Source organism: Sphingobacteriales bacterium (assembly GCA_016706405.1).
Lineage (GTDB): Bacteria > Bacteroidota > Bacteroidia > Chitinophagales > UBA2359 > BJ6.
In genome coordinates this window covers 1-230686 of the sequence record JADJJT010000002.1, presented here as the reverse complement: position 1 = coordinate 230686, position 230686 = coordinate 1, and the positions used below count along the sequence as shown (strand labels likewise).

Genomic DNA, 230686 nt, shown 5'->3' with positions numbered 1-230686 from the left:
AAATTAGTATTCCAAGTGGTGGTATAAGGCATATCGGCGGTAAATTGCAAATTTACGGTAGTATTATTATTGCTGCATATTGCCTCCGAATTTGCAAGGGTTAGTACCGGCGGGTTAGTATTGGCGTGTACTTCAAGATTAAAATTGAGCTGATTAGTGCAGCCATTATTGTCGGTTACAGTAGCGGTATAGGTGTAAGTTCCGGGCAGGGTGGTGTTTAAGCTATATTTTCCGGATACAGCGTCAAAAATAATACCCGGCCCTTCAAAAAAGTAGGATTCTATTGGCACATCGGCATTAATACCTAATTCGTACACACTGTTTTCGCATAAAGGGTCAATATTTGGGTAGGTTTTTGTAGCAATTAGTACTTCAAAATTTGGTTTAGGGTTTACAATAATAAGATTTGCAAAATACACCGAGTCGCTACCGTAGGCATTTTTTACAACCAAGCCTACATCATAGGTTCCGGCATTGGGGTAGGTAACGGTTGGCGACGGGTCATTTATAACAACGGGAGTTGTACTGCCGGGCAAATACCAAATTGTTTCGGTGGCCGGGTCTCCAAGCGAGGTGTTTAAAAATTTTACTGAATTATTGTCATTTAAGCAAATAGTGGTTGAAGTTGGCGTAAACTTGGCCACAGGTTTTTTTGATTGTCCCAGCACTTCAAACACATCGAAACCGCCGTTGGTTATGTGGTTATTGCCCGTTTCCAAATCTTCAACTAATACAATTAAAAATAAGCCATCGGTGGGTGGCAAATAATCGGCAACGGTAAAAGTATGGGTTACCCACTCGCTTAGTGGGGTAAAATTAAGGTCTAAGGCTTCCACCTCAACGGTGTCGGTTCCATTCGATAGCAAAACGCGGTAATGGTCGTCGCTGCCAGGATTTTGGGTATAAAACCAGCGTTGATAGCTTATTTTTGGGTTCTCAATGGCAGCCAAATTTAATGCGGGCGAGGTAAGCATAACATAACCCTTGCTTACATTTGGGGCATCTTCAGATATGCTATTAGCGGTTACAAAAGCAAGGTCGGCAATATCGTTGGTGGCATCGGCAAACGGCACAATAGTATCGCCAATAAAATATTTGCCTATGGGTTTGGTGCGTGTCCATTGTCCTTTTTCGGCAGTTTTTGTTGCTATCCATCCAAAATCAAAGGTAAAATCGTCGTAGTAGCCCGGCAACAATTCAATGGTAATGCTTTTGGTATCGGCGTTTAATGTTTGATTGGCAAAACCTTGTGTCCGCCAGCCCCACGCGCCCGAAAAAATATCGCTCGGAAGGTCGTCGTAATAAAAAATTGCGTTTGCTTGCCCGTTGTTGTCGGTTATTAAGCTTTGATTTTTGTAAAAGTTCTTTATGTCAATTTTTGCATCCGGAATTATTTTTTTGCTAATTGCATCGACCACAGTAAAATCAACTACAAAAGGTTGTTTTTGGTTAAGTGTTACATTTACCTCCATCGTTTCTCCATTGACAAAGTTTACTTTAATGGTGTCGGGTTCAAAACCATATTTATAGAAAACGACTGCTTTTTCGCCCGAGGTGCCAATTCCGGTTTTATATTTTCCGGAAAAATTTGTTTTTACTGCCGTGTTTAAGTCTTCTAAAATTGTAACAGAAACATCCGGAATATCAAATCCAAAATTACTTATTACCTTGCCCTCTATGAAGGCTGCCTGAATAAAACTTGGCTTAAGGATAAAAAGCCCTTCTTCCATATCAGAGGCCAAAAATAATCCGGATGGCAAATAAGGATATACCCCCCAGCAACCATTAAAATTATTATTAAGCAAGGCCGAGGTATCGTAATTACCTACTTCAACGATGGTGTGCGGGTCAGAGATGTCGTTAATAATAACGCCGTTGGCATAGTACGATGTAACTAAATAGTTGCCCTTTACATAGGTATTGTGTGGTATAACGCCAACCGGCGGATAAGTTCTAAAGCGGTCTGTTTCTTTAATATCGTTGATATCGCTAAGGTCATATCCGGTAATATACGCACCTTGTACTTCGTCGGTTGTAAATAAGTAGCGTCCATTATCGGTAAGCCAGCAATTATGGGTAAAAAAATCGGGGGTTTTTTGTACGGCCAAAACGTTGGGAGTTGCGGGCTTGCTTACATCAATAACCGAAAATTGCCCGGCATAAATTTCGGCGGTGTAAAGGGTGTCTTTGCGTTCGTAACAATCGTGTACGTATTGGTTATTGTAAACGCCTGCCACCTGTGGGTTTTGAGGCGAGTTTGAGGGGTCGAGCATAATTACACCTTTATTTTTATAATCGCAGCCCGTCAGGTAAATGCGACCTGTTTGCTCGTTTACAAAAAGTGCGTGGCAGTTTGTAATATTAACGGTATCGCTGCCTAAAACACCTTGCTTCCAATAGTAAGTATAAACGGTGTCGGGCAGGGGGCTAAGGTCAACAATGGTAAGGCCAATACTGCCGGTTTGGCTGGTAATAAAAGCCCAGTTTTGCCAAGTTTTTATTTCGCGCCAAATACCGTCGGGGCCTGCAACGTGTTGCACTTCGGCGGGGTTGGCAGGGTCGGTAACATCAACAATAGAGGTGCCATTACACAAGCCTACCAAGGCATACTCTTTGCCATTTTGTGTATAGCCCCACACATTACTAAGGCAGGTAGTGCCGTAGTCTAAATAGCCAAGTTTTTCGATATTAAGCTGCGCCCAGGCAACATTATTATAAACACATAAAATGGCAACGGTTGTTAATATGATTTTATTCATACACAATAAAAAAAATAAAAACAGAATGATACAATTTTGTAAAATGCAATTAATTTCAAGCGCGAAATCTTGCCAAAGTTACGGTTTTGCAATCAATGTTTTTTAGACCTTAACAATTAAATGTCGTTAGTTTGTTTTTGTAGTGCGGGCAACTACTTATCTTTGTACTTCGTATTTAGTTCTTTAGTTAATTGTTAAAATAAAATAAATCTATGAAGAACAAGTTTTTTGCCTGCATATTGCTATTATTGGGTTTGGGTTTACTGCCACTACAAGCGCAAAACGACGACCCCAAGGTGGTAATTCCTAAATTTATAGACCAGTGGGTTTGCGATAGCATCCTTAATTTTTGGACGGGCGTTTCCTTTCCCTCAAAGCCAACAGGTATTTACGTTACCCAAGCACCCAAACACGTTGAATCAGATACCGTTACCCTGACAATGTATGGCGATTTTGTGTTGAGTGCAGATAGTATTGAAAACGTTAAAATTTTTCCGGATAATGGCAGTTGCGATTTTACTTCCACTTTGTTGGGTATGCAAGAGGGGTGGTGTTACAGGGCTGTTGTTGCGCCTCCTCAATTTTATATAGACATGTGTTCTGCAGCAGATGGGCCGGTATATTTTTTCTCTAAAAAAACGAATGTAGGTATTAATCAGCATCAGGCACAACAACCTACAAATGTTTTACAGCCTAAGGTACAGCTATTACAGGGGCAGCAGCTTTTAATTGATGCGGGTAATAAAACCACCATTAAAGCCGTAAATTTTCAAAACGCATTAGGGCAATTTGTGGCTCATAAAACCTTTAGTCAAATTAACAAAACCATAATTGACCTCAATAGTTTACAGGTTAGCAACGGGGTATATTTTGTACAGATTGTTACCGAAAACGGTAGGTTTAAACACATTAAGCCCATTTTAATATATTAATTAATTTTTATGCGGTATTGTTCAAATATAGGAATTAGAAGTTTCTAAACCATAAAAGATTGAAGATTAGGCATGGGCAACAATTGTTGATCATGAATGAAAGGTTTCAAGAGATAAGAACCCGAAGGGTTCAAATATTTATATACCGGTTGTATTCGGTTTTTATGCGACCCCGTTGGGGTTGAACCCTTTGTTTATTGGTTTTTTTCTATAAACATAAAATCCCTTCGGGATTGATTAGACTTATTCAAATATATTATCTAAAACGGCTTAATGGACAAAAATGATGCTAAAATCGTCTGGAAAGCTTAATATTATTAGCTTTGAGGACAATCAAAGGTTATGAATAAAAAAAGTGCTTTTACTGCGGTAGTTCTGTTACCAAGAAAAATGGGTTAGTAAAAGGTAAACAGCGATATAAATGTGCCTGCTGTAATAAACAATTTTAGGTGGGCAACGCATCAATAACGAGCAAATATGGGAAGAATACAAAAGTGGTAAACAGACCTATTTGCAGTTAGCTCACAAGTATAATTGTTCTGTTAAAACGATTCAAAGGCGGTTAGACAAGATTAAAATAGTGGCTACGAAAAACAGGTAGAGTAGTCGTTGTATTAATGGACACCACCTATTGGGGCGGGGTTTTGGCGTAATGCTTTTTTAAAGATGCCTACACCAAAGAAAACCTTTTGAAATATTATGTGAAGACAGAGACAAATGGGCTGTATATAGAAGGAATTAAGGAGTTAAAAAGGCGAGGTTTTACTATTTCGGCTATTGTTTGTGAGACGGAAGAAAAGGCTTAATTGCGTCGTTTAAGGGTATTCCTGTTCAAATGTGCCAGTTTCATCAAGCAGCAATAATTCGAAGATATTTGACCCGTAAGCCAAAGCTAAAAGCTGCACAAGAGCTGATGGATGTTGTAGATTTGATGAAGCAAACAGACAAAGAAAGCTTTGTCGGAGCATTAGGGCTATGGCTTGAAAAATGGAAAGTGTTTCTAAACGAGAGAACTGTAAATCCGACTACAAACAAATCGTTTTATACGCATAAAAAGGCTTAGAAGTGCTTATCGTAGTTTGAAGAATAATTTACCTTGGTTGTTTACTTGGCACGATAACAGGGAACTTCAAATACCTAACACAACCAATGCTATTGATGGACATTTCGCAGATTTAAAAACAAATTAAGAAACCATAATGGCCTATCAATGAAACGGAAAATGAAATTTATAGATGGGTTTTTAAAGGTATAAGGCTTTCTGAAAATATCAAAGGCTTACAATATACAGTAAGCCTTTGATAAGACATTTTCGTCAAGCATCTGTTTTATCCCCTGACAAGTTGCTCCCCAGCAGAGCTTGTTTCCCGTTTTTACAGACATGCAAAGAAATAAAATATTCAAGAATAATGTAAAAAAGTGAATAAAAAAACAGCATTAAAAATGTCCACTTGAACCAAGCGTCTAAAAAATAGCATTAAAAATGTCCATTACTCCTCTAAAACTGTATTTGCAGAAAAAGTATATTATAAAACTGAAACAACAAAAAAAACAACTCCGGATAGTTTACCCTAATAAAATAAAGGTAACTATCCGGAGTTATTTTATGTTCTATCCGGATTATTATTACAATTTAATCAAATCCGGAAAATATTACAACTTATAAAAATTAGCTTTCTCGCCAATTAATTTTTAGTTGACCATAATTTTTTGAACCATGTTTTCGCCGCTATCGCTTACCATGCGAACAAAGTAAATACCGGCAGGTAAGTCAATTGTTAAAGGCATATTTACGGTTTCGCCGGCGGCTAAACTGCCATTAAATACCGACATTACTTGTTGACCATTGATATTATAAATACCGGTTTCAATTGTACCACCCGTAGCAGTAGTAAAGCTAACGGTTGTATGCTCGTCAACAGGATTAGGATAGCAAGATAAGCTAGCGTTAGCTATACTACCGTCATCTTTGCAAGATGTGCCGCCGTTAAAGTTTTTGGGACATCCACAACCGGTAATACGCACCGAGTAGTTATTGCAATTATGGTTAGCCATTAACACTTTATTAACTTTTGTAAAGGTAACCGGGCCACCACCTGTTAGCTGATAGGTGTAACTGGTGTTTTTACAGTTAAAAGAAAGCGTGTAATAATCTACTTTACCATCGTTGCCTGCCCCCAAAACTTGAGCAACATCAATACCGCAGCATTTAACATATACAATATAGTTTACATAAAACGTACAAGTTCCATTATAAGCCGCTAAGGTAACGGTAGCTTGGCCAAAGCCAGTAGCAGGGTCAATAGATATAGCGCCTGGGTTAAAATAGTAATTGCCATTACTGGTAGTAATTACACCATTAGTTGTGCTGCTCCAAGTAGCGGTATAGCCCGATGGAGAGGTGATGGTTAGCAATTTTTTGCCTGAGTTATCGCAAAGGCGATTGGCAGTACTAGTACTGGGCAAGGTAGTAACAAAGGTGGGGGGTGTACCACAGCCGGCTATAGTAACATTGTAGTCGTAAATATAGCCATAATAGGTGGCTGTACCGCAAGTAGCCAATGTCCATCCTGAGCCCCAAAAATCAGAAACAACCCGCATACGGCGTACACCCGATGTTGCAGTATTTGGAATGGTAAAAGAGACAGAAGAGGAGCCGTATGTTGGAATGTTGGCTGCAATTGCCGAGGCTTCTCCGGCATCTAAAAAGTCGTAATCGTTGTTAAAGTCTATCCATAACTGGGCTTTTTGGTTGTTAGTGGTGTTAGCCCAAAATGTAGGGCTGTAAGTAGCACCAGTATTTAAAGTGGTAGTATATCCGTAAAAATTATAAGCAGTTGGAGGGCAACCTGTCGGATAATACCCTAATGTGTGCGTTAAAGTATTAATGCTAAATTGATTAAGATAAAGCGAATAAGGGCAACCAGCTAAAATTGATGTTGGGTTTACATATCCACACCATTGGGCGCTCGCATTAAAACTACCAAGCGTTAATATTAACGCCACGCAAAAAATTTTGTAGAAATTCATCATGTTTAAATTAGTTAAAATGTATAATAAATAAAGTAATTTAAATCTAAGTTGTATTAAAGTTTTTAATTTTTAATACTACAAAATAAAGCACCAAAGTACAACAAATTTTTAATCAAAATTACATCTCAAAGTATAAATACTATTTTTTTTTTAAAAAAGTCGTATAAATTACAAAAAAAACTTTGGGTGTGGTGTTTTTAGGGCAAAAAATGCTAATTAAAAACTTATTTTTATGCCACCTAAGACATGTCTCTCCGCTTGAGGGTAGTAAAAATTAAAATTTTGAGTGATAGTATTTAACTGAGGAGAACTACCTTGAAAAAGGGCAAAATAGGTATAGCCATTGCTTCGGTACTTAGTATTTAACAAGTTAATGAGTTGAATAGTAAATGCTATTTTCCGGATATTTGGTATTTTTTCAAACTGCCAGCTTGCTAAAATATCTTGGGTATAGTAGGCTTGCAATTTTCGGTCGTTGTTCATGGTATTATCTAAATATTGTGCGCCAATATATTTATGTTGCCACTCGAGGTTTAAACCGTTTACGGGTTGCCATTTTAGCGTTAGCCCCGAAACCTGCGTTGGCGAAAAAGATATATCGGTATTTTTATACGTTAATAAAGTGTCGCGCAGATAGCCCCAGGTATCCGCATCGGTATAAATTGGTGCGGTTACATTAAATTGTCGTATTTTATGCAAACTAAAGGCAATATTTGCTTGTAAACTAAGCCGGTTGTTTATTTCGCAGTCGGCTTGCAGTTCAAGACCGGTGCGGTAACTGTTGGGTACATTTTGTTGAATTGGCGCACCTACACTATTTAAGTTCCCGGTTAAAACTAATTGATTGTGGTACAGCATTAAAAAATAGTTTGCAGTAAACTGTACGGTTTTGCCTTTGTATCGGTAGCCCATTTCGAGGTTTTGCAACTGCTCGTGGGTTGGCAAAGTGTCGTTGTCAACTAAATTGCTTCGGGTTGGCTCGCGATGCGCTACACCAAACGAGGCATATAGTTGTTTATTGGTGGTCAAAATATAGGTTAGGCCAAGTTTCGGATTAACAAAATTCCATTTTTTGCTCAGGGCTAAACTCCCTTTCTCGTCGTCAGTGCCTTTAATTTGGTAATCAATCATCCGGTATTGAAGGTCGGCAAATAACCACCATTTATTAAAAAAGGCGTATTCAAACTTAGCAAAAATATTGGCATCTAATTTTTTACCTGTTCCGTCATAATAGCGTTGTCTTAAAATACCATTGGGCATATACTCTGCCCACTCTAAAGTGCCGTAATGTTGGCCGTTATACCAATGTGCTGTACTACTAAGTGTAAAGGTTTTACCTTGTTTTTCGTAGCGAGCCGATGCAACCGCGCCATAAGAGCTATTATCTAACCATTTGCGCCTAACCAAATCAGTATTTGTAATAGGAAGCGTGTCTATTGCCAAACCATCCGGATTTTTTAGCACCTGCCATAAAGTATCCGGATACAGCCCATAATCGCCAAACACCTGGTCAGTTTTATATTGCTCGTAGTAGCCTTTGCCTTGGGTGCGGTTAAGTCCAATTTGCAACGACCAGTTTTGGGGCAACTGACGGGTATAAAACAATTGTAAATGATTTTGCCCATAATCATCTACCTGATTATCGTAGGTATAGCTGTTAAAAGTTGGTTGTGTTTTTAGCAGTGCTTCGGGCACGCCCTCCCATGCTTGGTAGGTAACCTCGTGGCCCCGAATAAAATTGGCACGCCAGCTATTGCGTTTATTTTGCCAGTTTGCCATTAAAGTCATGCTGTTTAAGCGGGCAAAAGCGCGGTCAATATAACCATCGCTATATTGGTAGGTAGCGCGCCCATCGAGGGTAAAATGGTTGCCCAGTAAACCGGTACCAAAGCGCAGAGCCGCCCGTTGTGAATTAAAACTGCCATAGCCCGCCTCAAGGTCGGTATAAGCTAAAGGCTGGTAGGTATTGGTTTGCAGGTTAATGCTTGCACCAAATGCTCCCGCGCCATTGCTCGAGCTGCCAACACCGCGCTGAATTTGCACATTTTCTACGCTATTAGTTATGTCGGGCAAATCGACCCAATAAACCTGGTGCGACTCGGCATCGTTAAGCGGAAACCCGTTTACTGTTACGTTAATTCGGGTGGCATCGGTACCGCGAAGCCTTAATCCGGTATAACCTATGCCGGTGCCGGCATCGCTGGTAGCCACCGCCGATGGGGTTTGTTGCAACAAATAAGGTAGGTCGCGACCTGCATTTTCCTGGCGCAAGGTTTCGCCGCTTATATTTTGATAGGTCGAGGCAGCATTTGTTCCTACGCGCGTTGCCGTTACAACTACCTCAGTTTTTATAAGGTTATTAGCCGGCTGCAGTTTAATGTTTAAGGTTAACGGCTCGTTGTTGTTAGTATTGGTTTGCCCGCATAAAACACGGTTGCGGTATGGGGTGTAGCCAACATAAGTAATTTCGATGAATATTTCGCCCCACATCAAGCCGTCAAGTTTAAAAAAGCCCTTTTCGTTGGTAGTTGTATGGCGTTTAGTGGTATGAACGGTGGCATTTGCTAACGGCGCGCCATCAGCTGCCGATAATACATAGCCCGAAATACTGCATTGCGCCCAAGCCGATGTTGTACTGCCAAAACAACTTAACAATACGGTAAAAGATAATAAAAATAAAAAATAAAAAATGCTACAAAAGCATTTGCACATTGTAGCAAGAAATGTTGCCTTTAAAATTTGCATGGCAAAAATAAATTTAAACTATACTAAACTAAAATTTTGCCTGCAACGCAATTTATGTGATTTAAGTTGGAATAAAATTAACAACTTACTGCTAATAAAAAAAAGTACTTAAATGACAAAACGCATTATTATAGAACTTCAATTTTCCGGAAACTGAGCTTAAACTAAAGGTTGTGCTCTCTTCAAAACAAACTATAACAAATTAGTTAATTACAGCAGCATTTTTCCATTTAGCCGCTACTTGTTTGCTTGTTTATGTGCTTGTCTTGTTTGCAATCTTCCCTACGCTGGTATTATCCGGGTCAGGTTCTATGGGTGGCATCTCAGCATGTGGCAATTTAATACATTGCATCTGCGCCCCGTTGCATGGCTAAAATAAAAGAATAATTTTGATGATATAATTAAATGAACAATGGGATTGTGCAAAGATAAGTGTTTTGTTTTAAAATAAACGCAAGTTAAAGTTGGTTTTGTCCGGAGGAAAAAATGTTTTTTTCTTATTGAAGCTGGTTTCGTTTTCTTTCCTCCGAAAAAGATAAATTAAGACGGGGTAATATCTATAAAAATTTTCCGGAAGTAATAGGCCGTAGCGTTTCTTATTCAAATCTGCTTTAAAATAGTTAATTTTGCTTGCTTTTTCCAATCATACAAACAAATATGGATATATTGCTTTCGGGATATACTGGCTTGGGCAATTTTGTTTTAAAAACGCCCATGTTACAAGCGTTCAAGCATATTTTTCCCGAAGCTAATATTGATTTTATTTGCGGAAACGACCCTGCTGTGGCCGAATTGGCTGCACTTCAACCGTCTTTAATCCGGAAGATACACTGGCTGCCAAATAATGCTACGTGGCAAACGAAAATGCAATTTTTTAAGAGTCAAATATTGCCGCTTCAATACAAGGCTATTATTTTACCTTTCGATGCGCAACCTAATTTTTTGTTAGTTGGCTCGTACATGGCCAAAATACCCCTGCGAATTGCCCATAAACCTGTTTATACCAACAAACGTACTTTATTTGCAAGGGCTATACAGCAATTTTTTACTATTTTTTGGCCAACTGCGCTCGTTCCTTTGTCAAAAAATCGGCACGAAACCCTGCTTAATATGGATCTTTTAACTGTCTTATTGCCAAAATTAGGGCAGTCGGCGGCGGCAATACCACCCATATTGCCAACAAGCATTAAGTTTGCCAATGCTATTGAATTGTTAGAAGGCTATGGGCTAACACTCAAGCAGTATATAGTGTTGCAACCTTGTGCGGCCAATGGCGAGGCAATAGTAAAAACGTGGCATCCGCATAATTTTGCTCAACTTATTAATAAATTACAAACACAGTTTGGGCAGTATAAAATAGTATTGGTTGGCTCGGCTGGCGACCGCAATGCCGCCCTACAAACCCTATTGCCCTTACTAAGTAACCCGCAAGATATTGTAAACACAATGGGCGAAACCAATATTAATCAATTGCTAAATTTATTGCAATATGCCCGGTTAGTTGTATGCCACGACTCTGGCGTTATGCACTTTGCCGATGCTCTGGCTACCCCCTTGCTGGCGCTTTACGGCCCCACCGACCACACGCGCACACGACCCCTGCGCCCAAGCTCGCACACCTTGGTTGCACAAGGCGAATGGTGTAATGCTATGGGCTATTTTGCCCTTACCGAGGCCGACCTTGCGGCAAAAGGTGTTAGCTACCAGCCTTTGCAAAGCCTAAGCGTTGAAATGGTTTTTGAGAAAATAATTCCATTTCTGAGGACAAAATAATTCCAAACTCTTAGTTCAGCCTTATTTCCCGTGGCAGTTTTTGTATTTTTTACCACTGCCACAAGGGCAAGGTTGGTTGGCACCTACTTTGGGCTGGGCGGAACGCAAGCGTTCTTGGTAATCTTCTTTGCTTAGCAAACGTGGGCCGGTAGTACGCTTGTTGGGATTGGCAGCCTCATTATTATCTACATCAGCGCCTTCATTTTCGCCGTTGTCGTCATTAGTACGGTTAGTTTGTGTTTGTTGACGTTCAGCCAATTCGCGTTGGCGCTGTTGACGTTCCATCTCGGCGCGGCGGCGTTGTTGCGCTTCGGCTTCTTCGGTAGATTGTTGTAAGATATGTGCCCTAAATAAAAAAGTGGTAATGCTTGAGTTTACACCCGTCATCATGTCTCTGAACAAATTAAAAGCCTCTTTTTTAAAGATTATCAAGGGGTCTTTTTGTTCGTAAACTGCATTTTGCACTTCGTTGCGCAGGTCGTCCATCTCGCGCAGGTGTTCTTTCCAAGCATCGTCAATAAAAGAGAGGACAACATTTTTTTCTAACTCGGTAACAAGATTAGCGCAATTTGTATCAAGGGCTTCCTGAATATCTATTACAATATTCATACCACGCCGGCCATCGGTCATGGGTACTGATATACGAAGATATTGGTCGCCGTGTTGGGCGCGGATTCGTTGTATTACGGGTAGTGCCTGTTGTTTAATATGGTTTACTTTTTCGGTATAGTGTTGTGCGGCAGCCTTGTAAAGGGTGTCTGCCACTTGAGCTTCGTTCCATGTAGCAAATTCGGTTTTATTCATAGGCGGCTCAATAGAAAAACAACGCATTACCTCTAATTGGAAAGATTCAAAATCGTTGCCGGGTTTAAAATTGAGCACTAATTCATCACTCAAATCGCGGAAAGTATTGGCCAAATCTACCGATAAACGTTCGCCAAATAAGGCGTGGTGGCGTTTGTTGTAAATAGCTTTGCGCTGAATATTCATTACCTCGTCGTAATCGAGCAGGCGCTTGCGAATACCAAAATTGTTTTCTTCTACCTTTTTTTGAGCGCGTTCAATGGAGCTCGTTATTATTGAGTGTTGAATTACCTCTCCTTCCTTGTAGCCAAATTTGTCCATAATTCCGGCAATGCGTTCCGAGCCAAATTTGCGCATCAAATCGTCTTCTAAAGAAACATAAAACTGGCTGCTTCCGGTATCGCCTTGTCGCCCTGCCCTACCGCGCAACTGGCGGTCAATACGGCGGGCATCGTGGCGTTCGGTGCCAATAATTGCTAATCCGCCTGCCTCGCGCACGCCTGGTCCTAATTTTATATCGGTACCCCGTCCGGCCATATTGGTAGCAATGGTTACTTTTCCGGGCAAACCTGCTTCGGCAACTATATCGGCTTCGCGGGCGTGTTGTTTGGCGTTAAGTACATTATGTTCTATATTGCGTTGTTTTAAATAGCGGCTTAATACTTCCGAGTTTTCAACGCTGGTTGTGCCTACTAATACGGGGCGGCCTTTTTCAACTAATTTGCTTATTTCAGTAACTACAGCGTTATATTTTTCGCGGCGGGTGCGGTAAATTAAATCTTGTTCATCTTTCCGGATAATAGGTTTGTTCGAGGGTATTACTATTACATCCAATTTATAAATTTCCCAAAACTCACCAGCTTCAGTTTCGGCAGTACCTGTCATTCCGGCCAATTTATGGAACATTCTAAAATAGTTTTGCAAGGTAATGGTGGCAAAGGTTTGGGTGGTAGCTTCAACGGTAACGTTTTCTTTTGCTTCGAGGGCTTGATGCAGGCCGTCGCTATACCGGCGGCCCTCCATAATACGGCCTGTTTGTTCGTCAACAATTTTAATTTTGCCGTCTATAATTACATACTCAACCTCTTTTTCAAAGAGGGTGTAGGCTTTTAGCAGTTGTGTTACGGCATGTAAGCGCTCGGCTTTTACGCTGTAATCTTGAATTAAAGTTTCTTTTTGTTGGGCTTTTTCTTCGGCTGTGATGCTTAGTTTATCAATACTGGCTAATGAAGCGCCTATATCCGGAAGTACAAAAAAGTTGTTGTCCTCGCCATCGCCGGTTATAAGTGCAATACCTTTATCAGTTAAATGTACCGAGTTGTTTTTTTCTTCAATTACAAAATATAGTTCGGCATCAGCTTCGGGCATACGGCGACTTTGTTGTTCAAGGTGGGCCGATTCGGTACGCAATAAAATTTGTTTTATGCCGGGTTCACTCAAAAATTTAATAAGTGGTGTATATTTAGGCAATCCTCTTTGTGCCCTAAGCAAGGCTAAACCGCCGGTGCGGTCATCTGCTTGGCCTGCTTCAATTTGTTTGCGTGCTTGGTTTAACAAGTCACGTACTAAGTCTTGTTGTTTTTTTACTATATGTTCAATCCGTGGTTTTAGGGATAGGTATTCCTCTTCGCCTGTTTTTCCGGTTGGGCCTGATATGATGAGTGGTGTTCGGGCATCGTCAACCAATACGCTATCAACCTCGTCGACCATGGCAAAATGGTGTTTGCGCTGCACTAATTCTTCCGGATGCCGGGTCATATTATCGCGCAAATAATCAAAGCCAAATTCGTTGTTGGTGCCATAGGTTATATCGGCCAAATAAGCTTGGCGGCGTTGGGGGGTATGGGGTTGGTAGCGGTCAATACAATCTACGGTAATATCTAAAAAGTTAAATAAGCCACTATTCCATTCGCAGTCGCGTTTTGCTAAATAATCGTTTACGGTAACCAAGTGTACGCCTTGTCCGGCCAAGGCGTTAAGGTAAGCAGGCAGGGTCGAAACGAGTGTTTTGCCTTCGCCGGTGGCCATTTCAGCAATTTTTCCTTGGTGTAGTACAATACCGCCAATTAATTGCACATCGTAGTGTACCATATCCCATTTTATAGTGTTACCAGCTGCCAACCACGAGTTGCTGTAAATTACTTCGTCTCCTTCAATAACAATATGGGGTAGTTTGGCAGCCAATTCGCGGTCTAATGGGGTGGCAGTAGCGCGCAGGGTTTCGTTCTCTTTAAAGCGCCGGGCAGTTTCGCGTACGGTGGCAAATGCCTCGGGCAGCAGGTCAAGTAAAATTACCTCTAATTGTTGGTCGCGGTCTTTGCGGCGTTTATCAATCTGGGCGTATAGGGTTTCTTTGGCGGCAATATCCGTATTAGGTAAGCTATTGGCGCGTTCTTGCAATACTTCAATATCGTTGTCCACATCGGCAAGGTAGGCGGCAATACGTTCCCTAAACTCTTGCGTCCGGGCTCTTAGTGCATCATTGCTTATTGAAGCTAAATTCGGATAGATTTCATTAATTTTATTTACCAAAGGCATAATTGCCTTAATATCTTTGTCTGATTTTTTGCCAAATAGCCCCTCAAGGACACGCAAAACAAAATTGGCCATTATATGATTAGGTTAGATTGAATTTTTTTGAAAAGAAAAAATAAAAACACAAGTAATGCGCATATTATAAAAAAATGCAAAAGCAGCAACCAAATTAAAATCCGGATAAACTGCCGTTTGAATGCTCAATTTATTTTACTTTGTGTTTGTAGGATTAAAATACTTGCAAATATCGTTCCGATATGTTTTTGGTGGTCAAATTTATCGTTCCTTAACTAAAAAACTGACAAGTTGGCAGTTATTCTTGTTTTTTGGAGTTTACTAGTACGGCCAACTCATATTTAGCGGCTTCGCGGGCCAGATAAGTATTTTGTTGGTTAAGCAGTACGCCGGCTAAAATTTCAATTGCCTCGGTATTTTGCCCTAATGCTGCTTTGGTTTTAGCATTTTCAATAAGTATTGCAGCCACCGATTCGCGGTCGCGCACAACGTTTAATGCTTGTGTTATTATGGTTTGCCGCTGTTGGTGGTCGGGGGTGCGCCTAATGAGGTCGTGCCATGCAGGGCCAAACTGAGGTACAGTTTTGGTTAGGTCTTCTAATTCTTTTGTGGCATTTTTAAGCGTATCGCGTTTAAAGGTTTTATATTGATTATATACAATGTACGCACTTCTCAAAAGGCTGTCGGGGTTAGCTAAATAAAATACTGCCCGCTTCGAGTCGAAATAGCCTTCCGGATAATAGTTGTTAATTATTTGATAATAATGCAAAGCGCTGTCTAAACGTGCGCCTAAAACGTAGTAAAAGGCAAGGTCGTAGTTAGGTTGAGGCCAGTCGGGCATTTGTTGTGCTGTTTGCCGCATCACTTGTAAATAGCCTTGTCGGTTTCCTTGCTGCAATAAATCTTTAGCTCGTTGATAATTATTTTTTGCTTCCTCCGGAATATACTTAGGCATTATACTTGAGTAATCGGTAACTCGTTTGGCATTTGCCAGGTCGGCCATAGTAACAATGCCTGCCGCCCCTTGGTACACTACTGTTTTGGCATCCTTTACATTAGCAGCGTTTGAAGTATTGGTATCGGCATTATTGGTTTGTGTGCCGTTTTGCTGCTGCTGCTGGCATGATAACAAAGATGATAATGCTATTAATAGTAAAGCAAGACAGTAATGCCTTGTAAATACATTATTACTGTTGTTTTTAGGGACTAACTGGGGCTTCCGGAAAAAAACATTCCGGATAGTTTTATCCATAAGATTCATATATTATATTTTGTTTTTCGTAGCCCATCTCTTGTAATCGTTTTTGAGCTTCGTCAAGCATATTATTCCAGCCGCAAAGGTAAAAATTAGCGGGCTGTTTTTGTGCATAAATTGCCTCGTAAATACTGTGTACATAGCCTTTTTTAATAGCCGGGTTGTTGGGTACGTCTTGCCTCGATAAGGCGGCATGATACTGAAAATTAGGTATTAATTGGGTTAACTGCTGCATTTCGTCGTAGTAAAGCAGGTTGTCGGCCATGCGTGTACCATAAATTAGGTGGATAGGGTAAGCTAAGGTTTGGCCTGTATTATGTATATTCCACAACATACTGCGAAAGGGAGCAATGCCGGTGCCGGTGCATATAAAACAAACCTCGCCCTGTTGTATATGGTTGGGCTTTAACGAAAAATGTCCTAAGGGGCCACGCATAGCAAGGGGTGTGCCTACGGCAGCCTGATTAAATAAATAGGTTGTACCAAGACCACCTTCGAGCAATGAGATTACAAACTCAATTTCGTTTGTACCATTTGGCGCCGAAGCGATAGAATAACTGCGCAATCGGGCGTGTTTTTTTTCTGCAATTGGCAGGTCGAAGGTCATAAATTGGCCGGGTATAAAATTAAACGGCTCGTTTTGTTCAAAGCGCACCCAAAAACGGCGCACTTTTTCGTTAACGGATTCAATACGGGTAATTTGCGTGTTGTGCCAGCTGCCAAGCATAATTGATGATGTATAAATTTAGTAAGATTAAGGAAAGGTGCGCAAATATAGCAGTTAAAGAAGCATGTTGATATATAATAAAAAACAGAAATTAAATTATTGCTGTTTAAGGTCTAAAATAATAGGTAAATGGTCGCTAAAGCCGCCTACATATTTCATGCCAATATAGGTCCGGAATAAGCGGTCGCCTAAGCGAATATCTTCTTGTTCGAGTAGCCATGGGGCGGTAAAAATTTGGGCGTTTGCGTGGGTAGTTGCAAGCCCTTTGGTGCGCAGCAGCAAATTACCCGAAACGACAAATTGGTCTAAAATTGTCCAGTGTTCTTCGTATTTATGGGTGCCCTCGTGCCAATTTTTAAGTCGCGGGTGCATAAGGTTGTATAAGGCGGTTGTGGCAAATTGGGTTGTATCAGGTCGGGCATCCAAATCGCGCAGCACACTTTCTTCGTTTGGGGGGTCGTTTAGGTCGCCCATAATAATAATATTGGCCTGTGGATTTTGTTTTAAAATAGTTTGCACATAATTTTTTAAAGTTATAGCGGTATAGGTTCGTTTGGGGTCGGTTTCTAAATGCCCGCCAAATCTTGATGGCCAATGGTTAACAAATAAATGAAGGGTATCGTGCCGATTATTATTAATACGGCCCTGAACATATAAAATATCGCGGGTGGTAGCGGCTGTATCAAATGGAAATTTTATTTGGATGGCTTCGTGTTTTAGGGGAGTAAATTTATCGGGGCGGTACAGCAGGGCAACATCAATTCCGCGCCCATCCGGACTTTCGTAATGGATAAAATCGTATTTGAATTTCCGGAGAGGTGTTTTGCGGGTTAAGTCAAGTAAAACCGAATCGTTTTCAATTTCGCACAAACCCAGCACTTCAATTGGCTCCCATCCGCCTAAGGCGTTAATTACCTTGGCTAACATGCGTTGTTTTTGCCAGTAACGCCCCCAGCCCCAGCCCTTAAGTCCGGTGGGGGCAAACTCGTCATCTTTTTTATTAGGGTCGTCAGTTGGAAGCATTAGGTTTTCTACGTTCCAAAAGCCCAGCCTAAATGCAGAATTACCGCGTATTTCGTCGTTAAAATCGGGGTTTGGTCGTGCCAACATATCGCCCAACGAATCGGCGGGGCTTATATTTTGGTCGGTAGTGGTTTGTGCCACAACCAACTGTGTGGGCAATGCTAAAAAACAAGCAACAGTATATACCAGCAAAAAAGCACAACGAAAATTCACGACAAACAATTAATTAAATAAATATTTTTTTAGTTATAACTGGTGACTTACTTAAAAATTTTCCGGATTTATAAAAATCTGGGCTTTACCTGCCTGCAATGATTGCTTGTTTCAATTTATTTACTTGTATTAGAGCCATCATGCCCTTTATATCTTATAATTCAATTAATCAAACTGGTTGTTATAGTCGTAATTGGCATCTCCGGGTTTTGGTACGGGTGGTTTTGGTGTTCCGGTCGAGTCGAGGGCGGTCGAATCTATAACACCGCCTTCTAAAATATCATTTTTGGCGGTAGGCAGATCGTAGCGGGTACACGCTAAATCAAAATCGATATTTTTGGGTATCGGGAAGCGTGCTTTTTCCGAGACATGTAAGGTTGAGTCGGCATACACTCGTTTCATAAAATAGGCCCATATTGGCAAGGCCATGCTTGCACCTTCGCCTAAGGCGGTGCTTCTAAACCGTATTGCCTTTTCATCGCCACCCACCCAAGCGCCGGCAACAATTTGCGGTGTACAGCCTATAAACCAGCCATCGGAGTTGTCGTCTGTGGTTCCGGTTTTGGCAGCTACTTCCGAGTTAATGCCATATTTGTAACGCAACCTTCCTGCCGTGCCACCGTCAACAACGCCTTTCATTAAACTAAGCATGGCGTATGCGGTGCGTTCGTTCATAACTTCGGTTTTTGATACCGGAAATATTTGAAGCAAATTGCCGTTTTTATCTTCAATGCGAGTTATAACCATTGGCTTGGTGTAAAAGCCTTTGCTGGCGTAAGTGTCGTAAGCGCCTACCATTTCAATCACTGAAATATCGGCCGAGCCAAGACATATCGAGGGTACGGGCTCGAGCTTGCTTTCGATACCCATTTTTTTGGCTAAATCTATTACGGGTTGCGGGGTAATTTGTTTCATTAAATAGGCCGATACCCAGTTTATAGAGTAGGCTAAGCCCTTGGTTAGCGGTACTAATTGCCCCTCGTAGTAATGCGATGAGTTTTTGGGCGACCAGTTGTCGTACTCGGGGAAAGTAACCGGTATATTTGGCACTTTGCTGCAAGGTGCCCACCCGTTTTGTACGGCAACCGTATAAACTAATGGTTTAAAGGTACTGCCCACTTGTCTTTTGGCGTGTAAGCCAACATTGTCGTATTTAAAATGTTTAAAATCAATGCCACCTACCCAAGCCAATACATGCCCCGAATCGGGTTCGAGGGCTAAAAATCCCGTATGAAGCAAATATTTAACATATTTAATCGAGTCAAGAGGCGAAAGTGTCGTATCAATTTCGCCCTTCCACGAGAAAAGGTTCATCCGGATGGGTTTTTCAAAGATGGTTTTTATTTCTTCTTCTGTTTTTTGTTGAATTTTATGCCATTCGTATCGCTCCGAATTAACTACGGCGCGGTATAATAGCTCGTTGGTGCCGTACCAAGGGTTATCTTTTTCAATGGCAGCGTTGGGCAGGTCGTACCAAGGCGTTTTGCCTTTCCAATGTTCGTAAAACTTTTTTTGCAAAGTGGGCATGTGCTCGGCAACGGCTTCTTCGGCGTATTGCTGCATGGGCGCACTAAGGGTTGTATAAATTTTTAGGCCATCTTTATAAATATCGTAAATACTGCCGTCTAATTTTGGGTTGTCTTTAGCCCATTTTTTAACTTCTTGTTTAATATGTTCTCTGAAATAGGTCGCCAAACCTTCGTCGTGGGCGGTAGGTTTAAAACGCAGTTCAATGGGTAATTGGCTGAGTTGCTCTTGTTCGGCTGCGGATAAATATCCAGATTGCTGCATGAGGCTAAACACTAAATTCCGGCGTTTTTTAGCGTTTTCCGGATTTGATTTTGGGTTGTACTTTGTACTCGCTTTTAGCAATCCAACCAAAATAGCTGATTCTTGGGGCTGCAGTTCTTTGGGTTCAACGCCAAAATAGGTATTGGCAGCCGTTTTGATACCGTAGGTATTTTGCCCAAAAAATACCGTATTAAAATACATGGTAACAATTTCATCTTTGGTGTAGCTACGCTCTAATTTTATGGCAATAACCCATTCTTTAAACTTTTGAAAAACGCGCCCTATTTTATTTTTTGGTTTGTTATGAAATAGGTTTTTAGCTAATTGTTGGGTAATAGTACTGCCGCCGCCTGCCGCATCGTTGCTCAAAACCAAAGTTTTTACAAATACCCGTCCTAAGCCATAAACATCAATACCTGAGTGGTCGTAAAAGCGTTTGTCTTCGGTGGCTACCAAAGCATTTATCAGGTGTTTGGGTAGGTCTTTAAACTCTACATTAATGCGGTCTTCGTCGTAATATTTGCCCAGTAAAACCCCTTCGCGTGCGTAAACCTCTGAGGCCAAAGATGTTTTGGGGCTTTCGAGTTCGGTAAATGAAGGCAACGAACCTAAGAGGCCCATTGATACCGCCCAAAAAAACAAAAATAAAAAGGCAATACTGCCAAAAAATATTTTCCATAAAAGGGCAATTTGCCTGCCCCAAGGATGGTTATTTAAATAGGTTTTTACGACAATATACGGCTTGCTGTTTGTAAAGACAGAAGGCAAGGGAAGTTTCATAATAAAAGTAAGATAGAATTGGCCAATAATACCAAGTTTTAAAAGGCAAATTTCGGTATTTTTTTCCGGATATGCGCTATACTATTACTTCACCACTGTTACAACAGCAGTCTATATAATTAACCACATAGACACTTAGAAGTTGTATAAGCATTAAAAGGTGTGACGGTTTTAAACTCTTGATACTAAAGAAACTCTTAAGGTAAAAACAGACTACGAAAATCTAAAACAGATTTATTGACGACTTAGTTTCGCAATTACTTCATAGTTCCAAAATGGTTCCGTCAACTAATTTTTAAACAACTTCATTAAACAATAGTTCGGTCAAAAGGGCATAAAAAAAAAGTAAAATTCTTATTTTTGGACTTGAAAAACAAAAGACAATTTTTACCTTATCAATTACTATTTACATGGAAACCCATTAATCAAACAAATAACTTCAATAATTAGCAAACTTCACATATTAAAATGTCTTGTTGTCTAAATTTTACTGAACTATTGAAATAAAGCTATCTTTGTAGTGCCATGTGCTTTAATTTGTTCGTAAACCATTTAAATATCCGGAAAAAAAGAAGTATCAAAAGTGGACAACAATAATCAAATTTAGAGCCTGTCTAAATTTTATTTTCTAATTCTATTAAGCATTAATTTTATCATGGCAAGTTGGATCATTGTCTGGCTCGTTTCGGTTTGGAACTCAAAGTCTTTACTCAATCTTCGATAGCTTTCGAGCCATGCAAAAGTTCTTTCAACAATCCATCTTTTGGCAATACTTCGAATTTCGAGGCTGTATTCGATCTACTTACAACCTCAACCACCCACCCAAACGTTTTGCGGGTATTTTCAATTAACTCGCCTCTATACCCGCCATCAGCTACTATCTTTACCAATCTGCAAAACCTGCCTCTGAGGTCAGCTATAACCATTGGGGCTGATTTACTGTCATGCTCATTTGCCGCATGAACCACAACCGCTAAAAGTAGTCCCATTGTATCTACAATAATATGCCGCTTTCTGCCTTTAACTTTTTACCCCCGTCAATCCCTCTGCACAAGCCTCCGACGCTTGTTGTCTTTACGCTCTGGCTATCAATTATACCAACACTTGGCGATGAAGCCCTGCCTGCTTGCTTTCGAGTCTTATCCCTGAGTATTTCATGGATGAGTTCTATCGTCCCATCCTTCTTCCACTTGGTAAAATAGTAGTAAACAAGCTTCCATGACGGAAAATGGAACGGCAGCATGCGCCATTGACAGCCAGTTTTAAGCAAATAGAACAGCGCATTAAAAATTTCTCTTAAACTGTGTTTTCGTTTCCGTTTGTCGTCTAAAATGCCTAATATTGCACTCCATTGACTATCGGTGAGACTGCTTGGGTAGGTTTTCATTTTACTTTATGTGTTTGATTTTCATAAAGCTATGAATTATTATTTAAACGTCAAACTGATAGTCTTTTATTCACATCTCTTTTAATAACTTTTTTCCTATCAATTTTTAGGACTGGCATGCCAATTTTTAATTTTTAGACAGTCTCTTAATATATGAGCGAACAAATCAAAAAATTTAGCGTTAAATTCTATACTATACTGCTTAACTTATTGCGTGAATTATGAAAAAGAACTACGGCCTTTTACTTTTTTTCCTTTGCCTTTATAGCCTTGGGGCTTTAACTGCCTGGGCGCACGGCGGCGATGATGGCCACACACACGCACATGATGAAGCCGACGAAGCCGCCTCAAAACCGGATGAGCAAGCTTATTTTACTTACGAAGCAACCACCGAAAAATATGAGCTTTTACTGCGCTATTTGCCCATAATGCCCAACAAGCCGGCTGAGTTAACACTTTTTATAAGCAATTTTGCCACCAACCAACCCATTAGTGGGGCAAGTTTACAAGCATCGGCCAGCCCCAAAACTGCCCGCCCCATTGATTTTGACCAACACGAGCCAGGTATTTACCACCTCGATGCAGTTTTTAACGAAGCCGTACCGCACAATTTAACGGTTATCATAACAAAAGGCAGCCTTGGTCCCGACACCTTAAAATTTAACCAAATAGCAATAGGCGAGCAGCCTGCGCTAAGTACAACAAGCGCAACTACTGCCAACCACGACGAACACGACCATGAGCATGAGCACGCTTGGTACACCTCGTTATGGCTTTGGATACCCCTAAGCTCAATTTTGGGTATGCTGCTAATGTGGCTGCTAAATGCAAAAATAAATAAACGCAGCAAATATGTAGGACTATGGCTATTATTGCTCAATTTTTGCCTTAACCCGCAATTGACCAATCCGGTGCTTGCACACGGCAACGATGAGGATGCTCAAAACGCCCCTACATCAACATCCGGAAAATTTAGCGACGAGTTTAGCATCCCAAAAGAAACACAATTTATATTTGATATAACCACCGACCTAACTGCTACAGGAAAATTTGACCAGGTTTTGAATTTATTTGGTACAGTTGTACCCTCAAGCAATGGCCGTGCAATAGTTAGCTCGCCGCAAACAGCGCGCATAACAAGCCTTAAAGTAAAAGTTGGACAAAGCGTTAAAGCAGGGCAAACTTTGGCTGTAATTGAACAGTTTGTTGACCTAAACACGCAAGCCGCCATTTTGGGCAATCAGTCGAACCAATTAGCCATAGAAAGTGAGCTAAATACACTAAATGCCGAGGTTGTTGCCGCAAAAACCGCCCTTAGCCGCTTGCAAGCTATTGAGGATATTGCCGCAAAAAAAGACCTTGACGAGGCAAAACTTAGGTTGACAAAAGCCGAGAAAAATTTAGAACTTTACCTTAAAACTCGTAAATCTGGAATTACCACTTTCGATAAAACACTCTCGCTTAAAGCACCTATTGACGGGGTTGTTGAGCCATTTTTAGTTAGCAATGGCTCGTCTATAACCGCCGGCCAAGAGGTGTTTACCATTACCAATATTAAAACGGTATATGTTGAAGCACAATTTTTTGACAAAGACGCCGATAAATTAGCCAAAGCTACCTCGTACTCGGTTGAGTGCGCCAACAACGACCATAAAACAAAAGCTGTTAAATTACTTTCAGATGCGCAAATGATTAATCCCAGCAATCAGTCGCAAAAAGTATTGTTCGAGGTGGCAAATCCGGATAAAGATTTTAAAATTGGCGAATTTGTAAACATCCGGATTACTACCGGCGCAGCTGAAAATCAGCTAAACCTGCCCAACAGCGCTATCAATGAAATTAACGGCAAACCTATTGTTTTTGTAAAAAAATCAGCCGAAAATTATGCCATGCAATTAGTGCAATTAGGCCAAAACAACGGGCAATATACTTCAATTCTTAAAGGATTGAACGAAAACGAGCGCATTGTAAACAACGGCACTTACCAACTAAAAATGATTTACCTTAACCGGTAAAAATACCATCCGGATAAGGTTTGGCTTTTACAAATTTGCTATGCTATTATTTGCTGTAGCTGTAGCAAATCGTCAAGGGTTTCGCGGCGGCGAATAAGGTGGGCTTGCCCGTTTAGCAATAACACTTCGGCGGGGCGGGGGCGTGCGTTGTAATTCATAGCCATTTCGTAGCCATACGCGCCTGCATTATAAAATGCCAGGACATCGCCCTCTCTGATTTCGGCCATTTGCCTATCCCAGCCAAAAGTATCGGTTTCGCAAATATAACCCACAATAGTGTATATTCGGCTTGCCCCTTGCGGGTTCGAAAGGTTTTCGATTCGATGATAAGCATCGTAAAACATAGGGCGAATTAAATGGTTAAAGCCGCTGTTTACACCTGCAAAAACGGTAGCGGTAGTTTGTTTAATAACATTTACCGGTGCCAAAAACACCCCCGATTCGCTAACTAAAAACTTTCCTGGCTCGAACCAAAGCGCTAAATCGCGGCCATAGTCGGCACAAAAAGCGTTAAATCTTTCGGTTAATTGTTGGCCAAGCTGGGCAATATCGGTAGAAAAGTCTCCGGGTTGATACGCTACTTTAAAGCCACTGCCAAAATCAACAAATTGTAAATCTTTAAAATAACGTGCAGTATCAAACAATATTTCGGCGCCGTTTAAAAATACGGCTATATCTTTTATTTCGCTGCCGGTGTGCATGTGTAAGCCCTCAACGCGAATACCCAGCGATTGCACAATACGCTCGACGTGCCGCATTTGGTAAATAGAGATGCCAAATTTACTGTCAATATGTCCGGTAGCAATTTGATGATGCCCTCCGGCGTAAATATGTGGGTTTATCCGGATGCAAACCGGCACCGAATTGCCGTATTTTGCTCCAAATTGTTCTAAAATTGAAATATTGTCTATATTAATATGTACGCCAAAATCAACTGCCTTGCTAATTTCGGCAATTGAAACGCAGTTAGGTGTAAATATTATTTGATTAGGTGCAAAGCCGGCCAATAAACCAAGCTGTACCTCTTCAATAGATACAGTATCTAAGCCTGCGCCCCAGCTCCGGAAAAGTTTTAAAACATTAATATTACCCAATGCTTTGCAGGCATAATTTATGCGCACCCGCGTACCCGCAAACGCCGCTACAAGTTTATTGTATTGCCGCAGCATAATATCGGCATCGTACACATATAAAGGCAACCCAAATTCGTTGGCAAGTTGTAAGTAATATTCGGCATTAATTTGGCGAGGTGTTTGTTGCGTTTGTGTGTCCATTTAAATAAATAAATTTAATCCTATCGGTTTTTTGAAGGGCAAAATTAAAACATTTTTTTCGCGAAATATAAATTAGTTTATTTAACAATATTTTAATTCTTGTTGAAATCTAATTCTCGTACGAAACAAATCAAAGGCAAAAAACGATTATTCCGGAAAAAAATGGCTTTTTTAATCTATAATTTATGTACCGGGTTTAAGGTTGGCAAATATTTCTTCCTCAACCAAACCACAAATAATATGTCCTAACAATAAATGAGCTTCTTGTATTTGAGGGGTATTATTGCTGGGTACGTTTAACAAATATTGGCATAATTGGGCCATTTTGCCGCCGCCATGCCCAGTAAAACCAATGGTAACTACACCCATTTCGTTGGCTTTTTGCACGGCTTGTATAATATTTGGCGAATTGCCCGATGTAGAAAATGCCATTAGCACATCCTTCGGCTGCCCAAACCCTTCCACTAACCGCGAAAAAATATGGTCGTAGCCATAATCGTTGGCTACAGCAGTTATGTAGCTGGTATTAACAGTAAAGCTTTCGGCAAATAAGGGTGGGCGGTTAAAATTAAAACGCCCCGACAACTCGGCAGCTAAATGTTGGGCTTGGGCTGCGCTTCCGCCATTACCACAAAACCAAACCCGTGCGTGGTGTTGTTTATAGGCCGTTACTATGGTTTGCACAACTTGAGAGGCAGTAGTTAACAGTAAATCGTCATTGTAAACAAGCTCAAACACTTTTAGCGATTGGCCAACCGTTTGCTTAATAGCAGGTAGATAAAAATTAGCGTTAGGCATGAAATATAATAAAATAAAAAGTGTAATAATTAAGTATTGTTGGTTCGTTGACCACTTTTTCGATACCCATTTTGCAATAAATATCCGGTTAAAAGCAATAAGCACAGCCCAAGTGGGTACTGAAAACGGCTGTCGTATTCGGTAACTGCTACCTCCTCAAAGTTCGATTTTTCCAATTTGTTTAAACTTCGTAATAAGTCTGTTATTTCGTCTCCGCTGCCGTCATTTAAGGCAAAATACTGGCCATCGTCTGCTTGGGCAACAAGGTTTCGCAATGCATGGTCGTTTAGTGCGGTGTTTACCGTTTGGCCATTTTCATCTTGTTTAAGGCTATAGCGCTGGCCATTTACATACACCGGAATTGGTGCGCCTTGAGTTGTGCCTACGCCTATTGCATATAATTTTATTTGTTGTTGTTTGGCTTGATTCAGGGCTTCATTTAATCCGGATTCGTGGTCTTCGCCGTCGGTTAGTAGCAGCAGGGCTTTGGTTTTTGCTGCGTTATTATTTTGGGTGGCTGCGCTGGTATCGGCAAATAGTTGGGTGGCCACTTCAATGGCTTGGCCTATTGCAGTGCCTTGTGCGGGTACAATATCTGGCGATACCGTTTTAAGCAGCAGGCGTGCCGCGCTATAGTCGGTTGTTGGTGGCAATTGAACATAGGCGTTTCCGGCAAAAACAATCAAGGCAATGCGGTCGCCCGCTAAGCGGTCAATCAGGCGATTAATTAGTTGTTTGGCGCGTTCAAGGCGGTTAGGGCTAATATCTTCGGCCAGCATACTTTGCGACACATCTAAAGCCACTACCAAATCAATACCTTGCCGTTTAATTAGCTCGGTTTTAACCCCAAACTGCGGATTTACCAAGGCCATAACACCAAAAAACACGATACTTGTTAGCCGCCACAATTGTTTCCGGATAGTTGCCGGATGGTTGCCGGATAAATTTTTGACGACTAAATCCGAATCGCCAAATTTTTGCAACGTTTTTTTCCGCCAATAGTCATAAGCCCAAGCCAATATCCAAATACACGGAATTATAAAAACAAGCCAATAAATGTACTCGGGGTGTTGCAAACGAAACATAAACAAACAAGTGCTAATCGCTTATGTTAGCTTGTCAAAGATTAGCAGGGGGCAAAATTAGCAATGAAAACTCAAAACTTTTGAAAAAAATGGGTTTATGCCCAAGTAATCTGGCTTAGATAAGGTTGTAAAATACTTGGTATCTTTTCAAAATCGTACAAAGCTATGCCTAACAAAAAACCTCCGCCACCTGCGCCACAAAGTTTGAGGTAAAATTGTTTACTGTCAAGCCCTTGTTGCCACAGGGCGTGCCATTTTTCGGGCACTAATTCGGGAAAATTAGCTAATTGTAAGGCCGAAATCTTTTCAAAGTTCTGTTCTAAGGTAGTTTTGTCTTTCGCAATAAAGGCAGCAGCGGCTTGTTGTGCATGGAGCGAAATTTGGTTTAGCAAAATGGCTTTCACCTCCGGATTATTTTCTATTTTATAGCGTGTTGCTTCAACTAATTGTCCGGTAAATCGCCTTACTCCTGTATCGAATAAAAAAAAGCGCAAAGCACTTAAATTGTTGGTTATTGATTCTGGCAATAATTCTAAATTCTCTTGATTTTTAAGCAAAACAGGTTGCTGCATATGCGAGATAAAGGGGTCGAGTCCCGAACTGTTGTAATGATATATTCCCTCAATAATAGCTAAACTCTTCCGGATATTTGCGTAACTGTTTGCATCGGTATTATTGGCATTTTTTTCTGACGGGGTAATATTTCGGCAAAACCTTTCGTAAAAGGCAGCCACTACCGCTCCCGAGCTACCCATACCGTAGCCGTTTGGTATGTTCGAGTCGAAAATGAGGCCAGCCCGCAAGGCATTTTTAAACGCGTTTAGGCGCAACTCGCAGCCCAGTTTACTAAGTTCGGTTTGTAAACCGGGTAGTTTTGCACAAAAATCGTGGAGTTGGTTATTCGAGTAATGGGGCAAAATTGCTTCGTCGTGCCATTTACCCCAAAACTGCTTGTATGGAACGGCAAGGCCAAAGCCATTGTAAATAATTGAATACTCGCCAAATAATAAAAGTTTGGCGGGGTAGCTACGTTGTTGGTGTTGAAAGGGTGGGCTCAAGAAGTGCTTGTGTTTTTAAATATGCTTGGTACGAAAGGTATCTTTCGGCATCTAAAGCGGCCATACATCCGGTGCCTGCGGCAGTTACTGCTTGCCGGTAAATTTTATCTTGGGCATCGCCGCAAGCAAAAATGCCGGGTATATTGGTTTTGGTGCTTCCTTGTTTGGTTATTAGGTAGCCTTCGTGGTCCATATCGAGCCATCCTCTAAAAAGGGTAGTATTTGGTTCGTGTCCTATGGCTACAAAAAATCCGGTTATGGCAATTTCGCTTAGTTCGTTGGTTTTATTATTGCTAATTTTTATGCCTACTACCTGATCTTTATCGTTTCCTAAAACTTCTTCTGTTTCGGTGTTCCAGTATAATTTAATATTTGGCGTACTTAACACGCGGGCTTGCATTACTTTTGAGGCGCGCATTTCGTTGCGGCGTACTAACATGTGTACTGTTTTGCACATTTTAGCCAAATAAAGGGCTTCTTCGGCGGCGGTATCACCAGCGCCAACAATGGCTACCTCTTGATTGCGAAAGAAACTACCATCGCATACGGCACACGCCGACACGCCTCCTCCTGCATCGCGCAGGCGTAGTTCGCTGGGCAAACCTAACCATTTGGCCGAGGCACCGGTAGCAATAATAACAGCATCGGCGGTAAACAATTGGCCATCATCTAACCATATTTTATGAGCAGTCCCCGAAAAATCAACCCGTTCAACAATACCAAATCGTATATCGGTACCCATGTGTTCGGCTTGCTGTCTAAAATCTTCCATTAATTGAGGCCCCATAATGCCCTTAGGGTATCCGGGAAAATTTTCAACATCAGTCGTATCCATTAATTGACCGCCCATTTTAAGTCCGGTATATAAAACAGGTTTTAAGTTTGCGCGTGCTGCATAAATGGCGGCAGTATAGCCCGCAGGTCCTGAGCCAATAATTAAACAGGGGATGTGTTCGGTGTTATTATTCTGTTGCATAATGGTTAAACATTTTAATACTTTATTTGGTTCGCAAAGTTATGCGTTTTAGCCTAAATTTTAGTTGTTTAAAAAAACATAGGCGACCAACAAGTAGAACGGCAAACAAATTTTTATTTATTTAATTTTATCGTTGTGGGTGTTGCCCCCGATAAAGTGATAGTGGTATTACGGCGAGGCGTATTGTTTACAATGACCATAACATTAACTTGGTCGCCTTCATTTTTAGGTAGCCGAGCCACAAAACTACCCACGTCGTTGGTTTGGGTGGTGGCAAACCCGTTATCAATTACAACTTGGGCGTTAGCTACGGGTTTGCCCGAATCGCTAAGTACAGTGCCACGCCAAACAAGGGTATCAACAAGGGGCGCCATAGCCACTGTAATAGTGTGGCTTTGTTGGGCGGTGCTAGCGCTTTGCTGCTGCACTTTCCATGGCATATTTTCTTCGGCAACAATTGCCAAGTTTTGAGTTTGGTAGCTGGCGGGAATATGCGTAAAAACGGCTTTCCCCTCGTTATTTAAAGTTTGTGCGGGCAAACGATTGTTGCCAAAAACAGCAGCAATTTTTCCGGATGTAATAGGCTGCCCCAAACCTTTGGGTCCATGGGCAAATACAATCAACTCAAAGGTGTCAGATGGCGGTGTAGTCGTATTTTTATTTCCGGGAATAACCCATTTCCAAACTGCCCATCCCAAGGCCAATATACCAATAGCCAAAAGCAAGAACATAAAAGGAAAGTTTTTACTATTACTTGCTTGTGGGGCTGCCCGTTCATCTTTAGTAGTATTACCTGGCTGCTCGTTAACTAAATTAAGTAATTGGTTATCGGCAGATGGTGCAAGATTATCGCTACATACCAATAATATTTGGCTGATGCGGGCAATTTCAAGGTCGGCATCGGATTTGGCAATTACGCCTTGCATTATTTGTTGTTGGCAGGTATTGTAGCGGCGTTGTAATTGAATAGCAATTTGTTGTAACTCGGTATAATTAGTTTCATCGGCAAATTTTTGTAAAGCTAAACACGCGGCTGACAAATTGCCTTCGGCTACCCATTTTTTAAGTTCGGTACTGGTAGTAAGGGCATCCATAATTAGTTGCAGGTTGTTAATTTATTTATTGCGGCGAGAGGGTAACAGTATAGTCGCTGGTATCGGCTGCGGTGGTTATATGTCGGGTATATAGGGTTAAGATGCCCGTATTTACGTTGCGTTTTCCATTGCTAAGGCTGTAAATAGCGTTGCCGTTTGCATCTGTTTGCAAGGGAATTGCCCATTCCTGACTTCCGGTAACAACAGCATAAACAGTACTTGACAGGTTAAATAAATTGGCTACATTCATCCGATAAACCTTGTCGGCATTTTCAGAAATGGTGCATACAAATTCTATATTGGGAGAACCCGGTTTTTTTGCTATGCCGTTGTAGGTGCCTAAAAATTTTATCCGGATGAGTGTTTGACAATCGTTGCCCTCGTAGCCCAAGGCACATTTTTCGCAAAACTGGCCGCCGTAACCTGGTGGGCATTGGCAAATTGCTTTGCCGTTTTCATCAATCTGGCAAGTGCCGCCGTTTTGGCAAGGCTGGTTATAGCAAGGGTTATCTTGGCTGCAATCAATACCTGCGTATTGAGGCGGGCAATCGCAAAAGGCGTTTCCCTGATCGTCAATTTTGCAGTTTCCGCCGTTTTGACAGTTCAGCAAAAGGCAGGGATTATAGGTTTGGCAATTTGTGCCTTCGTAGCCAGGGTCGCATAAGCAGGTGGCAATGCCCAACTCGTCAATAGCGCATTCGCCATGCTCGCCACAGTCTAATTTTGAGCAAGGATTATTCGGTTCGCAAGCGACAATACCTAAGAGTAGGCTACACAATAATATGGTAAAAAAGGAATATTTCAAAACTTAAACAAATATATGAATATATTTAAAATGCGTGAGTTTTTTTGAGTTCTATGTTTATTTAGCAATATATTTCTTAGCCTCCAAATTTTTCGCGCCAGGCTATTACCCCGCCAATTAAGTTGCGAACATTGGTAAAACCTTGTTGCATTAAATATTGTTGGGCGTTAAAACTGCGCATACCTGAGCGGCAATGTACAATTATTTCGTCGTTTTTATGGTTGGCCAATTCTTCAATCAGGTAGGCAATACTGCCCAAGGGGTGTAATTCGCCGCCAATATTAAATTCGGTGTATTCAAAGGGTTCGCGCACATCAATTAAAATGGGTTTTTCGCCATTATCTAAGCGCGTTTTTAATTCTTCTACGGTTATATCGGTCATAATTTATTTTGTTCCGGATGTATGGATTGCTATTTTGTTATAAATTAATTTTATATGTTGCCGGATGGTTTTTTTATCCGGAAATTATTGCTTTATAAATTTTGCATTTGCCAAGGGGAAGCCATGCACATCATAAGTTTGCACGATGTATAATCCGGGGGCAAAATGCTCAATATTAACGATATTAGTTGTTTGCCCTATATTGGTATTATTATTGGTTTGCCAAACTTTGCGGCCTAAAAAATCGTATATTGTGATAGTTGCAGCCAGATTTGTATTAGGAAGGGCAGTTACTTGTATGGTTTTATTTGCCGGATTAGGAAACACTTGCAAATTTCCGGATAAATTTGTTTTAATATCCGGTTTTTGTTCAATATCTGACGGCGGTGTTGTTATGCCAACGTTTACATCGTTGGGCAAGGGTTCATCGTCTAAAATGGGGCGTATCATTAAGGATCCGGCCTGTATTGAAGGCTCCCAAAAACCGTTGTAATTGGTAAACAAATGTTGTTGAGAGTTTGTATTTCGGTCGAAGCCTATATTCAACAAGTCTTTTTCAATTTGGTAAAAGCCTACATAAATGGTGTCGCTTACCAAAATAGGTTGGTTAAGGGTATAGGTCCAAAAGCCGTTGGTAGCATTAAAATATTTTGGATAAACAACATATTGGGGGTCGTGGGGCTGTTCAATTTTGGGCGGATAGAGCAGTTGGTCGTTATTTGAATTTTGTTCGATTGATTTATAGACTACCGGAATAAACCCATTGCTGTTATTATTGGCATTATGGTTTACAAATCCAAACTGTATGGCCCGCAATGTGTCGGGGTTGTTTAGCACAAAGCGGTAAGCCAGCCTTGCCCCTTTTCCATACAAACCATAGGCTTGTTCGGCACTGCCGTCGTCGTAGGCAAAATAGTTAAAAAATGGCTGGTAATGGAACAGGGTGTCGTTTTGTTGCAATATGCCCGGGCCTTGGTTGTTGGCAATAAAACTTAGGGTTGTTTGCAGTACTACGCTGTCGCGGTTGGCAAATGCGGGGTTGTTGGCCAGGTTGGCCAGGTCGGTTTTAGCTTTCGAAATATTAACCTTGTCGGTTTGGGTTGTTTGGGTTGGAATATTGGTTAAACTTATGCCGCTTGTATAAGTTATTGTAGGCGGATCAAAGCAAAGGTCTTCTAATAAAAAGTCGGCAATTACGCCTACTTCTTCGTTGATATTATTGCGCAAAACAGGTTTTAGTGTGTCGGCAAATTGGGTATTTACGTGCTGTATAAATTGATTCCATGGCATTGCGGTGTAGTTATTCAGCAGGGTTTGTAGTGGTTGGGTTGGGGCTACGTCGCGCAACACATCCAATAGGGGGGCAATGTCTAATTGTATATAATCGAGATTCCAATGGTCGTTGCTTCCGGTAAGCGAAGCTTTGTTCCGGAAGCGGTACGAGAATCCGTTATAAAAATATTCAGCATCGGCAATAGTTAAATCGGCCTGAAAAAATGGGAATTGCTCGTTTAGCGGAGTTTCCGGAAGTTCAGAGATGTCGGTTGCCCACACTTTTTTCCAAACGGTATCGGCTACTTGGATAGTTTTGGGCGCGGTGGTAGTAATCAGGGTATCGGTAAAGCTTAGGTTGGGGTCGGTAACATCAACCCACGACACTATATTTTTGGGATGTTCAAACCAAATTAAGGTCAGGTCAATATAATGCAGCGAGTCGGTGGGCACTAATAAAGTAGCTGTATTGGGTGGTGTGGTTAGGGTATCTTTCCAAACAAATTTAGTTGTAGGGGTTATAATGGTATCAATAATGGTGGTATCTTTAACAATGGGGTAAGTTAGTTCAAGCATTAGGCTGTCGCCTGGTTCGGGGCGGTCGCCCAAGCCTTGTGGCTGGTAAAAAAAGCGCATATAAACAGTGTCGGCTGCGGTTGTATTTTTTACATCGGTAAGGCAAAACGGGCGCGCTGTTAGTTTATCGGCATAGCCTTCGGCAAGTGGTTGACCTATAGTTCCCTGGCTGTACGGTTGGCCAAAATTGTTTAGCCCGTCGAGGGTAGCTGTACCAATGCCCATGGGTTGCCAGGCATAATTTTGGTTGATATAGGCAAAATCGTCCATCCATTTTGTAGGATCCGGATAAACCAAACTGCCCGAAAAGTCTTCGACAAATGGCAAATCGTTGGTTTTAATACGCGGAATTTCAAAAATCCATGTTGCCACACATCCGGTTGCTTGTGCGGTTGAGCGCACGTAATACCAGCCGCTGTTGAGGTCAACTTTTTTATTTCCGGCCTTAATAATATCAATTTCTTTATTTTGTTGGTCGTAAACTTTATATTCTTTCACTTGAATATCAAACGATATGCGTTCAATACTGCCCAAAGTGCTACAAAATGCGGGTTTAATACGCCAGCCGGTTGCGGTAATTTCGGTAACATCCGGATTATTTAAACTGTATTTCAGGGTATGGGTTTTGCCTGTTCCATCTTTCACTTCAAAAAAGTAAGCGGTAGCTTCTAAATTCGTAAATTTAAAAGTATCGGCGGCAAATGTACCTTGATTTTGGCCGTTTATATAGTAAGTAAAATCGCCTTGTGCGCCCGTTATTTTAAGCGTCAATGCGCCGTCTTTTAATTTGCAGGTAGGCACGGTTATGTTTTGTAAACTTAAAAATACAGGGGTTTGACATAACGAGCTAAAATTTTGCCGATACCCCTTTTCTGCCACATTGCTGGGGTAGGCTATTTTGTTATTGGTAAGGGGCAACACATATTCTTGAGCTTGCACGGGTATTGTGCTGAGGGTAAAATATATAGTTGTTGCTAATAATAATAAAAAATAATACTTCATGGATTAAAGTAAATAGTAAAGCGCGGAATTTAAAGGTTAATTGCAGGATTAATACATTTAAACAAAGCTAATTTATAATTGGCTTACTTTTTATTTGTGGTGTCTTTAGCAATTGGTGTTTTATTATTGGCGCTGCCTGGCGTTTTGTTATTAGTTGCCGGTGCGGCGTTGCCATTACTTGCAGGGGGTGTAGGTATTAACGTAAGCGTATCGAAAGTATTGTATGCGTCTGGGTTGTCGCGTATCCAAAGTTCAACAGGCTCGCCAACTGCTACTAAACTGCCTGTTGGCGGACTTTGTCTTTCAACCAAGGCGCTTTCTTTGTCGCTTATACGGTCAATTTGGTTTACTTTGCCTAATAGTAAATTATAGCCCATAATGGTTGTTTTTGCCGCTTCAAAAGTTAGCCCCACTAATTCAGGCACGGTAACGCGGCTGTTATCGCCTTTTCCTAACACTAAATCAACACGTGTACCTTTGGCTATTTCGGTTCCGGGTTTAATTTCAGTGCCGTTTATTTTTACGGCTAAAACTGCGCCATCGGCAATATCGGGTCTATATTCAATATTACCAATCAGCAAGCCATAGCTGAGTAGTTGTTGCTCGGCGTTGCGGTGCGAGGCATCAATAATATCCGGAAGTTTAACTTTTGGTGCTGTTTTAGCATTCACTGTTAAGTACAATTTTCTGTTTTCTTTAACTTTTTCGCCCGGGTCGGGGTATTGCCCTAATACAACTTCGGGCGGTTCGGTAGCTACAAACGAACTGTCAATGATGGTAAAATCAAGTGATTGGTCGCTTAATAGTTTTTCAACATCTGTTAATGCCATTCCTTTCAGGTTGGGTACGGTAATGCTATCGCCGTGGTTTGTATAAACACTTAGCCCCCAAATGAATAAAAGTGCTAAAAGAAAAGTAAATAATACAATTAGCCCAAAATGAGTCCAAAAGGCAGCGGTTCGTATAAAACGCAAAAATTGCTTCATAAGTTGCTTTGTTTACGGCCATTTATGGTGGCTACCAACAAACCCGCAAAATTACAAGAAAATGCCAATACATAGGGCACAATTTAGCTACAAATTACAAAACAATGCCACAAACAGGTTTAAATAAGGTATCAAAATTATATTATAAAAAACCGGACGTACTTAACAAACTAATTCTTTAACCAAAGTACTTTTGGAGAATTTAAACGGGTTTTATGCTTTATAGATGATTTAAAAATAGCAGTCTGGTTCAATTTCCTAATTTTTCCGGAAACTTGCTATGTTACATCCCCCGGAATTTACCTATCTTTGGCGCTTGGTGGTTAAACCCCACTTTATAATCATTCTATATCATTCAATACATACCTGCTATATTTATGGATTTTGATCAAATTAAAGCCCTAATTGAGCTATTAAATGCCAACAATATTGGCGAACTTAAAATTAATAATGGTGATTTTAAAATAATACTGCGCAGCAATGCCTACGTTGATGCCATGTTTAAACCCGAAACTACCGTTATGACTGCCGCTCCACAACAAATGCCAGCATACTTTCCGTTCGCTGCAACAAATGCCATGGCCCCCCCAACACAAACCACTGCCGGTACCAATAATAACAACGCCGCTTCCTCAAGTCCAAATCAAACACCTTCTTCCGAAGAGGCCAAAGGCAATACCGTAATTATTCGGTCGCCAATGGTAGGTACTTTCTACCGCCGCCCTAAACCCGACCAAGACCCATTCGTTAAAGTTGGCGACGAAATTAAGCCAATGGATGTAGTTTGTACCATAGAAGCAATGAAACTCTTTAATGAAATTACTTCAGACATTAGTGGGCGTATTGTTAAAGTTTTTCCGGATGATAAAAGCCCTGTTGATTTTGATGCCCCCTTATTTGAAGTAGAGCCATCCTAAAACAAGTACCACTTCTTGTACCTGCTGCTATAAATCCGGATAAAATTAATTTATCGGCTATAAAATCAAAAAAAACATTCAATAACCAAGTATAACGCTGCTTTAAATCAATAAATAATCATAATTAGCTATTGTTACACGCTTTCCCTCACTTACATACCAGCAAGTTTCCCTCCAACCAAAACAAAAAATCTTAGCCTTTGCTTAATGGTTGCAGCACTTTTACCCCTTTTATATGTTTAATAAAATACTTATTGCCAACAGAGGCGAAATAGCCCTTCGTATAATATGTACCTGCAAAGAGCTGGGTATTAAAACAGTTGCCGTTTACTCAACTGCCGACCGCGACAGCCTGCATGTGCGCTTTGCCGACGAAGCCGTTTGTATTGGCCCACCAGCAAGCCGCGACTCTTATTTAAATATGCCCCGCATATTGGCCGCCGCCGAAATTACCAACGCCGATGCTATCCATCCGGGCTATGGCTTTTTAAGCGAAAATGCCGATTTTGCCGAAATTTGTAGCGACCTCAACATAAAATTCATAGGCCCAACCCCCGAACAAATACGCCGCATGGGCGATAAAGTTACCGCCAAACAAACAGCTTTAACGGCAGGTGTGCCCGTGGTGCCCGGCTCAGACGGCTTAGTGCCCGACCTTAAAACTGCACGTGGCCTGGCAAAAGAAATTGGTTACCCAGTTATTATCAAAGCTACCGCTGGCGGCGGAGGGCGCGGTATGCGCATAATTTGGAACGACAACGAGTTTGAACGCCTTTGGAACAGCGCACAAGCCGAAGCAGCAGCAGCTTTTGGCAACGATGGCTTATATTTAGAAAAATACATTGAAGAGCCTCGACATATTGAAGTGCAAATTGTTGGCGACCAATACGGCAAAGTTGTCCACCTCTCTGAACGCGATTGCAGTATTCAACGTCGCCATCAAAAATTGGTCGAAGAAGCACCCTCGCCATTTGTCGATGAAAAATTGCGCAAAAAAATGGGCGATGCCGCCATACGGTGCGCGGCCTCTATTGGCTACCAAAGCCTTGGAACTATTGAGTTTTTGGTGGACAAATACAAAAACTTTTATTTTATGGAAATGAATACCCGCGTTCAGGTTGAGCACCCGGTTACCGAAGAAATTATTAACTACGACCTGATACGCGAACAAATAATGATTGCTGCCGGCGTACCTATTTCCGGAAAATCTTATATGCCACAATTCCATGCCATAGAATGCCGCATTAATGCCGAAGACCCCTTTAACGACTTCAGGCCATCGCCCGGAAAAATTACCAATCTTTACACCCCCAAAGGCTACTGCACCCGCGTTGACACCCATATTTATGCCAACTATGTTGTACCACCCTACTACGACTCAATGCTGGCAAAGGTAATTGTGCGGGGCTTTACCCGAGACGAGGCTATTGCTAAAATGGCACGCGCACTCGACGAATTTATAGTTGAAGGTATAAAAACTACTATACCGTTTCATCAACAACTTATGAAAAACGAAGATTTTAAAGCCGGCAATTTTACCACCGCCTTTATGAACACCTTTGAACTTGATTACAGCAAACAACCAAAATAACCAATCGCTTAGCCTCGTCCAAGCAAATTAAAATAAATTATCATTCATTTATTTGCCCATTACATTTATGGCGATGTTGCCGGGTGTAGCGTTTTTCCATAACACTGTAACCGTATGGCTGCCTTGCCCTGTGGTAATGGTGCCGGCATCGGGCGGGGTAATTACCCACTCGTATTGCCAATAGGGGCGAAATTCGGTGGTGTAGGTAGCTGTGTTATTTTTGCAAATTTTTTCTAAGCCCTCGATAGTCAAGTTTTTGGGTGCTAACGGTGCGGTGCAACAATCGGCATCGTATTGGCTGCCGGGTGTGCCGCCATAACAGCCCGCTATCCAGTTTTTACCGTCGTTTGGGTTGTTTTTGGCCTTTTTGATTTGCAGGGTATAGCCTTTTCCATCCGGCTCGGTCGGAAAAGGTGCGGCATCATCATAACATAATGAGTATTGTAAAATGCCCGATGCATCAAACAAACGCAATATTTCACCACTTCCGGAGAAGCCAAATTTAAGCGGCCCTAACAGCGTTGTTATTGGCAAGTTGGCTACCTTGTAAATTGCATTAAATGCAGTTGTATCTTGCGCTAACACCAAAAAGGTTTGTGGCGCTAAGGTTATATTATCCGGAAAAACATATAGGTTGTCATTTTCATCGCGCAGTTTCCAGTTAGTAAGGTTTAAAGTATCAACAAATGAGGCGTTGAATAATTCTATCCAATCGGAGCAATTGGCAGCCAAAGCTGGGTTATAGTGTAGCTCGCTAACTACGGGCAGTTCGTTGCAAGGAGCGTAAGCCTTTCCGGGCGAGCCGCCTACGCATCCATCGAACCAGTTTTGCGGCAAGGCAGGGTTGGCATCGGGTTGGGTTAGCTCAAGGGTGCGCCCCCACCCATCGGGGGTACAAGGCCATGGAGCGGCATCGGTATAAGTTAGGTTTACTACTGTGTCGGCATTATTGCTTAGCACCAACAAACGTTGCTCTTTATTATTTAACGAAAAATTTAGCGGCCCCCAAACATTGGTAACCTCGGGGTATTGGGCTGCAAAGGCATTAGGATTTTGGCAAATAACTGCCCGGCCATTGGGTGGCAGCACCATTTGCGTGGGCAATATATTTTTTTCCCAAGCTTTTTCGCCTTGTATCACCCAGTCGGCCAAGTAAAGTGGGTTATCGCCGTAATTATGCAGTTCTAACCAATCGCCTGATGGGTGTGTCTCGTCTGGGTGGTAATTAATTTCTGAAATAGTTAATGGCGCGGGATATTCGGCTTCTCCGGCAAAATACGCCTGAAAATTAGTATTTTCGGTAATATTTGCAGTAAAACTGTTGCTTAATGGGTCATCAATAAAATTATTTACCCCCCAGTTTACAAAGGTATAGCCTGGGTTTGGTATAGCCGTAACCGTAATAGGTGCGCCATCAAAATAAACCCCCGCAAATGGCAAGGCGGGTGTTATGGTATTAATTTTAATTTTTCCGGCTCCGGCTGGGTATGCATCTACAACAATTTCAACTTGATTAAACAACTGCATATTGTTTTGCACATAGTTGCGGGCATATTCTAACCGATATTGGGTAAAATCATACATCACATTAATAGCGGAATTCCACGAGGTTGTATCAACAGATGCCCCCCAACCATAGCCATCCCAAGGCTCATACCCCGGATAATTCCATTTTTTAAAATGTCTTTCCATTTCGGGGCGCATTTGATTGGTAATTTTTTCTATTGCCTTTTTATTAAAATTGTCGGGCTGAAAGACAGTATTCATTAAATCGGCATAGCGGTTGGTAAAATAATTAGCATACATTGGATTTTGCAATAATCGCAACATCATTTCGCTGTGGCGGTTTGCCGCCTGAAAAATAGCCAATCCAAGCATATCGTACCCGTACCACCCTCCGGATGGGCAGCCCATTCCTAAATCGGTATCCCACAAAATATAACGCCAGCGGCCATTTGGGGTTTGGGGTCGCCAAATTTTTATATTATTTACATACCAACCTAACCAGTCAATATTAGCATAATAAGTTTCGGATATAAAATAGTCAGCCCAGTTTTCTAAATCGGCCATTTGGCCTGCTTGGGCAAACATTTCGGGGTCGGCCATATTGTTATTAGAAATAAAGTTGTATAGCTGTAAAAATCCTTGTTCCGAGCCTTCCATTACTTCGTAATCGTACCGAATTAAATCAACTGAATCAGGATTTACCCCTGTATTATTGGCTAAATATTGGTCGTCTTGTTTTTCGCGCAGGTGGTAAACGCCCCAGTATTGTCCGTTTAAATAGACCAAGCAAGTGTTGGTGGCCATGGTTTCAATGGCTAAATCTTTAACTCCCGTTTGCATAATATCATCGCGGGCATGGACGGTGTTCCAGTCTATGCTGCCGGTACGCATATTAAAATTGTCGAAGGTTTCAATATGCGGCTTATCCGGAAAAAGGGCGTATTCAATGGCAGGACTGCTTGTCCAATCGTATTTCCGGAAGGTTAAACCTTTTTGCGGAAAACCGCGCGCCCAATTGCCTTGTATGCGCAGTTGTCCGGACAAATTAAATTCTCGGTTTCCATCAGCGTTAAAATACTCAATATGGGCATCGCGCCAAGTATTTTTATCCCAAAAATTAGCGCCATAAAACGGAAAACTGCTAATATCTGCATTAGGCCCATAAGCGTAAATGCCATTATTCACATCAAACAAATCGTTAGGGTTTATGCTAACGGCAATTACCGGAACAGTACTGCTGTCGGTTATAAAATACGTATTTGCAACAGCTTCAGAGGGCAACATATTGGGGTCGGTGCTATAAGAACACGCCCTAATTACTTGTGTTGCGTCAATTGGTATAGGATTGGCATAAATAGTTGATGTTTGCACTGGGTAGCTTCCATCGGTGGTGTAGCGTATAACTGCCGACGGCGAAGGCGTACTTAGTTTTAATACTTGTGTCTTTTCATAATATCCGGCGGGTAACGAGTAGGTTGGCGGGGGTAAATAGCCAACAAAGCAAATTGCATCGTTATTGGTTTGCTGTGGCGTGGGTTGGGTAAACAAACAAATACCTACCCCCCCATCGGGTTGGCGACCTATGCTATGCCCTACTTGTAAACTTGGCACAAGTAATGAATCGACTAGGTTTAAGTCGGAGTCGAATAAATAAACAGTTTCGCCCGCGCTGCTAATTTTAAAATTTGTGTGTAGCCATTTGGGGTCGTTTTGATTAGGGTCGTTAGGGTCATAAAACCAATTTGGTACTTGTCCGTAAGGGGTGCTGCCGTCGGTAATATAAAAGCTTAGCCAAGGGGCAAGGCTTAAATCAGATGAGAAGGTTGGGCTGCTGTTGTGTACCTCAACGGACAACACATTTTCGCCTATTTTTAAAGCTGCTTCAAGGGTTGGCAGGTCTATAGAAAAAGCATCTATTGGCAACCCCTGATAGCCTGATGCCTCATGGTCGGGGCAGGCTTCGTCAAATGCAGGAGGAGTGCCTACCAAACCCCATCGGGCAATTTCTATTCCGTTGAGATAAGCCGCAAAAGCATCGTCAAAATCAATATGAAGCAAAGCTTTGGCAATTATTGCTGGATTTGATACTGTAAATTTTTTCCGGATATAGATGCCATATACCACTCCGGATGGATTAGTGGTAGGGTTTGGTTCAATTAAAGTAGCATCATCGGCATCGCCATAGCCAAACCCGCCGGGGCCGGCATTCCAAGTCAAGTCGTCAAAATCGGTGGCAGTCCAGTTAGTTGGTGGGGCTTGGTTATTAAACAACCATTGCCAGTTGTCGGTGGCATAAATAGCGGTACGCCATAGTCCGCTCGTAGTATCGGGCTCCGGTTTTAAGCTATTGCCCGATGCAAAAACAGTCAAATAATTACCTGCCTCAAGTGTTTGGTTGGGCAAAGCCCATTTATCCGGCTCATTGGGCGAGTCGGTTAAATAAAAATCACTTAGATTTATAGGGGTTATGCCCGAATTATAGAGTTCAATCCAGTCGTTTTCTTCTTTACCATCCTCGTCAATTAGTTGTTGATAGTTGGCGTTACTGGCTTCGTTTAAGTGCAGATTTTGTGCCATTAAAGGCACAAAATAAGTGCTACCACCAACTAACCAAATGCCTAAAATTGTTAGAATTAATATTAGGTGTAGTTTTTTTGCCATAACCTTCGTTTATTTGCTGTTAACTTGCTCAAAGGTACAAAAAAAACAAAAGGCTTAATTAATCCAACCAATTAGGAAAAAAAAATAAAATATCATTTTCTGGTTTGCGAAAACACCTTTAACAACACAAAAGTATCCGGATACTTACCATGCCGACGAAGGTTCGGCATCGCGTAAAATATAAAATAGCTGGTCGGGGTCGGTTTCGTTTAGTACTAATTTGCCTTTAAATTTTACTACATCATCTAATTTAAGCCAGTCGTAGCGTTTTTTAAGTTTAAGCAAAACAACAGATTCGGGGCCAGCGCCTTTGCCACCGGGTTTGGCACAAAAAAAACACGAGGCATAAGGCAGCCTTGACACTACTACCAAGCTGCCATCAATACTCAACGGAAGTACGTAGCCCGTTATAGTTACCGTTTTATTATTGTAGGCGCGTACATTGCCACCAAAAACAGGGCGGTAATAAGTCGTATCGCCCAAAGCATCGTACTCGCCAATTGCCTCAACATCGGTTAGCAACTCCCAAGTAATGGAGGTTTGTGCATAAGCGTTATGGCCTGGTAAAATGGGCAACTGAAAAGTTAAAAAAACAAGTGCAGCAGTGCACAAAAAAAAGATATTACGCATTGGCTAATGTTTGCGATAAATTAGTACGGTAAGCCCTAATCGCTGGAAGTATGGCTGCTAAAATGCCTATACAAAAGGCTATTAACACTAACCAAACTTCGCCGGGCGGTACATGAAAGGGTGAAAAATTAAAATATTGGTGTTGTGTGGCTGCATATTTAGCCAAAAAATAGGCGGTAATTCGCGCCAAAATTACCCCCGAAATCAAGCCCAAGACCGTTAGCCAGGCACTTTCTAAAAGGGTTATGGCGGCAACCTGCCAGGCGCGCGCGCCCAAGCAGCGCAGCAAGGCCAACTCGTAACGGCGCTCTTGCAGGGCATTATACAAGGCTACAAACAAACTGGCGCCGGCAATTAGTATTACTACAACGGCAAACGCTTGCAAGGCAAATAGGCCTACTCCAAGCTGGTTCAGTAATTTGTTTATTTCAATGGCGGGAGTTGCTGCCTGCATATTGGTTTTTTCGTTAATGGCGCGTGGTATATTTAGCAACGACAAAGGATTTTTAAACCCTACTAATAAGGCCGTTATATCGCGGTTGTTTGCTAAATTAGCAGTCGTATTTGTGCTGTCGGTTTTACTAAAAGAAGAAGCGCTTGAGGCATCATTTTCGTTGCGTTTGGTTCCTTGGATATTTTGCGCCGTTGTTGGTTTATTTTGATGCTTTATTATAGTGTCATTCACCTCCGGATTTTCTTTTTTTCCGGATATTTGTTGATGGCTTTCGTTTTCATCGTGCTCATGTAAGTCCCAAACGCTTTCTAAACTTGTTAAAATTAGTTGGTCGGCAACTGTACCCGAGGGGGCTAAAATTCCGGTAATATAATAGGGGTGCGTATGGTGGTCATCACCTTGTTCAAAAAAACCATGGCTACTTACAAGTTCATCCTTAAGTTTTAGGTTTAGGTTTTTAGCTGTGGTAGCCCCTACAACAGCCTCGAGGGGCGCATCCCACCATTTTCCGGATTGTAAAGCTAAATTAAAATGCGCTACATAATTGCTGTCTGTACCAACAATTCTAACGCCTTTGTAATTATCGCCATACGATAAGGGAATGGCACGCTTAACTGCCCGGTTTTGGGCTATCTTTAAGGCTTCGTGGTGAGGAATATTGCCGGTTGGGTAATCTATTTGATATAAAGCCGATAAAATTAACTGCAATGGGCTGCCCTTAGCCCCCACAACCATATCAATACCTTGCAAATTGCGCTCGAAAGTATTTTTAAGTTGGTGGTTTAAAATAAGCAACAGCGATATAATGCCTACGCCCAAGGTTAACAGCATCCAGCTTAAAGCAGCGGTAAGGGGTCGTTGCCATAAATTTTGCCAGCTTAGTTGCCAAAGATTCATCTTTTAAGTCAATACAGGTAATAAATTTAACTTAATTATTAACTACTATTACCAACTGCTGCGCTACTTGCGAAGATGTAATTACCTGAAAAATTAAACACCCTGCCGGCAAGGCACTTGGCAACTGTATTACGTTCGATTGATTGATTATAACAGGTTTTTCGCAGTATAGTTTACCCATGGTATCAAAAATTCGCAGCATTGCTGCCTGTGATTGGCTGTTTATTTGTTGGGTTGATGTTGTTTGTATTATTATTTGCTGCCCCTTGGTTACCAAGTTTGGTTTTACTTGAATTTTTAACGACTCGTTTTCGTTTAGGGCATTGTTTGAGTTATTAGTATTGTCAATCCCTACTGCAAATGGGTGGGCAACAGTATGCTCTTGGGCGCATCCGGAAAAGTTTTCGCTGCTGTTAGCACAAATTTCGGCGGGGTAAATATAGGCATCAATCAGTTCAATATCGTCAATAAGCCAGTTAGCGGGCATTGTTTCGCCATCACTACCCAGCCTAAATCGCCATTGAATAGTTTTGCCTGCGTAGTCGCTAAGGTCAATTTCGGTTAAAATATAGCCCTCGCTATTGCCCGAAAAAGCCAACTGCCCCACTAACGGCGAATTGGCATTAGTAATGACCTGTTGATAAGCATTGCGCAGAAAACTATTATTACTTACGTTCATCCATGGGCTGCCGTCTGCCGAAATCTCCACTATGCCGCCATTTACATAAGATGCTAAATTGTACCAATGCCAAAAACGAAGCACTGGTAAAACTCCGGATAAAGTAATGGGTTGGTTTAAGGTAAGTATTGCTTCGGTTGGACTTTCGGTACTGCCGTTTGCACTAAAATAATTGTTTCCGGAGTGTGCATCCGGGCCAGTTGTTGCTTGCCACGCTCCTCCGGTGCTTTCGTTGGTAAAATTGCCTATGCCGTTTTCGGCACCATCGGTAAACCATATCTGGCTGGTATTGCCCGGCGCAGAGTTTACTTCAAATGAGCAATTTGCCGATGCGCCAGGTGCTAATGTCTGTTCGGGAAAAATTAAGTTTTGGCCATCTACGCTGGGGTCGCCGCAAGTGCTGCTGCCTGCTTTGTAGGTTAGGCCGTTAGCTAAGTTATGGGTAGCTACTACCTGATTTAATGTTTGGGTGCTGCTATTGTTTGTTATTGTAAATTGGTAGGTAATATCGGTGCCGGCAGTAATGGTATGTGGTGCTTGCAAGGTAATTTGTAAGGTTTGGCAAATTGGTGGCAAATCAAAAGCTTGTATGCCATCGGTAGTATTATCGCTACTGCCTTGATTAGCACTAAAGCCCAAGCCACGGCGGGCAAAAACCTGCCAAATAAGGCATTGGTTAGCACCATTATTATTGGCTTGGTCGGCAGCCAAAATAGCATCGCGCCCATCTACAAATCCGGGTTTACAAGGTTGTAATTTCAAGCCATCTATTACTAATTGTATGGCTATATTATTTCCTCCTTTACCTTGGTATATGTCCTCGTCAAAACCATATACGTCCACTAATGCCCAGTACAAATCCCAAAGCATTGCCGTCCAAACCTCGCCCACAAAATGCACTTCGGGGCTTTCTTTAATTCGGTCGTAAGTAATAGGGTTAATGTTCATATCGGTGCTATATGGGTAGGTGCGAATGCCGCCGCCTGCCAACGATTGCCCGTCAGAAAAATTGCCAATACCACGTGCCTGTTTTCCATTGTTTTTGCTATTGGTTGTTAACGCTAAGCCCCAAAAATCACTCCAGCCCTCACCCATTTGCTCGCCACTGTTAAGGCAATCAACCTGAAGGGGGCCGCCTGTTAATCTGTTCGATATGCCGTGCATATACTCGTGGGCAATAATGCCATTGTCTAAGTCGCTATCAAAAGTAATGGTTGTCAGTTCCTTTAAATCAACCGATACAGTTTCGCCTGCTACCATCATTAATTTTATGCTGTCGCATATTGTTTTAGCCATCATGGCGGTAGGAATTTTTGCCTGTCCAAAATCATCACCAAAGGGGCTAACGGGGTCGCCTTCAACATCGTTACATAACAAAACGGCAATGGCTCCGGCCTTTTGGGCGTTTAGGCTTTTATCGAGGGCTTCGCAATTGCCCATATCAATCAAAGCGATATTATCTTTAATGGCATCGGGGTTTATTAAGGTAGCACAGCCTAAGGTTGGGGTCGCGCTGCCGTCATCAACCAAAACTAATTTACCCGATAAAAACTTTGGTGTAATAGGCAAAGGTGGCCCATAAACAGCAGGTGCAATATTGTGTTTGCCTTCTAAAATTTTAGGTGTATTAATGCGCATAACGGTACCCGACTCGTCTTTATACCAAAGCCCCATGTTCATACGTGGTGCTTCTCCGTCTTTGGGGGTATAAAAATTGGCATTATAGGGTGTACTGCCGTCCATTGCATCGGCAAATACAAAATCATTGCCTTCGCCGCCTTTGTCGTAATTGTTCTGCTGAAAATTGCCTGCTTCTTCGGTAAATCCATAATGATAGGCAATATCATGAATAAGATTATTCCAATAAAACAAATTAGTAAGTGCAGCATCTATATTATCAATGGGTACTTTTGCCTCCGGATTATAGGCATAATCGAACACAAAATCGCTGGCTTTGGGCGAGTAGCCCTTATCGTCATTATTGCCATCTTCATCATCTTGCGCCCATACATTATTGCCGCGCGTTATGTCGTATTCAGGGTCGGTATCGCCGTTTACATCGTGCCAGCCATAAGGGGAGGCATCGGCGTTGCCCTCTATCCAAGGGCTGTTTTTAATAGCGCGAGGGCCATGCAAAGGGCTTTCAAGCGGGTAGGGCCATACGTTGTAATCATATTTTTGGCCTTGCTGTTCGGCTGCTTCAAACTCGGTACAAGCATGTTGTTGGGTAGTTGCTTTGGCCAAAGGTGTTAAGGCACAATACGACCCCACTTTGCAATGGTTTACAGCATCGTGCAGGCTTAAAATGTTAAAATCAACGGCATCAACCACAATTTGCCAAACATGATACTGGGGTTGTTGTTGGGTTAAATGAATAATAAAGGCAGGCCGTAGCAAGCTATTATTACCTAATGTAGGTACAGATGCCCAAACTGGCTCAACGAGTATATTTAGGTTTTGCTGGAAACCAACAAAAAATGCTTTAGGATTGGTAGTTTTATTGTTATTGCTGTTAGCTTGAATACGAATTTCGGCATTTTCATCCGGATAATTAAGTTTTACGGCCTTAAAAGCCGCTTGCAGATGGGCAGGCAAAAAAGTATCCGGAAAATTATTAGTAACGCGGTTTGCTATCTGCGAAGCTAATTTATTGCCTACATGCAACACCTTGCCATCGGGTAAAACACTTATGGTAGCATGGCCATCATTTAGCCAATACCCGTGCCAGCCTTGCCTGATATATACCTGCGTTACACCGTTATGCCGGTTGGTGTAGGCATTAACTACGTGCAGTTCGGCAATATCGGCTGCATCTAATCCTAATTTTATTCTATTGTTTTGTAAATACTCAAGGGCTGTTTTTTGGTTAGTTGGGGTGGTTTTTTGGGCTATGAGGGCATTGTTTGCGCACAAACAAATAATTATAACCAAGCAAATTCTTAGTAGAAACAGGTACATAAAGTAGTATTTTAGGATGCAAATAGGTTTTGTAGTGCAAATTTGGCTTATTTATACCAAAGAATGGTATTTTTAGTTGGTATTTTATCTAAGTGTTTTTAATATTCGATTATTTTGGCCACAACGGATTTAGATTTACTAATTTAAATTATACATGCTAAGTATTTTTTTTATACATGCTGGCAAAAAATAATCGAAATTTGCGCTTCCTTGTTTCTTGCCTTGTTTATTTTATAGTTACCTGTTGCTCATGGCATTTTATTTTATTTATGCGTCTATTTAACAGCCTGACCGACTTGCCAGACTTTAAAAAAAGTGTCATTACAATTGGCACTTTTGATGGTGTGCATATTGGACACCAAGAAATTATACATCGAATTAATAGTTTAGCTGCTGCTTATGGCGGCGAGGGTATATTACTCACTTTTCATCCGCACCCACGCACTATATTAAACACTTCTTTTCAACTACAATTATTAACCACCTTGCCCGAGCGACTTAATTTGTTGGCACAACACCAACTCCAAAATGCGGTGGTAGTGCCATTTACCAAACATTTTGCCAATATGTTGCCGGCTGATTTTGTAAAAAAAATTTTAATTAAACATTTTCATCCGGCTTGTATTGCCATAGGTTACGACCATCGGTTTGGTCGCAACCGTCAGGGCGATATTCATTTGCTTTGGCAGTTATCGGGGCAATATGGTTACGATGTATTAGAAATTAGCGAACAACAAATAGCCAAAAATGCCATTAGCTCAACGCGCATCCGCGAAGCACTACTTACCCGAAAACCGCACGAAGCTACCCAACTTTTGGGCTATCCTTATTTTTTAAGCGGCAAAGTAATAAAAGGGCAGCAATTAGGCCGAAAATTAGGTTATCCAACCGCAAATATCCAACCCAGCGACCCCCAAAAGCTAATTCCCGCCGATGGTATTTATGCCTTACAACTTCAGCTTAACAATCAACGAAATTTGTTGGGCGTAGGCAGTATTGGCATTAGGCCTACCATAGGGCAAGGACTGCAGCGCACCATCGAGGTATATATTTTTGATTTTGATGAAACTATTTATGACCAAACGCTAACCCTCAATTTTATAGCTTATTTGCGCCCCGAACAAAAATTTGACAACTTGCCCTTAATGGTGCAACAAATACAGCACGATGTTGCAACAGCAAAACAAGTACTGAGCGCAATAAAGTCCTAAAACATTGACAATAAAATTAGTGTTGTATCTTTGCACAAACCAAATTTGCCCTACTTATATTGTTTGTTTTTGTTTATGCAAAATATTGCAACAACCACCCAAAAGTATATTTTAGCCCTCGACCAAGGCACTACCAGCTCAAGGGCTTTAATTTTTGACGCACAAGGACAAATAGTAGGCATAGCCCAGCAAAATTTTACCCAAATTTTCCCCCAACCGGGCTGGGTAGAACACGACCCTCACGAAATTTGGCAAACACAGCTTACCGTAGCACAAAACGTATTACAGCAAACAGGTATTAAACCAACACAAATTGCTGCTATTGGCATAACCAACCAACGCGAAACAACTTTAATTTGGGATGCCCATACCGGCCAACCTCTTTACAATGCCATTGTTTGGCAAGATAAGCGCACTACCCCCCTTTGCGAGCAGTTAGTGACCAATGGCTTAACTGAATATATCCGGCAAGAAACGGGTTTAATTCCGGATGCTTATTTTTCGGGAACGAAATTAGCATGGCTGCTCCAACATATTCCGGAGGCACAGGCAAAAGCAGAATCCGGAGCAATAAAATTTGGAACCGTTGATACATGGTTGTTGTGGAACTTAACGAAAGGAAAAATTCATGCTACAGACGTTAGCAATGCTTCGCGTACCATGTTGTACAATATCCGGAAAATGGAATGGGACGAAACAATGCTGCGAGCTTTACAAATTCCGGAAACCATTTTGCCACAGGTATTTCCATCATCAAGTGCTACTCGTTATGGCAGCACACACCCAAGCTGGTTTGGTGGGGTAAGTTTGCCCATTATGGGTATTGCCGGAGACCAGCAAGCGGCCCTTTTTGGTCAACAATGTTACCAATCCGGAATGGCTAAAAATACTTATGGCACCGGTTGTTTTATGTTGTTAAATACTGGCACCCAGTTAGTTACCTCGCAACAAGGCCTGCTAACAACTGTTGCCTGGCAGATTTCTAACGCCCCCCCACAGTACGCCTTAGAAGGCAGTGTGTTTGTAGCAGGGGCAGCAGTTCAATGGCTACGCGATGGGCTTGGCTTAATTAACCATGCCGCCGAAACCGAATTTTACGCCAATCAAGTACCCGATACCTTAGGTGTTTATGTTGTGCCCGCATTTGCCGGATTAGGTGCTCCGCATTGGAACATGTACGCACGCGGTGCCATGTTTGGACTTACCCGCGGCACCACAAAAGCCCATATTATTAGGGCAACCCTCGAAAGTATCGCCTACCAAACCCGCGATGTGTTAGAAGCTATGCAAGCCGATGCCAAAATTACCCTCGAGGCCTTGCGTGTTGATGGCGGCGCAACTGCTAATAATTTTTTAATGCAGTTTCAGGCCGATATATTGGGCGTGCCTGTGTTGCGGCCTGCAGTTATTGAAGCCACAGCCTTTGGTGCTGCACTATTGGCCGGATATGCCTTGGGCAATTTTTTTGAAACAAACACCTTTGAAACCAACCAACAGCTACAAATATTTTATCCGAGAATGCCAAACGAACAAAAAACCCAACTTTACGAAGGATGGCAAAAAGCTATAAAACAATGCGTATTTTAATGGTTTGTAAAGGCAATATTTGCCGCTCGCCAATGGCCGAGGGATTGCTAAAGCACCTTTGCCAGCAACAAGCACTGCTATGGCATATTGCCAGCGCTGCCACCGATACCTGGGATTTGGGATGCCCCGCCGATAGCCGCGCAATAGCACAAGCCCGCAAAAACGGTATTGACTTACAAGGTCATGTGGCGCGCCATTTTAAACCCATCCATTTTAATCAGTTTGACTATATTTTAGTAATGGATACCGAAAATTATAGGGCCGTAATTAATAAAGCTCAAACACCCGAACACAAGGCAAAAGTTGATTTTTTGCTCAATTTTGTTTGGCCGCAGCACAATATAATTGTCCCTGACCCCTACTATAACAACCAGTTTGAACAGGCGTGGCAATTAATTAAGCAAGGTTGCGAGGCCATTATTAAAAATTTAGGCCCCCATAATTTATAAAATATTATAAAACACTCAATTTTAGCAACGCAATTGGTATTAAAATGGCAGGTTTGCTTGTGTTTATTCGCCAATATGCCCGTTAGCGGCTTGTATTACCTCTTTAGTGGCACCGTTATAATGGGCAAAAGCAACTAAATGACAATTTTTAGCATTAAAAGTATTAGGTAAAGTGTAGGTAAATTTGCGCACCACTATACGGCCAGCAGTTTGGTCGGAGGCAGACAAGGGGGTACCCTCTGCATTAGTTAGCATTTTGCGCAGTACATGTTTATGTACATAGTCGGTTTTAATGCTATTGTCGGGTTGTGTTTGGTTGGCTACCATACCACTTTCGGTAAGGGTTAGGCTAATTTGAACAGGGTCGGCTACGGTTTCTTTAAAGCGTACTTGCACATAAGCAGTTAGCAGGCGTGTAATAGAATCGTAGGTGCTGTAGGTGTGTACAAATGCGGGCGGCGTGGTGCTTAGTCGTGGCATTACTACACCTCCCCAGCTATTGTAGTTGGGGTTGGTAAGTTGCCCATCTTGATTAAGGCGGTCAATGGCTGCCGAGGGGTAGCCTTCGGGTAGCAATAAAGCATCGTTTAAATAGTTGCCTTCGGGTGTTCTAAATTCGGGGTCGCCGTTGCCAATATTTGGGTTTTCGGCAAAAAAGCCGGCGTGAATACTAATAGCAGCAATTTTGTTTGGATATTGGTCTTCGAGTTGCGCTATAACCTCGGCACCTTTAGGGCAGTTGGGGCATTTAAATCCGGTGAACTCTTCAATCAGTACTACTTTATCCGGAGTATCAATTGGAATTTGCCCAATAAACGTAGTATCTTTAAATATCTTTTCAAATTTGCCACCATTATTACCACCATCACCTGTGTCGGGGTCAAAGTTTATGTATGGCCCTTTTTCATCGCCACATCCGGGCAAAATAGTGGTAAAAGCAATTAAGGCAAAAATGGCAAAAAATGATATTATTATCGGAAATATTTTTTTAAACATACATCGTACTAATTAGTTATTGTTGTTATTTTTAAAAGCTAGTGGTAATATCGAGTTTTACGCCGCTAAATGCAGGTTCGTAGCGGCAAACCCCACCGGTGCAAACTACCCCTGCTGGTTGTTTCACGTAGCTTAATGCAAACCGGCTGGCCCTGCGAGTGTACGAAACAAAAATAGAAGGGTAGTGTAAATTATGGTCGGGGTCAATATTATATAAATCTGATAAAGCAAACGACCATGCCGGAGCTATACTATACTCGGCCAGCACCCAAAACCAGTCGCCTTTGTCTTGTTCGTAGGGTGCATCTTTTTTGCCCAAAAGGCGGCGGTTGCGCTCGGTAAACATGTACGATAGTTCGGTTTTTAACGATTGTTTTTTGGTAAACTTATACACAAATTCGGCAAAGGGTGTAAAGGTGTTTACAAATTTACCTTTTTGTTCAAATACAAATTGGTTATAGTCAACGGCTTGTATGCCAATAGTACCTTTGTATGATTTTCCTTTAGGTTTTATGGTAGCATCGAGGTATATTTCTCTAAACAGCAACGTATCGTCTGGGTTCGTTATATTAGTGGCATTAAAGGTAAAAATTAAGCTGCGTTTAGGCGAGTAGGTAATTTCGGCCTGAAATGCCATTTCGCCTAATGGTTGGGTGGCAGCATTGTAGCGCCCAGCTAAACGATAGGCATTTTGCCGTGCCAAAGGCGGCATAAAATTAATAAGCCCTTTGGTAAAGGTTTGTTGCGGCGAGGTGCGCAGATCAAAATTTTTGTTGCGCCGGCCTTGCACAACTATACCCAACCCCTTGCGCGACCACGACAAACTACTCATTAGCACATAGCCGTTGCTTGGGTTTTTTAGTCTGCCTGCGGTATTGCGTATTACATCTTCGCCTTTATACGCCCCTTCTATATACCAGCTAATATTGCCTACGCTTAACGTATTGTAAAGTGCTACCGCGTTGGTATTGTATTTGGGTACAAAGCGGTCGGCTAACGGATAGCTGTTAATTTCGCTGGCTATACTTAACATGGTTTCGTTGTCAATGGTGCGGCCAAGGTAGGCGATGCCGGGTATAATACTGGCCTTTTTTATTGTCCAGTTGCCTTCTAAATTACCTCCTTTAAGCACAGGGCGGTAGGTGGTAAAAATATTTTTTTCGACGCCCGAAGAAGCCCTGGCATTAAGATGATTATTAAATTTATAGCCCAAGTTTACGCCTAAAATAGCTTGATCAATGCCTAATGGTCTGGCTTCGTAGGCTCTAAAAATATGGCCGGTGGCGTATTGGTCGTAAAAATGGCCGGCGGTAATACTAAAATTTTCAATATGTTTTGATACATACCAACGACCTATACCCTGCCCACTATAGGCCACCGTAGGTGAAAAAATATTGGTATTTTGAAAAAAGTCGAACCGTGCACCAATTTCGTAGCCCTGAACGCGGCAATTTAAGTTGAGCCAGTTTTCGGAGCCAAAAAATAAATAATCGTAAAATGGAACATTAACTGCGCCGCGGGCACTATCAGCAATAAAAAATTTTGTGTTGCTTTGCAAATCGCCCGAAAATTGGGCTTTGTCTTGCGCTACAACCGGATGAAAGGGCAATAATAAACTTCCTCCAAGCAATAAGCAGTTCCATAATACTGCCCATTTTTTTTGAAATTGAATTTGGGTCTTAAACATAAACAAAAGTAAAGCGTCTAAAACAAACAGGATTAAAAGCGTTTGGGTTATGGGGCGAAATATAGAATTTATTATCCGGATTTTGTTAAAAAATGGCAAAATTGTAATGAAATTTCTTTCCGGGGTATTATATCCGGAATTTTTACCCAGATGGCTTTATCTTTGTTCTTTGTTTTTGCTCAACAAACACGCCTACCTATTTTTACTTTTTGAAAAGTTAATATGCTAACAAGTTTTATATACCAATCAAGCCAACTCTCCATGAATTAGCCACCTATTTAAAACACAAAAACATAATATTTTATTTAATTTATGATCTTTTTTCGTTTAGCCGCCTTTGCTTTATTGTTTATTGGTTTTGCCACCATAAACCCTGTCAAAGCCCAAACTACTCAAGCCACTGAAACACCCACCGCCGCTGCCAATCAATTACCCAATATTGAATTGGCCAATACCGATGGTCAAAAAGTAAATATTGCTCAAAATTACGCCCAACCCGGCCGGCTCACCATTTTTAGCTTTTGGGCTACCTGGTGCGCCCCCTGCAAAAAAGAGCTTCGCAATATTGCCGAGGTTTACGATGACTGGCAAACCGACTACGGCGTTAAATTAGTAGCGGTAAGTACTGACGATGCCCGCAGTTCGGCACGTGTTAAGCCCTTGGTTGATGCCGAAAGATGGACTTACGAAGTTCTGTTAGATGTGAACGAAGATTTTAAACGAGCCATCAATGCACAAAGTGTACCGCACACTATTTTAGTAAATGAAAACGGCAAAATTATATTCGAACATTCCGGATATGTTGAAGGAGACGAAGACCATTTAGAAGAGGCAATTAAGGCCTACCATGAAACCGCAAACCCTGACAAAGCCACCGAAAAATAAGAAAAAAATAGCTAATTAAAGCAATAAGCCAGACTGCCTGATTAATTTAAGTTGTGCGGTCTGGTTTTTTATTTTAAGCTTGGTGTTAGCTGGAATCAAGCAGTTTTTAAAAAAAGTTTAAAGAAAAGGCTGCAACTGCCATTTTTTTAACTGATGGTCGTAAATTAAGGTATAAAGTGTTTCCTGTTTTTCGGTGGGGGCAATTAAATTATACTGAAACTCAACGCCATACACTGTCATTTCGCCTTTTTGGTTTATTTTTATTTCGCGGGCTATGTCGTCTCCGCGTGGGCCTGCATCGGCCAGCGATACTTCAAAGCGGGGGTCGTCAGCAAAAGTACCGTTTGGATTTACACCTACTGACCATATTCCGGAGGCACGTATTTTGCCAAAATAAAGTCTTCTTTCTCCGGTAAATGCAGTTACACGTATGCCCATTGCATCAATTCCCGAAAGTTGGTCGATTACTTTTTTTGCACCAACATCAATACTATAAATAACCCCTTTCTCTTCGTTTCGGGTTGAGCCGGCAATTGACGAGGCATACATAATATTATTGGTACACGAATAAGTAAGCGCTACCAAGCCATAAGGGTTTTGCACATGAGGGGTATCTGGCATTGGTAGGGCTAAAAATGTACTCATTTCGCCAGTTTTGCCATCTACAATATATATTGTGTTTTGTTTTTCGAGCGGGTTCTCTAAAATATTAACGCGCGGCGTGGGCACTACATAAACATTGCCTTGCTTATCAAAGGCAATTTTCGACAACCAACCGGCCTTCCTCCAACTTGGGTGCTGGTAAGCGGCCTTGTCGTTGGTTGTGCCATCGGGGTTAATCGGCACCAAAGTTAAGCCCATCTTTTTTTTGTTCGAGGTACTAAAAGCGTAATGATTAGGATCTATATTTGTTTGCGACACAAACGGCGAGACAGTAGTACAAACATCGTCTGTGTAAACCCATTTTATTTTTCCGGAAGAGGCACTACTTTTATTGCCGGATGATTTTTTTGAATTTTTCGAGTCGCATCCGGTTAGTGTTACAAAACTTAGTATCACTAATAAAAAACCAAACAATAAAAACTGAGTTTCAAAATAAGAACGCATTGCATCTAAAATAAATCGAGCAGAATAATTAAGATGTAAAGATACAAAACCAATAACAACTAATAAATAAGTCGTTAAGTTTTTTATGAATTTACAATCGTAATACTTGTCTTAACTTTATTTAAACGGGCTATTGTCAATTTCTCCGGATATTTGGCCTTGTATTGCGTATTTCTTTTTCTTTCTGCTCGTTATTAAGTGTCAATATGCGAATTAATACTACTTGGCGGGGGCAATTACCCGTACGCCTACTGAGGTTTGCAAAGCATTTTACTGTTTTACCCGTAGCACCTGCTACTTTACCGCTGCATAAATTATGGGTTGTGCCTTTATTGTGGATGGGTGGTTTTTTGTGCAAATTACTTGATATTTTAGGGTGGGTAGAGTTAAACCAGGCATTTTGGCAATTATTTAAACGCCAAACCCGCCATTTAACCCCCCTTGAACTGCACGAGGCGCAATTAGTTTACGGCTCAAACACCTTGCCCTGGCAGCAAATACGCATTGACGAATACTCTGTTTTAGCTAAAACAGGGGCTTTTTTCAGGGGCAGCCATCAATTAGGGCTTTGCCTGTTTTATACCATCAATTTTACCCGACCCTTAAATTGCACCCCTGGCAACAGCGATATGAGCTGGCTAATTCACGAGCTTATACATGTGTATCAAATGTATAAATTGGGTAGTGTGTATTTAATTGAAGCTACCTATGCGCAACACACACTTGGCTACAATTATGGCGGCTACGCCGGTTTACAACAAGGCAAACCATTTGCCGCCTTTAACCGCGAACAGCAAGGCGATATTGTACAAGATTACTACGAACTTTTATACGAAAACAGAAGTACCGACCTTAAATTAGCTGCTCAAAGTATTTTACCGCTTTACGAAGTGCTGATAAAACAAATGCGCAGTGGGCAACTATAAAAAAGAGTTGTTTAGCACTGCAGTTCACTCGCTCATTCATTCATTTATCCGGAGGAAGAAAGATGCGGTGTTAAGAAAGAGCAAACTTAATTTACAAGTCAAATAAACCCACTTAGTTTATTATCCGGATTTTATTTATTTAACAGTTATACTCTTCAATAACGGGCTGTGCAATTTGTGTGGGCTGCTCTGAAAATTTAGGGCAGTCACATTTATTGCGTTTTAACACTTTGCAACTCGTTAAACTCAAAAAAACAATTAGCACTAAACTTGCAAATAGGGTTTTGGTGGGTAATAAACACCAGTTTTTAGTTATCATGATTATAAAACAAGTTTATATTTAAAAAACAGATTAAAAAAGCATTACAACGTATTAAGGCTACTAATTTATAGCGGTTTACTTTGTAGCTATGTTGTGGTGGGTATTATGGGAGTTGAATTTTTGGGTAAACTCGGGGCATTCTTTACAACGCCCCTGCTTACTTGCCCTACACCCAGAGGCGAACAAGGATACTAAAAAAATAGTAAAACAAAAAAAGTAAAGAAGAGATTTGTTAACTTGTTTCAAGGTAAAATTAGTTATTAATATTAGTTAATAAGACAAGATACAATTTATAAAATCAATAATATCGCCTTACTACAACTAATAACTCTCGATAAGGTTTTTAGTTTAAACGTCAGAAACGAAAAAAAGGCTGTTTTATTGTATTTATTTAGCTAATTTTTTTAAGGCTATGTTTAAGGCAGTTTCACTAAAGCCTGTATTTTGTGGGTTTTGAGCAAATATCGTTTCTATGGCTCGGCTAACAGTTTGTTCTGTATCATTAAAAATAGCTTCGTCGCTAATAGCTGCATTTGGTTGCATCAGGTAGGCAAATACCCGCGCCATGCCGCAGTTTGCTATAAAATCGGGGATTAGTGCGCATTGGCCATCAACGTATTGACTGGTTGCGCCCCAAACAAGGTCATTATCGGCAAATGGGTCGTTGGCACCGCACGAGATACATTGCAGGCCTGCTGCCAGCATGCGGTCTAAATGGCTGCGCTGTACGAGTTTTGAAGCGGCTGCCGGAATAAAAATATCGCAGGGGGTATCCCAAATAAAAGGCAGCACTTCGGCGGCGGGTTTAACTTTGGGCATAATGGGCGAGAGGTTCATTTGGTCGCGACGCACAAAAAGGTCGTGTACTTCGGCAAAATTAAGGCCATTTGGGGCAATTAGTCCGTGGTGCAAATCGGCAATAGCTGTTATAAGTGCGCCTTCTTGAGCTAAATAATAACCCGCCGCGCCGGCAACATTACCCCAGCCCTGCACTATTACCCGTTTATTAACCAAACTCGATTTATGGTACAGCCGGTAATAATGTTTTACGGATTGAGCTACGCCGTATCCGGTAATCATGTCGGCAACGCAAAACTTTTTATTAATTACCTTGGGTGCAAAACGTTCGTCTTCAATAATTTTTGACACGCCCTGCCGCAATTGCCCTAAAAGTTTAATTTTATCGCCGCTGCGCGATGGGTTTATATGGCCATTTACTACGCCCTCTTGGGGGTGCCAAAGGCCAAAATCTTCGGTAATGGGTATTACCTGTTTTAGTTCGTCCACGTTAAGGTCGCCGCCGGTGCCGTAATATTGTTTCAACAAAGGGGTAACGGCCATAAACCAACGGCGCAACACCTCATCTCGGCGAGGGTCGCTGGGGTCAAAATTAATGCCCGACTTTGCCCCACCAATTGGCGGCCCCGAAACGGTAAACTTTATTTCCATTACTTTTGCCAAGGCAATTACTTCCTCGCAGTTTAAGCCCTTGCGCATACGGGTACCCCCACCGGCAGCCCCTCCACGCAACGAGTTAATAACCACCCACCCCTCGGCATCCGTTTCCAAGTCGTGCCATTCAAAAATAATTAACGGTTTTTTGCTTTTATACTGCTCTAAAAGATTATTTATTGCCATAAAAATTTGGTTTTACACATTACGAAGGGCAAAGATACTAGTTAGATGGGTTGGCAGCTATTTTAAGACTGAATATTTTAAGGGATGTGTTGCAACAACGCTAAACCTGCCATCTAATTCCGGAATAAAAAGGTTTATAACTATATTTTGTTCAGGCACTCCACAGTAATTTACAGTTTACCCCGCAATTGTTGTACTAATTGTTGCGCCTGAGTGTTATTGGGTTGAGCTTTTAGGGCTTGTTGGGCATATTTTAGAGCAGCCGTATTATTGCGTTTTAACAACTCAAGACCTGCTAAATTTAACATGGCCGGAACATAATTAGGATTACAGGCTAAGGCGGCATGGTAAAGACTATCGGCGCGGGGTAGATTGCCCGTGCTGGCATATACAAAGCCAAGATTGCTAAGGCTGGCCGTGTGGTGCGGATGTTCTTTCAGCAAAGCCTCCAAGCGTGTTTTGGCTGCATCGAACTGGCTTAGCTGGACTTGAGTTGCTGCCAGCTTACTGTCAAAATCGGGTTGAAGTGGCAACAAACTTACCGCTTGTTGCAGCCAGTTTAGTGCTAATTGTGGTTGGTTGGTTTGTAAATATGCTTCGCCTAATCGGTAGGCTGTCCAAGCATTTTTTATGGTTTTTGGCGATGTATTTTGAGCAATGTTTATGAGTTCGGTAAATTTTTGCTGTAAATAGTATAAATGCACTTGGGTATCAAGGTAATCCGGATACTGTTGTTGAGGCTGATGGCTCTTAGTCGCAATTTCCATAAACAAAGCAGCACTATCCAAATGGCTTTTTTTAGCTTGGTACGATTCGTAAAAGTGTATATAGGCTTTTGCCTTGGTTAATGCCTGGGTATTATTGGGCGACAGTACACTTTTAAGACCAATAAAATGTTGCACTTTTTGTTTTTCGGCTTCGCTAATGGGCTTACGGATAAAATGGTCATGTACGGTAACGTGCGGAATGTCTATACTTGGCGACACCGGCATGTGGCAGGCAAAACAATTATTATTGTTGGTTGCGGTGCGCTGGTTAAGTGGCAAACTGCAATTATTTTCAGCATGGGTGTTGTTATTTGTTTGAGCATGGCAGTTTTGGCATTTGGCATTAAAAATGGAGGGGTCGGTTTGCCGCACGCTTTTATGGGGGTTGTGGCAGGTGGTGCAGGTCATTTGGCTTTTTTTATAACACGCACTTTTGGTAAGTCTGTGCGCCTGCGATGCCATAATAAAATGAGTTTCAGCGCCGTCAAACTCGGGCAAAAACACCTCCATAATACTGTTTAATGGCATTGCCGGCCTATAATCAGTAAAGGTTTTTCCGGGTGCTAAAATGGTTACTCCTTGCAAATGGCAGCGTTGGCATACGTTCATTTGCAGCTCGCGGGTGGGTAGTTTGCGCGGGTTTACAATGGTATAATCGGCAGTTGTTGCCGTATCAACTACAATATTGGCTAATTTTTGCTGTACATGGGCTTGTCCGGGCCCGTGGCAACGCTCGCACGATATGCCATGTGGCACGTTTTGATATTTGTTTTCGGCCTTCAAATCAAAAGCAGGAAAAGAGTTGTGGCAAGCCATACACTCGTGGCCAATCGTGCGGTTAAACCTCGAACTAAAACCTCCGGAGAAGCCCGGCGCCAAGTCCCAAATACCTTTTTGGGTGTAAAAAGTAATTGGCGCTTGGTACAAATAGCCATTCTCGGCATAAATATGCGAATTAGTATGATGCCCGCTGCCTATAATGTATTGTATGTATTGGCTTTGTTGGTAAACGGTATCTTTTTTGTTTAGAGGGTTTATCCGGAATTCTTTAATAAACAAACTGTCGTTTCGCCAATAGGGGTGGTAATATAGTTGGTTGAGGCTATCAAAAACGGCAATATGATGGTCAAATTTTGCTTTACTTTTTTGACGGGTAGCCAAGCCCCACGACTCGCCCATACCTGTTTGCATAAACGACTCGTAAATAGCGGTATGGCACGAGCGGCAAGTTTCGGGGCCAACGTATTGGGTAGTATCGTGTAGCGAGGCATAAGGCCCGGCGGCGGCAATATTGGCAGCCAGCTGGTCAGCTCCGTCAATAGGATTATTTGTTTGTTTGCTGCGCCCACAGTGCAACAAAAATACCATCAAAACAAATAGTATTGCCAACTGCGATTTTTTGCCTTTTATCAATAAATTATCTGACTTTGCCCACGCCATAAATTGCTTGCTATGCAATAATTAAAATTGAGCCGCAAGATACAAATTTACCATTTTGTTAGTTGGGTTTAATTTAAAATTTGCGCACCACTACTTGCCAATTTATTAACTAAGTACGTCATTAAAATTAGTTTAGATTTTTTTTAGTTCTATTAATAATTATATTTCAGGCAAAATAAGCCACAAAAAAGTATCCGGAAGTAATTAATATTCAACTCCTTCAGAGTTAGGGTTTGTTTTACTTCGTTTTCTATTATGTTTGGGTAGAAAAGTCAAACTTTCCACGCTTTATTAAACATAACCCAAATAAATTATTGTTGCCGGTTGCATTGCTGATAAAAAATTGCTATAAAAAGCGTACCTTTGCGCCCGCTTTCAGAAAAACATAAGTAAATTACACATGAATATTCGCAATATTGCCATCATTGCCCACGTTGACCACGGTAAAACCACTTTAGTTGATAAATTATTATTAGCCGGAAAACTGTTTAAAGACCACGAAACACCCGGAGAATTAATAATGGACAGTAACGACCTTGAACGCGAGCGCGGCATTACCATATTAGCTAAAAACGCTTCGGTAACCTACAAGGGCACTAAAATTAATATTATTGATACACCCGGCCACGCCGATTTTGGCGGCGAGGTCGAGCGCGTTTTAAATATGGCCGATGGCGTATTGTTGTTAGTAGATGCTTTTGAAGGCCCCATGCCCCAAACTCGTTTTGTACTATCAAAAGCGTTGTCGCTGGGGTTAAAACCCATTTTGGTTATTAATAAAGTGGACAAAGAAAACTGCCATCCGGAAGAAGTGCATGAATCTGTTTTTGATTTAATGTTTGCCTTAGATGCCACCCAAGAACAACTCAACTTCCCAACAGTCTATGGCTCGGCAAAACAAAACTGGATGAGCGCAGATTGGCGAAAACCCACAACAGATATTACCTATTTGCTCGATACTATTATTCAATACGTACCAGCCCCCCGCATTGGGCAAGGTAGCACCCAACTACAAATAACCTCGCTCGATTATTCGCAATACATTGGCGGTATAGCTATTGGCCGTTTGTATAGCGGACAATTAACTGCCGCTGCCGTAACCTTGTGCAAACGCGATGGCTCGATGCAAAAAACACGAATTAAAGAATTATACGTTTTTGAAGGATTAGGCAAACAAAAAGTTGAAATGGTAGAACCCGGAGAAATTTGCGCCATCGTAGGCGTTGATGGCTTTGAAATTGGCGATACCGTTGCCGACCCCGACACCCCCCAGGCACTTCCTCCCATTACCATAGAAGAACCAACTATGGGCATGTTGTTCTTAATTAACGACTCACCTTTTTTTGGTCGCGAAGGTAAATTTGTAACCTCGCGCCACCTTAAAGAACGCCTCGAACGCGAATTAGAAAAAAACTTAGCCCTGCGGGTAATGCCTACCGATAGCGCCGATGCCTTTATGGTTTATGGACGTGGGGTATTACACTTGTCGGTGCTTATTGAAACTATGCGCCGCGAAGGCTACGAGCTTCAGGTAGGGCAACCACAAGTAATCTTTAAAACTATTGATGGCCAAAAATGCGAACCCTACGAAGACCTAACCGTTGATGTGCCATCTGAGTTTTCGAGTACCGTTGTGGGCATGGTAACAGCACGCCGCGGCGACCTGTATAGCATGACCCAAAAAGGCGACCGTACCCATATTGAATTTGTTATCCCCTCGCGCGGAACCATTGGCCTGCGCAGCGCCATGCTAACCGCTACCACCGGAGAGGCTATTATGAACCACCGGTTTAAAGCTTATGGTCCCTACAAAGACGGCGTGCCACAACGCTTAGAAGGCTCGTTGGTGTGCGGCGAAACCGGCGAAGTAATTCCTTACGCCTTAGATAAACTGCAAGACCGGGGCTTCTTTTTTGTTGAGCCCGGCGACGATGTTTATACCGGACAGGTAATTGGCGAAAACAATAAACAAGGCGATTTGGTGGTAAAAGTTAATAAAACCAAAAAGCTAACAAACGTAAGGGCATCGGGTGCCGATGAAAAAATGAAAATTGCTCCGGCAGTAAAATTTAGCCTCGAACAATCGTTAGAGTATATTAATAAAGATGAGTACGTAGAGGTAACCCCTAAATCGCTGCGCATCCGGAAAATTTACTTAGACGAAAACGAACGCAAACGCGCCTCGCAATCAATGGCAGCCTTGAGCGAGGTTTAGTAGTTGCAAATCAACACGCTGTAATTTACCAAATTAGTACTTTTTGGGTGTTTTGCCTGTTGTGGCCAATTATTGTTACAAAATATAGGCCCTGCGGTAATTGTAAGGGCAAACTTAGTTTGTTATTGGCAAGTGACGTTTGTAAAAGTTTTTGCCCGGCTTGGTTGAATAAAATTACTTGAGGTACAACGTCATTATCATCCGGAAGAGAATGGAACAATAACTGCCTTTCTGTGGAATTGTAAATTACCTGATATTGACCATCTTCATTATCTTTATCCGGATATTGTGGTTGCGAAATGCCCACGTTGGGGTTATTTAAACCCAGCGAGTCAAGTTCAAAACTCATTATAGAGCGGGCATGAGTTCCGGCAATAAGCCTGTTATTAACGGGGTCGTAAGCCAAATCAAAAACACCTATCCATGGCATATTGTTGCCCAAGCGTTCCCAGTTTTTTCCGGCGTTTAAACTGCCATACACCCCCCCATCGGTGGCCACAAACAATACCGAGTCGGCATGGTTGGGCAGCACTTCAAGGTCGTTAATACTAAACGGCGGAAGGTTGCCCTGAATACCGGTCCAGTTTTCGCCCAAGTCGTTTGAGCTATAAATTAGGGGTATATCGCCATTGCCTTTATACTGCGAAACAGTGCAAAAAAGTTGATTTGGGTATTGGGGCGAGGCTTTTACGGAGGTAAAATACAAATTGGGCAGCCCCTTGACAATTTCGTCCCAAGTAGTGCCGCCTGTTAAGCTGCGCCACAAGCGCCCATCGGAGGTGCCGGCAAAAATGATATTTAAGTCGTGAGGCGATGCCTCAACGGTGCTAATATTATGAAACCGTGCGCCATAGATATTTCCTTGCGTTAAATCGTCGCTAATAGGCTCCCAAACAGGAAAACCATTGGTTGTAGTGCTTTTATAGACGCGGTGTGTGCCGCAAAACATTAATCCGGATACAATAGGGCTTAATACATAGGGCATATCCCAGTTTATACGGTCAGCGTTGTCAATACCGTCTGTTGCCGCATCAAAATTATTGCCGGCATCAAGGCTCATAACAAGGCCGCCATTTTGCCATGCGGCAAACATAATATTAGCGTCAAAGGGGCTAAACGCGGGCAAAAAACCATCGGCGCCGTAGTACTCTTGCCAATTTAACAAGTCGTTTGAGTTGCCACCTAAGGTGCCATTATCTTGGGCGCCGCCGTAGTAAGTTCCGGGCAAATGAGGGTTATAGGCCACCCGATAAAATTGAGTAATGGGCAAGTTTTCAACATCCGTCCAACTTGTGCCACCATCTGTACTTTTATACAGGCCGCCATCGGTTGCCAATAGCAAGGTTTTTTCGTCAATAAAAGCTATGTCGTGTTTGTCGGCATGGGTTGACCAAACACTGCCGGCCAACTCCCATTTAGTGCCGCCGTTTTTTGTCTGGAATAAATATACGCCCCCCATTAAAATTTGCTGGTCGTTAAAGGGGTTTACATGTAATTTGCCAAAATACCAGCCAAACCCGCCCAATGGCGAGTCGCCGGGCAATATATCGGTATCGCCTATTAAACTCCAGTCTTCTCCACTGTTTTCACTTTTGTAAATGCCTTGTAGTTCTTCGTTGTTGCCCACATACACACAAAAAACATGTTCGTTATTTTGGTGCGAAATAGATAAGCCCACGCGCGAGGTGCTGTCTGTGGTAGGTAGGCCATTACCGAGTGCTTGCCAGGTATCGCCGCCGTTGATGGTTTTAAATATTTTTTGACCTGCGCTTAAAGTGCTTGATTCGTATAAAGAGCGGATTCTGTCCCAGGTTGCGGCGTATAAAGTTTCCGGATAAACAGGGTCTATTTCAAGGTCAATAACGCCAGTTCTGTCGCTTGCACTAAATAGGTGTTCCCAGTTTTTGCCGCCATCTTCGGTTTTAAAAATGCCTCTCGAGGTGGTATCCTTTAACATAGGGTTTCCCATGCTTGAAACGTAAACAATAGCAGGGTTTTGTGCATTTATAACTATATCGGATATTATATACGTATTTTTTAAACCTATATTTTGCCATGTTTGGCCACCGTCAGTACTTTTATACAGGCCGTCTCCTACGGCAAAAAACGACGATATATTTACATCGCCTGTACCCACGTAAATAGTTTTAGTATTGGTGGGGTCAATGGCAATAGCGCCTATGCTTAGGGTATTTTGTGCATCAAAGATGGGCGTCCAGTTTGTGCCTGCATTGGTAGTTTTAAAAACGCCCCCGCGTGCTGCCCCTACGTACCAAACGCTGTCGGGGTTGCTTGGGTCGAGGGCAATAACGTTAATACGCCCGCTAATATTTGAAGGGCCTTGTAAAACCCATTCGTTGTCGAAACCGCTTTTGCCCTGTCGCATTGCTTTGGTTTGAGCATCGGTTTTGCGGGCTTTTAGCAAAATATTTTGATACGATGCTATGTCGGGGGTATAATTTGGATAGGTACGCGCTAACCAATGTAATTCATCCGGAAAAGCCTTGTTTTGGCGTAGAAAATCGGCTTTGCCAGCCTTCTTTTCTGTGTTCTGCTGGCCATCCAATAAAGACCAGGCAAAAATTGTTATAATCAAACCAACTAAACAAATAAAAAAGGGTAAAAACTGTTTTGGTTGTAGACGTTTCATTTTGATATAAGTGTTTCTAAGTGATTTTTGCTGGGCGATTAATGCTTTCATCTAACGAAATAAAGGTTTCGGTGCGCTGAATTCCTTCTATTTTTTGGATTTTTTCGTGCAAAACATCTTTTAAATGGCGGGTATCGCGGCAAATAAGTTTTACAAACATGCTGTACATGCCGGTAGTATAGTCTAAACTTACCACTTCATCTATTTCGTACAATTTAGAGGCAACTTGCTTGTACAACGAGCTGCTGTGTAAATATATGCCTAAAAAAGCGCTAATATCGAAGCCTAATTTGCTATAATCAACAACTAATAAATGCCGTTTAATGATGCCATTTTGCTCTAATTTGCGTATCCGGCCATGAACTGTACCTGTCGAAACACCTAAAGCAGCGCCAATCATTGCATACGGATTTTTAGCATTTTCCATCAACAAGGTCAGTATTTGTATATCAATATTGTCAATATTTAAATCCATAGTAAAATAGTTTTTTTTGTATTATGTGTTTAAATTTTATGATACAATTTCTAAAACAGTTCGTATAGCTACAAACTGGTTTCGGTAGCGGTTGCTGTGTTGGGCTTGCAGTGCGGGGGCGTATTTTTCGGCATAAAGATGCAGTTTGTTTAGGTCTTCGCAAAAATATTGAACTGCGTAGGTAATACTGCCGTCTTCGGGTTCGGGGTCGAGTAAACGGCAAAGGCGGTAGCTTTGAAACATTCCGGTGCGCATTACGTCCGGAATATGGGAGTGCTGCATCCAATCAAGCCAATCATGGTGGATGATAGCATCAATCATAACAGTTACATTATACAAAATCATTTAGTATATCAATTTTGAGCAAAGATAAGCAGTAAAAAATAAGTTCGTATTTTATTTAAGTATTTATAATTTATGATAAGAGGGAAAGTTAAGATTTTTTCTCACGAAGATTGATTTGCATGGGATAAAATTTATAGGACCATGAATTTTGAGTTTAAATCCGGAAATAAAATTGGTCTTCCGGAAAAAAATCCGGAAAGTGTTTTGATTGGGCTTATCGTTTTTATTTCAAGCATATTAAAAACAATTCAATTTATGTTTTAAAAACTTATATATAAGACTTTTTAATAATTGTTATGACTTTATAGGTGGGATATCTTTATGCCACTAATTTGGATAATTGTGGCTTTTTTTCGACCTTTGCCTTTTATATTTACAGTTTGTTAGTTTTTGCTTAGTTAACATTTTGTATGAATTTAATTATACCTATGGCGGGCATGGGTTCGAGGTTGCGCCCACATACACTAACCACCCCCAAGCCGCTTTTACTTATTGCCGGAAAAACCATTGTACAACGCATTGTTGAAGAGTTGGCAGCATCGAGCAGTGAGCCTATTGCCCATATTGGTTTTGTAATAGGCCCCAATTTTGGCGATGCAGTTGAAAATGCCCTTAAAGAAGTGGCTGAACGCTTGGGAGCCCAAGGCCATATATATTACCAACACGAGCCATTAGGTACAGCACACGCCGTATTATGCGCCAAACCATTGCTGAAAGGAAACGTAATAATAGCATTTGCCGATACGCTGTTTAAAGCCCATATTAAATTAGATACCCGCCAAGATGCCATTATATGGGTACACGAGGTTGAGGACCCATCGAGATACGGCGTGGTAAGGCTTAATAAAAATAATTTGATTACCGAGTTTCACGAGAAGCCCTCAAGTTTTATTTCGCGAATGGCTATTATAGGTATTTACTTTTTTAAAGATGGCGATGTACTGCACAACGAACTACAATACTTGATAGACAATAATATTTTAGACAAAGGAGAATACCAGCTAACGAGTGCTTTAACTAATTTACACCAAAAAGGCGCGCAATTTGGCGTTGCCCCCGTAAACGAATGGCTTGACTGCGGCCATAAAGATGCTGTTTTATACGCCAACCAACGTGTTTTAGAATTGTTGAACGAAGCCGGCAACGACGAACTAATATCGTCAAATGCTTATTTTGAAAACACAACAGTTATTGACCCTTGTTACGTGGCCGATAATGTGCAAATAAAAAATTCGGTAATTGGCCCCTACGTATCTATTGAGCAAAATACTACCATTACAAATAGTATTATTAGCAATGCAATGATACAAAATAACACCAATATAAACTACCAAATTTTACACCAAACAATGATAGGCAACCACGTACTGCTAAACGGAAAATCTAATATTTTAAGCCTTGGCGATTATAATACCATAAACGAATAATAAACAGCTAATTAACCAACCAACCGACACAAACACTTATCTGCGCACATGCAACAAACACAAAAAGAAGCACAGCAGCAACTACAACCGCAAAACTTGTATTTGTCGCCAAACCAAAAGGCGTTTAAACGCCTTAAACGCAACAAACCTGCCGTAGTGGGTTTTGTAATTTTATGCTTTGCCGTGTTTATTGCTGTTTTTGCCTACTTTTTAGCCCCCGACCCTACTACTAACGCCAACGACCAAGTGCCGCAAATGCCCACACAACCAGTAGGATTTAAAGCCAAATTGCTAAAACTTACCAAAGACCGCACCATTGCCTCTACTAATTTTTTTACCCGTTTATTGTGGGGTATTGATAGCCCTTACGAACTTGTGCCGCTTACCGGATGGCATTTTGAAGGCGATAGTTTGCTAATTGACAAATTTACAACCGCTGCAACTAAAGACACCACAAAATCTGCTTACCATATTGCAGACGTAGTTTATGCTTTGGCAACAAACCCCGATATCACCAAACAAAACGATGCCCTTAGTTTTACCTTATTATCCGGAGAACGAATTACTAAAACCATCGGCGAACTGCAAAAAAATATCGAAACCAAACATATCATTAGCAAAACCTATTTACTTGGTACTGACAAGGCAGGTCGCGACAATTTAAGTCGCCTTATTTTGGGCGTGCGCGTTTCGTTATCAGTGGGCATCATGTCTGTACTTATATCGTTAATTATTGGCGTAGTATTAGGGGCAGTAGCGGGCTATTTTAGAGGCAAAACCGACGATGCCATTATGTGGTTTATTAATGTGTTTTGGTCGGTGCCGTTATTACTAATGGTATTTGCCTTGGTTATGGTTATGGGCAGACATTTTTGGCAAATATATTTGGCAGTTGGTTTAACGATGTGGGTTGAAGTGGCCAGATTAGTGCGAGGGCAATTTTTAAGCCTTCGCGAGAAAGAGTACGTTGAAGCAGCTAAAAGCCTTGGTTTCTCGCACGGGCGTATTATTTTTAAGCACATATTGCCAAATGCCATAGGCCCAATTGTAGTAGTTACCGCCGCCAATTTTGCCTCGGCTATTATTATTGAGGCCGGCCTTAGCTTTTTAGGTATAGGTGTAGAATTGCCAACCCCATCTTGGGGAAGTATGCTAAACGAGTACTATGGCTACGTGGGCACCTCGAAAGCATTTTTAGCCCTGATACCCGGAACTGCAATTTGTGTGTTAGTGTTGGCCTTTTACCTTATAGGAAACGGCCTTAGCGATGCCCTTAATGTAAAGGTTAAAACCGAGTAACAAACATCTCATATCAAGGATGGTATAACCCGATGTAAAGGAGTATTATTTTTGCAAAAACAAAAAATTTGCAAAATAAAAAATTCATAGTAATATTGCTTTAAATTTTTTACTTCTTTAATCTAATAAACCTTCTTTGCTTATATGAAAAACTTATCACTTATACTTGCGCTTAGTTGTGCTTGCACTTGCCTTTGCCTTTGCACTTCCCAATTTTTAGGTGCACAGCCCGAAGGATATAATTGGTTTTTTGGCAATAAAGCCGGCATAAAATTTAATACCGATAACACCATAGACTTTTTGTCCGGAAGCCCCATTTTTACCAATGAGGGCTGCGCCGTAATGTCGGACACCTTGGGTAATTTGCTGTTTTATACTGATGGCAGCAAAGTTTGGCGTGCCGACCATACCAATATGTCGAACGGCCCCCTGCTTGGCGATTTTTCAAGTACCATGTCGGCGGTAATATTGCCCTACCCCTGCCACAACAACCTATATATCGTTTTTACCGCCGACTACTACGATGGCTCGAATGGGCTTAATTATTCTATCATAGATATGACCCTACCCAACGGCGGCGATATTGACCCTCTAAACAAAAATATAAACCTACTAAAACAATATCAAACCTGCGAAAAATTAATAGCCATACCTCATGCAAACCAACAAGACTATTGGGTGGTAACACCCATTTTTGACAGCAACCAATACTACGCCTGGTTAGTAAACAACAAGGGCGTAAACAACCCCATCATTTCGACAACTAATATAACCATTGCCGATTACCCAATACAAGCACAAAAAGTTGGCTATATGTGCGTATCGAACGACTATAAAAAAATTGCCAGCACCTACCGAAAAAATGATGCCGGGCATATAGCCCTGTTCGATTTTGATAACCAAACCGGGGCACTTACAAATGGAATTAGTTTCGAAAACGCTTGTATAAACTATTCAGTCGAATTCTCCGGAAATAATCAGTATTTGTATGCCTACGCTGTTTCAGTTCAAAACTTTGGTCCTTTTGAATGTAATGAGGATTTCTTCCGGATATATCGTTTTGACGTAACCTTTTCAGACCCTAAGGACATAGAAAGCAGTCGCAAAACAATAAAAGAATATCCCAATACTTGGGACGGAAGGCTTACAGCTTTCCAAAACAGCCCAATTGCTGATGAAATTTACATAGGCAGGCAAGACAAAAATTTTTTGTCGAAAATAAGCAACGTAAGCAATACCGAACCTACATATATAGAAAACGCGGTTACGCTACCATCCGGAATGTTGTGTATGGGGGGCTTACCCACCCTCACACCTATCCACCGCATAAGTACACAAACGTATAATATTAATAAAACCATTTGTAACAACAACAATACCGCCGTTTTATTAGATGTACTGCCCAATACACCCGATTATACTTATAGTTGGTCGCCTGCCGACGGACTAAATAACCCAACTATTGCCCAACCTACCGCAACCGTCAACCAAACAACTACTTATACCTGCCAAATATTTGAGAGACTGTCTAAAAATTAAAAATTGGCATGCCAGTCCTAAAAATTGATAGGAAAAAAGTTATTAAAAGAGATGTGAATAAAAGACTATCAGTTTGACGTTTAAATAATAATTCATAGCTTTATGAAAATCAAACACATAAAGTAAAATGAAAACCTACCCAAGCAGTCTCACCGATAGTCAATGGAGTGCAATATTAGGCATTTTAGACGACAAACGGAAACGAAAACACAGTTTAAGAGAAATTTTTAATGCGCTGTTCTATTTGCTTAAAACTGGCTGTCAATGGCGCATGCTGCCGTTCCATTTTCCGTCATGGAAGCTTGTTTACTACTATTTTACCAAGTGGAAGAAGGATGGGACGATAGAACTCATCCATGAAATACTCAGGGATAAGACTCGAAAGCAAGCAGGCAGGGCTTCATCGCCAAGTGTTGGTATAATTGATAGCCAGAGCGTAAAGACAACAAGCGTCGGAGGCTTGTGCAGAGGGATTGACGGGGGTACTTTAGCGGTTGTGGTTCATGCGGCAAATGAGCATGACAGTAAATCAGCCCCAATGGTTATAGCTGACCTCAGAGGCAGGTTTTGCAGATTGGTAAAGATAGTAGCTGATGGCGGGTATAGAGGCGAGTTAATTGAAAATACCCGCAAAACGTTTGGGTGGGTGGTTGAGGTTGTAAGTAGATCGAATACAGCCTCGAAATTCAAGTATTGCCAAAAGATGGATTGTTGAAAGAACTTTTGCATGGCTCGAAAGCTATCGAAGATTGAGTAAAGACTTTGAGTTCCAAACCGAAACGAGCCAGACAATGATCCAACTTGCCATGATAAAATTGATGCTTAATAGAATTAGAAAATAAAATTTAGACAGGCTCTGATAATAATAATTGTAAACAAAAAAACATTCTTGTAAACCTTATCGTTAAAAACAGTAATTTAGCTATTAATTTGCCCAATTACGAAATTTGCCCCAACGATACCGTAATTTTAAATGCCGGAGGCGGATTTGCATCCTATTTGTGGTCAACCGGACAAATAACGCAGCAAATAATTGTTACTAATGCAGGCAATTATAGCGTAACCGTAACCGATGACAACGGCTGCCAAGCTATTGCAACATCGTTTGTAAATTTAAAACAAAGTGCCGATATTTCACTTTCGGTTTTATTTTTATGCAACAACAGTCAGGCCCAAATTACCGCTCAGGGCGGTTTTAGCAGCTACATTTGGTCAACAGCCGATACAACCGCAAGCATTACCGTAGCCAATACCGGCATGTATAGCGTTACAGCTACCGATATTTTATCCGGATGTATTGTAGTTGATTCTGTATTGGTACCAACATCTCCCGACTATTTTCCAACTCAAACCTATTCAATTTGTGCCGGAGATAGTATTGAAATTTCGCCCGGAAGCGACTTCGCCTCCTATTTATGGTCAAATGGTGCTACAAGCGAAAAAATTTGGGTAAAAACTGCCGACACGCTTAGTGTTACCGTAACCGATGACAACGGCTGCCAAGCTATTGCAACATCGTTTGTAAATTTAAAACAAAGTGCCGATATTTCACTTTCGGTTTTATTTTTATGCAACAACAGTCAGGCCCAAATTACCGCTCAGGGCAGTTTTAGCAGTTTCATTTGGTCAACAGCCGATACAACCGCAAGCATTACCGTAGCCAACACCGGCATGTATAGCGTTACAGCTACCGATATTTTATCCGGATGTATTGTAGTTGATTCTGTGTTGGTAACAACATCTCCCGACTATTTTCCAACTCAAACCTATTCAATTTGTGCCGGAGATAGTATTGAAATTTCGCCCGGAAGCGGCTTCGCCTCCTATTTATGGTCAAATGGTGCTACAAGCGAAAAAATTTGGGTAAAAACTGCCGACACGCTAGACGTAACAGTTTCAGATTCCATATCCGGATGCAAAGCAATAGGCAAAATCATAGTAAACACAACACCTCCGCCCATTATCAATTTGTCGGTACAATTTAATGCAGCCAACGATACTGCCTTAATTACGGCAAACAGCACAGCGCAAAATTATCAATGGTCAAATGGCGCACAAACACCGCAAATAACTGTTGCCCAAAACGGCCTGTATTCCGTAACTGTAACCGACAAAAACGACTGTTTTAGCTCCGACTCTGTTTATATTAGCACAATAAACACCAACAACAACGACACAATTACCATTAAAATAATAGCTCCTACTGCTTTTTCGCCTAACCACGACCATATTAACGACCGCTTTACCTTGTTTGCCAACCAAGCCCCCACACAGTTTGAACTGCATATTTACAACCGTTGGGGGCAAAAAGTATTTTACACCACTAACTACGCGCAAAGCTGGGATGGCATTTTTAACCAAAAACCTGCTCCAAACGGCAGCTACGCTTGGTGGGCAAAGGCAAAGTTTGGCAACGATGCCCCCCTTCAATTCCAAGGGTATGTGGTTCTGCTCCGTTAATTAAACTTAAACACTAACTAAGATTGTGTTTTAATAGCTAACTTTGCGGCCTTAAAATAACAGATAAGCTATGATTTCTCTACCAGATTTTAATAAAGCATTTGAATACGAAAACAATTTTTATTTAAGTTGCGACAATACACGTTTAAGTAAGATATTATCTCATTATGAACTTTTTAAGCAAGTAATTGGATTGCCCGGCGCAATAGTAGAATGCGGCGTTTTTAAAGGTGCAAGCTTAGTTCGTTTTGCCGGATTTAGAGACCTATTTGGCAATGCCTATTCAAATAAAATTATAGGCTTCGATATTTTTGGCGAATTTCCGGAAACCAATTTTGAAGACGACAAAAAATACCGCTCTAATTTTATAAATGCCGCCGGTGCCTCATCTATTTCGGTTGAGCAACTTAAAACAGTACTAACCCAAAAAGGTATAGATAAAAATGTAGAACTTGTTTCGGGAGATATTTTAAAGACTGTACCTGAGTATGTAAAAAATAATCCACACTTAAAAATTGCTTTACTAAATTTAGATACTGATGTTTATGAGCCTGCCGTTACCATTTTGGAACATTTCTACCCGAGAATTGTACGCGGTGGCGTTTTAATTTTAGATGATTACGGCACATTTCCGGGTGAAACCAAGGCTGTGGATGATTACTTTAAAGATAAAAAAGTCATTATCCGGAAATTTCCTTTTGCCATGACACCCAGCTATATTATTAAAGACGAGTAATCCCCCCCATGAATACCTCCCCCGCTTTGCTGCGCACCCCCGCCGATATAGCCCAATTAAACGAGCGCATACAATACGAAGCCTCGTTTTTAGATGGCCTTAACACCGAGTTGCGCAAAATTATTATAGGCCAACAATATATGATAGACCGGCTACTACTTGGCTTATTAGCAAATGGGCATATTTTGCTCGAAGGGGTACCCGGCTTAGCCAAAACCTTAGCCATTAAAACTTTAGCTCAGGCAGTACAAGCCTCGTTTAGCCGTATTCAATTTACCCCCGACCTACTGCCCGCCGACCTTATTGGCACGCTCATTTATAACCCAAACAACCACAGTTTTAGCGTAAAAAAAGGCCCTGTTTTTGCCAATTTTATTTTGGCTGACGAAATAAACCGCGCCCCCGGAAAAGTACAAAGCGCATTGCTGCAAGCCATGCAAGAGCGCCAAGTAACCCTAGGCGACACCACCTACCCCCTCGATGAGCCTTTTTTAGTAATGGCAACCCAAAACCCCCTTGAACAAGAAGGCACCTACCCACTGCCCGAAGCACAGCTTGACCGCTTTATGCTAAAAGTAGTGATTAATTACCCAAGTTTTGAAGAAGAACAGCAAATTATGCGCCTGAACATGGCCGAAACTTTCGAAAAAGTTAATCCCGTTTTACAAACAAGTACTTTGCTCAGGGCGCGGTCGGTAGTGCGCGAAGTATATATGTACGAAAAAATTGAACGCTACATTTTAAGTATTGTTTTTGCCACCCGAACGCCTCAAAATTATGGGCTTGGTAAATTACAACCCTTAATTAGCTACGGAGGCTCGCCGCGTGCCAGTATTAGCCTTGCTTTGGCTGCCCGCGCCCTTGCTTTTTTAAACAAACGCGGCTACGTAATACCAGACGATATCAGGGCTGTTTGCCACGATGTGCTGCGCCACCGAATAGGCGTAACCTACGAGGCCGAAGCCGAAAATATAAGCTCTGAACAAATTATTACCGAAGTGCTAAATACCATAGAAGTTCCTTAAAAGGCATATCGCTTACTCCCATTCAATAGTGCCGGGCGGTTTCGAGGTGATATCGTAAACAACGCGGTTTACATGGGGCACCTCGTTTACTATACGGTTCGATATTTTAGCTAATAAATCGTAAGGGATATGTGCCCAGTCTGCTGTCATGCCGTCTGTGCTGGTAACGGCGCGCAGGGCTATGCAGGTGTCGTAGGTGCGCTCGTCTCCCATAACGCCTACGCTGTGCAAGCCGGTATAAACGGCAAAATACTGCCAAATATGTTTATCCCATCCGGCGGCGGCAATTTCGGCACGGTAAATGGCATCGGCCTCGCGCAGTACAGACAATTTTTGGGCGGTAATCTCGCCAATAATTCGTATAGCCAAACCTGGCCCCGGAAAAGGTTGCCGCATAATTAGCCAATCGGGCAGCCCTAATACTTTTCCCATTTGGCGCACTTCGTCTTTAAACAAGTGGTCAAGGGGTTCAATAACGGCGGTAAAGTCCATGTTTTCAGGAAGCCCCCCAACGTTATGGTGGCTTTTAATGACGGCGGCATGAGCCGTACCACTTTCTATAATATCCGGATAAATAGTACCTTGCACTAAGAGCTCAATTTCGCCCAATTTTTTGGCTTCGTCTTCAAAAACCCGTATAAATTGTTCGCCAATAATTTTGCGTTTTTGTTCGGGGTCAGTAATGCCCTTTAATGCCGATAAAAACCTTTCGCTGGCATCAATCCGGATGAAGTTAAAATGAAATTTTCCGGAAAAAAGGGCTTCTACCTCATCAGCTTCATTTTTTCGCAGCAAGCCGTGGTCAACAAAAAGGCAAGTCAGCTGATTGCCAATGGCTTTGTGTACTAAGGCCGCAGCCACTGACGAATCGACCCCACCAGACAAGGCGCATAAAACCTTACGCGCGCCTATGCGCTGTTGCAGGGCTTGTACTTGTTCGGTTACGTAATTGCCCATCGTCCAATCGGGGGAACAGCCGCAAACCTTGTATAAAAAGTTTTGCAAAATAGCGGTACCGTCGGGAGTATGGGCTACTTCGGGGTGAAACTGTACGGCATACATTTTTTTGCCCGGATGTTCCATAGCACCGATGGGGCAGGTATTGGTATGCGCCGAAGCTGTAAATCCTTCGGGCAGTTTTGCTACGTGGTAGGTATGGCTCATCCAGCAGGTGGTTTGGCTTGGCAGGCCGTTAAACAGCAGCGATTGTTGGTTAAGTACGATGTCTTTTTTGCCATACTCGCGGTGTGGTGCTTTTTCGACTTGGCCGCCAAGGTCGTGCGCCATTAATTGCGCTCCATAACATATACCCAAAATTGGAATACCAAGTTGGTAAATTTGTTTGTCCACTACGGGGGCGTTGGCTTGGTACACCACGCTTGGGCCTCCGGTAAATATGATGCCGGCGGGTTTCAGAGCGGCAATTTTTTGGGCTGGTGTATCGTGTGGCAACACCTCGCAATATACATTGGCTTCGCGCACGCGGCGAGCTATAAGTTGGCGGTACTGCGCTCCAAAATCAAGTACCAATATAAGTTGATGCGACATACTGCAAAGATACGGAAAATTTGCAGTTGGCTTGTTTATTTAAGGTGTTTGCATTTTTATATTAGCTTTAAGAGTTAAAATTTATAGATTAATTATATGTGTATAAATGTTTTAGCGCAAATAGGTTTATCTAAAATAAGTCTTTAATTTTACAGTTTCGATGTTTTTTTATTTTTTTTAAACAAATAACCGATAGTTTGTTGTTTTTTTAGTATTTTTGGCATGAAATTAATAATATATATTGATTGTTTAGAATGAATTTATTTTATTTTGTTGCAATCTAATGGTTTTACTTTATTTATTCCGGAAATAAATTAACTAATTATTTATATGTTTAAGCAAAAGCTGCAACAAAAACTGGTTCAAAAGCTATCGCCACAGCATATTCAATTAATGAAATTGCTGCAAATACCTACGGCAGCGTTGGAAGAGCGCATTAAAGAGGAATTGGAGGCAAACCCCGCCTTGGAGGAACAGCAACTCGAAAATAATATTAGCGACCCGTTTGCCCCCACCTCGGCATCTGGCGATACTAATTTTGAATATGATGAGGAGAAAACCAGTGCAAATAACGACGAAGAAAATAGTGGAAGCGTTGAAATTGACACTTCTATTGATTTAAGTGATTATTTAGACAACGATGACGAAACATCATCGTACAAAACCCAAAGTGACAATTACAGCGGCGATCCGGATGAAGACCGGGGGCCAATTCCAATACCTGTGAGCGAAACATTCCATGAAAATCTAATGCACCAATTGGGTATGTTAGACATACCGGACACAGAAAACTATATTGCCACCCAAATAATTGGCAGTATTGATGAGGATGGTTACCTGCGCCGCGATATTGAAGCACTTGCCGACGACATAGCTTTTGCGCTAAATATTATGGTTACCGAACAACAAGTTTTAAACACTTTGTATTTGGTGCAAACTTTTGAACCCGCCGGCGTTGGTGCACGCGATTTACAAGAATGTTTAATTTTGCAAATTAAGCGACAGCTAACGAACGCAAACTCAAAACCCGACAAGCAAAAAACGCTTGAATATGCACTTTCTACAATTGAAAACTATTTTGACGAATTTGCCAAAAAACATTTCGAGAAATTGGCTCGACTATTAGATATCAACAGTGACCGGCTTAAAGATATTATGGCCGAAATTTTAAAGCTCAATCCAAAACCCGGCGGCTCGTTTACACCAACAGATAAAAGTACACTTTACATTATTCCCGATTTTACTATTCATAATAACAATGGCAAACTCGAATTAACGCTAAACGCACGCAATGCCCCCGACTTATACATTAGCAGCACCTACAAAGATATGTTAAAAGAATATGGGCGTGCAACCAATAAAACCCGGCAACATAAAGAAGCTATCTTATTTATAAAACAAAAGATTGACTCGGCAAAATGGTTTATAGATGCCATAAAGCAACGCCAGCAAACTATGCTTAAAACTATGGAAGCCATTATGCGTTACCAATACGATTTTTTCCTTTCGGGCGATGAAACCAGCCTGCGCCCCATGATATTAAAAGATATTGCCGATATTACCGCCTACGACATTTCTACCATCTCGCGGGTATCGAACAGTAAGTATGTGCAAACCGAGTTTGGTACTTTTAAGTTAAAAACTTTTTTCTCCGAAGCACTGCAAACCGAAAGTGGCGACGAAGTTTCGACACACGAGGTAAAAAAAATACTCTCAACAATGATAGAGGGTGAAAGCAAACGAAAACCCTTATCTGACCAAAAACTAACCCAGGAGTTAACTAAACAAGGCTATAATATTGCCCGCCGTACTGTTGCCAAATACCGCGAACAACTAAACTTTCCGGTTGCAAGGTTGCGCAAGCAATTGTAATTTTTTAAAATCAGAATCAAATATCGATTAATAAGCCAATGAGTTGTTGCGCCTGATTTTCGATACTATGTTAAAGACAGTGAGCGAAAGCAGCCAAATATCCGGAAGAAAAAGATTCAATTTAGCTGTTAACTTTTAGGCATCGCGCTTTGTGTGGATACTTTGGCAACTAACCTGCCGCTTGCCGCCCCTTACCTCAATATTGCTTAAAAATTTGTACTTTTGCGCTTTATTTGTACTTTCTTAATTTGTACATGAGCAGCAACCCTCAAAACATGCCACTTAACAGACGGCAAGCCCCGCCCTTACATGCAATAGATACCCTAAACATAGCTACCCCCCACGAATTTACCTTACCCAACGGTATCGAAGTTTGTTGGTTTGAACAAGTGCCGGCTGAAGTAATGCAAATAAAAATAGTATTGCCCGCAGGCCGATGGTACCAAAACCAGCCCTGTTTGGCCAATATTACTAACCGGATGATTCGCGAAGGCACAAAAAAGCATAATGCCGAACAATTAGCCGAAAAAGTTGAATTTTATGGTGCTGTATTCAGGTCGGGAGCTTATTCGCATTTTGCCGAGCTAACTGTAAACGGCTTAGTAAAACACCTGCCAATGTTGTTGCCTGTTTTAGCCGAATTGGCTACAGAACCCAGTTTCCCTGAAAATGAACTGCAAATTGTGGCCAACAACGCCGCTCAACGGCAAACCATAAACTTGCAACGCGCCGATTTTTTGGCCGACCAAGCCTTTAATACTCAAATTTGGGGCAATGAGCACCCTTATGCCAACCAAATAAGCCCTAACGACTTTTTAGCTATTACCCCCAAGCAATGCCAACAATTTTTTAAACAGCATTACCAATTACAAAACGCACGTATTTACCTTACAGGCCCCCTTAGCACTAAAGACTTGGCTTTAATTGAGCAATACTTTGGGCAAAATCAACAATCGTCAAAGGCAAACAATAAAAAACAACCGACAGCAGAAACAATAGCTCACCAAGCACAACCAGCCTCACCCGGATTGCATTATATTGGCCGCGAAAACAACATGCAGGCATCTATACGGGTAGGTTTGCCGTTATTTAACCAAACCCACCCACATTATAATGGTATGTTAATGCTGCACACTTTATTGGGCGGCTATTTTGGCTCGCGACTAAACCAAACCCTGCGCGAAGAACGCGGCCTGACTTATGGTGTTTACTCGTCAATAAGTTCGTATTTGCAAGGTGGCAGTTTTGCTGTCAGTACCGAAGCGCGTGCCGATGCCTGGCAGCAGGTAATAACCGAAATTACCGCCGAGGTAGAACGCCTGCAACAACGCCCCGTAAAACCCGCCGAACTAACCACCGCTCGCAATTACATTTTAGGCACCATGTTGGCCGGCTTAGACGGAGCTTTTAACCTGTCTGAAACCTACCAAGGTTTACACGCATACGGGCAAAATATAGACCATTTGCACCAGCAAATAGCCGAGTTTAGAACCATTACCCCAAAACAATTACAAGACTTAGCCAAAGAACACCTTAATATAAACGAGTTCAGAACGGTAGTAGTAGGGCAGTAGCAATACAGCACAATAACAGTTAAAAAATATCGTTTTGTTATATTGCCCTTCACTAACTTTACTTTAGCGTTCAGTTTTGGTCAAACAACAAATATACCCGCTCAATTCATACCTCAACGCCACTATACTAATAATATTTGCACAGATGATAATAATGAAGACAACGATAAAAAAATTTTTATCAATGCCTAATACAACCCTAACAAAAATACTGATTTGCTGGTTGTTGGGTACCGTTTTTTTCCGGATAGCTGCCTTTGCACAAGTTACACCTCCAATTATAAACTGCATTGAAATTAAAGTTGATGGCATCTTAATTTATTGGGAAAACACCCAAACCTGCGGCGCAGCCTTCGATGCACACGAAATATGGGTGTCGAACAGCGAAAACGGCCCGTTTACCAAACTAACCGAAATTACCGATGCCATGCTTACAAGCTATTTCGATAAAACCTCTAATCCAGACCAAAAGTGGTATTACTACATGATTACAAATTGTAACGGCGTTTTGTCAACTCAGTCGGCTATTGTTGATACCGACCTGCCCCAACCGCCCAACTTGTTTGCCGCCTCGGTAATATCTGACAATATTGTAACCCTAACCTGGCAGCCAAGCCCCTCGCCCGAAACCAAAGGCTACGTTGTTTATAAAGAAGTGGACGGTGTTTTAATAGAATATGCTATTATTAATGACCCACAAGCCGTTTCGTGGCAAGATACAAACGCCGAAGCCAATTTACACCCCGAAGCCTACCGTATGGCCGCTTTTGATGGTTGCAACCAGTTTGGCCCTAATAGCGGAACGCTGCACAAAACCATTTATTTAACCGCCACTACCGAAGATTGCGACGACGACATCACACTTACCTGGACACCCTACCAAGCATGGGGAACCGACTTGCTTGAATACCAAATTATAAAATTAGACACTACCACCCAACCGCCAAGTTTCGAAAAAATTGCCACCGTGCCCGTTACCCAAAATACTTTTGTTTATACCTTGGCAAACAACGAAACTTATGCCTGCTTTCAGGTAGATGCCTTGTATAAAGACAATGTATCGGAGGCAAACTCCAATACTGTTTGTGCCGGATATTTTAGCGCCAACGGACCCGAATACATGTACTTAACCCGTATATCGGTAAACGAAGATAACGATGTTGAGTTAGACTGGGTTTTAGACACCCAAAGCCCAAACAATAAACTGCAATTATGGCGCGCCAATAAAAATCCCAACGATTTGGTAAAATTAGCACAAATTGCCCCCCCACTTGCCTTTACCCCCGAAATGAGTACTATTGACGATGGTGCCGAAACCGATATCCGGAGTTATTACTACCAAGTGCGACATATAGACGAGTGTGGCCGTTTTGACACCACAAATATTGGTAAAACCATCTGGCTAAAAGGTAAAGACCAGTTTAATTTTAAAAATGGCCTTTCATGGACACCATTTGCCCTTAATTTTGCTCAGGCTACACAATACACTATTTGGCGCAAACCAAAAGACGGAGGTAGCTTTACGTCCATTGCCACCCTTGATCCTACGGTTTTAGAATACGATGACGATTATAATTCAATACAAGGCGACCCGGGGCAACAATGTTACCGGATTGAAGCAAGTTATACCATTACACTGCCCGCACCAGTTAATAAAACTCTAACACTAAGCAGTTTTTCAAATACAGTTTGTATAGAGCCTTTGGCGCGCGTTTATTTGCCCAATACTTTTATGCCCAACGGCCTAAACAGCACATTTAAACCCACTATTTTAGCCGCCGAAGTAGCTAATTATACTTTACATATTGTAAACCGCTGGGGCGAGGTTGTATTTACTACCACCGACCCCGCCGAGGGCTGGGATGGCCGCGTTCGTAACACCTTGGCACCACAAGGGGCTTACGCTTACCACTTAACAATGACCACCGAAGGAGGCCGTAACTTTGAGCGGCAAGGCTCGGTTTTACTAATCCGGTAGCTAATTTATGTCGGTTATAACAACAAAAACAAAACTTAATTCAAAAAATAACAACCCAACAAAATCATGAAACATCATCGTTCGAAAACTAAAATTGCCTCTTTTGTACTGGCAATACTAACTTTTTTTATAATTAATACCAATGCTACGCAAGCGCAAAAAATTAGCATTATGGGCAATATCCGAGCTTTTGGTATTGAAAAAGTTGTTCCAAACGACCAGTCATCGGTAAATTACAAGGGCACCACCGCTTTTAACGGCAATTTGCGCTTTTATGATAAAAATAAAATTGCTTTTAGGTTGGGCTTAGGGCTTAATAATTTAAAATATGAGTTTGAAGACGATACCTTAAAAACCAATTTTGAAGTGGCACGTAAAAGTACCGTAGCAATTATTGGTTTAGAAAAACACTTTGGCAACAATATTTTAATACCATATTTGGGTATATATGTGCCGTTTACTTTTAACTCACACGATAAAATTAAAGAGATTGGCGGCAATTTTATTGACGAAATTGACAATAAAAGTTTTTATGCCGGAGCTAATGTTGATATTGGTCTTTGGTTAAAACTTTTTAAATTCATCCGGATAGGAGCAGAATTTAATGTAGGTGTCAGCCAATTCAAATCTGAAATTATTGACAATTTAGTAGAAGGCCAAAGCTCAAAAATCAAACTTAAAAACTTAGACTATGGCGGAGCTTTTGCCATAGGTCTCGCTTTTTAGTTGCATAAAGCATTTGCCGGCAAAGTTTTTCAACCCAAACTTGCATAAGTCAATAAAAAAGCCTACCTTTGCGCCGCCATTGCGTAGCAATTGACTTTGTTTATTTTTTATTGGCGAGGTAGCTCAGCTGGTTAGAGCGCATGATTCATAATCATGAGGTCAAGGGTTCAAGCCCCTTCCCCGCTACAACTACATCAACGGCTTACGAAAATGCCCTTTCGTAAGCCGTATTTTTTTATTGCAACCTTTTTACCCTTCTGTTTGTCATTCGATTAATCAATTACCTACTTATTTAATTAATAATTATTTAAACCACCCCTTTCAAATGAGCAATATTTCGGATATTACCGGCCGCCAAATTCTTGATTCACGCGGCAACCCCACCGTTGAAGTTGATGTTTTAACCGAAGACGGCGATTTAGGCAGGGCTTGCGTGCCTTCGGGTGCCTCAACAGGTGCGCACGAAGCTATTGAACTTCGCGATGGCAACCCCGACTTTTACTCGGGTAAAAGCGTTTTGGAAGCTGTAAATAATATTGACGAACTGTTTAACGCATTAGAAGGGCTTAGCGTATATGACCAAACGTTTTTAGACAACCTAATGTGCGAGTTAGATGGCACCAATAACAAAAGTAATTTCGGTGCTAATGCCATTTTGGGCGTGTCGTTGGCCATTGCCCGTGCCGCCGCCGCCGCTAACGACCAAAAATTGTATCAATACTTAGGCGGTATGCAAGCCCGCACCTTGCCAATTCCGCTGATAAATATTTTAAACGGCGGCGCACATGCCGATAATAATATTGATTTTCAGGAGTTTATGATTGTTCCCGTTGGGGCCGATACTTTTTCTGAAGCCATCCGGATGAGCGTTGAAGTGTTTCAGCACCTCCGGAAAGTTTTAAAAGAAAAAAATCACAGCACCAATGTAGGAGACGAAGGCGGATTTGCCCCTAACCTCACCTCTAACCAAGAGGCTATTGAAACCGTTTTAGTGGCCATTGAGCGCGCAGGGTATCGCCCAGGCGAAGATGTGTTTATTGCCTTAGATGCCGCCGCTACCGAATTTTACAATCCAGAAACCGGACTTTATACCCTTAAAGCCACCAACGAAAACCTTAGCCCGGATGAAATGGTGAGTTTTTGGGCAAATTGGTGTAGTAAATACCCAATTATTTCTATTGAAGACGGTATGAGCGAAGACGATTGGAAAGGCTGGGGCGACCTAACCAAAAAATTAGGCAAAAAAATACAATTAGTAGGAGACGATTTGTTTGTTACTAATATTGAACGCTTAGAAAAAGGTATCCGGAAAAACATAGGAAATGCCATTTTAATTAAACTCAATCAAATTGGCACACTTACCGAAACGCTTAACTGTATTAGCATTGCTCATGCTGCGGGTTATAATTCGGTTATCAGCCACCGCTCGGGCGAAACAGAAGATACCTTTATTGCCGACCTTGCCGTTGCCGTAAACAGTGGCCAAATTAAAACAGGCTCGGTGTCGCGCACCGACCGCGTGGCCAAGTACAACCAGTTATTGCGCATTGAAGAAGAATTGGGCGACCGCGCACACTACCCCGGCAGCAGCTATAGATTTGTACGCGGGTAAACAAACACACAAATACAAATAAATTTATTTTAATAAAAAATATTCTCTCAACTAATGGAGTGTTTAAATTTTAAATATACTGGAGTGATAAAACTCTTTATAGCCCAAGTTTTTTTCTTTTCGATGCTCTTGGGTATTGGCTGTAAGCAATCAACAACAAATAACGCATCCTCCGGAAAAACTAACCAAGACACGGTATCAAGCCATGGACACAACAATCAGCATGGTGCAAATACCCCCGCAGCCAATGCTACAATTACCCATTACCCGCAAGAAAAACACCTGGCAAATATACGCCAACTAACAAATGGCGGCGATAATGCCGAAGCCTATTTTGCATTGGGCGACAGTTTGCTGGTATTACAAATTACCAACAAAGAAAAAAATATTAACTGCGACCAAATTTTTATGGCAGCATACCCCAAAAACCCGAAGAAGAGTTTAAATTAAACCTAATTAGCAAAGGCGGCGGAGGCAATACTTGCTCGTTTTTTATGGGCAACGACCAGCAAATAATTTATGCCTCAACCTTCCATCGTAACCCCAATTGCCCCGAAAAAACCGACTGGCGCAAAACGGGCAAATACGTTTGGGATTTATTTGCAGAGTTTGACCTGTTTGTAGCCGACAAATCTGGAAAAATAATAAAACAACTCACCAATAATAAAGTATATGATGCCGAAGCCACCTTGTCGCCCAACGGCAAACAAATGGTATTTACCAGTACCCGCAATGGCGATATTGACCTTTATACCATGAATGTTGACGGCAGCAATATTAAACAAATTACCAACCAGTTAGGCTACGACGGCGGTGCTTTTTTCTCGCCCAATGGCAAAGAAATTGTTTTTAGAGCCTCGCGCCCGCAAACACCCGAAGAACAAAAAGAATATAAAGACCTTTTAGCCAAAAATTTGGTGATGCCCACCAATATGGAAATCTATGTTTGTAATGCCGACGGCAGCAATTTGAGGCAGGTAACCAAATTAGGAAAAGCCAACTGGGCTCCCTATTTTCATCCGGATGGTAAACGCATTGTTTTTGCCTCGAACCACCACGCACAAGGCCGGGGTTTTAAATTTAACCTGTTTATGATTAACGTGGACGGCAGTAATTTACAGCAAATTACTTTCGACGAAACGTTTGACTCGTTTCCTATGTTTAGCTATGATGGCAAAAAATTGGTATTTTCGTCGAACCGCAACAACGGCGGCACCCGCGATACCAATATTTTTATAGCCGACTGGGTTGAAAACACACCTTAAAAACACTGTTTAACATTTTTTATTTAGGCAACTTGCCTTTTTTATGGTAATTTTGCCAATTAATGAGGTGTTTTAGTTAAACAACCAAGAACACTTTTTAATTTGTAGGAGTTTTCTTTTTCTTAATTTATGCGTGTTGCCGTTGTTGGTGCTACCGGTTTAGTAGGTGGTGTAATGTTGGAGGTTTTAGCCGAGCGGCGTTTTCCGGTAACTGAGTTATTGCCGGTGGCCTCAGAAAACTCAACTGGGCGTAGCATTAATTTTTCCGGAAAAGATTGGCCAGTTATTACCATTGACGAGGCAGTAGCTAAACGTCCTACTGTTGCGCTTTTTTCGGCAGGTGCTGATTTGTCGTTGCAATATGCACCACAGTTTGCCAACGCGGGCACAACAGTTATAGACAACTCATCGGCCTGGCGTATGCATCCGGATATACCTTTGGTAGTTCCGGAAATTAATTTTACAGCTATTAATCCCGCTTCAAACAAAATTATTGCCAACCCCAACTGCTCGACCATTCAGCTAGTAATGGCGCTTTGGCCGCTGCAACAAGCTTATGGTATTAAACGGGTGGTAGTATCAACTTATCAATCGGTATCGGGTACAGGCAAAGAAGCGCTGGCTCAATTAAACGCCGAGCGGCAAGGAAATGCCAATGCCGTTAAACGTGTTTATGCGCATACAATTGACAAAAATTGCCTGCCACAATGCGACGTTTTTGAGTCTAATGGCAGTGGCTACACCAAAGAAGAGCTAAAAGTGGTAAACGAATCGCGCAAAATTATGAACTTACCCAATTTGGCGCTTACCTGTACTGCCGTGCGCGTACCAGTGCAAATAGGCCACTCAGAAAGTGTTAATGTTGAATTTTATAAACCATACGACCTTAACGATGTGAAGCAAATATTAGCTGCTATGCCCGGCGTAGTGCTGCAAGACGACCCCGAACAACAACTATACCCCATGCCCATAAATGCAGCTAACAAAGATGAGGTGTTTGTAGGCCGCCTGCGCCGAGACGAGTCGCAACCCAACACTTTAAATATGTGGGTAGTGGCCGATAATTTGCGCAAAGGTGCCGCCACCAATGCCGTACAAATAGCCGAATATCTATTCAAATAAATGGATAAATAAAACAATACTAAACCAATAAACCCAAATTAATAGCCTAACGAAGATGATGATGCAACCCAATATGGCCTCAAAACTGCTTACCCCCCTTGAACTGCGGGTAATGAATATTTTATGGGACTTAAGACTGGCCTTTGTAAAAGATATTTTAGACGAATGGAACGAGCCAACCAAACCCGCCTACAATACCATTTCGACAACCGTGCGTATTTTACAAGAAAAAGGGTTTGTGCAGCACCAAGCGCATGGCCGCACACATCAATATTTTCCGGCCATATCAAAACTTGACTACCAACGAAGTTTAGTTTCAAATGTTTTACAAAATGCGTTTGCAGGCTCGGTTAGCTCGTTAGTATCGGCCTTGGTTGAGACTAATCAAATTAGCAATACCGAACTTGACGAATTGCAACAATTAATAAACAATAGTAAATTATAACTATAACATTGCAATAGGTAGGCTTAAAACATCCGGAGGCTTTTTTCTAATTGGATAGTTGATAAATGTTTTTCTTATATATACAACTCAAAAAAGACCGTACCTTTGCTGTTTGTTTGATGCTTGCTTGATAAACCTAACAATTAGTCGTATTTGTTTGCCATGATTGCTTATATCATTTTAACCTATTTACTTTCAATATCCGGATACTGTATTTACCGGCTTTTGGTATATAGGCGTATTACCAGCATTTGGCAAAAACGAAGTTTGTTTATTATTGTTGCACTGTCGTTAACGCTACCCGTAGCCATCGACAAATTTAACTCGACCACCAACCAAACCTACGCACCTTGTTTAGACACGCATCCAATACCCGAAGTTGTTTTTACCCAGTTTTGCCCCATTGACGGCTCCGAAATGGATATGTGCTACGAAAAAGCCGTTAGCCAACCCCATTTTTGCTCGTGTACCAATATTACCAAAAGTAATTTACTAACCTTTCAGCAGCATAAACTCTACGACTGGTTACTAAATTCAATACCCTACTTGCGCGAATTTGCGCTATTGTTTGCCCTTTTATTAATTGGATGGTTGCTGTTTAAAATATTGGGCTTATTTTATTTGGTTTCTACCAGCCACAAAGAACAAATAACCGTATCAGGTAAGGCCTATACCCTACTACACCCTAAAAAAGCTTATAATTTTGCCTCGTTTAAGTTGTGGCGCGGCTATATAGTTTGGCAACCCAATGCAACCCAGCTAACAACAAACGCGCAAACAGCCATTTTACACCACGAAATTTCGCATATCGAGCAGCGCGATACCTGGATAAAAATTATATTGCACTTATTGCAAATAATTTGGTGGGCTAATCCGGCATTTTATTTTTTCCGGAAAGAATTTGACTATTTGAGCGAATTTATTGCCGATGAGTTTGCCGCTAAATCTACCGGAAATACCAAACAATATGCTTCTTTGTTGCTTCAAATAAAACGGCAACAGAACCTGCCTTTGGCACACCATTACCAGCCCAAAAACAGCGAACTTAAACAACGGGTTGTTAATTTAGTCAATCCACCACAAAAACTCACACCTTGGCAAACCGCGTTTTACGGCATAATTGGCGGCTTTTGTTTAGTTTTGGCTACCCATTACACCCTGCCCGCCCTTGCCTACGAAATAGACGAAGTAAAACTATACCAATCCTTAGCCAATGCCAACCGTTTAACAGGCCGCTCGCTATTTTGTAAACACTGCCTGCTAACTGGTAAGTACGATATGCAGTTTAGCGCGCAAGCCGATAATTACACCTATTTTTGGCCTAATTAAGTACAATACCGCAAGTCAATCAATTAATTAATTAGTTATTACTTGCAGCTAGTAAATAATACCTACCAACTTGCCTGCCAATGCCGCCAAACAACGCAGTTTTTGATGCCATTGCCAACCAATACGATGCTATTTTTACCCAAACAGCCGCCGGAGAAGGGCAACGCAAAGCCGTTTGGCAATATGTAGCGCAATATTTTTTAAACCAAGAATCCAAGCAGTGCAATACCCCTCCTTTTTTCCGGATATTAGAGCTAAACTGCGGTACCGGCCACGATGCCGCTTGGTTTGCACAGCATAACTGCAACGTGTTGGCTACCGATATATCAAGCCAAATGATTGCAGTAGCACAACAAAAATTGCAGATTTGGGCTTAGCTGACTGGGTAACTTGCCAAGTTTTAGATACCCAACATCTAAGCCAGTTACCCCCCCAATACACCAACCATTTTGACCTTATTTTTTCTAATTTTGGCGGACTAAACTGCCTTTCGCCGCACGCTTTACAAGCTTTTGCAATGCAAGCTGCCGCCTGCTTAAAACCTAACGGGCGCTTAATATTAGTGGTAATGGGCACTTTTTGTTGGCACGAAACCGCCTATTTTTGCCTTAAAGGGCAACTAACCCAAGCTATACGCCGGCTTAAAAAAGGCAAACATGCCGCCCATATTGGCAACCAAGTGACGATAGATACGTGGTACTATCGCCCTGGGCGATTGGCTAAACTTTTAGCTCCGCATTTTAAGCCCATCCGGAAAAAACCCATTGGTATTGCCTTCCCTCCATCGTATTTAAACCCAGTAATTGCCGCCAAACCCCGCCTCATTAAAGCCCTTTCTTATACCGAAAATTGCTTGGGCAAAATACCCCCGCTGGCCTACACCTCCGACCATTATTTAATAGATTTTGTAAAACAAAATACTTAATACCTTCTGCAAACAAGGCGTAAAATTTGCTTGCCTGAACAGGAATTTTTTGGTGTACGCCATTTTTCCGGATGAAAAAGAAAAAAATTCCCTGCAAAAAACAAGTATTATTTTTTGTAGCGAAACGGAACGAGTTACCGCAACAGCGTAATATTCCCTTTTTGCGTTTCGGTTAATCCGGATAAAGGGTTGGTGTAGCTGAACATATATACATACACGCCAACGGGTGCGGGGGTGTTGTTGGGCAAAGTGCCGCTCCAGCCATCAAAGGCATTTCCGTTAAAAACACGCTGTCCGTAACGGTTATAGACAATTAGCTGGGCTTGGGTTATTGCCTGGTTTTGCGGTAAGGTAAAGCGGTCGTTGATGCCGTCGTTATTGGGGCTAAACGCGGTGGGCAGGGCAAGGGAGCGAGCTTGTTTGGGTTTGGTTGTGCCTTTTATGGGTGGTAAAGTAGTGGTGTCGGTGGTGGTAGTGTCGGTTGCGGGGCAATATACAATTAATGTATCGGTTTGCGAGAAACATGTATTATCGGCTTGTACCCAATATATGCCTGGTTGGTTTATTTGTGTTGATATGGTGGTTGCCTCATTGCTCCAAACTATGCCACCTGTACCGTTTATATTTGGCGTTAAGGATAAAAAGGGGGTATCCGGATGATAGCACCATAGCAAACTATCGGTTTCAAAATTAATAGTAATGGGTTCTATTACATAAACGGTTAAAGTATCGGTATTTACGCCATCGGTGGTTATATATTTAGTAGTTTGCGTGGGGCTAACTAATAGGCTGTCGGCAGTGGCGAGGTAGGCAGGTGGTTGGTTGGGTATAATTTGATACCATGTGGGTTGTACCTCGCCTTGGGCATAAAGCCATGTTTGCTCGGCTTGACAAATAACGCCATGTTTAAGCCAAGCGCACAAATGAGGCGTTACGGCAAAATTATCGAAAAAATATAAACCGTTTTGATGAATTTCTATCGGGTCGTTTGGGTCGCATTTATAGCAAGTATCAATATGATTGGTTTGAGAATGTGCATAAAAATTGCCAAAATTAAAATATTGGTAGGCGCTATCTGCTGTATATTCTAAGGTATAAGTTGTCCAGTCTTGGTGTTTAACAATGCCTTTCACTTCTACCTGTGGTTGTATGCCGGTAGGCAAATCTTTATTTTCAATAGTTTTTGATAATTGCAATTTTTGGGTAGTAAAATAAACGCCAATTTTATCAATATAACTATGCGAAACGAATTGGTCGCAACAGTTGTAAATAATGCCATTGCATACATCGAAACTAATGCGATAAGTACACCCAACGCGCAATGGTTTTGTTAATTGGGTGGCTAAATACCCCCGCCAATAAAAATGCTTTTTGGGCGGCACATCTCCATTATTAGATAATAGCCTAAGCGAAATAAACGATTTGTTTTGTGTGGGCAGTTTAACAAGCCTTCCTAAAGTGCCAAATGATTTATTCCCTGTAAAATACCCTGTGTCTATGCACGCCATTGCGAGGCTATCTGTAAAAGGAAAAAAACCATGATGATAATACTCCCACCATCCTTGTAGTCCGGGGTCCCACCAACCCTTAATTTGGTTAAACTCAAAAGGCACATCACAATAATTAGTTTTATTAGTGCCGGTTGTGTCGAAAATTTCAAAACTGCCGTTGTAAATAAGAGTTTGGGCTTTGGTATTAGTATATAAAAAAATGAAGCAGGATATTAAAAAAAAGTTGCTTTTCATGGGTGTAAAAATTATTAGGTAAACAGTCTAAGCCTCTTTGTATTTAACGTCGGGTTTAGGCTGCTATAATACAAGTTAATTGGCTTTAAACCATTTGCCCGAATACGTTTTATTTAGTGTTTGCAGTACTACAATATACATGCCGTTAAGTAAATTGTTGTTTTGCGGCAAGGGCAGAGTGTTTTCTCCGGGCATAAGTAATACATTTTCTTTTGTATTTATTTGCCCATTATAACTCACTAATAATAGTTTTGCTTGTTGCGGATTGTTATCGTTAAATTGGCACACTATTTTATTATTGTTAATAAAAAGCGTTTGTGTTAAATGACTATCGTCGCGCTTATTGTGGATAAGATTCTTTGTAGGGCAGTTTGCGGGTACATATTTAATAATATTAATTGTATGGTCTTCGACCTCACCATTTTGAAAATCTTCGCAGCCATCGTTTGGAATAGCAGCCCCTACCCGCATAGCTACTCGCATTACATTTCTTACCTCAGTATCAGTTAGTAATGTTAATGTATCTAAAATGGGTGGCAGCGATATGGGCAAATATAATCCATTGTCAAAATGGGTATATACTATTTCACTTGGGGAAAAATCGCCATCGTAGTTATTATCTATCCAAATTTTCCAATACAATGGATCCATGGTTGTTCCATATATTGTATTGTCGCCATGTTTGGCAATTAGTTCGGGGTCAAAATAACACCCGCGCATTGCTGTAAATTGTTCGTTTGAATTGCCACTAAGGCAAATACAATATCCATCATCATCAAATGTAATGCGCGTAGTATTACCTAAAGTAACGCTGTTTATATAATAGGAGTCGTGGTTAATATCACCGCCATTTACTTCGCATAAACAATTTGCATCTTGTTGATATTGCTCGCCTAATCCTACGGCATACCAAGCATCAACCACATTTTTGTAATTTTGCGAACATTCTCCAAAAACGTCTATAGCTGCTTGATCGGTAGCAGCCATAAAAATGGGGTAATCTATAAAAGTAAACTTATTTTCGCTAAGTCTTTCAAAGGTTTTAAATATTAAACTTTTAAAATTGCTCATACCCAATTTATTTACCGTATAGGCATCTCCGAGTTCATTAACACCTGTCGAAACCCCCCCACTACAGCCCTCACCTAACATAAAAGCCCAATAAGCAACAACGCCGGCTTTTATGTAAGCGGTCTTAGTTTGGTCTGACAAACTTTCGCTGTTTAACCAAGTAGTTCCTTTATAAGTATCTGCCTGAGACATATAGCCCCCACCAATAGGAACTTGTGAGGCACTTGGGCAATCGGCGTATCTAACAGGGGCATTTCTATTGTCTTCGCCGTGTATCCAATCCCAGTTTGTTAAATGTTGATTATTTACACACCAATGCTCTACAAAATCCCCCATAATATCGGCGATGCCTTCATGTAAAGCGCGTGATTGAATATAATTTGATGGAAATCCGATGTAATTATATAGGAACCCATGGGTAAATTCATGCCCTATTACATCAACCGATACATTGGGCCATATTGTGCTGCTGTATGCGGCACCTATTTGAATAGTGTTGGCATCAGTGTATCCGGAACAATGAGTGGTTGGGCTGGGCCACCAAACAGCATTGTTTACCGTCAAACCACTATTAAGGTGAATGCGCAACAGCGAGCCTGCATCGTCGTAACTATCTATTCCGTTTTCTTTATAAAAAGCATATACTTTATGTGCAGCCCAATAAGCGGTAACGCCGCTTAGGTCGTGGTGGTTATCCAAAACACCTAAATCTTTAAAAAGGTAATTATCATCTGATTTAATTTTTATATCTTTAGGCAAGGTATTGCCACTTATTGCCGTATTACAAGCTAAACTTACTTCAATAGGGGCGTAGGTGGCGGCATCGCTTAAAAGTTTAAAGGCATCGCCGCATTGTTGGGCGGTAATAGACCGACACCCATAAAATAAAGTAGGAACTTTTGTGCTGCTATACGAAGATCCGCAGCCATCGCTTGGTTGGGGCAGAAGTGTGCAGGTAGGGTCGGTATCGGCATTATCCCCGTTATTTTTATTTAAGCATTTTTTTAGGCAGGGATGGTCGCTGGTGGTTATGGTGTTTACTCCCGTTGGTAACGAAGGGCAACCCGAGCAAGACTCTAAACCAGCCGAACCAAATTTGATAATTTCGCCGTCTTTTAAGCTAATATAAAAAATTAAACCACCTCCATTCAAAGGCGCATATGTACTGACAATTAATACATAACAAGCTACATAGTTGTTATTCCTAATGCCGCGAGCCGCTTCTTCTTCAGTAACGAGGGGGCTTGCTATTTCGTGCCTATAAAAACTAGAATTAGCACGCCTGTTTTCGGGCTTAAACCTGTTTTTAAAAAAATCGGGCCAATCATCGGGAATAATCTCGTTTTTTTCTTGTTCTTTTGTTTTTGCGATGGCTATTTCAAAGGCATGTTCTAAACTTATGCACTTATTGGTATCAACATCAATACCTCGCGCCAAATCCCAATCAATAACACCTGCCACTTTACCCCCTTTACCGTTAATTAACATATCTGCACCATAAACTTTTATGCCTTTATGGTATTGTTGGTAATAATAGGCGGTATCGTATTGGCTGGAATTGTAAGTTCTTTTTTTAACAAATCGCAATTCGTCGTGTTTTCCCATTCCTAACCAAGTGTGCAAGTATTGCCTAACATACTCATTGGGGGTTAAATTGTAGTTATTGTCTATTACTTGGTATTGGGTACGCAACACTTCGGGTGGGTCGGCGCGGCGCATACCGGGTGGGGCTTGCTTGCTAAGGGTGTCAAGGGTAGAAGCGGGGGTGGTGTCTTGCTCGGCGGGTTCATAAGGTTTGGGTGTTGTACTTGGCTGTTGGCTTTCTAAAACAATGCTAAACTGAAAAAGCAAGCAGCTAAGTAAAAGGCTATACATTACCCCCCCCCCCTAAATTAAAATTTTTAACAACATGTTTCATTTTATACTATTTTTATGGATGAGAAAAAATTGGTTGTTTAAATCTGCCAGCAATTTAATAATTTTTACTATTAGAAAACAAAATTTTATTGCCGTTTTTTGCTCAAATATATAAATTTATTTTTTGATTATGTGTAGTTTGCTCAAAAACAAGCAGCCTAAGTTGTTACACTATTTCCACCGCTTAGAACCCAAAGGGTTCAAAGGTTTATAGAATGGGTTGTATTGGGTTTTTATGCGACCTCGTTGGGGTCGAACTATTTATGTATTGGGTTTTCTATAAACACAATATCCCTACGGGATTGGTTAGACGGATTCATTTATTTATTGACCCCAAAATAAAGCTGCCCCCTGTTTAGTTTTTTTATATTTTATTTCCGGAAAAGTACTTGTTGCATCCAATTTCATAAAAAATGCCAATTTATAGCCCTCAATCGGACTAACCTGCGTATCTTCGCAGTTTTTTGCTTAATTTGCCCTCCTTATTTTGTTAGCTCCTTGCCTTGCAAGCACCGCTCCAACTATTTGCCGTTATAAATTGAAGCCCTGAGCTAAATTGTATTAAATGTAATTATGCATTTACCATTTGCCCGCCTATTACTTTACCGAAACAACGACACCTTACTGCGCCGCTTTGTACTAAAACAAGGCGCAGAAGGTACAATAGTAATAGGTCGTAAAGGCTTTGGTGCAACCATTGAACTCGACAACCCTTATATTTCGCGCAAGCACGCACAAATTGAAATTTTAGCCAACGGCACCCTTTGGGTGCGCGACCTTAACAGTGCCGGTGGTACGTATGTAAATGGCCAAATTATTACACTACACGAGCTAAAACACACCGATTCGGTTGAGTTTGGCTCAGATGGAAACGGCTACCGGATAGTGCTCGAAATGGTGCTGGTCGAAACAAATAACGCGCTATCAGATGATTCAGCACCCCGCCCAAATGACCTGCCCAGCGCACACCTTGCCAGCGATTTGGTAATGACGGATTACCAAAATGCCGACTTAGCATCGTTAGTAGCCTCGAAAGGACACATTATTATTGGCCGCGCCGAAGACTGCGACATTAGACTGCCGCAACTAACTATAACCCGCTACCACGCAAGCATTACCCTTGAAAACGGGCAATATGTGCTGCGCGATTTAGACTCGAAAAATGGCGTTTTTGTTAATGGCATCCGGATTAAAGAGCCTACTATTTTAACCGACAAAGACGATATTAATATAGGTGCTTACCGTTTCAGGCTGCGCAAACCCGTCGAAGATATCCGGAAACAAAAAGCTATTGTTGCCGAAGGGCTAATCAGAACGGTAAACAACGGGCAAACAGCCATATTGCGCGAAGTATCCTTTAAAATTCCGGCGCAAGAGCTTGTAGCAGTTATGGGGCCTTCCGGATGTGGAAAATCAACCCTGTTAAAAGCACTAAATGGCGATGTGCCGGCAACAAGCGGGCGTGTACTAATTCATGGCATTGATTTATATGCCAATTACGACTACCTAAAACGCTTAATTGGCTACGTACCCCAAGACGATATTGTTCATAAAGAACTTACCGTTGAACAATCTTTGTTTTATGCGGCAAAACTGCGCCTGTCCGGCGATGTAAGTGACGAAGATATCCGGAAAAAAATAGATGCCGTATTAGCCAATCTTAATATTGCCGATGCCGAATTGCGCCACCGCCGCGTAGGCGAGCTTTCGGGAGGCCAGCGCAAACGCATATCTATTGCCGTTGAACTGCTAACCGACCCCTCGGTATTATTTTTAGACGAGCCTACCTCGCCCCTTGACCCCGAAACCATCGAAGAGTTTTTACTGTGTTTGCAAAGCCTGGCACGCAAAGGCACCACTATTGTAATGGTTACACACAAACCCGACGATTTGTACTACGTAAACCGTGTGCTTTTTTTGGCCAAAGGTGGATTTTTAACTTATTTTGGCGACAAAAATAACTACTTGTCGTTTTTTAATGCTAAAAACGTGATTGAGGTTTATGCTAAAAACCGCACCTTAGAGCAAGGCGCAATGTGGGCCGAAAAATTTAACGGCAGTATAGGCGAGTCGGGGGTAATACACCGCGCTAACCCCGAAATAAGCAAACAGCGCAACGAAAATGTTTTAAAACAATGGTGGTGGCTAACCGCAAGGTATTTTCATATAAAACTTAGCGACCGCACCAATACTTTGTTCATGCTATTACAAGCCCCCATAATTGCAGGCTTGTTGGCTTTAATTTTTAAAGAAGTCGAGCTTAGCGTATTGTTTTTTATGACTATTTCGGCTATATGGTTTGGAACTAATAATAGCGCAAAAGAAATTGTTGGCGAATTGCCCATTTACCGGCGCGAACGCATGTTTAATTTGCGGGTTGGGCCCTATTTGTTTTCAAAAATTGCTGTACTTACTTTGTTTTCAGTTGTGCAAGCTTTGCTGTTCGTGGGTATTGTTCATTTTTTTATTGGTACTGAAAGTTTGGCTATGCAAAATTTTTGGCCCATGACCTTTTGGATGGCCTACCTTGCATTTTCGGCAACTTTGATGGGTTTATTTCTGTCGTCTCAAATGAACAACACCGAAAAAGTTATGACGGTAATACCAGTAGTTTTGATTCCACAAATTATTTTGGCGGGCGTAATAACTACCATCCCCGAAAAAAGTGTGGTCGAAGTGGCCTCGTATGGCATGTACTCGCGTTGGGGTACGCAAGGTTTTACCTTTATCCAAGACAGTATTAGAAGTTACAGTATTGTAAATCCGGCAAAACCCGATAGTTTGGCTTATAAAACCGTTTATGGCCCCGATTTTTTAAATTTGCCCAACACACCCGGATTTTCTGAAACATTACAAACTAATTTTGTAGCCATTACTATTTTAAACATTTTATTTTTTGCAGGCATGTGGTGGGCTATGCGCAAAAAAGATTCCTTGTAAATAAAACAGAGCTTAAATGTCTTTACCCGGCGCGCTATATTTATTGCCCAATTTATTAAATGGCACCGATACAAGCATTATTGCCCCTTCGGTACAGGCTTTGCTGCCTAAAATTGGTGGGTATATTGTTGAAGACCTGCGCAATGCCCGGCGTTATTTACTTCAATTAGGATTGCGCGAGGCCGGCATAACTATTGATAGCTTAATTTGGATTGAATTAGACAAACATCATCCGGCAAGCCAAAATTTTTCCGGATGCTGGGAATTATCGCAGCAAAAAGGCATCAATTGGGGCTTGTTAAGCGAGGCGGGCTGCCCGGCCATTGCCGACCCCGGCTCGGTGGTTGTACGGTCGGCACATAAAGCTGGCATTGTAGTAAAACCGCAGCCCAGCCCCTCGTCCTTGTTAATGGCTTTGATGGCCTCGGGCTGTAATGGGCAGCAATTTGCATTTTTGGGTTATTTGCCCATACAAGCTGGCGCTAAAACAGCAGCCTTAAAAAAAGCAGGTCAAAATGCCGCCAATTTGGGGCAATCGCAAATTATCATCGAAACGCCCTACCGCAACGATGCCCTGCTTACCGAAATGATAGCCACCCTTCACCCCGAACGTTGGTTATGCGTAGCCGCCGATTTAACCTTGCCTACCGAGCAAATTTGGGCGCAATCGGTAGCAACATGGCGCAGTTTGCCCACCTTACCCAAACTAAATAAACGGCCTGCTGTTTTTATTATCGGATAAAATAAAAAGATTGTTCGCATTTGCTTGAGTTATCAATAGCAATAAATCCGGAGAAAGTAAAACTGGCTTTCTCCGGATTTTATTTTTTAGTTTTAAAACATCTAATTTGTTTTGCCCTAAACAATACCTTCGCGCACCAAGTCGTGGATATGCACCATGCCTGCATAATAACCTTGTTCGTTTAATGCCACCACTTGCGATATTTTATGTTGTCGTATTAACTCGTGCGCATTAATTGCCAAATCGGTGTTTAATACTGTTACAGGCTTATGGCTCATTACATCCGAAGCGGTTAAACTTAGCCAGTTTTGTCCTTTATTTAACATGGCGCGGCGCAAATCGCCGTCTGTAATTATGCCTATAACAACCAACTGCGTGGGTTGGGGCAAACACACTGCCACAGCACCTAACCGCCCTGCCGATATAGCCAATAAAACCTCGTGAAGCGGTGCAGTAGGCAAAACATTGGGCGTGAGGTTAAGTGCACAAATATCGGCAACCCGCAAATAAAGGCGTTTACCCAAATTGCCCCCCGGATGAAAACGCGCAAAATCGTTAGGCGAAAAATTGCGCAATTCTAACACACAAACAGCCAAAGCATCGCCCATAGCTAATTGGGCAGTAGTGCTGGCGGTGGGTGCTAAGTTTAAAGGGCAAGCTTCGCGCGTTATTTGGGTACAAAGGACAAAATCGGCATTTTTTGCTAAAAACGAGTCGGGGTTTCCTGTTAGGGCAACTAACGGGTGGCCGCCCATGCAAATAAGAGGTGCTAAAACCTTTACTTCGGGGGTTTCGCCACTATTCGACAAACAAATTACTATATCGTCTTGGCAAACCATACCTAAATCGCCATGAATAGCATCGGCGGCGTGCATAAAAAGGGCCGGCGTGCCTGTTGAGTTAAAAGTAGCGGCAATTTTTTGGGCAATGGCAGCACTTTTACCAATTCCGGTTAGCACTACCCGGCCTTTACTTTGCCATATATTAAGGGTGCACTGCACAAAATCGTCATTAATAAACTGTATCAGGTTTTGGATGGCGGCAGCCTCAATGCTTAGGGTGCGTTTAGCCGATTGGGCAATTTGCTCAAAGCGCGACAGGTTTTGGTTTTTTTCCATTGTCAATTTAGGTACTTCTCGAATAATTACTTGGGTGAAGATTGTTTAATACGTCCTCGTAGTGTTGTAAAGTTTTTTGGGCGGTAATTTGCTTGCCGAATTGTTGTACTAATTTGCTGGCTTGTTCAATAATTTGGTTTTTTAACGCTGGGTCTTGTAAAAGGCGCAGTACTTGTTGCGCCAAAAGGTATGGGTTTTCGGGCGGTGCTAACAATCCGGTTTTTTCAGGTTGAACAATTTCGGGGATACCGCCTGCTGCTGTTGCAACCACTGGTATTTTGCAGGCAAAAGCATCGAGTATGGAGGTGCCTAAACCTTCGGTTGATGAGGTCATTAAAAAGAGGTCTAAGCAGGGTAAAATTTCCGGAATATTGGTTTTAAATCCGGATAAAGTAATATGTTTTTGCAAGTGATTTTCATCAATAAAGGCCTGTGCTTTGCTGCGTTCGCTGCCTTCGCCAATCCAAACAAAATGAGCGGGCAAGCCCCCGGCCAATAATAATTTAGCTGTTTGTAAAAAAACAAGGGGGCTTTTATGGGGTGCTAAGGCAGCTACATTGCCAATTAGCCATGTATAGGGCGCTGCTGCCTCCTTGCCTACTAATTCGTTGCGCAGCAGTTGGCGTTTTGTTTCCGACAGCGGTGGGGCGGACAAAAACCGCGATAAGTCAATGCCGCTATGTACTGTTTGTACAGTTTGAGGTACGTGTTTTGTGCCTTGTAGTACTATTTTCCGGATGGTATCGGAAACGCAAAGAATCCGTTTTAACGAAGGGTGGTGGTATTTATATTGTGTCCATGCGTTTTTTTTAAGGGCAAAATCAACGCGCCTCGATAATATCCAAGGCGTTTTAAGGCCAAACAACATAGCGGCAAGGGCGGCAAAACCGTGTGCTGCCGAGTCGTGCAGGTGTAGTAGTTGTATTTTGTTTTGTTTGCAAAACCGGGCTAAACGCCAAGCATACACTAAATTGATTTTAGCAACCAAAGGGGTGGTAAAAACAGGCCATTTTTGTTGTTGCGCAAAGGCGGCCAAGGCCGAATTTTTGCTACAAAAAAGCCATTGTTGTATTTTATAGGGTTGTTTTTGTAACTGCTCAAACAAATAGGCCACTTGTTGCTCGCCGCCGCGCCATGTTAAGGCCGTAGCAATATGCAAAACACGCATTGGAGGTGTTGGGGCATTCATCCGGAAGTAAAGTGGATAGTAGTAGTGGTCAAAATCAATCTAAAACAGCTCATAAATGACTAAAGCCGCCTGATTTCGGCACCAATTGCTTGGAGGCGGGTATCAATTTGCTGATAGCCTCGGTCAATTTGGTCAATATTGCTAATTACACTTTTTCCTTTGGCCGATAGTGCGGCAATTAACAAGGCAATACCTGCTCTAATATCGGGCGAGGACATGGGTAATCCGCGCAAAGGCATAAGTCGCTCGAGGCCAATTACAACGGCTCGGTGGGGGTCGCATAAAATAATTTGAGCGCCCATATCAATTAGTTTGTCGGTAAAAAACAGCCTGCTTTCGAACATTTTTTGGTGTATTAATACACTGCCGTGTGCCTGCGTGGCTGTTACCAACAAAATACTAAGCAGGTCGGGGTTTACGCCCGGCCAGGGGTGGTCGTAGATGGTTAGTATTGAGCCGTCAATAAATTTTTGTATTTCGTAGCTGTCTTGGGCTGGGACATGTATATCGTTTCCTGAAAAATTTATTTCGATACCAAGTTTTTTAAAGGGGTTTATAGCGGGTATAAATTCATGGGGGTAGGCATTTTTAATAATAATATCGGATTGGGTAATTGCTGCCATGCCAATAAAACTGCCAATTTCGAGCATATCGGGCAATATGCGGTGCTGGCAACCGTTTAATTTTTGCACTCCTTCGATATGGAGTAAGTTTGAACCAATTCCCGATATTTTTGCCCCCATAAGGTTGAGCATTTTGCAAAGTTGCTGGATGTACGGTTCGCAGGCGGCATTAAAAATTGTGGTAAGCCCTTGTGCCAATACAGCAGCCATTAGCACGTTGGCGGTTCCGGTAACAGAGGCTTCTTCAAGCAAAATATAGGCACCCACCAATCCCTGTTTTGAGGCGGTTGAGATATTAAAGGCGCCGGTTTGGTCATCATAAGTAAAGACAGCGCCCAATGCCTGCAAGCCTAAAAAGTGCGTATCGAGGCGGCGACGGCCAATTTTATCGCCACCTGGGCGGGGTAAAAAGGCCATTTTAAAGCGGCCAAGCAAGGGGCCTAAAATCATAGCCGAGCCGCGCAGTTTTCCGGTTTGTTTTTTAAATGCTTCCGAATGTAAATAGTCTAAATCAATATTATCGGCCTGAAAAACAAAGGTATCGGCAGTTTGGCGGGTTGTTTTTACACCAATACTTTCTAATATTTCAATTAGGTGCATTACATCTAAAATATTAGGAATATTTGAGATAGTAACGGGTTGGTCGGTTAGCAATACCGCCGATATAATTTCTAAAGCTTCGTTTTTTGCGCCTTGTACCTCTATGTTTCCGGATAGGCGTTTGCCGCCTATTACTTCAAAAGCTGCTTGTTGCATTTAAAAATTAAAATTTTAATTTATTTTTTATTTGGTTTTACCTAAACCGCTTGCGTTTGCCCATTTTTGCTGTTTTGTTGCCACTACTGCTTACATTGCTTAGGTGTTGGGTGTTGTAGTTAACTTCTTTGTTTGCAGCGGCAGCACGTTTTCGGCTTCGTTTTCGGCTGCTGCGCGAGCTAATAGGTTGGTCGCCAATATGCAGTTGCCCATCTGAAAGTTTATCTAACTCGGTTCGTACTATATCGTCGTTAGGAATTTCTTTATTCCACATTTTATAAGCCTGCTTCAAAAAGCTAATTACCAGGCGCAACATGGCAGCTTTTTTAATTGGGTTGTCGCAGTTTATGGTTTGTTCAATTAGTTCGGGTAGGTATTTACCGTAATGCCGGCGTTTTACCTGATTTTGTGGATATTTAAGGCGTTGAGGTTTTGTAAAACGTTCTTCTTCGGTTGGTTTTTCATAGTCGGCAATAATATTTAGGCGGTATCCGGAAATAATGTACAGGTCGGTTAGCAGTCTGGGTTTAATATTTTCAATACCGCGCAAGTGGGGGTACATTTGCAGCAGCATGTTTACAATATATTTTACAAATGCTGTGCGGCGGTTAAGGTCGGGTATAGCTAACGCTTTTTCAACCAAACGAACAATACTTCGACCATATTCTTTAAAAATTAGGGGTTTTTGGTCGGTATTGTATAAAAATTCCGTTGGTTTTGTAGTGGAAATAGTATTATTCTTGTTGTTATTCATTTAAACAAATTGAAAATTTGTTGTTTTTAATTGAGATAAAAACAACAGGTATTTTAGTTTATTAGTAAAGGTGTGGCGCTTAATAATCAAACAAAGTTACGGCAATTATTTTAATGCACGTTAAATTTTATGCTGCGGGGGTGGGTTTAGTAGGTGTCGAGGCAATATTTTACGGGTTAGCGGCCTTATTTTTTGAAGGGCAAACTTATATCCTGCCTATTTTGATTTTTTCTTACCGTCAAATTTGTTAATAATAGCTTTTACTTCCGGATTTTCGTAGTCAATTTCTCCGGGCGGGTATTGCAGGTTCAGTTTTTCTAAAGCAGTAACGAGGGTGTTTAAAATATAAAACTCTTTGTACCAATTTTGGTCTGAGGGAACAATATGCCAGGGCAAATTGGGGCCACACTGGGTAAGGCAGTCGTTATACACGCGTATATAGTCGTTCCACTGTTGCGCTTTGCGCAAATCTTCCATCCCAAATTTCCAGTGTTTTTGGGGGTCAACAAGGCGGTCGTAAAAACGTTCTTGTTGTTCGTCTTTTGATATATGCAAGTAAAATTTAAATACCATTGTGCCCTCGTTAATTAAAAGTTGCTCAAAATTGTTTAAAATTTCGAAGCGTTTGGCGGCCTTTGCATCGTCAACCCAACCTTCAACGCGGGTAATTAGCACTTCTTCGTAATGCGAGCGGTCAAACACCTGAATCATACCTTTGGCGGGTGTAGCGGCGTGTACGCGCCATAAAAAATCGTGGGCTTTTTCTTCGGTGCTGGGCACTTTAAACGATTTTACTCGAATGCCCATTGGGTTTACGCAGTCGAACACTTTTTTTACAGCGCCACTTTTACCGCTTCCGTCTAAGCCTTGTAAAACAATTAGTAAGCCGCGTTTGCCTTCGGCAAAAAGCAGTTCTTGCAGTTCGCCCATGCGCTCTTGAAGGTTTTTTGTTTGCTCTTTAATGGCGTCTTTATCTAAATGGTCGGGGGCTTTAGTGCTTATATGGTTAAGGTTAATCATGGTGTAAAATAATAAATAATGATAAAAAACGGCTAAAAATAAGTACAATTATTGGGGTAAAAAAATATTGCCCGCATTTTTGATGCAAGTTTTAGAGCCTGTCTAAATTTTATTTTCTAATTCTATTAAGCATCAATTTTATCATGGCAAGTTGGATCATTGTCTGGCTCGTTTCGGTTTGGAACTCAAAGTCTTTACTCAATCTTCGATAGCTTTCGAGCAATGCAAAAGTTCTTTCAACAATCCATCTTTTTGGCAATACTTCGAATTTCGAGGCTGTATTCGATCTACTTACAACCTCAACCACCCACCCAAACGTTTTGCGGGTATTTTCAATTAACTCGCCTCTATACCCGCCATCAGCTACTATCTTTACCAATCTGCAAAACCTGCCTCTGAGGTCAGCTATAACCATTGGGGCTGATTTACTGTCATGCTCATTTGCCGCATGAACCACAACCGCTAAAAGTAGTCCCATTGTATCTACAATAATATGCCGCTTTCTGCCTTTAACTTTTTACCCCCGTCAATCCCTCTGCACAAGCCTCCGACGCTTGTTGTCTTTACGCTCTGGCTATCAATTATACCAACACTTGGCGATGAAGCCCTGCCTGCTTGCTTTCGAGTCTTATCCCTGAGTATTTCATGGATGAGTTCTATCGTCCCATCCTTCTTCCACTTGGTAAAATAGTAGTAAACAAGCTTCCATGACGGAAAATGGAACGGCAGCATGCGCCATTGACAGCCAGCTTTAAGCAAATAGAACAGCGCATTAAAAATTTCTCTTAAACTGTGTTTTCGTTTCCGTTTGTCGTCTAAAATGCCTAATATTGCACTCCATTGACTATCGGTGAGACTGCTTGGGTAGGTTTTCATTTTACTTTATGTGTTTGATTTTCATAAAGCTATGAATTATTATTTAAACGTCAAACTGATAGTCTTTTATTCACATCTCTTTTAATAACTTTTTTCCTATCAATTTTTAGGACTGGCATGCCAATTTTTAATTTTTAGACAGTCTCTAAAACAACGAAAAGCGTCATTTAAAGCTATTTTAGATGCTTATTGGCAGTAAAAATATCCGGAAACGCCTTTTCGCTGCTTTACATTTTGTAATTTTGCCGTTTATTAACGCCAAGATAGATTATTTTTATTGCGAAGAATAAATAAAAATCCGGAAAAGTGAATTCAAATACATCCGGAATATAAATTACTGCGTCTGTTTTTTATCTGGTTAAAAACTAATTATTATGTTTTGTTTATAGTAAGCAGGGCATTTAAACTATTCAACAAAAATAAACAATTTTACATGAATAACATTTTTTCAATTCGACTGTTTGGTTTATTAGTATTTGTATTATTAGGATTATTTTTAGGTAGCCTTACAAATTTTAAAGCACAGGCGCAACCGCCAGCCACTGCTAACAAACAATCTAAAATTACGGCCAAGGGGCTAAACAAGCAACTCGACACCCGCGAACGCCTTATTTTTGAACTTACCCACGACCGTTGGCAAAACACCCCCGATGGGGTTAAAACAAAATGGTATAACCGGGGCTTTAACGCCTTTGTGCTATACGATTACGCCTTAATTGGCCGAAACCTTAGCTTAGGATTTGGCGGCGGCATTGCCAACAACAATATTTACAACAATGCGAAATTAGTAAATTTGGATACAACGGCTATATTAGTGCCAATCTCGGACTCGCTATACCAGTACAAAAAAAACAAACTGGCTACTTCGTGGTTCGAAATTCCCTTAGAACTTCGCTTCAGAACCAACCCCGACAAAATTAATAAAACCTTTAAAATTGCACTTGGTTTGCGCGGTGGATACTTATTAGACTCAAAAATTAAATACAAAGGCGAGGATTTAACCAACACTGCCGGCACCGGAGACAATGTTTTTATAAAAACCAAACGTTTGCCACATATTAGCAAATACCGGTTAGGTTATACCGCGCGTGTGGGCTACGCCAATTTTAATTTATTTTGGTATCAGTCGCTAACCCCATTGTTTAAAAAAGGCGAAGGCCCCGATATTATTCCTTTTTCAATAGGTTTTAGTTTTAACAGTTTGTAATACCCCAAAATTGGGTAACGGCACGAATTCAAAGCACGACCGCCGCTATATTATATTATTTTTTATTTATTTTACTATGGTATGACCGACCAAGAACGTTTTTACACGCCTCCTTCGGCAGAGTTATTACACCAGTTAACCAAGCCATTGCGCGCTTGGTTTTCGCCACAGTATTTTGGCCTTGAAAACCTCGATGCTGCGCATCCGGTAATGGTGGTAGCGAACCATACTATTTATGGGGCGTTCGATTTTAGTTTGTATTTTACCAAATTGTATCGGAAAAAAGGCATTGTTTTGAGGGCTTTGGGCGACCATTTTCATTATCAAATTCCCGGATGGCGAAATATAGTACAACAATTGGGGGTTGTGCGCGGAACGCCCGAAAACTGCGCCGAACTAATGCAGGAGGGTGCCTTTATTTTGGTTTATCCTGGCGGTAGCCGCGAGGTGTTTAAACGCAAAGGCGAGCAGCATCAGGTTATTTGGAAACAACGCACTGGTTTTGTAAAATTAGCTATAAAATATGGCTACGATATTGTACCTTTGGCTGCCTACGGTCCGGATTTTGCCTACGAAATCATTAAAGACAGCAACGATATTTTAAATTCGTTTTGGGGGCGATTGCTTAATTTTTCGGGCTTATTAAATGGTCCGCTAAAAAACGGTGAACGCTTGCCACCCGTAGTAAAAGGTGTTGGTAATACCATTATACCGCGCCCCGAAAAATTTTATTTTTCGTTTGGGCAGCCCATTACCACTTCGCTCTACCAAAATAAAAATAATAACAAAGAAGAACTTAGTGACGAAATTTTATTTGAACTAAGGCAACAAATAATTGACAGTATTGAAACACAGATGGAAATTCTAAAACAAATTCGCGAAAACGACCAGCAGCAAGTTTGGTGGCGCAAGGTGCTAAAGAAAATAAATTCGTAACTTAAAACCTGAAACAACCTAAATTAAACAATACCATGTCCACTACCCCGGTAGCATACACAGCCAAAGTAAATCATAGTGTACTACATAAAAACATAGCGCAAATAACCGCCGCCGAAAGTTTACAGCACCTGCCAGCCCAAATTGCCAGCTTAAATTGGTTGTTGGGGCATTTGGTTTTTTCGCGGATCGAAATTTTGCGCGATTTTAATACCAATACCGACCATTTGCTGCCCAACGAGCAATTTACAACCTACCAAACCCTTTACGACCGCGGCACCACCGCTTACGACCACCCGGCTGATAACTATATTGATTTTGAAACCCTAAAAGCTCAGTTTGATGCCACGCAGCCCTTGTATTTGGGTGTAATTGAGCAATTAAGTGCAACCGACGAAGCAACAATCAAAAATTTAGGCCGGATGAATTTTTACAATTTTCACGAGTCGTACCACATTGGGCAAATGGGCATTATACGCAAATTATTAGGCCATCAAGGCGCTATAAAATAAAGTTTTTAAGAAGGCAATTTTAAAAAATGGTGGCACATTTGAACAATCATTAAATTTAATATTTTTACTTCCGGATAGCTAAAAAACCAGCTCGCCTCAAACATTCAAACGAGTGCCGTTAGGCTACCGCTCTACGAGTCATACAAAGTAAAAAAAAGCAGCAACCTTTTGTTTGGGAGTTGCTGCTTTTTATTATTTCAAGAATAATGATTCTTTTATAGATTCTATTATTTTTCCTATTTTTTCCTTAAATTGCTCTGGGGTTTGGCCCTGCTTTTCGAAAAATTTAATTAGGCTGTAATTAATTGTTTGTACATTCCCTAAATTAATCATAGACTTAAATTTCAAACCCATTACAGGTTGATGTTCTGTTGGAATTTCTATATACCAAGGTTTCCTGTTCTAATTTTTTTGTTACACAAGCTACACATAGCTGTTTCAGTGTTTCATCATTAACGATAACCATTACAGGTCTTAGTTTATAAGTTTGGCCGTCGGAGTTTGGGAATGGCACCCAAATGACATCGCCACTTTGTAAGCCCTGTAAAGCTCTTGGGTCTGTCGGCATAGGGGGAGGAATTTAGAAATGAATTGCATAATTAATTTGTTTTAAAATTTTTAGATTAGAACTCATAAGAGTTGCTATGTTTTCGCGCCAAGACAATTGCATATACATTGGCATAAAGATGTTAATTTTACTTATAATTTATAATAATATTTGACATGATATCCATCTCAGGATCGTCCCAATCTTCCTCCATGCTGCTAAGAATAGTCCTTAGTTCCAAGGCCTCTGCTTGCGTGTAGCCTAAGTCGCTTATGTTTAATGATTTGTTATTATGGATACGCTCGCATTGTAACACGTGTAAATCTGCCTTCAGTGATTCCAAAAGGATTTCAAGCTGTTCGATGCGACTTTGTAAGGATTGAATAGTGGGCACCATAAATAAAGTAATTTTTACAAAAATACAGCAAAAACCGTAATTGATACCATTTGAGCTTATTTAAAAAAAAACAGATTAGATATTTTGAAATCCGTCTAAACTAAAATATAGGAGCAATCTACATTCCGGATTGAGCCTTGGGGCAGAAAACGCCAACTTTGTTCCCTACTCCTTTTTTTTCAACGAAAAAGTCAGTCCGTCTTTATGCGTAACCATTTGATAATTTGGAGACAGCGAATCACAAAATTTTTTAAACGAATTGCAACCAAAATTTCTATGGTCAAAAGTAGGGTCAACTTTGCGCAATGCCTCCGAAAACCTCGATAATAAGGCTTGCCCCGTGTCAATATCAACAACCATTGCAAATGCCGTTTCAATTTGTTTTAGGTTAATAGGCTTTACACTTGCGTTTTTAAGCAAACCAATTACGTCTAAATCAATTTTATCAATAATTTTAAGTCCGGGCAAACTTGGTGTTTGGCGGCTCATAACCGGTTCAACTTTAGCCGGTTTATTGTTTTCAACTGCTTTCTTCTCTGTTGGATCTTTAGTTTCTTTCGCTTCGACAACGGGTTGAAGTATTTCCGAAAAAATAAACTTTTCACAAGCTTTTACAAAGGCTTCCGGAGTATGCGATTTGCCAATTCCCATTATAAATAAACCCTCTTCCCTAACGCGGTGCGCAAGTCCGGTATAATCACTGTCGCTCGAAACAATACAAATTCCGTCAATTAATTTAGAGTGCAGCAAGTCCATGGCATCAATTATTAAGGCGGTGTCGGTCGAGTTTTTGGCAGTAGTATAAGCAAATTTTTGCATGGGTCTTACGGCGTGTTTGTTAAGTTGCTCTTTCCAACTTCTCATGCTGTTATCGGTCCAGTCGGCATAAATACGTTTTATTGTTACTTTTCCAAAACTGCCAGCCTCGTCAATATATTGCTGTATAAGTCCGCTTTCGGCGTTGTCGCCGTCTATTAAAATAGCTATTTTATTTTCTGTGGACATTTGTAGTTTAAGTTTTGCACAAATATAGGGCATGTTTGCTTTTGTACAAGCAAAAGGCGCAAGTATTTTGCATCCGGAAAATTTGCTGTAACTTTGCCGGCCTTATGCCCTACCCTACTTGGTATCGTGCATCGTATTTCATTTTACATCATCTTATTTTTTCATAAATTATATACTCTGGCAATTACAACGCATAAACTTGCCAGGCTTTTTTACGCTTATGTTTCGTACACATACCTGTGGCGAGTTGCGCCTTTCGCACACTAATAAAACTACTACCCTTGCGGGCTGGGTACACCGGGTGCGCCAACTTGGCGGTATGACCTTTGTTGACTTGCGCGACCGCTACGGCATTACGCAATTAGTGTTTAACCAGGCAACCGATGCCGCCCTTTGTAACGCCGCCAATCAATTAGGCCGCGAGTTTGTGGTTAGTGTTACGGGTGTGGTATGCGAGCGCAGCAGCAAAAATGCCAATTTACCAACCGGCGATATCGAAATTGCCGCCCAAACCCTTACTGTGCTTAACGCCAGCGAACTGCCACCCTTTACCATTGAAACCGAAACAGACGGTGGCGACGAACTGCGTATGAAATACCGTTACCTCGACTTGCGCCGTCCGCCTGTACAAAACAACCTTATTTTACGCCATAATATTGCCCAAGAAACCCGCCGCTTTTTATGCGACAACGGCTTTTTAGAAATTGAAACGCCTTTTTTAATTAAAAGTACCCCTGAAGGTGCGCGCGATTTTGTAGTACCAAGCCGCATGAACCAAGGACAGTTTTATGCGCTGCCGCAAAGTCCGCAAACGTTTAAGCAATTGCTTATGGTAAGCGGTTACGACAAGTATTTTCAAATTGTGCGCTGCTTTAGAGATGAAGATTTGCGCGCCGACCGCCAGCCTGAGTTTACCCAAATTGACTGCGAAATGGCTTTTGTTGAGCGCGAAGATGTGCTGCAACTTTTTGAAGCCTTATTGCAACATATTTTTAAATACGTGAAGCAATACGATTTAGGCGAAATTGTCCGGATGAGCCACGACGACGCCATGCGTTTATATGGCATTGATAAGCCCGATATCAGGTTTGGCCTAACCTTTACCGAGCTTAATCAATTGGCTAAAGGCAAAGGTTTCGGAGTTTTTGACGAAGCCGAGCTAATTGTAGGTATTTGTGCCCCTAATTGTGCCGAATATACCCGCAAACAATTAGATGAATTAACCGACTGGGTAAAACGCCCTCAAATAGGGGCAAAAGGTTTAGTGTATGTACAATGCAAACCCGACGGCACCTACAAATCGAGTGTTGATAAATTTTATAGCCAGGCCGATTTAGCGCAATGGGCTGCCGCTATGGGGGCAAAGCCCGGCGACCTTTTATTGGTGCTTAGTGGCGAAACTTACCGCGTGCGCAAACAACTTGGCGAGTTGCGCCTGCATATTGGCACCCAATTAGGTTTGCGCAACCCTAACGAATTTAAAGCCTTATGGGTACTTGATTTTCCGTTGTTAGAATGGGTAGAGGAAGACCAACGTTATATTGCTTGCCACCACCCATTTACACGCCCTAAAGCAACGCCCGCCGGATGGGAAAATACGCCGCCCGACCAACTTAAAGCCGAAGCTTACGACTTAGTGCTGAATGGCAACGAAATTGCCGGCGGCAGCATACGCATACACGAGCGCGCATTACAAGAAAAAATGTTTGAACTGCTGGGTATTGGCAAAGCCGAAGCCGAAGAAAAATTTGGATTTTTAATGAAAGCTTTTCAGTACGGAGCGCCGCCGCACGGAGGGCTGGCCTTTGGTTTTGACCGGCTTTGTGCTATATTGGGCGGCAGCGAAAGCATCCGCGATTTTATTGCCTTTCCTAAAAATAACAGTGGCCGCGACACCATGCTTAACGCGCCATCGGGCATTGACGAAAAGCAATACCGCGAACTACAAATTGCCAGTATAGTTAAACCATAGGCTATAATTGGAAGTTAATATTTATCAATACATAGACAGTCTTTTATTAATTCCGGATGATTTTTAGTTTTTAAGGTAGCTATGTCTAATAATAAAATTTGGCTTTATGTTTGTTATTGAAAAAAATAAACTTAATTTTGCCAACACATAGCAGCCTAATGTTTAGGTAAAACGTTTTGTTTGATGATAATTATTCTTTTTATTCCGGAAAGAAAACAGGTTACGGCGAGGCTACAAAACTAAATATCCGGATAAATTAATTTTGCTCTAATATAAAAGCCTCTTCCTCCTTGTTATCAATGCAATAGCAGCAAATAGCACTTTTTTAAATAAAATTATAGATATGCGTAATATTTTAGTTTCATTTGTGGTCTTTTTTACCTTGGGTTCTTTGCCCTATTTTACGGCTAAGGCTCAAGAAATTAATGCCCGTATAACCATTAACACCCCCAAACTTGTTACCGTTGACCCGCAGGTTTTTAAAACTCTTGAAAACGAATTGCGCGAATTTATTAATAACCGCAAATGGACAGACGAGGTATATAAACCAGAAGAACGAATTTCGTTAAACCTTGGCATAAGTATAAGCGAAGAACTTGGAGCAACCTATTTTAAGGCCAGCGCCAATATACAAGCAAGCCGTCCGGTGTATAACTCGGCCTATCAAACGGCTATTATTAACCATGTTGATAAAGATTTTGATTTTGAATACGCTGAATATCAACCGCTTGAATTTAACGAAAACGGCTATGCTTTAGAAATTACGCATTTGGTAGCCTACTATGTTTATTTAACACTGGGCTTAGACCAAAACAGTTTTTCTGCCGATGCCGGAAATCCTTTTTTAATTAAAGCACAAGCTTTGTGCAATAACGCCCAACAGTCGAAAAATAAAGGTTGGAAGGCATTTGAAGGTAACCGCAACCGTTATTGGATTGTTGAAAACTTACTTAGCAGTAAATATAAAATGTTTAACCAAGGCTGGTACACCTACCACCGCATGGGCTTAGACCAAATGTACAACAAAGCCAACGATGCCCGTAATGCTATTTTAGAAGCCTTAACTAATATACAAAACGCTAATCAACAAAGCCCTAATGTGGTTGCGCTATCCTTGTTTTTAAATGCCAAAAGCAACGAAATACTATCTATTTTTAATAACGACCAAGTATTGCCGCAAGACAAAACTAAAGCCTACAACGCCTTAGTTGACCTTGACCCGGCAAACACCGAAAAATATAAAACTTTACGAACAATACCAAAATTACAACAACCTGGCAGCATGGGGGGCGGCATTATAAACCCCAACTCCGACTCGCGGTCTATACAACAAAATGTGGGCTTCCCTGCGGGGCCTGGCAATCAATCGCGACCTCAACCTGCTAATAGTAATATGTTTCCGAGAGGAGGTGGTTAAGTATTATATTTATGCCGCCCATAATTTTTCTCGGAATTGCAAAGAAGACGTGTATTATTCGTAATTCTATGGGCAAAACTTGTGTTTTATGCTCTCTTGGACTTTCCGTAGAGCAAGATGACTACATACACATTGTAATTATTTTAAATTAAAATTCTTATCTGTTATGCCGGCACTTGTTTTACTGCATACACTTACCAAGGCGGTAAAGTTTAATATTTCTTTGAAAATAGTGATGTTTTTAGTAATATTCTGTTTTTTTTGTGGCTAAAAATACTTACAACCAATAAAATAATTACCTTTGCCACTTACTTAAATAGTGATTAACTAATAATTTTTATTATTGTTATTTTTTAAAATTAAAAATTAAGCTATTATTAAAATCATATTGGGTAGTTACTTTAAACAGTTAATTTATTATTTTTGGCCTAATTTTAGCTATACTATAATTTAGCAAAGCAAAACTATTAATTTATTATCACCTAAATCCTTAATCAAACCCAAGTTAATAATTATGAATAAAGCAGAACTCATAGATAAAATTGCCGGTGCCTCGGGTATTACCAAAGTACAGGCTGGAGCTGCATTAAATGCCACTATTGATGCTATTAAAGATGCCTTAAAAACGGGCGATAAAGTTACATTAGTAGGCTTTGGCACATTTTCGGTAGGCGAACGCAAAGCGCGTACCGGCCGGAACCCTAAAACCGGAAAAGAATTAAATATTGCTGCAAAAAAAGTAGCCCGGTTTAAAGCCGGAAAAAATCTTGACGATAGTATTAACCCCGCACCTAAAAAACCATCGGGCAAAAAAGGCAAATAAACATTTATTACCTTACTTGTCTTTTTCCCGCTGTAATTATTTTTTTGATCCTGTTACTTAGGCTAATTATTATAAGAACTAATTAATTTTGTTCTATTGTACGCCTTCGAACGATACCAATTTAGCACCTCCATCCGGAGAATAAATTAATAGTGCTTTGTGTGGTTCGCTCGAAGGTGTTTTTTTTGTGCTCTGTTTTTTAGAAAAAGCAACTCGGCATTTGCAAATTGCTTTTTTTAAGACCAACAAAAATGCCAACAAAACACTAACTTTGCAAAAAAAATTAACTTTATTAAGTATAATAGTAATAAAAAGAGTATTGTTTGTATGGCTGCGCCAAAATTTAACCCCCTTGTAGTAAAACAAATACGCCGCGAGACCCCCGATACCGTTTCGGTAGTTTTTAATGTGCCCAATAACCTGGCTAAGAATTACCAATATATTGCCGGTCAAAACCTAACCTTGAAAACTACTATTTCAGGAGAGGAAATAAGGCGGTCGTACTCGATTTGCAGCGCCCCCCACGAAGCCGAATTGCGGGTGGCAGTAAAAAAAATACCTTCCGGAATTTTCTCTACATTTGCCAACGAAATGCTTAAAGAGGGAGATGTGTTAGACGTTATGGAGCCATCCGGAAGTTTTTATACGCCTTTACACCCCGATAATAGCAACCAGTATGTGGGTTTTGCCGCCGGCAGTGGCATTACACCCATTATTTCTCTTATAAAATCTACTTTATATACCGAGCCTCAAAGCCAGTTTATACTGTTTTTAGGCAACAGAAACACCGAAAGTATTATTTTTAGGGAGGAGTTAGAGCAGCTAAAAAACAAATACTTAACCCGATTGGTGGTGCACCATATAATAAGCGGCGAAAATGTTGGAGCGCATTTGTTTAGAGGGCGAATAACCGGAGAAAAATGTGCCGTGTTTGCCTTTAAATTTTTTGACGCGGCCACTGTAAACGCTTATTTTTTATGTGGCCCCGAGAGTATGATAAACGAAGTATCGAACACCTTACAAGAACTGCGTGTACCTAAAAACCGAATTCATTTTGAGCTGTTTACCGCCAGTTCGGCGGCGGCAGCCAAAGAAGCGTTTGCCCAAAACATGGCCGCTAATACTACAAACGACCTCGAAAGCCAAATAACCGTTATTTTAGATGGCAACGCTTTCGATTTTCCGTTAAAGTCAAGTGGGCAAAGCATACTCGAAGCTGCCCAAAAATTTGGTGCCGAGTTGCCCTATGCTTGCAAAGGAGGGGTTTGCTGCACCTGCAAAGCGCGTGTTTTGCAAGGCGAGGTTGTAATGGAGGTAAACTACGCCCTTGAACCCGAAGAAGTAGAACAAGGCTATGTACTTACTTGCCAGTCGCACCCCAAAACACCTAAGGTAGTACTTAGTTTTGACGAGAACTAACAAATACAAACAACGGTTATAATCCCGTTTGGTTTAGCTTGTTGGTTTAACTCCGGAGGTTTGGCTGAACAGGTTCTGAACAAGTCAAAAAACCAAAAACAGGGCAATAAAATCAAATGATAGAGCAAATAAGAAACCATGTCCAATCCTCATTTTTCGTTTAAGCAGTTTAGCATACAGCAAAACAACTGCCCCATGAAAATAAGTATTGACAGTGTGTTATTAGGCGCTTGGGCAAGCATAAATGCCAATGCCTCGCAGGTGTTAGATATTGGCACCGGAACCGGTATTTTGGCCCTTATGGTAGCGCAGCAACACCCCCATTTACACATAACCGCTATCGAGCCGCATGAAGTCGCCTACCACCAAGCGCTTCAAAATATAGCTGCCTCGCCATGGGCAAACAGGGTAAAAGTATTACCCCACAGTTTGCAAACTACAAATCCGCCACCTTTTTTCGATGCCTTTATTGCCAACCCTCCTTATTTTAGCAAAAGTAAGCTGCCAGCAAAAAACGACAGGGCATTAGCGCGGCACACAGTAAATTTAAACCTAAATTCTTTGTTCTATTATAGTGGGCAATTAGCCCAACCACAGGCTGTATTTTATTTAATTTTGCCCATCGCACAACAAAACCAACTGCTATTTTACGCACAAAAAAACCAGTGGTGCATTCAACATATAATACAAGTAATTACGCGGCAAGGCAAACCACCAGCAAGGATTTTAGTAGAATTGAAAAAACAAGAACCCGCATCAGCCATAAGTAAGAACCCATTAGTTAGCCAAATATGCTTATATCATCAAAACGGGCAGCCTACTGCTATTTATAAAAACCTAACAAAAGCCTTTTATTTAGCTTTTTAGCTGTATTTATGGAGGCAAACAAAACAAAAAAAACTAATTTTGCCCATCGCTAACAATTAGCTTTCAAGTGTAAATTTTGTTTTACCTATAAATTTACTTAATTAATAAGATTAGCCGCCTGAAAACTGCATAATGCGCAACCTAATTAAAAGAACAACCCCGTTTTGGTATTTTTTAACCGGATTAACCCTTACTTTGTATTTAGTATTGGCATCCGGATGTGGGTCGGCGCGACATGTACCCAAAGGGCAAACGCTGCTTAAAAAAAATAAGTTTGATGTAAAGGCTTCAGAAAAAATAAAAAACAAAACCGACTTCGATAACAATTTGTACCTGTTGGCCAACCCAAAACCCAACGACAAGGCTCTAAACCTCGCTAAATTTAGGCTTAGTGTATATAATCGGTTTTACCCATTTAACAAAGGCCCGTTAGGATGGATTAAAAAGAATATTGGTCAGCCCCCCGCCCTTGTAGATAGCGTAGCTATTGGCCTGAGTGCTAAAAACATGCAAAACTATTTATTTAACAAAGGGTATTTTGGAGCAAAAGTGCACTTCACCACCCAACCAGCCCGCAGGCTTTTCTTTATTAAATTGAAACGGAAAACAGTTGTTACCTACCATATTAATTTGCCTAAACCGTATTCAGTTGACGAAATCTTTTATCCGGAAGATTCTGTTTCGTTAGCCGTCAAACTTCTTAAAAATGCAAAAAGCGGCACCTATTTAAAAACAGGGCAGCAATTTGATGGCACCTTGTTACAAAAAGAAATTGACCGACTAAATGCGGTGATGCGCAACAACGGATTTTTTGACTTTGGGCGTCAGTACTTGCATTTTAAATTAGACAGCAGTTTTAACCACAAAGTCAATTTATACTTAGAACTTAAACATCCGGCAAAACCCCACAACAAACATATACAATACAAAATTGGCAAGGTAAAAGTATATCCTTACTACACAGGTTCGCACGCCCAAAAATATCAAACTGATACCATTGGCAGTTTTATTTACCTCAGCGAAAACGGCAAATCATCGGTTAAACCGTCGCTGCTAAACGATATTATTTTGGTCAAACCTAAAAGTATATACTCGCAACGCCGCCACGAATATACTATAAGACATTTACTTGATTTGGGGACTTACCAGTTTGTAAATGTGCGCTACGAGCCATCGGCAACCGACTCGGCAACCCTCGACTGCTCTATTTTATTAACTCCGGTAAAAAAACATGCGCTGACTACCGAGTTCGGCGCTCATAACTTGCAAAGCAACTCAGCTACGGTAGCATCGAGGTCGTTAGGTTTGTCGTTAACAGGCTCATACCGCAATCCAAATACATTTAAAGCTGCCGAACAGTTTAGTTTTTCGCCCTATGTAGCTGTTGAGTTTAATTTGGCCAAAGATACCCTTCAACTGCTAAACACCCTCGAAATAAATACCCCATTTACCCTTAGTTTTCCTAAATTATTATTTATTAAAAGCAAGCGCAGTTCACCTTATTTCCGGCCAAAAACACAAATTCAGGCCGGTTATAATTACCAGCGCAGGTTAGCCTACTACACCCTAAATGCCTATAATTTTTCGTACAGTTACGACTTCAGAGAAAACGAACGCAAACGTCATATTATTAGCCCAATTAGCATTAGTTTTATCAACTACCGCAATTTTACCGATGCCTTTTTAGAACTTTTAGCCCGAAACACCTATTTAGCCATTTTAACTCTTGACCAGAACTTGCTAATCGGTGGCAGTTACAGCTATTTATATAATAACCAAGACCTCAGCCGCGTTAAAAACTTTACCTTCTTTAAAGGAAATATTGACCTCTCGGGAAATAGTATTTTTGCCCTTGAAAGTTTACTTAAAACAATGGGAACTGCCAAGGATGGCATTAAAATTTTAGGAACCGACTACTCGCGATACGTTAAATTAGAAGCCGATATACGCCGCTATATTTTTACCGGAGGTAAACGAGCTATAGCCTTGCGCGCTTATGCCGGACTTGGAATACCCTATTGCAATACACCCGACTGCAACGCATGGCTGCCTTACATTAAATCGTTTAGTGCGGGCGGCACCTCAGATATAAGAAGTTTTAAACTGCGCAGTATTGGCCCCGGAAGTTTGGGCTTATATTACGACGGCACCAATTTTGGCAGCGATACAGTTGATATTTCGCTGTTTAAAGTACAAGATTTTGAACGATACGGCAACCTCAAAATGGAAGCTAATATTGAGTACCGTTTTCACTTGTTTTCGTATTTTGATGGGGCAATTTTTGCCGATGCCGGCAATATCTGGCAGCTATATTACACCGACGATTTAACCAAAAGTGGCGTTTTTGATTTCAAGCGATTTTACAAAGAAATAGCCGTAGGAACCGGATTTGGCTTGCGTTTGGATTTGAGTTATTTTGTATTGCGCTTAGACTTGGGCGTACCCATACTTGACCCACGCCAACCCGAACAAGGACGTTGGGTATTTAAAAATACTAATCCACTATCAAGTAAATGGCGGCGCAACAACCTAACCCTAAATTTGGGCTTTGGGTATCCGTTTTAATTCGCAAATGTGTCTATACACCGTATTTGTAAGTAATAAATATAGTGTTAAAAATTTGGGCAACTGTACGAGTCGCGGTGCGAAGGGCGCAGCAAACCAGTATAGCTTAACGATATTTCGAAGCCACCACGCCCACCGTTGGCTATTTTTAATTCGTTGGCTAAATTAATATCGTAACTAAGACCAACACCTAAATTATCGTAAGTAATTTTGCCTGCAATTACTAAGTCATTCATACCAAATCCGGATATATGATTGCCTAAGCGCACCCAAGGGCCAATGCTTACCGAGCGCTCGAGGCCATATTTTGTGTCACTATCAAAAATATATCTAAAAAATGTACCGATATCTATTTTTTGATGCGGGCCTTGTTTAACAAACCAAGCACTGGGGGCAAGGTCGAGGTGGTTGCCAATGGGTAAATTACCGCCAATTTGTGCTGATATTTTTTGATGTACTTTGTCTTCGTCGTTAATATTTAGTTCGGTAAAACTGCTATTTGGCGAAGTAATATGGTGCATTGCTATTCCTGTAAAAAAATTGCTGCGTGCTGATGGCGAGGTGTAATATAACAAGCCGGCACCAAGATTGGCACGCCATAAACTTGTAGCCAAATTGCCTACATCAGCCGAGGGGTTGGTGCTAACCGAGCCGTCAATATATTGGTCGTCAAATTGTGCGTTGTTAATATCAAAACCGCGCTGCGTCATACCTCCGGCAAAACCTGCGCCTAAGTAACTATTGTCATTTAAAGCCAAAATGTACGAGAACGAAGCATCAATATAATGCGTAGCAAAATTTACAGCCCCACCGCCATCTTTGTAGGCCATTAAGCCCAGGCCAAACCTGTCGCGCCTGCCGGCGCCGGCAAAAGCCATATCAGCCGATACCAAATAGGTTTTAAATGGGTTTTCGGGTACTAAACTGCCCCACTGACTGCGGTAAATGCCTACTACACGGGTATCGCCGTTAATAATGCCAGTAATGCCTGGGTTTAAAAATATTGGGTTGGCAAAGTTTTGCGAAAAATGGGTATCTTGCGCTTGTAAGGCGTTAGCTAAACCCAACAAGAAAACGAATTGTAAAATATAATAGTAACGCATTTTGCTTAAATGTAAAATATTATTATTATTGATGAGCTTTGAGAGAAGAAGCGATGAGTTTGATTTTCGAATTACACCTATTATTAATCATTGTGTTTTGCAAGGGGTTTTTATCCGGATATTAGCTATTAATTTGTTGCTTAGTTGTTTCTTTTGCAAATAGTAGTTTTACCTTAAATAAAAACGTTTTTTTTTATCTGACAACGGTTATGGTGCCTTTATAAATTTCGGGTTTACCGCCCAGCAAGGTAACTTGTGCCACCCAAACATATACGCCGTTCAGTTTTTTATTGCGCCAGGTACCGTCCCATCCGGTAGTTTGGTCGCTTGTTTCAAATACTTTTTCGCCCATGCGGTCAAAAATGGCAAAGGTTAGCGCCTCAATACTGCTGCCTCGTACATATAATATATCGTTTAGGCCATCGTCGTTTGGGGTAAAAATATTTGGCACAAAAATAGGCTGGCCATCAACAATTGTAATAGTGGTGTTTCTTGTAATGGTGCAGTTATTAGCATCGGTAATGGTGAGTTGATAGTTAGTAGTTATGCCGGGTGCCGCTATGGGTTGGGGGCAGGTACTACACGATAAACCCAAACTTGGCGACCACAAGTAGCTAAGATTAAGGCCATCGGGGTTATTTATTGCCGGCTCAAAGGTGTATGTTTGCCCGCCTTTTAACAGTATGTTTTCGGGTAAGCCAACGGCAAGTTCTGATTTTGAAATATTTTTGCTTAACGAAGCCCCTTCACAAACTACATTGTTTAGTGTAAGTGTTACTTGTTTATTGCCCATACCCTGCCATTTTACAACTACCATATTGTTAAGGTTTTGTATAATTTGCCCCCCTCGACCGACCAGTTATAAGCTGCCGTTGCGTCAAGGGCTTGTCCGGTATAAGCGATGGTGTCGGTTTCAGCAAAACAGTTGTCAGTTGTCAAAGCAAAATCTAAGTTTAACGGGGCAACCACTTCAACGGTAAATGTTTCGGTAGCTTTACAAATATTAGCTAAATCGGCAAATGTATGGGTAATAATATGTTTGCCCAATCCGGCTTTAGCGGGGTCAAAAGCATAACCTCCGGTAATACCAGGCCCCGCTAAGGTGCCCACACACGATAAAGATGTTACGGGATTATCTAAACAAAAAACGGGCAACAACCCTTTAACCGTCATGTCGGGTGGGGTCATTACGTTAATAATATTAGTATAAACATCAACGCAGCCGTTGTTTGGGTCAATATACGCATATTGCAAGGTGTGAGGGCCGGGGCTAAGTAGCGAGGGCGTAATGTTTGAAGCTTTAATATTGTCGAGGGTAAAATAGCCATCGGCGCCTAAGTTTCCGGATAAAGGATACGAAGTATTGTCGTTCTTACAATAAAAATCGGCAATAGGGTTGGGCATGGCTTTTTTCGAGGGAACATCAACCTGAATGGTTTCGGTAACAACGCAGGCTGCGCCGGGTGCTAAATAGGTAATCATAAACTCGCCCGGTATAGCCACCGGATTAAAAATATTGCCAATAACTGCCGACCCCGAAAAGCTGCCGCCGCTGGGGCTTCCTTCGAGGGTTGCCGGCAAATCGCTGGCACAAAGGTAAAATGGCGGCCCCGACCCATTAATGGTAAACGAACAGGTTTGCGCTTGTAGGCCCAAAGCACCTGTTAATAAAAGGGCAAAAAAACTGAATGCCCATAAAGCATTTAAACGCTCTAAAGGATGTATCATGGTAAGTAGGCTTTTTAAATAACGGATAAGTAAATTAGTGTAGGCAATAATTGCGTTATAAATAAACACAACAATATAATATTAAATACTTTATAAACGTATTATTGCTTTGTACCGTTTTTTCTCGATAGGATAAAATTTGTATTGCTTGACTAAATGAAGTGCAAAACTCGTGCCTTAAATTACGTCCGGATAAAATCTTCAGAGGTTAAAGAATTGTTAAAGCGTGTAGAATGCCCACCTGCAAAGGATTTTCGCCCATTTCTATCCGGATAATTTTTTAAAAAAAATAATTTTATGACAAAACAATTACAAATCTAAGAAAAAAACTCAATTCTGTTACACCTAAAAACCAAGAAACAAACTCACCCATTTCTTGGTTATTTGATTGTTTTTCTTTATTTCCCAATCACTTTTGCATAGTCGTGTGTTAGTTGGCCATAAGGCGTTGCCATCGTTATTTGGGTCGTGTTGGGTAAAACTTCGCCTGCCAATTGTGCTTTGTAGCCCATGTTTTGTGCTTGTTGCAAAATGCTGTTAACCTGGTTGGTGGGGCTAATCAGCAAAAGGCCGTTCGCCATGTTCCAGGTACGGTAAGCTTCGGCAGGGGGCATTTTTGACCATTGCACTAATTGTTGCATGGCTTGGTGCGGATTAAAAAGGGTTGGCAGGGTTGCGCCCAACTGATTTAGGCGCAGCAGCCGTGCTAAGTTTTCGGCTATGCCGCCGCCGGTAATATGTGCTACTCCGCTTAAAGCTACGCCATCGTTTAACAGTTGGGTTACTAAGGGCGTATAAATAGTACAAGGCGTAAGCAGTACCTCGCCCCAGGTTTTTTGTTCGGGTAAAAATTGGGCTTGGTGCCAATCGTCCGAGCCGTAATTTTGTGCCAAAATGCGCCGCGCTGCCGAAAACCCATTACTTCGGAAGCCGGGGCTATACAAGGTTATCACAGCTTGCCCCGAGGTTATTTCGCTACCATCTAAGGGTGCCAACAATGCCGGATGTAAAATTCCAATAGCAGTGCTACACCAATTAAAGTGCATATTGTTGCCCCAGCCGCCAATACGGTTGCCAAGTTCGGCAATTTCGCCGCCGGTTACTGCAATTTGGCAAAAATTGGCGGCATCGTGCAGGCCTTGCATTAGGGCATCTACTATATTATAGTTTAAGCGGTCAACATCTAAAATATTTGATAAATTGGTAGGAACCAAACCTGCTGCGGCTAAATCATCGGCTACCATAGCTACCAAATCGAAGCCCAAGGTGTGGTAAATACCGGTGCGCTCGGCCAACTCAACTTTTGTGCCTATCCCATCGCTGGTGATACCTATTTTTTGGCCGTTAAACTGCAAAAGGTTGGCAAAGCCGCCATCGGTTTTAAGTACGGGTTCGCCGGCTAAGTTATGGCGGTTGGCAAATGTTTTTTTTGCCCACGCATAAGCATTTTTCGAGCAGGTATTACCCAAGTCGTGGTCAACACCTAAAGAAGATGCGGTTGTAGTTACTGGTAATTTGTTATCCATGTTACAAAGTTACGGCAAAATATATATTGTCAAGTGTGAAAAAAAGCGGCTTACTTTTGTTTGCAAACTATAATCAATCATTCCTTCCGGATTTTCCTGTTTTTTAGCTATCCGGAAATAATTTTAGGGCAGCTTTATGCGAGTTGGGGCAATTTTCAAGTCTAATTTCTGACAAAAATCATTATAATAGCGTATCGCAGTAGTATTTTGTTTTATTTTTCTGGTAATTTCGCAAACAATTTTATTTATTATCTGTTTACCCTTCTTATAAAAATTTTCGCTTTAATTTACAAAAACCATAATGCTTAAAAAAATTACAGTCCTAACACTTCTTGCCTTTTTAATTACAGAGGCACTTACATTTAACAGCGCTTTTACCAACTCGGCCAAACCACCATTGGGCAAAACCGGTGCCCCAAGTGAAACAAAAGCTTGCAATGATTGCCATGGCGGTGCACCCAATACAGGATCGGGTAAAATTGAAATCAGCTTTAATGGAGCTACCAATTATTCGGCCACAAAAACCAGCAAATTAACGGTTACCGTTACAGATGCCACCAAAGCTAAATTTGGTTTTGAAATTCTTGCCTTCGATAAAAGTAATAAAAGCGTGGGTACTTTTGTTGCCAACAGCGCCGAAAAAGTTGGCGTAGCCAAAGCTGGATCGGGCAAACAATACGCTTTCCACAACCCTGCAAAAACTACTAATAGCTATTCTTTTGATTGGGTAGCCCCTGAAACTGTAGGTACTGGCGATATTACTTTTTATGCTGCTGGTATAGCCGCTAATAATAACGGGGCAAACTCGGGCGACTTAGTTTATACCACCAAAGCTACTTTAACCGAACTTATTGATGGTATTGACCTAAACCCCGCCCATAATGCCGTTACCATGTTTTCGGCAAATTTTAATCCGCTTACCAAAAACCTGACAGCTAATATTGGAACTAACAGCATGGTCAACAGCCATTTAGCGGTTTATAATTTACAAGGGCAGCCCGTAAGTATATTGCTTGACAACAAAATTTTAGCGCCGGGCGAGCATCAATATAATGCCGACCTTTCTGCCTTACCATCCGGATTTTATTTAGTGGTGCTAAATAACGAAGGGAAAACTACTGCCCAACGTATCGTTATACATTAGTTTAGTTGTTCTTCAAACAAAAAAAACCGAACACTCTTATATTTAACCCATAACACATAGTATTTTGTATGATACTTGAGGCTATTTTGAATAAGTATTGATATAAATTGTTTTGTTCTTGTTCGAAGTGTTTGATTAAACAAAAAAGGCATTGGTTAAGCTAATGCCTTTTTTGTTTTAATTAATAGGGTTGTATCTTTGCCCCCCTAATTTACTTTACTTAAAAGAGGCCAAACGATGAAACACCTTGCCTACCTCAATCGATATTTTATACGTTACAAATGGCGTATGTTATTAGGTATGGTGTTTGTAGTTTGCTCAAAACTTTTTGAAGCATTACCTGCCCGTATTGTGCGCCATGCCTTTGATTTGGTAGGCGACAATATAACGTACTACAAACAATTATCGGGGTTTAGCCTGCAAAGTAAGTTTTACAGCCAGTTTGCCCAAGCTATTTTATTTTTTGGTCTTATTATATTTGTCATCGCTTTAATAAAAGGCGCATTTATGTTTTTAATGCGGCAAACTATTATTGTAACCTCGCGCATAATTGAAAACGACCTTCGCAACGACATTTATGCCCATTATCAGCAGCTAAGTACTGCATTTTACAAAAAAAACCGCACCGGCGACATGATGGCGCGCAGCACCCAAGACGTATCGAATGTGCGGCAATGCTTAGGCCCTGCCATCATGTACGCCTTAGATGTAATAGCATTAATGCTGGTGTTGGTTACCAGTATGTGGTCAGTTAGCCCCGAATTAACTTTATATGTGTTGTTACCGCTTCCATTCCTGTCGGGCAGTATTTACTATATTAACCGCATAATTAACCGGCGCAGCGAGGCCATCCAGCGGCAAATGTCGGTATTAACTAATATTGCACAAGAGTCGTTCTCGGGCATTAGGGTTATAAAAGCCTATAATCAGGAACAACCAACTAACAACGAATTTGCCAACCAAAGCGACCAGTATAAACAACGGACATTGCGGTTAGCACGGGTACAGGCATTTTTTTTTCCGCTAATGTTATTTTTAATAGGATTTAGCTCGTTACTCACCATTTATATAGGCGGAAACATGGTAATTGCCGGAAAAATTACCGCCGGAAATGTAGCCGAATTTGTAATTTATGTGAATATGCTCACCTGGCCTATAACTTCGGTGGGTTGGGTGGCTTCGATGGTACAACAGGCAGCCGCCAGTCAAAAACGCATCAACGAGTTTTTACAAACCAAGCCCGAAATTACCTCGCCCAACAACAACAATATAAATTTAAAAGGAAAATTAACATTTGATAATATTAGTTTTACCTATCCGGAGACAGGCATTACAGCACTTAAACAGGTGTCATTTAGTTTGCAGCCTGGACAAAAAATGGCTATTGTAGGCCGCACTGGTTGCGGAAAAAGCACTATTGCCGAACTTTTAGTGCGCAAATACGATGTAAGCTCCGGAGAAATTAGCTTTGATGACCTACCTATAGCACAACTAAACCTAACCCAATTGCGCCAACAAATAGGTTACGCGCCTCAAGAAGTATTTTTATTTTCAGACACAGTGTCTAACAATATAGCCTTTGGGATGGAAAACGCCAGCGAAGAAAACATTAGAAATGCAGCCCAAAATGCAGCCGTTTTAAACGACATTTTACAACTACCCAATGGTATGCAAACTATTGTTGGCGAGCGCGGCGTTACCTTGTCGGGGGGGCAAAAGCAGCGCATAGCTTTGGCAAGGGCGTTGATAAAAAATCCGGAAATAATTGTATTAGACGATTGCCTTTCGGCAGTTGATGCCAACACAGAAGAACAAATATTAACTTACTTAAACACCTACCTCAAACCAAAAACAGCCATTGTTATTACCCACCGGATTTTTTCGTTAATGAATTTTGACCAAATTTTGGTGCTTCATGATGGGCAAATTATAGAACAAGGCACCCACCAAACCCTACTCGATAAAAAAGGGCATTACTTCAATATTTATCAAAAACAGCAAGAAGACAAGAAAAAAACTTGAGAAAAAAGCACTACCTAAATAAATTGTGTATAACTTTGCTCGACTTTACGTGGTTGAATGCTATTAATGTGCCTTTTTAGTAGTCTTTTTTTTTTATAATCTTAATTTTTTTTCTTAGCGCATCATCCGGATTTTGTGCCTACTGGTCAACAAAAATTTAACTGAATTGTAATTAAGATTATTTATTGTCATTGTATTATTCTTCTGTTTTTATTTTAGATTTAGATTTTTTAGATTTTTTATTTTTTAATAACACTTTTTTGCGAGGTTTTACTTTGCTTTAATTTGTATGCGCATTTTTTACTTTATTCATTTATTATTTAAACATTATTAGCGTGGACAAGGGAAACCGATTTAACAAAAATTACCGCGACAACAATTACCGCGATTACCGCGACCGTGACAACAACCGCGGCGATAACAACAGAGACAACAACCGCGATTACCGCCAAAGAGACTTTAACCGCGACAGCAACCGAAACAAAGATTACAGCGAACGCCCTAATTACCGCGAGCGGGGCGAAGGCTACCAAAACCGTGAACGTGGCAGCGACTATTACCAAAACCGTGAACGCAACAGTGAGAATCGATCTAACTACCGCGAACGCAGCAACAGCGACTACCGACCTAACTACCGTGAACGTGAACGCAGCAACAACGACTACCGACCTAATTACCGTGACGAAAATAGCGATTACCAACGCCGCGAGTCCCCTAAAGAAACCAACGTTTGGTCGCGCAGGGTGCGAGCCGGCAACCGCCGTACTTATTTTTTTGATATTCATAGCACCCGCGTTGGCGATTATTACCTTACCGTAACCGAAAGCAAAAAACGCTTTGATGGCATGGGCTACGAACGCCATAAATTACACGTGTACAAAGAAGATTTTTTGAAATTTTTAAATACCCTGCAAGAAACTATTGATCACCTACGCACTGAATTAATGCCCGAATACGATTTTGAGGAGTTTGACCGCCAAGAAGAAGAATACTACAACAACCGCCGTGAGCAAAACGAACATGACGACCACGATGATGATGATAAAGAAGACAAATATGAAGAGGGAGATGATGATGATGACGACGACGACGATAATGATGAGTATGCCGCCAACGCACAAAGCAACCACGATGAGGATGACGACGATGATGACGACGATGACGATGAGGACGACAAAAAACATCGCAGCAACAGCAATATCCCGGATGATGAAAAATGGGATTAATTTTTCATTCCAAAAATTAGCCTAATTATAATTTTATTAGCCACCTAAAACAAAACAGTGTTTTGTTATAGGTGGCTTTTTATTTATAATTCAACTAATAGCAATTGACCATCTAAACTATACTTTTTCTGATTTTCTACGGTGTATTTCTTTCGAAATAAAATGTAATTCGCGGCCCATTTGCCCCGCTACCGAGGTGTTTTCGCGGGCACGGCGTATTAAGTAGGGAATTACCTCGGTTACTTTACCGTAGGGTAAATATTTAGCCACATTGTATCCGGATTTGGCTAAATTAAACGAAATATTATCGCCCATACCGTATAGTTGCGAAAACCATACGTGGTTATGCTGAGGCTGTATTTTATTTTCATTTAACAACTGACAAAGATGCAAACTGCTTTGCTCGTTATGCGAGGCATTACAAACGGCAATACTTTTTATGTTTTCAATGCAGTAGGCTAAGGCAGCATCATAATCGTTGTCGGTGGCGGCTTTGTCGGGCTGAATAGGCGATGGGTAGTTCTGTTGTGCAGCCCGTAAACGTTCTTTTTCCATATAAGCACCGCGCACTAATTTAACTGCAAATAAGTAGCCATTTGCTAAGCTGTGCTGGTGGCATTGTTTTAAATAGGCCAACCTGTCGTGCCGATATAATTGGATGGTATTAAATACAACAGCCTCGGTTTTATTGTATTGCTGCATCATAGCATTTACCATGTCGTCTAACGGATCTTGAATCCAAGACTCTTCCGCATCGAAGAAGATAGGAATATTACAAGCGGCGGCTTTGCTGCATATAACCTCTAAACGATTTTTGGCGCGTTGCAACTCGGCATCTTCATCCGGAGTTAGTGCTGTGTTGGCGGCAATTTTTTCGAGCAGTGCAAAACGTATAAATCCGGTAACCTTGGCGCTAACCCCATGCACCGCCGTTGTATGTTGTGTCGCAAAATCTAAGGAAGCGACTATTTGTTGTAGCGTTTTTTCAAAATCGGTTTCGGTATCTTTGCCTTCTGCACCGTAATCAAGCAATACGTGTACTTTTGCCTGACTTAACAATTGCATGGATGGCATTATCTCGGGCAGTGATTCGCCACCGCAAAACAAAGGATAAATAGTTTTTTTTATGGCCCAACCAATAGGCAGTTTAAGGTTTATTGCCCATTGCGCAAGATAACTACCTACATTTACTAACCAATTTTGGTTGAGAAGTTTAAACATGCGCAGTGCCCACGATAATTGATTTGTGGTTTTGTGTGCAAAGGCAATTTTTGTGTCTTCAAAATTTGGCAGGGGGTGGGGCTCGGTTGTAGCAGATGTGTTAGGTGTCATAATACTGCAAAATATTTGGCCACAAAGATACTACCTACAATGAGTTAATTTATAAACTTAAATAGTTTTTATTTTTGTTTTAGCCTTTACTTTTGTTTTTTTGCCAGGTGTTTGCTTGGTGTCGGTTATTTCATTTCCTTTAGGGCGACATTTCCGCAGGTAAATTTGCTCGCCTGCAGTTAGCGGCGTAGCAGTTGTTATACCGTTTCGCTGCGCTAATTTATTAACTTTTACGCCATATTGTTGCGAAATGTCGAATAAGGTTTCATCGCTCGATTTCACAAGGTGGTATTTTAGCCCGCGTTTGGCTTTATTGCGTTTGGATTCGAAATAAATTTTTGTTCCGGCAGGTATAGTGCGATTGTCAAAGTAATTGTAACGCGCTAATAAATTAACCGGAAAACGATAAGCAGTAGCAACTTCTTGTTGGGTTGCATCAAAAGGAAGTATTACCGTAGTTAACCCATTATAGGTAAACGGGTCGGGAAATTTGCTGCCATTTGTGTTAGTTTTTGAAGGTTTAGTTTTGGTTTTCCCTTTTTTGCTATTGCCGTTATTATTTGCCTGCTCGGCATCGGTAGCAATATCAAAACGATATAGGCGGTGCACTTCAATTATATTAATCAGTTGCTCGGCATAGGTAGCACTTGTAGCATAACCTGCTGCTTTTAAGCCCTTAGCCCACCCAATATAATCGGTAATATCAAGGGCAAACAGGCTTTGATAGCGTTCGCGGGTGCGCAAAAAATCGGAATGATCTGCGTACGATTGAGAGGGGTTTCCGTATTTTCTAAAACACTCGTTTGGGGCATCATCGGTTTGGTAGTAGGCAGGGCCGTTCCATCCGGAGTGGCATTTGATACCAAAATGATTATTGGCTTTTTTAGCCAACTCACTGGTGCCAAAACCCGACTCTATTAATCCTTGTGCAAGTTTTATACTGGCTGGAATACGGGCTCGTGCCATTTCGGTTATGGCTAACTCTTTATACGTTTCAATATATTTTTCGGCAAGCAGGTCGGTATTGGTATCAGCACATGCCCCTACAAAAAATATAGGCAGGCCAAAAACCAGCATCCACAAAACAAGTAAACGACTCATAAACTGGTAAACAACAGATCGTAATAACATAAATAGGCAGACAGCAAATATAGTGCTTTTAAATAATCAAATGATAGGTATATGGACTATAGCCACCTCATCCGGATTAACAAGGTACAAGAATTGAATTTTTTGTTTATGTTTTTTGCCGGTCACGCCATATTTGCAAGGCTTCTTCTTCTAAATGGCGCATTTGAAACTCCTCGATTTTAGTTTTGTCGCCATAACCAAGTAAATGTAATAAACCATGTGCCATTACGCGGCGCAGTTCCTCCATTTCGGGTACATGATAGGTTAGCGCATTATCGCGCACACGTTCGAGGCTAATAAACAAATCGCCCGAAATTTGATCTTCTTTTTCGTGCAAATCAAAAGTAATAATATCGGTAAGGGTTTTGTGTTTCAGGTATTTTTTGTTTAGAGCAAGCAAATACTCATCTGTACAAAATTGGTAGTTTAAATTTCCAATTTTTTGTAATGGGCTATGGTGCGCAACCAAAGCGGCGAGCCATTTTTTGGTTGGCATTTTTTGTGGCATATCAAAAATTAAAGGCGGTATTGTGTTAAAAAAGATAGCCATATATATATTTGTTTGTTCAACGCTGGTTATAACTGTTTTTGCAACAATAAAGATAGCATAAAAAAACCACCCGAAATAAAATATTTTTACTTCGGATGGCCTAAAGTTAAGACAAAAATTGATGTACTTGCCTTGTGTTGTGTTTTTTCTTTTGTTTGAGCAAAATAATTATTTTGTAATAACAATACGCTGCTGGGCAAGTGGTGTTTTACTTGTTTGGCTAAGTAATGAAACCAAGTAAACCCCTGCACTGAGGTTTGTTGGCAAGGCAATTTGGCTTGTTTTAAACTCATTACCACCTAATAAAACCGGCATAGTCAAAACGCTTTGTCCTAAGGTATTGTATAATTGTAAAACCATGTTAGAGGCATTGGCAGCGTTAGCCCAGGCATCCGGATACTGAATTTGAAGGTAATTTGTTGCCGGATTAGGGCTTACCTTCCATCCTGTTTCATTTGCTGCTATACCGTCATTTATTGCCGTATTGCAGGTTTCAACCTCAATGCCAACCGATGCCGTATTTACACACCCTAAATAGTTGGTAGCTGTAACGGTATAAGTTGTGCTTTGGATGGGCGAGGCAATTGGGGCGTTAATATTGGGGTTGTTCAACGAACTTGCCGGCGACCAGCTAAAGGTGGCACCCGATGGTTCGGTAGCAATTAGTTGGGTTGTTTGGCCGTAACAAATTGTATCGTTGGTTGCCGTGGCAGTAGGCTTGGGCAAAGTCCAGGTATTAATAATGCTGTATGCCGTAGCTTGGCAGCCTTCGGCAGTAGTTATAGTTAGTTTGTAGGTTGTATTTTTGGTAGGTGTTGCAATGGGCGAGGCAATGGCAGGGTCGTTAAAATCGGCAGCAGGTAGCCATTCGTATGTTAAGTCGCCGCTCCATGCCGATTTTGCCGTTAAATGTACACCTGTACCTGAGCATACCGATGTTTTTTCGGCTTCAATACTAACTTTGGGTTGCAATTTTTCAATAATAATACCCGTTTTTATTACTTCGCAGCCTTTGGCATCAGTTATTATTACACTATAGTTGCCAGCGGCCATGTTTTCAACTTTAGCTGTTGTGCTGGCATTTTTATCACTCCATTTATAGGTATAGGGGGCAGTACCACCCGACACAAACACCTCGGCCGAGCCACCTGTGCCGTTCGAACAACTGTTTATAACTGTTACTTTATCTACTTGAGGCGGAGCAATAGAACCAATTGTAACCGTCTCTACCATACTACAGCCAATTGCGTTTGTAGCAGTTATAGTGTATTGACCCGCCGGAACAGGGCCAAGTTTAGCGTCATTATCGCCGTTTGACCATAAAAAGGTTAGTGGTCCGGCATTGTCGGCAGGTATTAGTGTTGCCCAACCATCAATATTGCCTTTACAGGTACTTGGCACTACGTCAAAACTATTGATAAACGATTGCGGGTTTTGCAAGGTGTACGAGGTGTCCAAAATACAGCCGTTTGGGTGGGTAACGGTTACCGAATAGGTGCCAGCCGCTAAATTATCAACTGTATGATAGGTTCCGCCACTACTCCAGTTAAAAAGACAGCCACTAAAAGCACATTGGCAACCAGTGCTGGCTACGGTAAGACTTCCATTTTTACCGCCTGGGCAAGTAATTTCGTTTATATTTAACGATAAATAATAGCCCGAGTTGATGCAAAGACTGTCTGCCGGAGTTTGGGCTTGTATGCTAATGCCCACCACTATTAGCATCGAAATTAGTAGATATAACTGCTTCATAATTTATTTAAAAATTAATAACTTTACAAGATTTTGTAGCTGCCTCCATCCGGATAAAATTAACCGGAGTTTGGATTCAATAGGCATCATTATGCAAAATTACAACAAGTTTACGTCAAAAATCAAGCCCGATTTGATAAAAGCCTAATAATTTTATTTTTTTAGCACCGTGTTAAAATTATTTCTTGCCAAATTCAGCGTTCAAATGATATTTTCTGTATTAAGCAGAGCCCCCTTTAGGCAGCCATAAAAGTAAATCCGGATGCTAAAATACCCTGTTTTGAACTGCCACAAAAAAATACGCTCCGATGTTTGGCAAACAACAGAATTTTCCTAATCTCAAAGTTTTAATTAACACCCTCAATAAAAAGGCAGCAAACCTTTAAATATTAAATAAAAATTAATACCTAAAGGTTTACGCCCACGCCTGTGTTTTGTGTTTAAAATAAATTGATGCTAAGCAATTAAGCGGCGTTAAGGTTGTCTAAAACACCCATAACCTCTTTAACTGCCTTTGCCGATTGGTGTAGCAAGTCCATTTCGCTGGCGTTCAAATGTAGCTCAATTATTTGCTCGATGCCGTTTTTACCCAACACCACCGGAACACCCAAAAACACATTGTCAAGTTGGTATTGGCCATTTAGCAAAACGCAGCAAGGAAAAATACGGCGCTCGTCTTTGGCAATTGCTTCGGCCATTTGGGCGGCGGCGGCACCGGGTGCATACCATGCCGAGGTTCCCATAAGTTTTACCAATTCGCCACCACCGTTTTTAGTGCGCTCAACAATAGCATCTAAGCGGTCGGCGGGCACTAATTCGGTAACAGGTATGCCCGAAACTGTGGTGTAGCGCGGCAATGGCACCATGGTATCGCCGTGGCCCCCCATAAGCATAGCTTGAATATCTTTGGGCGAGCAGTTAATTTCGGAGGCTAAAAATGCGCGGTAGCGGGCGGTGTCTAAAATACCAGCCATACCCATTACGCGGTGGGCTGGCAATTTTGAGGTTAAATAGGCGCAATAAGTCATTACGTCTAATGGGTTCGACACTACTATTATTATTGTGTTGGGCGAGTGTGCTATTATTTGCTCGGTAACCGATTTTACGATGCCGGCATTTGTGCCAATAAGGTCATCGCGGGTCATTCCGGGTTTGCGCGGAATACCCGATGTGATAATTGTAATATCAGAGCCGGCGGTAGCAGCATAATTATTTGTTGCACCTGTTACGCGAGTGCTGTAGTTATTAATGGGTGCAGCCTGCCAAATATCCAACGATTTGCCTTCAGACAGACCTTCCTTTATATCAAGCAATACTACTTCGTTGGCAAAATTACCACGAGCTATCACATCGGCGCAGGTTGCACCTACATTACCCGCACCTATTACCGAAATTTTCATACTAATTATTGTTAATTTTTGGTTTTAAAAATGTATTAAATATCCGGCAAAGGTACGACTTTTATCGCCAGCAAACAACAAGTATAGCAACAGAAAGCATGCTGTATTGCTTTTCCCGGACGCTTTAGACTGGGGTTGTTCGCAAGCCCCCACATAAGAACGCTTTGTTTCGTTTTGTAGCCAAACCAAAAATAAAAAGGCAGTATATTAATATTTTGACACCTCTTTTATGTACATAAACGGCTCCTTACCTGCCCCCTCTTTTAATTCTAATCTTCACTTTTTTAATAATAAATAAAGCGCTAAACTTTTTTGAAAAAAGAAAATAAAATTTAAGAGACTGTCTAAAAATTCAGGTTAAACGCATTAAAAAAAAAATTGGCATGCCAGTCCCAAAAATTGATAGGAAAAAAAGTTATTAAAAGAGATGTGAATAAAAGACTATCAGTTTGACGTTTAAATAATAATTCATAGCTTTATGAAAATCAAACACATAAAGTAAAATGAAAACCTACCCAAGCAGTCTCACCGATAGTCAATGGAGTGCAATATTAGGCATTTTAGACGACAAACGGAAACGAAAACACAGTTTAAGAGAAATTTTTAATGCGCTGTTCTATTTGCTTAAAACTGGCTGTCAATGGCGCATGCTGCCGTTCCATTTTCCGTCATGGAAGCTTGTTTACTACTATTTTACCAAGTGGAAGAAGGATGGGACGATAGAACTCATCCATGAAATACTCAGGGATAAGACTCGAAAGCAAGCAGGCAGGGCTTCATCGCCAAGTGTTGGTATAATTGATAGCCAGAGCGTAAAGACAACAAGCGTCGGAGGCTTGTGCAGAGGGATTGACGGGGGTAAAAAGTTAAAGGCAGAAAGCGGCATATTATTGTAGATACAATGGGACTACTTTTAGCGGTTGTGGTTCATGCGGCAAATGAGCATGACAGTAAATCAGCCCCAATGGTTATAGCTGACCTCAGAGGCAGGTTTTGCAGATTGGTAAAGATAGTAGCTGATGGCGGGTATAGAGGCGAGTTAATTGAAAATACCCGCAAAACGTTTGGGTGGGTGGTTGAGGTTGTAAGTAGATCGAATACAGCCTCGAAATTCGAAGTATTGCCAAAAAGATGGATTGTTGAAAGAACTTTTGCATGGCTCGAAAGCTATCGAAGATTGAGTAAAGACTTTGAGTTCCAAACCGAAACGAGCCAGACAATGATCCAACTTGCCATGATAAAATTGATGCTTAATAGAATTAGAAAATAAAATTTAGACAGGCTCTAAATGCTTTATAATTGCAATAAAAATAAGTTGCGTATATTTACCCGATATTTCTATTTCTAAAAATTATAAGTTTAATATATGGACGCGCAATCTTTAGACAAACGAAAATTCCTGATATGGTTAGGTATTGCTGCTACAGCTACCGTATTTGGCGGACCTATAGGCGTATTAATTTCCGGAAAAGCAGGCGCTGTAGTTGGAGGCGTTGCAGCAGGGCTTGGTAACGATATTTTTGCCGCTCATTTAAATGAGTTTGTAACAAAAAATTGTGTCCGCGCTTTAGATCCGAATGATATAAACCACGATCTGGCTAGGATATTTAAAAATGCACATCTTTTGGCTGTAAAAAATGTTTGCTTTCTTTTTAAAAAAACAGAACAAAATCCCAATTATAACAATGCGGCAGACAATATAACCAAGCGGTTAATAAAATTATTAGAAGATACGGCAGCCTTCTCAATTACCGAAGAGGAAATGATTAGCTTTTCAAATAAAAAAAATCAAGCCAGTTTAGCAGCGTTTAACGAGAACATTTTGGCTACGCTTTTTAAAGAAGAGGAAAAAGAAAATAAAAAAGAAAAAAGTTTTTGGAGAAAAATAGGCGACTTTCTGCGTGGTATTGAAACCTCGCCGATAGAGACGGCATTTGATAAACCCTATTGGGAATTTTTTAATAAAAATTTTGCTCCGCAAATACAACTCTGTTTTGGCGAACTGCTTAAAAAAGATCATGCAGCCTGGGTAGCCTATCAACGCATTGTTTTAAACTCGATGGGCGAATCTATAGAACATATAAAAAAAACTACAGATAGAACAGATACAAAAATAGATAGAATAGATACAAAACAAGATGAAATATTGAAAGAATTGAGGGATTTGACGGATAAATTGAAAACAAACACGCCTAGTTATTTGGATGATTGGTTGAAGGAAGACAACTGGCTGAAAAAGGATTTAAAGAAGATAAAAGATACAACCGACCAAATATTAAAGGGCGTAGAAGAGGTTAAGACAGGGTTGAAAATTTGGGGATAAAAATAGATGACCTAACTGCAAAGCAAGGACTACCTAAGACAACCGATAAAATTCTTTCTGCCCAAGGGGCTACAGTACCCTCCACCTTTTTAGGACGCACAGAGAAATTGACGGAGATAAAAAGTAAATTTCAGAATGGCAAGCCTGTCCTTATTAACGGCGAAGGTGGAATAGGCAAAACCACTTTAGCTGCTAAATACTGGACAACTTATGAAAATGACTACAAACATTTGGCTTGGCTGTTTTGCAAAGAAGGCATAATAAACAATATCATCGCCAAATTAGCATTGCCCCTAAATATTGATATCGCTGCAATCAAGAAACCAGACGAACAGATAGCTGCCATAAAAACTAAATTAGTTAACCTGCCCAAAGATTGCCTCTTAGTATTAGACAATGCCAACGATGAAGCGGAAATAAATAATTTTATCACAGAATTTCAGGGTTTGGGCTGGCATGTGTTAATGACAAGTCGCTTCCAAAAAGTGATAGCCAATGAATTTTATGTGGACCCTCTGCCCCCTTCCTTAGGGATACGCTTGTTTATGGTGTCTTTTGTAAAATATTACCAACTAGAGCCAGTTCTACAATTGCTGTCTGATTTTAATAGCGGATTAGTAACTGGTGAAGAAGCAGATGAAAAGTTAAAAAACTTGTTTGCCGAACATGCTCCTGATATTGCCGCACAACTTACCGAGTATCTGCCAAAGTTTTTGAATGCTGTTGGAAACAACACCTTAGTTATTGAGATATTTGCCAACACCCTCGCTCAGTTAGCTGCTGTTGGAACAGACTTTCCCGATTTTTTGAAAAAATTAGACGAAACAGGCGGACTTAAATTAGAATCTTTTAGTACTAGAGTAACTACAGACTATTGCTTTAATATAAGAAAAAAAACCGCTACAACCGATGAAATCATAGATATATTGTATGATGTAACCACGTTAAACGAAAAAGAAAAATGCCTGCTAACTGCTTTAGCTATATTGCCTGCCGAAAACCAACCTCTTAAATTGCTGATAGAATTGTTTAAACCGGAAGATAAACTGATGTTTAGCAAGGAATTGAACAATTTGGCGCATAAGGGCTGGATTTTTACAGACACGCATAGCTACCGCATAAGCCCCATTGTGCAAAAAATTATACTGCATAAAAACAGAGAACGGCTAGAGAATTGTGGGCAGGTATTGGCAATTAATACTACTGTCCTGCTTGAAATAGCCCAAACCAAAGACAATCCCGTAGATAAGTTTATGTTGGCACCTTACGGAAAGGCAATTGAGCAGGTTTTTGCGCAAGCCAATACCCCGGAAATCGGTAAATTGCAAAATAACTTAGCCTTAGTACTTAAAGACCTTGGCGATTATGGGGGTGCAAAGGGGCTATTAGAAAAAGCGGTGCACAGCGATGAAAAAAACTTTGGACCCGATCATTCTGACACGGCAACCAGCTATTCTAACTTAGCCTTAGTACTTAAAGACCTTGGCGATTATGGGCGGGCAAAGGGGCTATTAGAAAAAGCGGTGCACAGCGATGAAAAAAACTTTGGACCCGATCATCCTAACACGGCAACCAGCTATGCTAACTTAGCCTTAGTACTTAAAGACCTTGGCGATTATGGGCGGGCAAAGGGGCTATTAGAAAAAGCGGTGCAGAGCGCTGAAAAAAAACTTTGGACCCGAGCATCCTACCACGGCAACCAGCTATGCTAACTTAGCCTCAGTACTTAAAGACCTTGGCGATTATGGGGGGGCAAAGGGGCTATTTGAAAAAGCGGTGCAGAGCAATGAAAAAAACTTTGGACCCGATCATCCTAACACGGCAACCAGCTATGCTAACTTAGCCTTAGTACTTCAAGACCTTGGCGATTATGGGGGGGCAAAGGGGCTATTAGAAAAAGCGGTGCAGAGCGCTGAAAAAAACTTTGGACCCCAACATCCTACCACTGCAACCCGCTATGCTAACTTAGCCTTAGCACTTCAAGACCTCGGCGATTATGGGGGGGCAAAGGGGCTATTAGAAAAAGCGGTGCAGAGCAATGTAAAAAACTTTGGACCCGATCATCCTAACACGGCAACCTGCTATTCTAACTTAGCCTCAGTACTTAAAGACCTTGGCGATTATGGGGGGGCAAAGGGGCTATTAGAAAAAGCGGTGCAGATCTTAGAAAAAAACTTTGGACCCGATCATCCTAACACGGCAACCAGCTATGCTAACTTAGCCTTAGTACTTCAAGCCCTTGGCGATTATGGGCGGGCAAAGGGGCTATTAGAAAAAGCGGTGCAGATCTTAGAAAAAAACTTTGGACCCGATCATCCTAACACGGCAACCCGCTATGCTAACTTAGCCACCGTACTTAAAGCCCTTGGCGATTATGGGCGGGCAAAGGGGCTATTAGAAAAAGCGGTGCAGAGCCATGAAAAAAACTTTGGACCCGATCATCCTAACACGGCAATCAGCTATGCTAACTTAGCCTTAGTACTTCAAGCCCTTGGCGATTATGGTAGGGCAAAGGGGCTATTAGAAAAAGCGGTGCAGAGCCATGAAAAAAACTTTGGACCCGACCATCCCGAAACCGCAATTCACTATTCTAACTTAGCCGTAGTACTTAAAGACCTTGGCGATTATGGGGGGGCAAAGGGGCTATTAGAAAAAGCGGTGCAGAGCGATGAAAAAAACTTTGGACCCGATCATCCTAACACGGCAACCAGCTATGCTAACTTAGCCTTAGTACTTCAAGACCTTGGCGATTATGGGCGGGCAAAGGGGCTATTAGAAAAAGCGGTGCACAGCGATGAAAAAAACTTTGGACCCGACCATCCTAAAACGGCAACCTGCTATGCTAACTTAGCCTCAGTACTTCAAGACCTTGGCGATTATGGGGGGGCAAAGGGGCTATTAGAAAAAGCGGTGCAGAGCCATGAAAAAAACTTTGGACCCGATCATCCTAACACGGCAACCAGCTATTCTAACTTAGCCAGTGTTTTGTGTAGTTTAAAAGACTTTAGACAAGCATTGGTTTTGGCAAAAAAAGCGCATCAAATTTTTACCACCACCCTTCCTCCCGGGCATCCTGATATAGCCTTAGCTAAGTCATGGGTGGATGGGCTAAGCAAACTTTTAGGCGAGTAATACCTTTGCGCCATCAATTAGTATTTTCAGGTGGGGTGCTAAAATAACACCCCACCCGATTTGTTTTGTTTTATTTTCCTTATCTTTTAGCAATGCAATGCAATATCCGGAAAATAAACATACTAACAATAAAGTGCTAACGCAGCAAAGTAATATTGCCTCGCATTTGGGCAGTTTTTCCATCTAAATAGTAAACGGTGGCATAAAACGCATACACCCCTATGCCGGCAGGCTGTCCATTAGGCATTAAGCCATCCCATCCGCCATTTGGCAAGGTATTGGGGTTGGCAAAGGCAACATGCCCCCAGCGGTCGTAAATTAATAAATCAATTTTTGCTAAATTGGCACCTTTAACGTTAAATAAGTCGTTATAGCCATCGTTATTAGGGCTAAAGGCGTTTGGCACATTCACATCGTTTACCGGAAGAATGGTAATGGTAACAGCGTCTGTGGCTTTGCAGCCTTGTTCGTCGCTAAGCGTTACGGTGTAAACACCAGTAATTGTTGGTGTTATACTTGGGCTTTGCACTGCTAAATCATTAATAAATCCAAGCGGGTCGTCCCATTCAAATATTAAATTACCGCTATTTGTGTTGCCCGCTCCTGTTGTTTCCAAAACAATCGAACTGCCTAAATAAATACTGGTATCGGCAATCGTCTGAACCATAATTTTACCTACGTTTAACGTGGCATTCGTAGTGCTGATACAGCCGTTAGCATCGGTAACAGTTACTGAAATGGGGTAATTGCCGGTGGCAGAGGGTTTTATCTCGTGAGGGCCATTTCCGGAAAAATTACCCAAAACACCTGCGTCCCAACTATAAACAAAACCTGTATCCGGATTATCGAGACTTGCTAATACGGTTTCATCCAAGCAAATAATATCATCGCTCAACAATAAAGTAATTTCCGGCAGCGGTATTTCGGTTAAAGTGAAGGTAATTGGTTGGCTGTCGCAGTTGGCTTTGGCAATAGCGGTATAAGTGCCGGCTACGGTTGGCACATAGGTGTTGCCGGTTGCAACTTCTTGGTTGTTAATATCGTACCAGTAAATCGTTGCGCCGGCGGGGGGTATTGCTTCAAACGCTGCGGTATTTGGTGTGCCTGCACAAGTGGCTAAGCTTTGCACTACGGCAGTAGGCACAGCCAAACTGCCAATTGTTACCGTTACGGTAGCCGTTGCAGCTGCACAAGGGGCTATGCCAGTAACGGTGTAGGTAAACGCATAATCGCCCGCCGCGTTAGTAGCAGCCGTAAATATGCCAGTTCCTGCGTTAAAGGTGCCGGCATCGGGTGTTGGACTGCCAGTAGCAAGTGTCCATGTGCCGCCCGCATCTTCGGCAGTCAGTAAGGTGTTAAGTTGTATGGGGGTGGCATCGCCAACACAGACGGCAGTTGCGGCAGCGGTGCCGGCAGTGGGTGCGTCTTGTATGGTAATGGTTTGCACCGATTGGTCGGGGCAGCCCGGCTTTGGGCGTGGTCAAAGTAAAGGTAAGCTCGTAATTGCCCGCCAGGGTGGCATTAAGGTTTAAATTATTGCCTCCGGTAATAGTAGCTGTGCTGCCTGCTGGCGCGTTGGTAATTGTCCGGGTGCCCGCTTCTGCAGTCAGTTTGTAGGCATTCAGGTCAATAGAAGCGGCATCGTTGCAGGCATCGGCAGGTTTGGTGGTCGATACATCGGGGCAAGAGCAATCCTGAACTATCACTTCAAAATCTAACAACACATCGGTACAAGGCGCACCGTTGTCAATCGTGTAGGTGTAGGTGTAGGTGCCGGGGGCGTAGCCGTTAAAGTCGAGGTTGGGGTAAGTAGTGGGGCCTGCATCGGCGGTTGTCCACGTTCCACCCGTATAGCTGCCGCCAGTCAAATAGCTGTTGATATTTAGCGCAGCGTTGCCATCGGCGGTATTGTTGCAAACCTGGTCGCCGCCCGCGCTTAACGAAGCCGTTTGGGCTAAGGCAATATTTACGTTCACCGTACTGTTGGCTGAGGGGCAAATGCCAAGTGCCGAGTTGATGGTATAAGTAAACGAGAAAGCACCATTTAATCCGGATGGATTTAAACTGCCCGCTCCGGCATTAAAATTGGCACCTGGGTTTCCGGATGCTACCGTCCAAGTACCGCCTGCTGTTTCTGCCGTTAGCTGGCCGTACAAATCTAAACTACTGTCGGTGCTGCACAAATCAATATCGGTTGGCGTGCCTGCATTAACAGTTGCATCAATTTGGAAAGGCAAATCAATTTTATCGGGACATCCGGCTTTGGGGGTAGTAAGGGTAAAGGTCAGGGTATAACTACCTGCAACGGTTCCGGAAATATTTAAGGTGTTTCCTGCAATAGAAACGCTGCTGCCAATTGGCTCGTTGGTAATGGTAAACGTTCCGGCTTCGGGCGTAATTTTTAAGGCTGCCAAATCTATTGTTCCCGCAGTATTGCATATATTGCCCGGATTGGTTATGGTCAAATCGGGGCAGAGGCAGTTTTGTACGGTAATAGTTATTTGTTGGCAAGTTGGGGTACAAGTGCCGCTTGGGTCGTCTAAGCAATACTCGTAAGTCCATTGGCTATTAGCTGCCAAGCCTACAAAATCGGCAATACCTGCGCCATCAGGGGCGGGTGCGCCTGGGGTTACCACCGTCCAGATGCCGCCACTGCCTTGTGTTACTAAGGTGTTAAAATCAAGCGTCGAGCCTTCGGGGGCGGTATTGCAGGGGCTTATAGCCGGTGGAGTTAGGGCTACTTGTGGTTTAGCACTAATGGTAATACTTACCGTAGCACTTGCATTGGGGCAGGGGGCTGTGCCAATTATTGTGTAGGTGAAGGTATATGTTCCGGCAGCATGGTTTAAAACAGTCCAATTCCCTAAGGCAGCGTTAAAATTAGAGGCACCATTATTATTTGTCCAGTTGCCGCCGGTTTGTGGTGTACCGCCCAGCAGGGCAAACAAATCTAAGGGGGGCAACTTGGTCGTTACAAGCGGTGGTTGAGCCATTGGTGCGGGATTTGGCGGGGAATTAAGGGTAATGGTTTGTTCGGTAGGGGGGGGCAGTTGGGGTCAAGGGGGGGCGGAACCAAAGTGTAGCGCACCACGTAATTACCAGCCGCCGAGCCGGTGGCGGCAAAATTGTTGCCGACAAGGCTGGCTGTTCCGCCGCCGGGCTGACTTTCAATACTCCACGCACCTGGGTCGGTGGTGGGCAAGGTAAGGGTTGATAAATCGAGGGTTGCGGCATCGTTGCAAAGATGCTGGGGTGTGCTCGTCGTTGGACTTGGGCAGGCACAGTTTTCAACAATAACGGCAACGGCATAGGTAACATTGCTGCAAGGGGCTGTACCTGTCAGGGTATAAGTATAGTTGTAGGTGCCGGGGGTTAGGCCGTCAAAATCGGCTGTGCCACCTGCTACGGCAGGCGCGCCGGGTGTAACTGCCGTCCAAGTGCCGTTGGTAGCACCTGCTGTTACTAAGGCATTAAAATTAAGCACCGAGCCATCGGCAACAGCATTGCAAATAGTAGCGGTATTGGTAACAGTGGCTTGGGGTTGGGCAAACACTTCAACGGTAACGGTGGCTATATCGTTGCCGCAGTTGGGGTCGTTAAGCACGTAGTCAAAAGTATAGATGCCCGCAGCTTGCCCTTGTGGGGTAAAACTGCTGCCGCTAACCCAGGTGCCGCCGGGGGTATAGCCCGTTACCAAGGTAGTTAGGTCTATTGGCGTGGCATCGTTGTTGCATGCCGTGGTGCTGCCACCAACTCCCGCATCGGGCGCAGGTGTAATATTAATGGTAACGGTAGCGGTAGCATCCGGACAAATGCCGCCACCACTAACTGTATAGCTAAATATTATACTACCAGCAATTTGTCCAAGCGGGTTCAATTGTCCGGAGGCCGCATCAAAACTGCCCGGCAAAACGACTCCCGATATTAAAGCCCAGGAACCGCCGGCATCGGCGCCACCGAGCAAAGTATTTAAGTCAAAGGCCATATTACTGTTATTGCAGAGCGTCGCTGTATTATTGTTGCCGGCATTAGGCGGCTCTACAACATCAAACACTTGACTTGATGCATCGGGACATCCTGGTATAGGCGTTGTCAAGGTGTAAATTACTTCGTAGTTGCCTGCGGGTGTATTGTTGCCTGTCAATAATCCGGATATGTCGATGCTTACCGTACTTCCTACGGGTACAAGTCCTAAACTCCACGAGCCAGGGTCGGCGTTCGAAGCTACATAATTCATTAGGTCAATACTAATAAAATCGGTGCAAACAGGCAAAATAGGCAAGGTGGCCACTATGGGGCAGTCGCAGTTTTGAACAACAATAGTAGCGGTATAGCATTGGTTTTGGCAAGGTGAAACAGCATTGCCGGTACAATATTGGTAAGTGTAATTACCCGGATTTATGCCATTAAAATCAACAAGTGGATTGCCGAATGGCACTACAGGTGCGCCCGGCGTAATGGCAGTCCAAACGCCATTGGGGTCAGCGCCCATTGTTACAAGCGTATCCAAATCTATCATTGATGGGCCGTCGGTGCTTATGCCATTACAAGCAAAAGCACCTATAACGGTGGCAGTTGGCAACGCTTCGATTGTTACGGTAACTGTGGCTTCGTCAGGGGCACATGGGGCAGTACTTGTTAAGCTATATACAAACGTGTAAATACCTGCCGGATGATTTATGGGGTTAAAACTTGCATTTAGAGCATCAAAACTTCCGGAGATTACCTGGTTGCCCGTATTTGTCCATACACCGCCGACATCGGGGGCATTTATCAGTTGTGCTAAGTTTATAATTCCGGCGGCATCATTACAAACCGAAAGCGCAATATCGCTACCGGCGTTGGGCTGTTTAAAAATGTTTACAGTAATAGTTTCGCTGTCGTTGGGGCAAGGCGGAGCGTTAGTTATAGTGTAGGTAAATGAATAACTGCCCGCGCTATGATTGAGCGGGTCAAAAGTTCCGGATGTCGCGTTAAACGCTCCTGCATCGGGGGTGCCGCTTGTTACAGTCCACGTGCCGCCCGTTGCCTCGTTAGCCAGTAAATCAAATAAGTTAAGGGTCGTACTCTCGGTATTACAAAGGTCTAAGGGAGTAGATGCAGTCCCCGCCGAAGCAAATTGGGCAATAGTTATGCTTACAGTAGTTTCGTCAGGGGCGCAGTTGGAATTACCAGCTTGCGTGTAGGTAAAGATTAAGGTTCCGGGAGGATGGTTGGTAAAATCCATGTTATTAGGCGTGAGTGGTATGTCTAAATTTCCGGATGTTAAAGCCCACGTACCACCAGGGTCGGCATTGCTCAACAAATCAAACAAATTAATTGGCAATGTATTATTGTTACATACCTCAAGTGAACCACCAGAGCCTGCCGAAGCTTGTGCTTCTAAGGTAATTGTTACAGTAGTTGTTTGGTTGGGGCAAGGTGTAGTGCCAGCAACGGTATAATCGAATATAAAAGTACTCGGAATATTACCTTGGGCAACAAAAATACCCAAAACGGGGTCGAATGTATCGGTGGCCGGGTTGGCACTGCCACTATTTAAAGACCATGTACCGCCGGCATCGGCATCAACCAAGAAATCGGTTAATATTATTAGGTTGCTGTCGGTTGTGCAAAGTACTATGCTTTGGCCAGTGCCGGCATTAGCGGGGGCGTTCACAGTAACAACAACCGTATTAGCGGCAGGGCAACCTGGGGGCGGGGCAGTTGCTAAGGTAAACTCAAGGGTATAATTACCTGCTGGGGCATTACTTGCATCAAAAAGTTGGCCGGCAATAAACGCCGCTGGTAAACCAAATGGAGCAGCTAAAATTTTCCAATTTCCGGGCTCATTAGGTTGTATAGTGCTTAAATCAAAACTGCCATTAACACTATTAGCACAAAGTATAGGTGGGGGCAAAATATTAACATCGGGGCAAGCACAGTTTTGCACATTAATTACTACATCGGCACTTACTGGTGCGCAAGGAGGTGAGTTTACCGTGTAAGTAAAAGTATAAACACCAGGCAAAGCACCATCGAAGTCAATATTGGGCAAAGTTCCGGATGCCCCGGATGGTAACGAACCACTCCAAACTCCGGATGTGCTGGCAGCAATTAAGGAATCTAAATCAATTTCCGAATTGCCATCGGCAGTCGTGCTGCAAACAATCGCGGTATTTAGCACATCAATAGTGGGCGGGATAACGGTATTAATACTAACTTGCAACGAGTCTGTACAGCCGTTCTCGTTGTATAATACCCACACACTACTGCCTCCAACGGCTGTTATTGTGGTAATTGTATTGCTTAGGTAAGGCAAACCATTAAACCAGGTAAAAGTGCCCGATTCGGGGCCGTTGTAGGCACTAAGCGTTAGTAAGTCGCCTTCGCAAGCATCAATAGGATTAGCGGTAACGGTAAACGAAGGCGGGGCAGCTATGGTTACTTCTGCCGTAGCAGTAGCTGTACAGCCGTTATTGCCATAAACCAAATAGTAGGTAGTGTTTGTAGTAACAGCATCGGCAGTAATAAGCGTGCCGTTTGGTGGAAAATCGTTGGCGTACCAAGTAAAAATCCCTCCATCGTTTGTTCCGTTTAAGTCGGCTAAGTTAAAAGTTTTATTGGCACAAATAGTATAGGGTTGAATAGCATTAAACTGCAAAGGAGTTGCCGCTCCTACGTTAATATTCGATAAACTAAAGGTGCACACTTTTGAGTCGGTAATGGTAACAGAATATAATCCGGGTGATAGATTAGCGGGGTCTTCTATATTGCCTAATGCCGGCGACCAGTTAAAAGTAAAGCCCGGAGTACCGCCTATTACTGTTAGGTCAATGCTGCCGTTGTTTAAGCCAGCGCAGGTTTCAGGGGTTGTTATTGCCGAGGCGGTTATCGCATCTGCTCCGGGCGGTACAACTATTGTTTCGGTGGCCACGCATCCGGTAACTAAATCTAAAACGGTAATAATATAGGTGCCCGGCATTAAGCCGTTAGCTTGGTTTACGTTGTCTAAAACAGTAGGGCCTAACCATTGGTATTGATACATACCACTGCCATTGCCGCCCATTGTAATGGTAATGCTGCCACCCACACCACACTCGTAAGGTGTAACATCGGCATTAATGTCTAATACAATTTCTTCAACATCAATACTTGCTTGGCCGGTGCAGCCATTTTGGTCGGTTACCGTTACACCATAAGTACCGCCGCTTGTGATAATAATATCTGATTTTGTTTCGCCATTTGGCGACCATAAATAGGTATCAAAACCTTTACTGGCCGAGAGGGTGATACTTTTGCCCTCACATAAATATCCGGATGATAATATTATTGGTGCGGGATTATTGGCTACTGTTACAGCAACCTGCACAAGGGCAACACATCCGTTTTCGTTGTATTCTACCCAAATTAAGGTAGAAACACTGGCGTTCCAATCGTCCGAAAGTGGTGCCCCTCCAAATTGTGGGTCGGCACCATAAAAGGTAAAGGTGCCGCTACCACTTTCAATTAAATCGGGCAGATACAATACCGAACCCTGGCAAACGGTAGTATCCGGATTAATACTAAACGAGCCTGGTATATTTAAGGTTATGGTTACTTGCAGCGAATCACTGCATCCGGATTCTTCGTAAAGCACCCAATAAATATCAGTTCCTGATACATTTACAGTGTTTACCACATTGCCTATGCTCGGAGTATCATCAAACCAGGTAAACGTTCCCGGATTTGGGCCGTTGTAGTCGCTAAGGGTTAGCTGATTGCCATTGCATTGTGGAGGAATTGGCAATACGCTAAACGTAGGTGCTGGCTGCGCAATGGTAATTACTACGCTGTCAACACAACCCAAATAATCGTAAACATAAGCCGTATAGTTGCCAGCACTTAGCCCGGTTGCAGTTGGGTTATGCAGGTTGGGGTCGTGGCTCCACTGGTAATTGTATTGCTCACCGCCGTCGGGAGGCACTCCTCCGCCCGATGCTGTAACCGTAGCCGCGCCATCGGCAGCAGTACAGGCCGAAGCATTAGTTTGGCTTACAAGGCTAATATCAATAGGGGCGGCATCAATTACCTCAAAGCTAAATAATGAAGTGCAGTTGCTATTTCCTAAATCGGTAACGGTAACATTATAGGTGCCCGATACCAAGGGGCCAATCCATTTGGCGGTATCGCCCGGTGCTGCGCTGGCACTACCCGACCCAGCACCTGACCAAGTGATAGTATAGCCCCCCGTGCCATTAATCCATTGAATTAGCGCCTCGGCTTCAACAGCGCCCGAACAATTGGCCTCAATGCTTTTAGCGGTGGCAATAAGCGAGAGGCCTGGCCCTACGTTAAACTCAAAAGGCCACGCACAATTTGTAGTTTGGTCGGTAATGGTAACACTATATGAACCTGTTGGCAACGAGTTGCGTGTGCCATTGGTGCTGCCATTGTCCCAAAGATAAGTAAAGGGGCCAATACCGCCTGTAATATCTGCCGGAGTGATGGCAATACTGCCGTTGCTTAGGTTGCACGAAGCATCGGTAATGGCAGGGGCAACGCTAATGGGTTCGGCTACAGATACCGTTACTTGTCCAGTATTGTAGCAGTTACCTGCCAGATTATAGGCCGTAAAAGTATAGGTAATACTGCCCGAAATTCCGGATACATTGGTGGTTGTGCTGTTTGGTGCATCTAAACCTGTTCCCGGGCTCCAAAATACATTTAGCGGGTCCACATCGGTTAAATTGGTAACTGTTAAAGTGGTGGAGCCATTTAGTCCGCAAACATAGGTATTAGCGGGCATAGTAAAACTTGGTATTGGTTGAACAAAAATAGTGGCCTCAACCCATGCCGACCACCCGCAGCACTCAGTACGAACCCGATGGCGTACTAAATGAGGCGAGCCTGCTAATGAAAAAGTATAATCAGTAACATTTTCAGTGGTAAATTCCGGATTATTGTCGTTGTTGAAGTCCCATTGATATTCAAATCCGGTTTGCCCTGCCTGTAAATCAACTAAATCACCTTCACATATTTGGTATTCATCGGGATTTGTGCTAATTTGAGGTGCATCGCAATAAATAACGGCATCAATAGTTTCGTCTAAAACAATATTTGCAAAGCCGGTATAGATGTTTGCATTATAGGTTATATCTTTTCTACCTGTAGATGCGTATTGCGTGTTTACATTACTGCCTGTACCTGTTGCCGGACTTGCCCCTGCACCAAAGTTCCAAGTTCCGGATGTAGTTGCCGTAAAATTTACACCGGTATTCGTGCAACTTCCGGCGCTGTAAGTTATTACAGGCTGAGCAGTTATGTTAAAGCTAATATTATTGAGGTTTGGTGCTGCGCCGCCATTGCTAGCATCGTTGTAGGTTGTTTGGGCTACCCCTGCCGAGCCGGTGCCGCCGGTGCCGCCTGCGCCTCCACTACCGCCTGCGCCCCCTGCGCCACCATCTCCGCCTTCGCAGTTACCGCTACCGCCGCCGCCACCTGTACCACCGCCACCACCGGTGCCGCCCGTACCAAATGTGGCGGGCGAGCCTACGGTTCCGGCAACAATATTACAATCGGTAATACTGCCGCCCGCGCCGTTGGTATAGGTGTAAACACCAAACGAGGCACCGCCGCCGCCCGCACCTTCACCAAAGGTGCCCGCTTGGCCGCCGCCGCCGCCACCGCCGCCGCCGCCACCGGCATCAACACTGCCGAGCGTTGCATTTTGGCCGCCGCCACCGCCACCGCCACCACCGCCTTTTCCATCAGTCCCGTTTGTGCCGTTGGCGCCGCTTGCTGGTACAAAATAGCCACTCGAATAGGTTACGGTACCATTGCTGCCATTACTGCCATTGCTGCCATTTGTGCCGGCTGTGCCGTTGCTACCATCGTAGGGAAAAGTGGGGTTGTCGCAGCCGCCGCCTACAAACTCAAAAAAGCCGTTGCCACCAGCACCGCCGGGTCCACCGCTAATTAAACCGGGCTGCCCGGTAATGCCATTATCGCCGTTAGGGCATGGCCCGAAAGGAAAAAACCCACAAGGGGCAAGAATAAAATCGGCATCGCCACCTTTGCCACCATTGCCACCTGTATTACCTGTTGGCGAGGTGCCTCCACTGCCGCCGGCACCGCCTGTTGAGTTGCACAAAGAGCATTGGCCACCTGCTGCCCCCGCCGAACCATTACCGCCTGCTGTGCCATTGTTTCCGTTAGCACCATTTACGCCGTTGCTGGCATTGCCGGGCAAAATACGGCAGCGCACAATTTGATAGTTGTTGCAGTTAACCATCCGGATACCGTAGGTACTAACGCCAGAACGATGTATGGCATCTGCCGAAGGCGCATTGGCAGTTGTTATTGTCAAGTCTTGTAATCGAAAATTAGTTTGCGAGTTAATATCCAACGCAATAAGGGCTGGTGCCTCGGGGGTAGCTAAGCCATCCCAAGGGAAACTGCCATTGGCAGTGCGGTTAATAATAGTTGTATTGCTTAATATACCGGTAGTACTAGTTTTTGTCCAGTTGCTTAAATAACCGCCCTCGAGGGTTACGTTACTTGGAACGGTAATGGGGGCATCTATATCGTATTGGCCTACTTGCATTTTTATTACTCCTTCCGCGCAAGTAATCATGCCGAGTGCTGCGCTAAGGTTGGCCGGATTTTCGACCGTGCCGTCGCCGGTGCCAGCGTTGGTAACATACACATTTACGCAGGTTGGGCTGGCTGGCTCTTCGTTGGAGTAAACAGTAGTAGATGCTGTGGTGGTGCAGCCGTTTAATGTTACCTCGACGGTATAAACCTGGGTGGTGCTTGGCGAAACTGTAACTGAGTTAGTGGTTTGGCCTACGGCATCTTCGCCGGCAGTCCATAACACCGTTGCACCGTCGGGGGTAGCTACGCTAAGAACAAGGTCGCCGCCGCCGCATACTACCGGATTTTTTGGGGTAATATTGGCAAAGGGCATTGGGTTAACTATTACCGTTTCGACAACGGTAAACTGACAAGGAGGTGCGCCTGCTGTTAAGGAATAGGAAGTGGTTTGCGTAGGCGTTACCGTTATTGAGCTGCCAACTTCGCCTGTGCTCCATGTTCCGGACACATTGGCGGTTAATGTTACCGAAGTTCCTTGCCCCTCGCATATTGGGTTTGCTGGAGTTATTTCGGGAATATCTTCAAACTCGAATGTGGCAGTTCCCGTCATCAGGTTACCACAAATATCTTTTACGCCATTAGGGGTAAGGGTATAAGTTCCGGATGGGTTTCCGGTTAAGTCAAATTCTACAAACAGCAAAGTAGTAAAATCGCCACAATCTTGGCCGGTAACATTAGTAACAACGCCATTGCCCGACAAGGTAAATGCAGCTGCCGACAAGGAACTGCAATCAATAGGTTCGTTGGGGTAAACGGTAATGGTTTCGCCGGGTGCGCAGGGTTCGTCAATAGTAAAGGTGGGTGGCACATTATCAAAAATAGAAGAAGATCCGGTAAATGTAATAGAATAGCCGCTATTATCGCCGGTAAAATTGTTTACTACCAATACAAAGGTTTGACCAACGGTAACATCAATACCGGGCATAATAGGCGGCTGGCTGGCCGAGTAACTGAGGTTTCCGGATTGGGTATTGTTGTAGTCAAGGCCGGTATTGCCGTAGTCATCGGAGTAATTGCATCGGATAGGGTCGTTGTTTTGAACGGCAGCGCAGCCATCCGCACTAACTTCCCACATAGCAAAATCGTAGTCGTAAGTGGTATTAATGGTAAAACCAAATGAGCCGCCTATTTGAACAGTAAAAATGTACCAAACCGAGTTTGTTTCGCCGGTAAGCAGGCAGGTTTCGTAAGGTACTACGTCAACAAAGCTACCAGGACCGGTGTACGAGTTGTTTTGGGTATAACTGTCTTGGCAAACAGGTATTGCCCCAATACAGTTTTGTTCGGGCTCGCTGTATTGCGCTAACAGGGTGATTGTTGCGCTACAAAATAGCGCTAAAAACAGTGAAATTTTAATAAAGGTGCAAGGTATAAAGTCGGGTAAAAGTTTTTGCATAGGGAGCTATTTTGAAACAGAAAAAGCGATCTATAGGAGCGTCAAATATCCGGATAAAAAGACAAAAAAAATAGTTTGGAGATAATAAAGTTTAATTTTTTTCTTAAACATCACATGTCTTATTTAAACAATACAATTAGGTGGATATTCTAAAAATAAAATTTTGTCTGAAATAAATATTTATTACTATTATGTTATTTTTTATTTTTTTACTAATTTTTATCTTAATTAATAATTTTAATACCAAAAGTCTTATTTTGTATAAGTGTGCGTTAAATTTTATTTTAACTAATTGGTTTTTATTGGCATTTGCAGGTTTGTCTTTGTGTTTCAAACTAAAAAGTAAAAAAAAGGCAAAAAAAAGTTTTTGTTGTTTCATAAAAAGGCTGCATCTTAGCAGTCCGATTTACAAATGTATCATTTATTTGACTTAATAAGATAATAATATGATTCTATGTAAGCCTTGTGCTAATTAATGCCTTTGATGCGTCTTGTTCCCTATTTGTAAATCAATTTTCCGGAATTTATTTTCTGGTACTATTCATAATTTTTGTTGCGCTGCTTTTATTTTATAAGTAGCATTTCTATATTAAACGGTTAGGCTATGTTGCTATCCTGTCAGACCGTATGGGGTAATTGCCTCCATACAATACGTAATTTAATTAACAACGAGCGAAGTTTCAATACCTGGTTTTTACCTATTAAACCGGTAGCACTTGAAAACACTATTTTAACCATTCAGGTACCAAGTTCGTATTTTTACGAATATTTGGAAGAGACCTTTGTGGCCGAAATTCATACCGCCCTTCGCAAAGAGTTAGGCACCGAGGCTCAATTAATGTATCAGGTAGTAATAGACAGAGACAATAAACAGTCGCTAAATATGATGACTAAAGGCGTTGTTAGCCCTCCTAATTTCAATAAAAATCAACCGCAGCAAAACCCAGGGGGCACTAATGGCAAGCACCCCTTTAATGACAGGCAAAACGGCAAGCCAAATATACCGTACCAAAACCCTTTTGCTTTTCCGGGCATAAGCCCTATGTTGCCGTTTGACTCGCAATTAATACCAAAATTTACTTTTGACAATTTTATTGAAGGGCAATGCAACCAGTTAGCACGGTCGGCAGCTTTGGCAGTGGCGCAAAAACCCGGCGGCACCTCGTTTAACCCCTTAGTATTGTACGGGCCAACAGGCATAGGCAAAACCCATTTGGTACATGCTTTGGGCAATATGGTTAAGGTCCTTTACCCCAATAAAACCGTATTGTATGTTTCGGCTGAAAAGTTTACCAACCATTTTATTGAAGCGGCAAAAAACAACTCGGTACAAGATTTTATTAACTACCACCAAGCTGTTGATGTGTTAATTGTTGAAGATATATACCAATTTGCCAACAAAGAACGCACCCAAGATATTTTTTTTCATACGTTTAACCATTTGCACCAATTAAACAAACAAATAGTACTAACCAGTGATGTGCCCCCGCGCGACCTAAAAGGAATAGAAGAGCGCCTATTATCGAGGTTTAAATGGGGCTTAACCGCCGACATGAAAGTACCCGACTTTGAAACACGCATCGCAATTTTAGAGTCGAAAATGGCTGCCGATTGTATTGAAATGCCGCGAAACGTAATTGAATACGTTGCCCACAATATTAATACCAATGTGCGCGAATTAGAAGGTGCTTTAATATCTTTATTAGCGCACTCAACGCTGCAACGCCGCGACATTGATTTGCAATTAGCCAAAACTATTATACGCGATTTTATTAATAATGTTTCGCACCAAATATCTATTGAGGAGATACAAAAATTAGTAAGCGACTATTTTAGGCTTCCGGTCGATACCCTAAAAGCTAAAACCCGCAAACGCGAGGTGGTACAAGCGCGGCAAATATCTATGTATTTGGCTAAAAAATTTACCGACCTCTCTTTAAAAATGATTGGGCAGCATTTTGGCGGGCGCGACCATACTACCGTTATCCATGCCTGCCAGTCAGTTTTAAACCTAATGGATATTGACAAAACTTTTCAGGACGATGTGCTTGAATTACAAAAACAAATAGACTTTGCTGCTTAAAAACTATTTGGCGTATTGACATCTACTACTTATTCAATCAATTATTTTTTTAGGTTTAACGAGATTATATTATTTGAGTTTGTTATTTATTAAGATAAATCCATTTTGTTCTTATGCGGGCTGTTATTCAGCGAGTTAGTAGTGCATCTGTTACCATTGATGGCAGTTTGTACGCCCAAATAAATTCCGGATTTTTAATTTTATTGGGTATTGAACAAGCCGATGCAAATAGCTATCCATTTCTAAATCTAAACACAGTACAGCAGCAACCAATTCTTCCGGATATAATATGGCTAACGCAAAAAATAGTCAATTTGCGTATTTTTTCAGACGATGACGGCAAAATGAACCGCTCAATAATAGACGAATTACCTAATGCAGACGTACTTGTAGTAAGCCAATTTACCCTGCACGCAAGCACAAAAAAAGGCAACCGACCCTCGTTTATACGCGCAGCCCAGCCCAATATAGCCAATGCTATTTACGAGCAATTTTGCCAAGCCCTTAGTGAGCTATTAGGTAAAAAGGTGCAAACAGGCAGTTTTGGGGCCAATATGCAAGTAGCTTCGGTAAACGACGGCCCCGTAACCATTATTATTGACACCTTAAACAAAGAGTAATTTACCTACCTTTATTCATTAGATTTTGCCCTAATTATGGGCAATTTTTATTTCCGGATACAATACTTATTGTTCCGGAAAAACACTATTTGGGCAAAGAATTTTGTTTTAACCCATTTTAACCTTTTGTCAATTAATTAGGGTATTTAAATACCGTAACTTTGTGCAAATTTTTCATTAATAAAATATCTATTTTTTATATTCATTATAACATGTTGTTTAAATCCGTTAAAGTTTTAGTTTTTATTTGTATTAGCTCGTTTCTAATACATGCCCAAAATAAATATCAGTTTGCCATTGATTTGATTAATGTGCAAAACGACCAAATTAAAGTAACCCTAAAAACGCCCAAAATTGAAACGCGTAAAGCACTTTATATGCTGCCTTCGGTAGTGCCGGGCACCTACTCGAAATACGATTTTGGCCGCTACGTCGAAAACTTTAAAGCTTTTGACAAAAATGGCAAAGAACTACCCGTAAAACGCGATGGCGATAATTTATTCTATATTAAAAAAGCAAAAAATTTAGCTAAAATTGAATATTACGTAAACGACACCTGGGATGCTCCAAACAATAAGCCTTTTGTTTTTCAGCCCGGAGGCAGCAATATTGAATCCGGAAAAAACTACGCCCTTAACAGCCACTGTCTCTTTGGGTATTTCGATGGCTTAAAAACGCGCCCTTTCGAAATTACCATCAACAAGCCCGCCGAAATGTACGGCAGCTCGCCGCTAAAGAAAAAACAAGTAAATACTACCCAAGACATATTGTATGCCGACAGTTATATGCGCCTTGCCGACAGCCCGTTTATGTATTGCAAACCCGATACCGCTAATTTTAAAGTAGGCAATATGGCGGTGCAAATATCGGCCTACTCGCCAAATGGCTTGGTTGATGCGGCTTGGCTGGCAAACCTAATTAAACCAATGGGAGAGGCTTTAGGTAAATTTTTTGGCGGCAAACTGCCCGTTGATAACTACAATTTTATATTTTATTTTGCCGGAAGCAACCAAATGGTTAATCAAGACCCAGGCACCATGAGTGGCTTTGGCGCTTTAGAACACTCGTACAGTTCGTTTTATTATTTGCCCGAAATGCAAGGCGACCACCTAACCGGAATGGTAAACGAAGTTTGCGCCCACGAATTTATGCACATCTTAACACCGCTAAACCTGCACAGTTACGAAATTGGCGACTTTGATTTCCGCAACCCCAAAATGTCGAAACATTTATGGATGTATGAAGGCACAACCGAGTATTTTGCACAATTGGTATTGGTGCGCGGCGGCATTACCACTCCCGAAGATTTTATGAAAAATATGCGCGAAAAAATGCTGCTAGCCGAAAAATTTGACCCCATATCGTTTACCAAAATGAGCGCAGCTATTTTAGACAAAAATTTACAAGACGATTATTTAAATGTTTACCAAAAAGGAGCACTAATTGGCTTTGGCCTCGATGTATTGATTATGCAAAAAAGCAAGGGCAAAAAAGGTTGGCGCGAAGTAATGCTGCAGTTAGCTAAAAAATATGGGCCTAAAAAACCATTTGAAGACGACAAACTAATTGACGAAATTGTGAAAATGACTTATCCAGAAGTGCGTACCTATTTTGAAAAATATGTAATTGGCAATCAACCAATTGATTTTTCGGGTATATTGCCCGCTATTGGGTGGGAATATTTAGCCGAAGCCGAAGTTGAAAAGGCCGGCTACGGCGATTTTTCGATAGGATTTGGCGAAGGAAAACTAATGTTTGTAAACGTAGGCGAAAATCCACTGGGTATCCAAGAAAAAGATGCTCTTAAAAAAATTAACGGCCAAGAACTAAGTTTTGAAAATGCCATGGTATTATTACAAAGTTTATTTATAAGCGCCGAAATGAAACAATTAAGTATTACAGTAGAACGCAACGGGCAAGATGTTGAACTAAGCGGCAATCCAACTGTTACGCGCGTAAAAGAAAAAAACATAGTTAGGCCAATGGCAAACCCAACTGCCGAGCAAAAAAAATTAGCTGACTCGTTTTTTCAAGGTATAAATATAGAAAAATAGAATGTTTAAAAAAAATATGTTTAAAAAATCAAAAAACTTTGTCATTTTTTTGTAAAAAAATAAAACAAACTATATCTTTGCGTTTGTAATAGTAATTAAGTTGTTTTTAATACTTTTTTGGCTACCATTACAAATTAATTTTTATAGGCTAGGGCGCTTTTCTTATTTTCATAATTAGTTTACCTCTGTAGTTAATTCCTTCCGAATTCTACGGGGGTTTTTTTATGCCTATTGCAATAAAAATAGGCCTAATTATGATACAACTATAACTCATTTAAATTGCTTAACAGGCATTTTGGCACATGTGAATAGCTGAAAAAAAGAATTAATTAGTCAAAAATTGGCATTTTTCTCTTTTTTTTCTGTTTTTTCTTTCAAACATAGTTACTTTTGAAGTTTTTAAACCGTTCAATAGCTGGGTAGTTGGCTCATCGGTTATTAGCCGCCTTTTAACAAGTAAAAAACAGAATCTATGTACAAAAATTTACTCGTAATTTTCTATTTATGCCAAACACAACTGTTGATGGCAATGAATTACACGTGGCCATGCTTTGATGAGCCTTTTGTTTCTGTTAAAACTGAAAAAAACTTTTGTTCTCCGGAAAATGCACGCAAAGACCCTTGTTCCGAAGAAAATTATTGTCATTACAATGTAATTCCGGAAAGAAATTTACCCCATCAATCCGGAAAAATTTTTGTAAAAATAAGTGCTCAAAAAGCACAAAAAAGTGAAAAAGCCACTTTAAAAATGGCCAATCAATACTTCAAAAATCTAAAAAAACGGTTCGACGAAGTAAAAATTACACAGCCATTTGCTGCCCTCCCTCAAATGGCTAACGTGTGGCTAATTCAAATAAGCCCCGACTCGCAAGTACCCAAACTTATACACGAACTTGAAAAACTGATGTTTGTGGCCTACGCCGAGCGCGTACCTAACTACCAACTTTACTACACCCCTAACGACCCCGAACTGCCGCAACAATGGCATTTGCCACAAGTAAACGCCCAACAAGCATGGGATATTAGCAAGGGTAGCACCACAACTATTTTAGCCATAGTGGACGATGCCGTTTTGCTAAACCATACCGACTTGATAGACAATATCTATACAAACCCAAACGAAATACCCAATAATAATATAGATGACGACAACAACGGCTATATTGACGACGTAAATGGATGGGATGCCGCCGACCAAGACAATAACCCCAACCCGCCCGCATCTGCAACCGACACTTATTTTACACACGGCACTCATTGTGCGGGTATAGCAGCCGCAAGTACTGATAATAATACAGGCATTGCCTCCTTAGGATTTAATACCCGTATATTGCCCATAAAATGCAAAGCCAATAACTCCCCTTTTCCGCCCGCTATTGAAAGCCCCTACGAAGGGGTTGCCTACGCCATAGCAGCAAATGCAAATATTATTAGCATGTCGTGGGGTGGGTCGTTGTACTCGCAAACCTATCAAGACATGTTTACCCTTGCCCATAACGCAGGGATTATTTTAATTGCCGCCGCCGGAAACGATAACACAACCGACCCTCGCTACCCATCGTGCTACAACCATATAATAAGTGTAGGGGCAACTAATGAAGGCAACCAAAAAGCCGATTTTTCAAATTATGGCACTTGTATAGATATAATGGCGCCGGGTGTAAATATTTACAGCTCGTTAGCAGGCAGCCTCACTTCGTATGGGTTTAACAACGGCACATCAATGGCTTGCCCCTTAGTTGCAGGTTTAGCCGCCTTATTAGTGGGCTTCGATAACGATTTAACCCCCGATGATGTCGAAAACTGTTTGTTGACAACTGCAATTAATATTGATGCAATTAACAATCCGGATTATTCCGGAAAATTAGGTTCAGGCCTTATTGATGCCTATTTGGCTACGGCTTGTTTAATAACTACTCCTATCGTCAATTTTGAGGCAAATCCCATCTCCACCTGCAATAATACGCCCATACAGTTTACCGATAAAACTATACACAACCCCAACTGGGGCAGTGGACTTTTACCAATGGCCTGCCCGCTACCGACACAACGCAAAACCCCCAAGTTATTTGGAATACCGATGGCGACTTTGCTGTACAACTAATATCCTGTAATGATTTAGGTTGCGACACGCTTGAAAAAATTATTCATATAGGGCCACCAACCGCTTCAATGTACGGTGGGACAACCATAAATTTAGGCAACAATGCTGTTATAAGTGTTGATTTAACAGGTCCTAAACCATGGAATTTAACCTATACTGATGGTACTACTAATTTTGACTTAACCAATATCGAAACAAATCCTTTAATTTTAAATGTAAGTCCCGTAGCTACCACTACCTACAGTTTAGTATCTGTAAGTACTGCCAACTGCCCAACAGGAACTGTAAGTGGTAGTGCTACCGTAATTGTTGAGGGCGGTTGTGCCCTGCCAACTGCCTTTGCTAGAACCTACGGTGGTAATTTTGCCGACTATGGCCACGCTATATACCCCACCGCCGATTGCGGGTTTGTAACCGTAGGCACTACCTATAGTTTTGGCGCGGGTAATTACGATGCCTTAATAGTGAAAACCGATAACTTTGGCACAATGGAGTGGGCTACCGCTTACGGCGATGTAAAAGAAGATATTTTAACGGGCGTAATTCCGATGCCAAATGACGATGGCTATTTTGCTTGGGGCGTTAACACAGCGTACAACCCCGATGGCTGGGCCGACAATTTGATATTGCGTACCAACGCCAATGGCGATATGCTTTGGAAGCGCGTCTTTGGACAAGACATTTCAGACTATTTTGGCGAAATTATACCTTTGCCAAACGGGCATTTTTTGGGTGCCGGCATCTATAGCGTTTACTCTTTATTTACTACCGAGTTAGACGAAAACGGCAACACCCTTTGGATGCAAACCTACGACATGCAAAACAACGAATATGTGCGCAGGCTGCTTGCCCTGCCCGATGGCAGTTATTTGGTGTGTGGCGGTTTTCAAACAACAGGTAATACCTACGATATTTATTTGTTAAACGTTGACAGCCAAGGAAAAGTAAACTGGTCGCGGGGGTATGGCAATACCGAAAACGAGCATTTGAACGATATTATTCCAGCTACCAACGGCGGGTTTATTTTGGCAGGTAGCACCGACAGCGACGGCGCGGGCAAAACCGACGGGCTACTAATAAAAATAAACGAAACCAATGGCGACGTAGTTTGGGCTAAAACTTATGGCGGAATAGATAGCGAAGCGTTTACCCGTATTCGCAAAACCTGCGATGGCAATTATTTTGTATCCGGAAACTCACAAAGCTACAATAATGGCCTTCCGGATGTGTTTTTTGCCACCGTTGACGAAGACGGTAATTTATTAACCGCTAAGATTTACGGCAAAGAAGGCTCGGAAGAAACTTATGACTTAGCAGCTACCGGCGACTGTGGAATGGCTTTGTTAGTGCGGCAAACCAACCTTGGTACGGACGATACCGATTTGTTGTTACTTAAACTAAACGACTCAATAACCCCCGAATGTTTATACACAGAAGTATCTCCAAACGTTGAAACTATTAGTATAAATAAAACAAATTTAAGCGCCAGTGCCTCGCCTGCGGCCTTTGCCAATCGTACCGACAAAATTGTTCAAAATAATGCCCCACTAACCCCAACCGACTCGCTTTGTACTGCCTGTCAAAAACCATCTGCCGAGTTTGCCATTGTGCAAAACCAATTTACTTTTCACTTTTTAAACCAATCGTATCAAGCCGAAACCTATCAATGGTGGTTTGGCGACGGCGCCACCGATACCATCGAAAATCCGGTTTACGAATATAAAACATCCGGAACCTATGACGTAACTTTGGTAGCCTCGAACGGCTGCGGCTCGGACACAATTACCAAATCAATTATAGTTGATGATATAGATTACTGCAAATACGTATTACAACCCGGAACAGTAAAAGGTAAAGATGCCTATATTTTTAGCAGGCAAGACCAACTGAATGTAAACAATAGTCAAGCGGCATTTAATTATGCTATGACGTGGACATGGAGCGGTATTCCCGGAACTATGCGCTCGTTAATTGAATTTGACCTTGGCTTAGTATGTTTAGATGACAATTTAAAAGCTGCCTATTTGAGTTTGTATTACCCCGAGTTAGCACAAAACACCAAACATGCCGGAGAAAACGAAGCATGGCTTCAGCGTGTTATTGACCCTTGGAACGAATACACTGTTACGTGGAATAACCAACCCCCTACTACCACCACCAACCAATATAGTATTGCAAAACTAAACGGAACACAAGACTTGTTAGATATGGATGTGTTGCCCTTGGTTACCGACATAGTTAATAATCCGGATGATGGCTATGGCTTTTTATTTAGGCTGCAAACCGAAGAAACTTACCGCTCGTGGTCATTTGCCTCAAGCGACCACCCAAGTCCGGCAAAGCGCCCTAAATTGGAACTCCACTTAACAAAAGCCGAAGGCAAGGTAGATAAGAAAAATGTAGCCATTTGCCAAGGTCAAACCATTGATATTGGCGCAAGTGGCGGTATGCACTACCGCTGGTGGCCAACAGATGGGCTAACCTGTACCGACTGCCCCAACCCAACTGCCAGCCCCGACAGCACCACTACTTATTATGTGGCCATTTTTAATTGCGAGTATTGCGCCCATTTAGACTCGGTGCGCGTGTTTGTAAACAAAGTAGATATTGAAACCGGCGATGCCATAGCTATTTGCCAAGGACAATCGGCTCAACTGTGGGCAAGCATAGAAAGTGCCGACTATCTTTGGTCGCCTGCAACGGGCTTAAACGACCCCACCATTCCAAATCCAATAGCTACCCCCGATACCACTACGCAATACGTAGTAACTGCTACTTTCCCAAACAACTGCTCGGCCTCCGATACGATTACCGTTTATGTAGAGGCACCGCCAGCTATAAACTTACCTCCGGATACTAATTTTTGCAGTTTGCCGTTTAGTATGTTGTTGGGCAACCCCGGCGTATCAAACTATTATTACGAGTGGTCGCCAGCTACTGGGTTAAGCAACCCCAATATTGCCAACCCAACTGCAACTGTTAACCAAACCACTGTTTACACCCTAAAAGTTACCAACCAACAAGGGTGCAGCGATAGCAAAAGCATAACCTTAACCTACCAACCGCAAACCTACGATCTTGGCCCCGACACCTCGTTGTGTGGCCTAAAGAACTTTACCATAGTAACCCCCGGTTTATACGAGCAATATCTTTGGAGCGATGGCAGCACAGAGCCAAATTTGGTGGTAGCGCAAACAGGATTTTATGCCGTAACAGTAACCGACAAGCAAGGTTGCACTGCCTCAGACACCCTATTTGTTGAACTTAAAGACTCGCCCCTGAACGCCAGTTTTACAACCCCCGACGCCTTATGCCCCGGCGAAGAGTTGCAAATTAACTTTTCGGGTTATGCTCCTCCGGGCAGTATTTTTAGTTGGCAAACTTCGTGGGGGCAAACCTTAGAAGGCGAAGGACCATTTTTATTAACTATTCCGGACGAGGAATGGGCAAATAGCTCCGGACAAATTACCGTTACCCTAATTTTAACTCAAGCCGACTGCACAACATTCTTTGAAAAAAATATCACCTTATCTTCCTTAACCGTACAAACCATTGCCGACACTACTATAATACCGCCTGCACAAGTACTTTTAACCACCACTACCGTAAACACCCCACTTGCCGACACGCCAGTATTTACCTGGACAGCAAACGGCGAGCCCCTAATTTGCGACCCTAATTGCCAGGCACCAATTGTGCAACCCACCGAAACTACTACCTATATTGTTACAGCAACAAACGCCAATGGCTGTATAAGTGCTGATACTGTTTTGGTAAGCGTTGAACAAGCAATAAAAATAATGTTTCCATCGGCGTTTAGCCCAAATAACGATGGTTTGAGCGATGTGTTTGCGCCTAAAATCAATCATCCGGAGATTAAATTAACCTGGCAAGTTTATAATCGCTGGGGGCAGTTAGTATTTACATCAACGCCCAACGAACCTATACAAGGCTGGAACGGCCAATTGCCCAACGGCAACCAAGCACCGGCCGGTGTATATGTTTATTATGCTAACTATTTCAACAACATAAACGGCAGCGAGCAAATACTTAAAGGGAATTTAACCTTGCTCCGATAAAATTTGAAAAGCCACACCTAATTGTTGTTAAGTGTGGCTTTTTTTCTTGTTTTATTTGTTTGTACCCATTTGGTTTGGTGCGTTTAGTTTTTTTGTTGACCTAACTGATTTCTAAGTTGTTCGAAATAACGGGGTAGCGGCACACCTTGTATCTTGCTTTCTAAATAGTACATAAATTCAAAATAAGTAAGGGCTCTTTGTTCAGATGGTTCGGCCTGGAGGAGTGCTTTAAGTTCGTCATGCAGTTCTTTATACAAAGGAGTAGTTGGTTTAAAATCGGGTTGGTCAATTGCTTTCCGGATAAATTTAAGAATAAGTCCTTCGGTTTTAAATAATCGCTGCCGTCCTTGCAAAAAGCGGTAAGTCGAGCGGGCGGCATTTTCGAGCAGCAGGTCGTTGCCCAGCTCAAAATGAATAAGTAAAAATAGAATTTTGGCAAAAGCATAATTGTCGGCGGCTTCTTGTTCGGCTTGTTTGTCGTTAATTATTTCGAGGACGGCATCAAGCGCTTCGGGGTATTTGCCATTGTAAAAAAACACACAGGCAGCATTAAATCTAAACAAAATAGCCATAGAAGGCTGAAAATTATACTCATTTAACCGCGAAATTACCTCGGCGGCATAAGGCAGGGCCTTGTCCATTTCGTAGGTATTGACGTAACGCACCAATCTAAACTGGTAATACCTCGAAAAAGCTAAGCGTTGCAGTTTTTTGGGAAAAGGAACTTCGGCATGCTGCTGCTGTAAATTATGAAATTGCTCAATTAATACATCAAACTCGGCCAGTTGGCTGCCGTCTGATAGTAATGAAATCAGTACCGAGTCTAAACTAACAAAATAATCGGTAGGGCGTTGTTTTTGCTTGTTGGCATCGTTTAAAAACAAGTCGAGTCGCTGCCTGGCATGTTGATATACCAACTGGTGTTGCTGCTGCATATAATATGCCTGCATATAAATTTGGTGATAAAGCAATTGCGCGCCAAAACTAAGATTGGTTGGCGGTGCGCTTAATAAAGGATGATTTAATATAGTTGATAAGCGCGCTGTCATTTCTTCGTTGCGAAGGTGCAGACCTGTTTCTGCCTGCATCCGGAAAATTTCGTTGTTAAGGTCGTTTAAGGTCATTTCTTCGGCAAATTGCAAAGCATTTAAACGGGCTGCTGTTATTAACTCCGTCCGCTCGTCAATTTGTGTAACAGGTGTTTGTTTGTAAGCATCATATGATATTTGAGCGGCAAAGGGTTGCAAATCGCTTTCGAGTGCGGCTTTCCGGGCATTGTCGAGCTTTTTTACAGCGTGTTTACTTAGTTCGCGGCGTTCTAAGGCATTGGCTTGTAAAAACAAGGTTATCGTTTTTGTATAATTGCTGCGATTAGAGTCGTACTCGCAAAGACAGTCTAAAATAAGATTATATAAATAATTTTTTGCCACCGAGAATTGTTTGGCAAAATTTTGTTTGGCAAATTTTGTCAGCAATTTTGCTTCATCGTAGGCAGTTTGTTTATCAATAGCGTCAAAAAGTTGCAAATAAGGATTTTGTTTTGAATTTGCATCAAGGTTTGTTGTTTGGCTGCTTTGCTGTTTGTAGGCATATCGTTTAAAATAAGCTTTTTCGGCAGGTTCTAAGGCTTTTATTAGCTCAAACAGGTCGGTATTAATAATGGCCATAAAGTATTATAATTTAAAAGCTAAATACAATGATTATGTTTTATCCGGAAAGTGCTATTTTGATTCAAGTGTTTTATCAATACTTATTTTTCCGGAAATTGTTTAAATACGTTCAGATGGGCAGCATCTCCTTTCGCGTTTAACGAATTTCATACACCTTCTAATAAATTAGTTAAGGTCTCAAATTGGCTCTATAAGCTGTATCTTTGTGTTATTAATTAAAGTTTTTGAATAATTTTTTTTTATTTCTTGTTTCTTGTTTGCGCAAAATTAATTAATTAACTGTATTTTTTTTGTAAGCTTGCCCAATTGGCAACTGAAAACTAACCATCTTTAACATTGATTTTAAAACGGTTAAAATCAAGATAAATAAACCATAAAAATTTTATTTTATTTTTTGTGCATAGGTTTACTGCCGATTTACTGCAATGGTGGGCGCAAAACAAACGCAACCTGCCTTGGAAAAACACAACCGACCCTATTTAATATGGTTGTCGGAGGTAATTTTGCAACAAACCCGCGTTGAGCAGGGCTTACCATATTATTTGCGTTTTATTGAAGCCTGCCCCACCCTAACCCACTTGGCCAATATGCCCACCGATGCAGTAATGCGGCTTTGGGAGGGATTGGGTTATTATTCAAGGGCACGAAATTTACTGCAAACCGCGCGTATTATTGCCAACGAGTTGCAAGGAGTTTTTCCGGATACTTATGATGGCCTGCTGGCATTAAAAGGGATAGGTGCTTATACCGCCGCAGCTATTGCCTCGTTTGCTTATAATTTGCCCCACGCTGTTGTTGATGGCAATGTTTACCGGGTATTAGCGCGCTATTTGGGCATAGAAACCCCCATTGACAGTACAGTGGGCAAAAAACAATTTGCGCAGGCAGCCCAAATTTTATTAGAAGGTGCGCCGCCTGCACATTTTAACCAAGCTATTATGGATTTTGGTGCGCTGCAATGTGTGCCTTTAAATCCTAATTGCAACAACTGCCCTTTGCAAACGCATTGCCAAGCCTTTTTAACTAACCAAGTGAACAGGCTGCCAGTTAAAGCCAAAAAAATACAACGTACTGATAGGTTTTTTCATTATTTTGTCATGCAATATGACGATCAAACCCTTATACACAAACGAACAGGTAAAGATATTTGGCAAGATTTATGGCAGTTTCCGGTGGTTGAAACGCGGCAATTACATGATTTTACAAGTTTTACAGGCCATACCCAATTTCATCCGGAGTGGTTGCCAAACAATTTTTTGCAGTTAGTTCGGCAGGTATCGCCAATTTTTAGGCAACAACTAACACATCAAACGGTATTTGCCTGCTTTTACGAGTTGCCCCTGCACCCTCAAACGCATTTGCTGCCCGCCGATTGGCTAAAGATGCCTAATAATGAGCTAAGTCAGTATGCTTTTCCCAAAATAATTAACCTCTATTTAAGCCAACAACAGCAAGTTCAAAACGAACAAAAAAATAATGGCCAGCAAATACGGTTGTTATTTTAAATTTTTAGAATTTGTGCGCTTAGTGCGCTTAACGATTGTATATTATAAACAAAGTATTTCAGCGCAAAGTCCAGGTATATATTAAAGCCGGAGGCTGATTTTGCGCCTCATTTAACTCGGGCCACAACATGCGTATCAAGCCAAAACCATCGTAATAGTAGTGGTAAAAATTTTTTTCGTAGTTAGCAGGTGGCAGCCCTTTGTTCTTATAATTATATCCGGCAGGATTGGTTTTTAATTGGCTGCTATTAGTTACTACTTGTGCCTTATTATAAGTGTGCAATTCGTGGTAAAGGGTATCGCCGCGGAACGAAGAGCGCAATAATTTTTGTTGTAAGCTGTCGAATGGGGTGTAGGTGTAGGTTTGTATTGGGCCGGTAGTGCCGGTTTTCCGGATTATTTTGCCTTGCTTGTTGTAAGTAATTTCTTGTCGGTTTAGTAGTTGCCCATCTTGGTTGGTAAGTGTAGCGGTAGCGCGGCCTCCATTATGGCTATACACAAAAGTTTCGGTATTAATTTGCTGTGGGTTTTGGCTATTAGTGGTTTGTATAGTGGCTATTTGTGGTTTGTTGTAATTAGCCGACTGTCTGAAGTAGGTGTATTGGGTACAGCTAACTAAAATATTGCCAATATTATGGTACATGCTGCTAAGTTGAGGTGCCGAAGAAGCATTTTGTTGCACAACGTATTGATACCCCCACTCCATTAGCCATTGCCCATATTGATTGTAAGCGGTAAGGTATTGTAAATAGCCATCCGGATAGTAAGAATAATAATACACAACAGGTTGCCCGTCCATGCCAAGGGCCCAGTGGATATAAGGTTGGTTATTATCGTTAAGCCAATATACCTCTAAAAGCTGGCAGTCAGACACGTTAATATAATTGTTATAATTAAAATAATAATCTTGATGATGTTGTTGTTCTTCTTGCTGGCTATCCGCATTGTACTGGGGCGCACAGCTATAAACAGCCATATTGTTTACGCAAATACCACTTTGTGGATTAGGCAAAAAATAGGTATTTGGTATTGGATATTGGTTATACGCATAGGTAAAATAAGAACCATATCCGGAAATAAGCAGGAAAAAACACGTAAAAACGCATCTAAAATTTACTAATGCATCTCTTAAAAATTTGACCACAACCGATACTTGTTTCATAGAGCAAATTTACACAAGTTTTTTTTTGAAAATGAAAATACAATAACGTAACTTTGCCCGTTCGAATAAACCACCGACACTAAAAAATAAAAACAAACGGGGTGTAGCGCAGCTTGGTAGCGCGCTTCGTTCGGGACGAAGAGGTCGCTGGTTCAAATCCAGTCACCCCGACTTTTAAATGCTCGTTAAGTTAAGTAGTCTTAGCAAATAAAAGGCTGCTTTTTTTATTTTTTGCCCCCCTCAAGTGCGTTGCACGTCTATACACTTATAATTTTTTAAGAACGCTAAATTAACCAACCCAATTTATGTCCATAACGACAGAAAACTATGCCGAACGTTCGGTAAACATGCACCGCCAATACCACGGCAAAATTGAAGTAAGGAGCAAAATTCAAGTTAATACCTTAGACGATTTATCGTTAGCTTATACGCCCGGTGTAGCCGAGCCTTGCTTGCGCATTCAGCAAAACCCTAACCTCGCCAAAGAGCTAACTATTAAATACAATACGGTTGCCGTTGTTACCGATGGGTCGGCGGTGCTGGGCTTGGGCAATATTGGCGCCTTAGGTGCCATACCCGTTATGGAAGGCAAAGCTTTACTGTTTAAAAAGTTTGCCAATATTGATGCTTTTCCGATTTGTTTGCAGGTTAGCGACCCCAAAAACCCAAATCCGGATGAAATAATAAAAGCTGTTCGAATGATAGCTCCGGTTTTTGGCGGCATCAACTTAGAAGATATAGCCGCACCAAACTGTTTTGTAATTGAAGATGCCCTACAAGACCTGGGCATCCCGGTTTTCCATGACGACCAACACGGAACAGCCATTGTGCAGTTGGCAGCACTAATAAACGCCCTTAAAGTTACCAACAAACAAATGCAAGATATACGTGTTGTAATATGCGGCGCGGGTGCCGCCGGCGTGGCTATTGCCAAAATGCTGTCGTGCCAGGGTTATTCGGGGTCTGCATGTACACCCGTTAAAGATATTATTGTTTGCGACAGTCAAGGTATTATTGGCCCCAAAAGACGCGGCTTAAATTGGGTAAAGCAAGATTTGTTAAACTATACCAATTTACAAAGGTTTGATGGCGATTTGCGTCTTGCCCTAAGATATGCCGATGTGTTTATTGGAGTAAGCGGCCCCGGATTATTACAAAGCGAAGATATTAGAACCATGGCACCAAACCCTATAGTGTTTGCTTTGGCCAACCCCACCCCCGAAATATTGCCTGCCGATGCTTTTGCAGGTGGCGCAGCCGTAGTCGGTACAGGGCGAAGCGATTTTCCAAACCAGATAAACAATGTATTAGCTTTTCCGGCTATTTTTAGGGGTGCTTTAGATGGTGGCGCAACGCATATAACGCCCGCCATGAAATTAGCTGCCGCTTATGCCTTGGCTAACTGCATACCCAACCCCACCGCCGACCGTATTTTGCCCTCCACTTTAGATACTACTGTTGCACCAATTGTTGCTAAGGCCGTACAAGCAGCTATTTGATAAATTAGTTTTAAACAACAAGCTCAAAATATGGTATCTATTGAAACCTTCCGGAAATTAGCACTATCATTTCCGGAAACAACAGAAGAGCCACATTTCGAGAAAACTTCGTTTAGGGTAAAAAAGAAAATATTTGCCACCTGCGATGCTACTAATAAAATAGCATGTCTTAAACTATCAGAGATTTGCCAAAACGTTTTTTCGATGGCAGATAAAACAAATGTTTATGCCGTAAACAATAAGTGGGGTAAACAAGGCTGGACTTTAATAGCCCTGCAAAACGTACAAGAAGATTTGTTTGCAGAAGCCTTAACCGTTGCCTTTTGCGAGGTTGCGCCTAAAAAATTAGCTGAATTAGTTCGGCGAACAAGTAACGAGAAATAAATTTGCAATTACAATGCCTGCCTAATAAGGTCTAAACTTTCGGGGTTTGCCCAGTTGCGCCCACCTAACTGGCTGTGTATTACCTTGCCTTCTTTGTTTATAATATAAGTTTGCGGAATACTAAAAATGCCCAGCATCTTAAAATTATTATCACTTTTCAGGTAGGTAAACCCATATTTTTTTTGGTTTTTATATTGGGCTATGGTTGTTGTGTCTTCTTCTGATATTGTTAAAAATACAACGCCTTCTTTTTCAAGTGCTAAGCGTGCTTGTTCTAAAAAAGGTTTCTCCTGAAGGCATGGGCCGCACCAGGTAGCCCAAAAATTAGCCACTATGGTTTTACCTTTAAGGGTATCCCAATTTACGAGTTCTCCGTTTAGTGTGTATAAGTTAAGTTTTTGCAAGGCAATACCTTGCCTATTACATCCCACAAACAAACAATAAACCATAGCAGCAATAAAAAGCACTGCTACGGCATTAAAAATGACAGTGTATTTATTCATTATGTATATTTCGCAAATGCTTTGTTTGCACAAACACCATGCTTTTACCTTTTTTTAGTGTTTTACAATTTAACAAAGACAAAACCATAGCCGCTTGGCGACAATTTACAAATATAAGCACCGGCAGGCAGCCATCCGGCATTAATATTAAAAATATTAAGTCCCGGAACGATATTTACATTCAAATTATAAATGGCCGTTCCTGAGTCTGCACTAAAAAATTGTATGGTGGCCGAAAATGATTCATTTGCACAAACATACACCGATAAAAGATTAATAACCGGATTAGGGTTGCCATAGAAGCAATCAATCCATGTTTCAATGAGCAATTCATCAATAGCGGTGGTGTTGGTAGCATTTACGTGGTTGTTATTTACTTCAAAGTCTATGTTTTGGGGGTTAGGGGTGTCGGCGCTAAGGCTAATTGCTTGTTTGTCTGATGTTTTGTTTAGTACATCGGTGGTTATATAATAGTTGCCATAGGGTAAATTTTCGAACTGGTAATTACCAATAGCATTTGTAAGGGTTTGGGCTATGGGTGTTTGGTTCTCGTTAAGTAAAATAACACTAATATTAGAGGATGGGTTGCCACCAGTTTGTTTGCCCGCGCCGTCGGCAATATAGCCACCAATAAAGGCAGGGCCGCCGGGGTTTTCTCCGGGAATTAAATTAAATGTAATATTTTGGGTTTCTCCTTTTTTTACTTCAATGGGTGTGGCTTCGCTCCAGTTTGCTACCGATGCGTAATAAGTTGGGAGGTAGTTGTCGTAATCTTTTGAAGCGGGGTTAAGCCCTGCTTTAATTAGGTAAAATCCGGGGGTAATGTTTTCAAAGCAAAATTTGCCCATATTTAGGCTGTCGTTATCAATAAAGGTGCTGTCTATGGCTATTAAGGTTTCCTCAATTGGGTCGTGGTATATTAAATAAACAGTCGCATCAAAGTCAAAAATAAGATCGGCGGCAGTAATTATACCACAAAGCGAGCCGGTATTGCTAAGATTAATGGTGTTGCAAATGGTATTGGTGCATCCGGATTTGGTAGTAATGGTTAAGCAAACATCATAAAATCCATTGGCAGTAAAAACATGCTCCGGATTTTGTTCGTTGCTGGCTGTGCCGTCTCCAAACGTCCAAGTCCAGTTTGTAATAATATCATCTATTCCATCGGTTTTAGAGGCATCTGTAAATTTAACGGTTAGGTCTCCGGAGGCATTATAAGTGTATTTAGCCAAGCATATATTTTCATTATCAATAACTGTTATTGTTTGGCAGGTGTAACTGCTACAACCCATACTATTGGCAATAGTTAGGCAAACATAATAAGTGCCGGCCATGGTGTAAACATGCTGTACGTTTGCACCTGTACCCACAGTTCCATCGCCAAAGCTCCAACTCCAAGTATCGGCTGTTCCTGAAGAAGCATCGTCAAAATAAAACACGAGGGGGGTTAAGCTATCGGCTACGGCATTAAATTTAGCCTCGCAGTTAGCGCTATTTATTACCGTAATATTATAACATGACTGTTGTTTACAGCCTTTTGTGGTGGTAATAGTTAAACAAACGTTAAAACTGCCCTCGTTTTTAAACGTGTGTGTGGGGTTAGGGAGGATGCTGGTAGTGCCGTCGTCAAAATCCCAAAGTGTTAGTAATAGTTCGCCTTCGTTTACTATGGAGTTATTGGTAAAACTTACGGTTAAGTCGGTGTCGGTGTAGGTAAATTTAGCCTCGCAGCTAAGCGGTTCGCCAACCAAAACCAAGCTATCGCAAAAGGTGCAAGTACCACCTAAATTAGTAGTTGTGGTTAGGCAAACTAAATAAGTGCCGGGATTAGCGTAATTATGAGCCGTGTTAAAACTGTTATTGGCTGTGCCATCGCCAAACGACCACATACTTTGTATAATTTTGTCGGCGGGGTTAATTACTTGGCTGGTATTTATAAACTTTGCCAATAAGGGCTCGTCTGGGTCGGGCAATAAAATGTCAAAACTTGCTACGCACATTTGTGCTTGTGCTGGTAAAAAGTTGCCGGCGAGGGCAAAAACCACAAACAAAAAAACTGCTATTGTTTGTAAAAACTTAGACATACGAAAAAACATTTAATAAAACTATATCCGGCACACATAATATAAGGTGTATGCAAAATTAGTTCTTTCTTCTATATTGTCCAAAAAAACAGGGAACAATTACACGCTAGAAATAAAAAAATGCAAGGACTACTACGGTTTTTTGTAAAAGACTATAGTTTCATTTGCTTTTACTGCTTTAAGTATATAATAGCCAGGTGGAAGTTCGTTTAGTATTAGCTGTATAAGGTTAGTTCCTTCGGAAAGTTTTACCTCTATTGATAAAAATAGTTGACCATATACATCTGATATTTGAATAGTTTCGGTGTATGTTTTTAAAGCACAAATTTCAACAATGGCTAAATCTTCAACTGGGTTTGGGCTAATCCGGAGGCAATCTATCCATGTTTCAATAAGATATTCGTCTATTTTTGCTTGTTGGTTAAATGTATTATTGCCAAGCCATACTTGGTTATTTTTAATTAAATAGTTGGTATTTATTGAAGTGGTTGTTACTTGATTGTTGTTGCTTAATACGGCAGTGCTTGAATTTTGCGCAGGCAAAACCACACAAAAACCCACCAACCATATAATGGCAAAACTAATTTTAAAAAACCGATTAAATAAGATGTGCTTTAATATAGATGTCATTTTCCTTTTTTAAAAGTTAAGTGGTGCAATTTAAATTACCATTGTTTTGCTTTTATAACTTTGGTAGCTGCACTTAGGGTAACGATAGTTTATTTGCAAAGTTACGGCAAATTAAACCACATAATTTAATAATTAAACGTGTTTGACAATTATAAGACATCCGGTTATTTTTAAGCAATTTGAGGTTTACAAAAGAAGTTAGCAGTAAAAGTACTAATTGTTTGTATCTTTGTATATCGAATAAAAAAAACAAAAAATATTGTTTGGACGTAGCAACATGACAAGCCAAAAAACAAAAAATATTCGCCGATGGGTTATTCAAGGGTTTATAATTATCATTGCCATGCTTTTGTCAATAAGGTTATTTACTATGCAAGTACTTGACCCAAAATACAAAACTTTGGCCAAAAATAATATTGTTCGCGAGCGCATTATAAACCCCTCAAGAGGATTAATTGCCGATAGGGAAGGCAGACTTTTGATTAAAAACGAAGTAGTTTATGACTTAATGATTACCATGAAACAGGTAGCCGATTTTGACACCTTTAAGTTTTGTAAACTGCTAAATATAACCAAACAAGAACTAATATTGCGCAGCGATAAAATGCGCAAAACAAAAGGATACTCGCCCAATACACCGCAAGTATTATTAAAACTTATTTCGGACGCACAGTATAACAGTTTTCAAGAATACTTATACCAATTTAGAGGTATTACCGTACAAAGACGCACAATACGCAGCTACCCCTACAACAGCGCTGCCCATATTTTAGGCTATATTGGCGAAGTTACACAAGACCAATTAGACACCTCAACTTATTATAAACCCGGCGATTATATAGGGCAAAGCGGAATTGAACTTAGCTACGAAAAAGAACTCCGAGGGCAAAAAGGCATTCACTTATCGGTTGTAGATGTACATAACCGCGAAATTGGCAGCTATTTAAATGGTGAATACGACCAACACGCAAAACCCGGAAAAGACCTGCAACTAACCATTGATATTGATTTGCAACAGTATGCCGAACTACTAATGCAAAACAAACGCGGCAGCGTAGTGGCTATTGAACCCAAAACCGGAGAGGTTTTAGCTTTAGTAAGCAGCCCAACTTATAACCCAAACCTGTTAACTGGCAAAGCGCGAGGTGCCGGATTTAAACTATTAGCCTCAGACAGTATAAAACCATTGTTTAACCGCGCTTTAATGGCAAAATATCCGCCAGGCTCAACATGTAAACCTGTAATGGCACTAATTGCCATGAACGAAAAAAGTGATATCGCCCAACTATTATTTTGGTTGTAATGGCGGCTACAAACTAAGCAAACGCCGCCGGGTAAAATGCCACGGACATGCACCTTGCTATAATGTAGCTCACGCCATTATGAACTCGTGCAACACCTATTTTTGCCAAATCTATAAACTAACACTCGACCAAGAAAGGTTTGATAATGTTGGCGAGGGGCTACTGAATTGGGATGCCTACCTCAATAATTTTGGTATAGGCTGCGACCCAAAAATAGACCTCCCTGCGGCCAGCGATGGATTTGTACCTAAACCCGATTATTACAACAATATGTATGGTAAAGGCAAATGGATTGCCAACACTATAATTTCAATGGGTATAGGGCAAGGCGAGTTAGGCACAAGCCCCTTACAAATGGCCAACGCTACCGCCATTATTGCCGGACGAGGCATTTTTAAATATCCACATATAGCACGCCCAAACCCCGCCGACTTAAATAACACCTATAATAAAACACATCGCCTTAAAATAGACGACCAATATTTTGAATCAATTACCAATGGCATGGAAAAGGTAATGACGCAAGGTACAGCAAAAAACGCATACACCCCCTATTTAGAAGTATGCGGTAAAACAGGAACAGCACAAAACCCACACGGAAAAGACCACTCGCTTTTTGTTGGATTTGCCCCAAAAAATAACCCAAAAATTGCCATATCGGTAATAGTTGAAAACGGAGGCTGGGGTGCCGATTACGGCGCAGTAATTGGTAGCTTAGTTATGGATAAATATATAAACGATACCATAATGGGCGGCCACAGACGCTACTTAGAGAATAAAATGATTAAAACAGACTTAATTTACAACCGGCGCTCAAGTTTTGATTACAGCTCGTGGGACGATATGGCGCTGATTTCAGATTATGCTAATTCATCTCCGTCAGTTAAATTTGAAATTTCGGATGATGTGCAGCAAGAAGATTATGACCTGATACGCGAAGAATTAGGCGACCCCATCGAAGAAATTCCGGAAAATACACCCGACAATAACGAGTCGCAGCCCGCTTCTCCTCCACCATCTGCGCCACCAACAACGCCCCAACCGGCAAACGATAAAAAACAAGGCAATATTGGTGGTGGTACTGAATTTTAAGACTTCCTATTAATGATTTTTTGAGGTAAAACTTAAAGATATTACAATGTATAATGTGCCAAGAGACTTTGGATTGCCACCATTGTTTTTCCGGATTTTATTTATTTTCTCCGGATTTTTTTATTTGTTGTTAGCTGATAGTTATTTTATTCTCAAGGCGGCAAATCCAATTTCAACCCTAAATTTTGCATCCAAATTTGCCCTGCCCGATACTATCCGCAGTAGCAAAAAATCAACAAAAGAGGAAGGAGTTTTTTTAGCCAGCTTATCGCCGGCCATGCTGCGGCGGGGGCAAACCGAGGGCGTGCTGTATCACGCTTTAACAACACAGTTGTACGGCAACTATAACACCAACGATACCACTTTCAGGTTTAGTCAGCTTAGCCAAATTGGGCAAGTAAATATTGGTATTTTTCGTTCGGGGCAGTTAAATTTAGGACTTACCGCCATGTATAACCATTATTTTACAAGTTCTGACATCAAAAAATCGGTGTTTGCCTTATTTGGTGGCGACTCACAAACCGCTAATCTAACCAGCGTGCCCATGCTGGCATTTAATACAAGGGTTATGCCCCTGCCTAACCTGCCCGAGCTAAGTTTGCAAGTACAGGCTTTGCTGCCCGGCTTAGCCAATACCGCTACCCGCAGCGCTACCAATACCGAACGGCTTTATACAACCATTAATGCTACATTTTACCAACAATTTAAACCTTGGATCATGTTGTTTGCGCAAGCAGGTTTAGGCAAACAATGGCAAAATAATTTGCGTAAACAAACAAGTTTTGCCCTTCCGGCTGCGTTGTACACTGTTTTTACCCTAAAACAGCAGCGCTGGTACGCCTACCTTGGCGCACAATATACCGCCCGCTACGATAAAAGTACAACCGGATGGTTTTTACTAAGCCGTCAATTAAGCCTGTCGCCGGGTTTGCAGTATAAAAATAAACGCTGGTTGTTGTTTTGTCAATTCGATAAACCCCTGCAACAAGAACTCAGCAGCCAAAGTATTAGGGCTTTAAAAAATAGTTATTGGATGGCAGGGCTTGGCTTACGTGTTTTGTTTTAATATCCTTATTGTTTTTTTTTGTAAAATGCTTTATACGAGAAGATTTTTACTCAAAACTAAAGAAATAAGCAAACAAACTGCCAAGCTATCTTATAAATTTGAATATTTTTTACCTTATCCGGAAACTTTTTTATTATTAGTGTTGTTTTTACACTAACGTAAATTTAATTCTAATTAAATTCCCTGTTTATTCTATTCCTAATAAATTAAAGCAAATTAAAAGCCTGTCCAAAACAAAAAAATGAAAATAGCCATTGCCCAGCAAAACTATCATATTGGCAATTTTGAAGCCAATTTCGCCAAAATACAACAAGGTATGGAACAAGCACAAGCACAAGGTGCAGATGTAGTAGTTTTTACTGAACTCTGCGTTTGTGGCTACCCTGCCAACGATTTTTTAGACTTTCGCGATTTTGTGAGCCAGTGCTATCAGGTTGTTGAGCGTGTAAAAACCGAAACACAACGCCTTGGTATTGCTGCCGTAATTGGCTCGCCTACGCGCAACCCAAATATACAAGGCAAAGACCTGTTTAACTCGGCTTTATTTATTGCCAACGGCCAAATACTGCATACCTCAAACAAAACTCTTTTGCCCAACTACGATGTTTTTGATGAGTACCGTTATTTTGAGCCCGGACGCACCTTTGATACGTTTGAGTTTATGGGCTACCGAATTGCCATGGTAATTTGTGAAGATATTTGGAACTTAGGCAATGAAAACCCTATGTACACCATTTGCCCACTTGACGAACTAAAAGCACAAAACCCCGATTTTATTATCAATGTATCGGCATCGCCCTTTACCTATACCCACGCCCACGAACGCTTACATACTATCAGGGCAAACGTGCAGTGCTACCAACTACCCATGATTTACGCCAATTGCACTGGTGCACAAACAAATTTAATTTTCGACGGCGGCTCTATTGTAATGAATTACAAAGGACAGGTGATTGATGAAATGCCCTTTTTTGAAGAATGTGTGCGCACATACGAGTTAGCCCCCTTGCTTAACCCAGCAGTTTCGACAATTTTGCCTACGTCAAATCATCAATATCCGGATGAGAACCAAACAAAAACCAACAACGAACAACCTAAAGAAAAATACGAACTTATTTACCGCGCTTTAATTACGGGTATTTCTAATTATTTTGGCAAAATGGGTTTTCAAAAGGCCATTTTAGGGCTGTCGGGGGGGCTTGACTCAGCACTTGTTGCCGTATTGGCCTCGCACGCACTTGGCCCCCAAAATGTAAGGCTTGTATTAATGCCATCGGCTTTTAGCAGCGACCACTCTATTAATGACGGCCTTCAGTTGGCAAAAAACTTAGGCTGCCCTCACGATATTTTGCCTATTCAGCCGGTATTTGAGGCTTTTTTAGCTGCCTTAGAAAAGCCATTTTTAAACACTTCTTTTAACGTAGCCGAAGAAAACTTGCAAGCGCGAATTAGAGCTAACTATTTAATGGGTTTGGCAAATAAATTTGGTTATATTTTACTTAACACCAGCAATAAAAGTGAGGCTGCCGTGGGCTATGGCACACTTTATGGCGATATGTGCGGTGGTATATCTGTTATTGGCGATTTGTATAAAACAGAGGCTTACGAGCTTTGCTCCTTCATTAACCGGATGTTTGGAAACCCAATTCCGGAAAATATTATAACTAAAATCCCCAGTGCCGAGCTGCGCCCCGGCCAAAAAGACAGCGACTCGTTGCCACCATACCCCACCCTCGATGCAATCTTATACCAGTATATTGAGCAACACAAAGGACCCGATGAAATTATAGCACAAGGCTATGATGCCGCCTTAGTTACAAGGGTGCTGCGCATGGTAAACCAAAACGAGTGGAAACGCTACCAAACCCCACCTATGCTGCGTATATCGGGCAAGGCGTTTGGCTCGGGCAGGCGCTTACCTATTGTAGGTAAATATTTGGGTTAAGTTAAGAAGATTGTAAATAGAACCTGAACAACAAACTATACAAAGAAGGTAAATCAGTATTCTATCTTGCAAACATGGAATACTAATAAAAATAAAAATCCGGATGGGGCGTAAAACATACTTACCTCATCCGGATTTTTTCTTCAGCCTATGTTTATTATAGTAACTCGTTTTTTATTTCGTTTACTTAATAAAACAAGGCAGGTGTATTATTTATTGGCTACTCGACAACCAATTTTTGGGTGCGCGATACGTTGCCGTTGGTAATTGTTACCATGTAAACACCTTGCGCAAAGTGTGCTACATCAAGGGTATGTTTGTAGGTATTGGCTGCTACCGAGCTATTGGCGTAAACCTCGCGGCCTAAAAGGTCGTAAACCGAAAGGTTAATATTTTGCTGACCAATAAAATTAGCATCAATTATTACTTTGTCGGTTGCTGGGTTGGGCTGTACACCTATGTTTAACATATTTGCGCCTGGGTTGTCAATGCCAACCGTTACCGCTTCAATGGTAAAGGTTTTTTGGCGCACGCAGCCTTTGTCGTCGGTAACTTCAAGGGTAACCTGGTAGGTGCCAGGATCGCTGTAAACAGTAAGCGGGTTGGCTTTGCCTATAGATACTTTGCCGTTTCCAAAATCCCAGAACCAATCTTTAGCACCCACTGTTTTGTCCACAAACTGGCAGGGTTTGCCTTTTTCGGGGAACATGGGCAAATCAACCTGAATATACAGTACGTTTTCGAGGGTCATGGTTTTATTACCTTCGGTAGCGCCTTTAATATTTTTGGCGTTTAGCGATACGGTGTAATCGCCGCTTTGTTCGTATTGGTGAAGGGGGTTTTGCTCGGTGCTGGTATTGCCGTCGCCAAAGTTCCAGCTCCATTCGTTGGGGTAGTTGGTACTAAGGTCGGTAAACTGCACTTCGCCTTCACATTCGCTGGTAACCTCATGTTTAAAATCAATAACAGGGGGGGCAGCAATAAGTATGCAGTCCCAGTGGGCTACAAACCCGCTTGAGAAGCCATCGCCAGAACTATTTGTTAATTTCATGGTTAAAGCACCGGTGGTCGCCTTTATGGCTGCCGGCGGGTTGGTTTGGTCGTATTGGCCAATAAATGGGCTATTGGTATTGGGGCCATCCCAAAAACTCATGGTAAATCCCCACGACGGTGCTTGGAACTCGGTAAAGGTAAGCACCACTTCTATTGCGCCAGGAGGGGCAATGGTGGTAATAGATTCAGTTACGGTAGGCAAAGTGCCTTTGCATCCGGGGTCGTATAAAACACCGTGGCAGGCTTGCATGAGTACTTCTCCGGTGGTAGGCATACAAACCGTATCGCAATACTCGTAGCTGTAATTTACTTCAATAAAATTGTTTACCGTTTTTGTATCGCTGCCGATATCGTTGGTTGCGGTAAGGCTTACGTTATAAAATCCTTCTTTTTCGTACTGGTGGTCGGGGTTTTGTTTGCTGCTGGTATTGCCATCGCCAAAATCCCACTCCCACGAAGTTGGAAAGTTTAATGATTTGTCTTTAAAGAATACTTTTCCATCGCAACTTACTTGGTTGGCCGAGAAATTGGCTTGTGGAAAAGCTTCAACAGTTAAGGTTATGGGTAAGAAAATAACGGGCTTGTCGGGTTCGTTGGTTAAAAACGGCATACTGTATTTATAAACGCCGGCAAGCATATTATCGGCATTTATTAGCAGGTCAAAACTAAAAGATTTACTCATCTCTACAGTGCCACCGGTAGATGAGGGTATTACCCATTTGGGTAAACCTCCACTGGCATAGGCAACGCTATTGCCAACCAAAGCAGTTACATCGGGGTTGGTTTGATACAGGTCGTGTGCAAGATACACCACACGGCCAGCACCTACGGTAGTTACACCATAAGCCATTGAACCAGGCGTTACTGGGTCTTCAGCCAATATGTCAATACCGGTGGTATTAGATAACACCCAGCCATACGTGTTGCTTGGGGGTACAATAGAAGCAGAAACTCCTTCCAAAATTGGGTGATCGGGTATTTTAGGAGTAATGGCTGTATATATATAAGTGGTATATGAAACTGGGAACAGTCCATACTCGGTCATACATACTGAACTAGTATTGCCAAGTATTAAAATGCCGCCACCTTTATTGGTAAAGTCTTTTAATGCCATACTCATATCACTAAAACTGCTTTTATCCATATTCCAATCGTATTGGTTGTAAATAACGGCTAAGTTTGTGTTTTCAAGTTTTTTAGCCAAATCACCCGGAACAAATTTTTCGTAATAGGTCAAATTGTAATTGCCTGCTCCTAATTTGGCATCGAGGGCAGTTTTCAGGTTGGCATCGTAATAGGTTTTGTACCATGTGTCGGCACCGTAGCTAAGGACGGTAATATTGAGTTTATTGCTGCCGCCAGGTAAACCCCATGTAAGAGGGCCTTCGCCACTATTGGTAATGGTAATTTTGAAGGTTTCTTCATCTCCGGCCAATAGCGTTACATCAATTTTGGCAGGGTCAATAGTTGTTTCGGGTGCGCCTACCCCTGCGGCGGTTACATCAATGATGGCATCGCCAACATTGTTTTTAAACGTAAATTTGCCACCGTAATTTAAAACTGATTTAGGCGCGAAGGTTACCTTAATCTTTTTCGATTTTTTAGGTTTTACTTCAAGCGGTGCATTGGTGCTAAAGGTAAATGCTTCGGGAAAGGCGTTTTGAATCTCGCTGATATTTAAAACATCTGTTCCGGAATTAGTTACCGTAAATTCAAATTCTTTGGTGTTGCCTATAATGATATTGCCAAAATCGAGTTTGGCAGGTGCGATGTCTATTTTTGCCACGCCCGTAACTATCATTGTAATAGGGACAATCACTTCGGGTTTAAGCGGGTCGTTCGAATTAAACACCAAGTTTGTTTTGTAGGTGCCGCCCAATAAAGATCCGGAGTTAAAATTGAGGTAAATGGTTTCGGAGCCATTTGGGAACGACATATTGGGATTAGCTTTGGGGGTATAATCCAACCAGGTTGGGTTTTGTTTTTCGTTAAAACCAAACTTAATACCGTTGGCCAACATTTGTGCGCTTGTGCCGTTTACATTTGGCTGCGTAGTGTATATGGCCGAGTAAATAATGGTGCCCAAGCCTTGTTTTCTGTAGGCAAGTACGCTATTGGGGTCTTGTTTGTAGATATTAACTATGTCGCCATTGGTAATACTCATCGAGTAGGGGTACTCAATATTGGGGTCTATTGATTTGGGCAGGTTGGCAGCAAGGGGGTGGGTCTCGTTCTCAAGTTTTACGGGTTGACCATTGTTCCATGCCATATATCCGGTAAAAAAGCCCGAATTTATCGAAATGCTGTTCATGTCGGCTATAAAAAATAAGGCTCCGCCATCTTCAACAAAGGTTTTGAGCACCTCGCCAAAATCGGCGGGGTAATTTTGGTAAACAGGATAAACAGTAACAGCTGGTATTATCAACACGTCATAGTCGGCAAGGGCAATATCTAATTCTCCGGCGGTGGTGTATTCTTTTACAGTCAGTTCGTAGTCAACATCCATTTTGTTTTTAATGGCCTCTTCGGTATATTGCCAATAATAAATATCGCTGCCATAGGTGTTCATTAACACGCGGATTTTGCCATCTACTGCCTTTGTTTTTGTGGTGTAGCTCATGGGGCCTTCGCCCGTATTGGTTACGACCAACTCTTTATTAACTGTTTCGCCTGTTTTAAGCGAAACGGTAATTTCTGATGGGGCAACATTAAATGTAGGCGCACCCAATCCTTCGCCTTTTAAGGTAATGGTAAATTTACCTACATTGGTATTAAGCGTAAGCGAAGCATCGTATAGTTTAATGGCATCGGGGGCAAATGTAATGGTTACGTTTTTATCGGTATAGCCGTATAACGAAAACTTAGGAGCATCTACACTAAAAGCAGGGTCGCTCGAAGTTATGCTGGCAACATGCAACGAGTCGGTTCCGGTATTACTAACAGTTAAAGTGGCTTGGTTGGTTAAGCCAATCATCCACGAACCCAAATCGAACGAAAGTTTGTTTACAGCCATGCTTGGCGTTCCAGTTACGGTCAAGGTGCAGGGGATTACTACATCGGCTCCGGCAGTATTTTTTATAACTAAGTCGCGTTTAAAAACACCTCCGTATAATTTCTTTGCATTAAACTCAACCGTGTATGTTTTGCTTTCGCCGGGTTTAATTACATCGCTTAGGCTATTAATAAACAACCAGTCGTTGGTTGCCGTGTTAGAGGTGCGCAAAGCATTTGTTAACAACTTTTTATTGTCGGCGGTACTGTTAAAATACGAGTGCCCAATGTATATAGAGCGACCTAAACCAATGGGACGATAGCATATTACATCGTATATATCAATATCGTCAACCTCGGCTAACCGGATAATGTCGGGGTTGGTAAAATTATAGAAAAAGGTAGGTTGTTTGGCTTCGTATTTCTCAACATTAATACCATCTAAAAGTGGGTCAGAGGTATTACTCATATTTAATTTGCCCGACCCATACTTATAATAATTACCCGAAAACAAACCAGTGCCCAAAATACAACCATCGTTATTGGTGCCAAGTAAAATAATAGTGCCGCCTTGTTGGGCAAAATTGTCCAAAACTGGGGCAAAAGACGCAAAAGCTGCAGCATTACATTCTTCTTGGGTTGGTATAAGCAAGACGTCTTTATTTTTAAGGGCAGTGGCCAACTCTGTTGCATCGTAAGTAGTTAGCTCGGTCATACTTTTAGGGTCAAGCGCCTCGGGGTAGTAGGCTTTAATGGCCGCTATGGTTTTGTCGTACTCTTGGTCTTTTTTCAAATCAACCCCATTTACTAACATTAAGGTTTTTAAGTTTTTAGCCCCTACATCGCTAATATTTTCCATATCTACCCAAAGGTCGCCTGCCCCTGTATTGGTTATGGTAAACTGCACTTCGGTCGAGTCGCCATGTTCAAGGGTAGCGCTTAGCTCGGTTTTATCTAAGCTAACAGCGCCGGGTTGCAAAACATTAATATTTTTGGCCTCGGTGTAAGTCTCTCCTTTACAATCTGTAATGGTTAATATAACAGTATAAGTGCCGGCGGCGGTATAGCTGTGCGCAGGCGAGGCTTCGGTGCTGGTAGCGCCATCGCCAAAGTCCCAAGCATAGGTTTCGGCACCTACTGATAAGCTTTTAAACTGAACAGGGTAAAAAGGTGGCAAATCAACGCCGTCGTTGGTAATACTAAAATCGGATAAGGGCGTACCACAGGGGCAGGATTTCCATGCACCCTCGAAGCCCTTGCCAGCATCGTAGGCACTAACAGAAATAGACATGATACCACTGCTGGCTACAATTTCCTGGCCAATAGTGGGTGGGGTGCTTCCCGAAAATTGGGCAATATACGTACCGTTATCATAAAAGGTAATATAGTCGAAATCTCCCAAATCGAACATAGAAAACACAAAAGACAAGGGTACACTGCCGTTATTGGGGTAAATCCACAGAGTGCCGCTGGTATAGCCCTCGTATGGCTTTAAAGTAAGCGTACTGCTACAATCGTCTTGGGCATAAACAACTTCTCCTTTGGTCGGAAAAAAGTATTGTGCCTGTAACGTGGTGGTGAGCAAAGCGCTAAAAAATACTGCTAATAGCAAGAATAAATAATTTTTCATAAATATATTTTTGTATTATAAAATTATATTAATAAACTGTTTGTTTGAATTTATGTACAAATATCGGTTTTTTTTGCTAAAAAATTATAAAATGTTATTGTTTAATTAACGTGTTTCGTATAGTTTAACCTATTTTTATAGTTCTTAGGTTGCTTTTATTTAGTAATAAGTTGTTTTTATGCAGTAATTATGACACATTTTAGATTGTCTTATTAAAAAAATATCCGTATGTTTTTGATGAAAGTTTTGGGGCGTCCTCTTTAAGTAACTCGCCAAAGAAATGCAACAATCAAGAATGATTAGTATTATTCTCGAATCTCTTATGGATGAAGAATGACTACTGGGCAGACTTGGTATCCGGAGTTGGTTTTTATGTGTAAATAATACATTCCGGATAAAAAACTTGTGGTTGAGATAGTAAAATCAGTTAAATCAAATTTTAAATCAGGCTGTTGTATTTGCCAAACTATTTGTCCGCCGCTGTTCAGCAGTTGAATTTGCTTAATATTGTTAATTACTGCTGTATTGGTAGCCTTAATGGTAATATTTGTATTAGCCAAAGTAGGTGTTATGGTAAAGTTTAGATTGTTGTTATTTGGGGGCAAAATTGGGGCAGACAATGCAATTGCCAGGCCGTTTATTATTTGCGTGGCAATGGTATCGGACTGGGCATTTAGCAGGGTTACTTTTTCAATAATCAGTTCAAAAGGAATATTTTCGGTTGTCTGTTTGCCGCTACCTATAATTACATCTTCCATAATAAAGTTTAGGGTGGCAATTCGGCCGTTACTGCTTATATTTGTTTTAGTGGGCCGCACTAAGGCAATATCCAAGTATCCGTCGTTGTCGTTGTGCATTAGGTTTAGCAAATTGGCGGTATCGGCACTTAGCCACGAGTCTGTGTAGTTAAGTTCGAAGGATTTTGGTTTTATTAAATTTTTAGGATACGCTATTTGCAAAGCAATTCCATATACGTCAAGTGCGGGTTGATTTATGGTGCCCAACAAAATTTCGGCCTTAACAGTTTGTTTGGCAATTAAAGTATCGGCGTTAATGGCTAATTGTAAGGGTATGCCAGCTTGTTCGCTTGTACTTTTGTTGCCTTTAAAGTGTTGTTTGCCATAGTTGTAGGCAATGGTGGCAACATCGTTAAGGTCAATAGTGCCGTCGCCGTTGCAGTCAACGTATTTAAAGTCAAGTTTGCAGTTAACACACTCTTTGCCCCAAACAGGCATATTAACAGGAACCCAGTTGTAATTGTAGGTATTAGTGGGGGTAGTTGTTTCGTTATAATGCAAGCCAATAGCTAAAACATCCCACACGTTGGCTGTGCCGTCATTATTGGCATCTCCGGGCCAAACGCAGTCAAGGCAAGTATAGATAATAACAACAGTGGCTATGGATTTTTCGAAGGTTTCCAAATCTGTCAGTTCGTATTCAAAATAGTCGGTATAGGTACTGTATTGATAGTTGCAATAATAATGCACATCTCCGGATAAAAAGTCGTAGGCAGCAGTTCCAAACAAAGGCGGGGTGGTTAAGTTTACACCCGTTTTAGTCTTATTTGGTATTAGGTCGTTACCGGTTAGTGTAATTGGAATAAAACTAAGCGGCGGCGTGGTAATATAAACAGTATCGTCAATAGCTTGAAGGGATAAGTTTTGCCCTTGCAGTTTTAAGCCAAAGCCTTCTAAAAAACAGTAATTAAAGCCAATTAAAGCCAAACCACCATACAACAACAGACGAAGGTGCTGTACTTTATTAGTGCAAATATTTAAGCGCCCATTAACAAAAAAGAAAAGGTTTTGTAAAGTTTTAGCTTGCATAACACAAATTAAATTAACGCATCGATAGTAACTGAACCATTTTTTTTAAGATTTTTGGCCATTTTTACCTTAAGATATAATAACGGCAATACAAAAATATAAATTACAAAATTGACGAAAAGTTACTAATTTTGTTGTTTTCCGGAGTATTTTTTTAAAAATAAATTTTCTTATTGATTATAAAAAACATATAAAATGCTGACAATCAGCATTTTAAGTACAAAATAGGCAAAAAAAAATTTAATCATTTTTTATCGTTTCCCGGAATAAGCAAAGGTAACAGCGTCTTTGGCGTATGGGGAACAGGTTTTTATTAGTAAAATTTTTGACATGCAGAGCAGTAAACTACTACACTTGTTAAAAAACATGCCTGGCAAACTATATCCGCGACTAAAAGAGTTTGTACAGGCTCCGTACTTTAATAAAAAGCAAGAAGTAGCCCTGCTTTTAAATTATTTATTGCAAACTGCCCCCGACTTTAAAGACGAACTTACCGATAAAAATATTGTTTGGCTGGCAATTTGCCCAGATTTGAGCTACGATGAAAAAGAGTTAAGCTACTGGATGAGCGACCTTTTGCACTTAATAGAAAATTTTATTGTGGTGGAGGAAATTGACAAAGCACCTATGCAAAAATACAGCATATTGCTAAAACAATACAACCAAATGGGCTTGGTTAAACATTTTCAGGCCACCATGAACAGTCTGCGAAAGCAACTTGAGCACTACCCATACCGCGACTCGGAGTACTATAATTTACAGTATTTGCTTAATTATAACGAAAACGTATTTTTTGAACGCCAAAAAGAACATCGCTACGACGAAAGCCTGCAACGAACAATTGAATTTTTTGACCATTATTACCTGAGCCATAAACTTAAATACTGTTGTGAAATTGTAAACCGCCAAAGCATTGTAAATAGCAGCTACGAGCCATTGTTGCTGAAAGAAATTTTGAATTATTTAAACAATACTCCGCAAGATCTTTACCCACCAATTGCCGTTTATCAAACTATATTAAACTGTTTTTTACACTTAAACGACCAATCTTATTTTGCCAAACTTAAAGATGTACTAAGCAATAATACCCAATATTTTAGCCGTATGGAGGCAAGAGATATTTACCTGCTTACTGCCAATTATTGCGTGAAACAAATTAATAAAGGTGTGGGGCGGTTTTTTGAAGAGTTGTTTATTATATACAAAGAGATGATAGAGTTGGGGCTAATATTTGACGCAGAAAACCAAATTTCGCCCTGGAGTTATAAAAATATTGTTGAGGTTAGTATTCGAAACAAACAATACCAATTTGCCGAAGATTTTATTAAAAACTACAAACATTACTTAGCACCGGCATTGATGAATAACGCTTACGCCTACAACTTGGCCAATTTGTATTTTCAACAAACCCGATACAAAGAAGCCATGAAACTACTACAAACAGTAAGCTTCGATGACCTATTTTACAGCACCGAATCAAAGATGTTGCTACTGCGAATCTATTACGAACTAAACGAAAAAGAGCCAATGCTGTCGTTATTTGAATCGTTTAGAATGTATTTGCGCCGAAATAAACAAATTACAGACGAAAAAAGAAAAGTTTATCTTAACTTTATCAAATTTTTAGTGCGCATAGACAAAATAAGACGAGGAAATACCCCCGAACTTGCTGAATTAAAAAAACGCATAGATGAAACTAAAAATACAGCTAACGCACATTGGCTAATTTCAAAAATTGACGAAAAAATGTCAAAATATACAAATCATGCAAAAAGGCAATAAATTTTTGAACCTACCTGTTTGCCATAGTGTTTTAGTATCCGGATATTTTTTTAGCCGCAAACCGCCCAAATATTGTTTACATTTGCAACTTAATTACTCAAGACCTAACTAAAATCAGCCAAACTAACCCAACTTAACCCGCTTAATCAATACCTTATTATTACCCATGGATCCTAATTTGCGCAACCCAAATAAAAACAATAATACCAATACCCCCGACCCCAGCCCGCAAACAACCCCTACTACCGAAACCGAGCAAAATCCCAAAATCATTACATGGCCTAACCCCCTGCCAGAATACACCATGATTGAAAAAGTAATAAGCGATTTAGGGTTAGTTGCCGCCGAATGCCGCTCAAACAGTGCCGGATACTGGGAAGTCGTCAAGGGTAGTGCAAAAATTTGGATTGGCATTTACCAAGCCCAAAGCGACCAAAAATATTATTTCGAGGTTTTATCGGGTGTTATGCAGGTGCCGCAAAACAACGCAGGAAATTTAGCCCTCGATTTATTGGCACTTACGCATGGGTTAGTTGGCGTTGCATTTACCATTTATCAAGGGCATATTTATTTGCGTGGCTCGCGCGAGTTAGAAGGGTTAGACGAAAAAGAGGCGCTAAACATACTTACCCGTGTAGGCAGCATTGCCGACAACTACGACGAGGAACTACAAAAAAAATACCCACACCAACGAAGCATCGGCTATATTCCGTCGTCAACAAAATAATTAGCGCATAAAATACACCTTAAAAATTGTTCCTAAAATTTTGTACCCAGCCAAAAATACGCCCATAATATTGCCACTTACCTTCGATTTTCCTGTTAAACGCGGCCTGTATTTTACGGCTATTTCGGTTGTTTTGAACCCATATTTAGCGGCTTTTGCCTGCATTTCAACCGTCCACCCATAAGTTTTATCGGCCATGTTTAATTGTTGCAAGGCAGGCCAGGTAATAGCCCTAAATGGCCCAAGGTCGGTGCAAGGCTGGCCATACAGCCAACGCAACAACAAGGCAGCGAGCCAGTTGCCAAAACGCTGCGGCATAGTCATGGCATTGGGCGGCAGGGGTAGCAACAACCGCGAACCTATTACAAGTTGTGCTTCTTTTGCCAATAGCGGCGCTAAAATATTAGATAAATCTTCGGGGTAATCAGCGTAATCAGCATCACAAAAAGCTACTATATCCGGAAGATTTTCAGGTGGCAGTTTAGCCAAATAGTTTAAGGCACACAAGCAAGCATGGCCATAACCAAGTTTATTTTCGGTAAGTACTGTTGCGCCTGCCTGTAAGGCGTTGCCGGCAGTTTGGTCGGTCGAGGCGTTGTTTACCACAATAATTTGCGGGGTAGCGGGCAAATTGGGCAAAGCTTTAAGCTCGCGTACAACACGCCCCACCGAGCCAGCCTCGTTATGGGCAGGTATAATAACGTAAAGGTTCAAAATCGCTGTTACTATAAAAAATAATAACTAAACAAGCAAAAAATCAAAGGGTTCGGCTACGGCCCAACAATATTTCAGTACACATATCTTATATTTTACCCGTATCTTTGCAGACAAATGGGTTTGTTAGCAGTTGTATTATTTGTTGGTCTTGTTCTGTTTTTATTAGGAGGCGAGCAACAGCAACCAAAATATTTCCGGATGAAGATGATTTTTATTGCATCTAATATCCGGATAATAAACTGGTTTTTTGCCCTATTCTGTCCTCTTCGTTTTGCTCTTTTCTTTTTTTTGACTATAGTATCAAGCAGTACCACCTTGGGACAAACTACCGATACATCGAGCAGAGGACAGCAACCCAACGCTGCTACTACTACCACAACCGCTAAAACCGATACGGCACCTGCTACGCCAAAAGCAACAAATCTTACACCGCCGCTTCTTCCGGAAACAACAAACAGCGGCAGCAATAATTACTACAACTACAACCAAAACACCTCCCCTCTTACAAGTCCCAACCCGCGCCGCACCCGCCCCACCGACAGTTTGCAATTACAATTTAAAGCAAAAACCAATACCGATACTACAACAAACACCGCCACCATAACAAGCACCACCACTATTGATACCACAAATTGGTTATACCCTCCCCCGCCAACTGAAGGTGTAAGTTATGGCATACAGTATATATATGTGCCTATTATTTACCAACTGGCCTGGCAAACCGCTAAAAATTACGCCGACAGTTGCCAACTTGAGGACGGGCAAACGCTTATAACCCCACCTAACAACACCCGCTATTTTTACCCCGACACCTTTGCCACAAATTTAGCCCTGCTGGTCGATACCTTTAAAGCACCGCAACCCCAAATTGTACATGCCGGCACCCCCCGCCCCACTAATAGCCACAGCCTTTTGTTTGCCCTCTTTTTAGCTATTCTAAGCCTTGTAAGTTTAACCCGCCTGCAATATTTTAGCTATTGGCATGGTGCTTACAGGGCGGTCTTAAATTTTAACCTATCGAGGCAGTTTTACGATGACTGGAACCAATTTAAAGAAATACCCGCCTTGCTAATGGATATTATTAGCGTGCTAACTTTTGCCGGATGGATTTTTTTAATGGCTAACTATTTTGGATTTAAATGGCCAAACAACGATAATATACAAATTAATTTGCCTATATGGACATTATACCCAGTACTAACCGTTGCTTTAGGCAGTTTATTTACCATACGTATTATAAGAATGCGCCTATTAGCTAATGTTTTACCGCATAAAACCGAAATTTTATTTTATTTACTCAACGAGCGTTTAGCCCATTTTACCACAAGTATAATTTTATTACCCTTGCTGTTTGCCATAGCATTTGGCAATGATTTGGTGCAAAAAATAGCAATATATACCAGCTTTGCCATATTTTTACTATTAATAATTTATAAAATTTACAGGGGGCTGCTTTGCAGTCAAAAAATCATTAAGATGCATAAATTCCATTTTTTTGCGTACCTTTGCACCCTCGAAATCGCACCCATAATAATATTATATAAACTAATAGCGCGATGGCTATAACTACTCCCCAAATTAGCCAAATGGACAACACGGAAACACCGATAAAAACAATGGTTGAGCGCGAGGTAAAATCTATATTAATTACCCAGGCACGCCCCGAAACAGGCCGCTCGCCCTTTGATGCCTTAGCCGAAAAATACAATTTGAAAGTTGATTTTAGGGCTTTTATACAAGTTGAAGGCTTAACAGTTAGCCAGTTCAGAAAACACCGGATTAACCCCTTAGATTACACAGCAGTTATTTTTACTAGTCGCCACGCCGTAACACACTATTTCCGGATTTGTGACGAACTGCGCATTCGTATGCCTCAAACTATGAAATACTTTTGTGTAACCGAGGCTATTGCTCTTTATTTACAACGCTACGTACAATACCGCAAACGAAAAGTATTTTTTGAAAAAACCGAAACAATAGCAGGCCTTAAAGAACTGCTTAAAAAGTATAAAACAAAAGAAACGTTTTTATACCCGTGCTCGGCAACCCGCAGTACCGACGAACTGCCCAGCTACCTGCAAGACAATGGCTTCAATTACGCCGAAGGTCCTTTTTACGATACGGTTCCAAGTGACCTGTCGGACTTAAAAGAGGTTTTTTACGATATTATTGTGTTTTTTAGCCCGTTGGGGGTAAAATCCCTATTCGACAATTTTCCGGATTTTGCCCAAAAATACACCCGCCTTGCCGCATGGGGCAACACTACCGGCAAAGCAATTTTAGACCTCGACCTCATTTTAAATATTCCAGCACCTACTGATCAATTTCCGTCTATGGTGGCTGCTATTGAAGCCTATATAAGGTGCGTAAACAATATTACCCCCTAACTTGCGCATTATATTGTATTTTGTTTTAATTATTAAAACTGCAACAAAACAATTTCGTTGTGGTATCCTTGCAACTGCAATAAATTGGCAAACAAACTTGTTTTGTATTATATAAAACCTGCTCATTTACTTCAATTGCTGCCAGCCCAATGCTTGTTATACACTTTTTTACCAGAAAAACACCGTTATATATACTTCCGGAAATAGGCAATTAATTGGTAAAAGAGCTAACTTTGCTTGCTTGTTTGTTAGCAGGGTTTTATCTTTTTCTTTGTCTGTTTTTTTCTTTTATTTTTTCTACACAGCTATACAGTTGCTTGTTTAATTAAGTTTAATTTAATTTGTATTGGCTACCAATAATCTAATGAAAAACAATACTTTTTGTCCAATTTATAAGCTCTCATTATTTTGTACCTTGTTGTGCCTGTACTTTTTTTTAGGGAGTTGCAAAAACGACAACTATACCCCAAAGCCAACTGGGTATCCTCGTGTTGTTTTTCCAGCCGCCACAAACTACCAAATATACAACGCCCCTGCTTGCCCTTTTACCTTTGAAACGGCCTCGTATAGCCGGGTTGAAAAAGATTCGTTGTTTTTTAATAAAGCTCCGGAAAACCCCTGTTGGATGAACATAAAATACCCCAACCTTAACGCCCAGCTTTATTTATCTTACAAACCCATTACAAAAACCGACAAAAACAACCTAAGCCGCTTAGTAAACGATGCCTACAAAATGAACAGCAAACACGTAAGAGCTGCCGATTATATTGAAGACAGCGTGTTTACTACCAAAAACGGGGTACATGGAGTTTATTATGCTGTTGGCGGAGATGCTGCCTCATCAACCCAACTTTACCTAACCGATAGTGTGCAACATTTTATTTGGGCCTCGTTGTACTTTGCCAATGTCCCAAACGAAGACTCTATAGCACCGGTAGTTAATTTTTTACGCAAAGACATTGACCACCTAGTAAACTCATTTAAATGGAAACAATAATTGCTTTTCTGAACCTGTTTTTTTGCCAACCTATAACTCAAAAAAATTTCTTTTTTAAATAAAAATTACACCCATCTATATACATGATACAACGAATACAAAGTATTTATTTGGCCGTTGCCACCATAATATTAAGCCTGGCCGCATTTTTGCCCGTACCTTTTGCTTATAGCGGAACCAATCCGCTATTTTATAATATAAGTTTTGATGCCACTAATACCAGCGCTCTCGTTTTAGGTGGCCTAACCATATTAGCGGCAATAGTTGCCCTCGCCAATATATTTTTGTTCCGAAACCGCAAATTACAACTTAAAATTTGCACCCTTACCAGCCTTCTATTACTACTAATGATTGTTGCCGGTGCTTATTTTTTGTTATCTGATACCCACACACCCGACCAACCTTGGGCCGGAACTGCTTTTCCGCTATTAGGCTATATCTCAAACTGGTTAGCCCGCCGCAATATTAACGCCGACCAAAAATTAGTTGAAAGCGCCGACCGCTTGCGGTAAAACAAGCAAAAGGCATTTTTGCCTTTTCTAACCTTATAAAACGCCCAAAAACACTCCATTTTAAGCAAAATAACGCTTGATTTTTTTACCCACCCATGCGCGAAATTCGTAGAATAGGAATTATTACTTATATTATTGCCGATTTTTTTGCGGCTTCAATAAGTTGGTTTCTGTTCTATGTATTCCGGAAAATATATATAGAAGAATTTCCCTGGAGCAGCCAATCTTTTGCCGATTTAAAACTGTTTGCTTTAATACTCATTTTGCCACTTTGTTGGATAGGCTTACACTTTTTATCGGGCAGCTATACCGATATTTACCGAAAATCGCGTATTGACGAGTTTAACCGCACTGTAGTTACTACATTTATTGGGGTATTTATACTGTTTTTTACTATAATTATTGACGATTTTGTTTTTAGCTACACGCAATATCATAAACTATTTGTAGTACTGTTTTTATTGCAGTTATTTATTACCTTTTTATTTAGGCTATTGATATTAACCCGGGCAAAATCGCAGCTCGAATCCGGACAAATTGGCTACAAAACCATTATTGTTGGCAGCAACCAAAATGCCGTTGAACTTTATACCGATATATCAAGGCGCGAGCGCTCGTTAGGCTATCATTTTGTGGGCTTTGTACAAGCAGTCAATATAAATGGCAATTTATTGGGCAAATATTTACCCAGTTTAGGCACGGTAGCGCAACTTCCACAGCTAATAAAACAACACCATATTGACGAAGTTATTATAGCTATTGAATCGGCAGAGCACCACCAGTTAAACAATATTATAAACTCGATGGCCGACCAATTAGTGGTAATAAAAATTATTCCGGATATGTACGATATTTTGGCCGGCTCGGTAAAAATGAACCATGTTTTGGGTGCCGTACTCATCGAAATTTATCCGGATTTAATGCCCACCTGGCAGCAAAATATTAAACGATTTATAGACGTTACAGCCTCTTTCACTGTGTTATTACTGCTGCTTCCAGTATATTTATTTATTGCTTTGCGCGTAAAACTTTCATCTAAGGGGCCAATTTTTTACCAGCAAGAACGGGTAGGCAAAGGCGGCAAACCATTTTTTATCTACAAATTCAGGTCTATGGTGGTCGAGGCCGAAAAACATGGCCCAGCCCTGTCAAGTAAAAACGACCCCCGCATTACCAAATGGGGGCAAACGATGCGCAAATGGCGCTTAGACGAGTTGCCACAGTTTATAAACGTTTTACGCGGCGACATGTCGCTGGTAGGCCCCCGCCCCGAAAGGCAATTTTATATCAATCAAATTGTAGAAATTGCCCCCGCTTACCGTCATTTATTAAAAGTTAAACCAGGTATTACTTCGTGGGGGATGGTAAAATTTGGCTATGCCGAAAACGTTACACAAATGGTCGAGCGTATGCGCTACGACCTGTTGTATATTGAAAATATGTCGTTGGCTATTGATTTTAAAATTATGATTTATACGGTGCTGATTTTGTTTCAGGGGACCGGCAAATAATTCATTCCGGATAAATTTTTTCCGGATAATTAAACAGTAATTGGGTATCTTTGCACATCGCAAACAGCTTATTTATTTTGTTTATTTAGCTGCCTTTTTCATTTTCATCAACACTAACTGTTTTAATATTATTTAGTATATGGCAAACCGCAACGAATGGCCTCTTTTTGAGGTGTTTATACGAAGCAAACAAGGTTTAAACCACAAGCATGTTGGCAGTTTACATGCCGCCGATGCCCAAATGGCATTAGAAAACGCACGCGATGTTTATACCCGCCGTAGCGAGGGCATTAGTATTTGGGTTGTTGAATCGAAACACATAACTGCTTCGAACCCCGATGATAACGGTGCTTTTTTTGACCCCGCCGACGACAAAGTTTATCGCCACCCAACTTTTTATAATCTGCCCGACGAGGTTAAACATATTTAGCATAACCGCAAAAATTAAGCTTTGTTGCAAAATAACAGAAACGATTTTTTGGTTTAGTTTCTTTTCTTTCCATGTGTTTACCCAGCTTGTTGTAAAATTATACGTCTCCACCTAATCATTTATGCAGTTAAAAAATAACACCCCATTAGCACTATATTGCCTTCGGCTTGCCGACGACTCGCTTATTGCCGGCCACATGGTATCGCAGTGGTGTGGGCACGGCCCCGTATTAGAACAAGATATTGCCCTTATTAATATGTCTCTCGATTTATTGGGGCAAGCGCGCAATTTATATCAATATTGTGCCGAACTTAACGGCGGGCTGCCCTTTACCGAAGATACTTTTGCCTACCACCGAGACGAGCGCGAGTTTTACAACCATCTATTAGTTGAACTGCCTAATGGCGATTTTGCCCACACCATAGCCCGGCAACTATTTTTGGCTACTTATCAATATTATTTGTACCAAGCCCTTAGCCAAAGTACTAACCTGCAATTAGCCGCAATTGCTCAAAAATCGGTTAAAGAAACTGCTTATCACCTGCGCTATACCAGCGAGTGGGCAATTCGTTTGGGCGACGGCACCAACGAAAGCCACACCCGAATGCAACAGGCCATTGATGCCATTTGGCCTTATACCGGCGAGTTGTTTACCCCTAATAAAATTGACCAGGCCTTATACCAACAAAACATAACGCCAAACCTTGAGGCTATTGCTACGCTTTGGCAACAACATATAACCAGCGTATTTAACGAGGCCACCCTCATCCAACCAAGCATCAAAACCTGGATGCAAAAAGGTGGCATCGACGGCGTTCATACCGAATACTTAGGCCCTTTGTTGGCCGAAATGCAATATTTGCAAAGGGCGCATCCGGGGGCTAACTGGTAAAAACCTATTTTGCCTATTTACCAGCAATATTTATTTGCTCATCCCTCTATATACCGACTATATTTTGTTGCCAGTTTGCGCCATTTTCACTTACAACTAATTGGCCAGGCAAGCCTAAATACAAAGCCCTATTATCGGGTTGATGCCCAGCCGGCAAGCCATATAACGCCGGATAGGAATACGCAGCAACATGCTCGGCAATGATTTCGTAGCATGTTTTATTAAATGGCGTTGCCGTGTCATTCATTTGGGTAAAGCTGCCAACTACTAATCCGGATAAATTTGCCAAATGCCCCCCCCGCTTTAAGGTTATCAACATGCGGTCAATATGGTACATGTATTCTCCTACATCTTCAATAAATAAAATTGCATTTTTAGTTTTAAGTTGGTCGCGGGTGGTTAGCAAACTATATAATATTGATAAATTGCCACCAATTAAGCGACCATTGGCCTGGCCATACCTGTTTAAATGGTGAGCGGAAGTTTGGTAATTAAGGTTTTCTCCGGAAAACAAGGCCTGACGCAGCGTTTCAAGTGCTTGGGGTGTGGCGTTTTCAAACATTATAGGCATGGTGGCATGAATGCAAGCAAAACCCATTCGCAATAGTCGCGCAAATAAAACAGTAGTATCGCTAAAGCCTACCACCCATTTTGGAAACCGTTTAAACTGGTTAAAACGCAGCAAATCAATAACTCGAACGGTGCCATACCCTCCGCGCAAAAAAATAATGGCCTTAGCTTGCTTGTGGTTTAGCGCCGCCTGAAGCACTTGCGCCCGGTGGGCATCGGTGCCGGCATAAATAGTGCTTTGCGCCAAAATTTGATCGTTGTATTGCACCTTTAAACCCCAGCTCTCATAAGTTTTAACGGCAATTTGCAAAGTGGACTCCGATACGCTATAAGCAGGGGCAACAAGTACAACCGTATCACCGGCACGTATTATGGGCAACAACGATGATGATGATGATGATGATAAGGACGACATTAATCAGAGACCGTTGTAATGTGTTTTAAAATGAAACAGCGTCTTGTTTGGGCTAATACATCCGGATAAAAAAACTTGTAGTGTTGTAGGGCTGTGGTAGTTTTATGTCTATCCGGAATTTGCCGCACAAAATTACACGAAACAAGGCTAATAAACCATAAAGCACAGTGTCTTAACTCAAACTTGAGTGTTGTTTTGTAATTTTGCATTATCTTTAGCGCGTATTTAAGCACGTAAATAGGTTTGCCCTTTATTTAGGCATGTTGTTTGCTTTTTTTTTGACTGCCACCCCAACACAAACGGCAATAATAATAACCCTGAGTTGTATTTTTAGGTAAGGGTTTTAATATTTTATTGTGGAACTACTTATTATAATTTTATTGGTTTTACTGAACGGTTTTTTCGCCTTAGTCGAAATAGCCTTAGTATCGTCGCGCAAAATTAAATTAGAAGATAAAGCCCGCAAAGGTAGCCTTGGTGCATCGTCGGCATTAGATTTGTTAAAACGCCCCGAGCAATTACTCTCGACCATGCAAATTGGCATTACCTTAATTGGCGTGGTATCGGGGGCATACGGGGGGGCCGCACTTACCGACACGGTACGCCCCTTTTTTGAACAGTTTGAAGCCTTACAACCATACGCGCAGCAGTTAGCTTTTGGTAGTACGGTAACGTTTATTACTTATTTGTCGTTGGTATTAGGCGAGTTAGTACCCAAAACGCTTGGCTTAACCAACCCCGAAGGTATTTCTATCATTTTGTCGCCGTTTGTGCGTATCTTAACAGCCATTGCCTACCCAATTTCGGCATTTTTAAGCTTTTCGACCCGCGTAGTATTAAAATTGTTGATGATACGCGAAAAAGTCGAGTCACCAATTTCAGAAGATGAGGTAAAATTAATGATCGAACAAGGCGTTCAGCATGGCACTTTCGAGGCCAAAGAAAACGAAATGATCAACTCAATTTTTAAATTTGCCGACCGCAAAGCCAACTCTATAATGACTAACCGGCGCGATATTATTTGGTTTGATATTAGCGAGTCAATAGACGAAATGCGGCAGCAAACTTTAGAAGTGCCCCACTCTAAAATACCCATTTGCGATGGCGATATTGACCATATTTTGGGTATTTTGCCCGCCAAAGAGTTTTTGCGACTGCTCAACAACAAAGAAGATTTTGACTTGCAAACCCTGTTAAACAAACCTGTTTATGTGCCCGAAAACAGCCGTGCAATTAAAGTATTAGAAGAGTTTAGAAAAAAACGCACTTATACCGGAATTGTAGTAGATGAGTACGGCTCGACAGCGGGCTTAATTACCCTATACGATTTGGTGGAAAATATTTTTGGCGACCTGCCCGACCTTAACGACACCGAACACGACGAATGGTTGGTAGTGCGCGAAGATGGCTCGTTACTAATAGACGCTGGCACTGCTATTGAAGACCTGAAAGACCATATTGTTTTGCCCGAATTTGACGAGCAAGATGAAGATTATACTACTTTAGCCGGATTTGCTATTAAACAACTTAACCACTTGCCCAAAACCGGCGAACGTTTTACCGTTGGCGATTACCTGTTCGAAATTATTGACATGGACTTTAACCGCGTTGACCGCATTTTGGTTACGCCATCTAACAAAAATAACCACTTACAAAACGAGGGGTAGTTTGCCGCTTTAGTTTTGAGTGAATTCCTTTTCCGGATCAATAACGTTTTACTTCATTTAATTAAAACCTTGTTGTTTTAATTCGAAGATTATTTCCTTTACTTGGCCTTTTATTTGAATTTACAAGGCGAATTGAAGCAAAAAACTATTTATTTTTTTAAAAACAAGGCAATTAATCGTTGTTTTAAAAATTATAACTTATTGATTGTCAGTATATTATTTTATTTTTTTAAAAAAATAATACCTATGGCTGTTTAAAAACGTGGTTAAAATGTGGTTTTAATGGCTTTGTTTGCAAATGTACTTTTGTAGCATCAAAACAAACAAAATCAAATTAATTCATTTCTTATTTTTAAACATTGAAATCCTAATGATAAACTTAGTTTTAACCACCAGCAAAAAGCTTTTTGAAACAAAAACATCATTATTAACAAAAAAACAAAGTCCCCAAATCATGAAATCTTTTTCTATTCTTGGCACATTTTTTTGCTTTGCCTTGCTTGTATCCGGAACGAGCCTTCAAGCTCAATCTCCTTTTAATCTCGACGATATATCCATTTCAAATCCTCCTACCGGACTTTGTTCAAAAGCAGATTTGCGTTTTACCACATTCACCGTACAATCTATTGTCAAGGGTAAAATTGTCAATTCAGGAGCATATCGGGCATACACGGTTAATTTCCGTGCAACGATAATAAATAGTGGCTCAAGCGCAAGTACCACTTGCAACCTAGAGCCGGAATACAGACGGCTAGGTGAAAACAATTTCTTTTATGCCGGATGCCAGAGTTTTGCCCCTTTAAATGCTGGTGCTTCAAGGGTTGTTGAGGGAAGCATGGGCATACGCATTCCGATATCAGAAAACAAGGCTAAAATACGATTGTACATAGACTCTCCTTGTGCCGAAGAGCATTTACCAACCTATGTTTATGTAAGTGAATGTGATGAAACAAACAACTACTCTAAGATTGTATCTATAAACTTACCTTAATACAGATTGTCCACAGCCAAAAAAATCAAATTAATTCACTTCTTATTTTTAAACATTGAAATCCTAATGAAAAACTTAGTTTTAACCCTCGTCTTAACTTTAGTGGCTTTAGCCAATATCAATGCTCAAACTCCTTACGGCAACAGCGTAACCCCAAGGCGCGGAACTGGTAAAAATACCGCCGACTTAACTGCAATTGTCGAAAAGTTTAAAAAAGATTTAGGTGGCCAAAACAACGGCACAGACGCATCGGGCACTTTAACCACTGGCCGCCGCGAAATTAACTGGGATGGCGCACCTGATAAAGTCTCTGACCCACAAGATTTTCCAGTCGATTTTTTTAATGTTAATTCAAAACGCGGTGCTGTATTTTCAACACCCGAAGGCGACGACCTTAAGGGTTTCCGGATGAGTGCCGACTCAGAAAATCCAACAAACACGCCTGTTCGGTTCGGCAGTTTAAACCCCAGCTACGCAAAAGAATTTACAACTTTCTCGGCCGAGCGTTTATTTAGCTATTTAGACCATAATAATTTTGTGATCGAATTTTTTATATCCGGAACGGAAACACCCGCTGTTGTATCTGGTTTTGGTGCCGTACTTTGCGATGTGGATTTAGCCAAAAAAAGCACCATCGAATACTTTGATATTGATGGCAATAGTTTAGGTAAATTCGACTATTTAACACTCGATAAAGGCCTGTCATTTGTAGGGGTTAGTTTTGGCAAGCCAATAGTTCACAAAGCTATAGTAACTACTGGAAACACCCCGCTTGAAGATGACGGCAGCTCGCCTAACGATGGTGGCAGCATTGATGTAGTAGCCGTTGATGACTTAATCTATGGCGAACCACAACTACCTGCTCCCCCTACACCCACTCACGACCGTACAAAAGGCGCACCAAAAGCAAAAGGTTATAGATAACCAACCTCCTAATCAAATTAAATAGAAATATCTGTATAGTTTTTGGTTTGTCGTTTAAAAAACTCGGCAGTACTTATTGATATAAGTTTCTGCCGAGTTTTTTATTTTTGTTTTATTTTAGGAATTACTTTGTTGAAGGTGCTTAGTTTTTAAATATCCGGAAAATGCACTGCCCGTTTATTACACTCCAAAACTAAAACAAGGCTAATTTTATTATTAGCAATTTATTTCCTTCGTTACAGTTCCTCTAAAGCAAAAGTTTGGTTAATAACCATGCCGCCACCTTTTTCAGATGGCTGTAAGGTAGCGCAGGCAATTTGGGGGTCGTGTTCAAAAAACAGCACATAATTTTGGTGTGCAGCGGCCCTTTGGTAAAGGGCTTGTTTTTCGGCCATAGTAACCAAGGGCTGGGTGTCGTAGGCCATAACGTAGGGCAGCCGCGCATGGTGCGACGAAGGCATTAAATCGCTAATATAGGCAATCGTATAATTTTTATATTTAACGTGTGGCATCATTAGAGCCTGCGTATGCCCGTTTGAAAATATCAACTCAATGTGTGGATGTAAAAAAACACCTTCGGCAGCAAATTGCAATTGCCCGCTCGCTTGTAGGGGCAAAAAATTTTCGGGCAAAAACGAGGCTTTTTCGCGGGGATTGGGTTGGTTGGCTAATTGCCAATGTTGTTCGTTGCTCCAATAAACCGCATTTTTAAAAGTCGGGGCTAATTTCCCATCCGGAAGCCTTTGGACTGCGCCGCCACAATGGTCAAAATGCAAATGGGTAAGCAGTACGTCTGTAATATCGTCCGGATGAAAACCATGCGCGGCCAAAGATTTAGTTAAATTTGCCTCGCCAAATGGTTGGTAATGACTAAAAAACTGCTCGCTTTGCTTGTTGCCCAAGCCACAATCTACAAGTAACAAGTGGTTATTGGTTTGCACTAACAGGCAACGCATAGCCCAAGTACAAAGGTTGTTGGCATCGGGCGGGTTAAGTTTTTGCCAAATAGTTTTCGGAACAACGCCAAACATAGCGCCACCGTCTAACTTAAAAAATCCGGTTTCGATGGTGTATAGTTGCATTGTGCAAAGATACTTATTGTTTTACTAATTGCATCTGTTTAATGGGTTGGTTTTCGGCAAAAAGTTGGACAAAATACACCCCGTTTGGCCAGTTTTGGATGTTTATTTTTTGAACGCTTTGGTTGCAGTTATTTTTCCAAAAAACTTGTCCAATATTATTTGAAATTTCAATATGATGATTTGTGTTTGGTTGTAAATTATTGGCGGCAATCGATATAAAATGTTGTTGTTGCTCGGTTGCGGGGTTGGGGTACACCCATAAAACAGGCTGTTTACTGTTTTTATCCGGATGGTTGGGCGTTTGCAAGGTTGTTTTCCATTGGTCGTACAACTCTTGCAATATATCTATGGGCTCGTTTAAATCGGGGGTATTGGGTACAATAATTTCGAGCCAGTATTTTTTATACTCGTCTGTAGGTTTTGCCACTCTAATAAACGACGACAAAGACGAGATACCATCTTCTAAGCAGCGGGTATCGGCTCCGGGTACATTGGCACCCTGCAAAGCGGCCATAAGTCGGTCGGATAAGGTGCCTGACGTATTTAAAAATCGGGCTTCTATAGAGTCGAGGATAGCCTGCCCCAATAAAATATTACCTTGTATGGCATAGGTTGGGCCAACAATATGGTTTTTATAGTCGAAGCAGCTTATACCTGTAAACCCTGCCGAACGTGCCTTGCCCAACGAATCAAAATCAACTATGCCATATTGCCTAATAGCTGGATTGTTTTGGGAGTCGTTTGCTTGCAGCCATGCTATAATTTCGTCGGGCGATTTGCCTTCTTCCATGCGTTTTCGGGCATTAATTTGGTTGGTAGCCACCCAGTACGATTGGGTATGAATGCCGCCCCGGTTAGGTAAAATATCGTTTATAATTACAACGCCGCCACTAATTGCGCTATCGTCAATACAACTTGCGCCAGCGCCGCCAACCTCGCCCGTTAAGGTGTCAACGGCAATAATTGAAAACGTGTCTTGGGCTTGGGCCGGCAATATTAAAATAAAACTTAAAAAGGTTAAAAAATTGAGTAAAAATTTAAGCATAATTACATAGGTATTTGTCAAGTTTCATAAGGTTGTTGTTTAAGGCTTAAATCCGGATAATATATTGATGCTACTATTTTTCCGGATAAATTTACCATTTAATCCTTCGAACTGTCAACGAAAAAAAAATATTATAACAGACAAAATTACAATTTTATTTTAATTGCAGTTATGGCATTGCCTAATGCTCAAAATGCCGCTGCCTACTTTGTTGCACAAAAGTAAGCAGCGGCACGCTATAATGGCACTAAAAAGCCAAATTTATTTAACTAACCAAGCTAAATAAACGGGCTAAACAAGTGGTTGGTTATTTTAGTTTGCGCTCGTCAGAAACAGATAATTTTTTGCGGCCTTGGCGACGGCGGGCCGATAAAATAGCACGGCCAGCTTTGGTGCTCATGCGCTCACGAAAGCCGTGTTTATTTTTGCGCTTGCGGTTCGAGGGTTGAAAAGTGCGTTTCATACGTTAAAACAATACTATACTATATTATATTCAACACTTGCCAATTAATACTTTGTTGCAAGGCAATAAATGGCGTGTGTGTAAATACTAATTAAAAAAATAAAAAAACTAATTGATAGTTGTTTATGGAGGCCAAAGAAGAGTTTTGTTGAGAAACCCTGCATTTGTCCGGAAATGGAGGGCAAAGGTACAATTTTTATTTGGATATTGTACCCCTGCCGCGTTTAATTTAGTCAAAAAAATCGCGCACACGGTCAAAAAAACCTTTGTCGCTTTTTGAAGGGTTGGGCTGGAAATTAGGCATATCCTTAATTTTTTCGAGGATGGTGCGGTCGTTTTGGTCTAAATGCTTGGGGGTCCAAATATTTACTTCAATGAGTTGGTCGCCACTGCCGTAGCTATTTAACGAGGGTAGCCCTTTGCCTTTAAGTCTAAAAATTTTACCCGACTGTGTGCCGGGTGGTATTTTAATTTTAACCTTGCCCGTCAAAGTGGGCACGTCAATATTGGTGCCCAAGGCAGCATCGGCAAAATTTACAAACAAAGTATAAACAAGGTCTTGCCCTTCGCGGCGCAGATGTTCGTGTTTTTCCTCTTCAATTGTTATTATAAGGTCGCCGGGTGGGCCATTGCGTTCGCCCATATTTCCTTTGCCGCTCATCGAAAGTTGAATACCTTCGTGTACTCCGGCCGGAATGTCTATACTAATATTATCTTCGCCGTAAACGCGCCCTTCGCCTTTGCAGGCGGTACATTTGGCCGTAATTGACTGCCCCGAGCCATCGCAGGTTGGGCAGGTGGTAGTTGTTTGCATCATACCCAAAATGGTTTGTTGGGTACGCCTTATTGCACCTGCCCCTCCGCAGGTAGTACACCGCCCCACCGAGGCGGCATCTTTTGCCCCCGAGCCGTTACAGATATTGCAACGAATGTATTTGTTTACTTTTATTTTCTTTTGGGTGCCCGTGGCAATTTCGGCCAAGTCTAACTTTACCTTAATGCGCAAATTCGAGCCGCGTGGCCCTCCCGAGCGTTGGCCGCCCCCTCCTTGTTGCCGGTTAAATATATTTTCAAAGCCACCACCGCCAAAAATATCGCCAAAATGCCTAAATATATCCTCAACATTCATGCCGTCAAAACCACCTTGCCCGCCCATGCCGCGCATACCTTCGTGGCCATAGCTGTCGTACCTTGCGCGTTTGTCGGCGTCGCTTAATATTTCATAAGCTTCGGCAGCTTCTTTAAATTTATCTTCGGCAGTTTTGTCGCCCGGATTGCGGTCGGGGTGGTATTGCATAGCCACTTTCCGGTAGGCCTTTTTTATTTCTTCGGCAGTTGATTTTTTTGTTACGCCTAATATTTCGTAATAATCTCGTTTATTTGCCATTTATTTGGGTTGTAAAATTTTTTGTTGTTGTTTGTTGATGGTAGTAAAAGAAGTTAGCGCTTATGATTGTCTATTTATTTGACTGTTAGGATAAATTATTAGCTTTGGTATTGGCCAACTACTACCTTAGCATACCGAATAATAGTTTCGCCACAAAAATAGCCGCGTTGTAACTCTTCAATTACGGTATTGGCTTGCTCGGGTAACGATGCCGGCACAAGGGCTACCGCATCGTGCAAATCGGCATTAAAGGGCTGGCCTTGTTGGTTGTCCATGGGGGTTATGCCCCATTGTTGCATTGTTTTTAAAAATTTATGATATATAAGCTCAAAGCCCTCCGATAATGATTTGTCGGCTGTGTTTTTAAATGCAAGTTCAAAATCGTCTAATATGAATAAAATATCGCGTGCTAAATCAATGCGTGTTTGTTGCCGGGCTTTGTCCATCTCGGCAGGCATTTTTTTCCGGATATTTTCGTACTCGGCATATTTATAAATGTATTTGTTGTACCAATCTTGCTTTTCTTGTTCTAAGGCAGCTAATTTTTGCGTTAATTCGCTATCATTGTCGGGGGTTAATCCTGTTTGCGGGGTGGTATCGGTATTAGTATTTATGTTAGCACCGTTTTTGCTATCGTTATTGTTGTTTTTGTTGTCGTCAACTATTTCGGGCATGGGATTAGTGTGCATAATTATTTAAATAAGTAAAAAACAATATTCAGTAAAATATAAGGCGTGATTGAAATATTAATAAATTTAATATTTTCTTTTATAAGTAATCTTGGATTAACAACGCAAATAGCTTGCCACAGAAAACTTTATGCCAATTTGACAGAATTTGGCATAAGTGCGTGTAACTGTGTCGGGTGGTGGGTTTTAATTGCGCCGTTTTAGCTCGTAGTCAAGCCATTTGCGGGTAATATTTTTGCCAATTACAATGCCGTTTTGGTCAAGCACATAAATTGTGGGCACTTGGTTTACAATATATTGCTGTGCTACTGCCGAGCTTAGTGCTTTAGGGTCGTTTACCTGATAGGGCCAAGTAATTTGATATTTGTGTAGGGCATTTTTCCATTCATCGGGTTTTGAGTCGAGCGAAACGCTGTAAATAGTTAATCCGGATTTTGCCTCCCCAATGGGTTTGTCTTTCCATTCGGCATAAATTTCTTTTAATTGCTCGTGTGTTTCAAGGCAAGGTTTGCACCACGAAGCCCAAAAATCGACAATTACAATTTTATTTTGCCGGATACTGTCTAACGATAAACTATTTCCCAAAGTATCGGGCAAAGTGATATTGGGGGCTTTCATGCCGTTTATTAAGGCTCCGTCTAAATTTTGACAGCCCACAAAAGTAAAAAAAATTAAGGCTGATAACACCACTGCTCCAAAGCATCCGGATTTAAGAATGGCAGTTGCAAATTGTTTTCTTAAAAATAATTTTAGCTCGCACCACCCTTGGTCAAATAAGCGCATTCTTTATATATAATAATTGCCTGGTAAAATAAATAGAATAGATAAACAAAAAACAATAGTATCCGGATATAAATTTAGAACGGCACTTCGTCATCGGGAGGCAAAGGAGGCAGGTTATTGCCGCCGTTGGTGCTCAAAATATTGCCGTTGCCCTTCGATTGCATAGTAACCACTCCATCTCCGCTCAAAAGTGGGTCAACGCCAACAAACAGTTCGTTTTCATCTAAATCAACAAAGCGGGCAAATTTAGCAATAAATTGAATATTTACTTTGCCTGTTGAGCCGTTACGATGTTTAGATATAATAACCTCTGTTAAGCCGGTTTGTTCAGCACCGCCACCATCTTTGTTCATTTCGTAATAATCGGGGCGGTATAAAAAGGTAACCATATCGGCATCTTGCTCAATAGACCCCGACTCGCGCAGGTCGCTAAGTTGGGGGCGTTTTTCGCCACTTCGGCTTTCAACGGCGCGGTTTAGCTGCGACAAGGCAATAATTGGCACTTCTAACTCTTTGGCAATACTTTTTAACGAGCGCGAAATAAAGCTTATTTCTTGTTCGCGGTTAGTATTTCTACCCTCTTGGCCTCCGCTCATTAATTGTAAATAGTCAATAATAATTAGTTCAACTTTGTGTTGCATTACCATCCGGCGACATTTTGCCCGCAATTCAAAAATATTAATCGAGGGGGTATCGTCAATAAAAATGGGGGCTTGGGTTAGAGGGTCAATTTTTTGGTAAAGTTGTATCCATTCAAACTCTTGCATGTCGCCTCGGCGCAGTTTTTCGAGGTTAATACCGGTTTCGCCAGATATTAAGCGGTTTACTAATTGTACGGCGGGCATTTCGAGCGAAAAAATAGCTACGGGTCGTTTAAAATCAACGGCGACGTTGCGTGCCATTGACAAAACAAAACTCGTTTTACCCATGCCGGGGCGAGCGGCTAATATTATGAGGTCCGATTTTTGCCATCCGGCGGTTATGCGGTCTAACTGGGTAAACCCTGAGGGTACGCCGCTTAACCCATCTTCTTTGTGGCGCAGTTCTTCCATGCGTTGCAGGGCTTCGTGCACCAGATTGTTAATGGGTCTTACTTTTCGGTTAATATTGCGCTCGGTAATCACAAAAAGTTCGCGTTCGGCTTTGTTCAATAAATCAAATACATCGGTTGTATTTTCAAAGGCTTCGCGGCTAATTAAGTTAGACACCTGAATTAATTGGCGCAATATATGTTTTTCAATAATTATGTGTGCATGATGCTCTAAGTGTGCCGATGCCCCAACGCGCCTTGTTAGCATAGACACCCCCATTGAGCCGCCGGCCTGGTCTATGGTCGCATTTTTTCGCAGTTGCTCGGTAACGGTTAGCAGGTCAATAGGTTGCGACTTGTTAAACAAATCGAGCATGGCTTGGTAAACCGCCTGGTGCCCCTCGACGTAAAAACATTCGGGTTTTAAAATATCAATAATTGTGGCAACGGCTTCTTTGTCTAATAACATGGCGCCAAGCACAGCTTCTTCTAAGTCGCGGGCTTGAGGCGGCACCAAATCGAGGCCTAATGTGTTAGTTAAGTTTGGCTGTTGGCGGTTATTATTTCCAGTGGCTTGGGTGCGCACTTTTCCTATAAGAGTTTGTAAGTCGTCGCTCATTTTTATTATTTAGGAGTTGGTTGCTTGTATTAACAATTTATTTGGGGCAATGGCAGCAATGGTAAAAACCAAATGAGCGTGTAAAATTAGGATTTTGTAAAATGAGGTGTATGCTAACAGCCGATAAAAATATATACACAGGCTTAGCCCTATTATTTAGGGAGGTAAAAAATATTTATTCACCTATGAGGTAGGTTTATGCACAGCAAAATGTCATTTTTTGCCACTTATGCACAGCGATATACACAAAATTAAGGCAAAACTTTTAAAAAATGATACTATCCGGAACGTGAATTCGGAGCTAAGCTATAAAAAATAGGGGGATTAGTATAGTTGATAGGAATAAAAACAGGAGCATAGTTATCTTTGTAGTGTCCAAAACTGCAAACAAATACTACCCCCTGTTTTTATGAAGTCCAAAGATACAAAATTTGATGTGTCCATGTTATTTGAATTATTTTTTTTGTAGATAATGCCTGTTTGCTGATGCAACAATGGGTTGCTCAGCATTGGCTTAGCGAAGGTAAAACAATGCCACGGCCTCGTAGTGTGCCCAAAATTTCGGAAAGTGAGATACTTACGATTCTGATTTTCTACCACTATTCGGGCTATAAATGTTTTGAATATTACTATAAAGCATTGGTTTTGAATGACTTAAAGACCTATTTTCCTACTGCCCCATCCTACAACTATTTTATAGAGTTAATAGAACGGGTTGCTCTTCCTATGGCGATTTTAGCCAAATTAACCTGCCAGCAAGCAGAAAAAACAGGAATTTATTACATAGATGCCAAAGCGCTACCTGTTTGTGACATGCTGCGAGCCAAGCAACATAAAGTTTTTGCTCAAACCGCCTCGAAAGGAAAATCTTCTATGGGGTGGTTTTTCGGCTTTAAGCTCCACCTGATAGTCAATCACAAAGGACAAATCGTGGACTTTGCTTTGACTACAGGACAGGTGGCAGACAATAGTAAAGACCTCTTAAACAAGCTATTAGAGAAAATATCAGGCACATTGTTTGGCGATAAAGGCTATTTGACTACCTTATGGAACAACTTTTTTGAAAAAGGACTAAAAATAATTACCAAGGTCAAAAGAATATGAAAAACAGACTAATGTCTTTAGAAGAAAGGCTCTTATTGAAAAAAAAGACCTATGATTGAAGCCATTAATGATATTTTGACCTCGGTTTTTGACTTAGAACATACCAGACACAGAAAACCACAGAATGCTTTTTTGTCCATATAGTCGCTAGCTTGGTAGCCTATCAGTTTTACCCCAATAAACCTCAAGTAGATCTTGCTAAAATTTACTAAGTAAATCTCCGAACTCACGTTATCCGGAACATTTTTAAGAATAAAATTTTGGAGGCAAGTCTTGTTGATTATTTTATGTTCTAAGCAATAGCAAGTATCCGGATGGGAATAAAAAATACCGGCCTGCCTTTTGTAAAAAGGGTTGGTTTTCTGCCACAACAAATCATCTATTTTATTATCCTCATTCAAAAATTACCCAAACTTGCAACGATGGTTGTATTTTTGCCCTCTGTATTAAACAAACTGCTCAATTTTATTATTTTTACTGCAAATTTGCTTTTCAATTAAATAGCTTGTTTATTTGCGGCAACATTTATTGTTATAGTTGTTGTTAGTTTGTTATTGTTTATTTTGTGTTTTTTTTCATGCAACTAAAATTTGCTTTCAAGCATAGGTTTGCCCTGTTTTTTGGTTTACTGTTAAGTTTTATAATTTTTTTGTGCCATAGTTGCACCTTAAACGATGTTTTTACAGACGACCCCGACATAAAACTTACCTTCTCGGACGACACTTTGCAATTTGATACGGTGTTTACCACTATGGGGTCAACGACTAATTATTTTTTAGCCTTTAACAAATCGGCCTCAAAAGTAAAAATTTCAAATATTCGCTTAGGAAACGGCAGTCAATCGGCTTACCGCATTAACGTAGATGGCATAAATGGCTACGAATTTAAAGACGTAGAGCTTTGGGCAAACGACAGCTTGTATATTTTTGTTGAAGTTACCATAGACCCCACCGATTTAAATACGCCTTTTGTGGTGCAAGACTCGGTTATTTTTGAAACCAACGGCAATTTGCAATACGTTCCGTTAGTGGCATGGGGGCAAAATGCCCATTTTTTTGGCCCCAACACCCCCAATGGCTACTTAGTTGGCACCACCGCCGACACCACCTGGACAAACGACAAACCCTACGTAATTTACGATGGCATTATTATTGACTCGCTGCGCACGCTTACCATTGAGCAAGGAACCCGTATTTACCTGCACAATAACGCATTTATTTTTGTAAAAGGTAGTTTGCGTGTTTCGGGCGGCCAAGATACGAGCACCTGGGTACAGTTTAAGGGCACAAGGCTTGAGCAATGGTATAAAAAAGTGCCAGGGCAATGGGGCGGTATTTGGCTTTTGCGCGGCAGTACCAATAACCAAATAACAGGTGCATTAATTGAAAACAGCGTTGTAGGCATTCGCATTGATTCGCTGCCTATATCCGGAACTGCGCCCAATTTGCAAGTTCAAAATAGTATTATTCGCAATATTAGCGACTCGGGCATTATTGGCATCACGGCGGTAATATCGGCTACCAATACCTTTATTTACAACTGCGGCAAACATGTTTTGCAACTCGAATACGGCGGATTTAGCGCGTTTAATCATTGCCATTTGCTTAATTACGGCGGCAACAGTTTTGACGGCAAACCCATTATTAGAGTGGGCAATTATTTTGATACCGGCACCCAGCTTTATTTGAGCAATATTACCGAAGCCCAATTTTACAACTGTATTATTGATGGCGGCGAAGACGAAAACCTTGAATTAACCGATATTACCAAAACCCAAAACTACACAGGGCCGGCAGTAGATACGTTTAACGTGCAGTTTTATAACTCCGTTATCCGGACAAAAGAAACCACTACCAACCCAATTTTTCATAATTGTTTGTTCAATTTGTATCGCGGTAATTTGTTTGCCGATATTTCGCAAGACGACTATCGCCCTAAGGAAAACGCCCCCACTATTAATGCCGGATTGCCCAATGTTGAAACTACAAACCCCTTGGCACAGCCCGCCCCCGCCGATTTGTTGGGCAAAACCCGCGATGCCCAACCCGATATTGGCTGCTTTGAATTTTAAAATATTGCCGTTACCGCTGGGTCAAATAGCTTTGTTTAAATAATATCGGTGGCTTGGTGTAAAATCATTTCTTGCAAATGAATATTTTGCCCGAAAAAAATTTGCGCCGTTTGTTCAAAAGCAGCGGTATAGTCTGATACATAAAATTGGTGCACCGGTTTTTTTCCGGAAGTGTTAAGCAGGTTGTAAGTTTGCAAAATATGGGCTACTTGCTTGGCTACGGTATGGGTGGAGTCGAAAATTTGCACCTGCCTTTTTTTCCGGATAAAAAACGCCTCGATATTTGTTTTAATAATCGGGTAATGGGTGCAAGCCAAAACTAAACCTTGTACGCCGTCAAAATTGGGGTCGTTCAAATAATATTCGATAATGGCATCAATAGCGGCTGGACTTTGGTACATACCCTCTTCAATAATAGCTGCTAATGATTTTGCCGCCTTTTGCACTAACTGTAAATTGGGTTGTAATTGCTGTAATTGTTTGGGGTAAGCGCCTGTTTTTATGGTTTGAGGGGTGGCAATAATGCCTACTTTTTGTAAATTAGCTGCCACTACCGCCTCAGAAACCGGCACAATTACATCTACTACCGGAATGCGCTGATGTAAGTATTTTTGCAAACTATTGCACGCTACCGCCGATGCTGTATTACAAGCAATAACCATTGCTTTGCAACCCTGCGCCAGCAAAAAATCGGCCACGCGGTGGGCATAATGGCGAATGGCTACGTCGCTTTTGTCGCCGTAGGGCATGTGGGCGGTATCGCCGTAATAAATAAGTTGCTCGTTTTTAAGCTGCTGCACTATGCCGTTGGCTACTGTTAAACCGCCAACCCCCGAGTCGTAAACGCCAATGGGGGCGTTAGGCTTTGCATGGCTAAATTGGGGCAGCATGATTGGTTAAAGTTTGTACTTAAAGCAAACCTAAAACAAATAAAAAAAGGCGAGTTACTCGCACACGCCGCATCAACCGCCTACCCTTGCTGCCTTCCGACCCTGGGGGAGTTCAGCGGGAGCTTGCGCTGCAAGGCTCGCCGGCTGCAAAGGTACAAAGTATTTTTGACCCGGCAAATTTTTATTTTTTTGTGCGCTGCAATTGAAAGCAATAGATTTAGGTAAAAATATAGAATTTGTTGAACAAACCATTATTTATATCTTATAACGAAATTTTTTGTTCGGTATTAACCGGTACCGGAATTTCGACACCTACTACTTTTAAGGTTGCCGTTCCACTATATTGCACCACTATCTCGTTTTTGGTTAACAAACCTAAGGCTTGGTTAAACAAGTTGCCGCCTTCTTTAAAGGTCAAATTGGCGGTAATTGGAATTGGGAACTCGCCGCTGGCTGGCATATTAACTAAGGTATCTTGGTTTATGCGCCCAATATCTTTCCCTTCCGATTTTAAAACGAGGTTTAGCTTCACCAAATCCACGCTAAAAGCATTTGGGTTATTAAATATGGCATTGCCTTTAATATGTACACTATTGCCTTTAATGCCGGCAAATCGCACATCGCGCATGGTTACAAATGTTGGCGGCGTTACGGCGGTGTTACAACTATTAATCAGCACCATAGCCGCCGAAAAAATAGCTAAGAAGTAAATAGAACGGTAAAATTTCATAAAAAAAATTATGCTTGTAAAAAAGATGTTCGAGATTTTGGTTTCTTCAATTTAGATAGAGAAGTCCTTCAAAGGTTACTGTTTTATCCGGATATTTTAATTTTCATCACATCTAAATTTTTTACTTAGGGCTAAAATACAGTTGGTATTTCTGTTTTATCAGGCTTATTCCCAAAAATAAATTCTTTTTACCCGTCCGGCAACATTGGTAAATACTTCGTAGGCAATAGTTTGCAGCCATTTTGCCACTTCTTGAACGGGCAGGTTCGAGCCAAAAATTTCTACTTCCTCATTTTCGGTAACGTGCGGCAAATGGGTAAGGTCAATCATGGTCATATCCATACAAACGTTGCCAATAATGGGTGCCAAGGCCCCGCCTACCCAAACAGCCCCATTGCCATTGCCCAAGCGGCGCGGAAACCCATCGGCATAGCCAAGCCCAATGGTGCCAATGCGACTATGTTTTAACACCTGACCACGCCTGCCATAGCCAACCGTTTGGCCGGGCGCCAGCGTTTTTATTTGCGATATATGTGTTTTTAAACTGCTAACCACCATTAGCTCGTGTTGCAACACCCCTGCAGGTTCAATGCCGTATAAGCCAATACCCAAGCGCACCATATCGAACTGGGCTTGTTGGGCAAACCGCGCTATTCCACTGGTATTTAAAGCATGGCAAAGCAGTTTATAGCCCAAAACAGCCCTTACTTGTTGGCAAAAATGGCAAAAAATAGCTATTTGTTCTTGGGTAAAGGCATCGTGTTGAGGCTCGTCCGAGGCGGCAAGGTGGGTCATAAGTCCGGCAACGGTTACTATTTGTTTGTGTTGCGCCAGCCAAGCCAATAATGTTGGGGTATCGGCAGGGTCAAAGCCTAAGCGGTGCATACCGGTATCTAATTTGAGGTGTATTTTAGGCGGCAGTGCTTTATTATTGATGCTTTGAGCAGCTTGCAGCCATTGGTTTAAGGCGTCAAAACTGTAAATTTCGGGCTCCAAACCGTATTGAATTAGCATATTGTACGTTGCCGGATGGGCGTTCATTACCAAGATGGGCAGTTGCACCCCTGCCTGCCGCAATGCAATCCCTTCGTCCGGATAAGCCACCCCTAAATAATCGGCGCGGGCAAATTGTAATAATTGGGCAACCTCGTGGCTTCCGCTTCCATAGCCCAGCGCTTTTATCATAACCATAATTTTAGTACTGCTTTTTAATTGCCGCCTAAATACATGTAAATTATGAGCTAACGCATTGAGGTTAATTTCTAAGCGCGTATTATGTGTTTTAAGCGCTAAGGCCTGCACAATACGTTCGAAAGCAAAACTACGAGCACCTTTTATTAGAATTATTTCTTTGTTAAAATCGGGGCGATGGTTTAAAAATTCGTTTACATCCGGATAAAAAAATGCTACACCTTTACCTTTATTTTTATTTTGTTTTGTTTCTATGGCTGCTTGTATCGTTTTTTTATATCTGGCCAATTTTGGACCAATGGCCATAAATTTTGTAATAGCAAACTGCGTCAATAAATCTGGTAAACTATGCTCATAAAAATCATCTTGTTCGGTTGCCATATCCGACAAAATAACCGTCCGGGGGGCATTTTGTCCTTGTTGTGCCAACAGTTGCAACGCACTTTGCAAAGATTGGGGGTCGCTGCTATACACATCATCAATAAGTGTACATTGGTTAATACCCGCCAACACCGACAAACGCATGGCAACAGGCTGCAAATTTGCCAGTTTTTGCTCTATAATATCAATTTCATAGCCTCCAACCACTAACAAATAAAAAGCCACATGCAGGGCGTTTTCTACAGATGCCGGGTCGGTAAATGGTATTTTAAACCGGGTGCTTTTTTGTCTAAATTGCCCTTGTATTAGGGTTGTGTTTGGAGTATTGTTTGGCTCGGTTACTAATTTTATCAACCAATCAGGATTTCCAAGATAAGGCATCTCTTCATTTGCCCAGGTGAAAAGTTGGGCCTTAAACGCCCCTGCGTTTTGCGGGTTTTGTTTTGTTGCTTCCCAGCTTGTTGTTATAATGGTATAATTGGCGCAATAAAGTACGGTTTGTGCCTGTTTAAACAGTTGCAATTTTTCGGTAGTTTTGTGCGCGTGGTTGGCAAAGCCTTCGTTGTGGGCATCGCCAATATTAGTTAACAAGCCAATAGTTGGCTTTATAATGGCAGCCAATTTTTCCATTTCGTTAGGTTGTGAAATGCCCGCTTCAATAATGGCTAAATTATGATGCTCTTTTATTTGCCATACCGACAAAGGCACACCCACCTGCGAATTGTAACTTTTAGGGCTTCGGGCAATTGAAAAATCGTTCGACAGGCATTGATACAACCACTCTTTGACTACCGTTTTTCCGTTACTGCCCGTTATACCTAAAACCGGCAATTGAAATAATGCCCTGTGTGCGGCTGCAATTTGCTGTAAAGCCTGTAAGGTATTGTTTACACACAAAAAAACTGCATCGGGGTAATTTTGAGTAGCAAGTGGTTGCTCGGCTACTAAAAAAAACCTGATTTGTTTTTGATATGCCTCTTCAATAAATAAATGGCCATTGTGGTTAGGCCCCTGCAAGGCTATAAATAACGATTGTTTGGGATATACAATATGCCGACTGTCGGTACTTAAATAGGCAGGTTGCCATGCCATTGCCTGCTGCGTATTACAAGCACTGCCAATATGGAAAAAAGCATTGGTTAAGTTGACAATTTGCGACAGGGATAGCGATAACAACACGCTGCAAATTTACGCAAAAAGCCATTTGTTTAGTTGTTGCACCCAAAAATGTGCTTTGCTGTATTGTTGATTATGCAAATAATAGGTATCGGCCAACTGAACCGGCCGAATTCCGGCAATAGCGTTGCAAAGCCAAATCTCGTGCGCCTCAGCAACATGTTTTGTACTTAACGACTGGTAATTTAACGACAAGTCATTAGCCGCTAATAAATTAGCTAAAGCAGCCACCATTACACTATGTACTGCTCCGTCTTGGGGCGGGGGAGTGTAAAAATGATTGTTCCGGACAATAATTAATCCCGAATTACTACTTTCAATAAGGTGGTGATATTGGTTTTGTAGCAGGGCATCGGCATACCCATTTTGCTGGGCATAGCGGGCAGCCAAAACATACAATAAGGCATTTGTCGTTTTAAGGCTTCCGAGCAACGATGGAATTGGTTTTAGGTGTTGGTTGTAAATGGTAATATTTCCGGATATATTTTGTGGCTCAGGAAATTGGTTGTAAGGCAAAGGGGTAGCTTCTATTAATACGTGGGCGGTGTCGGCGTTGGGTGCATAAAAGCCGGTGGCATACCTAAAAACGGTAAGCCTAAGCCGGGCATTTTGAGGGCAGTTGTTTTGGGCAGCGGTTTGATGGAGTAGCTGTGGCAGGGCATCCGGAAAAAAATTAGGGTTTAGTGCTTCGGGTAAAACTAATCCCAAGCAGTTTAATCCGGATAAAAACCTTTGTACATGGTAAGGCCAAAGCATTAATTTGCCGCTCAATAGTGCAATGGTTTCAAAAATTCCATCGCCGTATTTAAAAGCTCGGTTGCTGGCATTAAAAATAGCGGTATTTTGCCGGTAAAATTGCCCATTATAATAAATTAAACTCGTTTTTTTTTTAGCCATATTTGCCAAACTGTTTGTACTTTAGTGCCTTGAAAAAACAAAACACAAATTAACTGTATTTTAAATTGTTAAGTGCCTGAAAACCCAGTATCGTGTTGGTTAAACAAGGTTTTTTCCGGATTTTTTTTAAACAGGTTTCTTAAGCCAAATAGTTGTTATTTAATTTTTTATTTCCTTAACTTATGTCGAAGCCGCGTTCAATTGCAGGCAAAATTATTAAAATTTTACTGTTTTTATTGTTTTTTGGTGGCATTGTAGCTGCCGTTGCCGGTTGGTGGCTGCTATATAAGCCCAATGTTAATACCAATACAAGTTCGGTGCTTTTTATTCGCACAAATGCCACTTACCAAGAAGTGTTAGACTCTTTGGCTAAAAACGGAATGATTGCCTCTATAAAAAGTTTTGATTTAGTAGCTCGGCAAATGAATTACCCTAAAAAAATACAACCCGGACGCTATTTGTTGAATGCAAATATGAGCAACCGTTCCGTAGTAAACTTGTTGCGTTCGGGGCAGCAAACGCCGGTAAATATTTCGCTCGATGGGTTGCATACTTTAACCGAATTAGTAGCGGCAGTACACCCACTCATTGAGGCCGACTCGGCACAATTAGCCACCTTGTTAAGCGATACCGCTTTTTTACAGCAAAAAAATTTAAACCCAACCCAGCTAATCGGCGCATTTTTTGCCGATACCTACCAATTTAACTGGAACACCAGCGCCGAACAGTTTTTTGACCGGATGTATAAAATATATGCCAATTTTTGGACGGACGAGAACCTTGAAAAAGCCAAAGCTTTGGGGCTTACCCAATTTGAGGCCAATACACTCGCCTCGATTGTTACCTGGGAAACGGCCAAAACCGACGAAATGCCCAAAGTGGCACGGGTTTACTTAAACCGTCTGGCCAAAAACGAACGCCTGCACGCCGACCCTACCGTTATTTTTGCTGTTGGAGATTTTACCATTAAACGGGTAACTAAAAATCATACCCAAATAAACTCGCCCTACAATACCTATCGCAATTTTGGACTGCCGCCGGGCCCGGTTCGCACGCCCAACAAAGCTGCTATGGAGGCCGTCCTTAACCCCGCCGAAGGCGACTATATGTATTTTTGTGCTAAAGAAGATTTTTCGGGCTACCATAATTTTGCCAACACCTACCAAGAGCATCAAATTAACACCCAAAAATACCACGATGAGTTAAACAGAAGGGGTTTATGACGGCAAGAAGTCTTCTTCCTTCAATTAATTTGCTTAGCTTAGCTTATAAGTTTGGTGGTTGAGTGGCCATCTAAAAAAGGTATTACCGTTACCTGCCCGCCGTTGTTTTTAACTATATCGGCTCCAACAATAGAATCCGGATGATAATCGCCGCCTTTTGTCAATACATCGGGTTGAATTAACTTTATTAGCTCGTAAGGGGTGTCTTCATCAAACAATACCACCATATTAACATAAAACAACGAGGCCAATATTTGCGCCCGGGCTTGTTGGCTTTGAAGCGGTCGTTTGGGGCCTTTTAAGCGCTGTACCGAGGCATCGGTATTGAGGCCAACAATAACAAAATCGGCTAAATTGGCGGTTTGGGCTAAACAATGGATATGCCCTTGATGCAGCAAATCGAAGCAACCATTGGTAAAGGCAATGGTATTACTTTTAAAACGAAGTATATTAAGTGTCCGGCTAAGGGTTTGATATTGGTCGGTAGTTATAATTTTATCATTAATACGATTTTCCGTATTTCTGGGTGGAATTACAATGGTTGTTTCGGCGTTTAGCATTATTATAAGATATAAAAATAATATAAAAAATATGTATTTTAATTGTTAGTTGTTGCCGTTGTGTTTGCCTTGTTTTGTTTATTAATAATTGGCAGCCCTACCAGGCCAATAAAGCCCAAAAATACTGATAAAAACGTTTGTGCGCTCCAAAGCAGCCAGCTAAAACCGTATGCTAAAGTTTGTTCGAGGCCGTAAAGCACCAATAATCCGGAAACAAGAAGTTGGTAGGCGCCAATTCCGCCCTGTGTTGCAATCATGCCATAACTTCCTACAATTAATACGGCAAAAGCAGCTCCCCAGCTTAAGGTGTCGGTAAAACTTGTTACCTTAAAGCAGGCCATTATTGCTAAGTAATAGCCTACCCAAATTAAGATAGAAGAAACCCAAAACAATAAAGGTCGTTGTACTTTTTGTACGGCTACCACTCCTTTGATAAAACTTAATGCCAACGATTTTAATTTATTGTAAACAGCAAATTGTTGTAGGCGGCGTTTCATAAACCAAGCCAAACCTATTATTAATGCAATTGCCAACAATAATATAAAGGTGCCCCAGCCTGTTTGGGTTAGGTTAGCAAACTTGGCTTCAATTGGGGCTATAATTTTTTGATGTGCATACACGCCAATTGTATCGGCCTGCCAAAAGAACATTAATACAGTGAACAAAAATAAAAGAATTACATCAATTACCCGCTCGGCCACAACAGTACCCAAGGCAATAGACATAGGTATTTTATCGTATTTATTAACTACGCCGCACCTACTTACCTCGCCCAAGCGCGGAAATGCCAAATTAATAAGATAGTTAATCAATACGGCAGCCGTTGTGTTTACAATACCAGGGTAATGCTTGTAGGATGCTTTTATTAAGTGTTGCCAGCGCACTGCCCTTAGCCAATGGCTAAACAAGATGCAAACAAAAGCAGCCGCCAACCATGCGTAATTGCCGTTAGCAAAGGCTTGGCGTATATTTTGCCAGTCAGAGGCCGTAAAATTGCGCACCGACCAGTAAACCAACAACAAACCAAGCCCTAAAAACAGCACATACTGCAGGGCTTTATACAACAATTTCTTCAAAACTCCAGTTTTTTTCGTGGGTTATTGACAGGTCAACAGGGCGGTTGTTTTCATCAACAAATACTACTTTGCCGCCGGGATAGGTTTTGGCTTCTTCAATATTAATATAGCCATAGCCAATAATAATTACAATATCGCCAACGGCTACTTTGCGGGCAGCGGCACCGTTTAGGCAAATTACCCCCGAATCGCGCTCGCCTTTAATTACGTAGGTTTCTAAACGCTCGCCATTATTGCAGTTTACTATTTGAACCCGTTCGTGTTCAAAAAGTCCGGCGGCATCCATTAAAGTGGCATCAATGGTAATACTGCCTATATAGTTAAGTTCGGCCTCGGTTACACGAGCGCGGTGTATTTTCGATTTAAAAACTTGTATTTGCATAGTTGATTTAAATAATAGTGCGCAAAGTTACCTTAAAACTTTGGTATCCTGCCGAAAAAAAATTTGCTCGTATATTGCTGTTGCAAATAAGAGCCTGTCTAAATTTTATTTTCTAATTCTATTAAGCATCAATTTTATCATGGCAAGTTGGATCATTGTCTGGCTCGTTTCGGTTTGGAACTCAAAGTCTTTACTCAATCTTCGATAGCTTTCGAGCCATGCAAAAGTTCTTTCAACAATCCATCTTTTGGCCATACTTCGAATTTCGCGGCTGTATTCGATCTACTTACAACCTCAACCACCCACCCAAACGTTTTGCGGGTATTTTCAATTAACTCGCCTCTATACCCGCCATCAGCTACTATCTTTACCAATCTGCAAAACCTGCCTCTGAGGTCAGCTATAACCATTGGGGCTGATTTACTGTCATGCTCATTTGCCGCATGAACCACAACCGCTAAAAGTAGTCCCATTGTATCTACAATAATATGCCGCTTTCTGCCTTTAACTTTTTACCCCGTCAATCCCTCTGCACAAGCCTCCGACGCTTGTTGTCTTTACGCTCTGGCTATCAATTATACCAACACTTGGCGATGAAGCCCTGCCTGCTTGCTTTCGAGTCTTATCCCTGAGTATTTCATGGATGAGTTCTATCGTCCCATCCTTCTTCCACTTGGTAAAATAGTAGTAAACAAGCTTCCATGACGGAAAATGGAACGGCAGCATGCGCCATTGACAGCCAGCTTTTAAGCAAATAGAACAGCGCATTAAAAATTTCTCTTAAACTGTGTTTTCGTTTCCGTTTGTCGTCTAAAATGCCTAATATTGCACTCCATTGACTATCGGTGAGACTGCTTGGGTAGGTTTTCATTTTACTTTATGTGTTTGATTTTCATAAAGCTATGAATTATTATTTAAACGTCAAACTGATAGTCTTTTATTCACATCTCTTTTAATAACTTTTTTCCTATCAATTTTTAGGACTGGCATGCCAATTTTTAATTTTTAGACAGTCTCTAAATATTACGCTAAGGCGTATAAAACAGGTTTTGAGGGGCTTGCATCAAGCTCGAGCGAGGTAATTTGAAATTGCAGTAAATACTGCCCATCTTTTATTTGGTTGGGCACATATATAAGTTCGGTAATGGTACATTGGGTTCGTATAGGGCCGTGTGGATATTGCCAAAATGCTTTATGTGCCAATAGCAAACCTTCGTCTTGTTCGCGGTCAACCGAGGGCAGGTCAATTAATAAATGTTGTACCCCTTTGCTTACTAACCACGAAACAGCCTGGTGGTGTATATACGGCGGATTAGTGCCTGAGTAATTTTGCGTTAATTTGGTGGTTGGGTTGGGCATGGTGCGCAATACTAAGGCAGGCAGCAGGTTGTTCGTTTCATCCGGATTTAGTACTGCGGCAAGTGTATCTAAAGTAATAATGCGGTCGCCGTTGGTTTGCAAGGTGGGGTAAACGGTGGCAAGTTCGGCAAAAAACAGGTAATTAGTAAGGCATTGTGGTAAATAATAAGGTTGGGTGGCAATATGGCCAACACACTCGGTATGGGTGCCGTTGCCATGCGGGTTTAGGCTTACGTTTTTAAAATTAACCAAGCCGCCTTTTGTTGTATCGCCAATAAAATTGCCACTGCGAACGGGTTCAATTTGTACAGCCGGAGCCCAAAAGCAGTTTGCATTTTGGTCTCCGGCGCGCAGGGGCATACTAATATCAATAGGGGCGTTAAATTGCACCGCTACCGTTTGTTCGGGTTTTTGTGGGTGGGTAAAATGGCCAATCATTGGGCAAAGATAAATCTTCTTTTTTTATGTTGCTGTTACAGTTTTGTTTGTTATTGTATTTAATGAAGTGTAAGTCGGTAGATGAAAAACACATAAAATAAGGCATTTTACAGGGCAAAAGATAAAATTTTTACTTTTTTTTGAAAAAAATTAAACTTTCCGGAACTTTTTATCTCCGGATTATATTACCTTTGCGCAACAAGTACCATGCAACACAAGGTACTATTTTAAAGACGATAGCTTTTATCAACTATAACCGTAAATAATGGAATTAAGTATTGACAAAGTAAAAACCCAAATGCGGCGCGGTATTTTAGAGTTTTGTGTGCTAAACATTATAGCGCGCGGCGAAATGTACCCATCGGATATTATAACCGAAATGAAAGCCGCCAACCTGTTAATGGTTGAGGGCACTCTTTACCCGCTGCTAAACCGCTTAAAAACCGACGGTATGCTAACTTACCGCTGGGAAGAGTCGAAAACGGGGCCACCGCGCAAATATTATTCGCTAACCAACGAAGGCGATGCCTTTTTGGCCGAATTGCGCAAAACCTGGAACGAATTGGTTCATGCAGTCCGAACAATTGAAAAACCGCCAACTACACAAGTAAGCTATGCTTTTCCGGATGTTTAAGCACACATCCTATCTCTCAATTTTCATCCGGATAAACGCTGCTGATTAACCAATCCTATTTTTTGCTGCTAAAAAACTATCTCAATTTAATTGTTTTTCTTACTCCACCCATTAAAATTAACAATAAACAACTATGCATAAAACTTTAAGTATAAACCTTGGCGGTTTGTTTTTTCATATAGCCGAAGATGCTTTTGAGCAACTCGATGCGTATTTTACCTCGCTGCACCGCTATTTCGATGATAATAACGGCAATGAAATTGTTACCGATATTGAGGCACGTGTAGCCGAAATGTTTACCGATACCCTGCAAAGCCAACGCCGGCAGGTTATTATGGCCGACGATGTTAAAAAAGTAATAGCCGTTATGGGGCATCCCGAAGAATTGGCCTCAGACAATTTAAATACCGTTGCCGATACCACCACTCCAAATATACCAAACACCGGCAGCCAAAATACTTCGGCAGCATCCGAAAGCTCTGCTAACAATAGCAATGACACTGCCAACCCAAATTACAAAACAACAAATAACAACGAACAAACTGAGCAGCAACAAGCCACAAGCAGTTTTGCCTCGCGCCGCTTGTACCGCAACCCCGACGATACTATTGTAGGAGGTGTTTGCTCGGGTATTGCCGCCTACGCCGGCATTAGCGACCCGCTTTGGATTCGATTGGCTTTTGTGGCAGCCTCTGTGTTAGGCGGCATGTCGTTTATGTTTTATATATTATTAATGGTTATTATTCCCAAAGCCAAAACCCCTGCACAAAAATTAGCCATGCGAGGCAAGCCCATTAATGTGTCGAGCATTGAGCAAGCCTTTAAACAGGGCGTAAATACCTTAAACAACGCCATTGACGAATTTAATGAGGGCGAAACCGGCCAGCGTACCCGCCAGTTTTTCCACAACTTTAGAGCGCAAGCCCAAGCCAAAGCAAAAAATATTAACTACGAGCGCGGTATTAGGCTGTTTGCCAAAATTATAGCCATAATTATTGTTGGCAGTATTTTATTAGGCTTGGTGTCGGCGTTTGTAGGGGTGTTAAGTGCTCTTGCCTACTCGTTTAGCTTTTTAAATAATTTTGTTTTTGATTCGTTTGCGCAGCTTGTTATTAGCAGTATTAGCTTGTTGGCCGTTTTTGGAATTCCGGTTTTATTGGTAGGATATTTAATATTTAAACGCTCGTTTAGGGTCAGAAGCCGTTATCACTGGGGGCGCATAATGGTGGGTATTTGGCTGCTTAGCTTGCTAAGTTTATTAGTTACCGGCGGCAATACTTACCGAACCGAGTTTGCCCATAAAGCTAATTTTAACGATGCTTTACCAATAACAAAAATGGCGAACAACCAAACCTTAGCCCTGCAACTACAACCCGACGACCGCAATATGAATGCGCTAATGGATTGGGAGTTTGGTCCAAGCAATGGCCTTGTAAGTTTTGATACCGAAAACAAGGCACTTTATTTTACTTTTCCGGATATAAGTATCAAAAAAAGCGATAATGCCGAGCTTAGTTTTAGCAAAGCAGTATCGGCACAAGGCGGTACTACCAACGAAGCCGCTGAAAACGCACAAAGTATTATTCCTATGTTTAGTCAAACCGACTCAGTGCTTTCGTTTAAACCTTATTACCAAACGGCGCCTGGCCAAAAATGGCGCAACCAAACCATGACCTATGTTTTAAATATTCCGGTAGGGCAACAAATATTTATAGACAAAAATTTAGCCGATTATATTTGGGATATTGATTTGGCACCCGGATATCGTCATCGCCAATTATCCGGAAATATTTGGAAAATGACCCCAAACGGTTTGGCTTTACTATCCGGAGATAAAACAAATGGCAATGAAAATTCAGCCTCGGCAGGTAATATCCCCAATATAGAGGCAATAAACTTGTCGGCCTTTGGCCCCGAAAAAGCTTATGATTTTGCCAATTTTGATTTGATAGACGTTTCGGGAAACTTAGAAATTGTAGTACTTAACAGCGAAGAATATAGCGTAAAATTTGCCGGAAACGAAAGCGATTTAGAAAAGTTAGATATTACACAAGATGGATCTGGTTTAAAAATTAACTGGGGAGGCGAGCCTAAAATTAAAGGGGTAATTACCCTACCCTTGCTCGATGAGATACATTTGGCAAATAAGGTTAACTGCCAGCTTAGTGGCTTTGAAAACAATAATTTTAGCCTTCATGCGTCAACCGGTAGCACCTGCGAAGCAAATTTAACAACAAGCAGTTTTGAGGTTGCCTTATCGGGTGGCTCAACTTTAAATTTACAAGGGCAGGGCAATCAAATGAGCGTAGAGTTGTCGGGGTCATCAAAAATAAATGCTGCTAATTTTAAGGTAGAAGATACGGAAATTACCGCCTCGGGCGATAGCTATGCCGAGCTAAACACAACAAACAGTATTACCGCCTCGGCATCGGGGTCGAGCACTATTTACTACCTTGGAGACCCCAAACAAATTGAAAAAAATACAAGCGGCAGCAGTGTTATTGACGACAAACAAAAAAACTAACAAACTAACAAATAGAAAACAAACAAACTATTCTATTATATGGTGCAACCATTTTACCAATTATAAAATAAAAAAGATATTCACTTTTTGAATAAGGTTTATCTGTGCTTGTTGTTGCCCCGGAGTTGCTGCCTCCGGGGTTTTTATTTAATTCGTTTTCAAAAATAAGTTTATCTTAATTTGTTAGCTATAACGATTTTGTTCGGCCCCCATCAACGGGTAATACTATGCCGTTTATATAGCCAGCCGCCGGGCTACCTAAAAAAGCTACTGCTGCGGCAATTTCGTGCGGGGCGGCAAAACGCCCTGCGGGTACAACACTTCGCATAAAATTTTCCATTTCGGCAGTAGTGGTTTGTTTTTTTTGGGCATTGGTATTGATAATTTGTTGCAGGCGGTCGGTTTCGGTAAAACCCGGAAGCACCGTATTTACGGTTATGCCCCAGGCTGCCACCTCGCCGGCTAAGGTTTTAGCCCAGGCTGCTACCGCCCAGCGGGTTGTATTTGATACGCCCAAGCCTTCAATTGGCTCTTTTACCGATGTAGAAGTGATATTGACAATACGGCCATAATTGGCTAATTTCATACCGGGCAATACCGTTTGTACTAATAAATGGTTGCAAATAAGGTGCATAGCCATGGCCGCCTCAAACTCGGTGTAATTGGCTTGGTGGATAGGCCCGCCTTTAGGGCCGCCCGTATTATTTATTAACAGATGGTAAACAATTTGATGGCTTGCCATATAAGTAGCAACTTTTTGTTGTAATGCCTCGGGCTGTGAAAAATCGCCTACAATATATTGGTGTTTTTGATTAAACGGCGTTGGCAATTCGGCACAAGTGGCTTGCAAGGCAGATTCGTTGCGGGCTAAAAGGGTAACAGTAGCACCCAGCAAGGCCAACTCAATGGCAGTGGCTTTGCCAATTCCTTGTGTGCTGCCGCCAACTAAGGCGTTTTTGTCTTGTAAGCTTAAATTCATATCGTTGTTAGGTTGTAAAATTAGTATATATTATTAAACATTATAAATTAGGAGTTAGAAATTAGGAGTTATTCTTTAGAGGCTTTGTTGTTAGTGTTTAAAAATGCAATATTTCGTTTTAATCCGGAAAATTTGGTGCGCTTTACTGCCGATTTTTTAAACAATTGGCCAAAAACAGTTTCGGTTAGTTCTACCCATTCCTGTTTGGTAAGCTGCAATAAGTCGGGGTTAGGGTTAAAGGCCGGCTCGTTGTGCGGGGTGGCAAAGCGGTTCCATGGGCAAACCATTTGACAAACATCGCAGCCAAACATCCAGTTGTCCATTTTGCCGGCAAACTCGGCAGGTATGGCATCGCGCAGTTCAATGGTTAGGTACGATATGCAAGCACTGGCATTTAATACTTTGTTGGGTAAAATGGCCTGTGTAGGGCAGGCATCGATACAGCGGGTGCAAGTGCCGCAATAGTTTTTAACGGGCGCATCGGCAATTAGGTCGAGGTCGGTAATAAGTTCGGCTAAAAAAAAATACGAGCCAGCTTGTTTGTTAATTAACAAGCCATGTTTGCCCACCCAGCCTGTGCCGCTAAGTGCAGCCCAGGCCCGCTCTAAAACGGGTGCCGAGTCAACAAACACGCGGCCATTAATTGGGCCAATTTGTTGGGTCAGGGTTTGTAACAGCTGTCGAAGCTTATTTTTAATAACATCGTGGTAGTCGTGGCCATAAGCATATTGGGCTAATTTGGGTGCATCGGGCTGGGTTTGTTGCTGGGGGTTATGGTAATTGTACAATAAACTTACCACCGATTTTGCCCCTTCTACCAAGCGGCGGGGGTCTAAGCGTTCTTCAAAATAGTTTTCTAAATAGCCCATTTTGCCTTGAAAGCCCGCATTTAGCCATGCCTCTAAATGGTCGGCCTCTTCGGTTAAGCGCCGCGCTTTTGCTATACCAACGTGAGTAAAACCCAAGCGATGGGCTTCGGCTTTTACAAGTTGGGTATTGGTTTCGGCAAAACGATTAGTAGTCATTGATGGATGGCAAACAGCGCAATTTTGAAACAAGGCTACAAATGTATAGAACTTTTGCTTTAATATCCACCTGAAGGGCTAAACAGACTCAATACGATACAAAGCAAATTCCGGAAAAATTACTATTTGAAAAGGATATACATAAAAAAGTTTTACCCTATAAAACTTGCTAATTTCACAGGGTAAAATATAAAAAACATCTATGTATTTAAATATCATACAAAACGCATCAACAGGGTTTTGCCCGATATATTAATTGTTGGTTCAATTTCGTTTTATTGAAATAGTACAAGTATCCAACGAAACGCAGTTTAAAACAAGCAATCTATTTTCCGCCCTGTTGTTGGCGTAAGGCGCGGGTTACCTCAACCGAGCAAACCGGGGTAGCACCCTCAACAACGGCACTAACGCCATCAAGCGCAATGTCGCGCACCCGTATTGATTTGCCAACCTCTAAATTAGTAACATCAATTACAATTTCGTCAACCAATTTTTCAGGAACGGCGCGAACTTTCAAACGGCGCATTTTGTGCAATAACCTACCACCGGCGCGTACACCTTGGGCGGTTCCGGTTAGGCGAACGGGTAACTCTACCATTACAGATTGGCCGGCAACCAATTCCTGAAAATCAATATGCAAAACAGCATCTGTTACCGGATGAAACTGAATGGCCTTAATAATTGCTTCGTGGGTAGCACCGTCAATATTAAGCATTACTTTGTGGAAGTGCGGGGTGTAAATAAGGTGGCGCAAACTTTCGTTGGTAACTTGCAAATGCTTTAGTTCTTTGCCCCCGTATAAAACACAAGGCACCATATCGTTATTTTTAACAGCACGAGCGCCTTTTTTACCAAAATCAGAGCGAACCTGCGCAGCTAAATCAAAGGTTCTCATAATAATTATTATTTCGTTTAAGTTATTAATTTAGTGAATTAAATAAATGTTTTTGACCAATTTGCGGTCATTTATACAAACAACGAACTAATAGAACGGTGTTCAAAAATACGTTTTATAGCGGTTGCAAACAGTTGCGAAACCGAAAGTTCTTTTATTTTCTCAACATTTTGTGTTAGTGGTATGGTATTACAAACCACTAATTCGCTTAAACACGACTCCTGTACCCGCTCGTAAGCTTTACCCGACAAAACGGGGTGCGTACACATAGCCCTTACACTGTTTGCCCCTCTGTCCATAATTATTTGCGCTGCATTTACCAAAGTGCCTGCTGTATCAACTATATCATCAATCAAAACTACGTCTCGGCCTTTTACATCGCCAATCAGGGTCATTTCGGCTATTTCGTTGGCTTTTTTGCGGTATTTATCGCAAATTACCATATCGCATAATAAATGTTTGGCATAAAAGCGGGCGCGTTTTACGCTTCCAACATCGGGCGATGCAATAAGCAGGTTTTCTAATTCTAATTCTTTTATATACGGTATAAAAACCGCCGAGCTATCTAAATGGTCAACTGGTATATCAAAAAAACCTTGCACTTGTGGGGCGTGCAGGTCAAGGGTTATAATTCTGTTTATACCCGATGCAACTAATAAATTAGCCACTAATTTTGCCGATATTGGCACACGCGGCTTGTCTTTGCGGTCTTGCCGGGCATAGCCAAAATACGGAACAACAGCGGTAATATACTGAGCCGAGGCGCGCCTTGCGGCATCGGTCAGCAGCAACAATTCCATTAAGTTATCGGCGGGGGCAAATGTACTTTGAATAAAAAATACAAAGTCGCCACGCACCGATTCTTGTAATTCCGGTTGTATTTCGCCATCGCTAAAACGGTGGATAATCGTTTTAATTAAAGGCATGTCGTGGATTTGGGCTATCTCTTCGGCCAAGTATTGTGAGGCCGAGCCGCCAAAAAGCCGGATATTGGATGTCATAATTGCTTCCGGATATAAATTTGGGCTGCAAAGGTAATAAATTTTGTTCTTATTATTGCTTTTTCCGGATGTTTTTTTTATTTCATCTGCTATCTGCCTGCTAATTTAAGCAAACTGTTGCCCTTGCTGGTGCTAATTCATTTATTTTTTCAAGCCCAAACTTTGGTGCCTTCCGAGCAGTTTGCGCAAATATCTATCTCGGAGCGCGATTTTAAAATGGCTTTCCGGAAATTTTGATAGGCTGCCCCCTGCCAAATTTGGGTAAAACTTTGTTGTTTTAGGTCGCCAAGTTGGTGTTGTGCATCTTTATCAAAACAGCAGGGCACTATGCGACCATCCCAAGTTATAACGCACGAGTGCCATAGTTTCCAGCATTGGTTTAACATACTGTTTTTTATTTGCCAGGTGCCGTTGGGCTTTTGCGCGTAACGGGCATAAATATCAATAGTGGGAATAAGCGGATTGCCATTTTGATAGTCGTAAACCTGAGCGGTTTTAAGTTTTACCTCATCAATTCCTATTTCGCGGGCTAAGGTATATAGCTCGTTTATTTGGTGCTGGTTGGGGCGCACCACCAAAAACTGAAAAACCAAATGCGGTGTTTTGCTTTTTAGCTGTTTTTTCCATTTTACCATATTTTTGGCTCCGTCAATTACCTTGCTTAATTGCCCGCCAACTCGGTAGGCCTCGTAGGTCGCCTGGGTAGTGCCATCTACAGAAATAATGAGCCTATCTAAGCCTGCTTCAACGGTACGGCGGGCGTTGTTGTCGGTTAGGTAGTGGGCGTTTGTTGAGGTTACGGTGTAAATTTTATGTTTGGCGGCATGGGCTACCATGTCTAAAAAATTAGGGTTTAAATAAGGCTCGCCCTGAAAATAAAAGTACAGGTACAATAAACTTGGGTGAAGCTCGGAAATGGTTTTGCTAAAAAAATCGGTGCTTAACATGCCCGTTGGGCGGGTAAACGCACGCAACCCACTTGGACACTCGGGGCAGCGCAAATTGCAAAAAGTAGTTGGCTCAAACGAAATAGTTACAGGCAGCCCCCATTGAATTGGCTTCTGGGTATAGCGCGCCAAATAAAAAGACAGCAGCACTTTAAAGGCATTGAAGAAGCGGCGGGGTGTTAGTTTCGAGGCAAAATTCCAAATATCGTTCCAATAAAACTTCATTGCACAAAGGTAAAGATATAATGTTTAAATAAAAGCACAACCATAGTGGCAGGTTTGCCGTTGGCCTGAGTTTGTTTTACTACCTTTGCCGACTAATTTTTTAGTTTATAATTTAGCAGGCAGTAAATCAACTAATTAGCCGCAAAATTTGTTTGTTTTTTGTTTGATAAATTGCTGACCGAGGCATAAATGATAAACAGGTATTTGTTGTTTTAAAAGAACTATTTCCTCTCCGGATGAATATTTTTTAATTCCGGATAAATAAAAAATTCACTCCACCCAATTTTTCTTAATTTATGATTTTTTGATGGAAAAGAAAAGCCATAATTTCCCTTTTTTGTTTCAACAACGACAACAATTTGTTTGTTTGTTTTTTTTAAGTATTTTTATTTTGGTTTTATCCGGAGGCTGCCGCAACAAAAACCACGCACCCACCTCCGGAAACGGTTTACCCACGCCTAAAGCACCAACATCTGTACAAAAAGCGCTTGATTTATTGCAAGCTCAAACACTTAATCCAGATTGGTTTAGCGCAAAAGCACATATTACAGCCAACGGTAGCCAGTTTAATCAAAGTTTTAACGCCGATATTCGTTTGCGCACCGACTCGGCGCTATGGGTTTCTATAACCGCACCCATTATTGGCATTGAGGTAGTTAGGGCATTAATAACCCCCGACAGTGCGCGGGTGCTTGACCGCTTTAATAAAAACTACCATGTTTACCCTTTAACCGAACTGCGCCATTTTACCGGCTACGACCTTCAATTTGCCGATTTTCAGAATGTTTTACTTGGCAACCCGCTAATAATGCCCCAAGCTGCAAATACCGACCTTCAAAAAACCGATACCTTAATTTGGTTAAACAGCAGTAATAATGGCAACAACGAGTGGCAATACAAGTACGGGCTTAAAGCGCCGCATTATGGCCTGGCTACGGCGCAATTACAAAACCAACGCATACGGCAAGCTTTAACTATTTTACTAACCAATTTTACAAACTTAGCTGGCAAACCTTTTGCCCAAAACCGGCAAATAACCTTAAACCCTAACCACCCCGACCAATTTTATGCCAGCGTACAATATACCAATAACAGTATTGCCATTAACCAGGCATTGCCAATGCCCTTTGAAGTGACTAAAAAATATACTAAAAACAAAGATGGCTTTAAATAAACACAAGAAAAAGCAACTACGGACTTGCTTTTTATTATATTTGTAAAAATTGTTAAATTAAAAATACTATTTTCCATGTCTTTTACTACTACCGACGTACTAAATGCCCTCCGATATGTTGACGACCCCGACCTGAAAAAGGATTTGGTAACCCTTAATATGGTAGATAATATAAAGGTAAACGGCAAAAAAGTGAGCTTTAGGCTAATACTGACCACGCCTGCCTGCCCACTTAAAGACCAAATTAAAAATGCCTGTATTGTAGCCATTAAACATTTGGTTGATAAAGAGGCCGAAGTAGAGGTTGATATTACCTCGCAAGTAACCACAAATCGCGCCGGCGGTCAGCAAGTTTTGTCCGGAATTAAAAATATTATTGCCGTAGCCGCCGGAAAAGGAGGCGTTGGCAAAAGCACAGTAGCAGTAAATTTGGCTGTTGGTTTAGCACAAACCGGCGCATCGGTAGGCTTAATTGATGCCGATATTTTTGGTCCCTCTGTACCTATTATGTTTGGCTTGCAAGGCTACCGCCCTCAGTTAAATGCCGAAGGGTTAGATGGTAAGCCTAAAATAATTCCAGCCGAAAAATACGGCGTAAAAACTTTATCTATAGGCTTTTTAGCCGACGAAGGGCAGGCAGTTGTTTGGCGTGGCCCTATGGCATCGTCGGCCTTACGGCAGTTTATTACCGATGCCGACTGGGGCGAGCTTGATTACCTGATTATTGATTTACCCCCCGGCACCAGCGATGTGCACTTAACCTTAGTGCAAACCGTACCTGTTACGAGTGCCGTAATTGTTACCACCCCGCAAGCAGTGGCAATGGCCGATGTAGTAAAAGCGATTGGCATGTTTAATATGCCACAAATTAAGGTGCCTATTTTGGGTATTGTCGAAAACATGGCCTATTTTACCCCATCGGATGCGCCAGATAAAAAGTATTATATTTTTGGCCACGAGGGCGGAGGGCAAAAATTAGCCGACCAGTTTGACCTGCCTTTGCTGGGGCAACTACCTATACTTGAGCCTGTTTGTGCCGGAGGCGATGCAGGTAAACCCGCCATATTACAAGGCGGCTCATTAGCCGATACCTTAATGGATATAGTTTATACAACCGCCCGTTATATAGCCATTCAAAACGCGGCAACCTATAACAAAACTGCCCAACTGTAATAGGCAAAACTGGTTGTAGGTTTTACTTGCTTTTTTAAGCAATACTGACGGCAATTTACCCGGCAGGGCTACGAATTAACGCACTTACCAATTTAAAAATCGAGGTTTATACACCTATAACCACCAAAGGATTTGACCAAATAAAAAATCCATTGGATAATTTGGGTATTTAGCAATTAAGGTTTAGTTTTGCCTTTAGTTTAAAAAAATCCGGATATTATCAATATTGATTTAACCAAAGTTCAATTCAGCAAAAAAGTATAAATTATTGTTTTGGAGCATTAAAAACCATCCGGATATAGCGGAAATAAACGCAAGTTTTGAACTAAATAAACGCAAACTTGCGTTTATACAAATGTTATAGCCAATGGTAAGACGACCGTGCAAACATCAAACAGAGGACTAAAAACAAGGAAAAAGTAAACCATTTTGACAGGTGACCAAAGACATAGAAACGATTTTACAAACGGACAACGAGTAAGCCGACACTCATTGCCGACCCTATGTTTTTTATTTTTTCCCCCACCGCACTTTTTTAAAAACAATTTTAGCCAGCCGCACAAGTGGCACATTTGGTTTTGCCCCGACACACAAAGCCGACCCTTCGCAAAACCAAAAGAGCCACTTTTTTGCCAACGCACGACATAAACATTAACGTATGAAAATTTATATCAAAAATATGGTTTGCAATCGTTGCATAATGGTAGTCAAAATGAATTGGAGAAACTAGGTTTTCAAACTTTGAATATTAGTTTAGGCGAAGTTGAACTCAAAAACGACTTGACTGAAACTGAAAAAACTAACCTTGACAATCATCTCAAAACGTTTGGATTTGAATTGATTGATGACAAAAAAAGTCGTCTAATCGGACAAATTAAATCATACATTATTGAAATTATACATCAAAATAACAGCGAATTAAAATCCAATTTATCTGACTATTTGAGCAGTAAGCTTCATCACGATTATACGTATCTGTCAAATTTATTTTCCGAAGTAGAAGGAACGACTATTGAAAAATATTTCATTGCTCAAAAAATTGAAAAAGTGAAAGAATTATTGGTTTATGACGAATTATCATTAAGCGAAATAGCTGACCAAATGAATTATTCGAGCGTTGGATATTTGAGCAATCAGTTTAAAAAAGTCACAGGACTTACCCCTACTCACTTTAAGAATATCAAGGAAATAAAGCGCAAACCACTAGACGAAGTGTAAATGTTACAAATACAATCCAAAATCAGGTAACGGGTAAGAACTGTAATGTTGCCACCTTTGCCTTGTAATTAAATAAAAAAGGTATGGCAACAAATAATAATGAATTTAGGATACCACTTGAAGGCGTTGACAGCGAACACTGTGCCTTGATTGTGGACAATGGTATTGCTAAACTCAAAGGTATTGAATCACACAGAGTTGAACTCAACAATAAGGAAGCAATCATTGAAACTCAAAATCAAGAAACAGTTTCAGAAGCTGTAAAAACTATTCGAGATTTAGGTTATGGAGTAACAACCGTAAAGAAATCATTCCCTGTATTACAAATGACGTGTGCTTCTTGTGCGGTTAGTGTAGAGAGTATGCTTAAATCTCAGGCGGGTGTGGTGAATGCAAGTGTGAATTACGCAAATGCTAAGGTCTTGGTTGAATTCATTCCGAGTTTGGTTAAAGTTGAAAGTTTGAAAAAAGCTGTTCAAAGCGTTGGTTACGATATATTGATTGAAGATACTGCTTCAAGCGATGACACCGTAGAGCAGATACAGAAAGAAAAATTCAGCAAACTCAAAAAGAAAACGTATTGGGCTTTGGCATTGTCCGTTCCTGTAGTAGTTATCGGAATGTTTTTTATGGATATGCCCTTTGCCAATGAAATAATGTGGGTTTTAAGTAGCCCAGTTTTATTTTGGTTAGGTAGAGATTTACATCAATGCGTGAAACGCCTAGCATCGTTCTGCCAATA

Annotated in this window: 160 protein-coding genes, 2 tRNA genes, 1 other RNA gene, 8 pseudogenes and 1 riboswitch (1 of these 172 cut by a window edge); of the genes and pseudogenes, 85 read left to right on the top strand and 86 right to left on the bottom strand. The window is 41.4% G+C overall.

Annotated features, from left to right (window positions below; genetic code table 11):
* A protein-coding gene (locus IPI59_07285) for a choice-of-anchor B family protein (GenBank protein ID MBK7527340.1) crosses the window boundary here: on the bottom strand, positions 1 to 2759 show its 5' portion. The gene continues 751 nt to the left of window position 1, outside the view; only the first 2759 of its 3510 coding nucleotides appear in the window; its start codon is at positions 2757 to 2759; its stop codon lies off the left edge, out of view.
* Between the two features lie 212 nt (positions 2760 to 2971).
* Between IPI59_07285 and IPI59_07280 the strand changes: the two genes are divergently transcribed.
* The 3 genes and pseudogenes from IPI59_07280 (at position 2972) to IPI59_07270 (ending at position 5357) form a co-directional block, all read left to right on the top strand.
* Positions 2972 to 3691, top strand: coding sequence for a T9SS type A sorting domain-containing protein (locus IPI59_07280; protein MBK7527339.1), 720 nt, complete (start codon positions 2972 to 2974; stop codon positions 3689 to 3691).
* A 460-nt stretch (positions 3692 to 4151) separates the two neighbouring features.
* Positions 4152 to 4946: pseudogene (locus tag IPI59_07275) on the top strand (hypothetical protein).
* 228 nt (positions 4947 to 5174) lie between these two features.
* Positions 5175 to 5357: a hypothetical protein gene (locus tag IPI59_07270; GenBank protein ID MBK7527338.1), complete on the top strand. Its 183-nt coding sequence runs from the start codon at positions 5175 to 5177 to the stop codon at positions 5355 to 5357.
* Between the two features lie 26 nt (positions 5358 to 5383).
* On the opposite strand, the gene IPI59_07265 is transcribed toward IPI59_07270, so the two are convergent.
* Complete coding sequence (locus IPI59_07265) at positions 5384 to 6724, bottom strand: T9SS type A sorting domain-containing protein (GenBank protein ID MBK7527337.1); 1341 nt, start codon at positions 6722 to 6724, stop codon at positions 5384 to 5386.
* 216 nt (positions 6725 to 6940) lie between these two features.
* Entirely contained in the window at positions 6941 to 9436 is a 2496-nt protein-coding gene (locus tag IPI59_07260; GenBank protein ID MBK7527336.1) for a TonB-dependent receptor, read from the bottom strand.
* Between the two features lie 293 nt (positions 9437 to 9729).
* Positions 9730 to 9840, bottom strand: a riboswitch (TPP riboswitch).
* A 286-nt stretch (positions 9841 to 10126) separates the two neighbouring features.
* Here IPI59_07260 and IPI59_07255 point away from each other — a divergent pair.
* Positions 10127 to 11242, top strand: coding sequence for a glycosyltransferase family 9 protein (locus IPI59_07255; protein ID MBK7527335.1), 1116 nt, complete (start codon positions 10127 to 10129; stop codon positions 11240 to 11242).
* A gap of 21 nt (positions 11243 to 11263) precedes the next feature.
* On the opposite strand, the gene secA is transcribed toward IPI59_07255, so the two are convergent.
* The 6 genes and pseudogenes from secA to IPI59_07225 all read right to left on the bottom strand — a co-directional run bounded on the left by secA (position 11264) and on the right by IPI59_07225 (position 21772).
* The gene (gene secA, locus IPI59_07250; GenBank protein MBK7527334.1) at positions 11264 to 14656 is read right to left on the bottom strand and encodes a preprotein translocase subunit SecA; all 3393 of its coding nucleotides are present in this window, start codon (positions 14654 to 14656) and stop codon (positions 11264 to 11266) included.
* A gap of 238 nt (positions 14657 to 14894) precedes the next feature.
* Positions 14895 to 15857: a hypothetical protein gene (locus IPI59_07245; protein MBK7527333.1), complete on the bottom strand. Its 963-nt coding sequence runs from the start codon at positions 15855 to 15857 to the stop codon at positions 14895 to 14897.
* Complete coding sequence (locus IPI59_07240) at positions 15841 to 16578, bottom strand: FAD-dependent oxidoreductase (GenBank protein ID MBK7527332.1); 738 nt, start codon at positions 16576 to 16578, stop codon at positions 15841 to 15843. Before IPI59_07240 ends, IPI59_07245 begins: the two co-directional genes overlap by 17 nt.
* Positions 16579 to 16674: 96 nt before the next feature.
* The gene (locus IPI59_07235) at positions 16675 to 17814 is read right to left on the bottom strand and encodes an endonuclease (GenBank protein ID MBK7527331.1); all 1140 of its coding nucleotides are present in this window, start codon (positions 17812 to 17814) and stop codon (positions 16675 to 16677) included.
* Between the two features lie 165 nt (positions 17815 to 17979).
* The gene (locus tag IPI59_07230; protein ID MBK7527330.1) at positions 17980 to 20385 is read right to left on the bottom strand and encodes a transglycosylase domain-containing protein; all 2406 of its coding nucleotides are present in this window, start codon (positions 20383 to 20385) and stop codon (positions 17980 to 17982) included.
* Positions 20386 to 21006: 621 nt separating this feature from the next.
* A pseudogene (locus IPI59_07225) lies at positions 21007 to 21772 on the bottom strand (IS5 family transposase).
* Between the two features lie 221 nt (positions 21773 to 21993).
* Here IPI59_07225 and IPI59_07220 point away from each other — a divergent pair.
* Positions 21994 to 23787: an efflux RND transporter periplasmic adaptor subunit gene (locus tag IPI59_07220; GenBank protein MBK7527329.1), complete on the top strand. Its 1794-nt coding sequence runs from the start codon at positions 21994 to 21996 to the stop codon at positions 23785 to 23787.
* Between the two features lie 38 nt (positions 23788 to 23825).
* Here IPI59_07220 and lysA read toward each other — a convergent pair whose 3' ends face one another.
* The 10 genes from lysA to IPI59_07170 all read right to left on the bottom strand — a co-directional run bounded on the left by lysA (position 23826) and on the right by IPI59_07170 (position 35095).
* Complete coding sequence (lysA, locus tag IPI59_07215; protein MBK7527328.1) at positions 23826 to 25061, bottom strand: diaminopimelate decarboxylase; 1236 nt, start codon at positions 25059 to 25061, stop codon at positions 23826 to 23828.
* Between the two features lie 183 nt (positions 25062 to 25244).
* Positions 25245 to 25859: an SIS domain-containing protein gene (locus IPI59_07210; protein ID MBK7527327.1), complete on the bottom strand. Its 615-nt coding sequence runs from the start codon at positions 25857 to 25859 to the stop codon at positions 25245 to 25247.
* Positions 25860 to 25888: 29 nt separating this feature from the next.
* Entirely contained in the window at positions 25889 to 26944 is a 1056-nt protein-coding gene (locus IPI59_07205) for a VWA domain-containing protein (protein ID MBK7527326.1), read from the bottom strand.
* Positions 26945 to 27039: 95 nt separating this feature from the next.
* On the bottom strand, positions 27040 to 28002 hold the full coding sequence (locus IPI59_07200; protein ID MBK7527325.1) for a hypothetical protein: 963 nt from the start codon (positions 28000 to 28002) through the stop codon (positions 27040 to 27042).
* On the bottom strand, positions 27971 to 28978 hold the full coding sequence (gene trxB / locus IPI59_07195) for a thioredoxin-disulfide reductase (GenBank protein ID MBK7527324.1): 1008 nt from the start codon (positions 28976 to 28978) through the stop codon (positions 27971 to 27973). Before trxB ends, IPI59_07200 begins: the two co-directional genes overlap by 32 nt.
* Before the next feature lie 113 nt (positions 28979 to 29091).
* Positions 29092 to 30072: a carboxypeptidase regulatory-like domain-containing protein gene (locus IPI59_07190; GenBank protein MBK7527323.1), complete on the bottom strand. Its 981-nt coding sequence runs from the start codon at positions 30070 to 30072 to the stop codon at positions 29092 to 29094.
* Positions 30073 to 30097: 25 nt separating this feature from the next.
* On the bottom strand, positions 30098 to 30877 hold the full coding sequence (locus IPI59_07185) for a calcium-binding EGF-like domain-containing protein (GenBank protein ID MBK7527322.1): 780 nt from the start codon (positions 30875 to 30877) through the stop codon (positions 30098 to 30100).
* Positions 30878 to 30953: 76 nt separating this feature from the next.
* The gene (locus tag IPI59_07180; GenBank protein MBK7527321.1) at positions 30954 to 31259 is read right to left on the bottom strand and encodes a rhodanese-like domain-containing protein; all 306 of its coding nucleotides are present in this window, start codon (positions 31257 to 31259) and stop codon (positions 30954 to 30956) included.
* Between the two features lie 84 nt (positions 31260 to 31343).
* A complete protein-coding gene (locus IPI59_07175; GenBank protein ID MBK7527320.1) occupies positions 31344 to 34109 on the bottom strand; it encodes a T9SS type A sorting domain-containing protein in 2766 nt (921 codons plus the stop codon).
* 83 nt (positions 34110 to 34192) lie between these two features.
* Positions 34193 to 35095: a PASTA domain-containing protein gene (locus IPI59_07170; GenBank protein MBK7527319.1), complete on the bottom strand. Its 903-nt coding sequence runs from the start codon at positions 35093 to 35095 to the stop codon at positions 34193 to 34195.
* A gap of 377 nt (positions 35096 to 35472) precedes the next feature.
* Between IPI59_07170 and accB the strand changes: the two genes are divergently transcribed.
* Together accB and accC are read left to right on the top strand one after the other, a co-directional pair.
* The gene (gene accB / locus IPI59_07165; protein MBK7527318.1) at positions 35473 to 36012 is read left to right on the top strand and encodes an acetyl-CoA carboxylase biotin carboxyl carrier protein; all 540 of its coding nucleotides are present in this window, start codon (positions 35473 to 35475) and stop codon (positions 36010 to 36012) included.
* A 235-nt stretch (positions 36013 to 36247) separates the two neighbouring features.
* Positions 36248 to 37603 (top strand): acetyl-CoA carboxylase biotin carboxylase subunit, encoded by a 1356-nt coding sequence (accC, locus tag IPI59_07160; protein MBK7527317.1) that lies wholly within the window; start codon positions 36248 to 36250, stop codon positions 37601 to 37603.
* A gap of 48 nt (positions 37604 to 37651) precedes the next feature.
* On the opposite strand, the gene IPI59_07155 is transcribed toward accC, so the two are convergent.
* The 4 genes from IPI59_07155 to IPI59_07140 form a co-directional block, all read right to left on the bottom strand.
* Entirely contained in the window at positions 37652 to 41770 is a 4119-nt protein-coding gene (locus IPI59_07155; protein ID MBK7527316.1) for a CotH kinase family protein, read from the bottom strand.
* 144 nt (positions 41771 to 41914) lie between these two features.
* Positions 41915 to 42400 carry a DUF3299 domain-containing protein gene (locus tag IPI59_07150; GenBank protein MBK7527315.1) on the bottom strand — a complete coding sequence of 162 codons (486 nt, stop codon included), beginning with the start codon at positions 42398 to 42400 and terminating at the stop codon, positions 41915 to 41917.
* Positions 42393 to 43751 (bottom strand): ABC transporter permease, encoded by a 1359-nt coding sequence (locus tag IPI59_07145; GenBank protein MBK7527314.1) that lies wholly within the window; start codon positions 43749 to 43751, stop codon positions 42393 to 42395. The genes IPI59_07150 and IPI59_07145 overlap by 8 nt, the downstream gene beginning before the upstream one ends.
* Before the next feature lie 31 nt (positions 43752 to 43782).
* Positions 43783 to 47343: a M36 family metallopeptidase gene (locus IPI59_07140; protein MBK7527313.1), complete on the bottom strand. Its 3561-nt coding sequence runs from the start codon at positions 47341 to 47343 to the stop codon at positions 43783 to 43785.
* A 314-nt stretch (positions 47344 to 47657) separates the two neighbouring features.
* Here IPI59_07140 and IPI59_07135 point away from each other — a divergent pair, with 314 nt between their 5' ends.
* From IPI59_07135 to IPI59_07125, 3 genes are all read left to right on the top strand, one after another.
* Positions 47658 to 48599, top strand: a complete 942-nt coding sequence (locus IPI59_07135) for a bifunctional riboflavin kinase/FAD synthetase (GenBank protein ID MBK7527312.1) — start codon at positions 47658 to 47660, stop codon at positions 48597 to 48599.
* A 75-nt stretch (positions 48600 to 48674) separates the two neighbouring features.
* The gene (glpK, locus tag IPI59_07130; GenBank protein MBK7527311.1) at positions 48675 to 50186 is read left to right on the top strand and encodes a glycerol kinase GlpK; all 1512 of its coding nucleotides are present in this window, start codon (positions 48675 to 48677) and stop codon (positions 50184 to 50186) included.
* Entirely contained in the window at positions 50174 to 50635 is a 462-nt protein-coding gene (locus IPI59_07125; protein MBK7527310.1) for a low molecular weight phosphotyrosine protein phosphatase, read from the top strand. Before glpK ends, IPI59_07125 begins: the two co-directional genes overlap by 13 nt.
* 63 nt (positions 50636 to 50698) lie before the next feature.
* Here the strand turns inward: IPI59_07125 and IPI59_07120 are convergent, their stop codons facing one another.
* Positions 50699 to 51631 carry an Omp28-related outer membrane protein gene (locus tag IPI59_07120; protein ID MBK7527309.1) on the bottom strand — a complete coding sequence of 311 codons (933 nt, stop codon included), beginning with the start codon at positions 51629 to 51631 and terminating at the stop codon, positions 50699 to 50701.
* 31 nt (positions 51632 to 51662) lie between these two features.
* Positions 51663 to 53318 (bottom strand): hypothetical protein, encoded by a 1656-nt coding sequence (locus tag IPI59_07115; protein MBK7527308.1) that lies wholly within the window; start codon positions 53316 to 53318, stop codon positions 51663 to 51665.
* A gap of 312 nt (positions 53319 to 53630) precedes the next feature.
* Here IPI59_07115 and IPI59_07110 point away from each other — a divergent pair, with 312 nt between their 5' ends.
* The gene (locus tag IPI59_07110; GenBank protein ID MBK7527307.1) at positions 53631 to 54203 is read left to right on the top strand and encodes a TlpA family protein disulfide reductase; all 573 of its coding nucleotides are present in this window, start codon (positions 53631 to 53633) and stop codon (positions 54201 to 54203) included.
* A 117-nt stretch (positions 54204 to 54320) separates the two neighbouring features.
* On the opposite strand, the gene IPI59_07105 is transcribed toward IPI59_07110, so the two are convergent.
* Entirely contained in the window at positions 54321 to 55310 is a 990-nt protein-coding gene (locus IPI59_07105; GenBank protein ID MBK7527306.1) for a hypothetical protein, read from the bottom strand.
* A gap of 206 nt (positions 55311 to 55516) precedes the next feature.
* Here IPI59_07105 and IPI59_07100 point away from each other — a divergent pair, with 206 nt between their 5' ends.
* Positions 55517 to 56236, top strand: coding sequence for a hypothetical protein (locus tag IPI59_07100; GenBank protein MBK7527305.1), 720 nt, complete (start codon positions 55517 to 55519; stop codon positions 56234 to 56236).
* 139 nt (positions 56237 to 56375) lie between these two features.
* Here the strand turns inward: IPI59_07100 and IPI59_07095 are convergent, their stop codons facing one another.
* The 3 genes from IPI59_07095 to IPI59_07085 all read right to left on the bottom strand — a co-directional run bounded on the left by IPI59_07095 (position 56376) and on the right by IPI59_07085 (position 60403).
* Positions 56376 to 56555, bottom strand: a complete 180-nt coding sequence (locus IPI59_07095; protein MBK7527304.1) for a hypothetical protein — start codon at positions 56553 to 56555, stop codon at positions 56376 to 56378.
* A 390-nt stretch (positions 56556 to 56945) separates the two neighbouring features.
* Positions 56946 to 58190: a Glu/Leu/Phe/Val dehydrogenase gene (locus IPI59_07090; protein MBK7527303.1), complete on the bottom strand. Its 1245-nt coding sequence runs from the start codon at positions 58188 to 58190 to the stop codon at positions 56946 to 56948.
* 176 nt (positions 58191 to 58366) lie between these two features.
* A complete protein-coding gene (locus tag IPI59_07085) occupies positions 58367 to 60403 on the bottom strand; it encodes a tetratricopeptide repeat protein (GenBank protein ID MBK7527302.1) in 2037 nt (678 codons plus the stop codon).
* 400 nt (positions 60404 to 60803) lie between these two features.
* On the opposite strand from IPI59_07085, the gene typA reads away from it, so the two are divergent.
* Positions 60804 to 62618, top strand: coding sequence for a translational GTPase TypA (gene typA / locus IPI59_07080; protein ID MBK7527301.1), 1815 nt, complete (start codon positions 60804 to 60806; stop codon positions 62616 to 62618).
* A gap of 25 nt (positions 62619 to 62643) precedes the next feature.
* Here typA and IPI59_07075 read toward each other — a convergent pair whose 3' ends face one another.
* From IPI59_07075 to IPI59_07065, 3 genes are read right to left on the bottom strand one after another with little or no spacing between them, the layout of a single operon-like run.
* Positions 62644 to 65268, bottom strand: coding sequence for a T9SS type A sorting domain-containing protein (locus tag IPI59_07075; protein ID MBK7527300.1), 2625 nt, complete (start codon positions 65266 to 65268; stop codon positions 62644 to 62646).
* Between the two features lie 16 nt (positions 65269 to 65284).
* A complete protein-coding gene (locus IPI59_07070) occupies positions 65285 to 65743 on the bottom strand; it encodes an Lrp/AsnC ligand binding domain-containing protein (GenBank protein MBK7527299.1) in 459 nt (152 codons plus the stop codon).
* A 36-nt stretch (positions 65744 to 65779) separates the two neighbouring features.
* A complete protein-coding gene (locus tag IPI59_07065) occupies positions 65780 to 66088 on the bottom strand; it encodes a DUF4286 family protein (protein ID MBK7527298.1) in 309 nt (102 codons plus the stop codon).
* Positions 66089 to 66498: 410 nt separating this feature from the next.
* Between IPI59_07065 and IPI59_07060 the strand changes: the two genes are divergently transcribed.
* From IPI59_07060 to IPI59_07030, 7 genes and pseudogenes are all read left to right on the top strand, one after another.
* Positions 66499 to 67515 carry a nucleotidyltransferase gene (locus IPI59_07060; GenBank protein MBK7527297.1) on the top strand — a complete coding sequence of 339 codons (1017 nt, stop codon included), beginning with the start codon at positions 66499 to 66501 and terminating at the stop codon, positions 67513 to 67515.
* A 48-nt stretch (positions 67516 to 67563) separates the two neighbouring features.
* Positions 67564 to 68814, top strand: a complete 1251-nt coding sequence (locus IPI59_07055) for an ABC transporter permease (GenBank protein MBK7527296.1) — start codon at positions 67564 to 67566, stop codon at positions 68812 to 68814.
* Positions 68815 to 68958: 144 nt separating this feature from the next.
* Positions 68959 to 70353 (top strand): hypothetical protein, encoded by a 1395-nt coding sequence (locus IPI59_07050; GenBank protein ID MBK7527295.1) that lies wholly within the window; start codon positions 68959 to 68961, stop codon positions 70351 to 70353.
* A 127-nt stretch (positions 70354 to 70480) separates the two neighbouring features.
* Positions 70481 to 71195: pseudogene (locus tag IPI59_07045) on the top strand (IS5 family transposase).
* A gap of 88 nt (positions 71196 to 71283) precedes the next feature.
* Positions 71284 to 72813 carry a gliding motility-associated C-terminal domain-containing protein gene (locus tag IPI59_07040; protein ID MBK7527294.1) on the top strand — a complete coding sequence of 510 codons (1530 nt, stop codon included), beginning with the start codon at positions 71284 to 71286 and terminating at the stop codon, positions 72811 to 72813.
* 70 nt (positions 72814 to 72883) lie between these two features.
* Entirely contained in the window at positions 72884 to 73549 is a 666-nt protein-coding gene (locus tag IPI59_07035) for a class I SAM-dependent methyltransferase (GenBank protein ID MBK7527293.1), read from the top strand.
* Between the two features lie 8 nt (positions 73550 to 73557).
* Entirely contained in the window at positions 73558 to 74574 is a 1017-nt protein-coding gene (locus IPI59_07030; protein MBK7527292.1) for an AAA family ATPase, read from the top strand.
* 12 nt (positions 74575 to 74586) lie between these two features.
* Here IPI59_07030 and guaA read toward each other — a convergent pair whose 3' ends face one another.
* Complete coding sequence (guaA, locus tag IPI59_07025; protein MBK7527291.1) at positions 74587 to 76122, bottom strand: glutamine-hydrolyzing GMP synthase; 1536 nt, start codon at positions 76120 to 76122, stop codon at positions 74587 to 74589.
* Positions 76123 to 76452: 330 nt separating this feature from the next.
* Between guaA and rpoN the strand changes: the two genes are divergently transcribed.
* From rpoN to IPI59_06960, 13 genes are all read left to right on the top strand, one after another.
* Entirely contained in the window at positions 76453 to 77994 is a 1542-nt protein-coding gene (gene rpoN / locus IPI59_07020) for an RNA polymerase factor sigma-54 (protein ID MBK7527290.1), read from the top strand.
* 254 nt (positions 77995 to 78248) lie between these two features.
* Positions 78249 to 79568: an insulinase family protein gene (locus IPI59_07015; GenBank protein ID MBK7527289.1), complete on the top strand. Its 1320-nt coding sequence runs from the start codon at positions 78249 to 78251 to the stop codon at positions 79566 to 79568.
* A gap of 184 nt (positions 79569 to 79752) precedes the next feature.
* A complete protein-coding gene (locus tag IPI59_07010) occupies positions 79753 to 81546 on the top strand; it encodes a gliding motility-associated C-terminal domain-containing protein (protein MBK7527288.1) in 1794 nt (597 codons plus the stop codon).
* A gap of 66 nt (positions 81547 to 81612) precedes the next feature.
* The gene (locus IPI59_07005; GenBank protein MBK7527287.1) at positions 81613 to 82272 is read left to right on the top strand and encodes a hypothetical protein; all 660 of its coding nucleotides are present in this window, start codon (positions 81613 to 81615) and stop codon (positions 82270 to 82272) included.
* Positions 82273 to 82384: 112 nt separating this feature from the next.
* Positions 82385 to 82458, top strand: a tRNA-Met gene (locus IPI59_07000).
* A gap of 139 nt (positions 82459 to 82597) precedes the next feature.
* Positions 82598 to 83884: a phosphopyruvate hydratase gene (eno, locus tag IPI59_06995; protein ID MBK7527286.1), complete on the top strand. Its 1287-nt coding sequence runs from the start codon at positions 82598 to 82600 to the stop codon at positions 83882 to 83884.
* Positions 83885 to 83968: 84 nt separating this feature from the next.
* Positions 83969 to 84334: a hypothetical protein gene (locus tag IPI59_06990; protein ID MBK7527285.1), complete on the top strand. Its 366-nt coding sequence runs from the start codon at positions 83969 to 83971 to the stop codon at positions 84332 to 84334.
* Positions 84335 to 84378: 44 nt separating this feature from the next.
* Positions 84379 to 85149 (top strand): PD40 domain-containing protein, encoded by a 771-nt coding sequence (locus IPI59_06985; protein MBK7527284.1) that lies wholly within the window; start codon positions 84379 to 84381, stop codon positions 85147 to 85149.
* Between the two features lie 129 nt (positions 85150 to 85278).
* On the top strand, positions 85279 to 86271 hold the full coding sequence (locus tag IPI59_06980) for an aspartate-semialdehyde dehydrogenase (protein ID MBK7527283.1): 993 nt from the start codon (positions 85279 to 85281) through the stop codon (positions 86269 to 86271).
* A 73-nt stretch (positions 86272 to 86344) separates the two neighbouring features.
* Positions 86345 to 86716, top strand: coding sequence for a BlaI/MecI/CopY family transcriptional regulator (locus IPI59_06975; GenBank protein ID MBK7527282.1), 372 nt, complete (start codon positions 86345 to 86347; stop codon positions 86714 to 86716).
* A 162-nt stretch (positions 86717 to 86878) separates the two neighbouring features.
* Positions 86879 to 88045 carry a M56 family metallopeptidase gene (locus IPI59_06970; protein ID MBK7527281.1) on the top strand — a complete coding sequence of 389 codons (1167 nt, stop codon included), beginning with the start codon at positions 86879 to 86881 and terminating at the stop codon, positions 88043 to 88045.
* An 80-nt stretch (positions 88046 to 88125) separates the two neighbouring features.
* Complete coding sequence (locus tag IPI59_06965; protein MBK7527280.1) at positions 88126 to 88422, top strand: methyltransferase domain-containing protein; 297 nt, start codon at positions 88126 to 88128, stop codon at positions 88420 to 88422.
* The gene (locus tag IPI59_06960; GenBank protein MBK7527279.1) at positions 88413 to 88970 is read left to right on the top strand and encodes a hypothetical protein; all 558 of its coding nucleotides are present in this window, start codon (positions 88413 to 88415) and stop codon (positions 88968 to 88970) included. Before IPI59_06965 ends, IPI59_06960 begins: the two co-directional genes overlap by 10 nt.
* A 134-nt stretch (positions 88971 to 89104) precedes the next feature.
* Here the strand turns inward: IPI59_06960 and IPI59_06955 are convergent, their stop codons facing one another.
* Positions 89105 to 90715 carry a gliding motility-associated C-terminal domain-containing protein gene (locus IPI59_06955; GenBank protein MBK7527278.1) on the bottom strand — a complete coding sequence of 537 codons (1611 nt, stop codon included), beginning with the start codon at positions 90713 to 90715 and terminating at the stop codon, positions 89105 to 89107.
* A 75-nt stretch (positions 90716 to 90790) separates the two neighbouring features.
* On the bottom strand, positions 90791 to 93661 hold the full coding sequence (locus tag IPI59_06950) for a M4 family metallopeptidase (GenBank protein ID MBK7527277.1): 2871 nt from the start codon (positions 93659 to 93661) through the stop codon (positions 90791 to 90793).
* Positions 93662 to 94276: 615 nt separating this feature from the next.
* Here IPI59_06950 and IPI59_06945 point away from each other — a divergent pair.
* Positions 94277 to 96643 (top strand): FHA domain-containing protein, encoded by a 2367-nt coding sequence (locus IPI59_06945; GenBank protein MBK7527276.1) that lies wholly within the window; start codon positions 94277 to 94279, stop codon positions 96641 to 96643.
* 16 nt (positions 96644 to 96659) lie between these two features.
* On the top strand, positions 96660 to 97385 hold the full coding sequence (locus IPI59_06940; GenBank protein MBK7527275.1) for an SAM-dependent methyltransferase: 726 nt from the start codon (positions 96660 to 96662) through the stop codon (positions 97383 to 97385).
* A 116-nt stretch (positions 97386 to 97501) separates the two neighbouring features.
* Here IPI59_06940 and IPI59_06935 read toward each other — a convergent pair whose 3' ends face one another.
* The 6 genes and pseudogenes from IPI59_06935 to IPI59_06910 form a co-directional block, all read right to left on the bottom strand.
* Positions 97502 to 98503 (bottom strand): KpsF/GutQ family sugar-phosphate isomerase, encoded by a 1002-nt coding sequence (locus tag IPI59_06935; protein MBK7527274.1) that lies wholly within the window; start codon positions 98501 to 98503, stop codon positions 97502 to 97504.
* A 7-nt stretch (positions 98504 to 98510) separates the two neighbouring features.
* Entirely contained in the window at positions 98511 to 99671 is a 1161-nt protein-coding gene (locus IPI59_06930) for a glycosyltransferase (GenBank protein ID MBK7527273.1), read from the bottom strand.
* A gap of 80 nt (positions 99672 to 99751) precedes the next feature.
* Entirely contained in the window at positions 99752 to 101071 is a 1320-nt protein-coding gene (gene murA / locus IPI59_06925; GenBank protein ID MBK7527272.1) for a UDP-N-acetylglucosamine 1-carboxyvinyltransferase, read from the bottom strand.
* Between the two features lie 37 nt (positions 101072 to 101108).
* Positions 101109 to 101825 (bottom strand): DUF4290 domain-containing protein, encoded by a 717-nt coding sequence (locus IPI59_06920; protein MBK7527271.1) that lies wholly within the window; start codon positions 101823 to 101825, stop codon positions 101109 to 101111.
* 216 nt (positions 101826 to 102041) lie between these two features.
* The gene (locus tag IPI59_06915) at positions 102042 to 102845 is read right to left on the bottom strand and encodes a polyphosphate kinase (GenBank protein MBK7527270.1); all 804 of its coding nucleotides are present in this window, start codon (positions 102843 to 102845) and stop codon (positions 102042 to 102044) included.
* A 109-nt stretch (positions 102846 to 102954) separates the two neighbouring features.
* Positions 102955 to 103721, bottom strand: a pseudogene (locus IPI59_06910) (IS5 family transposase).
* A gap of 433 nt (positions 103722 to 104154) precedes the next feature.
* Between IPI59_06910 and IPI59_06905 the strand changes: the two are divergent.
* The 3 genes from IPI59_06905 to IPI59_06895 all read left to right on the top strand — a co-directional run bounded on the left by IPI59_06905 (position 104155) and on the right by IPI59_06895 (position 106376).
* Positions 104155 to 104928 carry an outer membrane beta-barrel protein gene (locus IPI59_06905; protein ID MBK7527269.1) on the top strand — a complete coding sequence of 258 codons (774 nt, stop codon included), beginning with the start codon at positions 104155 to 104157 and terminating at the stop codon, positions 104926 to 104928.
* A gap of 81 nt (positions 104929 to 105009) precedes the next feature.
* Positions 105010 to 105864 carry an acyltransferase family protein gene (locus IPI59_06900; GenBank protein ID MBK7527268.1) on the top strand — a complete coding sequence of 285 codons (855 nt, stop codon included), beginning with the start codon at positions 105010 to 105012 and terminating at the stop codon, positions 105862 to 105864.
* A gap of 35 nt (positions 105865 to 105899) precedes the next feature.
* Positions 105900 to 106376 (top strand): DinB family protein, encoded by a 477-nt coding sequence (locus IPI59_06895; protein MBK7527267.1) that lies wholly within the window; start codon positions 105900 to 105902, stop codon positions 106374 to 106376.
* 337 nt (positions 106377 to 106713) lie between these two features.
* Here the strand turns inward: IPI59_06895 and IPI59_06890 are convergent, their stop codons facing one another.
* Positions 106714 to 106944 (bottom strand): type II toxin-antitoxin system PemK/MazF family toxin, encoded by a 231-nt coding sequence (locus IPI59_06890; protein ID MBK7527266.1) that lies wholly within the window; start codon positions 106942 to 106944, stop codon positions 106714 to 106716.
* A gap of 541 nt (positions 106945 to 107485) precedes the next feature.
* Entirely contained in the window at positions 107486 to 108325 is an 840-nt protein-coding gene (locus IPI59_06885; GenBank protein ID MBK7527265.1) for an NYN domain-containing protein, read from the bottom strand.
* 220 nt (positions 108326 to 108545) lie between these two features.
* Here IPI59_06885 and aspS point away from each other — a divergent pair, with 220 nt between their 5' ends.
* From aspS to IPI59_06855, 6 genes are all read left to right on the top strand, one after another.
* Positions 108546 to 110297, top strand: a complete 1752-nt coding sequence (aspS, locus tag IPI59_06880) for an aspartate--tRNA ligase (protein MBK7527264.1) — start codon at positions 108546 to 108548, stop codon at positions 110295 to 110297.
* Between the two features lie 343 nt (positions 110298 to 110640).
* Positions 110641 to 111714, top strand: a complete 1074-nt coding sequence (locus IPI59_06875) for a DUF4835 family protein (GenBank protein MBK7527263.1) — start codon at positions 110641 to 110643, stop codon at positions 111712 to 111714.
* 514 nt (positions 111715 to 112228) lie between these two features.
* Positions 112229 to 112537 (top strand): HU family DNA-binding protein, encoded by a 309-nt coding sequence (locus tag IPI59_06870; protein MBK7527262.1) that lies wholly within the window; start codon positions 112229 to 112231, stop codon positions 112535 to 112537.
* Between the two features lie 327 nt (positions 112538 to 112864).
* Positions 112865 to 113956, top strand: coding sequence for a phenylacetate-CoA oxygenase/reductase subunit PaaK (paaK, locus tag IPI59_06865; GenBank protein MBK7527261.1), 1092 nt, complete (start codon positions 112865 to 112867; stop codon positions 113954 to 113956).
* Positions 113957 to 114094: 138 nt separating this feature from the next.
* Positions 114095 to 114823, top strand: a complete 729-nt coding sequence (locus IPI59_06860; protein ID MBK7527260.1) for a methyltransferase — start codon at positions 114095 to 114097, stop codon at positions 114821 to 114823.
* A gap of 132 nt (positions 114824 to 114955) precedes the next feature.
* Positions 114956 to 117388, top strand: a complete 2433-nt coding sequence (locus IPI59_06855) for a BamA/TamA family outer membrane protein (GenBank protein MBK7527259.1) — start codon at positions 114956 to 114958, stop codon at positions 117386 to 117388.
* Positions 117389 to 117435: 47 nt separating this feature from the next.
* On the opposite strand, the gene IPI59_06850 is transcribed toward IPI59_06855, so the two are convergent.
* The 4 genes from IPI59_06850 to IPI59_06835 all read right to left on the bottom strand — a co-directional run bounded on the left by IPI59_06850 (position 117436) and on the right by IPI59_06835 (position 121745).
* Entirely contained in the window at positions 117436 to 118491 is a 1056-nt protein-coding gene (locus IPI59_06850) for a PorP/SprF family type IX secretion system membrane protein (GenBank protein ID MBK7527258.1), read from the bottom strand.
* A gap of 193 nt (positions 118492 to 118684) precedes the next feature.
* Positions 118685 to 119308 (bottom strand): gliding motility-associated C-terminal domain-containing protein, encoded by a 624-nt coding sequence (locus IPI59_06845; protein ID MBK7527257.1) that lies wholly within the window; start codon positions 119306 to 119308, stop codon positions 118685 to 118687.
* On the bottom strand, positions 119302 to 120219 hold the full coding sequence (locus IPI59_06840) for a hypothetical protein (protein MBK7527256.1): 918 nt from the start codon (positions 120217 to 120219) through the stop codon (positions 119302 to 119304). The genes IPI59_06845 and IPI59_06840 overlap by 7 nt, the downstream gene beginning before the upstream one ends.
* 398 nt (positions 120220 to 120617) lie before the next feature.
* Positions 120618 to 121745, bottom strand: coding sequence for a phosphoribosylformylglycinamidine cyclo-ligase (locus IPI59_06835; GenBank protein MBK7527255.1), 1128 nt, complete (start codon positions 121743 to 121745; stop codon positions 120618 to 120620).
* Between the two features lie 301 nt (positions 121746 to 122046).
* On the opposite strand from IPI59_06835, the gene IPI59_06830 reads away from it, so the two are divergent.
* From IPI59_06830 to IPI59_06820, 3 genes are all read left to right on the top strand, one after another.
* Positions 122047 to 122889 carry a T9SS type A sorting domain-containing protein gene (locus tag IPI59_06830; GenBank protein ID MBK7527254.1) on the top strand — a complete coding sequence of 281 codons (843 nt, stop codon included), beginning with the start codon at positions 122047 to 122049 and terminating at the stop codon, positions 122887 to 122889.
* A gap of 237 nt (positions 122890 to 123126) precedes the next feature.
* On the top strand, positions 123127 to 124911 hold the full coding sequence (locus IPI59_06825; protein MBK7527253.1) for an ABC transporter ATP-binding protein: 1785 nt from the start codon (positions 123127 to 123129) through the stop codon (positions 124909 to 124911).
* Between the two features lie 335 nt (positions 124912 to 125246).
* On the top strand, positions 125247 to 126137 hold the full coding sequence (locus IPI59_06820; GenBank protein ID MBK7527252.1) for a DUF3276 family protein: 891 nt from the start codon (positions 125247 to 125249) through the stop codon (positions 126135 to 126137).
* Positions 126138 to 126254: 117 nt separating this feature from the next.
* Here the strand turns inward: IPI59_06820 and IPI59_06815 are convergent, their stop codons facing one another.
* The 5 genes from IPI59_06815 to mdh all read right to left on the bottom strand — a co-directional run bounded on the left by IPI59_06815 (position 126255) and on the right by mdh (position 132302).
* Positions 126255 to 127469 (bottom strand): proline dehydrogenase family protein, encoded by a 1215-nt coding sequence (locus tag IPI59_06815; protein ID MBK7527251.1) that lies wholly within the window; start codon positions 127467 to 127469, stop codon positions 126255 to 126257.
* A gap of 57 nt (positions 127470 to 127526) precedes the next feature.
* Complete coding sequence (locus IPI59_06810) at positions 127527 to 128570, bottom strand: glucosaminidase domain-containing protein (protein ID MBK7527250.1); 1044 nt, start codon at positions 128568 to 128570, stop codon at positions 127527 to 127529.
* 136 nt (positions 128571 to 128706) lie between these two features.
* Positions 128707 to 129150, bottom strand: a complete 444-nt coding sequence (gene ybeY / locus IPI59_06805) for an rRNA maturation RNase YbeY (protein ID MBK7527249.1) — start codon at positions 129148 to 129150, stop codon at positions 128707 to 128709.
* A 168-nt stretch (positions 129151 to 129318) separates the two neighbouring features.
* On the bottom strand, positions 129319 to 130902 hold the full coding sequence (locus IPI59_06800) for a SprB repeat-containing protein (protein MBK7527248.1): 1584 nt from the start codon (positions 130900 to 130902) through the stop codon (positions 129319 to 129321).
* A 464-nt stretch (positions 130903 to 131366) separates the two neighbouring features.
* The gene (gene mdh / locus IPI59_06795) at positions 131367 to 132302 is read right to left on the bottom strand and encodes a malate dehydrogenase (GenBank protein MBK7527247.1); all 936 of its coding nucleotides are present in this window, start codon (positions 132300 to 132302) and stop codon (positions 131367 to 131369) included.
* Positions 132303 to 132805: 503 nt separating this feature from the next.
* On the opposite strand from mdh, the pseudogene IPI59_06790 reads away from it, so the two are divergent.
* From IPI59_06790 to IPI59_06775, 4 genes and pseudogenes are all read left to right on the top strand, one after another.
* A pseudogene (locus IPI59_06790) lies at positions 132806 to 133572 on the top strand (IS5 family transposase).
* Positions 133573 to 133668: 96 nt separating this feature from the next.
* On the top strand, positions 133669 to 134625 hold the full coding sequence (locus IPI59_06785; protein ID MBK7527246.1) for a hypothetical protein: 957 nt from the start codon (positions 133669 to 133671) through the stop codon (positions 134623 to 134625).
* A complete protein-coding gene (locus tag IPI59_06780) occupies positions 134616 to 136337 on the top strand; it encodes a tetratricopeptide repeat protein (protein MBK7527245.1) in 1722 nt (573 codons plus the stop codon). The genes IPI59_06785 and IPI59_06780 overlap by 10 nt, the downstream gene beginning before the upstream one ends.
* A 64-nt stretch (positions 136338 to 136401) precedes the next feature.
* A complete protein-coding gene (locus IPI59_06775) occupies positions 136402 to 137757 on the top strand; it encodes a tetratricopeptide repeat protein (GenBank protein ID MBK7527244.1) in 1356 nt (451 codons plus the stop codon).
* Positions 137758 to 137893: 136 nt separating this feature from the next.
* Here the strand turns inward: IPI59_06775 and IPI59_06770 are convergent, their stop codons facing one another.
* The 3 genes from IPI59_06770 to IPI59_06760 are packed head-to-tail and all read right to left on the bottom strand — an operon-like array spanning position 137894 to position 149767.
* Positions 137894 to 139204, bottom strand: a complete 1311-nt coding sequence (locus IPI59_06770; protein ID MBK7527243.1) for a gliding motility-associated C-terminal domain-containing protein — start codon at positions 139202 to 139204, stop codon at positions 137894 to 137896.
* Positions 139113 to 140750 carry a hypothetical protein gene (locus tag IPI59_06765; GenBank protein ID MBK7527242.1) on the bottom strand — a complete coding sequence of 546 codons (1638 nt, stop codon included), beginning with the start codon at positions 140748 to 140750 and terminating at the stop codon, positions 139113 to 139115. The genes IPI59_06770 and IPI59_06765 overlap by 92 nt, the downstream gene beginning before the upstream one ends.
* On the bottom strand, positions 140729 to 149767 hold the full coding sequence (locus IPI59_06760; GenBank protein MBK7527241.1) for a SprB repeat-containing protein: 9039 nt from the start codon (positions 149765 to 149767) through the stop codon (positions 140729 to 140731). The genes IPI59_06765 and IPI59_06760 overlap by 22 nt, the downstream gene beginning before the upstream one ends.
* 604 nt (positions 149768 to 150371) lie before the next feature.
* Here IPI59_06760 and dnaA point away from each other — a divergent pair.
* The 5 genes from dnaA (at position 150372) to IPI59_06735 (ending at position 160707) form a co-directional block, all read left to right on the top strand.
* Positions 150372 to 151850, top strand: coding sequence for a chromosomal replication initiator protein DnaA (dnaA, locus tag IPI59_06755; GenBank protein ID MBK7527240.1), 1479 nt, complete (start codon positions 150372 to 150374; stop codon positions 151848 to 151850).
* Positions 151851 to 151963: 113 nt separating this feature from the next.
* Complete coding sequence (locus IPI59_06750) at positions 151964 to 152470, top strand: D-tyrosyl-tRNA(Tyr) deacylase (protein ID MBK7527239.1); 507 nt, start codon at positions 151964 to 151966, stop codon at positions 152468 to 152470.
* 212 nt (positions 152471 to 152682) lie between these two features.
* The gene (locus IPI59_06745) at positions 152683 to 154524 is read left to right on the top strand and encodes a peptidase M61 (protein ID MBK7527238.1); all 1842 of its coding nucleotides are present in this window, start codon (positions 152683 to 152685) and stop codon (positions 154522 to 154524) included.
* A 472-nt stretch (positions 154525 to 154996) separates the two neighbouring features.
* Entirely contained in the window at positions 154997 to 156628 is a 1632-nt protein-coding gene (locus IPI59_06740) for a S8 family serine peptidase (GenBank protein ID MBK7527237.1), read from the top strand.
* Positions 156629 to 156696: 68 nt separating this feature from the next.
* Entirely contained in the window at positions 156697 to 160707 is a 4011-nt protein-coding gene (locus IPI59_06735; GenBank protein ID MBK7527236.1) for a DNRLRE domain-containing protein, read from the top strand.
* An 83-nt stretch (positions 160708 to 160790) separates the two neighbouring features.
* On the opposite strand, the gene IPI59_06730 is transcribed toward IPI59_06735, so the two are convergent.
* Positions 160791 to 162374 (bottom strand): hypothetical protein, encoded by a 1584-nt coding sequence (locus IPI59_06730; protein MBK7527235.1) that lies wholly within the window; start codon positions 162372 to 162374, stop codon positions 160791 to 160793.
* A gap of 399 nt (positions 162375 to 162773) precedes the next feature.
* Here IPI59_06730 and mutY point away from each other — a divergent pair.
* Positions 162774 to 163882: pseudogene (gene mutY / locus IPI59_06725) on the top strand (A/G-specific adenine glycosylase).
* Between the two features lie 58 nt (positions 163883 to 163940).
* Here the strand turns inward: mutY and IPI59_06720 are convergent.
* The gene (locus tag IPI59_06720) at positions 163941 to 165044 is read right to left on the bottom strand and encodes a hypothetical protein (GenBank protein MBK7527234.1); all 1104 of its coding nucleotides are present in this window, start codon (positions 165042 to 165044) and stop codon (positions 163941 to 163943) included.
* A gap of 97 nt (positions 165045 to 165141) precedes the next feature.
* On the opposite strand from IPI59_06720, the gene IPI59_06715 reads away from it, so the two are divergent.
* The 3 genes from IPI59_06715 to IPI59_06705 all read left to right on the top strand — a co-directional run bounded on the left by IPI59_06715 (position 165142) and on the right by IPI59_06705 (position 166927).
* Positions 165142 to 165215: transfer RNA gene (locus tag IPI59_06715), tRNA-Pro, on the top strand.
* Between the two features lie 134 nt (positions 165216 to 165349).
* Positions 165350 to 166543 carry an NADP-dependent malic enzyme gene (locus IPI59_06710; GenBank protein ID MBK7527233.1) on the top strand — a complete coding sequence of 398 codons (1194 nt, stop codon included), beginning with the start codon at positions 165350 to 165352 and terminating at the stop codon, positions 166541 to 166543.
* A gap of 30 nt (positions 166544 to 166573) precedes the next feature.
* Positions 166574 to 166927, top strand: coding sequence for an MmcQ/YjbR family DNA-binding protein (locus IPI59_06705; protein ID MBK7527232.1), 354 nt, complete (start codon positions 166574 to 166576; stop codon positions 166925 to 166927).
* 8 nt (positions 166928 to 166935) lie between these two features.
* Here the strand turns inward: IPI59_06705 and IPI59_06700 are convergent, their stop codons facing one another.
* The 3 genes from IPI59_06700 to IPI59_06690 all read right to left on the bottom strand — a co-directional run bounded on the left by IPI59_06700 (position 166936) and on the right by IPI59_06690 (position 170144).
* On the bottom strand, positions 166936 to 167430 hold the full coding sequence (locus IPI59_06700; protein MBK7527231.1) for a TlpA family protein disulfide reductase: 495 nt from the start codon (positions 167428 to 167430) through the stop codon (positions 166936 to 166938).
* A gap of 62 nt (positions 167431 to 167492) precedes the next feature.
* Positions 167493 to 169514 carry a PKD domain-containing protein gene (locus IPI59_06695; protein ID MBK7527230.1) on the bottom strand — a complete coding sequence of 674 codons (2022 nt, stop codon included), beginning with the start codon at positions 169512 to 169514 and terminating at the stop codon, positions 167493 to 167495.
* Between the two features lie 132 nt (positions 169515 to 169646).
* Positions 169647 to 170144 carry a T9SS type A sorting domain-containing protein gene (locus IPI59_06690; protein MBK7527229.1) on the bottom strand — a complete coding sequence of 166 codons (498 nt, stop codon included), beginning with the start codon at positions 170142 to 170144 and terminating at the stop codon, positions 169647 to 169649.
* Between the two features lie 277 nt (positions 170145 to 170421).
* Between IPI59_06690 and IPI59_06685 the strand changes: the two genes are divergently transcribed.
* From IPI59_06685 to IPI59_06670, 4 genes are all read left to right on the top strand, one after another.
* Positions 170422 to 171447, top strand: coding sequence for a hypothetical protein (locus tag IPI59_06685; GenBank protein MBK7527228.1), 1026 nt, complete (start codon positions 170422 to 170424; stop codon positions 171445 to 171447).
* Positions 171416 to 172540: a hypothetical protein gene (locus tag IPI59_06680; GenBank protein MBK7527227.1), complete on the top strand. Its 1125-nt coding sequence runs from the start codon at positions 171416 to 171418 to the stop codon at positions 172538 to 172540. The genes IPI59_06685 and IPI59_06680 overlap by 32 nt, the downstream gene beginning before the upstream one ends.
* Positions 172541 to 172586: 46 nt before the next feature.
* Entirely contained in the window at positions 172587 to 173606 is a 1020-nt protein-coding gene (locus IPI59_06675; protein MBK7527226.1) for a hypothetical protein, read from the top strand.
* A 241-nt stretch (positions 173607 to 173847) separates the two neighbouring features.
* Positions 173848 to 175551: an NAD+ synthase gene (locus IPI59_06670; GenBank protein MBK7527225.1), complete on the top strand. Its 1704-nt coding sequence runs from the start codon at positions 173848 to 173850 to the stop codon at positions 175549 to 175551.
* A 220-nt stretch (positions 175552 to 175771) separates the two neighbouring features.
* Here the strand turns inward: IPI59_06670 and IPI59_06665 are convergent, their stop codons facing one another.
* A complete protein-coding gene (locus IPI59_06665; protein MBK7527224.1) occupies positions 175772 to 181225 on the bottom strand; it encodes a PKD domain-containing protein in 5454 nt (1817 codons plus the stop codon).
* Positions 181226 to 181545: 320 nt separating this feature from the next.
* Positions 181546 to 183051, bottom strand: a complete 1506-nt coding sequence (locus IPI59_06660; GenBank protein ID MBK7527223.1) for a hypothetical protein — start codon at positions 183049 to 183051, stop codon at positions 181546 to 181548.
* A gap of 366 nt (positions 183052 to 183417) precedes the next feature.
* On the opposite strand from IPI59_06660, the gene IPI59_06655 reads away from it, so the two are divergent.
* Both IPI59_06655 and IPI59_06650 read left to right on the top strand, forming a co-directional pair.
* Positions 183418 to 184833 carry a hypothetical protein gene (locus IPI59_06655; protein MBK7527222.1) on the top strand — a complete coding sequence of 472 codons (1416 nt, stop codon included), beginning with the start codon at positions 183418 to 183420 and terminating at the stop codon, positions 184831 to 184833.
* Between the two features lie 166 nt (positions 184834 to 184999).
* Positions 185000 to 185560, top strand: a complete 561-nt coding sequence (locus IPI59_06650) for a YbjN domain-containing protein (protein ID MBK7527221.1) — start codon at positions 185000 to 185002, stop codon at positions 185558 to 185560.
* Here the strand turns inward: IPI59_06650 and IPI59_06645 are convergent, their stop codons facing one another.
* Positions 185561 to 186277 (bottom strand): glycosyltransferase family 2 protein, encoded by a 717-nt coding sequence (locus tag IPI59_06645; GenBank protein ID MBK7527220.1) that lies wholly within the window; start codon positions 186275 to 186277, stop codon positions 185561 to 185563.
* Between the two features lie 114 nt (positions 186278 to 186391).
* Here IPI59_06645 and IPI59_06640 point away from each other — a divergent pair, with 114 nt between their 5' ends.
* The 7 genes from IPI59_06640 (at position 186392) to paaC (ending at position 193006) form a co-directional block, all read left to right on the top strand.
* Positions 186392 to 187843 carry a DUF4271 domain-containing protein gene (locus tag IPI59_06640; GenBank protein MBK7527219.1) on the top strand — a complete coding sequence of 484 codons (1452 nt, stop codon included), beginning with the start codon at positions 186392 to 186394 and terminating at the stop codon, positions 187841 to 187843.
* Positions 187844 to 187863: 20 nt separating this feature from the next.
* Positions 187864 to 188664 (top strand): uroporphyrinogen-III synthase, encoded by an 801-nt coding sequence (locus tag IPI59_06635; GenBank protein MBK7527218.1) that lies wholly within the window; start codon positions 187864 to 187866, stop codon positions 188662 to 188664.
* Between the two features lie 415 nt (positions 188665 to 189079).
* A complete protein-coding gene (locus tag IPI59_06630) occupies positions 189080 to 189661 on the top strand; it encodes a hypothetical protein (GenBank protein ID MBK7527217.1) in 582 nt (193 codons plus the stop codon).
* A gap of 83 nt (positions 189662 to 189744) precedes the next feature.
* Entirely contained in the window at positions 189745 to 190173 is a 429-nt protein-coding gene (locus IPI59_06625; GenBank protein MBK7527216.1) for a DUF4293 domain-containing protein, read from the top strand.
* Between the two features lie 95 nt (positions 190174 to 190268).
* Complete coding sequence (locus IPI59_06620) at positions 190269 to 191684, top strand: sugar transferase (GenBank protein ID MBK7527215.1); 1416 nt, start codon at positions 190269 to 190271, stop codon at positions 191682 to 191684.
* 139 nt (positions 191685 to 191823) lie between these two features.
* Positions 191824 to 192114, top strand: coding sequence for a 1,2-phenylacetyl-CoA epoxidase subunit B (gene paaB, locus IPI59_06615; protein ID MBK7527214.1), 291 nt, complete (start codon positions 191824 to 191826; stop codon positions 192112 to 192114).
* Positions 192115 to 192235: 121 nt separating this feature from the next.
* Positions 192236 to 193006 (top strand): phenylacetate-CoA oxygenase subunit PaaC, encoded by a 771-nt coding sequence (paaC, locus tag IPI59_06610; GenBank protein ID MBK7527213.1) that lies wholly within the window; start codon positions 192236 to 192238, stop codon positions 193004 to 193006.
* A gap of 46 nt (positions 193007 to 193052) precedes the next feature.
* Here the strand turns inward: paaC and IPI59_06605 are convergent, their stop codons facing one another.
* Complete coding sequence (locus IPI59_06605; GenBank protein ID MBK7527212.1) at positions 193053 to 193991, bottom strand: LD-carboxypeptidase; 939 nt, start codon at positions 193989 to 193991, stop codon at positions 193053 to 193055.
* Between the two features lie 356 nt (positions 193992 to 194347).
* Between IPI59_06605 and IPI59_06600 the strand changes: the two genes are divergently transcribed.
* From IPI59_06600 to IPI59_06590, 3 genes are all read left to right on the top strand, one after another.
* A complete protein-coding gene (locus IPI59_06600) occupies positions 194348 to 195658 on the top strand; it encodes an HlyC/CorC family transporter (protein MBK7527211.1) in 1311 nt (436 codons plus the stop codon).
* A 370-nt stretch (positions 195659 to 196028) separates the two neighbouring features.
* Positions 196029 to 196649: a hypothetical protein gene (locus IPI59_06595; protein MBK7527210.1), complete on the top strand. Its 621-nt coding sequence runs from the start codon at positions 196029 to 196031 to the stop codon at positions 196647 to 196649.
* Positions 196650 to 196715: 66 nt separating this feature from the next.
* Entirely contained in the window at positions 196716 to 197573 is an 858-nt protein-coding gene (locus IPI59_06590) for a hypothetical protein (GenBank protein MBK7527209.1), read from the top strand.
* 236 nt (positions 197574 to 197809) lie between these two features.
* Here the strand turns inward: IPI59_06590 and IPI59_06585 are convergent, their stop codons facing one another.
* The 7 genes from IPI59_06585 to dnaB form a co-directional block, all read right to left on the bottom strand.
* Positions 197810 to 198655, bottom strand: a complete 846-nt coding sequence (locus IPI59_06585; protein ID MBK7527208.1) for an MBL fold metallo-hydrolase — start codon at positions 198653 to 198655, stop codon at positions 197810 to 197812.
* 13 nt (positions 198656 to 198668) lie between these two features.
* Positions 198669 to 199700 (bottom strand): DUF1028 domain-containing protein, encoded by a 1032-nt coding sequence (locus tag IPI59_06580; GenBank protein MBK7527207.1) that lies wholly within the window; start codon positions 199698 to 199700, stop codon positions 198669 to 198671.
* 307 nt (positions 199701 to 200007) lie between these two features.
* On the bottom strand, positions 200008 to 200163 hold the full coding sequence (gene rpmH, locus IPI59_06575) for a 50S ribosomal protein L34 (protein ID MBK7527206.1): 156 nt from the start codon (positions 200161 to 200163) through the stop codon (positions 200008 to 200010).
* A 229-nt stretch (positions 200164 to 200392) separates the two neighbouring features.
* Entirely contained in the window at positions 200393 to 201550 is a 1158-nt protein-coding gene (gene dnaJ, locus IPI59_06570; GenBank protein MBK7527205.1) for a molecular chaperone DnaJ, read from the bottom strand.
* A gap of 98 nt (positions 201551 to 201648) precedes the next feature.
* Positions 201649 to 202239 (bottom strand): nucleotide exchange factor GrpE, encoded by a 591-nt coding sequence (locus IPI59_06565; protein MBK7527204.1) that lies wholly within the window; start codon positions 202237 to 202239, stop codon positions 201649 to 201651.
* 186 nt (positions 202240 to 202425) lie between these two features.
* Positions 202426 to 203022, bottom strand: a complete 597-nt coding sequence (locus tag IPI59_06560; protein ID MBK7527203.1) for a TlpA family protein disulfide reductase — start codon at positions 203020 to 203022, stop codon at positions 202426 to 202428.
* Positions 203023 to 203096: 74 nt separating this feature from the next.
* Positions 203097 to 204671 carry a replicative DNA helicase gene (dnaB, locus tag IPI59_06555; GenBank protein MBK7527202.1) on the bottom strand — a complete coding sequence of 525 codons (1575 nt, stop codon included), beginning with the start codon at positions 204669 to 204671 and terminating at the stop codon, positions 203097 to 203099.
* A gap of 486 nt (positions 204672 to 205157) precedes the next feature.
* Between dnaB and IPI59_06550 the strand changes: the two genes are divergently transcribed.
* Positions 205158 to 205775, top strand: a complete 618-nt coding sequence (locus IPI59_06550; GenBank protein MBK7527201.1) for an IS982 family transposase — start codon at positions 205158 to 205160, stop codon at positions 205773 to 205775.
* Between the two features lie 649 nt (positions 205776 to 206424).
* The gene (locus IPI59_06545; protein ID MBK7527200.1) at positions 206425 to 207846 is read left to right on the top strand and encodes a hypothetical protein; all 1422 of its coding nucleotides are present in this window, start codon (positions 206425 to 206427) and stop codon (positions 207844 to 207846) included.
* 35 nt (positions 207847 to 207881) lie between these two features.
* Here the strand turns inward: IPI59_06545 and murI are convergent, their stop codons facing one another.
* From murI to IPI59_06520, 5 genes are all read right to left on the bottom strand, one after another.
* Positions 207882 to 208736, bottom strand: coding sequence for a glutamate racemase (gene murI, locus IPI59_06540; protein MBK7527199.1), 855 nt, complete (start codon positions 208734 to 208736; stop codon positions 207882 to 207884).
* Positions 208737 to 208778: 42 nt separating this feature from the next.
* An RNA gene (ffs, locus tag IPI59_06535) (signal recognition particle sRNA small type) lies at positions 208779 to 208881 on the bottom strand.
* A gap of 117 nt (positions 208882 to 208998) precedes the next feature.
* Complete coding sequence (locus tag IPI59_06530; protein ID MBK7527198.1) at positions 208999 to 209466, bottom strand: LEA type 2 family protein; 468 nt, start codon at positions 209464 to 209466, stop codon at positions 208999 to 209001.
* 165 nt (positions 209467 to 209631) lie between these two features.
* Positions 209632 to 212217, bottom strand: coding sequence for a bifunctional UDP-N-acetylmuramoyl-tripeptide:D-alanyl-D-alanine ligase/alanine racemase (locus IPI59_06525; GenBank protein MBK7527197.1), 2586 nt, complete (start codon positions 212215 to 212217; stop codon positions 209632 to 209634).
* A 9-nt stretch (positions 212218 to 212226) separates the two neighbouring features.
* On the bottom strand, positions 212227 to 213111 hold the full coding sequence (locus IPI59_06520; protein MBK7527196.1) for an aminotransferase class IV: 885 nt from the start codon (positions 213109 to 213111) through the stop codon (positions 212227 to 212229).
* Positions 213112 to 213293: 182 nt separating this feature from the next.
* Between IPI59_06520 and mltG the strand changes: the two genes are divergently transcribed.
* Positions 213294 to 214334 carry an endolytic transglycosylase MltG gene (gene mltG, locus IPI59_06515; GenBank protein MBK7527195.1) on the top strand — a complete coding sequence of 347 codons (1041 nt, stop codon included), beginning with the start codon at positions 213294 to 213296 and terminating at the stop codon, positions 214332 to 214334.
* A 38-nt stretch (positions 214335 to 214372) separates the two neighbouring features.
* Here mltG and rfaE2 read toward each other — a convergent pair whose 3' ends face one another.
* The 5 genes and pseudogenes from rfaE2 to IPI59_06490 form a co-directional block, all read right to left on the bottom strand.
* The gene (gene rfaE2, locus IPI59_06510; GenBank protein ID MBK7527194.1) at positions 214373 to 214894 is read right to left on the bottom strand and encodes a D-glycero-beta-D-manno-heptose 1-phosphate adenylyltransferase; all 522 of its coding nucleotides are present in this window, start codon (positions 214892 to 214894) and stop codon (positions 214373 to 214375) included.
* 38 nt (positions 214895 to 214932) lie between these two features.
* On the bottom strand, positions 214933 to 215970 hold the full coding sequence (locus IPI59_06505) for a flippase-like domain-containing protein (GenBank protein MBK7527193.1): 1038 nt from the start codon (positions 215968 to 215970) through the stop codon (positions 214933 to 214935).
* The gene (locus tag IPI59_06500; GenBank protein ID MBK7527192.1) at positions 215951 to 216352 is read right to left on the bottom strand and encodes an aspartate 1-decarboxylase; all 402 of its coding nucleotides are present in this window, start codon (positions 216350 to 216352) and stop codon (positions 215951 to 215953) included. Before IPI59_06500 ends, IPI59_06505 begins: the two co-directional genes overlap by 20 nt.
* A 105-nt stretch (positions 216353 to 216457) precedes the next feature.
* Positions 216458 to 217223 (bottom strand): annotated as a pseudogene (locus IPI59_06495) (IS5 family transposase).
* Positions 217224 to 217375: 152 nt separating this feature from the next.
* The gene (locus IPI59_06490) at positions 217376 to 218149 is read right to left on the bottom strand and encodes a cyclase family protein (protein ID MBK7527191.1); all 774 of its coding nucleotides are present in this window, start codon (positions 218147 to 218149) and stop codon (positions 217376 to 217378) included.
* Positions 218150 to 218414: 265 nt separating this feature from the next.
* Between IPI59_06490 and IPI59_06485 the strand changes: the two genes are divergently transcribed.
* Positions 218415 to 218783 (top strand): PadR family transcriptional regulator, encoded by a 369-nt coding sequence (locus tag IPI59_06485; protein ID MBK7527190.1) that lies wholly within the window; start codon positions 218415 to 218417, stop codon positions 218781 to 218783.
* A gap of 133 nt (positions 218784 to 218916) precedes the next feature.
* Positions 218917 to 221307, top strand: a complete 2391-nt coding sequence (locus tag IPI59_06480; protein MBK7527189.1) for a DUF2807 domain-containing protein — start codon at positions 218917 to 218919, stop codon at positions 221305 to 221307.
* 187 nt (positions 221308 to 221494) lie between these two features.
* Here IPI59_06480 and IPI59_06475 read toward each other — a convergent pair whose 3' ends face one another.
* The 5 genes from IPI59_06475 to IPI59_06455 form a co-directional block, all read right to left on the bottom strand.
* Positions 221495 to 222286 (bottom strand): SDR family oxidoreductase, encoded by a 792-nt coding sequence (locus tag IPI59_06475; protein ID MBK7527188.1) that lies wholly within the window; start codon positions 222284 to 222286, stop codon positions 221495 to 221497.
* A gap of 68 nt (positions 222287 to 222354) precedes the next feature.
* Positions 222355 to 223311 carry a tRNA epoxyqueuosine(34) reductase QueG gene (gene queG / locus IPI59_06470; GenBank protein MBK7527187.1) on the bottom strand — a complete coding sequence of 319 codons (957 nt, stop codon included), beginning with the start codon at positions 223309 to 223311 and terminating at the stop codon, positions 222355 to 222357.
* Positions 223312 to 223636: 325 nt separating this feature from the next.
* Positions 223637 to 224206, bottom strand: a complete 570-nt coding sequence (locus tag IPI59_06465; protein ID MBK7527186.1) for a 50S ribosomal protein L25 — start codon at positions 224204 to 224206, stop codon at positions 223637 to 223639.
* A gap of 71 nt (positions 224207 to 224277) precedes the next feature.
* Positions 224278 to 225207: a ribose-phosphate pyrophosphokinase gene (locus IPI59_06460; protein MBK7527185.1), complete on the bottom strand. Its 930-nt coding sequence runs from the start codon at positions 225205 to 225207 to the stop codon at positions 224278 to 224280.
* A gap of 149 nt (positions 225208 to 225356) precedes the next feature.
* Positions 225357 to 226379, bottom strand: coding sequence for an SPASM domain-containing protein (locus IPI59_06455; protein MBK7527184.1), 1023 nt, complete (start codon positions 226377 to 226379; stop codon positions 225357 to 225359).
* A gap of 367 nt (positions 226380 to 226746) precedes the next feature.
* Here IPI59_06455 and IPI59_06450 point away from each other — a divergent pair, with 367 nt between their 5' ends.
* The 4 genes and pseudogenes from IPI59_06450 to IPI59_06435 all read left to right on the top strand — a co-directional run bounded on the left by IPI59_06450 (position 226747) and on the right by IPI59_06435 (position 230658).
* Positions 226747 to 227553 carry a DUF4292 domain-containing protein gene (locus IPI59_06450; GenBank protein ID MBK7527183.1) on the top strand — a complete coding sequence of 269 codons (807 nt, stop codon included), beginning with the start codon at positions 226747 to 226749 and terminating at the stop codon, positions 227551 to 227553.
* 75 nt (positions 227554 to 227628) lie between these two features.
* Positions 227629 to 228726, top strand: a complete 1098-nt coding sequence (locus tag IPI59_06445) for an Mrp/NBP35 family ATP-binding protein (protein ID MBK7527182.1) — start codon at positions 227629 to 227631, stop codon at positions 228724 to 228726.
* Between the two features lie 693 nt (positions 228727 to 229419).
* Complete coding sequence (locus IPI59_06440) at positions 229420 to 229944, top strand: helix-turn-helix transcriptional regulator (protein MBK7527181.1); 525 nt, start codon at positions 229420 to 229422, stop codon at positions 229942 to 229944.
* Positions 229945 to 230027: 83 nt separating this feature from the next.
* Positions 230028 to 230658 (top strand): annotated as a pseudogene (locus IPI59_06435) (cation transporter).
* Positions 230659 to 230686 lie beyond the last annotated feature (28 nt).

What these genes read in the sequence shown, in the direction of transcription:
- IPI59_07280 (MBK7527339.1), top strand. Translation starts at nt 2,972, where the DNA reads ATGAAGAACAAGTTTTTTGCCTGCATATTGCTATTATTGGGTTTGGGT.
- IPI59_07270 (MBK7527338.1), top strand. Translation starts at nt 5,175, where the DNA reads ATGTCCATTACTCCTCTAAAACTGTATTTGCAGAAAAAGTATATTATA.
- IPI59_07265 (MBK7527337.1), bottom strand. Translation starts at nt 6,724, where the DNA reads ATGATGAATTTCTACAAAATTTTTTGCGTGGCGTTAATATTAACGCTT.
- IPI59_07260 (MBK7527336.1), bottom strand. Translation starts at nt 9,436, where the DNA reads ATGTGCAAATGCTTTTGTAGCATTTTTTATTTTTTATTTTTATTATCT.
- IPI59_07255 (MBK7527335.1), top strand. Translation starts at nt 10,127, where the DNA reads ATGGATATATTGCTTTCGGGATATACTGGCTTGGGCAATTTTGTTTTA.
- secA (MBK7527334.1), bottom strand. Translation starts at nt 14,656, where the DNA reads ATGGCCAATTTTGTTTTGCGTGTCCTTGAGGGGCTATTTGGCAAAAAA.
- IPI59_07245 (MBK7527333.1), bottom strand. Translation starts at nt 15,857, where the DNA reads ATGAATCTTATGGATAAAACTATCCGGAATGTTTTTTTCCGGAAGCCC.
- IPI59_07240 (MBK7527332.1), bottom strand. Translation starts at nt 16,578, where the DNA reads ATGCTTGGCAGCTGGCACAACACGCAAATTACCCGTATTGAATCCGTT.
- IPI59_07230 (MBK7527330.1), bottom strand. Translation starts at nt 20,385, where the DNA reads ATGAAACTTCCCTTGCCTTCTGTCTTTACAAACAGCAAGCCGTATATT.
- IPI59_07220 (MBK7527329.1), top strand. Translation starts at nt 21,994, where the DNA reads ATGAAAAAGAACTACGGCCTTTTACTTTTTTTCCTTTGCCTTTATAGC.
- lysA (MBK7527328.1), bottom strand. Translation starts at nt 25,061, where the DNA reads ATGGACACACAAACGCAACAAACACCTCGCCAAATTAATGCCGAATAT.
- IPI59_07210 (MBK7527327.1), bottom strand. Translation starts at nt 25,859, where the DNA reads ATGCCTAACGCTAATTTTTATCTACCTGCTATTAAGCAAACGGTTGGC.
- IPI59_07205 (MBK7527326.1), bottom strand. Translation starts at nt 26,944, where the DNA reads ATGTTTCGTTTGCAACACCCCGAGTACATTTATTGGCTTGTTTTTATA.
- trxB (MBK7527324.1), bottom strand. Translation starts at nt 28,978, where the DNA reads ATGCAACAGAATAATAACACCGAACACATCCCCTGTTTAATTATTGGC.
- IPI59_07190 (MBK7527323.1), bottom strand. Translation starts at nt 30,072, where the DNA reads ATGGATGCCCTTACTACCAGTACCGAACTTAAAAAATGGGTAGCCGAA.
- IPI59_07180 (MBK7527321.1), bottom strand. Translation starts at nt 31,259, where the DNA reads ATGACCGATATAACCGTAGAAGAATTAAAAACGCGCTTAGATAATGGC.
- IPI59_07175 (MBK7527320.1), bottom strand. Translation starts at nt 34,109, where the DNA reads ATGAAGTATTATTTTTTATTATTATTAGCAACAACTATATATTTTACC.
- IPI59_07170 (MBK7527319.1), bottom strand. Translation starts at nt 35,095, where the DNA reads ATGAAGCAATTTTTGCGTTTTATACGAACCGCTGCCTTTTGGACTCAT.
- accB (MBK7527318.1), top strand. Translation starts at nt 35,473, where the DNA reads ATGGATTTTGATCAAATTAAAGCCCTAATTGAGCTATTAAATGCCAAC.
- accC (MBK7527317.1), top strand. Translation starts at nt 36,248, where the DNA reads ATGTTTAATAAAATACTTATTGCCAACAGAGGCGAAATAGCCCTTCGT.
- IPI59_07155 (MBK7527316.1), bottom strand. Translation starts at nt 41,770, where the DNA reads ATGGCAAAAAAACTACACCTAATATTAATTCTAACAATTTTAGGCATT.
- IPI59_07150 (MBK7527315.1), bottom strand. Translation starts at nt 42,400, where the DNA reads ATGCGTAATATCTTTTTTTTGTGCACTGCTGCACTTGTTTTTTTAACT.
- IPI59_07145 (MBK7527314.1), bottom strand. Translation starts at nt 43,751, where the DNA reads ATGAATCTTTGGCAACTAAGCTGGCAAAATTTATGGCAACGACCCCTT.
- IPI59_07135 (MBK7527312.1), top strand. Translation starts at nt 47,658, where the DNA reads ATGCGTCTATTTAACAGCCTGACCGACTTGCCAGACTTTAAAAAAAGT.
- glpK (MBK7527311.1), top strand. Translation starts at nt 48,675, where the DNA reads ATGCAAAATATTGCAACAACCACCCAAAAGTATATTTTAGCCCTCGAC.
- IPI59_07125 (MBK7527310.1), top strand. Translation starts at nt 50,174, where the DNA reads ATGCGTATTTTAATGGTTTGTAAAGGCAATATTTGCCGCTCGCCAATG.
- IPI59_07120 (MBK7527309.1), bottom strand. Translation starts at nt 51,631, where the DNA reads ATGTTTAAAAAAATATTTCCGATAATAATATCATTTTTTGCCATTTTT.
- IPI59_07115 (MBK7527308.1), bottom strand. Translation starts at nt 53,318, where the DNA reads ATGTTTAAGACCCAAATTCAATTTCAAAAAAAATGGGCAGTATTATGG.
- IPI59_07110 (MBK7527307.1), top strand. Translation starts at nt 53,631, where the DNA reads ATGATCTTTTTTCGTTTAGCCGCCTTTGCTTTATTGTTTATTGGTTTT.
- IPI59_07105 (MBK7527306.1), bottom strand. Translation starts at nt 55,310, where the DNA reads ATGCGTTCTTATTTTGAAACTCAGTTTTTATTGTTTGGTTTTTTATTA.
- IPI59_07100 (MBK7527305.1), top strand. Translation starts at nt 55,517, where the DNA reads ATGCGAATTAATACTACTTGGCGGGGGCAATTACCCGTACGCCTACTG.
- IPI59_07095 (MBK7527304.1), bottom strand. Translation starts at nt 56,555, where the DNA reads ATGATAACTAAAAACTGGTGTTTATTACCCACCAAAACCCTATTTGCA.
- IPI59_07085 (MBK7527302.1), bottom strand. Translation starts at nt 60,403, where the DNA reads ATGGCGTGGGCAAAGTCAGATAATTTATTGATAAAAGGCAAAAAATCG.
- typA (MBK7527301.1), top strand. Translation starts at nt 60,804, where the DNA reads ATGAATATTCGCAATATTGCCATCATTGCCCACGTTGACCACGGTAAA.
- IPI59_07075 (MBK7527300.1), bottom strand. Translation starts at nt 65,268, where the DNA reads ATGAAACGTCTACAACCAAAACAGTTTTTACCCTTTTTTATTTGTTTA.
- IPI59_07070 (MBK7527299.1), bottom strand. Translation starts at nt 65,743, where the DNA reads ATGGATTTAAATATTGACAATATTGATATACAAATACTGACCTTGTTG.
- IPI59_07065 (MBK7527298.1), bottom strand. Translation starts at nt 66,088, where the DNA reads ATGATTTTGTATAATGTAACTGTTATGATTGATGCTATCATCCACCAT.
- IPI59_07060 (MBK7527297.1), top strand. Translation starts at nt 66,499, where the DNA reads ATGAATTTAATTATACCTATGGCGGGCATGGGTTCGAGGTTGCGCCCA.
- IPI59_07055 (MBK7527296.1), top strand. Translation starts at nt 67,564, where the DNA reads ATGCAACAAACACAAAAAGAAGCACAGCAGCAACTACAACCGCAAAAC.
- IPI59_07050 (MBK7527295.1), top strand. Translation starts at nt 68,959, where the DNA reads ATGAAAAACTTATCACTTATACTTGCGCTTAGTTGTGCTTGCACTTGC.
- IPI59_07035 (MBK7527293.1), top strand. Translation starts at nt 72,884, where the DNA reads ATGATTTCTCTACCAGATTTTAATAAAGCATTTGAATACGAAAACAAT.
- IPI59_07030 (MBK7527292.1), top strand. Translation starts at nt 73,558, where the DNA reads ATGAATACCTCCCCCGCTTTGCTGCGCACCCCCGCCGATATAGCCCAA.
- guaA (MBK7527291.1), bottom strand. Translation starts at nt 76,122, where the DNA reads ATGTCGCATCAACTTATATTGGTACTTGATTTTGGAGCGCAGTACCGC.
- rpoN (MBK7527290.1), top strand. Translation starts at nt 76,453, where the DNA reads ATGTTTAAGCAAAAGCTGCAACAAAAACTGGTTCAAAAGCTATCGCCA.
- IPI59_07015 (MBK7527289.1), top strand. Translation starts at nt 78,249, where the DNA reads ATGAGCAGCAACCCTCAAAACATGCCACTTAACAGACGGCAAGCCCCG.
- IPI59_07010 (MBK7527288.1), top strand. Translation starts at nt 79,753, where the DNA reads ATGCCTAATACAACCCTAACAAAAATACTGATTTGCTGGTTGTTGGGT.
- IPI59_07005 (MBK7527287.1), top strand. Translation starts at nt 81,613, where the DNA reads ATGAAACATCATCGTTCGAAAACTAAAATTGCCTCTTTTGTACTGGCA.
- eno (MBK7527286.1), top strand. Translation starts at nt 82,598, where the DNA reads ATGAGCAATATTTCGGATATTACCGGCCGCCAAATTCTTGATTCACGC.
- IPI59_06985 (MBK7527284.1), top strand. Translation starts at nt 84,379, where the DNA reads ATGGGCAACGACCAGCAAATAATTTATGCCTCAACCTTCCATCGTAAC.
- IPI59_06980 (MBK7527283.1), top strand. Translation starts at nt 85,279, where the DNA reads ATGCGTGTTGCCGTTGTTGGTGCTACCGGTTTAGTAGGTGGTGTAATG.
- IPI59_06975 (MBK7527282.1), top strand. Translation starts at nt 86,345, where the DNA reads ATGGCCTCAAAACTGCTTACCCCCCTTGAACTGCGGGTAATGAATATT.
- IPI59_06970 (MBK7527281.1), top strand. Translation starts at nt 86,879, where the DNA reads ATGATTGCTTATATCATTTTAACCTATTTACTTTCAATATCCGGATAC.
- IPI59_06965 (MBK7527280.1), top strand. Translation starts at nt 88,126, where the DNA reads ATGCCGCCAAACAACGCAGTTTTTGATGCCATTGCCAACCAATACGAT.
- IPI59_06955 (MBK7527278.1), bottom strand. Translation starts at nt 90,715, where the DNA reads ATGAAAAGCAACTTTTTTTTAATATCCTGCTTCATTTTTTTATATACT.
- IPI59_06950 (MBK7527277.1), bottom strand. Translation starts at nt 93,661, where the DNA reads ATGTATAGCCTTTTACTTAGCTGCTTGCTTTTTCAGTTTAGCATTGTT.
- IPI59_06945 (MBK7527276.1), top strand. Translation starts at nt 94,277, where the DNA reads ATGCATTTACCATTTGCCCGCCTATTACTTTACCGAAACAACGACACC.
- IPI59_06940 (MBK7527275.1), top strand. Translation starts at nt 96,660, where the DNA reads ATGTCTTTACCCGGCGCGCTATATTTATTGCCCAATTTATTAAATGGC.
- IPI59_06935 (MBK7527274.1), bottom strand. Translation starts at nt 98,503, where the DNA reads ATGGAAAAAAACCAAAACCTGTCGCGCTTTGAGCAAATTGCCCAATCG.
- IPI59_06930 (MBK7527273.1), bottom strand. Translation starts at nt 99,671, where the DNA reads ATGCGTGTTTTGCATATTGCTACGGCCTTAACATGGCGCGGCGGCGAG.
- murA (MBK7527272.1), bottom strand. Translation starts at nt 101,071, where the DNA reads ATGCAACAAGCAGCTTTTGAAGTAATAGGCGGCAAACGCCTATCCGGA.
- IPI59_06920 (MBK7527271.1), bottom strand. Translation starts at nt 101,825, where the DNA reads ATGAATAACAACAAGAATAATACTATTTCCACTACAAAACCAACGGAA.
- IPI59_06915 (MBK7527270.1), bottom strand. Translation starts at nt 102,845, where the DNA reads ATGATTAACCTTAACCATATAAGCACTAAAGCCCCCGACCATTTAGAT.
- IPI59_06905 (MBK7527269.1), top strand. Translation starts at nt 104,155, where the DNA reads ATGAATAACATTTTTTCAATTCGACTGTTTGGTTTATTAGTATTTGTA.
- IPI59_06900 (MBK7527268.1), top strand. Translation starts at nt 105,010, where the DNA reads ATGACCGACCAAGAACGTTTTTACACGCCTCCTTCGGCAGAGTTATTA.
- IPI59_06895 (MBK7527267.1), top strand. Translation starts at nt 105,900, where the DNA reads ATGTCCACTACCCCGGTAGCATACACAGCCAAAGTAAATCATAGTGTA.
- IPI59_06890 (MBK7527266.1), bottom strand. Translation starts at nt 106,944, where the DNA reads ATGCCGACAGACCCAAGAGCTTTACAGGGCTTACAAAGTGGCGATGTC.
- IPI59_06885 (MBK7527265.1), bottom strand. Translation starts at nt 108,325, where the DNA reads ATGTCCACAGAAAATAAAATAGCTATTTTAATAGACGGCGACAACGCC.
- aspS (MBK7527264.1), top strand. Translation starts at nt 108,546, where the DNA reads ATGTTTCGTACACATACCTGTGGCGAGTTGCGCCTTTCGCACACTAAT.
- IPI59_06875 (MBK7527263.1), top strand. Translation starts at nt 110,641, where the DNA reads ATGCGTAATATTTTAGTTTCATTTGTGGTCTTTTTTACCTTGGGTTCT.
- IPI59_06870 (MBK7527262.1), top strand. Translation starts at nt 112,229, where the DNA reads ATGAATAAAGCAGAACTCATAGATAAAATTGCCGGTGCCTCGGGTATT.
- paaK (MBK7527261.1), top strand. Translation starts at nt 112,865, where the DNA reads ATGGCTGCGCCAAAATTTAACCCCCTTGTAGTAAAACAAATACGCCGC.
- IPI59_06860 (MBK7527260.1), top strand. Translation starts at nt 114,095, where the DNA reads ATGTCCAATCCTCATTTTTCGTTTAAGCAGTTTAGCATACAGCAAAAC.
- IPI59_06855 (MBK7527259.1), top strand. Translation starts at nt 114,956, where the DNA reads ATGCGCAACCTAATTAAAAGAACAACCCCGTTTTGGTATTTTTTAACC.
- IPI59_06850 (MBK7527258.1), bottom strand. Translation starts at nt 118,491, where the DNA reads ATGCGTTACTATTATATTTTACAATTCGTTTTCTTGTTGGGTTTAGCT.
- IPI59_06845 (MBK7527257.1), bottom strand. Translation starts at nt 119,308, where the DNA reads ATGGTAGTTGTAAAATGGCAGGGTATGGGCAATAAACAAGTAACACTT.
- IPI59_06840 (MBK7527256.1), bottom strand. Translation starts at nt 120,219, where the DNA reads ATGATACATCCTTTAGAGCGTTTAAATGCTTTATGGGCATTCAGTTTT.
- IPI59_06835 (MBK7527255.1), bottom strand. Translation starts at nt 121,745, where the DNA reads ATGGATAACAAATTACCAGTAACTACAACCGCATCTTCTTTAGGTGTT.
- IPI59_06830 (MBK7527254.1), top strand. Translation starts at nt 122,047, where the DNA reads ATGCTTAAAAAAATTACAGTCCTAACACTTCTTGCCTTTTTAATTACA.
- IPI59_06825 (MBK7527253.1), top strand. Translation starts at nt 123,127, where the DNA reads ATGAAACACCTTGCCTACCTCAATCGATATTTTATACGTTACAAATGG.
- IPI59_06815 (MBK7527251.1), bottom strand. Translation starts at nt 127,469, where the DNA reads ATGACACCTAACACATCTGCTACAACCGAGCCCCACCCCCTGCCAAAT.
- IPI59_06810 (MBK7527250.1), bottom strand. Translation starts at nt 128,570, where the DNA reads ATGAGTCGTTTACTTGTTTTGTGGATGCTGGTTTTTGGCCTGCCTATA.
- ybeY (MBK7527249.1), bottom strand. Translation starts at nt 129,150, where the DNA reads ATGGCTATCTTTTTTAACACAATACCGCCTTTAATTTTTGATATGCCA.
- IPI59_06800 (MBK7527248.1), bottom strand. Translation starts at nt 130,902, where the DNA reads ATGAAGCAGTTATATCTACTAATTTCGATGCTAATAGTGGTGGGCATT.
- mdh (MBK7527247.1), bottom strand. Translation starts at nt 132,302, where the DNA reads ATGAAAATTTCGGTAATAGGTGCGGGTAATGTAGGTGCAACCTGCGCC.
- IPI59_06785 (MBK7527246.1), top strand. Translation starts at nt 133,669, where the DNA reads ATGGACGCGCAATCTTTAGACAAACGAAAATTCCTGATATGGTTAGGT.
- IPI59_06765 (MBK7527242.1), bottom strand. Translation starts at nt 140,750, where the DNA reads ATGGCTCAACCACCGCTTGTAACGACCAAGTTGCCCCCCTTAGATTTG.
- IPI59_06760 (MBK7527241.1), bottom strand. Translation starts at nt 149,767, where the DNA reads ATGCAAAAACTTTTACCCGACTTTATACCTTGCACCTTTATTAAAATT.
- dnaA (MBK7527240.1), top strand. Translation starts at nt 150,372, where the DNA reads ATGTTGCTATCCTGTCAGACCGTATGGGGTAATTGCCTCCATACAATA.
- IPI59_06750 (MBK7527239.1), top strand. Translation starts at nt 151,964, where the DNA reads ATGCGGGCTGTTATTCAGCGAGTTAGTAGTGCATCTGTTACCATTGAT.
- IPI59_06745 (MBK7527238.1), top strand. Translation starts at nt 152,683, where the DNA reads ATGTTGTTTAAATCCGTTAAAGTTTTAGTTTTTATTTGTATTAGCTCG.
- IPI59_06740 (MBK7527237.1), top strand. Translation starts at nt 154,997, where the DNA reads ATGTACAAAAATTTACTCGTAATTTTCTATTTATGCCAAACACAACTG.
- IPI59_06735 (MBK7527236.1), top strand. Translation starts at nt 156,697, where the DNA reads ATGTACGGTGGGACAACCATAAATTTAGGCAACAATGCTGTTATAAGT.
- IPI59_06730 (MBK7527235.1), bottom strand. Translation starts at nt 162,374, where the DNA reads ATGGCCATTATTAATACCGACCTGTTTGAGCTAATAAAAGCCTTAGAA.
- IPI59_06720 (MBK7527234.1), bottom strand. Translation starts at nt 165,044, where the DNA reads ATGAAACAAGTATCGGTTGTGGTCAAATTTTTAAGAGATGCATTAGTA.
- IPI59_06710 (MBK7527233.1), top strand. Translation starts at nt 165,350, where the DNA reads ATGTCCATAACGACAGAAAACTATGCCGAACGTTCGGTAAACATGCAC.
- IPI59_06705 (MBK7527232.1), top strand. Translation starts at nt 166,574, where the DNA reads ATGGTATCTATTGAAACCTTCCGGAAATTAGCACTATCATTTCCGGAA.
- IPI59_06700 (MBK7527231.1), bottom strand. Translation starts at nt 167,430, where the DNA reads ATGAATAAATACACTGTCATTTTTAATGCCGTAGCAGTGCTTTTTATT.
- IPI59_06695 (MBK7527230.1), bottom strand. Translation starts at nt 169,514, where the DNA reads ATGTCTAAGTTTTTACAAACAATAGCAGTTTTTTTGTTTGTGGTTTTT.
- IPI59_06690 (MBK7527229.1), bottom strand. Translation starts at nt 170,144, where the DNA reads ATGACATCTATATTAAAGCACATCTTATTTAATCGGTTTTTTAAAATT.
- IPI59_06685 (MBK7527228.1), top strand. Translation starts at nt 170,422, where the DNA reads ATGACAAGCCAAAAAACAAAAAATATTCGCCGATGGGTTATTCAAGGG.
- IPI59_06675 (MBK7527226.1), top strand. Translation starts at nt 172,587, where the DNA reads ATGTATAATGTGCCAAGAGACTTTGGATTGCCACCATTGTTTTTCCGG.
- IPI59_06670 (MBK7527225.1), top strand. Translation starts at nt 173,848, where the DNA reads ATGAAAATAGCCATTGCCCAGCAAAACTATCATATTGGCAATTTTGAA.
- IPI59_06665 (MBK7527224.1), bottom strand. Translation starts at nt 181,225, where the DNA reads ATGAAAAATTATTTATTCTTGCTATTAGCAGTATTTTTTAGCGCTTTG.
- IPI59_06660 (MBK7527223.1), bottom strand. Translation starts at nt 183,051, where the DNA reads ATGCAAGCTAAAACTTTACAAAACCTTTTCTTTTTTGTTAATGGGCGC.
- IPI59_06655 (MBK7527222.1), top strand. Translation starts at nt 183,418, where the DNA reads ATGCCTGGCAAACTATATCCGCGACTAAAAGAGTTTGTACAGGCTCCG.
- IPI59_06650 (MBK7527221.1), top strand. Translation starts at nt 185,000, where the DNA reads ATGGATCCTAATTTGCGCAACCCAAATAAAAACAATAATACCAATACC.
- IPI59_06640 (MBK7527219.1), top strand. Translation starts at nt 186,392, where the DNA reads ATGGGTTTGTTAGCAGTTGTATTATTTGTTGGTCTTGTTCTGTTTTTA.
- IPI59_06635 (MBK7527218.1), top strand. Translation starts at nt 187,864, where the DNA reads ATGGACAACACGGAAACACCGATAAAAACAATGGTTGAGCGCGAGGTA.
- IPI59_06625 (MBK7527216.1), top strand. Translation starts at nt 189,745, where the DNA reads ATGATACAACGAATACAAAGTATTTATTTGGCCGTTGCCACCATAATA.
- IPI59_06620 (MBK7527215.1), top strand. Translation starts at nt 190,269, where the DNA reads ATGCGCGAAATTCGTAGAATAGGAATTATTACTTATATTATTGCCGAT.
- paaB (MBK7527214.1), top strand. Translation starts at nt 191,824, where the DNA reads ATGGCAAACCGCAACGAATGGCCTCTTTTTGAGGTGTTTATACGAAGC.
- paaC (MBK7527213.1), top strand. Translation starts at nt 192,236, where the DNA reads ATGCAGTTAAAAAATAACACCCCATTAGCACTATATTGCCTTCGGCTT.
- IPI59_06605 (MBK7527212.1), bottom strand. Translation starts at nt 193,991, where the DNA reads ATGTCGTCCTTATCATCATCATCATCATCATCGTTGTTGCCCATAATA.
- IPI59_06595 (MBK7527210.1), top strand. Translation starts at nt 196,029, where the DNA reads ATGATAAACTTAGTTTTAACCACCAGCAAAAAGCTTTTTGAAACAAAA.
- IPI59_06590 (MBK7527209.1), top strand. Translation starts at nt 196,716, where the DNA reads ATGAAAAACTTAGTTTTAACCCTCGTCTTAACTTTAGTGGCTTTAGCC.
- IPI59_06585 (MBK7527208.1), bottom strand. Translation starts at nt 198,655, where the DNA reads ATGCAACTATACACCATCGAAACCGGATTTTTTAAGTTAGACGGTGGC.
- IPI59_06580 (MBK7527207.1), bottom strand. Translation starts at nt 199,700, where the DNA reads ATGCTTAAATTTTTACTCAATTTTTTAACCTTTTTAAGTTTTATTTTA.
- rpmH (MBK7527206.1), bottom strand. Translation starts at nt 200,163, where the DNA reads ATGAAACGCACTTTTCAACCCTCGAACCGCAAGCGCAAAAATAAACAC.
- dnaJ (MBK7527205.1), bottom strand. Translation starts at nt 201,550, where the DNA reads ATGGCAAATAAACGAGATTATTACGAAATATTAGGCGTAACAAAAAAA.
- IPI59_06565 (MBK7527204.1), bottom strand. Translation starts at nt 202,239, where the DNA reads ATGCACACTAATCCCATGCCCGAAATAGTTGACGACAACAAAAACAAC.
- IPI59_06560 (MBK7527203.1), bottom strand. Translation starts at nt 203,022, where the DNA reads ATGCGCTTATTTGACCAAGGGTGGTGCGAGCTAAAATTATTTTTAAGA.
- dnaB (MBK7527202.1), bottom strand. Translation starts at nt 204,671, where the DNA reads ATGAGCGACGACTTACAAACTCTTATAGGAAAAGTGCGCACCCAAGCC.
- IPI59_06550 (MBK7527201.1), top strand. Translation starts at nt 205,158, where the DNA reads ATGCAACAATGGGTTGCTCAGCATTGGCTTAGCGAAGGTAAAACAATG.
- murI (MBK7527199.1), bottom strand. Translation starts at nt 208,736, where the DNA reads ATGCTGCCCCAATTTAGCCATGCAAAGCCTAACGCCCCCATTGGCGTT.
- IPI59_06530 (MBK7527198.1), bottom strand. Translation starts at nt 209,466, where the DNA reads ATGAAATTTTACCGTTCTATTTACTTCTTAGCTATTTTTTCGGCGGCT.
- IPI59_06520 (MBK7527196.1), bottom strand. Translation starts at nt 213,111, where the DNA reads ATGGCTAAAAAAAAAACGAGTTTAATTTATTATAATGGGCAATTTTAC.
- mltG (MBK7527195.1), top strand. Translation starts at nt 213,294, where the DNA reads ATGTCGAAGCCGCGTTCAATTGCAGGCAAAATTATTAAAATTTTACTG.
- rfaE2 (MBK7527194.1), bottom strand. Translation starts at nt 214,894, where the DNA reads ATGCTAAACGCCGAAACAACCATTGTAATTCCACCCAGAAATACGGAA.
- IPI59_06500 (MBK7527192.1), bottom strand. Translation starts at nt 216,352, where the DNA reads ATGCAAATACAAGTTTTTAAATCGAAAATACACCGCGCTCGTGTAACC.
- IPI59_06490 (MBK7527191.1), bottom strand. Translation starts at nt 218,149, where the DNA reads ATGATTGGCCATTTTACCCACCCACAAAAACCCGAACAAACGGTAGCG.
- IPI59_06485 (MBK7527190.1), top strand. Translation starts at nt 218,415, where the DNA reads ATGGAATTAAGTATTGACAAAGTAAAAACCCAAATGCGGCGCGGTATT.
- IPI59_06480 (MBK7527189.1), top strand. Translation starts at nt 218,917, where the DNA reads ATGCATAAAACTTTAAGTATAAACCTTGGCGGTTTGTTTTTTCATATA.
- IPI59_06475 (MBK7527188.1), bottom strand. Translation starts at nt 222,286, where the DNA reads ATGAATTTAAGCTTACAAGACAAAAACGCCTTAGTTGGCGGCAGCACA.
- queG (MBK7527187.1), bottom strand. Translation starts at nt 223,311, where the DNA reads ATGACTACTAATCGTTTTGCCGAAACCAATACCCAACTTGTAAAAGCC.
- IPI59_06465 (MBK7527186.1), bottom strand. Translation starts at nt 224,206, where the DNA reads ATGAGAACCTTTGATTTAGCTGCGCAGGTTCGCTCTGATTTTGGTAAA.
- IPI59_06460 (MBK7527185.1), bottom strand. Translation starts at nt 225,207, where the DNA reads ATGACATCCAATATCCGGCTTTTTGGCGGCTCGGCCTCACAATACTTG.
- IPI59_06455 (MBK7527184.1), bottom strand. Translation starts at nt 226,379, where the DNA reads ATGAAGTTTTATTGGAACGATATTTGGAATTTTGCCTCGAAACTAACA.
- IPI59_06445 (MBK7527182.1), top strand. Translation starts at nt 227,629, where the DNA reads ATGTCTTTTACTACTACCGACGTACTAAATGCCCTCCGATATGTTGAC.